The sequence below is a fragment of the Nonomuraea gerenzanensis genome (genome assembly GCF_020215645.1).
Taxonomy (GTDB): Bacteria; Actinomycetota; Actinomycetes; order Streptosporangiales; family Streptosporangiaceae; genus Nonomuraea; species Nonomuraea gerenzanensis.
Genome location: NZ_CP084058.1, coordinates 11207612 through 11438297 on the forward strand (window position 1 = coordinate 11207612; position 230686 = coordinate 11438297).

Genomic DNA, 230686 nt, shown 5'->3' on the forward strand with positions numbered 1-230686 from the left:
GGGCTCCGCGCCCGCCACCACCGCCTGTGCCAGCGTCATAGCAGTCCTCCCAGGTGCTCGGCGATGACCTCGACGTGCGGGGGATCGAGCAGGTCGAGGTGGTGCGCCCCGGGGATCTCGACGATCTCCAGGTTGGTGCAGTACGGCCCGAAGCCCCTGGCCGGGTCGCCCTCGTGGGCGTACCGGCTGTCGCGCACGGTCCAGGGGGTGGGCTCGGTGGACCGGTAGAGCACGACCCGGCCGTGGTACGGGGTGCCGGGGCGGTAACGCTCGATGGCCCTGGTGTCCTCGTGCGAGGTCAGCTGGTGGCGCAGCACCGCGGCGGGCAGCACCTCCGTGGCTCCCGACGCGGCCATCCTGTCCATGACCAGCGCCGTGCGCGCCGCCTCCTCCAGGTCGAGCAGGTCGGCGGGGTCCAAGTCGAGGTGCACGCCGTACGTGCTGCTCAGGTGGGCCGCGAAGTCCGCGTAACGGCGGGCCTCGATCTCGCGCCGCGCCGCCTCGGGCACCTCCTCCGGCAGGCCGGAGTCGATCATCGCCACCAGCTCGACGTGCGCCTCGCCCAGCCGGCGGGCGATCTCGAACGCCAGGATCCCGCCGAACGACCACCCGCCCAGGCGGTACTCGCCGGGGGACGTCTCCTTGATCGCCTCGGCGTAGCGGGCGGCGCGTTCGGGGATGCCGAGAGTGCCGTCCAGGCGTTCCAGGCCGTGGACGGGGATGGTTGCCGTCGTGGTCGGGCGGGCGGTCGTGGTCGGGCGGGTCGTCGTGGTCGGGCGGGTCGTCGTGGTCAGGCGGTCGGCGAGGAGTGCGTACACGCCGGTGGTACCGCCGGCGGGGTGGGCGAGGAAGAGCGGCCTGCCAGTGGTGACGGTGTTCAGCCGCCTCACCACCGACCGTCCCGCCTCCGCCTCCTCCAGCCTCCGCACCACCTCGGCCAGCTCCGCGACGGTCGTCGGGGTGTTGGTCGTGGCCGGCCCGCTGGCTGGTGGTGGGTCGACCGGCATGCCCAGCTCACGGCTCAGGAGGGTGATCGCCTCGGGGAGGACGGCCGGTGGGATGGGGGCCGTGACGGAGGGCTCGCGGCCGAGCAGGCCGGCCAGCACCCGCACCACCTGCCGCTCCGCCGCGTCCCTGGCCGCGATGGCAGGCGCCGCCGCCGACACCGGCTCCACATCGGCATGCGGCCCATGCCCGCCGGGCACACTCGGCCTCAGCTCGTCCCCCACCGCCCCCACGAGCGTGCCCACCGTCCATCCGGTGAGCATCGGCGCGGTGGGCACCGTGACGCCGAAGTCGTGCTCGATCATCCCCCGCAGCCGGGTCGCGGCCAGCGAGTCCAGCCCGAGGTCCGTGAGCACCACGTCCTCGTCCAGCCCTCCGGCGGCCACCCCGAGCACCACGGACACGCGCTCCCGCACCCCCGCCGACACGGCCTCCGGAGTGAGCGCGCCCGGATCCAGCGGGACAGCGCCCTCCGCCTCGCTCGCCACATCGGAGAAATACGGAATGCGACCAATGGCCGGAAAAATCCTGACCGCTTCCCGCACGTCCACCTTGACCACCCCGGCCGACATCCCACCCCGGATCAGCGCCTCCAGAGCCTCCAGCCCCTCCTCCGCCGTCAACGGCTCCACAGCGGGCAGCGCACCGGCGGAGGTCCCCGCCCACGCCCCCCAGGCGATGGCGATCCCCGGCAGCCCCTCCGCCCGGCGCAGCTCGCACAGCCCGTCCAGCCAGGCGTTCGCCGCAGCGTAGGCGGCCTGCCCGGGCGAGCCGAGCACGCCGGCCGCCGACGAGAACGCCACCCACCAGTCCAGCTCCACGGAGGCGGTGGCCTCGTGCAGCCGCAACCCGCCGTCCACCTTCGCGGCCCACACCCGTTCGAGACTCTGCGCATCCAGGTCGGTGACCAGCCGGTCGTCCAGCACGCCGGCCGCGTGGATCACACCGCGCAGCCGCATCCCGTCTGCGGTCGCCGCCGCCACCAGCCGCTCCGCCGTGCCGGGCAACGCCAGGTCGCCCGCCACCACCTGGACGACCCCGTCGGCGGCGGCGCCGGACCGGCTGTTCAGCACGACCCGGGTGGCACCGCGCTCGACCAGCCAGCGGGCGGCGAGCCGGCCGAGCTTGCCGGTGCCGCCGGTGATGATGTACGCGCCCGGCCCGGCGACAGGGGCCGCCCCGGTGGGTGAAGGCCGGGCGGCGGGAAGCGAGGCGCGGCGCAGGCGAGCCGCATGGCGCACCCCATCCCGCCAGGCCACCTCATCGTCCGCCGCACCGCCGCCCGCCGCACCCCCCGTCAGCTCCGTCACCAGGTCCGTAAGGTCGTCGAAGTCCACCAAGGCGGCCCGGGCCTCGGGTCGCTCCAGCGCGAGCACCCGTACCAGCCCCCGCAGCGCCGCAGGCCCCGGATCGGGACGCTCTCCCTCCAGCACGCCCTGAGCCCGCTCAGTCCCGATGACCACCCGGCACCCCCGCGCCACCAACGCGGAGACGGCCAGCATCACCCGCCGCACCCCCACCGGATCCAGCTCCCTGGCAGGCAGCACGAGCACGGACGCGGCCGTACCGACACCATCGGGAGGCACCGGGACGGCATCGAGGGGCAGGAGGGTGGAGCCGGACCCCAGGAGGGAAGGGAGGCGGGCCGCCCGCGCATCCCCCTCATCGGCCAGGACGAGCCATGCGCGGGACGCGCCCGCCCCCCGTGATGGCGCGGGAGCCCAGTGGCGTACGACCAGTGTGCCGTCCAGCCCGCGCGGCGCGGCCACCGGGGGCCCGGCCCAGTGGCGGACGTGGTGCCACGGCGAGTGCGGCACGTCCACGACGCGCCCCAAGGTGCGCGGGGTGACCACGGTGGCGGCCGTGGCGAGCTGGGCGGGGAGGTCGCCCGTCGTCAGGACGGCGCCCGGCGGCAGGGTGTCGCGCAGCGCGCCGGTGAGCACGGGATGCGGGCTCACCTCGGTGAAGAGCGAGAAGCCGTCCTCGGCGGCGGCGCGTACGGCCTGCATGAGCCGCACGGGACGCCGCACCCCCGCCGCCCAGTACGCCGCCTCGAACACCGGCACCTCCCGGGGATCCTCGAAGACCACCGAGTAGTACGGCACCAGCGGCTTGCCCCCCGCCACCCCCGCCAGCTCCGCCCTGAGCACCGGCAGCAGCGGCTTGACCTGCGGCGAGTGCCCGGCCCCCTCGGCGGTGAGCGTCCTGGCGAACAGCCCTCGCCCCGCCACCGACTCCGCGAACGCCGCCACCCGCTCCGGCTCCCCCGTCACCACGCACTGTCCCGGCGCCGCGTACACGGCCACGCGCAGGTCGTCCGGCACCTCGCGGGCGTCCAGCCCCACGACGGCCATCGCCCCGCCGCCGCCGAGCCCGCCGAGGAGCCTGGCCCGCGTGCAGATGACCTTGACGGCGTCCGGCAGCGGGAGGCCACCCGCCACCACGGCGGCGGCCACCTCGCCCATCGAGTGGCCGATCACGGCGGCCGGCTCGAAGCCGTAGGCCCGCCAGGTCTCGGCGAGGGCGAGCTGGGCCGCGAAGAGGATCGGCTGGATGGCGGCGACCCCCGTGGGGAGCGGGTCGTGGACGTCGATGCCGGCCTCGGCGGCGAGCAGCGGGGCCACGGCGTCGACGGTGCGCCTGTAGGCGGACTCGACGTCGTACAGGCTTAGGTCGGGAGGGTGCGGGCGGTAGCCGCCGAAGACCCACACGGGCCCGGCGCCGCCCGTCGCCCGTGCGGGCCGTACGTCGCGCAGGCGCCGGGCCAGCTCCTCGGCGTCGCCTGCCACCACGGCGGCGGCCACCTTGCCGCGGCCGGCGCGGCGGGCCAGGGTGTGGGCGACGTCCCGCAGGTCGCTTCCAGGGCGCCAGGCGGCCAGGGCGCGGGCGTGGTCGCGGACCCTGGCCTCGGTGGTGTCGGTGAGCAGGAAGACGTGCTTGGCCGTGGCCCCGCGCGGGCTGCCGCCGTTCGCGCGAGAAGCCGAGGAGCCGCCGTGCATGTCAGGGGCCGCGGATGCGGGCTCACCGCTGGCGGCGCCGTACGCGTCCAGCGCGACGTGCGCGTCCAGCGCGACGTGCGCGTCCAGCGCGACGTGCGCGTTCGTCCCCCCGAACCCGAACGCCGACACCCCGGCCCTGGCATCGCGCCGAGGCCAGGCGGTCGGCGAGGTGACGACTCGCAGGGAGTCCCACGGGATGTGCGGGTTCGGTCGGCGGAAGTGCAGGCTGGGCGGGATGACGCCGTGGTGCAGGGCGAGCACGGTCTTGATGAGCCCCGCGACCCCGGCGGCGGCCTCCAGGTGGCCGAGGTTGGTCTTGGCGGAGCCGAGCAGCACGGGCGTGCGGATGGCGGCGGCGATGGCGCGGGCCTCGATCGGGTCCCCCAGGAACGTGCCCGTCCCGTGCGCCTCGATGTAGTCGGGGCCGCGGTCCCCGTACACCTGCCGCAGCAGCTCCTCCTGCGCCTCCGGGTTGGGCGCGACCAGGCCGTGGGAGCGGCCGTCCTGGTTGACGGCGGTGGCGCCGACCAGCGCGAGCACGCGGTCCCCGTCGCGGATGGCGTCCGGCAGCCGCTTGAGCACCACCACCCCGCACCCCTCGGCCCGCACCATCCCGTCGGCCGAGGCGTCGAACGCCTTGCACCGCCCGTCGGGGGCCGTGCCGCCGCCCCGGTCGAAGGCGAGGGTGATGACGGGGGACAGCAGCAGGTTCACGCCGGCGGCCAGCGCCAGGTCGCACTCGCCCGCGCGCAGGCTGGAGACCGCCAGGTGGGTGGCGACCAGGGAGGAGGAGCAGGCCGTGTCCACGGCCATGGACGGGCCGCGCAGGTCGAGCAGGTAGGACAGGCGGTTGGCGCCCATGCCGAGCGCGGCGCCGGTGGCCGTCCAGGCGTCCACGGAGGCAAGGTTCAGGGTGGTCAGGTACGCGTACTCGTTGCCGGAGATGCCGGTCCACACCCCGGTGCGGGTGCCGGCCAGCGACCTGGGCGCGATGCCGCCGTGTTCGAGCGCCTCCCAGGCGGTCTCCAGGAGCAGCCGCTGCTGCGGGTCCATGGCCGCCGCCTCACCCGGCGCGATCCCGAAGAACTCCGCGTCGAACCCGGCCACGTCGTCCAGGAACCCGCCGTGCCGGGTGGCGTCCACCTTCGCCCCGAACGCCTCCCACCGCCCCGCGGGCACCTCGCCGACCGCGTCGCGCCCTTCGACGAGCAGCTCCCAGTACGCCCGCGGCCCGTGCGCGCCGGGGAAGCGGCAGCCGACGCCGACCACGGCGACGGGCTCACCGGCGGGGCGCACGGCGCGTACGGCAGGCTCGGGGGCGGACAGCGCGCGGGCCAGGCGGTTCACGGTGGGGTGCTCCCACAGCAGCGTCGGGCTCAGCTCCCGGCCCAGCAGCTCGCCGAGCCCGGCCGCCACGGCCACCGACTCCCGCGAGGAGAGCCCGTACTCGCCCAGGGGGCGGTCGGGGTCCACGTGCTCGCCGAGCCGCTCGACGAGGAAGCGGCGGATCTCACCTTCGCCGGGTACGTCCATCAGCGCTCCCATGCATCTGGGGTGATCGGCCAAGATACCCACGGGCCCGGGGCGAGGGTCAGGCCCGGACGGAACATTCCTCGGCCGCGTTTTGTCACGCCGGTGATGATTTATCCGGCGGGGCGGAACGAGCGGCGGATTTTCGTACGGACGCTCATAGCCCCGCCACCGCCGCACCGCCTACCCTCGCCTGCACTCCCGGCGAAGGAGCATGACCATGACCTCACGCACGCGGTCCGCACGCACGCGCCCGGCCATGCGCCGCCTGCTGGTCGTGGCGGCGGTGCCGCTGCTCGTCCTGTCCGCGCCCGGCGTCGCCGCCGCCCGCGCCGACCCGGACTGGTCACTGGTCCCGGAAGGCGGCGAGCCCACCGCGCAGCCGACCCGGCCAGCTCGTGACACCGGCTACCTGCCCTGGCAGAAGGCGCTGCCCGGCCAGGCCCGCGTGGTGCGCGAGCGCCGCCTCGACGCCCGCACCCTGGACGTGCTCATCTCCTCCCCGTCGGTCGGCCGCATGCTGCCCGTGCGCCTGCTCCTCCCTCAGGGCTGGTCGAAGAGCGCGAGGCGGACGTGGCCGGTGCTGTACCTGCTGCACGGCGGCGCGGACGACTACACCTCGTGGACCCGCATGACCGACCTGGCCACCTACACCGCCGACCTGGACGCCATCGTCGTCATGCCGGAGGCGGGCCGCGCGGGCAACTACACGGACTGGCACAACGGCGGCAGGGGCGGGCCGCCCGCGTGGGCCACCTTCCACACCTACGAGGTGCGCAGGCTGCTGGAGATCGGCTACCGCGCCGGCACCCGCCGCGCGATCGCCGGCCTGTCGATGGGCGCGTACGGCGCCGTCAAGTACGCCGCGCGCTACCGGGGCATGTTCCGCTTCGCCGGCGCCTACAGCGGCATCCTGGCCACCCGCCTGCCCGGCATCCCGGCGGTCATCATGAACGCCCAGGCCAGCGAGAAGCAGGACCCCCTGGCCCTGTGGGGCGACCCGCGGCGCGACAAGCGGGTGTGGGCCGCCAACGACCCTCTCGCGCTGGCCGCCGGCCTCAGGGGCGTCAGCCTCTACCTCTCCAGCGGCACCAACAGCTTCAACGGCCCGCTCGACCCGCCGGGCTCGCCGTGGCACCCGGCCCACCTGGGGGAGCCGATCTCGGCGTACACGGGCAAGGCGCTGAGCGAGCGGCTCAAGCGGCTGGGCATCCCGCACAAGCTCCACCTGTACGGCAACGGCACGCACACGTGGCCGTACTGGATCAGGGAGTTCAAGAGCTCGTACCCGATGATCCGCAAGGCGCTCGGCGCCTAGCGCGGCGGCACGACCGCCCGCACGTCCCACCCGGAGCCGCGCCGGTGCAGGCGTGGGGTCAGGCCGGACATGCCGGGCTGCCCGTGCTCGCGCCACTCGCGCGTCCACGCGCCGAGCCGGTCGAGGGCGGCGGGGGTGCCCGCCAGGAAGAGGTCGCCGGAGGGGCAGAGCAGGGCCACGCCGCCCGGCTCCGAGCAGCCGACGCCCCAGCCGTGGGCGCCGAGGGAGGCGGTGGTGAGGCCGTCGGGGCGGGCGGCCATGAGGTAGGCGTGCAGGTCCACGGCGCCCGGCCAGCCGGCGCCGCCGCGCCCGTCGGTGATCATCAGTTCGAGCAGGCGCATGCCGACGACGGGCTCGTGGGCGCGCAGCCACTCGGCGGCCACCCACCACATGCGGCCCGCCGCGTCGCGGGTCAGCGCGTCCACGCCGTAGGAGGGCACCGGCCACTGGTCCTGCGGCTCGGGCCTGGCCTCGGCGAAGCCGCCGGGCATCAGCAGGTCGGCGGTGAGCTGGTCGGGGGTGGCGCCCCGGCGCAGGCGGGCCACGCCCATGGCGCGGGCCAGCGGGGCCAGGTGCACCGGGCTGACGAGCACCGCCCCCGGCACCGCCTGCCGCACCCAGACGTCCGGGATCCGGACGGGCGCGACCCAGGCGATCACCCGGTCGTAGCGCGAGTCCGGAGCCCAGCGCGTGCCGTCGCCCGTCACCAGCCGCACGTTGCCGCAGCCGTCGTCGGCCAGCAGGCGGGCGGCCCGGCGGGACAGCCGGGCCTCGATGTCGATGGAGGTGACCTGCCCGCCGGGCCCCACCAGCCGCGACAGCACGGCGGCGGAGAACCCGGACCCGGTGCCGACCTCCAGCACCCGGTGCCCCGGCCCGACCTCCAGCCGCTCCAGCATGCCGGCGACGACGGCCGGGTCGGGCAGGTGCGGCATGCGCGCGCCACCGGGCAGGACGGTGTAGGCGGTGCCGTCCACGCTGGCCAGGGCGCGTCGCACGGCCTCGCCGGCGATCGCGTCCCCAGCCTGCGTCATACCGGACATCGCCTCCTATGGAACGTCGAAGGTCTTGCGGTTGCCGGCCCCGATGACCTCGATCCCCTTGGTGCCGAGGATGCCGTCGAGCGGCAGCGCCACCGTGTACGGCGCCGTCGCGGGCAGGCCGATGCCCGGCAGCGTCCCGACGACCTCGATGCCCCAGTACTCCGGCTGCTTGACGTAGACCAGCGGGGAGAGCGTGACGGTCATGTTCAGGTACGGCTTCGTACCGCTGACGATGAGGATGAACGAGCGGGGCACGATGCCCGGCACGACCCGCGCCTCCTCGAAGTCGATCACCCGCACGGACGACGGGGCGGGCAGTTCCGTGAAGTTCTCGGCCATGGTGAAGCCCCCTTCGCTACCGGTGATACCCCCACGCGGGCCACCACCGACACGATCGCGGCCGGTGACCCGTCCATGGCTCAAACTCTCACGGCCCGCCCGAGCGACGACAGGGCCAGTGGGCACCCCCACGAGACCCTAACGGCCAGGACATGCCGTGGCCGGGGCCACAGGCCGGGCGTGCGGTGGCCGGGCTACAGCTTCCGCAGCACCACCAGCTCGCTGCGGTGGTCGGCGCCGATCGGCTCCCACGCGGCGGGCCTGATGCCGGCGCCCATGAGGGTGCCGCCGTGCCAGCGGGAGCCGTCGGCCTCCAGCTCGTACAGCGCCTCGGGGTCGAGGCCGGTCAGCCGGAGCGTGCGCGGCCCGCGCTTGGCGTTGCCGAGCGGGTTGTAGACGAGCACCACGACCTGGTCGTCCAGCACGTACTGCACGGCGGAGCGCTCCTGTCCCGGCGTGCCCGCCAGGCGGTACTGCGCGCCGTGCTGCACGGTCCTGCGGACCCGCTTGTACTGGGCGATCAGCTCGGCCGCCGTCTCCAGCTCGCCGTCGGACCACTCCGACAGGTTCCCGCCGATGCCCAGCACGCCCGCCATCGCCACGTGGAAGCGGTAGCGCAGCGGCATCTCGCGGCGGGTGGTCGGGTTGGGCGAGTCGGTGACCCAGGCGGACATCGTGCCGGCCGGGTAGAGCTGGGAGAACCCGTGCTGGACGGTCTGCCGGTCGCGGGCGTCGGTGTTGTCGGAGGGCCAGACCTCGTCGGTGTGGCGCAGGATCCCGAGGTCGATCCGGCCGCCGCCGCCCGCGCACGACTCGATGCGCAGGCCGGGATGCCGCTCCCGCAGCGCCGCCATCACCTGGTAGACGCCGCGGGTGTGCTCGATCCAGACCCGGTCCTGGCCGTCGCTCCGCTCCGGCCAGCCCGCCTGGGTGAACGGGCGGTTCATGTCCCACTTGAGGTAGTCGAGGCGCAGCTCGGTGACCAGCCCGTCGAGCCAGCCGAGCGCCCACGCGCGTACGTCGTCGCGGGCGAAGTTGAGCACGAGCTGGCCGCGCTTCTCGTCGCGGCGGCGGTGCTCCATGTGCAGCGCCCAGTCGGGATGCGCGCGATACAGCTCGCTCTCCTTGCTCAGCCCCTCCGGCTCCACCCACAGCCCGACCCGCAGGCCGAGGTCGCGGATGCCGTCGAGCATGCCGCGCAGCCCGTCGGGGAAGCGCTCGCGGTGCGGGAACCAGTCGCCCAGCGAGGTGGTGTCGTCGTCGCGGCGGCCGAACCAGCCGTCGTCGATGACGAACAGCTCGACACCGATCGAGGCCGCGGTCTTGGCCAGCGCGAGCTGCTGCGCCTCGGTGACGGCGAACGCCGTGGCCTCCCATGAGTTGTACAGCACCGGCCGCTCCTCGGCGGGGGTCGGCAGCACGTGCCCGCGCGCGTACGCGTGCCAGGCCCTGCTGGCCCCGCCGAACCCGCCGGTGCTGTAGAGCCCCAGCGCGGACGGCGTGACCAGCTCCTCGCCCGGCGTGAGCGTCCAGCGCAGGCCGTCGTGGCCGAAGCCGCCGGAGACGCAGGCGCCGCCCTCCGGCCGCTGCGTGGTGGTCAGGCGCCAGCTCCCGCTCCAGGCCAGGGTGACGCCCCAGACCTCGCCGTGCTCCTCGGTCGCCGCGCCCGCGTCGATCATCACCCACGGGTTCGCCACGTGGCTGGTGATGCCCTGGCGGCTGGTGAAGACCAGCTCGCCGACCGGCAGCGGGCCGCGCTGGAGCTGCGACTCCTCGGCCCAGGCGCCGAAGACGCCGCTGTAGCGGTAGGCGGGGGCGTCGGGCACGAACCAGTTGCCGGAGTCCAGGCGGGTGACGGCGACCTCGGTGCCGGCCCTGACGGTCGTCCAGCGCTCGATGACGTCGGTGTCGTCGCGGACGCGCAGCGACAGCACGACCTCGAACGGGTGGTGGGCGTCGGCCAGCAGCACGTCGAGCCGTTCGGCGCCGCCGCCCTCCTCGTGCCGCTCCGCCCCGGCCAAGCGCAGCTCGACCGAGCGCGTGTCGCCGAACGCGACCTGCAGCGACGGCGAGCCCCACCGCTTGCCGCCGTCCACCGGCAGCAGCTCCTCGATCTCGGCGGGTGTGGAGAAGCTGGACACGTGCCGCCGGGGCAGGCCGGTGACCTGCCGCGCGGCCTCGGCGGTCAGCCGCGGGCCCCAGTACGTCTGGCGCGGCGCGGCCTCCCCGGTGTCCGGGTCGATGTCCACGCCCATGACGTACGTGGAGGCGGGCGTGGTCAGTGCCCAATGGTGGTCGTCGAGCGGGATTACGGGCATCGGCGTCCCCCGAGCTGCGTGGATCGTTCAGGCGGCTGGAGACTAACCCGCCTTAATGCACCAGGTCAATGAAAGCCAGCACGCCATGCGGAGAAGTTGTGACCCACACCACGGCTTTACTTGACAGAATGAATAAATAGCCTCAAGCATGTCCCCGTGTTCTCACACACCGCCACGGACCCTGTGCGGCTGACCGACGCCATGCGTTCCGTGTTCGTCGAGCTGCTCGTGCACGGCCCCCTGTCGAGGGCGGAGGTGGCGCGGCGGCTGGCCCTGTCGCCGTCCGCCCTGACCAAGCTGACCAGGCCGCTCATCGAGGCGGGCTACCTGCTGGAGGCGAGCGGCGAGGAGGGCCCGGTTACCGTCGGGCGGCCCTCGCAGCCGCTGCAGGTGGACGCCTCGCGCATGTCGTTCGTCGGGATCAAGCTCACCGAGGACGAGCTCTTCGCGGTACGCACCGACCTGGCGGCCACCGTCCAGGGCGAGACGTCCAGGCCGCTCGCGGACCACGACATCGACCACGTGCTCGGCCAGATCGCCGAGGTGGTCGGGGAGCTGACCGTGCCGGAGCGGCCCCTGTCGGCCGTCGGCATCAGCCTGGCCGGCACCGCCACGCCCAGCGACCCGGTCGTGCACACCTCGCCGTTCCTCGGCTGGAGCCAGCTACCGCTGGCCGAGCTGGTCGAGCGGGCCGTGCACGTGCCGACCGTGCTGGACAACGACGTGCGGGCGCTGACGGCCGTGCAGCAGTGGTTCGGCGAAGGTGTCGGGCACTCGTCGTTCGCGCTGGTGACGGTCGGCGCCGGGATCGGCTGCGGGCTCGTCGTCGGCGACCGGCTGGTCACCGGGCAGTCGGGCGCCACCGGGCTGGTGGGGCACCTGCAGATCGACGACCGCGGCCCCCTGTGTGAGCGCGGCCACCGCGGCTGCGCCCGCGCCTACGCCTCCTCCCCCTCCATCCGCCGCTCGATCGCCGTCACGATCGACCGGCCCGAGCTCACCTTCGACGACTGCCTCGCGCTGGCGGCCGGCGGCCACCCCGTCGCCCGCCGCGTCTTCGACGAGGCCGGCGCCGCCCTCGGCCAGATCGTCGCCACCGTCGCCAACCTCACCGGGCCCGAGCTCGTCGTCCTGTCCGGCGAGTCGGTCCACATGTACGACGTGTGCGCGGGGGCGTTCCACACCGCCCTCGCCGCCCACACCCACTGGACGACCGCCCCCGTACGGGTCGTCGTCAAGCCCTTCGCCTTCAACGAGTGGGCCAGGGGAGCGGCTGTCACCGCTCTCCAGCATCTGCTGTTGCACCGCTGATCAACCGCCGGCGGGCACTAGGAGGTCGTATGACCAGTGATACCGTCCGCGCCGCCCCCCGCACCCCGTCCGGACCGGTGCCGGGGACAGTGCACCCCACCCCCCGTCCCCCGCTCCTGCGCCGGCTCGGTGACCTGCCCGTCGCCGTCCTGTTCGTGCTGCCCGCCGCCGTCGGCTTCGCGCTCTTCTACCTCTGGCCCGCGATCCGCGGCGCGTACCTCAGCCTGACCAGGTACAACGTCCTCACGCCGGCGCGCTTCATCGGGCTGGAGAACTACGAGAAGCTGTTCGGCGACCGCCTGTTCTGGAACGCGCTGAAGGTCACCGCCGAGTACGTGGTGCTCAACATCGTCTCCCAGACGGTGATCTCCATGCTGCTGGCCGTCCTGCTGTACCGGCTGACGAAATCCATGCTGGTCCGCGGGATCGTGCTGCTGCCCTACCTCGTCGCCAACGTGATCGTGGCCCTGGTCTGGTTCTGGATGCTGGACTTCCAGCTCGGCGTGGTCAACAACATCATCGAGTGGCTGGGCTTCGACCGGGTCGCGTTCTTCGGCTCCGACCTGGCCATCCCGACCATCGCGGGGATCAACACCTGGCGGCACATGGGCTACACCGCGCTGCTCATCTTCGCCGGGCTGCAGATGATCCCGCCCAGCGTGTACGAGGCCGCCGCCATCGACGGGGCCTCGGAGTGGCGCACGTTCTGGCGGGTCACGCTGCCGCTGCTGCGGCCGGTGATGGCGCTGGTCATGGTGCTGAGCGTGATCGGCTCCTTCCAGGTCTTCGACACGATCGCGGTCACCACGGCCGGCGGGCCGATCAACGCCACCAGGGTCATCTACTTCTACATCTACGACCTGGCGTTCAACCGGTTCAACTTCGGTTACGCCGCGGCGCTGTCGTCCGTGCTGTTCGTGCTGCTCGCCGGGATCGCGTACCTGCAGCTGCGCCTGTCCCGCGCCGGCGAGTCCGATCTGAGGGGGGCGTGATGGCCGGGATCCGCTGGGGCCGGGTGGCCGGCTGGGCCGTGCTCGTGGTGGTCATGCTGGTGACGCTGTTCCCGTTCTACTGGATGTTGCGTACGTCCTTCTCCAACACCCGCGCGCTGGCCGCGGGGGCCGCCGACCTGCTGCCCGTGGACTTCACGCTCGGCGCCTACCGCCGGGTGCTCGGCCTGTCGAGCACCGCCGAGGCGGTGGCGGAGGGCGGGTCGAGCGGCACCGTGAACTTCTGGCTCTACCTGCGCAACTCGATCGTCGTCGCCACGGTCACCACGGCCGGGCAGGTCTTCTTCGGCGCGCTGGCCGCCTACGCCTTCGCACGGCTGCGCTGGCCCGGCAGGAACGCCGTCTTCACGCTCTTCGTCACCGCGCTCATGGTGCCGCCGATCTTCACCACGCTGCCCAACTTCGTGCTGATCAAGGAGCTGGGGCTGCTCAACACCTTCCTCGGGATCGTGCTGCCGCACCTGCTCATGACGCCGTTCGCGGTGTTCTTCCTGCGGCAGTTCTTCCTCGGCATCAACGCCGGTGTGGAGGAGGCCGCCCGCATCGACGGGGCCGGGCACGTGCGCACGTTCTTCCGCATCGTGCTGCCGATGAGCCGCGGGCCCATCGCCACGCTGGCCATCCTCACCTACATCACGAGCTGGAACGACTACTTCTGGCCGCTGCTGGTCGGCAAGGCGGAGAACGTCCGGGTGCTCACGGTGGCGCTGGGCATCTTCCGCTCCCAGACGCCCCAGGGCAGCCCCGACTGGGCCGGCCTGATGGCCGCCACCCTCTTCGCCGCGTTGCCGATCATGGTGCTGTTCGCCGTGCTAGGCCGCCGCGTCATCGACTCCATCGGCTACACCGGCGTCAAGTGACCGCCGCCCCCCACCACGGAAGGTTGTTGTGATGAAGCGTTGTCTTGCTGTCGCGGGCGCGGCGGTGCTGCTGCTGGCCGGATGCGGCGCGCAGGAGGAGCCGCAGGCCGCCGACGGGCCCGTCACCATCGACTACTGGCTCTGGGACACCGCCCAGCAACCCCAGTACCAGGCGTGCGCCGACGCCTTCCACAAGGCGAACCCGAACTACACCGTCAAGATCACCCAGTACGGCTGGGACGACTACTGGAACACGCTGACCACCGCCTTCGTCTCCGGCACCGCCCCCGACGTCTTCGTCGGCCACCTGTCGCGCTACCCCGAGCTGGCCGCCCAGAGCCAGATCATGCCCATCGACGACCAGGTCACCAAGGACAAGGTGGACCTGTCGATCTACCAGGACGGCCTGGCCGACCTGTGGGTGGCCAAGGACGGCAAGCGGTACGGGCTGCCGAAGGACTTCGACACCGTGGCGGTGATCTACAACACCGAGAAGCTGAAGGACGCCGGCATCAAGCCCGAGGAGATGGCCGAGCTGAAGTGGAACCCGCAGGACGGGGGCACGTACGAGAAGGTCATCGCCCGCCTCACCGTCGACAAGAACGGCAAGCGCGGCGACGAGCCCGGCTTCGACAAGAAGAACGTGGCCGTCTACGGCCTCGGCCTGGCCGGCAGCGGCGCCGGCTTCGGGCAGACCGAGTGGAGCCAGTACACGATGAGCAACGGCTGGCAGTACGGCGACAAGAACCCGTGGCCCACGAAGTTCAACTACGCCGACCCCACGTTCAAGGAGACCATCAAGTGGTTCATCTCGCTCATCGACAAGGGGTACATGCCCACCATGGACATCGCCAGCTCCGGGGTCGGGCAGATCGACGCGTACGGGGCGGGCAAGTACGCGATGGTCACCGAGGGAAGCTGGAACACCAAGACGTACTGGAACCTGAAGGACGTCAAGTCGGCCCTCGCCCCGACCCCGATCGGCCCCACCGGTAAGCGGGCCAGCCTCTTCAACGGCCTGGCCGACAACATCTCCGCCACCACCGACAACCCGGACGCGGCGTGGGCGTGGGTCAAGTTCCTCGGCTCGCCGGCCTGCCAGGAGGAGATCGTGGCCAAGGAGGCGATCGTGTTCCCGGCGATCAAGACGGCCACGGTGAAGGCGCAGCAGGCGTTCAAGGACGCCGGGATCGACGTCGAGCCGTTCACCATGCACGTCGAGCAGGGCACCACGCACCTGGCGCCGATCGCCGAGCACTGGGCCGACATCACCGCGACGATGACGGAGACGATGGACGCGATCTTCTCCTTCAAGGCCGACGTCAACAGCCTCGACCAGGCCAACGCCACCGTGAACGGCTACTTCGGCTGACAAGGAGAAGGGCCGGGTGCCGCCATGCTGGCGGCGCCCGGCCCTTCTCGTCGTCTCGGGGCTCAGGAGGTGTGCAGGTACACCTGGCCGAACACCTCCGAGAGCTTCTGCAGGTCCGTGGCCGGGTCCACCTCGGGGTTGGCCGGGTCGTAGATGGTGGCCAGGCGCGGCTTGATCGTGTCGAGCTTCTTGAGCTGCTCCCACGTGGCGTTGGCGGCCCACTTCTCGCCGTACATCCGGTTGATCTGGCCCTGCTCGTTCTGCCAGCGGGACCACAGCGTGACGGTCTCGGCGGCGTCGCTGCGCAGCGGCGCGGCGATGCGCTCGGCGATCGCCTTGGTGATCTGCTCCTCGGTGAGGGCGGAGCTGCCGGCGGCGGTGAAGGAGGCGTCCTCGGTGGCGATCTGCGCGTAGGCGTCCCAGGCGCGGCCCTGGACCTGGGCCCACTGATTGCGCTGGGCGGCGGTGGCGTCGATCTTCCAGGTGGCGTACGCGGTGGCCAGGTGGCCGCTGTCGAGGGCGAGCTGGTCGAGGTAACCCTTGCTCAGCCAGGCGCCGATGCGCTCGGGGTCGAGCAGCGGGTACTTCTTGGTCATCTCAGCGGTGCAGGTCTGGTCCGTGCCGCAGCCGAACACCGGCACCACCGTGTGCGCGGCGAGCTTCTTGCCGGGCAGCAGGGTGCGCAGCGCGGTCGCCGTCTCGGAGACGAACTTGTCCAGCTCGTCCGCCGTGGTGAAGGTCTGGTTGTAGCCGAGCTGCGAGGTGAACCTGACCCCCACGACGCCGGGCTGCGTGGCGACCAGCGCGGCGATCCTCTTGGCGGCCTCGGTCAGCTTGCCGGCCTTGTAGTCGTCGGCCAGCTCGGTCTCGATCCAGACCCGCATGGTGGTCTGGGTCTGCGCCATGGCCTGCGTGGCCTGGCCTGCCGGGGTCTCCTGGGCGGCGGTCTTCTCGGCCTCGGTGATCGTGTTCGGGTCGACGTAGCACTGCTCGCCGTTCTGGCACTCCGGCGTGCCGCCGTCCTCGGCGCCCGGCACGTCGGGCCCGTCGACGTCGTGCAGCTGACCGTCACCCTCGGAGTCGGTCGGGCAGGAGTTGCCCTCCTCGCTGCAGTCGATCATGATCGGAGGGATCGGCGCGGCGTCCTCCATGTTCTGGCCGTCGTTGCCGAGCCAGAACATCGCCGTCTCCAGGGCCTCTTCCGGCGTGTTCAGCCAGGTGCAGACCACGTACGACGGGGTGCCGGCGGGCAGGTCGCTGTTGCAGTTCCTGTCGCCGTCCTCGGAATAGGCCGGAACCCCGATGCCGAGCAGCGAAAGGGTGAGACCGATGATGAAGACCTGCCGTAGCCGCCGTCTCATGGCACCTAACTTCCAGGGGGTGATCGTGGGCATATGAACAATATCCGGACGATCAAGGACGATCAATGAGATCTACGGCGTTCTTCACGCCATGCTCAACATGTAGTAGCCGTCCCAGTCGTGCGGCGTTTTCCCGATATTCACGTGCGGCGATCAATCGCGCCGCCAATTCCCGCCTGGTCAGCCTGCTCACAGGCAACGGCCGGGGCCCTGCTCCCAACGCCACCACCCGGCGGGCCCAGAACGGCTGATCGGCGAAGAACGGGCACACCACATTCGGCACCCCCGCCGCCAGCGCCGCCCCGGTGGTCCCCGCCCCTCCGTGGTGCACCACGGCCGACATCCTCGGGAACAGCCGTTCGTGCGCCACCTCCCCCACCACCCGCACGTCGTCGTCCTCCGCCACCGGCAGCCCCTGCACGACCCCCCGCAGCCGCGCCAGCCGCAACGCGCCCACCACCGCGGCCGCCACCCGCTCCGGCTCGTCCGGCACCATGCTGCCGAACCCCACGAACACCGGCGCCGGTCCGGCCTCCAGGAAATCCTCGATCCCGCCTCCCGGCTCCCCGTTCGGCAGCCGCCAGTATCCGGTCAGGTGCACGTGCCCCGGCCAGTCCGCCGGCCGGGACACCACGTGCGGGCTGACCCCGCACAACACCGGCACCCGCGCCCGCCGATCCGCCGCGAACGGGCTCCCCCGCAACGGCCCCAGCCCCAGCACCTCGGCCCGCAGCCGGTTGACCATCCTCCCGAGCGCCAGCCAGCCGAGCCGCTCCACCAGGGCGTAGCTGGCTCTGTTGCCCAGGGAACCAAGGGTCGTCAGCGGGACCAGGGGGTTGGGGAACTCCCGGGTGGGCTCGCTGGGCTGGAAGTGCAGGATGCGGTACGGGGTGCCGTACCGGTCGTGCAGGTGCCTGCCGAAGGCGCCGAGGGCGGGGGCGAGCACCAGGTCGGCGCCCGCACAGGCGGCGTCCACCTCCTTGACCAGGGTGGTGGCCAGCGGCTCCACCACGGTTCTGAAGCCACGCACGAAACCCAGCGGGCCGCTCCGCAACCACCGGCGCCCCTCCTCGCTCTCCACGATCGCCACGGGGTCCACGCCGATCGGCGCGAACGCCACACCGGGCGCTGCCTGCGCGGCGTTCCGGTCTTCAGGCATCGCCCGCGCCGTGTTGCGGTGGCTGGGTGCTGCCTGCGCGGCGGTCCGATCACCGCGCCCGGCCAGCCAGGCGTACCGGCCGGCCGCGACGAGCGTGGCCATGTGACCGCGGGCCGCGAGCTCGTGGGCCAGCGCCGCACACGGCTGCACGTCCCCGCGCGACCCGAACCCCAGCACCACCACCCTCACGGCAGACTCACCAGACTGATCAACGCCCCGACCAGCACCAACCCAGCCGCCACCAACAGCCCCACCGCATACCCGGCAGCAAAGGCCCCGGCAGCATGCACGATCACCCCAACAGCAGCGATCCCAAAAAGTCCCGAAATTTCACGACTCACCGAGAAGATCCCACCCGCCACCCCAGCCCTCGCCTCCGGCACCGCCCCCAGCACCGCCGACCCGAGCGGCATGGTCAACGCCGACCCCACCCCGATGGCACACACGGCAGGCAGCAACCGCCCCCACCCGTCTCCAGCCTCCAGCGTCGCGGCCAACGCCATCCCACCGGCCACCAGCACGAGCCCGGCCGCCACCGTACGCCCGGCCCCCAGCCACCGCTCCACCACCGGCACAACCGGCGTGACGACCACCACCAGCAACGCCAACGGCACGAACGCCACCCCGGAGGCCGTCGGCGTGAACCCGAGCACCTCTTGCAGGAAGATCGCCGTATAGAAGAACACCCCGTTCACCCCGAGCCCCCAGAGCACCTGCGCCGCCACCCCGCCCGCGAAGCTCCGCACCCTGAACAACCCCGGCTCCACCATCGGCTCCCTGGCCCGCCGCTCCGCCACCACGAACGCCGCACCACCACCCGCGCACACCAGCACCGCCACCACGACGGCCGGAGACGTCCACCCGTGCGCGCCTCCATGGATCAACGCGAACGTGCCGGCCGCCAGGAACACCACCGACGCCACCACCCCGGGCACGTCCAGCTCCCGCCACCCCGGGCGCCGGGCCGCAGCAGCAGCCCGATGGGCCGGCCCGCTCGCAGGAGCAGCTCGGCGAGCGGAATCGCCCGCACCATAAGCCGGGCGAGCGGAATCGCCCGCACCATCAGGCACACCCACGGCGACCAGGCCCATGACCAGGGCGCCCAGCGGCACGTTGGCCAGGAACACCCAGCTCCAGTGCGCGTGCTGGCTGACATAACCGCCCGCCACCGGCCCGAGCGCCAGCGCCGCCGCGCCGGAGGCCATCCACACGGCCACCCCCGTGGACCGCTGCCGTTCCTCCCGCCCGGCCAGCGCAGCCAGCGTCGCGGGCAGGATCAGCGCCGCCCCAGCTCCCTGCGCCAGCCGGGCCGCGACCAGCACCTCGATCGAGCCGGCCAGGCCCGCGCCGAGCGACGCCGCCGTGAACGCGGCCAGGCCCGCCAGCAGGACCCGGCGGTGGCCGTGGACGTCGGCCAGGCGGCCGCCGGCGAGCATGAGGCCCGAGAAGGTGAGGATGTAGCCCGTCGCCACCCACTCCAGGGCGGCCAGGCTCGCGCCGAGGTCGCGCTGGATGGTGGGGATGGCGACGGTGACGATCGTGTTGTCCAGCGTGGTCATGAAACCGGCCAGGCCCGTGACGAGGAACAGCGGCCAGGCCCTGGCTGATCGCCGCTGCCGCCCTCTTCGGGTGACGGTCAGGCTCACTCGTCCACCTCCGCCCACGTCCATCCGCCGCCCGGGAGCGGTCGCACCACGCGCGTACGCCGCTCCGTCACCCGCACCCACGCCGGCCGCCGCTCAGGCTGGGCGCTCCGGGGCCGGGCGTCCTGGGGCCGGGCGTTCCCAGGCTCGCGGGCGGTGGATCGCGTGATCGGAGCGGGGAGCGGCACAGGGTCGGTGTCCGCCCCGAAGATGGCCGGCCGCCCGTTCACGGTCACCCCCGGTGATGCGGCCTCCGGCAAGGGCACAGTCGCAGACGCCGCCACTGACGCGGAGCCGGGCGCGGAGGCCAGGGCGCGTGCAGGTGCGGGAACCGGAGTCGGGACCGGGGCTTCGCGAAGCTCGATGCGCCGATGAAATGCCCGCCACGACCGCGGCAACCACCAATTCACCCCACCCATCAACCGCATGGAAGCAGGCACCAACAAAGCCCGCACCAACGTCGCATCCACCACGATCGCCACAAACATCCCCACCCCCAACAACTTCACGATCGTGATCCCAGCCGTGGAAAACGCCCCGATCACCACCAGCAGCAACAAGGCCGCACTACTGATCACCCCGCCTGTCTGCTGCAACCCCACAGCCACAGCAGCCGCGTTGTCCCCCGTCCGCAACCACTCCGCCCGCACCCGCGACAACAGGAACAACTCGTAATCCATCGACAACCCGAACACCACAGCCAGAATGAGCACGGTCACGGTCGCCTCGATGGCGCCGGTGGGGGTGAAGTTCAGGAGAGCGGCCAGGTGCCCGTCCTGGAAGGCCCACACGATCACCCCGAACGAGGCCCCGATGGACAACACATTCATCAACAACGCCTTGATCGGCAGCACCACAGACCCGAACGCGGCGAACAACAACACCGCCGTGGCCGAGCACACCACCAGCGCCATCCACGGCAACGTGGCGACCAGGCTGTCCTGGAGATCCAGTTGGGCCGCCGTGGGCCCGCCGACCACCACCCGCCGCACGTTCGGCTCGGGCGAAAGGCCCCGGATGGCCCGGACGAGCGCCCGGGCCTCGTCGGACATCGGGTCGGCCGCGTACCGCACGGCCAGCCGCACCGCCCCGCGGGCCTGCGAGAACCCCGCGACCTCGACCTCCGTGACGGCGGGCAGCCGTTCCAGGCGCCGCACCAGGGGCCGGACGTCCACGGGGCTGACACCGGTGACGGCGCTGATCGGGGTGTGTCCCCGGCCGAGCGGTCCCGGGAGCGGCGCCGGTTCGGTGAAGGAGCGTTCGACCAGGACGTGCACGTCGATGGCGGCCATGGCGTTGCGGGCGAAGTCGCGGTCGAGGGTCTCGGCGACGCGGCGGCCCTCGGAGGTGGCGGGCAGCACGCGGTGGTCCACGTTCCCGAACTTGACGTGCAGGAACGGCACCGCCAGCGCCACCAGCACGACGGTCACCGCCACCAGGTACAGCACGGGCCGCCGCATCACGCTGGAGGCGACGGCGTGCCACAGCCCACCCTGCCCGCGCGGCCCGAAGTCGGGGGTGATCCGCAGCGCGTTCACCCGCGGCCCGAGCACGCCGAGGACGGCGGGCAGCACGATCAGCGCGGCCGCCACGGCGACCAGCACCACGGCGGCGGCGCCGAGCCCGATCGAGCGCAGGAACATCTGCGGGAACAGCAGCAGCCCGAGCAACGCCGTGGCCACGGTCAGCCCGGAGAAGGCGACGGTGCGCCCGGCCGTGGCCATGGTGCGCACGACGGCCTGCTCGTTCGTGGCGCCGCGGGCGATCTCCTCCCTGAACGCCTTGAGCACGAAGAGCGAGTAGTCGATGGCCAGGCCGAGCCCGAGCATGGTGACGACGTTCAGCGAGAAGACGGACACCTCGGTGACGGAGGTGAGCAGCCGCAGCAGCACCAGCGCGCCGAGTACCGCGAGCAGCCCCACGACCAGCGGCAGCCCGGCGGCCACGAGGCTGCCGAAGACCACGACGAGCAGCACGAGCAGCACCGGCATGGAGATGACCTCGGCGCGGGTGAGGTCGGCGGCGGTCTGGTCGTTGAGCTCGTCGAGGAGGGGGACGGAGCCACCGATCGACACGTGCAGGTTCTCGACGCTCCTGAGCCGGTCGGCGATGGCGGCGTAGGCGCGCTGCTCGTCGCCCTTGAGGGTGACGATCGCGTACGTGGCGTGCCCGTCCTCGGAGACCATCTTCTTCGACCGGGTCGTCCAGTACGTGGCCATCGCCCGCACGTGCCGGCCCGGCAGCGCCCGCAGCGAGTCGTGCACGGCCGCCTTGTAACGGGCGTCGCGCACCTTGACGGTGGGGTGCCGGTAGAGCACGACCACGTCGGGGGCGTGGCCGCCGTACCATTCGTCGTTCCAGCGGGCGGCGGTGGTGGAGTCGGCGCGCGGGTCCTCGAAGCCGCCGTCGGCCATCCGGCCGAACAGCTCCAGGCCGAGCGGCGCGACGAGGACCGCCGCCGCCAGGGTCAGCGCCAGCAGCGTCCACCGGCCGCGGTAGACCAGCCGGCCCGCCCACTCAAACAAACAGTCCCTCCAGGTACGCCTGGAGGCACGCCCGCCGGGCGATCTTGCCGCTGGACGTCCTCGGCACGGTTCCGGCGCCGGTCAGCACGAAGTCGTGCACCGATAATTCGTGATATTTCCGGACGGCGGCCCGCACCGCCCGCCCGACCTCCGCCACGTCGGCGCCCTCCCCGCCCCGCGCCCGCTCTGCCACCACGACGAGCAGCTCCCCCGCCCCGCCGGTGGCCCCGGGGTCGCCCGGGACGCCGAAGGCCGCCACGCGGTCCCGCCGCACCGCCGGGTGCGCCTCCTGCACGGTGGCCTCGATGTCCTGCGGGTAGTGGTTGCGCCCGTCCACGATGACCAGGTCCTTGATCCGCCCGGTGACGTACAGCCGCCCGTCGTGCAGCACGCCCAGGTCCCCGGTGCGCAACCAGGTGCCCTCCTCCCCCTCCAGCACCGCCCCGAACACCTCCGCGCTGCGGGCGGCGTCCCGCCAGTAGGCGCGTGCCACGTTCGGCCCCCGCACCCAGATCTCGCCCACCTCGCCATCGGGCAGCGCCCGGCCGCCGGACACGACGCGCACCCGCTGACCGTACGGACGGCCGCAGGACACGAGGCGAGAGCCAAGAGCGGCCGGCACCGCGCGCCCGTCGCGCAGCGCGTCGCGGTCGAACGTGGTCACCACCGGCCGCTCGTCCCGCCCGGTGGCGGCGACGAAGACGGTGGCCTCGGCCAGCCCGTACGCGGGCGTGTGCGCCTCGGGCCGCAGCCCGCACCCGGCGAAGGCCGCGTCGAACGCCTCGATCGCCCCCGGCCGCACCGGCTCCGCGCCGTTCAGCATGACCCGCACCCCGGACAGGTCCAGCCCGGCTTTCTCCCCGGGGGTGACGCGGGCGGACGTGTACTCGTAGGCGAAGTTGGGCCCGGCCGTGAACACGTCGGTGAACTCCGACAGCAGCCGCAGCCACCGCACCGGCCGCATCACGAACGCCACCGGATCCATGAAGGCCGCCAGGTTCCCGCCCATCATCGGCATCGCCACGGTGGCGACCAGCCCCATGTCGTGGAAGAGCGGCAGCCACAGCGCCGCCACCGAGGTCCTGGGCCTGGCCCTGAACAGCTCCCAGAGCTGGGTGGCGTTGGCGGTGAGGTTGCCGTGGGTGATCTCGACCCCGGCGGGCGCGCGGGTGGAGCCGGAGGTGTACTGCAGGTAGGCGAGGTCGCCGGGGCCGGTCGGCTCGGGCTCCCACTCGTCGGCGAGCAGGTCGGAGACGGTGTCCACGGCGAGCACGTGCTTGGGGGCCTGGGCGGTGGCCAGGAACTCGGTGACGCCGGGCAGCGCGGCGGTCGTGGTCAGCACGATCATGGGGTCGGCGTCGGCGTACGCCCCGGCCAGCCGCTCGCCGTGCCCCGGCAGCCCCGGCGCGAACAGCGGCACCGCGACGAGCCGCGCGTACATGGCGCCGATCATGGCCACGACGTAGTCCAGCCCCTGCGGCACGAGCACCGCGACGCGGTCGCCAGGACCGGCCAGCTCGCGCAGCCGCACGGCCAGCGCCCTGGCCCTGAGGTCGGCGCGGGCCCAGGTGAGCGTGTGCCGCGCGCCGCCCGCGAGGTGGTCCACGAACGTGTACGCGGGCGCCTCCGGGAGCTCCCGGGCCCACCGGGCCACCTGTGCGATCAGCGTCTCGCGCATGCCTGGTCCCCTCACCGTGAGCAGGACCTAGCAAATTACGGGAGAAGCAGGCGCGATTCTTGCCCGGCACCGGCACAATCCGCGACGGATCTTGTTGCCGAAGTGACAAGGAATAAGCAGACGACACAGCACCTTCGCTGCGGCAGAATGGCAGGGTTTGGCTGTTTTTCAGGGGGTTTGCGGAAAATGCACGGCAATCTAGGCGATCTCGGCCTGCTCAAGGACCGTCGTTTCGCGCTCCTGCTGTCGGCCCGGACGATCTCCGTACTGGGCAGCGCGTTCGCCCCGGTCGCGCTGGCGTTCGGCATCCTGAACCTGCCTGGCGCCGACGCCTCCACGCTGTCGGTGGTGCTCACCGCCGAGTCGCTGCCCATGATCCTGTTCATGCTGGTCGGCGGCGTGATCGCGGACCGGCTGCCGCGCCACCGGGTGATGATGGCGGGCGAGTTCCTGATGGCCACCGGGTTCTTCGCGCTGGGCGCGATGCTGCTCACCGGCTGGACCCCGCTGCCCGCGCTGATCGCGGCCTCGGCGCTGGCCGGGGTGGCGACGGCGGTCACGTTCCCTGCGCTGACCGGGATCATCCCCGAGGTCGTCCCCCTGGACAGGCTGCAGACCGGCAACGCCCTGCTCGGCCTGGGCGCGAACGCCTCGCGGGTGGCGGGCGCGGTGCTCGGCGGCGGCATGGTCGTGCTCTTCGGCGGCGGCTGGGCGCTGGTGATGAGCGGCGCGCTGTTCGCCCTGGCGGGCGTGCTGGTCGCGCTGCTGCGGCTGGAGACGTCCGACCGGCGGGACGGCGAGACCCACTCGGTGCTGGCCGACCTGCGGGACGGATGGCGCGAGTTCAGCTCGCGGCAGTGGATCTGGGTGGTGGTCGCGCAGTTCTCACTGCTGGTGATGGCCATCCAGGCCGCGCACGGCGTGCTCGGCCCGCTGCTGGCCAAGGAGAGCCTCGGCGGCCCGCTGGCCTGGTCGGGCTTCCTGGCCGGGGAGGCGGTCGGCACGATCGCCGGGGTGCTGATCTCGCTGCGGCTGCGCCCGAGCCGCCCGATCCTGGTCGGGGTGCTGCTGTGCCTGCCGACCGCCCTGCCGTACCTGCTGCTCGGGCTGGACGCGCCGCTCTGGGTGATCGTGGCGGGGGCGTTCGTGTTCGGCGTGTGCTTCGACGTGTTCGGCGTGCTCTGGCAGACCACGATGCAGCGGGAGATCCCGGCCGACTCGTTGTCGCGGGTCAGCTCGTACGACATCCTCGGCTCGATGATGTTCGGCCCGATCGGGCTGCTGCTGGCCGGGCCCGCGGCAGGCTGGTTCGGCACCGAGGAGTCGCTGCTCGGCTGCGCGGTCATCGTGGTGATCTCCACGCTGGCCGCGCTGCTGTCGCCCGGCGTGCGCAACCTGCGCGCGCCCCAGCCGCAGGCCACCGCTCACGCGGACCTGAAGTAGGCGTTGGCCCTGGGCTGGAACATCAGCACCAGCGCCCCCAGCACGGCCAGCACGTGCAGCACCCGGCTGGCCGCGAACGCCCACGCCAGCGCGTCGGCCCCGGCCATGGCTTCGGCGATCGAGCCGCCCGCGAGCAGCCACTCGACCGGCTCCTTCACCAGCGACAACGTGCCGAACACGCCGAGCGTCCCGGCCAGTGTCCAGCGCGCCCAGTTGGCGCCGTCCTTCAGCTTCAGCGTCAGGAAGACCGCCCCGGCGAACACGGCCAGCCGGAACCCGGCCTGGGGCAGCAGGCCGAGCACCGGCGCGCCCTCGTACAACAGGCTGCCGATCATCAGCACGGCCTCGAACGCGCCGAACGCGACGGCCGCCAGCCAGAGCATGGCGGCGGTGTGCACGACGGGCGGGGGCGTCTCGGCCTTGACGACGACGGTGGTGGTGCTCATAGCGGAACCTCCGGAGAAGTGGTGATACCGCAGTCTCCGCCGCGCGCCCCCCGCGCGGCATGCCCGCCGTCCCCCGAGTTCCGGTGGGGCCCGCCCTACCCCACCTGGCCGCTTGTCCGCAGGCCACGGGTGGGGATCCGCTCGTGCGGGCCGAAGCGCGGCTCCGGCGCGTGCTCGCCGTCCAGCACGCCCGCCACGTACGCGCCCAGCACCGGCCCGTGCTTGAACCCGTGCCCCGAGTCCCCGCCCAGCAGCCACACGCCGGGCGCGGTCTCGGTGAGCAGCCACTCGGCGTCCGGGGTGATCGCGTACTGGCAGACCTGGCTGAACACCACCGGCGCCCCCGCCAGCGCGGGGAACCTGCGGCCCAGGTAAGCGGCGGCCCGCTCGACGCTGTCCGCGTCCACCACGCGGCTGCCGTGCTCCGGCTCGTACGGCAGCCCCTCCGCGTCGGAGGTGGACTTCATGCCGACCCCGTCCACGTCGCCGTGCCCGTAGGCGGAGGCGTCGTAGTCGACCCAGGCGGGCGTCTCGGGCACCGACCACGCGGCCGGCACCGCGAAGTGCAGCGTGTCCTGCTTGGTCACGGTGATCGGCAGCCCGTCGAAGAGCCGGGGCAGCCAGGCGCCGCACGCCCACACCACGCGGTCGGCGCGGTGGACCTCGCCGTCGACCTCGACGGCGGCCTGCCCCGGTACGGGCAGCGCCCGCGCCCTGACCAGCCGGGCCCCGGCGTCCACCGCCAGGCCGGCGGTCACCTGGGTGGCCCGCCTGGCCCTGATCACGCCCGCGTGCGGCTCCCACAGCAGGAAGCTGAGGTCGTCGCCGGCGAAGTCGGGGAAGAACCTGGTGCCCTCTCGCGGGTCCAGCACCTCACAGTCGATGTCCAGCCGCTTGAGCACCTGGGCGCTGGCGTGCTCCCACCCGTCGGGGGTCCTGGCGAACCAGACCATCCCCGCCTCCAGGTAGAGCTGCTCCCCTGCCCGCTCGCCCAGCCGCCGCCAGCCGTCCCTGGCCTCCCAGGCGCGGCGGGCGTACCAGTCGTCGGCGCCGTGCGCGCAGCGCAGCAGCCGCGTCTCGCCCGCGCTGGCCTGCCGGACGTGCCCCGGCCTGTGCTGCTCGATCAGCGTCACCCGCCAGCCGGTTTCGGCCAGCCGCAACGCCAGTGACGACCCCCAAATGCCCGCTCCGACCACAATGACCGATTTCATGGAACCACCGTGACCGGAAACCGGGCTCCGCCACAAGACTCAGACGATGATGAGCCGGACGACGACGCCCGCACAGTTGCCCGCCACGCAGACGCGCACCGGCACCTCGGAGATACCGGGTGCCGCCGGGACGCCGCCCACGTGCCCGTCGGGGCCGATGCTCACGCCCTCGGGGACCTTGTCGTGGTCGGTCACGGTGAAGGTGGGCACCACCCCGGCGGGGCCGCCGTTGATGCCGATCTCGCCGTTCAGCGCCGTGCCGGCCTTGCCGGGGAAGGTCAGCTCGCGCGGCTCCCACGGCACGTTGGCCAGCACCACCAGCGTGACGTCCTGCTCGCGGCAGGACCGGCCCTCGCAGACCTGCACCGTGGCGACGAACGTGCCGGAGCGCTGCGGCTTGCCGTACAGGCGGCCCTCCTGGTCGACCTGGACGCCGACCGCGAGGTAGGCGGGACGGAAGGTGACGCCCTTGGCGACGGGCAGCAGCCACTGGCTCACCTCGATGCCCACGGTGACGTAGAACGTGCTCTCCACCAGGCTCTGGTCGACGGGCGTCGCGCGGGACACCTCGACCATCGGGGTGGTGATCGACGGCATGACAGGTGAAAGGGCACACAGCGCCAGCCCGGCAAGCAGGAGCACCCACCTTTGCCGCATCATTACCCCCCGGCTCTTCCACGTCGATACGTACCCCTGTTCACCTCCTCTTCACCGTGCGGGCGGCACCCCATAATCGGTCGCATGGCCGCTGAATCAGCCCAGACCCTGGAGCGCGGGCTCCGCCTGCTCAGACTGCTCGCCGACGGCAAGGGCGGGCGCACGCCGACCGAGCTGAGCGCCGAGCTGTCGCTGAGCCGTCCCGTGGTGTACCGGCTGCTCACGACGTTGCTGAGTGAGGGTTTCGTGCGCAGGGACGCCGAGGGGCGGGTGCACCTGGGATTCGGGGTGCTGGCGCTGGCCCAGGCGGTGCAGCCGCTGCTGCGCGCGGCGGCGGTGCCGACGTTGCGGCGGCTGGCCGAGCAGGTGGGCGCGACCGCGCACCTGACCGTGGCCGAGGGTGACGACGGGCTGGCCGTCGCGGTGGTGGAGCCGTCCTGGACGAGGATGCACGTGGCCTACCGCGAGGGCTCGCGCCATCCGCTGGCCAGGGGCGCGGCGGGGCAGGCGATCCTGGCCCTGCGCGAGGGGCGGCACGACTACTTCGTGACGGAGGGGCAGTTGCAGGAGGGGGCGCGGGGTGTCGCCGCGCCCGTGACCGGCCTGCCGTGGCTGGAGGCGTCGGTGGGGGTGGTGACGTTCGGGCCGCTGGAGGAGTCGGCCGGGCCGCGCGTGGTGGCCGCCGCGGCCGAGCTGGCCGCCGCCCTGGGTTGACATCTCCGCGGCCATAGCGGACGGTAGTCACATATAGAGGACACTTTCGTCCGATAGTCGGACAGGCAGGGAGGGGCCCATGCCGTTCTACCGGGTCGTGGGAGAGGTGCCGAGAAAGCGGCACACGCAGTTCAGGCGGCCGGACGGCGGCCTGTACGCGGAGGAGCTGATGGGCGAGGAGGGCTTCTCGTCCGACTCCTCGCTGCTCTACCACCGCCACCTGCCCACCGCGATCATCAAGGCGGACGCGGTCACGCCGGCCGTGGAGACGCGGCTGAAGCCCAACCTGCCGCTCTCACCACGCCACTTCCGCACCCAGGACCTGAGCACCGCGGGCGACCTGGTCTCCGGCCGGATGACGCTGGCCGGCAACGGCGACGTCCGATTGTCGTACGCCACCAGCGACCGGCCCAGCGAGCTCTACCGCAACTCCATGGGCGACGAGTGCGTGTACGTGCAGCGCGGCCGGGTGCGCTTCGAGTCCACCTACGGCGTGATCGAGGCCGCCGAGGGCGACTACGTGGTGATCCCGACCGGCACCATCCACCGCTGGGTGCCCGACGGCCAGGTCAACGTGCTGGCCATCGAGGCGGCCGGGCACATCAGGCCGCCCAAGCGCTACCTGTCGCAGTACGGCCAGTTCCTGGAGCACGCCCCCTACTGCGAGCGCGACCTGCGCGGCCCGTCCGAGCCGCTCGTCGTCGAGGGCGAGGAGGTGCCGGTCCTGGTCCGCACGCGCGGCGGGCTGACCAGGCTCGTCTACCGCCACCACCCGTTCGACGTGGTCGGCTGGGACGGCTACCTCTACCCGTTCGCGTTCAACATCGACGACTTCGAGCCGATCGTGAAGAAGACGCACGCGCCGCCGCCGGTGCACCAGACCTTCGAGGGGCCCGGGTTCGTGATCTGCTCGTTCTGCCCCCGGCCGCTCGACTACCACCCGGAGGCCGTGCCGATCCCGTACAACCATCACAACGTGGACTCCGACGAGTTCATGTTCTACGTCGGCGGCGACTACTCGGCCCGCGCGGGCTCGGGCATCGACGTCGGCTCCATCTCCCTGCACCCGGCCGGCTTCACCCACGGGCCGCAGCCCGGCGCGGTGGAGGCGGTCATCGACGCCGTCGCGCGCGGCGTCACGACGACCAGCGAGGTGGCCGTCATGGTCGACACGTTCCGCCCGCTCGACCTCGGCCAGGGCGCGCTGTCCTGCGAGGACCCCGGATACGCCTGGACCTGGGCACGATGAGCGTCTCCACGGCGACGAGCCTGTACACCGCTCTGGTGGACGACGCGGGCCTGTTCCCGCCGACGTCCCTGCACATGGACGAGGCCCTGGCCCGCAACCGGCGCGACCGGGAGCGCGGCAGCGAGGTCCTCACCCACCGCTTCCTCTGCCCGGCCAGCCGCCTGGAACGGCTGCGCGGCATGGAGTACCGGCCGAGCAGGATCGGCCTGATCGCGGACACCAGCACGCTGCCCGACTGGGGCGACCTGCCGGTCGACTACGTCGAGACGCCGCTGCCGCCCGACACCTCCGTCGAGGAGCTGGTGGGGCGGCTCGGGCTGCGCGACGGCGTGCGGCTGTTCGCCGAGGTGCCGCCGCGCAAGCTGGCCATGGACCTGCCCGAGGGGGTGGGGCTGAAGGTGCGCTGCGGCGGCGCGACGGCCGAGGCGTTCCCGCCGGTGGAGCACCTGGCGCAGTTCATCAGGTCCTGCGCGGAGAGCGGCATCGCGTTCAAGGCCACCGCCGGGCTGCACCACGCCGTCCGCCACTTCGACCCCTCGCTCGGCGTGGACCGGCACGGATTCCTGAACCTGCTGCTGGGCGTCTGCGAGGCCGTGGAGGGCCGCGACCCCGCCCCCGTGCTGCGCACGACCGACGTCGGCCACCTCGTCCGGCTGGCGACCACCGTCAGCGAGGACACGGCGCGGCGGGCCCGGCAGCTGCTGGTGAGCTACGGCTCGTGCAGCACCAGCACGCCGATCGACGACCTGCGCACCCTGGGGCTGATCGCATGAGCTGGGGTGTGGGCAACCTGCCTTACGGCGTCTTCTCCTGCCCCGGGCGGGAGCCCAGGGTCGGCGTCCGGTACGGCGACAAGGTGCTCGACCTGGCAGCCGCCCTGCACGACGAGGTCTTCGCCGCCCCCTCGCTCAACCCGTTCATGGCCAGGGGCCGCGCGGCCTGGCACGACACCAGGGCCCTGATCCAGAACAAGCTCACCACCGACCGGTCCGTCACGGAGCGGCACCTGATCCCCCTGGAGCAGGTGGAGCTGCACCTGCCGTTCGAGGTTGCCGACTACGTCGACTTCTACTGCTCGATCGACCACGCGAGCAACATCGGCAAGATCTTCCGCCCCGGCTCCGAGCCGCTGCAGCCCAACTGGCGGCACCTGCCCGTCGGCTACCACGGCAGGGCGGGCACGGTCGTGGTCTCGGGGACCCCGGTCAGCAGGCCGCGGGGGCAGCTCGGGGCCGGCAGGTTCGGGCCGTGCGAGAAGCTCGACATCGAGGCGGAGCTGGGGTTCGTGGTGGGCGTGCCGACCTCCATGGGCTCGCCGGCCGGAGCGTTCGAGGACCACGTGTTCGGCGTGACGCTGGTCAACGACTGGAGCGCGCGCGACATCCAGGCGTGGGAGTACGTGCCGCTGGGGCCGTTCCTGGCCAAGTCGTTCGCCACGTCGGTCTCGCCCTGGGTGACGCCGCTGGAGGCGCTGCCCAGGATCCCCGGCCGCGCCCAGGACCCGGAGCCGGCCGCGTACCTGCGCAGGCAGGGCGACTGGGGCCTGGACATCGAGCTGGAGATCCTGCTCAACGGGGAGGTCGTGGCGCGGCCGCCGTACTCGGCCATGTACTGGACGCCCGACCAGATGCTCGCGCACCTGACGGTGAACGGGGCCTCGCTGCGCACCGGGGACCTGTTCGCCAGCGGCACGATCTCGGGCCCCGAGCGGGACCAGCGCGGCTCGCTCATCGAGCTGACCTGGAACGGCACCGATCCGATCAAGCTGGCGGGCGGCGACACGCGCGCCTTCCTCCAGGACGGCGACACGGTGACGATCAGGGCCACCGCCGCCGGGCTGACATTGGGGGAGGTTTCCGGAACGATCGGATAGCTGACTCGGTGTGCTTGCACGGTGACTCCCCGCTACCCTGGGATCTCCCTTCCCTCGGAAAGCAGGAGTTCCATGCGGCGTGCCGCGACCTTTTGTGTCGCCTTTCTCCTGGTCTGCGGGTGTCTGCTCCTGGTGGGCGGCTGCGGCTCAGAGGCGACCGGGCCTCCGGCGGCGCCGCCCGTGGTGCAGGTGTGGCCACCGTTCGACTCCAAGCGGGCCCGCACCGATCGTGGCCTGGTGGTCAAGGTGCAGGGCGGCACGCTCACCCAGGTGCTGGTCTACGAGGGCGGCGAGCCGGTGCTCGGCCGGCTCGACGACGCGCGGACGACCTGGCGCACCGACTGGACGCTCCGGCCGGGCAGCGAGTACACGGTGACCGCCACGGCCACCCGCGAGGGCGCGCCCGCCACGGTCGCGATGGGCCGCATCCGCACCCGCGCCGCCGCCAGGACGTTCCAGGTGGCCGGCACCGCGCCGCTGCCCGGCGAGACGGTCGGCGTCGGCATGCCGATCGTCATCGACTTCGACACGCCCATCGAGGACAGGGCCGCCGTCGAGCGCGCGCTGGAGGTGCGGGCCGAGGTGCCGGTCGAGGGCGCCTGGCGGTGGACCACCGACACGCAGGTGGTCTACCGCACGCGGCGGCCGTGGTCGGCCAGGCAGCGGGTCACGGTCACGGCGCACCTGGCGGGCGTGCGCGCGGGCGCCGGCCTGTACGGCGCCATCGACTCCACCTTCTCCTTCACCGTCGGCCGCAGGCAGACCAGCACGATCGACACCAGGACCCACCAGATGCTCGTGCTGCGCGACGGGAAGGTGGTGCAGCGCATGGCCATCAGCGCCGGCATGGCCACCACCCCCGAATACACCACGACCAGCGGCATTCACCTGACCATGGACAAAGGGAATCCGGTGCGGATGATCTCGCCCGGCAGGGAGAAGGGCGATCCCGGTTTCTACGACCTGATGATCGATCACGCCGTCCGCATCTCCAACAGCGGCGAATACGTGCACGCCAAGGACAACGTGTGGGCCCAGGGCCGGTCCAATGTCAGTCACGGCTGCGTCAACGCCCGGCCCGACCAGGCGGCCTGGTTCTACGCCACCTCGCTGCGCGGCGACCCGGTGACGATCACCGGCACCGACCGCCCGCTGGAATGGGACAACGGATGGGGTTTCTGGCAACTCCCGTGGGAGAAATGGCGGCAGGGCAGCGCGTTGCGGGAAACGGACGCCGCAGGTGGGAGGGTGCCACAGCGGTGACATCGGGATTACGGTAGAGGGGGAGGGAACCACTCGCGGACACAGGCCCGTTGTCCTACCAGGAGGGCCAGGACATGGATGAATGGATCATCTGGGTAATCCTCGCAGTCGTCCTCGGCGTGGCCGAACTGTTCACGCTCACGGCCTCACTGGGCCTGCTGGGCGCCGCGGCGCTGCTGACAGCGGCCACCGCCGCCCTCGGATTGCCGGTCCCCCTGCAGCTGATCTTCTTCGCGGTGTCCTCCGCGGCCGGTCTGCTCGTGATCAGGCCGATCGCGGTGCGTCATATCAACCAGCCGCCACTGCAGCGGTTCGGTGTGGAAGCGCTCGTCGGTAAACCCGCGTACGTCGTGGCCGAAGTGACGGGCCGCGACGGCCGCGTGCGCATCGGGGGCGAGGAATGGTCGGCGCGCGCCTACGACGAGACGCTGGTGATCCCGACAGGGGCGACCGTCGACATCATCGAGATCGAGGGGGCTACCGCCCTCGTATATCCCCGGGAGTGATCCATGGATCCGCTGTTGCTGGTCGGACTGTTCGTCATACTCTTCGCCGCGATGACCCTGCTCAAAGCGGTACGGATCGTCCCGCAGGCCCGGGCCCGCAACGTCGAGCGCCTCGGCCGCTACCACCGCACGCTCAAGCCGGGTCTCAACTTCGTCATCCCGTACATCGACCGCGTCTATCCCATGATCGATCTGCGCGAGCAGGTCGTCTCCTTCCGGCCCCAGCCCGTCATCACCGAGGACAACCTGGTCGTCGAGATCGACACCGTCCTGTACTTCCAGGTCACCGACCCGCGGGCGGCGGCGTACGAGATCGCCAACTACATCACCGGCGTCGAGCAGCTCACCGTCACCACCCTGCGCAACGTCGTCGGCTCCATGGACCTGGAGAAGACGCTCACCTCCCGCGACACCATCAACAGCCAGCTGCGCGGCGTCCTCGACGAGGCGACCGGCAAGTGGGGGCTGCGCGTCAACCGCGTCGAGATCAAGGCCATCGACCCGCCGAAGACCATCAAGGACGCGATGGAGAAGCAGATGCGGGCCGAGCGCGACAAGCGCGCCGCGATCCTGAACGCCGAGGGTCAGCGCCAGTCGCAGATCCTCACGGCGGAGGGTGACAAGCAGAGCCGCATCCTGCGCGCCGAGGGGCAGCGCACGGCCGCGATCCTGGAGGCCGAGGGCCAGTCGCGCGCCATCGACCAGGTCTTCCAGGCCGTCCACCGCAACGACCCCGACCCGAAGCTGCTGGCCTACCAGTACCTCCAGGTGCTGCCGCAGCTCGCGCAGGGCGACGGCAACACGTTCTGGGTGATCCCCAGCGAGGTCACCTCGGCCCTGCAGGGCGTCTCCAAGGCGTTCACCGAGGCCCTGCCGCGCTCGGCGGCCACGCGGGACGAGGTGCCCGACACCTCGGCCGCCGACGAGGAGGCGGCCAAGGCGTCGGAGGCCGCGGCCGAGGCGGTCGCCGACGCCCAGGACGCGGAGAGCCCGAACGGGCCCCGGCAGCTCACGCAGAAGGCCGAGGAGCCGTCCCCGTTCCCCGACCTCGACAGGAAGCCGTCTGAGGCCGAGCGCTGACCACGCGGTCAGTGCCGGTCGTACGATCGGCACCGGCCGAGCCGGGTCAGTGCGACAGCGGCGCCTCGGTGGTGTCCACCAGGGTGCACTCGGCGATCGGCCCCTCGCCCACCTTCGCCCAGATCCCCGCGACGATCCCGCCGTTGTTCTCCGACACACTGAACTCCAGGACCCCGGTCTGGCCCGGGCCGATCACCCGGGGGTCGATGACGATGCCCGGCAGGCTGTCCTCGGGCGTGGGGAACACGTGCAGCGGGGCCTCCTCGACGCTGAGGAAGTGGCTGCTGCGGGGCTGCGGGCTGCACTTCTTGCCCATGGGGATGTAGTCCACCACCACGTTCGCCCCCAGGGCCCGCAGGTCCGCCTCCAGCTTGTCCGGGTCCTTGGTCTCGTTGATGGTGATGCGGATGAGCCCGTCAGGCTGCTTGGACACCGCGTACGCCGGGGAACCGCCCAGCAGCAGCGGGACGGCCACGGCCGCGGCGGCGGCCAGTCCGAGCGCGGGGGCCAGGACGGCGGGGCGGGGCAGGCGGCGCCTGCGCGGGGTCCGGTCGATCTCGGTCATCACGAACTCCTTGAGCAGTCGGTGACGGCCCTCGGGAAGATCGCGTTCAGCCGGCCAGTTCATCGGATCTCCTCCTTGTCGGGGCCTCGGTCACCTACTACCTGTCGCCGCTCCGGCGGCGGTTCCCCGGCTGCGGCGAGCTTCTTGCGCGCGCGGGAGAGCCGCGAGCGCACCGTGCCCACCGGGATGCCGAGCGCCTCGGCCGCCTGGGCGTAGTCGAGGCCGGCCCAGACGCACAGCGCGAAGACGTCCTGCTCCTGACGGCGCAGCCGCCCGTACGCGGCGCGCACGGCGGCCAGGCGCCCGGCGTCGTCGATGCGGCCCACCACCTCGTCGGCGAAGTCCGGCACCGTCTCACCCCTGGGCATCCTGGCCAGCGCGTCGTCGTGCCTGCGGGCGGCCCGGCGCACGTTGCGATGCACGTTCGTGGCGATGCCCAGCAGCCAGGGCCGCAGCGAGCCGCCCTCCGGGTCGATCCTGGCCCGTAAGCGCCAGGCCTCCAGGAAGGTCAGCGCCGTCACGTCCTCGGCGGTGGACCAGTTGCCGGTCAGGCGGAAGGCATGGTTGTAGACGGCCTTCGCGCAGTCGTCGAAGAGCCGCCCGAACGCCTCTTGGTCGCCGGCACGGATGCGGGCGCGTGTCGACATATCCACATATGTCTACTGTCCTGGCGCGCTCCCCGGTTCCGTCTGGCCGCGGTCGAAGTAGGCCGCCAGGTCCGGGTCGAGGGCCGGCACGTCGTACGGCGTGCCGCCGTCGCGCAGCGACCTCGTCGCCATGTACCCGGCCGCCACGCTCATCCGCGCCGCCACCGGCGAGGTGTCCGTCACCCCGCCCTCCCTGACGAACCTGAGGAACTCGGTCACGATCTCCATGTCCGCGCCCCCGTGCGAGCCGGACGCCGCAGGCACCTGGTACGCGATGTCGCAGTCCTCCCGGTAGCCCGTGGGCCCGGTGTTCCACACCTTGACCGTGTCGCCAGGCCCGTCGCCGAAGTTCTCCAGGCGGCCCTCGGTGCCGATCACCGTGTAGTTGCGCACGTAGTCGGGCGAGAAGTGGCACTGCTGGTAGGCCGCGATGACCCCGTTGTCCAGTCGCATGTTCATCACCGACACGTCCTCGACGTCCACGACGTGGTGCAGGTCCCGGCGCGCGGTGGGCGGCCAGTCGTACTCCTGGAGCCAGCCGTCGGGGCGCGGGGTGCCGGGCGCGCGGCGCGGCAGGTCGCCGTAGAGCATGAGGTCGCCCAGGGCGTTCACCCTGGTCGTGTAGCCGCCGGCGAGCCAGTGGATCACGTCGAGGTCGTGCGCGGCCTTCTGCAGGAGCAGGCCGGTGGTGCGGGTGCGGTCGGCGTGCCAGTCCTTGAAGTAGTAGTCGCCGCCGTAGGAGACGAAGTGGCGCACCCAGACCGTCTTCGGCTCGCCGATGACGCCCTTGGCGATGATGTCGCGCATCAGCCGCACCACGCCCATGTGCCGCATGTTGTGCCCCACGTACAGCCTGGTGCCGCTCTCGCGGGCGGCGCGCAGGATGTTGTCGCAGCCCTCCACCGTGATGGCCATCGGCTTCTCCAGGTAGACCGCCTTGCCGGCGCGCAGGCAGTCGACGGCCAGCCGCTCGTGCGTGTCGTCGGGGGTGTTCACCACGAGGGCGTCGAGGTCGGGCCGGTCGAGCAGCTCGCGGTAGTCCTCGGTGAGCAGCTCGGCCTCGAACAGGCCCGACTGCTTCTTGAGCACCGCCGGGTCGGAGTCGCACAGCGCGGCCACCACCGCGCCCCTGCCGGGCCGGTGCGCGGCCAGGGCGAGGCTGGTCCGCAGGCCCAGGCCGATGACTCCGATGCGCAGGTCTTCCACAGGTGCCCCTTCCGGCAGCGCCGTTTTATCCAAGTTGTCAGCTTAAATCATGCGGATCTACGCGAACATGCCCATTTCTGCCACTTTTCCGACACATTTCTTCAGGACGGCTGCGTAAAGAGCCGCCGGTCGGCGTGGTCGAGCGCCAGCCTGACCGCGCCCAGCGCGACGCACTCGCCCCCGAGCCCCGAGGCCGCCACGTCGGGCGGGTAGAGGCATGCCTCGGAGAAGAGCTTTCTGATCGGCTCGACGAGCAGGTCACCGGCCTGTGACAGGCTGCCGCCGATGACCACCAGCTCCGGGTCCAGCGGGTTGACCACGGTGAGCAGGCCCTGGCCGAGCTGGCGGGCGAAGTCCCCGACCGCGCGGGCGGCCTGCTCGTCGCCCGCGCGGGCGCGCTCGATCGCGAACTGCGCCGCCTCGCGCTGCGAGCGCAGCTCGCCGGGCTCCACCGCGATCGCGTACTCCGTCATGTGCCGGTAGGCCCGCCAGTGGTCGCCGGCCTGCCGGCCGATCTCGCCGGAGGCCGCGTGGGCGCCGCGATGCGGCCTGCCGCCGATCAGCAGGCCCAGCCCCAGCCTGCTGCCGGTGAAGAGATAGACGACGTCCTGGCGGCCCCGCGCCTGGCCGCGCCAGTGCTCGGCCAGCACCGCCAGCCGCATGTCGTTGTCCACCAGCACCGGCGCCTGGATCCGGCGGGACAGCTCGCCCCGCAGGTCGAGCCCCGTCCACCCGGCCAGCGCCACGCTCTTGACGACCCGGCCGGAGCCGTCGACCGTGCCCGTGGTGCCGACGCCCACGGCGGTCACGTCCCGCACGGCCGGGCCGGCCTCGGCCAGCACCGCGCCGACCAGCTCCGCGATGGCGTCCAGCCGGTCGCCCGCGGGCATCGAGGGATGGTGCGACGCCCGGCGCGCGGCCACGACGGCGCCGTTGAGGTCGGTGACCATGGCCCGCAGCCTGGAGCCGCCCACGCCGACCCCCACCACGTGACCGGCCCCGGCGCGGAACCTGAAGCGCCTGGCCGGCCGCCCGCGCCGGCGGTCGTCCTGCCCCTCGGCGCACTCCTCCGCCCACCCCTCGGCGAGCAGGTCCTCGACGATGACCTCGGCGGTCGGCCTGGACACGCGGGCGGCCCGCGCCAGCTCCGACAGCGTGGCGACCTCGCTCTCGCGCAGGACGCGCAGGATCGCCGCCGAGTTGAGCCTGCGCAGGAGCGAGGCGTCACCGCTCTGCTGTCGCACCCGACCTCCAACCGGTTATTTCAAGAAGTTTGTCTAATCCTGCCAGGTGCGGCGGTCGCGTGAAGCTGAGCTGAGGGGGCACTTAAGAACTCCTCGATGGACACGTCCCGTGCTGGGCAGGCACAGTGCACTAGGTTCGTCAGGGGGGAAGTGGAGTCATGAAAGCGCTGGTCAAGCAGCGGCCCGAAGCCGGCCTGTGGCTGGTGGACGTGCCCGAGCCCGAGGTCGGCCCCGGCGAGGTGAAGATCCGGGTGCTGCGGACCGGCATCTGTGGCACGGACCTGCATATCCGGAAATATGACGACTGGGCGCGGCACACGCTGGAGCTCCCGCTCATCGTCGGACACGAGTTCTCCGGCCACGTGGTCGAGGTGGCCCCTGGCGTCGAGGACATCGCCGTCGGCGACCTCGTCAGCGGCGAGGGGCACATCGTCTGCGGCAAGTGCCGCAACTGCATGGCCGGCCGCAGGCACCTGTGCGCCAACACGATCGGGCTCGGCGTCAACAGGGACGGCGCCTTCGCCGAGTACGTCACGCTGCCCGCCTCGAACGTCTGGGTGCACCGCGTCCCCGTCCACCCCGACGTGGCGGCCATCTTCGACCCGTTCGGCAACGCCGTGCACACCGCGCTGTCCTTCCCCATGGTCGGCGAGGACGTGCTGATCACCGGTGCCGGCCCGATCGGCCTGATGGCGGCGGCCGTGGCCACGCACGTCGGCGCGCGCAACGTGATGATCACCGACGTCAGCGACGAGCGCCTCGAACTGGCCGGCAAGCTCGGCGTCTCCCTCGCCCTGAACGTCTCCCGCTCCTCCATCGCCGAGGGCATGCAGCGGCTCCACCTGCGCGAGGGCTTCGACGTCGGGCTGGAGATGTCCGGCAACCCGGTGGCCGTGCGCGACATGATCGCGAGCATGGCCCACGGCGGGCGGATCGCCATGCTGGGGCTGCCGGCCGAGGAGTTCGCCGTCGACTGGGCCACCATCGTCACCTCCATGATCACGATCAAGGGCGTGTACGGCCGGGAGATGTACGAGACCTGGTACAACATGTCCGTCCTGCTGGAGAAGGGGCTCGACCTCTCCCCCGTGATCACCGACCGGTTCTCGTACCGGGACTTCGACGCCGCCTTCGACACGGCGGCGAGCGGCCGTACCGGCAAGGTCATTCTGGATTGGAGCCTGTGATGTTCACGAACGTGCGCCAGCAACTGCGTACGACGCTCGACGAGATCACCGAGGCGGGCCTGCTCAAGCCCGAGCGCGTGATCTCCACCCCGCAGAGCTCCCAGGTGAGCGTGGCCGGCCGTGAGGTGCTCAACTTCTGCGCCAACAACTACCTCGGCCTGGCCGACGAGCCCACCGTGGTCGAGGCCGCCAAGCAGGCGCTGGACCGGTGGGGGTTCGGCATGGCCTCCGTGCGCTTCATCTGCGGCACCCAGGAGGTGCACAAGGAGCTGGAAGCGCGCCTGTCCGACTTCCTGGGCATGGAGGACACCGTCCTGTACAGCTCCTGCTTCGACGCGAACGGCGGCGTGTTCGAGACCCTGCTCGACGCCCAGGACGCCGTCATCTCCGACGCGCTCAACCACGCCAGCATCATCGACGGCATCCGCCTGTCCAAGGCCCAGCGCCTGCGTTACGCCAACCGGGACATGTCGGAGCTGGAGGCCAGGCTGAAGGAGGCGTCGCAGGCCAGGCGCCGGCTGATCGTCACCGACGGCGTCTTCTCCATGGACGGATACCTCGCCCCGCTGCGGGAGATCTGCGACCTGGCCGAGCAGTACGACGCCATGGTCATGGTCGACGACTCCCACGCCGTCGGCTTCGTCGGCCCGACCGGCCGGGGCACGCCCGAGCTGCACGGCGTCACCGACAGGATCGACATCATCACCGGCACCCTGGGCAAGGCGCTGGGCGGCGCCAGCGGCGGCTACGTCGCGGCCCGCAAGGAGATCTGCGAGCTGCTGCGGCAGCGCTCGCGCCCGTACCTGTTCTCCAACTCGCTCGCGCCCGTCATCGCCTCGGCGTCGCTGCGCATCCTCGACCTGCTGGAGACCTCGAACGAGGCCCGCGAGCGGCTGCGCACCAACACCGCGCACTTCCGCAGCGAGATGACCAGGAACGGCTTCGACATCCTGCCCGGCGACCACCCGATCGTGCCCGTCATGATCGGCGACGCCGCCGAGGCGGGCGCCATGGCCGAGCGCCTGCTCGACCTGGGCATCTACGTGATCGGCTTCTCCTACCCCGTCGTGCCGCACGGGCAGGCCAGGATCCGCGTGCAGCTCTCCGCGGCCCACTCGCGGGCGGACGTGGACCGCGCCGTCGAGGCGTTCGTCCAGGCCCGGGGCTGAGTATCCTCCCGTGCTATGGAGCACGGGTGATAGACACGCGGCGGTTGCGCACGCTGCGCGCGGTGGCCGACCACGGCACGGTCACCGCCGCGGCGGCCGCGCTGCACCTGACGCCCTCCGCCGTGTCCCAGCAGCTCGCCGCGCTGGAGCACGAGGTGGGGCACCGCCTGCTCACCCGTGACGGGCGCGGCGTGCACCTCACCGCCGTGGGCAAGATCATGCTGGGTCACGCCAACGAGGTCCTCGCCCAGCTCGAACGCGCCGAGGCCGAGGTGGCGGCGTACACGACGGGCGAGGCGGGCGAGGTCACCGTGGCCTGCTTCGCCACCGCGATCAGCGCCGTGCTCTCCCCCGCCATCGCCGCCCTGCGCGAGACGGCCCCCGGCGTGCGGGTCCGCGTGCAGGACGCCGAAGGCGACCACAGCCTCGCCCTGCTGCTCGACGGCCAGGCGGACCTGGCCATCACGGTGGAGTACCGCGGCGCGCCCGACGCCGCCGACCCGCGCCTCTCGCGCCGCCCCCTGTACGCCGAGCCGTTCGACCTGGTCCTGCCCCGCGATCACCCCCTGGCGGGCTGCGCCACGCTGGTGTCGCTGGCCACGGAGACCTGGATCGGCCCCTACCCCGGCAACCCGGTGCACGACGTCATCACGTTCGCCTGCCAGCAGGCGGGTTTCACGCCCGACCTCGTGCACTGCTCCGACGACTTCCGCGCCGTGGTCGCCCTGGTCGGGGCCGGGGCCGGGGTGGCGCTGGTGCCCCGGCTGGCGCTGCGCGACATGGCGCTGCCGGGGGTGGTGGTGCGGCAGACGCCGGGGCCAGAGCGGCGCGTGTTCGCCGCCGTACGGCGTGGCTCCGACGCCCACCCCCTCCTGCGCCCGCTCCTCACCGCCCTGCGCAAAGTGGCCGAATCCCTCGGAACGGGCTGAAACACCCCGCCCCTATCCGGACATCTCCTCGGGTGTGTTCGCCGATCGGAAGGACCACTCCATGGGGCCACCTGAGCCCGAGCAACGCTTCGAGGAGATCTACATGGCGCACTATCCAGCCATCGCCACCTATGTCAGGCGGCGCTCGACCTCACCCGACGACATCGCGGACGTGCTCGCCGAGACGTTCACCACGGCGTGGCGCCGCCTGAACGACGTCCCGCCGAAGCCGGAGCAGGCCAGGCTCTGGCTGTACGGCGTCGCCAGGCGGGTGCTCGCCAACCACTTCCGCGCCGAGGAACGCCGTACCGCCCTGGCCGTACGGCTGCGCGGGGAGGTCACCACGTGGGCCGCCGCTGTCGTCCGGGACGACTCCGCCCACCGGGCCTTCCAGCGGCTCTCCGACGACGACAGGGAGGTGCTCGCCCTGGTCGCCTGGGAAGGGCTCACGGGCCCGGAGATCGCCAAGGTGCTCGGCTGCTCGCGCGGCGCCGCCCGGCTCCGGCTGCACCGCGCCCGCAAGCGGCTGGCCAAGGAGCTGGCCGAGATCGACCCCGACCTGGCCGGCTACGGATCCAGGGCCGTCTCCCTGGCGGAGGGACGCTCATGAACCCCGAGCTCGACGTCGTCGCCCGCCTCGCGGCGCCCCCCGTCACCGACGTCAGCCCCGGCGCCCGGGAGCTGATGCACGAGATCACGGCGGCCGGGCCCGCCCCCGAGCCGGGCCGCCGGCGCAGGCGCCTCGGCCCGCGCGTGGCCGTCCCCGCCGGCGCCCTGCTGACGGCCGCCGTCATGGCGCTGACCTGGCTGCTCCCCACCACCTCCTACGCGGCCCTGGACATCAAGCAGGAGGACGGCTACTACGTCATCGCGATCAAGGACCTCGACGCCAACCCCGACATCTACGAGGACCAGCTCCGGTCCTACGGCCTGAACATCACCCTCCAGGTCAGGCCGGTCACCCCCGCGTTCGAGGGACAGGTCTTCCCCACCTCCCCCGACAACCGGTACCTGACCGAGATCAAGGGCATCTACCCGCCCGGCCCCTGCGACAAGCTGGACGGCTGCGCGATCGGCGTGAAGATCCCCACCGACTTCAAGGGCACCGCGAACGTCGACGTGGGCCGGGCCGCCAAGCCGGGCGAGACCTACTTCGCCACCACCCTGTTCGACACCAAGGGCGAGCCCATGCACTGCGTCCCGTACATCAACAAGACCGTCGCCGAGGTGCGCCCGATGCTGGCCGAGCGCGGGATCACCATCGACAAGTTCGTGGTCGCCGACCCTGATCGCACCGACAGCCTCGACTACGAGGAGAAGACCTCGGTGCCGGAGACGTGGCTGGTGCACAGCGGCTCGCTCAGCGCGCCCGGCGTGGCCACGGTCTTCGTGCACACCAAGCCCATGTCGAAGAAGTACGTCGAGGGCCGGGCCAAGGGTTGCCCGGCGTCGTGATCATGGCGTTCTAGCCTGGAGTGATGTCGTACCGCGAGATGCTCCGCCTGCCGGGGGTGCGGGCGCAGGCCGTGCTCGGGTTCCTGGCACAGCTCACGCAGCAGGTGGCACCTGTCGGGATCGTGCTCGTCGTGCAGGATGCGAGCGGGTCGCTGGCCCTGGCAGGGGTGACGGCGGCGGCGTTCTCCGTCGGGGCCGGCATGGGGCGGCCCGTGCAGGGCCGGCTCATGGACCGCCACGGAGCCAGGGCGGTGCTGACCGGCACCGCCCTCCTGCACGTGGCGGCACTCCTGGCACTGCTCGCCTGCGCACGGCCCGGCCTCCCGTGGTGGCCCATGGTGGCCCTGGCCTGGCTCGCGGGCCTCGGGCTGCCGCCGGTCTCCGTCAGCATGCGCATCGAGTGGGGCCGCGGAGCCGCCGGCCGCGACCGCACGGCCGCCTACAGCCTGGTCTACCTGGTGCAGGAGCTGGCCATGCTCACCGGGCCGCTGGTGTTCGGGCTGCTGATCGTGGTGGCCTCCGCGTCGCTCGCGCTGGGCGCGGTCGCGGCGGCGGCCGGCGCCGGGACCCTGGCCTTCGCGCGGGCGCTGCTGGCCGATGCCGACGGGCACACGCGCGAGCGGGGGCGAGCCTTCGCCGACCGCCGGATGCTGGTGCTGATGGGCGTCGTGCTGCTGCACGGCGGCACCTTCGGCGCCTTGCAGGTGGGCCTGCCCGCGCTGGCCACCGCCCGCGACGTCCCCGCCGCCACGGGGTTGCTCGTGGCGGCGCTGTCCGTGGGCGGCATCGCGGGGGCCGCCACCTACGGGGCCCGCTCGTGGCGCTCGCCGGCCCAGGTGCGGCTGGTGGGGCTGATGCTGCTGCTCGGGCTCGCGCTGGCGCCGCTCGCGCTGGTCGGGCCGCTGCCGGTGTTCTGCGTGGTGCTGTTCCTCGGCGGGCTGGTGCTCAACCCGGCGCTGACCACGTCGTCGCTGCTGGTGGACGAGTACGCGCCGACGGCGCAGGCGGAGGCGTTCGGGTGGGTCTCGACGGGGCTCGGGACGGGGGCCGCGGCGGGCTCGGCCGTGGCCGGTGTGGTCGGGGAGCGCTTCGGCCCCGGGGCTCCCTTTCTCGCGGGCGCCGCGTTCGCCCTGCTGGGTGCGTTATCGGCGGCCTCGCTGCTGCGCAGACGTGCCTGACGGTCGCGCGCTGCTGCGCCGCGCCTCACGTCACATGGCGTCAGGTGCGGGCGCGGGCCAGCTCCAGGGCCTCCGTGAAGCGTGCGTACGTGTCCAGCTCCGCCTCCACGGGCTGTAGCACCAGCTCCCCGCCGACCTGGCCGATCGACGCGCGCAGCGCCTTGGCCGTACGGCGGGCCCTGCGCCTGCCGCCCGCCCAGGCCGCCAGCCGCGACAGCAACGCGATCAGCACGCCCGCCAGCGCGCCCCCGACCAGCAGCACCGTCGGCCACGGGACCACGCCGGCGGTCGGCAGCGGTGGCTGGGGCAGCCGAAGATAGTCCATCCCGAACAGCACCCCCAGCCACAGCGCTCCGGCCAGCATGGTCGCGAACACCAGCCACTGCAGCGCGTTCACCGCCCGCCACCACCGGGGCCGCTTCGTGCCGACGGCGGACGTCGTGGCCACCGCCCGGTCCACCGCGTCCGCCAGCTCCCGGGCGTGTGACCTGGCCACCTGCCGCACCGACACCGCCCACGGCCCTGGCAGCCCGCTCGCCGCCACCTCGCCGACGTCCCTGACCGCCGTCTCCACCTGCGCCCGCTGCACGGCCGACGCCGCCGGCACGGACGTACGCCCGACGATCTCCCCACCCGTGTACCCGCCGCCCGTCGGCCTGCCGCTCGCGAGCACGCCTGCGGACCCGCCGCCCGATCGGCCTCTGGGCGCCATGCCGCCGAGGCGCAGCCTGCGCAAGGGGTCGGGGCGGAACCTCCTCATCCACCGGGTGACGGGCCATCCGGTGGCGACCACGGCCCGGTGCCGGTGCCCCTTCGCCACGGCCTCCACGACCATCGGCACCCCGGCCGCCGCGCACAACGCCCCGGTGAGCGCCCGCTCGGCCCCGGCCATGCGCTTGGCGGCCCCGTCCCTGCCCAGCACCCCGTTCCCGCCGACGAGCTCCTCGCCACCCGCCCCGGCCCGCCCCAGCGCCAGCGCCCCGTTCCCAGGCACCGACCCCGCCGCGCCCGCCTCCGAAGCCCGTCCTGGGCCGTCCGCCTCAAGAGCCCGAGCAGGACCGTCCGCCTCAAGAGCCCGAGCGGGACCGTCCGCTTCCAGAGCCTGTGCGGGACCGTCCACAGCCTGTGCGGGACCTGCGGTGGCCAGGTGGTCGGCGGCGGTGCCGATGTCGGCGGCCAGCCGGGCCGACCACGACCTTCGTCGCGTGACCCGATCCCCGAGCAGCGCGCGCAGCTCGTCCAGCCCCTTCCCCGTACGCGCCGACACGGCGAGCACCGCAATCCCCGGCAGCCCGTCGTCGTCGAGCAGGCGGCGCAGGTCGCGCAGGCACCGGTTCACCGCGTCGGCGGGCAGCCGGTCCACCTGGTTGAGCACCACCACCATCACGTCCTGGTGCGCGGCCAGCGGGCGCAGGTAGCGCTCGTGCAGGGCGGCGTCGGCGTACTTCTGCGGATCCACCACCCACACCAGCAGATCGACCTGCTCCACCAGCCGGTCCACCTCCAGGCGGTGGGACAGCCGGATGGAGTCGTGGTCGGGCAGGTCCAGCAGGACGAGCCCGGTCAGGCCCGGGTCGGTGGCCGAGTGGCGGCGCGGGACGTCCAGCCAGTCCAGCAGCGGGCCCGCGCCCGCGCCGTCCCACAGCGCGGCCTGGGCGGTCGAGGTCGTGGGCCGGGTGACGCCGACGTCCGCCAGGTCCTCGCCGGCGAGCGCGTTGTAGAGGGAGGACTTGCCGCTGCCGGTGGCTCCCGCCAGGGCGGCCACGGTGTGGTCGATGGACAGGTCGCGGCGTACCCCGGCCCGCTCGGCGACGGCCCGCGCGCCGGACACCGCCTGCTCGGACAGCCGGCCCTCGCCCAGGGTGGCCGCCTCCAGCAGGGCGGCCAGCCGGGTGTCGAGCGACGGGCCCTCCTTGCGGCGCAACAGCTTCACGACCTCTCCTCCGGCGAGTCTCCGACCGACCCCTCGGTCCCCTCCCCAGGCAGCTCACCCGGCCGCGAGCCCTCCACCCCCAGCACGGGCCGTTCCACGGTCGGCGAGCCGTCCAGCACGGGCAGCTCCACCGTCACCCCAGCAGGCAACTCGCCGCGATGGTCGCGAATGCGCCCCGCCGCCGCACGCAGGGCGTCCGCCGTGCCCCGGGCCGGCTCCACCGGCTCCAGCCGGTCGGTGAACCGCCCCGCCTCCTCATCCAGCAGCCCCCGCACCCGTTCCCGCAGATCCTCCCTGGCCCGCGCCGTCAACGACCGCACCGCCTGATCCCCGAACACGGCCTCCAGCAGCTTCTGCGACAACACGCTCGTCCCGCCCGCGATCCCCACCTCGATCCCCGTCAACCCACCCGTGGACGCGAACACGGCCAGCATGAGCAGCAGCCCCGCCCCGTTCACCCCGAACGAGGCCACCCTGGCCGTGGTGCGCCGCTCGGCACCCTCCTCGCGGACGAGGTCGAGGACGTACTCCTGCCACCCCCGCACCGCAGACTCGGCCCGCTTGCCGAGGTCGGCCGAGGCGCGGCCGAGGCGGGCGGAATCGACGGGGCCGAGCCGTTCGAGCAGGCCGGGGCCGCCGGGCGCGGCCGACCAGCCCTCCAGGGCCCGCTCGGCGGCCCCGTCGGCGGCGCCCCTGATCAACGCCTCGACGCCGCTCTCCAGGGCGTCCCTGAGCTGGACCTCCGGCACGCGTCCAGTGAAGAAGCCGACGATGCGGTCGCGCAGCCAGCCGACGCGGCTCTCCAGGGAGCGCATGAGGTCGCCGGTGCCGATGAAGTCCTGCCAGCGGGCCAGCACCTCGCCGCGCAGCAGCGAGCCGTCGCGCATGCCCTCGTCGAAGTCGGCCATCCCGCCCGCGTACGCCCCCGCCACGATGGAGCGCAGCCCGTCGAAGGCTGCCTGCTGGCGTTCGACGGCGGCGGCCAGCGCGGGCACCCGGGTGGCGAGGCTGTCGAGCGCCCCGGAGAGCGTCTGGCGCACGACCCGCGACCGTTCGGCGGCGTCGGCGGCCAGCCCGGTGAGCCAGGAGGAGATGTCGGCGACGGCGGCGGCGGGCAGTCTGGCCTTCTCGTCGGGCAGCGCCGCCTCGGGGACGGTGAACAGCCGGGTGCCGTCGAGCCCGTTCTCGGTGAGCAGGCGGGCCAGGTCGCGGGAGACGGGCTCGACGGCCTCCGAAGGCACCCGGTCGAGCACGACGGCCAGGGCGGTGCTGCGCTCGCGGGCGGAGCGCAGGAAGCTCCACGGCACCTCGTCGGCGTAGCGGGCGGAGGTGGTCACGAACAGCCACAGGTCGGCGGCGGCGAGGAGCTGCGCGGCCAGCTCCCGGTTGGCGGTCACCACGGAGTCGATGTCGGGCGCGTCGAGCAGCGCCAGCCCGGCGCCCAGCGCGGGCGAGGTCACCACACGCAAGGCCCCCGGGTCCGCGCCGGTGCCGGGCTCGCCGGTGGCGCGGGACAGGCCGGGCAGCACGTTCTGGCCCATGAACCAGGAGCGGTCGGCGGGGCTGACCACCAGCGTCGGCACCAGCGTGGTGGGGCGCAGCACGCCCGGCTCGGCCACGTCGGCGCCGACCAGCGAGTTGACCAGCGTGGACTTGCCCGCGCCGGTCGAGCCGCCGACGACGGCCAGCAGCGGGGCGTCCAGGGCGCGCAGGCGGGGCAGCAGGTAGTCGTCGAGCTGGCCGGTCAGCTCGCGCAGGGCGCGCCGGTCGGCGTCGGCCTCGCCCACCGCCAGCGGGAACAGCTCCCTGTCCAGCGGTCGCCGCAGCGACTCCAGCGCGCCCAGCAGGTCCATGGGAACCACGCTATCCCCGATCGCGGCAGGTAATCGGGACTGACCCGCGTTCCTGCCGGCGATCAGGTGGAGGCGGGCGGCTCGCGCAGGACGTAGCCGACGCTGCGCAGCGTGTGGATGAGCCGCGGCTCGACGTCGTCCACCTTGCGCCGCAGGTACGACACGTACGACTCGACCACCCCGGCGTCCCCGCCGAAGTCGTAGTTCCACACGTGGTCGAGGATCTGCGCCTTCGACAGCACCCGCCCGGCGTTGACCATGAAGTAGTGCAGCAGCTTGAACTCGGTGGGCGAGAGCCGCACCTGCCGCCCGCCGCGCGTGACCTCGCGCGCCTCCTCGTCCAGCTCCAGGTCGGCCACCTTCAGCTTGCTGGCGGGCGCGACCTCCCCCCGCGTACGCCGCAGCACCGCCCGGATCCTGGCCTGCACCTCCTCCAGGCTGAACGGCTTGGTCACGTAGTCGTCCCCCACCCGCAGCCCCGCGATCTTGTCCTCGGTGGCGTCGCGGGCGGTCAGGAACAACACGGGCGCCTCGATGCGCCTGGCCACCTCGAACCCGTCGAGATCGGGCAGCATCACATCGAGCACCACCAGGTCGGGCGAGGCACGGACGGCCACCTCCACGGCCTCCTCACCGTCGGCGGCCGTCAGCACCTCGAACCCGGAGAAGCGCAGGCTAGCGGCGAGCAGATCCCTGATGCTGGGCTCGTCGTCCACCACCATGATCAGCGCCTCGGGTTTCGTCACCTACTTAGAGTGACAAAGCAGCCTGAGGGTTAGCTGAAGGCTCACTCCAAGGCGAGTGGGAGTTCGACGCGGAAGGTGGAGCCCCTGTCGGGGGCGCTGTCGACGGTGACGGTGCCGCCGTGGGCCCGCACGAGCGCCTGCACGATGGCCAGGCCGAGCCCGCTGCCCCGGTCCTCGGCGGAGCGGCGGCGGGACCGGGCGGAGTCGGCCCGGTAGAAGCGCTCGAAGACGTGCTCGACCTGCTCGGGGGTCAGGCCGGGGCCGTTGTCGACGACCTCGATGAACAGCTTGCCGGTGGCCGCCCCGGCCCTGACGATGATCGGGGAGCCGGGCTCGGTGTGCACGATGGCGTTGGTGACGAGGTTGCTGATGACCTGGCGCAGGCGTACCTCGTCGCCGGAGACGATCAGGGCGGCGCCGCCGACGACGTCCAGCTTGATCACCCGTTCCGGGGCGAGGATGCGGGCGTCCTGCACGGCGTCGGCGGCCAGCGCCAGCATGTCCACCGGCTGCATCTTCAGCGGCCGCTGCTGGTCCACCCTGGCCAGCAGGAGCAGGTCGTCCACCAGCACGCTCATCCGCCCGGCCGCCTTCTCCACGCGCTGCATCAGCTCGGCGGGGTCGGCGCCGGGGTTCTGCCTGGCGTACTCGGCGAAGCCGCGGATGGAGGTGAGCGGGGTGCGCAGCTCGTGGGAGGCGTCGCCGACGAACTGCCGCATGCGGTCCTCGGAGCGGCGGGCCGCCGCCTCGGAGGCGGACCTGGCGGCGAAGGCGGCCTCGATCTGGGCCAGCATCCCATTCAGTGACCTGGCCAGGCCGCCCACCTCGGTACGCGGGTCGCCGTCCGGCACCCGGCGGCCCAGCTCGCCCCCGGCGATGGCCTCGGCGGTGCGCTCGATCTCGCGCAACGGCCGCATGTTGTGCCGGACGATCGTGACCCCGGCCACGGCCAGGATGAGCAGGATGCCGCCGCCGCCGAGCAGCTCGATGAGCACGAGCCTGGTGGTGATCGCATCCACCTCCTCCAGGCTGACCGCGACCACGAGCGTGGTGCGCCACTGGGTCCGGGTGCCCAGCACCCGCCACTCGCCGTCCCCGCTGATCGCCGGCGCCGTGTACGCCTCAGGGCTGGGCGAGCGCGGCAGCACGGGCTTCGGCTTCTGGTCCACGGGGCGGTCGGTCAGCATCGGGACGTACTCACCGCCCGGCTCCTTGACCAGGGCGATCGCGTCGGACTCGATGAGGATCGGGTGCTCGGCGGTCTCCCTGTCCTTGCGCCAGTCGCTCCTGACCTTCTTGTCCATGCGCGCGCTGAGCAGGTGCAGCTGGCTGTCCACGCGGTCGAGCAGGTAGCCGTGCAGCACCGAGACGCTGACCAGGCCGATGAAGAACATGCCGAACCCCAGCAGCGCCAGCATCGACGCCATCAGCTTGATCCTCAGCGGCAGGCCGCGCATCAGGAGCTCGGTGGCAGGCGCAGGACGTATCCGACCCCGCGCAGGGTGTGGATGAGCCGGGGGCTCCGGTTGTCGATCTTCCGGCGGAGCACGGACACGTACGACTCGACGATGCCCACCTCGCCCCGGAAGTCGTAGTCCCACACGTGGTCGAGGATCTGCGGCTTGGACAGCACCCGTCCGGCGTTCGTCATGAAGTAGCGCAGGAGCTTGAACTCGGTCGGCGACAGCGCCACGGCGTTGCCCCCGCGCCACACCTCGTGGCTCTCCTCGTCCAGCTCGATGTCGGCGAACGTCAGCCGCGGCGGCGCCGCCTGGGTCTCCCCCGCGGTACGGCGCAGCACGGCGTGGATCCTGGCGACCACCTCCTCCAGGCTGAAGGGCTTGGTCACGTAGTCGTCGCCGCCGAGCGTGAGCCCGCGGATCTTGTCCTCGGTCTCGTCGCGGGCGGTCAGGAACACCACCGGCGTGTGCACCCCGCCGCCGCGCAGCCGCCTGACGATCTCGAAGCCGTCCAGGTCGGGCAGCATGACGTCGAGCACGACGAGGTCAGGGCGGTGTCGTTGGACGGCGGCCACGGCGTCGAGGCCACTCTTGGCCGTGGTCACGTCGAAACCCGCGAACCTCAGGCTCGCGGCGAGGAGCTCGAGGATGTTCGGGTCGTCCTCGACTATCAGCAGGCGTGATTCCATCACATCCAAGGATGCCCTCATCGGACGAGTGCTGGGACAATTCCGGCAATATGCCGGGCAATAGCCAGACTTGAGGTGGCGGCCGGAGAAGGGGCATTCCTCACCAGAACCACCTTTCCCCGGACATCGACCACGAAGTCATCCACGAGGCTTCCGTCCCTGGCGACGGCCTGCGCGCGCACGCCGCCGGGAGCCCGCTCCAGGTCGGCGGCGGTGAGCCCGGGCACATAGCGCCTGGCGTCCTGGAGGAACGCGCGCTTGGCCACAGATCCATAGACTTCCTTAACTCCGGTACGCCAGTGGGCCCTGGCCATCCGCAGCGTCCCAGGCCAACCAAGAATTTGCCGAACATTACGGAAATTCGACCATCGATAGCCCTCGTACGCCGTGGCCAGCACCGCGTTCGGCCCCACCAGCACGCCACCGCCGATCCGCCTGGTCAGGTGCACCCCCAGGAACGGGTAACGCGGGTCGGGCACGGGATAGATCAGCCCCCGCACCAGGTCCTTCGCGGCACCCCTGAGCGCGTAGTACTCGCCCCTGAACGGCACGATCCGCACCTCGCCTCCGGCCCCGGCCATCCGCGCCACCGCGTCGGTGCCGAGCCCGGCGCACACCACCAGGCGGTCGAAGGCGAACCTGCGCCTGCCCGCCACCACCTCGACCTTGCCCGCCCGTTCCCTGAGCGCCTTGACGGGGTGCGACAGGCGTACGGAGCCGCCCAGCTCGGCCACGTCCAGCGCGAGCCTGCGGGCGACCGCGGGGAAGTCGCAGATCGCGGTGCGCGGCGAGTGGATGGCGGCCACGCCGACCGCGTGCGGCTCGATCTCGCGCAGCCCGAGCGCGTCCAGCTCGGCGAGGTCGGGGACACCGTTGGCGCGCGCCCGCTCGGCCAGCGCCGCCAGCCTCGGCCGCTCGGCCTGACCGGCGGCCACGACCAGCTTGCCGACCTCCTCGTACGGCAGCGCGTGCGCCGCGCAGTAGTCCTTGAGCAGCGCCACGCCCTCCCGGCAGAGCCTGGCCTTGAGCGAGCCCGGCGGATAGTAGATCCCCGCGTGCACGACGCCGCTGTTGTGCCCGGTCTGATGGGCGCCGACGCGCCCCTCCTTCTCCAGCACGGTCACCTCGGCCCCTCGGGTGGTGGCCAGCTCGCGCGCGACCGCCAGCCCGACGATGCCGGCGCCGACGACTCCGATCTTCTCCGTCACACCACGATTTTCCGTGTTACCCGCCATCCCCGCCATATCCGGACGAATCGAACATGAGTACGATGTCCGTATGTACGTCCCACCAGAATGGCCCGCGGAGGTCCGGCCCCCCAGCGTGCCCGACTGGGAGACCTCCGCCGTCGCCTGGCTGCTCGACGCGGTGCCGCCGGACTACCGGGCGTACGAGGTGCTCAGACGGCATCCCGTGGCGCTGGCCGCGATGGCCCGCCACCACGTCAGGTCGGCCGTCGAGGCGGCCCGCGCCGGTTACCGGGCCGCCGCGGTCGACCTCAAGGGACACCTGCCGCCGCACGCCATCGAGGCGGTGCTCGACACCTACCGGCAGGAGGGGCCGCGGCTGGTGCGGTTGTCACGCTCCATCGACGTGGTCGAGCGCGCCCTGAGGGGCGACATGTTCACCGCCACCATGCGCCGCGAGCCCTGACCGCCGAGTCAAGCGGCCCGGCCGCTGTCGCCGCGGCTCCAGCGGCCCCGGCCGCTGCCCCCTCGCCACCGCTCAGCGCGTGCGGCGGGCCAAAAACGTGATCACGCCGATCGCCCCCACCGCCGCCGCGAGCCAGATGAGCACGTCCCTCGCCGTCAACCCGGTGCCGTCACCGGCATCGTCGGCCCGCGCCGCCGGGGTCGGCCGCGGCTCCTCCTCGGCCCTGACCGGGCTCGGCGTGGGAGTCGCGGCGGCGGGCAGCGGCACCCGGTAGACGGGGCTGCGCGGCCCCTCGCTGCCGACCAGCAGCGCCCTGCCGTCGGCGGTGTACGCGATCGACTCGGCCTGCTCCAGCTCCGGCATCGGCACCCTGCCGATCGTCTCACCCGAGGGCCGGTAGAGGGTGGCGGAGAAGTAGGTGCGCACGACGTACGACGAGCCGTCGGGGGCGTAGGCGGCGTCGGTGGCCATCAGCGGCGCGCTCGCGACCTTGCGCAGGATGTTCACCCGGTCCGTACGCAGCGTCTTCGGCGCCGCGTACACCGAGCCGGCGAACTCCTTGGACACCACGTAGAGCCGCCCGGTCCGCGGGTGCACCATGATGCCCTCGGCGTTGCGCGCGCCGTCGGCGTACCGGAACCGGTAGCGGACGGCGGGCAGCGTGGCGTCGGCGACGGTCTGTGGCTCGCTCACCTTGTAGACCGACACGTTCGGCCAGGCGCCGTCGAGGTTGTCGCCGATGTCGGCGAACCAGAGCACCCCGCGCCCCGTCCGCGGGTCCTTCGTGGCCGCCATGGCCTCCCAGTCGCGCGCCTGCGCGCCGCGCACCTGGTACGTGGCCCGGGTGCGCCCCTGGCCGTCCACGGCGTAGAACGTGGGGGTGGCCGCGCTGTCGTTGTGCGTGTAGTAGAGGCCGTCGTGCGTCGGCGACAGGGCCAGGCCGCTCGACTCCGTGATCCGCTGGTCCCTGAAGGTGAACAGCTTCTCCGTCCCGTCGTCGGCGGCAGCCGGCGCGGCCGGCAGCAGGCACACGGCCGCCACGACGACGAGCATCCTGGTCACGAAGTCCCCCACGCCAGCCATCATGCCTCACCGGGCCCGCGCGTCCAGCACTCCTAGGAGGACCGCGCGGCCAGGCCCACCCTGGCGCTGTGGCGGTGGAAGCCGGTGCCCTGCAGCGCGACCAGGAGCCCGTTGGCGATCGCCATGGCCGTCCACAGGCCGTCGATCCCCCAGGTGCGCGCCACGGGGACGGCGGCCACGACCAGCAGGCCGTACCCGATGACGAAGAAGACGAGGCTGGAGGAGGAGCGCTTGAGCGCGGTCAGGCCGGTGCCCTGCACCGCCTGGGCGGAGTCGAGCAGCGCGGCCAGCAGCATCACCGGCAGCAGCCCGAGTGCCCGGTCCCGCACCGCCGCGTCGCCGCTGAAGAGCACCAGCACGTGCTCGCCCAGCCCGAGCAGCAGCCCCGCCACCAGGAGAGTCCCCGTGACGGCGAGCGCGGCGGCGCGCCACAGGGCCCGCCGCGCGCCGGCCGGGCCGGGCGCGCGGGCGACCTCGGGCACCGAGGCCAGCGCGACGGACAGGGAGGCCAGCATGATCAGGCCGGTGAGCGTGGTCAGCACCGCGTGGGCGGCGGTGTCGCGCGTGCCCGTGGTGCTCGCGGCGAACGTCACCACGCTCAGCACGCCGAACTTGATGAGCACGGTCCCGGCCAGCGGGACGCTGACCCTGGCCAGCTTCACGATCTCGCGCGGCCTGGGCCGTCCCTGCCCGATGGGCCGCCCCAGCGCCCGCCGCAGGCTGAGCGCGGCCACGCCCGCCGCCGCCAGCCCGGACAGCGCCCAGGCGATGCCCACCCCGGTCAGCCCGAGCCACGGCACCAGCACGGCGGTGAGCCCGCCCACCCCCACCCCGAAGATCAGGGACGGCCAGAGCACGTCACGGCTGCGCCCCAGCGCGACCAGGATCGTGCTCGCCCCGCCGGTGGAGGCGAAGACCAGCAGGTAGACCGCCAGGAACCAGGGCAGCACCCCCATCTCCCGCACCACCTCGGCCGGCACCCCGGTGACCCCGGCGACCAGCGGCACGCACAGCACCGCGACGGCGCCCAGCGCGCCCGTGGCCAGGCTGAGCCAGCGCGCGTCCCGCACGACGGGCACGGCCGCCGCGGGCTCGTCCCTGAACGGGGCCACGAACGGCCCGAGGCCGCGTAACGCGCCCTGCACGGCGGCGGCCGCGGCGTTGAGCACGGCGCTGATCACGGCGAACGCGGCCAGCGTGACCGTGTCGTGGTTGCCGAGCACGGACGTGACGATCAGCGACCCCGCCGTGCCCGCGACCATCGCCAGGAAGACCGGCACGGCGGCGCGCAGCAGCGCGATCATGAGGAGGGGAGACCCGGCAGGCCCGTTCTGTCCGAGATCATGAAGCGAGTCTATGGCCTGGAGTGCGCTCCAGGTCCTTAGTGTGGGGTGTCATGGACTACGTCAACCTCGGACGCAGCGGACTCCTGGTGAGCCCGCTCTGCCTCGGCACCATGAACTTCGGCCCGCGCACCACGGAGGACGACTCCTTCGCGATCATGGACCGGGCCCACGAGCTGGGGCTGAACTTCTTCGACACGGCGAACGTCTACGGCGGCCAGAAGGGCGAGGGCATCACCGAGCAGATCGTCGGCCGGTGGTTCGCCCAGGGCGGTGGCCGCAGGGAGAAGACGGTCCTGGCCACCAAGGTCTACGGCGACATGGGTGACTGGCCCAACGAGCGAGGGCTGTCGGCGCTGAACATCCGCCGCGCCTGCGACGCCTCGCTGAAGCGCCTGCAGACCGACTACATCGACATCTACCAGGCCCACCATGTGCACCGGCCGACCCCGTTCGAGGAGTTCTGGGAGGCCATGGAGGTCCTGCGGCAGCAGGGCAAGATCCTGTACGTCGGCTCGTCCAACTTCGCGGGCTGGCACCTGGCCAAGGCCCAGGAGACCGCGGCCCGGCGCAACTTCCTCGGCCTGGTCAGCGAGCAGACCCACTACAACCTGCTCACCCGGGCGCCGGAGCTGGAGGTGCTGCCCGCCGCCGAGGACTACGGCCTGGGCGTCATCCCGTGGAGCCCGCTGGCCGGTGGCCTGCTCGGCGGCGTGCTGCGCAAGCTCGACAAGGGCCGCTCGGGCGCCGAGCACATGCTCAAGCAGCTGGAGCGGCACCGCGACAAGATCGAGCAGTACGAGAAGTTCTGCGACGAGCTGGGCGAGGAGCCGGCCGACGTGGCCCTGGCCTGGCTGCTCAAGCAGCGCGCGGTCGCGGCGCCGATCATCGGCCCGCGCACGATGGCGCAGCTCGAAGGCAGCCTGCGCGCGCTGGAGATCGACCTGGACGAGGCCGCGCTGGCCCGCCTCGACGAGATCTTCCCTGGCCACCGCACCGCTCCGGAGGACTACGCCTGGTAGCACCTTCGCGCGCCGGCCGTCGCCGCGGCCTCACCCGCCCGGCGGCGGCCCGGCCGCGTGCGCGATCAGGCGTCTGGACGAGGCGTGTGAGCAGGCGTCTGCGCGAGGCGCGATCAGGCGTCTGCACGAGGCGTGCGGTCGGACGCCGGGCAGGCGTCCGCTCTCAGGACAGCAGGGCGCCGACGATCACGATCAGCAGGAGCAGGCCGAGCACGATGGGCAGCAGCCAGGGGCGAGGACGATCCACGACCTGGAGCCTAGCTCTGCTCTGCGGGTGCCAGCGCCCATTCGGCGAGTGACTCGTACCTCACCGGCGGCCCCAGGTGACTGCGGACGAGCCGGACGTGCTCCGCCCGCCACGGCGAGCCGCTGAACCCCGACAGCGACTCCACCATCGGCCGCAGGTCGGTCTCCGCCTTGGCCCTGGCGAGCGTGAGGTGCGGGTGGAAGCGCTTCTCGTCGGTCTGCGCCGCCCCGGCCCGGCGGGCGCCCGCCTTGACGGAGTCGGCGAGCCGGGTCATGGGGTCGCCGGTGACGCCCACCCAGAAGACCCGGGCCCGCCGTACGGAGGAGAAGGCGCCGAAGCGGTCGAAGGCCAGGTTCAGCACGCTGTGCCGGCGCACGGCGCGGGCCAGGCGCGTCTCCAGGTCGGGCAGCGCCCGCTCGGGCACCTCGCCGAAGAACCCGAGCGTGATGTGCCAGGTCTCCCGGTCCGGCCAGCGCAGCCCCGGCACCTGCCCGACGTGCGGCGCGATGGCGCGCGCGATCTCGTCCAGCACGCCGTCGGGCGGCACCAGCGCCGCGAAGAGCCTCATACCTCACGATTGTGCCCCGGCGGGTGCCCGCCCCCGCACCGCGCCCCCACGGCTCCCGCACCTACGACAGGCGATGACTCATGCCGCCATGGCGAGGTCGGGCTTGGCCACGCGCGAGCTGATCAGCCGCGTCATCAGCACGGCCAGCCCCGTGCCGACCAGGACCAGCACGCCGGACAGGATGACGCCCGTCCGCGGCCCGCCCAGCTCGGACAGCCACCCGATCAGCGGCGCCCCCAGCGGCGCCCCGCCGGTGAACACCAGCATGTAGATGCCCATGACCCGGCCCCGCATCTCGGGCGAGGTGGCGATCTGGACGCTGGCGTTGGCGACGGTGTTGATGGTGATCAGCGCGATCCCGGTGGGGATCAGCAGCAGCAGGTACGCGGGGTAGAACGGGGCCACCCCGGTGGCGATCTGGAACAGCCCGAACCCGATCGCCCCCGCGAAGAGCACCTTGCGCGACAGCCTGGCCCGGCGCGCGGCGAGCAGCGCCCCGCCGAGTGCCCCGACCGCGAACATGCTGGACGCCAGCCCGAACGAGGACGCGCCCGCCCCGAACACCTCCCGCGCCATGAGCGCGATCGACATCGAGAACGACTGCGAGAACATCGACACGAAGGCGATCAGCAGCACCGGCATGAGCAGTTCCTCACGCTGGAGCACGTACCGCAGCCCCTCGCGGAGCTGGCCCTTGGCCCTGGGGACGGGCTCGGCCACGTTCAGCTCGGCCTTGCGCATGAAGATCAGGCTGGAGATGACGCCGCCGAAGGTCAGCGCGTTGATCAGGAAGATCGGCCCCGTGCCGCCGAGCACGTAGATCAGCACGCCGGCGAGCGCCGGGCCGACCACGCGGGCCAGGTTGAAGATGGAGCTGTTCAGCGCGATCGCGTTGGGCAGGTCCTTGCGGCCGACCATCTCGACCACGAACGCCTGCCGCGTCGGCACCTCCACACAGGAGATCATGCCGAGCAGGAACGCCATCACGTAGACGTGCCACACCTGGGCGGTGCCCGTCATCGTGAGGATGCCGATGGTCAGCGCCAGCCCGGCCATGAGCGACTGGGCGGCGATGAGGATCGGCCGCTTGGGGTAGCGGTCGGCGAGCACGCCGCCGAACATCCCGAACAGCAACATCGGCAGGAACTGCAGCGCGGTCGCCGTGCCGAGCGCCGCCGCGCTGCCGTGGGCGTTGCCGGGGCCGGCGGTCAGGTCGAGCACCAGCCAGTCCTGCGCGGTGCGCTGCAGCCAGGTGCCGATGTTGGAGACGGTGCCGCCCGCCGCGAACATGCGGTAGTTACGAACCCTGAGTGACCGGAACATCCCGGTCCTGGGTTCTTCAGGCTCTATATCTTGCTGAGCTTCTCCAGGATCGGCGCCGCCTGCCTGAGGATCGACCTCTCCTCCGGCGACAACTCCTTCAACCGCTGTGTCAGCCACGCCTCCTTGCGGCGGCGCTCCTCCTTCAGCAGCTTCTCTGCGTCCTCGGTCACCGAGACGGTCACCTGACGCCGGTCGGTCGGATGCGGGGTACGGGCGACCAGGCCGCGTTCCTCGAGCGCGGCGATCACGCGCGTCATCGAGGGCGGTTGCACCTTCTCTAGCTCGGCCAATTCGCCGGGGGTTATCCCGGAATGCCGTTCCACCGCGGCGAGGGTCGCGAACTGTGTGGGCGTCAGCGAGTGCGCTGCCGCCTGTCGTCGTAGGCGTCGGTTCAGCCTTGCCAGCGACACGCGCAGGGCTGAAGCCAGACCTGCGTCGCTGCGCAGGTCCATCTTGGGCTGGGTTTTGGTTAGCATGAGTCATTACCTTTGCTAACTATACGGCAAGGCAAGATATTTCCGGACACAAGTGTCTTTCCACCCCTTGATACCCCGAAGCCGCCCCGCGTGGGCGGGACGGCTCCGAAGGTGTGACGGCCGGGTACGGGTCAGAGCCCGAGCGCGGCCCTGATCGGGCCGATGGCGAAGTACAGCGCGAACAGCGCGGCCACGCCCCACAGCAGCGGGTGCACCTCACGCGCCTTCCCGCGCACCACCTTGATCAGCACGTAGCTGATGAAGCCGGCGCCGATGCCGTTCGAGATCGAGTACGTGAACGGCATGATGACGATGGTGAGGAACGCCGGGATCGCCAGCTCGTAGTCGTCCCAGTCGACGTCCTTGATGGCGGTCATCATCAGGAAGCCCACGATGACCAGCGCGGGCGCGGCGGCCTCGTAGGGCACGATGGTGACGAGCGGCGTGAAGAAGATGGCCACGAGGAACAGCAGCCCCGTCACCACGCTGGCGAGGCCAGTGCGAGCGCCCTCGCCGACGCCGGCGGCCGACTCGATGTAGGTGGTGTTGGAGGAGACGGATCCGGCGCCGCCGGCGGCGGCCCCGAGGGAGTCGACGAGCAGGATCTCCCTGGTACGCGGCAGCGTCCCGTCCTCCTGCACCAGGTTCGCCTGACGGCCGACGCCGACGATGGTGCCCATCGTGTCGAAGAAGTCGGTGATGAGCAGGGTGAAGACGAGCAGGGCGGCCAGCAGCACGTCCACCCGGATGAACCCGCCGAACGGGTCGAACTCGGTGAACAGGACGAGCGGATTGTTGAAGCCGATGACCTGCTCCGGCACGACGGGCCTGTTGAGCTGCCAGGTGTAGGGGTTGTCGGGCGAGGACGGGCCCAGCTTGGCGATCGCCTCGACGATGATGGCCAGGATCGTGGTGCCGACGATGCCGATCAGGATGGCGCCCTTGACCTTGCGCGCCACCATCGCCGCCGTGGCCAGCAGCCCGATGATGAAGACGAAGATCGGCCAGGAGGTCAGGCTGCCGCCGATGCCCAGCTCCAGCGGCGTGCCCGCGGCCTTGCGCACGAAGCCGGCGTCGACGAAGCCGATCAGCGCGATGAACAGGCCGATACCCACGCTGATGGCGGTCTTCAACTGGGCCGGGATGGCGTGGAAGATCGCCGTCCTGAGCCCTGTCAGCACCAGCACGGCGATGATGACGCCTTCGAGGAAGACCAGGCCCATGGCCTCCTCCCAGGTCATCACGGTGGCGATCTGGAAGGTGACGAAAGCGTTCAGGCCGAGCCCGGCCGCCATCGCGAACGGCACCTTGCCGATGACGCCCATGAGGATCGTCAGCACGCCGGCCACGAACGCCGTGCCGGCGGCGACGAGCGCCACGGGGGCGGTCGCGCTGTCGGCGATGAACTCACCGCTCACGTCCTTGCCGTTGGCCAGGATCAACGGGTTGAGCACGACGATGTAGGCCATCGTGAAGAACGTGGCGATGCCGCCCCGTACTTCACGGGAGACGGTCGATCCTCGTGCGGAGATTGCGAAGAAACGGTCTATCGCATTACGTGTGTCACTCACGACGCGAAGAGTGACAGTCGTGGTGAGCTGCGAAAAGAGCCAGTGATGAGATCGAGACCCGATTGGAAGCTAGGCTGGACAACGTGAAGCAGCAGTGGCACCCCGACCCCGAGCCGATCAAGACCAACGACACGGCCGCCATCGCCGTCGGCACGGGCATCTGGGCGGTCGCCTTCCTCGCCCTGCTGATCTTCCGCCCCGCCCCGGAGAACACGTGGTGGATCTGGACCTGCCTGACGGGCGTGGGCTTCGGCTTCTTCGGCATGTGGTTCGTACGCAGGCCCAGGCGCGGCTGAGCGCCCCGAGGTGACATTCGTCATCTCCGGCTGTTCCCCGAAGTCACCTTCAAGTGGTGTTTCCGCCCACTACATCGGCATATGCCCGGCAACTCATGCTGGGGAGCATGAAGAAGCCCATCGCAACCTTCCTCCTGGGCGCCCTGGTGCTCACCGCGTGCAGCACCGGCGGCACCTCAGCACCGACCGCCGAGAACGGCACGGCGGGCACGGCGGGCACAGCGAGCACAGCGAGCACGGTGGCGTGGAGCACGTGCACCGACCTCGTCGGACCCGACGGCAAGCCGTTCACCCCCGGCCCCGGCGTCGAGTGCGGCAAGCTCCCCGTCCCCCTCGACCACGGCGAGCCGGGCGGCGAGAAGATCGACCTCGCGCTCATCCGCGTCAAGGCCACCGGCGACCGCCTCGGCTCGCTGGTGTTCAACTTCGGCGGCCCCGGCGCGTCAGGCGTGGACTCGCTGGCCATGTCCGCCACCGCGTTCGCCAAGCTCGGCACCCGCTACGACCTGGTCAGCTTCGACCCGCGCGGCGTCGACCGCAGCGCCGGCGTCACGTGCGGGAACGAGTTCGCCGAGATCATGGCCTCCGACGCGGACGCCGACCAGGACGCGCTGCTCAAGGAGTTCGTCCAGGCCTGCCGGCGGGAGTCGGGCAAGGTGCTGCCGCACGTGGGCACCGTCAACGCCGCCAAGGACCTCGACCTGCTCAGGGCCGCGCTCGGCGACGAGCGGCTCAACTACGTCGGCTTCTCCTACGGCACCCACCTCGGCGCCGTCTACGCCACGCACTTCCCCAAGAACGTCGGCCGTTTCGTGCTGGACAGCGCCTTCGACCCCTCGGTGACCTTCGAGGAGCGCGCCGTCATCCAGGCGACGGGCTTCGACCAGGCGCTGCGGGCGTTCGCCGAGGACTGCGTGGCCAAGAGCTGCGAGCTGGGCGACACCCCCGCCGCCGTCGTCAAGACGGTCGAGGACTTCGTCGAGGGACTCAAGACCGAGCCGGTCAAGGTGGGTGACCGCGAGCTGACGTTCTGGCTGGGGCAGCTCGCCGTCATCACCCCGCTGTACGCCAAGCAGAGCTGGCCCATGCTGGAGCAGGCGACCGCCGCCGCGCGCAAGGGCAACGCCACCATCCTGCTCGCCCTGGCCGACGCCTACACCGGGCGCCGCCCCGACGGCACGTACAACACGATGATGACCAGCCTGCAGGCGATCAACTGCGCCGACTACGCCGAACGCCCGACCGCCGCGCAGATGGAGCGGACCAACGAGCGGGTGAAGAAGATCTTCCCGGTGCTGTCCTTCGACGGGGTCACCAGCGGGGGGTGCGAGCACTGGCCGGTGCGCGGGGACGACGAGGCCAGGCGCATCGACGCCACCGGCTCGGCGCCCATCGTGGTCGTCGGCGGCAAGGGCGACCCGGCCACGCCGTTCCGGTGGGCCACCAGCCTGACGGCGAAGCTCAAGACGGCGGTCCTGGTCACCTACGAGGGCGAGGGTCACGGCGCCTACCTGACCGGCGACGCCTGCGTGATGAAGACCGTGAACGCGTACGTGATCGACGGCAAGGTGCCGGCCGCGGGCACCACCTGCGCCGCCTGATCAGCGGATCCGGACCGGGGAGGGCCTTCGGGGGCGCCTCCCCGGCGCGTCCGTGTCAGGACAGGTCGGCCTCGGCCAGCAGCAGCGGCACCGCCTCCGGGTCGCGCAGCAGCGCGGCCACCGCGAGCCGGTCGTTCCACTGCCCGGTCGCCCAGGCCAGCCCCCTGGCCAGCCCGTCGACGCCCGTGCAGTGCACGGCGCCCTCGAAGAAGCGCCAGGCGCACTCCACGCCGTCGACCAGCAGCTTCTCGTGCTCCACATACGTCTGCGGCGCGGTGGGCAGCAGCGACCGCACCTCGGCGGGCACCTGCCGCGTGACCCCCTCGGAGGTGACGGCGCCCGAGGTCAGCTCGCCGGCCAGCGGCAGGTCGAGCAGCTCGGACAGCGACTCGGCCAGGTCGTAGGAGGCCAGCACCAGCGGCCGGTCCGCGACGAGCTGCAGCAGGTCGGGCGCCTCCACCACCACGGCGTCCTCGGCCGAGGCCACCACGATCGCCCCGCCGAGCACCGCCCGCACCCTGGACGGCGGCGCGACCCGCGACGGGTCCACGGCGGCCAGTGCGATCCACAGGGCACGCAGCTGGGCCCGGTCGACCTCGATCGACTCGTCGGCCATCAGGTCGAGCAGCTCCTCCGGGCCGCCGTGCGAGGCGAGCAGCTCCGGCAGCGTCGTGCGCACGCCGAGCATCGACAGGGCGGCCTCGTCGAGCCCGGCGGGCGCGTCGGCGTACAGGCCCTGCAGCAGCGGGTCCGCGCCGGGCAGCCGCAGCTCCAGCGGCTTGCGCCCGCCCAGCACGGGGTGGTTGGCCAGCCACCACGCGGTGTAGGACGGCACCTCCACGCCCTCGACGCGCAACGGGTGCAGCGCGGCCCGCAGCGGCGGCGTGGTGAGCAGCTCCAGCGCGGCCGGCCAGTCGGCCACCAGCTCCAGGTCGCGCACCGCGAGGAACTCGGGCACCAGCGGCGGCACGTCCAGCTCGGGCAGCAGGTCGAGCACGTGGTCGAGCCAGTCGGCCTCGCCGTCGAGGTCGTGGTCGCACTCGTCGGGGTCGAGCAGCAGGTCGGGCTCGTGCACGACGGCGAACCCGTCGAGCACCCCGGCCGCGGCCAGCACGCGCGAGCCGTAGGTCTCCTCCAGCTCGGCCGCGGCCACCCCGAGATGCGTGTCGGACTCCAGCACGGCGGCCAGCGCCCCGTCGGACAGCATGAGCTCGCCGGCCGGGTACAGCTCGCCGTCGGTGCCGCGCAGCGCCAGCTCGGCCAGCCACGGCGCCTCGCCGGGGGCCAGCCCGGACGCCTCGACCAGCGACAACACGGCCCGCGCCACCGGCTCGGGGTCGGGGCTGTCGAGCGACTGCGCGACGGCGGCCTTGGTCAGCGGGTCGTCCAGCACCGTGCGGGGCGTGGCCTCGGCGGCGCCCAGCCGCAGCAGCGCCGGGTGCGCCGCCTCCGGGTGCACGATGCGCAGCCCGAGCGGCGTCAGGTCGAGCTCGGCGCCGCCGCGCCCAGCAGGATCGCCGGTCAGGATGAGGGTGCCGCGCGGCCCGCGCACCAGCCGGCCGTCGGCCAGCGGCACCGGCAGCGCGCCCAGCGACTCGGGGTCGTCGACCGGCAGCATGCCGTACAGCGAGCGCCACCACGACGGCTCCCGTGCCTGCGCGCCCTCGCCCGACAGCAGATCGACGATCTCCGACAGCTCCACCCTGCGCACCCCGAGCGCGGCCATCGCGGGATGGCGGGCGGGCCAGCCCGCGGGCAGCAGCCCCGGCACGAAGTCGGCGACGGTGGCGAGCAGCTCGGCCGAGGCGGCGGCCACGACGGCCGCCTCACGGCCCGTCACCACCCAGCCGCCGCCGTCGGGCTCGGGCGCCGGGTGCTCGACCTGCCACTGCGCGTCGGGCTCGTAGACCTTGGCGTCGGCGAACGACGGCGTCTGCACGGCCGGCGCGGGCGCCGACAGCGCGGGCAGCAGCGGCGTGCCGGGCAGCCGCTCCAGCACGGCACGGCGGACGCGGGCGTCGAGCTCGCCCTTGCCCATGAGCGAGGGCACGAGGTCGAGCAGCCTGGACGTGCGGGGCAGCTCGCGCAGCAGCCGCACGTAGGCGTCGGCGACGCGCTCGACCAGGAAGTCGGCCAGCGGCCCCTTGGCCACGTGCCGCCGGTCGGTGGCCATCGGGAACGAGGCGATCAGCAGCGCGGGCAGGTCGATGGGCTCGTCGCTGGGCGTCGGCGCGTGCACCACGGGCGGCACGGTGGCGGGCAGCGGGCCCGGCTCGCCGGTGCCGGTGACCGGCACCGCCCAGCGCAGCGACCAGTAGGGACGGGCCCGCTCCTCGGTGGGCCGGTCGGCGAAGAGCCTGCCCACCTCCTCGGGCGTGAACTCGCCGGACTCCGACACCACGTGCCAGCCGTCGGCGACGACCGTGCGCGTGTCGCCGTCGAGGTCGATCTCGATGCTCTCCAGCGCGGGCAGGCCGAGCAGCAGCGCGGGGCTGGTCTCGGCCAGCATGCGGCGCACGGCGTCGACGCTGGCCCGGTCGCGCAGCGGCAGCCGGACGACCGTGTCGAAGCCCTCGGGGATGTCGAGCAGCGGCGGCTCGTCGAAGGGCAGCCGCAGCAGCGGCACGTGCCCGCCGCGCTCGGCCAGCTCGCCCGCCAGCGCGGGGATCTCGGCGACCAGGGCCGCGGTCTCCGTGCGCGACCAGCGCACCGCCGGGGCGCCGCGCGAGCCGATGGCGGGCGCGTCGCAGACGGAGACCACCGCCGCGAACCCGACGCCGAACCGGCCCGCCGCGCCCGCCTCGTCGCGCTTGCCCGAGGCGCGCAGCGTGGACAGGCTCTCCACGCCGGTGGCGTCGAGCGGGGCGCCGGTGTTGGCGGCCGTCAGCAGGTCGCCCCGCAGTGTCAGCCGCAGCACCCCCGGCACGCCCGCCCGCAGCGCCGCGTCGGCGGCGTTCTGCGCCAGCTCGACGATCAGCCGATCGCGGTAGCCGCCGAGCGCGAAGTCCTCCTCCGCGTTGGCGTCTTCGCGGAACCGGGCGGGCGAGGCCGTCCAAGCCGACAGGACGGCTGCTCGCATCCGGTCAGTGCCGTAGGTGTCGCTCATTCGTCACGATCCTGGTTGGAGGGTAGGGGGCCACCGTAGGGTAGCGGCCTTCACCGACACTCACGATCAGGAATGGCCGAGCTCCTCGGAAGCCGATTCGTCCACCGAACCTGCTTCCTCCTCCATGAGGTCGTAACCCAGGTCGTCGAGGATCGGGATGGCCTGCTCCACGGGCGGCGGCAGCACGGCGGCCTCGGAATGGGCGCCGCAGCCGTGGTCGGCGGCCACGACCCTGCCGTCGTCAGGGGCGTACTCGTTGGTGCACACCCCGAACATCTGCCGCAAGCCACCCGCCAGCAGCCAGTAAAACCCGCAGGTGGAGCATTGCGCGGGAGCGGCGTGTGCGATCGGTGTGTGTGGCCCGTGCTCGCCCGAGTGCCAGCGCCTGGCAGCCCGGTCCTTGCCGATGGCCGAGAGCACACGGGCTCGGCCCAGGCCGTACTCGAAAACCGCCTGATGGTCGGCGTCGTCGTCGGTCTCGGTGAAACCCGGCGCGAGCCTGTCATCGTCGTCCGCGGTCGGCAGCAGGTCGCCCACGCCCAGGTCGCCGGGGCGCAGGCGCTCGCTCCACGGCAGCCACTCGGGCGCCAGCAGCGCCCCCGTGCCCGGCAGCAGGACGGCCTCGCTCACCGTGACCTTCTTCGCGCGCGAGGCACGCGTGACGGTGACGGCCCAGCGCCAGCCGCGATAGGCGCGGTCGAGGCAGGCGAAGTAGTGGGTGACGATCCGGTCGCCTTCGCTCTCATAACCGAGGTGCTCGCCGGGCTCGCCCGGCCGCGCTAGCTCCTCGGCCGCGGCACGCGCCAGATCGACCGCGGCGACACAGGCCTGGTCGGGAGCGGAGACGCGGGCCCTGGTGCGGCTCATCGGGCCGCCTCCGCCGAAAGGTGCTGTTCGCTCACACTTCATTCTCACCCATCACGGGACCTGCGGGGGCCCACACGGCTGAGATCGGGCCAGGATCGGGTAAGACTGGTAGTCGTGGAGGGAGGCTGGGACCGGGCACGCCAGATCTCCCGGCGGGTGGCGCGTGGCGCCGCGGACGCCGGACGCGCGACCGTGCGCGCCACCAAGGCCACCGCGAGCGGCACCGCGCGGGCCGGCAAGGCCACCGCCAAGGGGGCGCGCAGCGTCGGCAAGGCCACCCGCAAGCTGACCTACGCCAGCGGCGCCGGCCGCACCGGGCTGGGCCGGCTGATCGAGCTGTCGGCCGGCAACAGCGCCTGCGACGCGCTCGTCACGGTGGCGCTGGCCAGCACCGTGTTCTTCGGGGTGCCGGTCGGCGAGGCGCGCGGCTCCGTGGCCCTCTACCTCGTCATCACGATGGTGCCGTTCGCGCTGCTGGCGCCGTTCGTGGGGCCGATACTCGACCGGTTCAGGTCGGGCCGGCGCTACGTGATGGCCGGCACGCTGTTCGGGCGCGGCCTGCTGTGCTTCGCCATGGCGGCGGCCGTGGGGCCCGGTGACCTGCCGACGTTGTTCATCGGGGCGCTGGGCGTGCTGGTGCTGTCCAAGGCGTACAACGTGTCGCGGGCGGCCATCATGCCGAGCGTGCTGCCCGCCGACATCACGCTGGTCTCCGCCAACGCGCGGGTGGCCCTGTTCACGCTGGTCGCGGCCGGGGTCGCGGTGCCGGTCGGCGCGGGCCTGACCGCGTGGCTGGGCAGCGCGGCGATTTTGCGCGTGGCCATGCTGGGCTTCCTGCTGCTGGGCGTGGTCGCCGTACGCCTGCCGCGGCACGTCGACTCCCCCGACACCGAGGAGGAGGGCGCCGCCCCGCGCTGGCGCACCCTGCTCAAGGTGGGGCCCGCGGTCGCCGAGGCGGTCTGGGCGAACGTGGCCGTCCGCGTCTTCTCCGGGTTCCTGCTGTTCTTCCTGCTGTTCCTGGTGCAGGACAAGGCGGTGCCGTGGCTGGCGGCCGCCGAGCCGTGGGCGCGCGACCCGTTCTTCGACATCCCCAAGACGATCGCGGTGCTGGCGGGCGCGGCCGGGCTGGGCGGCCTGGCGGGCGCCGCGGTGGCCAACTGGACGCGCAACCACGCGCCGCAGCTCATCGTGCTGGCCACGCTGGCCACCACCGTGGTGACCGCCATCGTCACCGCGATCTTCTTCGGGGTGTGGACGGCGCTGGTGATCTCGCTCGTCGCGGCCTTCGCCCAGGAGCTGGGCAAGCTGGCGCTGGACGCGATCGTGCAGCGGGAGATCGGCGAGGAGGTGCGCTCCTCCACCTTCGGCGTGGTGGAGGCGGTGCTGCAGCTCGCCTGGGTGTTCGGCGGGCTGGTCGGGCTGGTGCTGTCGCTCACCCAGAGCAGCGTGGCGGGGCTGGTGACGCTGTCCGTCGTGCTGACCGGGGCTTTGGGGTGGCTGCTGATCTCGCGCAGGAAGCGGGTGCGCGCCGCCAAGGCCAAGCTGCGCCGGCACCGGGCGGAGGCGCCCGCTGGGGCCCCCGCCGGGGCCGCGACCGCCACCTACGCCGAGTCCGCGGCGCACGACGAGTCCTCCGCCTACGACGACGCCTCCGCCTACGACGAGTCGTCGGCGTACGACGAGCCGACCCCGTACGACACGACCGTCCCTCACGACCGGCCACGGGGCGGTGCGGAGCCGCCGCAGCCGCCGCAGCCGCCGCGCAAGGACAAGCTCGACTCCACCAAGCCCCTCACCAACCCGAACGGCTGACCGCCCCCGCGCGGGAGGGCGGGGGCGAGGCTCCGGGATCGCGGGAGGGGGTCAGGCGTCGAGGTCGTCGGCGACCGCCCGGAGCACCTGGGCGATCTTCTTGGCGTGGGCCGCGTCGGGGTGCTTGCCCCGCTGGTAGGAGGTCGAGACCCCGTCGAGCAGCTTGATCAGGTCCTCGACGATGACCACCATCTCGTCCGGCTTCTTCCGCTTGCCCTTGGGCTTGGTCTTGGCCAGCGTCGGCGGCTGGTCCAGGATCCGCACGGAGAGCGCCTGCTGGCCCCTGCGGCCCTCGGCCACGCCGAACTCGACCTTCTGGCCGGGCTTGAGCGGGCCTGCGCCGGCGGGCAGCGCGGATGAATGCACGAAGACCTCACCGCCGTCGTCGCGGGTGAGGAAGCCGAATCCCTTGTCGGCGTCGTACCACTTGACCTTGCCACTCGGCACAGGAGGACCTCGTTCAAACAGTCGAAAGCAGGATGGATGGATGTAGGTTATGCCCCGCGCAGCGCCGGGGCGACCGGGTAAATCCGGGACAATTACCGAAGCACATCATGCTCGTGCCAACCCGCGAACCAGGCGGCGAATTCGGTCAGGTCGCCCAGTGCCACATCTGCTCCGTGATCACGCAGCTCTCCCACCGTGTAAGGGCCGGTCGCCACTGTCACGCTCACGGCGCCGCCCGCGCGTGCCGCCTGGATGTCCGCGACATGGTCACCAACATAAGCCGCCGCGCCGAAGCGCGCGAGTGCCGATCCCTTGCCGGCGCCGAAAACCGAGCCGACCACTTCGTCCACATCCAGCCCCAGCACCTTGACCGTGCCCCTGGCGTCGCGGACGTTCTTGCCCGTCACCACGATGACCCCGCCACCGGCCCGCCGTACGGCCGCGATCGCCTCGTGCGCGCCGGCCATGGCGGTGTGTACCGGAACCCCCATTTCCGGATATATCTCTCGATAGAGGTCGGCGGCAGCCGGCACCTCCTCCGCGGGCAGCCAGTTGGCCAGCTCCACCTCAAGTGGCGGCCCCAAGCGGCTCACGATCGCCGCGCTGTCAAATGGCACGCCCAATCGCACGGCCAGCTCGTCGTAAACGGCCGCGATGCCCGTCCGCGTGTCTGCCAAAGTCATGTCAAGGTCGAAACCCACCGAAGTCACCACATGCTGCAGGATGCCAAACAAGCCTCTACCCCGCGTAACCGCCCTTGTTCCGTGGCATGAGAAATGGAAGAAAGGAGTTACTTATCGGAGAGGAGCGGCCGTGACCGCCAGGAGCCCACCGCCTGCGCGCCTGATCCGGCGCCCGGGCCCGGGCGCGCGAAGTACGGTCCCCGCAGCGTGCCGCTGAACCGCGACCCGCGGAAGCGATTACTCTCCTTACGGAGGTATCAGCGTAGACATGAGCAGATCGACCCGTGAGCGGATCATCGATGAGGCCCTCAGGCTGTTCGCCGAGCGGGGTTACTCCGCCACTTCCGTGGCCGAGATCGAGGCCGCCTCAGGGCTGTCTCCCGGCGCCGGAGGGCTCTACCGGCACTTCAAGTCCAAGTACGAGGTGCTGTCCGCCGCCATCAACGAGCACGCCAGCCGCACGAGGTACCAGGTGGCCGAGAGCCTGGCCCAGCTGAGCAGCATGGAAGCCTCGGTGGACCTGGAGGAGCGGCTGGCCCACGTGTGTCGCGCCGGCCTGGCCAAGGTGCGCGAGGAGTCGGAGCTGACCCGGGTCTTCTTCCGCGACCTGAGCCAGTTCCCCGAGCTGGTCGCGGTGGTGCGCGAAGGGCTGATGCAGCCGATGTTCGACGCCATCGTGACCTGGTTCCAGGCGCAGCCCGAGTATCAGGACGTCAAGCTCGACTGGGCGGGCATCTCGACCGTGCTGGGGGGCTCCGTGGTGCACTACCGGCTGTTCCAGGAGACGGTGGGCGAGCTGCCGGGGCACGCGGAGAAGGACCAGTTCGTGGCCGCCTGGGTACGCCTGGCCGTCGGCCTCCTGCCCAGCCCGGCGCCGGTCAGCTGACGTCGAGCAGCCGGTAGGCCAGCCACACGACGCCCACCCCCGTACCGATCATGAACATCGTGCCGCTGACGTCGAAGAACTGCTGGACGAACGCCTGCAGCCCGGCCTCGATCCCCACTCGCAGACCCCCGACGAGCACCCCGCCCACCGAGTAGCCCAGCAGCGGCGCGCCGATCCCGAGGACCTTGTCGCGCAGCTTCCAGCTCTCGCTGAACAGCACCAGCGCCGCACCTACCGCCCACACCACCAGGGGCACCTCGAAGATCGCCACCGGCGGCAGGTCGATCGGCACCAGCAGCGCGGCCACCACCAGGATCACCATGGCCGCCACGTCACGGGGGTGCTCCTTGACGATGGTCCTGGCGTCCCTGCCGCCGGTGGCCATCGGGTTGGCGCTGGACATCGCCGCCCTGCGCAGCCCCGCGAACGGCAGCCCCCGGCCCTCCTGCCGCCGGTCGAGCCGCTCCTGCGCGAGCCTCCGGTACGTGCGCACGCCGGGCGGCGCGTCGCGGTCGTCCACTATGGCGGGGAAAGTCCGCGTGTCGCCCTCGGTCGCCGCCGACCCGCCTGAGCCCTGCGCGGGCCCGCCGACGCTCGGCGCGAACCCGCCGGCGCCCTGTGCGTGCCCGCCGGCGCCCTGTGCGTGCCCGCCGGCGCCCTGTGCGTGCCCGCCGGCGCCCTGTGCGTGCCCGCCTGCACCCTCCGGGGGTCCGCCGGCGCCGCGCGCAGTTTCGGCCGTACCGGGCGGTGCCGCCTCTCCGGGGGCCGTCGCCACGCCCGGCGCGGGGACGTTGACGCGCGCCGTGGGGATCCCCGCGGCGGCCAGCCTCCTGACCTCCCGCTCCACCAGCGCGACCGGATCCCCGAACCGCGCCAGCACCTTCGCCACCTCACGCGCGTCCTGGCTGCCCCGCCGCTCCACCTCGATCCTGGCCCGCAGCCGCCGCGCGAAGTCCAGCCGCTGATCGACCTTGAGCACGCCGTGGGCGGCGTCGGCCGCCTTCGAGACGTAGTTCAGTACGAGCTGGTCCGCGCGTTCCACCACGTCTGGCAATGCTGCCCCAATCAGGGTGGACATACCATGGCAACGATGGAGTTCACGGAGTGGATCAGGGGGCGCACCGACGAACAGCTACGGGCGCTCGTCTCCGCGCGTCCCGAGCTGATCACTCCGGTGCCCGCGCATCTGGAGGGTCTCGCCTCGCGGGCCGCCAGTCCTTCGGCGATCGGCAGGGTGCTGGACCGGCTCGACCGGTTCACGCTGGCCGTCGTGGAGACGCTGGCGGTGCGGGAGCAGCCGACCTCGAAGGAGGCGCTGCACGACCTCATCGGCGGGGCTCTGGCGTCCGGCGACCCCGGGCAGCCGCAGGCGGCCGGAGGCGGCCCGCCGGGCGATCCGGAGCCCGCGCTGTCCACGGCGCTCGACAGGCTGCGCGACCTGGCGCTGGTGTACGGGCCCGACGACGCGCTGGAGCTGGGCCCCGGCGTGCGCAAGGTGCTCGACGACCCGGCGGGGCTGGGCCCGAGGGCGCTCGACGCGTTCCGGCACCACGCGCCCGAGCAGCTGGAGGAGATGGCCGACGACGTCGCCCCCGGCACCGCGGGCTCGGGCAAGGAGCGCCTGGCCGCCGCGCTGGCCAAGCCGGCGGGGCTCGTCGCGTCCGTCTCGCCCGAGGCGAGGGGCGCGCTCGACCAGCTCGTCTGGGGCCCGCCGACCGGCCGCGTGCCCAACGCCAGGCGCGAGGTGCGGGTCGCCTCCGCCCGCTCCCCCATCGAGGAGTTGCTCGCCCGCGGCCTGCTGGCCGCCACGGGCGAGGAGAGCGTGACGCTGCCGCGCGAGGTGGGCCTGTTCCTGCGTGGCGGCCGGGTGCACCGCGACCTGCTGGCCGTGCCGCCGCCGCTGCACGGCGCCACGCGCGATCCGAGCCTGGCCGACCGTACGGCGGCGGGGCAGGCGTTCTCGTTCGTCAGGGCCGTGGAGGAGCTGTGCGAGCGGTGGAGCGCCGAGCCGCCCGGCGTGCTGCGTACCGGCGGGCTGGGGGTGCGTGACCTGAAGCGCGCGGCGGGCGAGCTGGACCTGCCGGAGTGGGTGACGGCGCTGGTGGTCGAGGTCGCGCACGCGGCCGGGCTGATCGCGGCGGGCGGCGGCGTCGACGGCGAGTGGCTGCCGACCTCCGGCTACGACCTGTGGCGGGTCAGGCCCACCGCCGACCGGTGGACGATGCTGGCGGGCACGTGGCTGCACATGGACCGGGTGCCCGGCCTGGTCGGCGAGCGCGACGACCGCGACAGGCCGCTCAACGCCCTGCACACCGACCTGCGCCGCTCCTCCGCACCGGGGGTCAGGGCGGCCACGCTGGGCGTGCTGGCCGCGGCGCCGGGGCTGGCGCCCGACCGCGACTCCGTCCTCGAACGGCTGGCGTGGGAGCAGCCGCGCCGCCGCGGGCCGCTGCGCGAGCAGCTCGTCGACTTCACCCTGCGCGAGGCCGAGCAGGTCGGCGTGACGGGGCTGGGCGCGCTGTCCGGGCACGGGCGGGCGCTGATCGAGGGCGGTGAGGCGGCCGAGGCGCTGGCGCCGCTGCTGCCCGAGCCCGTCGATCACGTGCTGCTGCAGGCCGACCTGACCGCCGTCGCGCCGGGGCCGCTGACCAGCGAGCTCAACCGCTGGATGACGCTCACCGCCGACGTCGAGTCCAAGGGCGGGGCCACCGTCTACCGGTTCAGCGAGAGCTCGATCAGGCGTGCGCTCGACGCGGGGCACGGGGGCGAGGAGCTGGTCTCGATGCTGGCCCGCCACTCGGCCACGCCGGTGCCGCAGGCGCTGTCGTACCTGGTGACCGACGTGGCCAGGCGACACGGGCGGATCAGGGTGGGCACCGCGAGCGCGTACGTGCGCTGCGACGACCCCGCACTGCTCGACCAGATCACCGCCGACCGCCGCTCGGCCGCGCTGCGGCTGCGCCGGCTCGCGCCGACCGTCATCGCCTCCCGCTCGTCCAGGGCGGCGCTGGTCGACTCGTTGCGGGCGATGGGGTACTCCCCGGTCGCCGAGTCGCTCGACGGTGACGTGATCATCTCGCAGCTGGAGAGCCGGCGTACCGAAGGGGTCGCCCCTGCGCGCGCCGTGGCCTCGCCCAACGGCCTCGATCCCGAGGTGGCGGCGGCGGCCGTGCGGGCGCTGCGGGCCGGTGACGCCGCGCACCTGGCGCGGCGCGAGCCGGTGGACGCCCCGGGCGGGCAGGTGCCGCGCGGGCCCGCCACGGCCACCATCTCGGCGCTGCAGGAGGCGATCAAGCAGGGGGTGCGGGTGTGGATCGGCTACCTCGACTCCCAGGGCAACGCGACCTCACGCATCCTGGAGCCGGCGCGCATGGAGGGCGGCTACCTGACCGCCTACGACGAGACGAGGGCGGCCGTGCACCGCTTCGCCCTGCACCGCATCACGGGCGTGGCAGGGCTCTGAGCGGCTGACCCGTCACCGAACCGGCAGGGCTCCGAGCGACCGCGCGGCTCGGCGTGCTACCGGACCGGCAGCGCTCTGAGCGACTGGGCCGCCACCGCAGCCACGGGGCCGCCCAGTGCCTCCAGGCCGCGCAGCAGGCGGACGCAGTCGTCGGGGTAGCGGACGGCCAGCCCGCCGCCCAGGGCGACGGCCGCCGCCGTCGCCCTGAGGTCCTTCGGCTCGGCCGCCCAGCCCAGCGCGATCGCCAGCGCCTCGGGCGCGAGGGTGTCGTCGGCGCACATGTACGACAGCACGTTGGCCGCCGCCACCCGCTCAGCGGCACTCCCCCTGGCCCAGACCTCCAGGAACTCCTGCCTGGCCTCCTTCATGGAGTGCCGGGCCAGCAGCGCCACGCCCTGCGCCGCCCGTACCTGGACGGCCGGCCCCTGCCCCGGCAGCGACCTGACCCACTCACGCAGCGGCTGCCACACCCAGAACCCGTACCGGGCGACCAGCTCGGCCAGCACCCGCGCCCGCTGGTGGCCCGCGCGGAAGGCGACGAGCCCGTCCTCGACGCCGATCAGCGGGCCGGTGAGCGGCCGGCGGCCGTTCTCGCGGCAGAGCCGTTCGAGCCGGGTGAGCTGCTCGTCGAAGGCGGCCTGCGTGAGCCGGTGGGTGAACGCCAGCGCCGCCACGGCCAGCACCTCCCCCATGGGCGGCTTGGTGTCGAGCCAGGCCGCCACCTCCTCACCGGCCGGCTCGCCGTCCGGTGAGCCGGCCGGTGCCAGCCGCGCGGCCAGGCGGACGACCTCGGCGGGCGTCGGCAGCGCCAGCGCCTGCTCCCTGGCCCGGTGCAGCGCCTCGGGGGAGAGCCCCGCACGCAGCCCGTACGCGCTCAGGCAGAGGTCGAACAGCTCACCGGGCTCGGGCGCGGCCCACGCGTGCTCCACCTCGACCGCCTGCGACGGCCCGCCGCTCCTGGTGATCACCAGGTACGAGCCCAGCTCGGCCAGCTTGCGTGCCAGGTTGACCAGCTCGGTGCGGTCGGTGCTGGCCGTGATCCAGTCATGCAGCAGGTACGCCCTGCCGGGCTCGTACTCGGTGCCCGTCAGCAGGTCATGCGCCCCGGCGGCCGGCGACAGCACGGTGATCGTGCTCTCGGCCAGCGACATGCGCGACAGCAGCGCCAGCGCCCCCAGGCGCCGCCCCGTCTCCTGCTCCCCGACGAGCACGAGCAGGTGCCGGGTCGCCAGGCGGCGCACCGCCTCGGGGAAGCAGCCCGGCTCCAGGTACGAGCGGAGCAGCGTGTCGGCTTCCCGCCTGGCCAGCTCCCCGGTGGCCGGTCCTGTCACGGCTCGCAACTGATCGGTGACGGCTCTGAGGCTCCCGGTGAGCGTCATGTTGTCGAGGTCGATCTCGCCCGGTTCAGGCGTTTCGGTCACGGAGCCACCTCGGGAAGCTGACTGGAAAGTTTTCTACAGGAATTAACGCCAGACAACGAATCTCTTCGTTTTATGCAGGCGGTGACGTAGCGTCACCACTCCACTCCTGAACTGCGGAGACAGAGAGTCAGGACCACCTCGCGATCCCTGACTACCTCACCTTTTACACGATCTCGACCAACATGAAAACACGAATGCTGACAGAGCAAGCTATATACCTATTTACGGGCTACAAGAACATCATCCACAATGACTAGTCAAGAGACAGAGGCTTGACTGGAGCTGCTCACACGCATCAGGTTGTGCATGTGACCGAGCAAACGCTGGGCAGGCTGGCGGAGGAGTCGTGGAGCCGCTTCGACGACCACGACTCGGTGTACTACGAAGGCGTCTGGCACCGCAGTCACGCGCTCGCCGAGCGGGCGCGCCGGATGTGCGGCGGCTTCGCCGAGGCGGGCATCCGGCCGGGCGACCGGGTGGCCGTCATGATGGCCAACTCCCCCGAGGTGCCGATCGTCTACCAGGCGTTGTGGGCGGCGGGCGCGGTGGTGACGCCGGTGGTGTTCCTCGTGGGGCCGCAGGAGCTGCGCCACATCCTGCTCGACAGCGGCGCCCGCGCCGTCGTCACCTCCCCGGAGCTGGCGGACAACGTCCGTGCCGCGAACGTCGACATCCCGATCCATGTGGACACGGCGGAGCTGGAACGCGCGGCGGAGCGCGGCCCCGTCGCCCGCGACCCCGACGACCTGGCCGCGCTCCTCTACACCGGCGGCACGACCGGCAGGGCCAAGGGCGTCATGCTGAGCCACCACGGCCTGTGGCACGTGGCCAAGGACGCCTTCGAGCTGTCCCACCAGGAGGGCAGGAACCGCGCGCTGGTGCCGGTGCCGCTGTCGCACGCGTACGGGCTGATCATCACGATCGCCTCGCTGCACGCGACCGAGCCGCAGCAGGCGGTGCTGATGCGCTGGTTCGAGCCGCGCGCGTTCCTGGAGCTGGCCGCCGGGCAGCGCGTGCACTACGGCACCGTGGTGCCCTCGATGATCCAGCTGCTGCTCGCCGAGCCGCTGGAGGAGCACCCGCTGCCCGACCTGGCCTACCTCACCTGCGGCGCGGCGCCGCTCGGCAGGCAGACGCTGGAGGAGTTCGAGCGCAGGATGCCGGGCGTGCAGATCTTGGAGGGGTACGGGCTGACCGAGACCAGCGCGGTCACCACGTTCAACCCGCCGGGCAGGCGCCGGCCAGGCAGCGTCGGCCTGCCGCTGGCCGGATACACGATCACCATCCGCGACGGCGACGGCGAGGCGATGGAGATCGGCGACGTGGGCGAGGTCTGCGTCTCCGGCGACTCGCTGATGCTCGGCTACTGGGGCGAGCACGAGCCCGACCCGGAGGGCACCGCGCTGACCGGCAAGGAGCTGCGGACCGGCGACATCGGGTGCGTGGACGACGACGGCTACCTCTACATCGTCGACAGGAAGAAGGACCTGATCATCAGGGGCGGCTTCAACGTGTTCCCGCGTGACGTCGAGGACGCGCTCAACGGGCACCCCGACGTCGTGGCGTCGGGCGTCGTGGGCCGGCCCGACCCCCGTCTCGGCGAGGAGGTCGTGGCGTTCGTCCAGCTGAGGCCGGATGCTACGGTGACGGCCGAGGAGCTGATCGAGTGGGCCCGCGAGCGGGTAGGGCGGGTGAAGTACCCGCGCGAGGTCCGCTTCATCGACTCCGTGCCGCTGACGAGCGTGCTCAAGCTCGACCGCAAGGCACTGCGGAGCAGGCTCGGCTGAGCGGCCCCTGCCCCGGATCCAGGGGGATCTCGTACTCTCGGTCAGACGCGTGTCAATTCCGTGATAAGTGTTGACCTGTCTGGAGGTGAACATGAGTCAGGGTGACCCGTCGGGGTATCCGTACCAGCCTTATGGCGCGCCCTACGGCGAGCAGCCGCCCCCACCGTACGGCTACGGCTATCCGCCTCCCCCGCGCAGCAACGGGCCGAGCGCCAACGCGATCGTCTCCCTGGTGCTCAACCTCTTCGCACTGGTCTCCTGCTGCAACGTCCTGGGGCTGCCGGGCGCGATCCTGGCGGGGCTGGCCATCAGCAAGTCCAGCAGCGAGCCGGGCACGGCCCGCACCATGGTCATGTGGAGCTGGATCCTGTTCGGGGTGGGCTTCGTGCTCACCATCGGCACGTTCGTCGCCCTGGGGGTCAGCGGCGCCTTCGACGAGTGATCAGGCGATCCCGAGGACTAATCCTGGCCCGCCCGTTGTTGGAGACTCGGAGCGGGGGCGCCGGGATCGAGAGACGATGGTCCTGTTGCGCCAGGCCCCCGTCTGAACCCCACGGAGATAGCCAGTGAGCGATGGACCGCTGATCGTCCAGTCGGACAAGACGCTGCTGCTCGAGGTCGACCACGAGCGGGCCGACGCCTGTCGTAAGGCGATCGCGCCGTTCGCCGAGCTCGAGCGCGCTCCCGAACACGTGCACACCTACCGCGTCACCCCGCTGGCCCTGTGGAACGCCCGCGCCGCCGGCCACGACGCCGAGCAGGTCATCGACGCCCTCATCAGCTACAGCCGCTACCCGGTGCCGCACGCGCTGCTGGTGGACGTGGCCGAGACGATGGCCCGCTACGGGCGGCTGCGGCTGGAGAAGGACCCGGTCCACGGGCTCATCCTGACCTCCACCGACCGGGCCGTGCTCGAAGAGGTGCTGCGCTCGAAGAAGATCCAGCCGATGCTGGGCGAGCGGGTCGGTGCCGACACGGTCATCGTGCACCCGAGCGACCGGGGCAACGTCAAGCAGGCCCTGCTCAAGCTGGGCTGGCCCGCCGAGGACCTGGCAGGGTACGTCGACGGCGAGGCGCACCCGATCACGCTGCGGGAGGACGGCTGGTCGCTGCGGCCCTACCAGCGCGAGGCCGCCGAGGCGTTCTGGAACGGCGGCTCCGGCGTGGTCGTGCTGCCGTGCGGCGCCGGCAAGACGATCGTCGGCGCGGCCGCCATGGCGCACGCCAAGGCCACCACGCTCATCATGGTCACGAACACGGTCTCGGCCCACCAGTGGAAGACCGAGCTGCTCAAGCGCACCTCGCTGACCGAGGACGAGATCGGCGAGTACTCCGGCAACAAGAAGGAGATCCGCCCGGTCACCATCGCCACCTACCAGGTGATGACCACCCGGCGCAAAGGCGTCTACAGCCACCTGGAGCTGTTCGACGCCCGCGACTGGGGCCTGATCGTCTACGACGAGGTGCACCTGCTGCCCGCGCCGATCTTCCGGATGACCGCCGACCTTCAGGCCCGCAGGCGGGTCGGGCTGACCGCGACCCTGGTGCGCGAGGACGGGCGCGAGGGCGACGTGTTCTCGCTGATCGGCCCCAAGCGCTACGACGCGCCCTGGAAGGAGATGGAGAACCAGGGCTGGATCGCGCCGGCCGACTGTGTCGAGGTGCGCGTGACGCTGACGGACGAGGAGCGGCTGGCGTACGCGATGGCCGAGTCGGAGGAGCGCTACCGCTTCTGCGCCACCACGCCGTCCAAGACGCACGTCACCGAGGCGCTGGTCCGCCGCCATCTGGGCGAGCAGGTGCTGGTCATCGGCCAGTACATCGACCAGCTCGACGAGCTCGGCGAGCACCTCAACGCCCCGGTCATCAAGGGCGAGACCAGGGTGAAGGAGCGTGAGCGGCTCTACCAGGCCTTCCGCGACAAGGAGATCCAGGTGCTGGTGGTGTCGAAGGTGGCCAACTTCTCCATCGACCTGCCGGAGGCGACGGTCGCGATCCAGGTGTCGGGCACGTTCGGCTCGCGCCAGGAGGAGGCGCAGCGGCTCGGACGGGTGCTGCGGCCCAAGTCCGACGGCGGGGGCGCGCGGTTCTACACAGTGGTCAGCCGCGACACGGTGGATCAGGAGTTCGCCGCGCACCGGCAGCGGTTCCTGGCCGAGCAGGGGTACGCCTACCAGATCATCGACGCCGACGACGTGCTGGGCGGCGTCTGAGGGTAAAGATGCCCGGCCGCTCGCACGGAGCGGCCAGGCATTCAACGTGGTGTCACGTCCACGAGACTCCGCGGGCCGACGACATTCGAACCACCCCCCTCACCTGCGTACTATCACGCCGCCTGCGACATACCCTCATGATCCGGCAAACCCACCTGATTTGCCCGAATTTTTCGGTATTCCCAGGTTCGTTCCAGCTTGCGGGGGCACTAGCGCACCAGCAGGCCCCCGAGGAACAGCACACCCTCCGCCGCGATCCAGGCCAGCACCCCCGCGCCCATCAGGCGCGCGAACGCCCGAGGGTCGTGCCTGGAGCGAGGGAGCAGCCAGGCGGCCAGTGTGCAGCAGGCGGCCAGCGCGGCGAACAGCCCCGAGACGGTGGAGACCGTGCCCAGCCGCTGCGAGCACGCGGACGTGGCCTCGCCCCCCGCGCAGAACGCCGCCAGCCCCCACCCCGCGAACACCGACAGCCCCCACAGTGCCGCGAGCAGGAAGCTCGCGATCGTCGGGATGATCGGCGAGAAACGCAGCTGTATCCGCGCCACCTCCTATCCCTACCCCGCCCCTCACCGGTAAATGCTTTGGAAGCACGCGGAAGTCGCTACTAGACTGGCCGATTCGCTGCCTTTGACCACCTCCGTTGACGAACCAGGGAGGCGCTTTCGCATGCCCACACACAAGCTGGCCCCGGACATACCCACCGACGTGCTGGCCGCCGAGCAGGCCCACCTCGCCGAGTCCAGGGCCGCACTGAAGGCCATGCGCGCCCACGCGCAGTCGCTGTCCGCGGACGCGGCGGGCGACTGGGTGTCGCAGCAGATCCTCCAGTCGCTGCTCGACCAGCGCGTGGCCGCGCTCGCCGACCACCCCGACACCCCGCTGTTCTTCGGCCGGCTCGACCGCGCCGACGCCGGGCAGAGCGACCTGCCCGGCACCATCTACGTCGGCCGCCGCCACGTGCACGACGGCGGCAGCAAGCCGCTGGTCATCGACTGGCGGGCGCCGGTCTCCCGAGCGTTCTACCAGGCCAGCCCGGCGGACCCGATGGGGATCGTCCGCCGCCGCCGCTTCGGCTACCACGGCGGCGCGCTCACCGCGTTCGAGGACGAGCCGCTCGGCGAGGGGGTGGAGATCGGCCCCTCGAAGATCCTCACCGAGGAGATCGAGCGCCCGCGCACCGGCCCCATGCGCGACATCGTGGCCACCATCCAGCCCGACCAGGACGAGATCGTCCGCTCCACCCTGGCCCAGACCGTGTGCGTCCAGGGCGCGCCCGGCACCGGGAAGACCGCCGTCGGCCTGCACCGGGCGGCCTACCTGCTGTTCACCCACCGGGAGCGGCTGGCCAGGTCGGGCGTCATGATCGTCGGGCCCAACCGGGCCTTCCTGTCCTACATCTCCTCCGTGCTCCCCGCACTCGGCGAGGTCAAGGTCGATCAGACCACGGTCGCGGGCCTGCTCGGCGAGCACGCCGCGCCCGAGGACCCGCTCGTCGCGGCGGTGAAGGGCGACGCCAGGATGGCCCCGGTGCTCGAACGCGCCCTGTGGCTGCACATCGTGAAGCCGTCGGAGGGCGTGGTGTTCACGAAGGGCGCCTACCGCTACCGGGTGGCCGACTACGAGGTCCGCGAGATCGTGGCCTCCTTGCGCGGCACCACCCGCTACAACCCGGGCCGCGCCGCGCTGGCGCAGCGCCTGGCCCACATGGTGCTGGTCAGGATGGAGCAGCGCGGCGAGTCGCCCGACGACCGGGTGCAGGACGCGGTGGCCAGGTCCAAGCCGGTCAAGCAGCTCGTGGACGCGGTGTGGCCCAAGCTGACGCCCGAGCAGGTGCTGTACCGGCTGCTGTCCGACCCCGAGTTCCTCGCCAGGGCCGCCAAGGCCGACCTGTCGCCCGAGGAGCAGGAGACGTTGCTCTGGCGCAAGCCGTACCGGAGCTGGAAGTCCGCGAAGTGGACGGCGGCGGACGCCGCGCTCCTGGACGAGCTGCGCGACCTCATGGAGCGCACGCCCTCGCTCGGCCACCTCGTCGTGGACGAGGCCCAGGACCTGTCCGAGATGCAGCTCAGGGCGCTCGGCCGGCGCTGCCGCAACGGCTCCGCGACCGTGCTCGGCGACCTGGCCCAGGGCACCACGCCGTGGTCCACCCGCTCGTGGGAGTCGGTGCTGGAGCACCTCGGGCAGCGCGAGGGCGAGGTGACGGAGCTGACGCTCGGCTTCCGCGTGCCGCGCGAGGTGCTCGACTTCGCGGCCCGCCTGCTGCCCTCCATCGCCCCCGACCTGGCCGCCCCGCGCTCGCTGCGCCCCGGCGCCGGCTCCCTCACCGTCCGGCAGGGCCTGGAGGTGGCGCGCGCCGCCGAGGAGGCGCTCGCGAAGGAGGGCTCCATCGGCGTCATCGTGCCCGACACGCTGGTCGAGCAGGTCTCCGCGGCCCTGTCGGGCCTGCCGCACGCCGTGCTCGACCCCGACTCCGCCGAGGAGCACCGGCTCCTCGTCGTCCCCGCCACCCTGGCCAAGGGTCTGGAGTACGACCACGTCATCGTCGTCGAGCCGGCGGACATCGTCGCGGCCGAGCCGCGCGGCCTGGCCAGGCTGTACGTCGTGCTGACCCGGGCCGTCACGTCACTGACGGTCCTGCACGACAAGGCGCTCCCTGCGCAGCTCGTGGCATGACGAGCGGCGGGCGCGGCCGCTTCTAGGATGGCTGAGCAAGCAGCCACTCACTCTAGGAGGATGCCGTGCCCGCACCCCTTCCCCACGAGTTCCTGCCGCCGGTGCCCGCGCTCACGGTCGAGAGCGACGACATCCAGGACGGTCGGACGCTCGCCGACGCGCACGTCTTCAACGACTGGGGCATGACCGGCCAGAACCAGTCGCCCCACCTGCGCTGGTCCGGCGCCCCCGAGGGCACCCGCGGCTACGCCGTCACCTGCTACGACCCCGACGCCCCGACGGGCAGCGGGTTCTGGCACTGGGTCCTGTTCGACCTGCCCGCCTCGGTGACCGAGCTGGCCACCGGCGCGGGCACGGCGCCCGACTTCAAGGGCCTGCCGGAGGGCGCCGTCCACGCCCGCAACGACTACGGCCTCAAGGCGTACGGCGGCGCGGCCCCGCCCCCCGGTGACCCGCACCGTTACGTGTTCACGGTGCACGCGCTGGGTGTGGACAAGCTGGGCGTGGACAGCGACGCCAGCCCGGCGGTGGTGGGCTTCAACATCACCGCCAACACCCTGGCCAGGGGGCACGTCGTCGCCCACTTCGGCGTCTGACCCACCCGCCACCGGCACCGGGCGCCGGGCTCCGGCCCGGCACCCGGTGGGCGGTCACGGCTAGCCTCGGCAGCCGAACAGCCGACACGCAGTATGGGTCAGCAGCCGAGCCGGCCGAAGCGACCGAAGCGGCCGACGTGGCCCGGCGTGGCCGAAGCGGCCCGGCGTGGCCGGGGTCAGCGGCCCAGGGCGGCCGCCGGGCAGCCCACCAGCTCGGGCAGCACCTGGTCGAGGAGCGGGATGCCGAAGCCCCCCTCGGGCGCGCAGATGGGCATGTGCAGCTCGCGCGGCAGCACGATGTCCGGCGTCGACCGCCTGTCGATGTGCACCCGGGTCCCCGGCTCGCCGGCCGCATCCGACTTGGCCTCCATCTCCTCGGCGTGCGCCCGGTTCTCCGCCTCGTCGGCGCGCGCCCGGGCCGCGATCTCGTCGGCGTGCGCCTCGGCCTCCGCCTCCTCGCCGGCGTCCACCGGGACGAACAGGGCGGACCAGTGGTCATCGGCGTGCGCCGGAGCGGTCACGGCGAACGCGGCGGCCAGTGTCAGGGCCGCGATGCCGAAAATACGCGTGCTGCGGAAAAGCACTGTGTGCTCCTTCGGTCGAGGTTGGGCGCCACCACCTTCCCTCACTCCAAGTAATCGATCAATTGTGAAACGTAATAGCAGATAAACAAAACAAGAGCGGCCCGGAAAAGCCCGGGCCGCCCTTCGTCCGTACGACGCGATTAGACCTAGAAGTCCATGTCGCCACCGCCCGGCATGGCCGGGGCGGCGGGGGTCTTCTCGGGCTTCTCGGCGATGACGGCCTCGGTGGTCAGGAACAGCGCCGCGATGGAGGCGGCGTTCTGCAGCGCGGAGCGCGTCACCTTGGCCGGGTCGATGATGCCCGACTCGAACATGTTGACGTACTCGCCGGAGGCCGCGTTGAGGCCCTCACCCGGGGTGAGGTTGCGTACCTTCTCAACCACGACGCCGCCCTCGAGACCGGCGTTGACGGCGATCTGCTTGAGCGGCTCCTCCAGCGCCTTCTTGACGATGGCGGCACCGGTGGCCTCGTCGCCGTTGAGCTCCAGCTTGTCGAAGGCCTTGGCGCCGGCCTGCAGCAGCGCCACGCCACCGCCGGGCACGATGCCCTCCTCGACGGCCGCCTTGGCGTTGCGGACGGCGTCCTCGATGCGGTGCTTGCGCTCCTTCAGCTCGACCTCGGTCGCCGCACCGGCCTTGATGACGGCCACGCCGCCGGCCAGCTTGGCCAGCCGCTCCTGCAGCTTCTCGCGGTCGTAGTCGGAGTCGGTGCGCTCGATCTCGGCGCGGATCTCGTTGACCCGGCCGGAGATCTGCTCGGCGTCGCCGGCACCGTCGACGATGGTGGTCTCGTCCTTGGTCACCACGACCTTACGGGCGCGGCCCAGCAGGTCGAGGGTGGCGGTCTCGAGCTTGAGGCCGACCTCCTCGGCGATGACCTGGCCACCGGTCAGGATCGCGATGTCGTTCAGCATCGCCTTGCGGCGGTCGCCGAAGCCCGGCGCCTTGACGGCGACGGAGCGGAACAGGCCGCGGATCTTGTTGACCACCAGGGTCGCCAGGGCCTCGCCCTCGACGTCCTCGGCGATGATCAGCAGCGGCTTGCCGGACTGCACGACCTTGTCGAGCAGCGGCAGCAGGTCCTTGTTGGCCGAGACCTTGCTGTTGACGATCAGGATGTACGGGTCCTCGAGCACGGCCTCCATGCGGTCGGAGTCCGTGACGAAGTACATCGACGTCATGCCCTTGTCGAAGCGCATGCCCTCGGTGAGCTCGAGCTCGAGGCCGAAGGTGTTGCTCTCCTCGACGGTGATGACGCCTTCCTTGCCGACCTTGTCCATCGCCTCGGCGATGAGCGAGCCGATCTCGGCGTCGGCGGCGGAGATGGAGGCGGTCGAAGCGATCTGCTCCTTGGTCTCCACATCCTTGGCCAGCTTGGAGAGCTCCTCGCTGACGCGCTCGACGGCCGCCTCGATGCCCTTCTTCAGGGCCATCGGGTTGGCGCCGGCGGCGACGTTGCGCAGGCCCTCGCGCACCAGCGCCTGGGCGAGCACGGTGGCGGTGGTGGTGCCGTCACCAGCGACGTCGTCCGTCTTCTTGGCGACTTCCTTGACCAGCTCAGCGCCGATCTTCTCCCAAGGGTCCTCGAGCTCGATCTCCTTGGCGATGGACACACCGTCGTTGGTGATCGTGGGAGCGCCCCACTTCTTCTCCAGTACGACGTTGCGGCCCTTGGGGCCGAGGGTCACCTTGACGGCGTCGGCGAGCTGGTTCATACCGCGCTCGAGACCGCGCCGGGCGTCCTCGTCAAACGCGATCATCTTGGCTGCCATAAGGCTAGACCTCCCAGATGCAGGGTGGCTTGTCGTGGACCGAGCCGACGCCCGCGACGGCATGGGTCCACATCTCCGTGCGGCAGACCCCATCGTCTCGATCCGGTCGTTGGCACTCTGCTGCACAGAGTGCCAACGAACTGTTTAGCACTCTACCCTGCCGAGTGCAAGCGAACGCCACTCCGCCCGGCATTCCCGCCCAGGTCAGTCAGTCGGTGCGGCGAGCCGCGGGAGCGACCCGCCGCACACGAGTCGGCGAAAGAGAGGTGACGGCTCGCACGGACTGCGTTGCCGTGCGATCCCGTCCGGTGCACACCAGCTCGACGTTCAGACCGCGCGGACGGACTCCGCCTGCGGCCCCTTCTGGCCCTGCGTGATCTCGAACTCGACACGCTGCCCCTGTTCGAGAGAGCGGTACCCGTCCATCAGGATCGCTGAGTAATGGACGAATACATCTTTACCACCGTCTACCGCGATGAAGCCGTAGCCCTTGTCCGCGTTGAACCACTTGACGGTGCCCTGCGCCACTTCCGACTCCTCTTACTGGTCTCCCAGATCTCGCCCATTCCTCCGCGGGACCTGTAATCGTATGACTTAACGGAAAAGCAGCCAGACGATCGCCCTCGACCATACCTGTGGCACGGGGTTTGGCAACAGAGTCAATCCGCAAACCGCCTATTTCTTCGCAGTACGGGTGGTTCAACGTTGAATTGCCCCTGGAAAAGGAGAAGGCGCCCACTAGGGGCGCCTTCAAGGGTGGGTCTGCGGGCTCAGCCGCCCGCGACCGCCGGGATGATGGAGATCTGAGTGCCCTCAGGGGCTGGAGTGTCGAGCCCTTCGGCGAAACGGACGTCCTCTTCCCCAACGTAAACGTTGACGAAACGACGAATCTTGCCCGATTCATCCAGAATTCTCGCGCCGATCCCCGGGTAGTCGGAGTCGAGCTTGGCGAGCACGTCACGAAGAGTCGCGCCCTCGCCACTGACCTCCGCGTTCCCCCCGGTGTATGTGCGCAGAATGGTGGGAATCCGCACAGAAACGCTCATGGTACTAATCGCCTTTCCTGGTTGTCAGACAGTCGCGCGGAACGCGTCGAGAGAGGGCTTGATCACGGCCGTGGGCTGCACGGACTCGCCGCCGAGCACGTCGAGCGTCTTCAGCCCGTCGCCGGTGTTGAGCACCACGGTCTCCGCCTCGGGGTCGAGCACCCCGCTCTCGGTGAGCTTCTTCAGCACGCCGACGGTGACCCCGCCGGCGGTCTCGGCGAAGATGCCCTCGGTCGAGGCCAGCAGCTTCATCGCGGCCACGATCTCGGCGTCCGTGACGTCCTCGACGCCACCTCCGGTGCGCCGGGCGATGTCCAGCACGTACGGCCCGTCGGCGGGGTTGCCGATGGCCAGCGACTTGGCGATGGTGTCGGGCTTGACCGGCTGCACGACGTCGTGGCCGGCCTTGTAGGCGGTGGAGACCGGCGAGCACCCGGCGGCCTGGGCCCCGAACACCTTGTACGGGGTGTCCTCCACCAGGCCCAGCTTGATCAGCTCCTTGAAGCCCTTGTCGATCTTCGTGAGCTGCGAGCCGGAGGCGATGGGGATGATGATCTGCTCCGGCAGCCGCCAGCCGAGCTGCTCGGCGATCTCGTACGCGAGCGTCTTGGAGCCCTCGGCGTAGTACGGCCGCAGGTTCACGTTGACGAAGCCCCACTTGTCGCCCATGGGGTCGCCGATCAGCTCCGAGCAGAACCGGTTGACCTCGTCGTAGGTGCCGTCGATGCCGATCAGCCGCCCGCCGAACACGCGCGCCATGGTGATCTTGGCTTGCTCCAGGTTGGCCGGGATGAACACGCACGCGTCGAGCCCGGCCCGCGCGGCGGCGGCGGTGACGGCGCCGGCGAGGTTGCCCGTGGAGGAGCAGGAGAGCGTGTGAAAGCCGAAGTTGCGCGCCGCCTCGACGGCCATGGCCACGACCCGGTCCTTGAAGGAGTGGGTGGGGTTGCCGGAGTCGTCCTTCACGTAAAGGGACTTGATGCCGAGCGCGCGGCCCAGGTTTCCGGCCTTGACCAATTTCGTCCAACCGGGGTTCATATTCGGCTTACTGGCCACGTCCGAGGGAACGGGCAGCAGCGAGCGGTAACGCCAGATGTTGGCGGGACCCGATTCGATCTCCGCGCGGGTCACGTCACCGAAGTCGTAGGCCGCCTCCAGCGGCCCGAAACACTCCTGGCACGCGAAGCTGGGGCCCAGCGGGTAGCGGGCGCCGCACTCGCGGCAGGACAGAGCGACGGCAGGACCAAAGTCGAGCGACATGAAGCGAGGCCTTCCCTCATCTTCGCCCACGGCCACCTTGACCGCGAACCGGAATTGGCACCTTGTCCCGGTCGGCCTCGCCAGGTCGCGAGTCGAAAGCCGGGAGGGTTGCCGGGGCTTCGCAGGGCCGGTCCCTCCACCCCTCTGGATGAGCAATATGAAGTTGTTGAAATGGACTCTACCCGCTTAAGTGCCCGAAATTACCACCCGTCTCAACATGCGAGACAAGCAGTCTCAGCGATAGTCCTCGCCCAGCACACCCTGCACGTATTTACGGGCCTGATGGATCCGCGACTTCGCCGTGCCCAGCGGGATGTTCAGCTGCTCGGCCACCTCGTTGTAGTCGAGCTGGACGATGTCGCGCAACACGAGGGCTTGCGCCAGGTCCGGCTTGTCGGCCTCCAGCGCCTCCATCGCGTCGAGCAGGTCGAGCCGCGAGCCCGCGATCACGCTGACCCGCCGCACGTCCGGCTTCTGCATGGGCAGCTCGTCGGAGGTCTGCTCGGCCGCCCTGCGCTTCAGCGACCGGTACGTCGTACGCGCGCAGTTGGCCGTCACGATGTGCAACCACGTGCTGAACCTGGCCCGCCCCTCGAACCGGCCGATGTTACGCGCCACCGCCAGCAACGTGTCCTGCGAGGCCTCCTCCGCGTCCTGGTGATAGGGGAGGATCCGGGCACAGTGCCGCATCACGTCCGGCTCGATCCGCGCGAGCAGCTCGCCAAGTGCACGATGATCTCCCGCGGCAGCGGAGCGGGCGAGTTCCTCGGTTAGCTCATCAAGCGCCATAGCTGGGATCCTATGATCGAAGGGAGCCGAGTTGCCTACTTCCCTTCCCGAACGCGATGGAAGGGAGCCCGACGACAGCGGACCACCCGCCTCTGCCCTGCCCCGCAGGGGTCCCGTTCCCTCCCCGTCCGAAGGCGGGGGCATCTCCGGGGGTGCTCGATGAACAGCGTCCTGCTGGCCTCCAACAGAGGGCCTGTCTCCTTCACCGTCTCCGACGACGGTGAGCTGACGATGCGGCGCGGCGGCGGCGGCCTCGTCTCCGGGTTGTCGGGGGTGGCCAAGGACGACGGCGTGCTCTGGGTCTGCGCCGCGCTGTCCGACGGCGACCGCAGCGCCGTCCGCCTGGCCGCGGGCGGCCGCATCGACCACGCCGGCTACGACACGGGGCCGCTGCGGATGCTGGACATCCCGCCCGCCACCTTCCACCGCGCCTACAACGCCGTGGCCAACTCCACCCTGTGGTTCGTCAACCACCTGCTCTACGACATCCCCAATTCCCCCAACTTCGGCACCAGGTTCGAGCGCGAGTGGGAGTCCTACCGCGACTACAACGGCGCCTTCGCGCTGGCGCTGGCCGAGGAGTCCGGGCACGGCGCCCGCGTGATGGTGCAGGACTACCACCTGACGCTGACCCCCGCCATGCTCCGCGCCGAGCGGCCCGACCTGCGCATCGCGCACTTCAGCCACACCCCGTGGGCGCCGCCCGAATACTTCTCCCTGCTGCCCGACGACGTGGCGGGCGAGGTCCTGGAAGGCATCCTGGGGGCCGATCACGCCGGGTTCCTCACCGACAGGTGGGCGCAGGCGTTCATGGACTGCTGCGAGCGGCTCCTGGGCGCGGAGGCCGACCGGGTGGGGCGCAGCGTCACGTACGAGGGCAGGACGACCCGCATCGGCGTGCACAGCCTCGGCGTCGACGGCGAGGCCCTGTGGCGGCGGGCCTGCGAGCCCGACGTCGAGTCGCACATGACCGCCCTGCGGGACCAGGTCGGCGACCGCAAGCTGATCGTCCGCATCGACCGCACCGAGCTGTCCAAGAACATCGTGCGCGGCCTGATCGCCTACCGCGAGTTCCTCGCCGCCCACCCCGAGTGGCACGGCCGCGTCGTGCACCTGGCCTTCGCCTACCCCAGCCGCCACGACCTGCCCGAGTACCGCGAGTACACCGCCTCGGTGCAGCGCTGCGCCCAGCAGATCGAGGACGAGTACGCCACCGAGGACTGGGACCCGCTGATACTCAACGTCAACGACGACTACCCGCGCTCGCTGGCCGCGTACCGGATGGCCGACGTGCTGCTGGTCAACCCCATCCGCGACGGCATGAACCTGGTCGCCAAGGAGGGCCCGGTCCTGTCGCCGCGCTGCACGCTGGTGCTCTCGCGCGAGGCGGGCGCCGCCGCCGAGCTGGGCGCGCACGCGCTCGTGGTCAACCCCTACGACATCAGCGGCACGGCCGCCGCGCTGCACGACGCGCTGGTCATGCCGGAGGACGAGCGCCGCACCCGCCGCGACAAGCTGCACGCCGCCGCCACCGCCCTGCCGCCGCAGAAGTGGCTCGCGACCCAGCTCGAAGCGCTCACCTGACATGGGAGAGCGAGGTCCTGCCCGGGTGACCGCGGCCTCATCGCCCGTCCGTCTGATCAGAGACCGCCCCACCTGGCTCATCTACCTGCAGCTCAGCACCTTCGCCAGCTTCGTGTACGGCCTGAGCGCCGCCCTGCCCCTGCTGCGCGCCGACCAGGGCACCTCGGCCACCGTGGCGGGCCTGCACGGCACCGCCATGGCCGTGGCCACGATCGCGGCCGGCCTGCTGCTCCCCCTGCTCACCCGTCGGTGGGGGCGGCGCGCCACGAGCTGGATCGGCCTGGCGGGAATGAGTGCCGGGATGCTCACCGTCTTCGCCGCCGACGCCCTGCCGGTGACCCTGCTCGGGTACGGCGTGGCGGGCGGCTTCGGCTCGGTCATGCTCTACACCGCCATGGCGGCGCTCAGCGACCACCACGGGGCCGCCGGGGCCGCCGCCCTGAGCGAGGCGAACGCGGTCGCCGTGGTGGCGGGCATGGTGATGACGTTCGGGCTCAGCGTGGCGGGGCAGAGCGCGCTGGGCTGGCGGGCCGCGCTGCTGGTCACGCCTGTCATGAGTGTGCTGCTCGCGCTGACCATGGGCCGCGTCTGGCCGGGTCACCGGCCCGCCGACGCGCAGGCCGCCGGGCCCGGCCCCGAGGACGCCGGGCCAGGTCAGGACGCCGGGCCAGGTCAGGACGCCGGGCCCGGCCGGAAGGACGCCGGGCCACGCACGGGGACCGGCACGGCATCCGCCACGCGGGCCCGGGTGGGCTGGCGGTTCCACCTGGCGGGCCTGGTGTTGTTCTGCTGCGTGGCGCTGGAGTTCACGTTCAACCTGTGGGCCGCGGAGCTGCTCGCCGTCAGCACCGGGCTGGCCACGGCCGTGGCGGCCACCGGGCTGACGGCGTTCATCGCGGGCATGGCGGCGGGCAGGTTCGCCGGGGCTCAGCTGGCGCTGCGGCTGCGGCCGGTCCCGCTGTTCGTGGGGGCGCTGGGGCTGACGCTCGCCGGGTGGCTGGTGTTCTGGCTGAGCGGCCGGCCGGTGCTGTCGTACGCCGGGCTGGTGGTGTGCGGGCTCGGCGTCGCCCTGCACTTCCCGCTCGCACTGAGCGCGCTGATCGCCGGCTCGGGCGGCCGGGCCGACCTGGCGGCGGCGGCCTCGCCCATCTGGGCGGGCGCCGCCATGGCGATCGGGCCGCTGGTGCTCGGCGCGCTGGCCGACGGCTTCGGCACCCGGAACGCGTTCCTGATGGTGCCGGCGCTCATCGGCCTCGCGGTCGCCGGGGTGCTGGCACCCGGCCGGCGCACCTGAGCCCGGTCACCGCCGGCCGGCGCGCGTCACTACGACCGGCGCGCATCACCGCCGGCGCGCATCACCGCCGGCCGGCGCGCATCACCGCCGGCCGGCGCGCGTCACACCCAATCGGCGTGCTTGAGCGTGTCGGTCAGGCCCGGTGTGCTCCACTGGTCCACCACGAGGATCTTCGACTTCGGCAGGTACCACTCGCGCTGCGTGAACCGCTTGTGGACCTTGCCGCTGGAGTAGGAGACGCACGTGGCCTGCCAGCTGTTGTAGGCCGCCTTGTGCCCGGGACCGACCTGGCGCAGCCCTCGGCTGACCTTGGGCCCGATCACCTCGCCCCACTTGTCGTTGAACGGGCAGGGCTGGGCGTCGCTGGACGGGTAGAACGGCCGCTTGCCGGTGTACGGGCCGAAGCCCTCCGCGCCGATCTTGATGTACGACGGCCCGAGCAGGTAGAACGCGTCACACTCCGGAGTGCTCCACCCCTGAGGTTTACCGCACTTGCCGGTGACCACCTGGACGACGTCGCCGCCGAACCGGTGCACCACCCACTGGATGGGCACGTACAGCGTCATGCCCCTGAACGTGAGCGGCTGGGCGGGAGCGGTGGCGGCGGCGGGCAGCGAGGAGGACAGGAGGGTGGCCGCGGCCACTCCGGTGGCGGCCACGACGGCGAGGTAACGCTTGTGCATGCCGCCGACTCTAGGGATCACCACTTGCAGATCAGTCGCCGATGACTGAAAGCGGCTCTCACGGGCGGGTGAAGGCCGAGGTCAGCTCGGCGAGCAGGGCCACCACCCCGTCGGGCCCGTCCACCACGATGTCGGCCCGCTCGGCCAGCGCGGTGACCTCGGTGGAGCCGCTGCACACGGTCACCCCCGGCAGCCCCGAGGCGCGTACGGCGTCGAAAGCGGCCAGATCGCCCAGGTCATCACCCACGAACATGACGGACCTGGCTGCCCGCTCCGCCAGGAACAGGCTCAGCGCGTGCCCCTTGTCCATGCCCGGCGGCCGCAGCTCCAGCACCATGCGCCCGGGCTCGATCACCAGGCCGTGCTTCTCGGCCAGCCTGGCCAGCGGGTCACGCAGCGTGGCCAGCGCGCCGTTGGGGTCGGGGCTGCGCCTGGTGTGCACGGCCACGGCCCGGCCCTTGTCCTCGATGGCCACCTCGCTCAGGCCGAGCGAGTCGAGCAGCAGCGGCAGCTCGGCCTCGGCCTCCGGCACTCCCGGCGGGGGCGGGGGCGCGGAGATCCGCCCGCCCTCCCAGCGCTCGAAGCCGTAGTGGCCGAGCACGACGAGCCCCGGCACGTCGGCCAGGCCAGGCCCGAGCTCCAGTGCGGTGGCCGCGGGCCTCCCGGTCACGATGGCCACCGCGAGGACGTGCGCGCCCAGGTCGGCGAGTACTTCGGGCGCTTTCGGGTGGATCACGGCCTTGGCGGGGTCGGACACGATCGGCGACAGGGTGCCGTCGAAGTCGAGCCCGATCACGGCGCCTGCCGGATCGCTCAGGATCGCTTCCATTCCAGGGATGTTCTTCACGCGCCTGCCGTACCCAGCGGGTCAGGGACGCATGCCAAGCCTTCTGGCGGCGCGGTCACGCCGGCGCGTGGACCGTAACCTGCGCAGCCTCTTGACCAGCATGGGGTCTTGCTCGAGAGCCTCCGGGCGGTCGATCAGCTCGCCGAGCAACTGGTAGTAGCGGGTGGCGGAGATCCCGAAGGTCTCCTTGATGGCGTGCTCCTTCGCGCCCGCGTAGCGCCACCATTGGCGCTCGAAGGCGAGGAGCTCGAGTTCGCGGTCCGAGAGTGGTCGGCGGGACGGTTCGTGGGCAGCATTGTCACCGCTGAGCGGTGCTCCCATGGTGTCCTCCTCGAAAGGGGCGGATGACGATCGCGTCGCCCGCACGCGGCCCGTGGCCATCGTAATGTGCGGAGTGCGGCTGTTCACGGCGGATCGGGAGACGTACAGTCACGAAATGTGACCCCAGTCATCACGCTCCTCACCGACTACGGGCTTGAGGATGGTTATGTGGCGGCCTGTCATGGAGTGATCGCCGGGATCGCCCCCGAGGCGCGGGTGATCGACGTGTGCCACCTGATCCCCGCCGGTGACGTACGGCGTGGCGCGGCGGTTCTGGCGCAGACCATCCCCTATCTCCCCCAGGGCATCCACATCGGCGCGGTCGACCCGAGCGCGGGCGGCGCCAGGCGCGCGGTGGCCGTGGAGGCGGGCGGCCGGGTGTTCATCGGGCCCGACAACGGCCTGCTGTCGTGGGCCGTGCACGCCAGCGGCGGCGCGCGGGCGGCGTACGAGATCAGCAACGCCGATCACTTCCTGCACCCTGTCTCGCCGACCTTTCACGGGCGCGACGTGTTCTCGCCGGTCGCGGGGCGGCTGTGCGGGGGGCTGCGGCCGGCCGACCTGGGCCCCGAGGTGCCGCTGGCCAGACTGGTCTCCCTGCCCGAGCCTACCTCGCTGCTGCGCGACGGCTCGGTGGAGGGCGAGGTCGTCTCGGTGGACCGCTACGGCAACACGCAGCTGTCGATCGCGGCCGGCGACCTGCACGCGCTCGGCGTGCGGGTGGGCGACACGCTGGGGGTGTGGCTGGGGCGGCGGCAGCTCGCGCTGCCGTTCAGGGAGACGTACGCGGCGGTGCCGCCGGGCGAGCTGGTGGCGTTCGCGGACTCGGCGGGGCTGATCGCGATCGCGGTCAACTCCGGTGACGCGGCCCAGAGGCTGGGGCTCCCGCCGGGGGCACATGTGCGACTATCCCCCTCTCCATAGCCCTCAATATACGGAAAGCCGCAGAACCGTAACTACTCCACGTATCGGTCTGTTTACCGAAGCGTCGGATTGAGGGCGCCCTCCCATGTCAGAATGCATGGGCAGATCGGAGGTCCCTCCCCTTCCGTTCGAGGTCGCCGTGTACCACCTGTCCGTTGTGCTGCTCTCCCTCGTCTCCCTGATCTGGCCCACCCCGGCGGCGCCCGTCGCCGAGCGCTGGCACGCCTGGCCGGTCGCGCGGGTGTTCCCCGGCGCGGTGCCCGGCTCCAGCCCGTCGGGTGCCAGGGTCACGTACGTGCTCAACGGGGTCGCCCCCGAGGCGCCCTGCCGGACCGCCTTCCAGCCCGCCGCCGTGCGTCCGGGCTGCCGCGTCGCCTTACGCGCCACGTACGCCGACAGCACGCAGACCTTCGTCGTCACCGTGGGCATCGCCGTGCTCGACGCCCCGGCCCCCGGGCGTAACGGCGCCGGACGGCCCGCCACCGTGCGGCCCGCGGCCTTTCCCGGTGGGCCGGCCGAGCGGTTCGGTGACCGGCAGTACTTCACCGGGGTGGTCGTGGGGTCGGGGGAGCGGTATCTGGTGGCTACGGCGGCGGGGTATGCGGATGGGCGGGCGTACCAGCCGGGGGATCGCGTCGTGCCCCGCCTGCGCGACGCCGCGCGGCAGCTCGCTACGGCGCTGCACGAAGCGCTGATCCGGTGAGCCGAACGGCCGGCTCGCCGGGGCGAGACGCCGGCGTGACGGGGCAAGACGCCGGCGTGACGGGCGCTGACGTGAGTGGCGCCGGCCTGGCGGGCGCGCGTGGTGGCTCGGCGGGCGAGGCCGGTCTGGTGCGGGGGCGGGTCCTGCCGTTGCTGCTGGCCGGGCTGGTGGCGGGTGCGGCCGGGGTGACGGGCGTCGCCGGCTCCGTCTCCTGGGCGGACGGTGGGGACGAGGGCGCGCGGGTGGATGACGTGGCGGAGGCGGCGCGGGCCGGGCAGTGGCAGCTCGGGGCGTTGCGGCTGCCGGAGGCGTGGCGGTCGAGCAAGGGCGCGGGCGTGGTGGTGGCCGTGCTCGACACCGGCGTGAACACCCGCCACCCCGACCTGCGCGGCGCCGTCATCCAAGGCCCCGACCTGACCGGCGCCACCGGCACCGGCTCCAACGCAGGCGCAGCCCGCACTCGCCCCGACGCCACCACCCCCGGGCGCACCGGCTCGGGCGCGGCCGATGACGGTGCTGGCGCGTGGGGCCCGCACGGGACCGCCATGGCCAGCCTGATCGCCGGCCGCGGCCACGGCGACGCCCGCAGAGGCGGCGTCATCGGAGTGGCGCCCGCAGCCAAGGTGCTCTCGATCAGGGTGACACTGGAGAACGGCGACCCGCGCCGCGACAAGCAGCGCTCAGGCTGGCGGGACGCCCTGGCCGAGGGCATCAGGTACGCGGCCGACCACGGCGCCGACGTGATCAGCATGTCCCTGGGCGGCGGCAGCGGCGCGTGGGAGGGCTCGGCGGTGGAGGAGGAGGCCGTCCAGTACGCGATCGCCAAGGGCGCCGTGCTGGTGGCCTCGTCGGGCAACGACGGCGAGGCGGGCAACAGGAAGAACTTCCCCGCCGCCTACCCCGGCGTGATCGCCGTGGGCGCGGTGGACCGGCGGCTGCGGGTGGCCCCCTTCTCCAACAAGCAGGACTACGTGTCGGTGGTCGCCCCCGGCACGGAGATCGTCACCGCCGACGGCAGCGACTCGTACGTGGTCGGCGACGGCACCAGCTCGGCCGCCGCCATGGTCGCCGGCATCGCGGCGCTGATCAGGTCGGCGCACCCGGACCTGTCGCCGTACCACGTGCGGCTGGCCATCGAGCTGGGCACCAGGCGGCGGCCCGCCGACGGCTACAGCCCCGCCTACGGGCACGGCGTGGCCAACGCGCTGCTGGCCCTGAAGGAGGCCGCCAGGCTCGACGTGCCCGCGTCGGAGCCGCCCGCGCCGGGGCCGTACTTCGGCGCCGGGCCCGCGCCCGGCTCCAGGATGCCGGTGGTGGCGGGCATGTTGCTCCTGGTGGTGGCGATGTCGGCGCGGGTGGTCCTACGGCACACCGGACGGCGCGGCAGGGACGCCGCCTAGAGACCCCGGCGAGCACGGGGATTCAACCTAGCAAGCGCTTGTGTGATACTCCGGCTATGACGTACGCCATCGACGGCTGGTTCGCCATCTCGGAAGAGGACGGCGTCCACCTCCTCGGCACCAGTTGCGCCGCCTGCGGCACGATCTGCTTCCCGCCCCGCCGCGGCTCGTGCCCCAACCCACGCTGCGCGAGCACGGACATGCGGGTGCTCCCCCTCCCCCGCCGCGGCCGCGTCTGGTCCTACACCAACGCCTGCTACCCACCCCCCGCCCCCTTCGTGGCCCCCGACCCGTACGTACCGGTCACGCTGGCCGCGGTGGAGCTGGACGAGGTGGGCATCGTGGTGCTCGGCCAGGTCAAGGGCCTGACGGTGGACCAGCTCCAGGTGGGCATGGAGGTGGAGCTGACGGCGGGGCCGCTGGCCGACGGGCCGCTGGTGTGGATGTGGGAGCGGGCCTCATGAGCGCCGTGGCGGTGCTGGGGACGGGCATGCACCCGTGGGGCAAGTGGGGCCGCCCCTTCCTGGAGTACGGCGTCGCGGCGGCCCGCGAGGCGCTGCGCGACGCCGGCCTGGAGTGGACCGACGTGCAGTACGTGGTCGGCGCCGACACGATCAGGAACGGTTACCCGGGCTTCGTCTCCGGCGCCTCCTACGCCAGGGAGCTGGGCTGGTCGGGAGCCAGGGTCGCCTCCTGCTACGCGGCGTGCGCGTCAGGGGCTCAGGCGCTGGACATCGCGCGTACCCGGATCCTGGCGGGGCTGTGCGACGTCGCGCTCGTCATCGGCGCCGACGCCACCCCCAAGGGCTTCTTCAAACCGGTGGGCGGCGACCGCCCCGACGACCCCGACTGGCTGCGCTTCCGCCTCCTGGGCGCCACGAACCCCGCCTACTTCGCCCTCTACGCCCGCCGCCGGATGGCCCTGCACGGCTCGACGCCCGCCGACTTCGCCGCCGTCAAGGTCAAGAACGCGCTGGCCGGCTCGCTCAACCCGATGGCCCGCTACCGCAAGCCCGTCACGGCCGAGGAGGTGCTGGCCTCGCCGATGGTGGCCGACCCGCTGCGCCTCATGGACATCTGCGCCACCTCGGACGGGGGCGCGGCGGTGGTGCTCGCCTCGCAGGAGTACGCCCGCCGCCGCGGCACGGGGTTCGTCCGCCTGGCAGCCGTCTCGACGGTCACCCCCGTCTTCCCGAACACGATCCTGGAGCTGCCGGACTTCGCCACCGACTCCTGCGCGGCCGTGCCCGCGCCTGAGAGGCCGTTCAGAGCGGCGATCGCGCACGCGGCCTACGAGGAGGCCGGGCTGGGCCCGGAGGACCTCTCCTTGGCGGAGGTGTACGACCTGTCCACGGCGCTGGAGCTGGACTGGATGGAGGACCTCGGTCTGTGCCCGCCGGGAGAGGCGGACAAGCTCCTGCGGGACGGCCGGACGGCGCTGAACGGCAGCATCCCGGTCAACCCGTCGGGCGGCCTGGCGTCGTTCGGCGAGGCCATCCCCGCGCAGGCGCTCGCGCAGGTCTGCGAGCTGGCCAACCAGCTCAGAGGCCGCGCGGGCGCCCGCCAGACGGCGGGCGCCCGCGTCGGTCTGGCCGCCGACCAGGGCCTGTTCGGCCACGGATCGGCGATCATCGCCACGCTGTAGCGGAGTGGCCTGTCAGCTCACGTGGACGACGTCGTGCGTCTCGGCGAAGTGGCAGGCGCTCTCGTGGGACGTCCCCGGGCGGATCTGGAGGAGCGGCTCCTCCTCGGCGCAGATCTCCTGCGCCTTCCAGCACCGCGTACGGAAGCGGCACCCGCTCGGCGGGTTGGCCGGCGAGGGCGGGTCACCCTGAAGGATGATCCGCTCACGCTGCTCCCGCCCCTCGGGGTCCGGCACCGGCACCGCAGACAGCAGCGCCTGCGTGTACGGGTGCGCGGGGCGGTCGTAGATCTCCGTGTCCTTGCCCAGCTCCACGAACTTGCCGAGGTACATCACCCCGACGCGGTCGGAGATGTGGCGCACCACCGACAGGTCGTGGGCGATGAAGATGTAGGCCAGGTTGAACTCGTTCTGCAGCCGCTCCAGCAGGTTGATCACCTGCGCCTGGATCGACACGTCGAGCGCGGAGACCGGCTCGTCGCAGACGATGATCTCCGGCTGCAGCGCCAGCCCGCGGGCGATGCCGATGCGCTGCCGCTGGCCGCCGGAGAACTGGTGCGGGTAGCGGTTGATGTGGTCGGGGTTGAGCCCGACCACCTCCAGCAGCTCCTGCACCTTCTTGCGCCGGTCGCCCTTGGGGGCGACCTCGGTGTGGATCTCGTACGGCTCGCCGATGATGTCGCCGACGGTCATCCGGGGGTTCAGCGAGGTGTACGGGTCCTGCATCACCATCTGGATGTTGCGGCGCATGCGCTTGAGCTCGCCGCCCCTGGCCTTGGCGATGTCCCGGCCGTTGATCATCACCGAGCCGGAGGTGGGCCGTTCGAGCGCCATCAGCACCTTGGCGAGCGTGGACTTGCCACAGCCCGACTCGCCCACGATGCCCAGCGTCTCGCCCCTGTTGAGGTCGAACGAGACGCCGTCGACGGCCTTGATCGCGCCGATCTGCTTCTTGAAGAGGATCCCCTGGGTCAGCGGGAAGTGCTTGACCAGGTCGCGCACTTCCAGGATGCGCTCACTGCCGCTCGCCATCGAGGACCTCCCTCCAGTAGTGGCAGGCGCTGCCGCGCGTGCCGCTGATTTCGTAGAGCGGGGGGACGTCGGTCACGCAGTTGTCCTGCCTGTACGGGCAGCGCGGATGGAACGCGCACCCCGTCGGCAGGTCCAGCAGGTTCGGCGGCAGACCCTTGATCGCGTACAGGTCCTGGCCCTTCTGGTCGACCCTGGGGATCGAGTCCAGCAGGCCCTTGGTGTACGGATGCGCGGGCGCCTTGTAGATGTCGTACACGGGGGCCTGCTCGACGATGCGGCCCGCGTACATGACCGCGATCTTGTCGGCCACGTCCGCCACGACCCCGAGGTCGTGGGTGATGAGGATCAGGCCCATCTGGCTCTCGCGCTGCAGCTCGGCCAGCAGTTCCATGATCTGCGCCTGGACGGTCACGTCCAGCGCCGTGGTCGGCTCGTCCGCGATCAGCACCTCGGGGTCCAGCGCGATCGACATGGCGATCATGATGCGCTGGCGCATGCCCCCGGAGAACTGGTGCGGGTAGTCGTTCACGCGCTGTCTGGCGGCCGGGATGCGGACCCGGTCCATCAGCTCGACGGCCTTCTTCATGGCCGCGGACTTCGACATGCCCCGGTGGATCCGGAACATCTCGCTGATCTGCCAGCCCACGGTGAAGACCGGGTTGAGCGCGGACAGCGCGTCCTGGAAGATCATCGCGATCCGCTGGCCACGCACCTGGGTGCGGGCGTCCTCCGAAAGCTTGAGCAGGTCGGTGCCCCTGAAGCGGATCTGCCCCTTGGGGATGACCGCCGGAGGCATGTCCAGGATGCCCATGATGGCCTGCGCCGTCACGGACTTGCCCGAGCCCGACTCGCCCAGCACGGCGAGCGTCTCGCCAGGCCCGACCGTGTAGCTCACGCCGTTGACCGCGCGTACGACCCCGGCCCGCGTGCGGAACTCCACATGCAGGTCGTCGACCTCGAGCAGCGGCCCGTCGCCCAGCCCTCCCTCGGCGGGCAACAGGTCTGTGGACGTCTTCTTCACAAGGTCCCCCTCTACCTGAGCTTCGGGTCGAGCGCGTCGCGCACGGCGTCGCCCATCATGATGAACGCGAGCACGGTGATGCTCAGGAACACCGCGGGGAACACCAGCGGCAGCGGCGCCTCCAGGAACCTGTCACGCGCGTCGGCGATCATCAGGCCCCACGAGATGTCCGGCGACTGCACACCGACGCCCAGGAACGACAGCGCGGCCTCGGCCGCGATGAAGGTGCCCAGGTTGATCGTGGCCACGACGATGACCGGAGCCAGCGAGTTCGGCAGCAGGTGCCGGAACATGATCCGGCCCGCTCCCGCACCCAGCGCTCTGGCCGCGACCACGAAGTCCTGGCTCTTCGCCGTGATCACGGCGGCCCGCATGATGCGGAACACCATGGGCCAGCCGAGCACCGTCAGGGCCACGATGACCAGGAAGATGCTGTTGGCCTTGCCGCGGAAGGTGGCCGCGATCAGCAGCGCGCCGAGGATCGAGGGGATGGCGAAGAAGATCTCCGTGACCCGCGAGGCGAGCGTGTCGACCACGCCGCCGCGGAAGCCCGCGACGATGCCGAGCAGCCCGCCGATGATCGACGTCATCAGCGTGGTGAGCACGCCGATCACGATGGAGTTGCGAGCTCCGTAGATCGTCCTGGCGAAGACGTCACAGCCCAGGTTGTCACGCCCGAACGGGTGGCCGGGGCTGGGCCCCTGCCGCGCCGTCGACAGGTCACAGGTCCTGGCGTTGTACGGGTCGATCGAGGTGAACAGCGACGGCCAGATCGCCATCACCAGCAGGATCACGATGATGACCACGGAGATGATGAACATCGGGCGGCGCCTGAGGTCGTACCAGGCGTCGGTCCACAGGCTGGCGGGCTTGCCGGCCTTGGTCTTCTTGCCCTCGCGCTCGGGTGCCGGGGCGGCGGGCACCGTGTCCGGGACCAGCGTCTGCGTCTCCGGGAGTCCCGGCCCGACCGGCGGGGTTGGGTTACTCATAGCGGATCCTCGGGTCGAGCACGGCGTACAACAGGTCGACGACCAGGTTGGCCACGATGTAGATCAGCACCAGGATGGTGATGATGCCCACCACGACCGGCTGTTCGCGCAGGTGCACCGAGGTGAAGAGCTGGTTGCCGATCCCCTGAAGGTTGAAGATCGTCTCGGTGATCACCGCGCCGCCCATCAGGTTACCCAGGTCGGCGCCCAGGTAGGTGACGAGCGGGATCAGCGCGTTGCGCAGGCCGTGCCTGCCGATGACGCGCCGTCTCGACAGGCCCTTGGCCGTGGCCGTGCGGATGTAGTCGGCCCTGAGGGTCTCGACCAGGCTGGTCCTGGTGAGCCTGGTCAGGTACGCGACGGACACCCCGGCGAGCACGAAGCCGGGCAGCAGGTAGCTGCGCCAGCCCGCGAACGTACCCGCGACGGGGAAGATGTCCAGCCCTGTCCACAGCTTGAGCTGCACGCCCAGGACGAGCTGCAGGACGAAGCCGGTCACCAGCGTGGGGACCGAGATCAGCAGCAGCGTCGAGGCGAGGATGAAGGTGTCGGTGGCCTTGCCGCGGCGCAGCGCCGCCCACAGGCCCAGGCCGATGCCGAGGACGGCCTCGATCACCAGCGCGGTCAGCGCCAGGTTCAGCGTGACCTGGAACTTGCCGGCCAGCATCTCCGACACCGGCACCTGGGCGAAGTTCACGCCGAGGTCGCCGCGGAAGAGCACGCCGCTGATGTAGTACCAGTACTGCAGCAACAGCGGATCGTTGAGGTGGTACTGCTCGCGCAGGACCTCGGCCACGGCCGCGTCCGGGCGCTTGTCTCCGAACAGGGCCGCCACGGGGTCGCCGGGCAGCGCGAAGACGATGCAGAAGATGAGTAGCGTGGCGCCGATCAGGACGGGTATCGCCTGGATCAGTCGCCTGATGACATAACGGCCCATTTTCAAGCCCTCCGGTACACACTTGGAGGCAGCCCCTCGGAATCGGTGATTTACCCGGCTCGAGTGACTGCCTCCAAGCTCAGTCCTCCGACGGGCGGACGGCAAGAGCCGTCCGCCAGACGAATGACGTCAGGCCTTCTCGACGTCCGCCCAGTTGATCTGGTTGAGCAGGTTGAGCTTGACGTTCTTGACCTTGGTGGAGTGCCCGAAGTTGCTGCGGTAGAAGTACACCGGGATGTACGGCAGCTCCTTGATCAGGATGTCGTCGGCCTGCTGGTAGAGCTTCAGGCCCTCAGCCGCGTCCGTGGCCTGGTCACCCTTGGCCACCAGCTCGTCGAACTCCTTGTTCGAGTAGCCGCCGTAGTTCGAACCGGTGCCGATGGCGCCGGTGCCGAAGATCGGGGTCAGGTAGTTCTCAGCCGCGGGGTAGTCGATGGACCAGCCCATGCGGAACAGGCCCTTGTACTCCTTGGCGTCCAGGGCGTCCAGGATGCCCTGGAACTTCTCGAACGGCTTCGGCGTGACCTCGATGCCGAGGTTGGCACGGAGGTTGTTGGCGACGGCCTCGATCCACTCCTTGTGACCACCGTCGGCGTTGTAGCCGAGCTCGATGGTCTTGGGACCGTTGGCGCTCTCGTACAGCTTCTTGGCCTCGGCCGGGTTGTACGTGCACGCGGTGCAGGCGCCCTGGCGGTAGCCGGGGATGGCCGGGTTGATGAAGTCGTCGGCCGGGGAGCGGGTGCCGGAGAAGACCGTGTCGGAGATCGTCTTCCTGTCGATGGCCATCGAGATGGCCTTGCGGACGTCGACGTTCTCGAACTCCTTGTTGTACTTCAGCGGGACGCCGATGTAGCCGATGGAGGCGTCGGGCTCGTCGAAGTACCGGTCGCCGAGCACCTGCTTGGCGGTCGAGATGGCCGTGGCGGGCAGCGAGTCGTGGATGTCCAGGTTCTCGGCCTGGAGGTCGTTCCACGCGGTCTCGGAGCTCGTGTAGACCTTGAACTGCAGCTTGGTCCAGCCGGCCGGCTTCTTGCCGGGGAACTTGTCGTACACCGACAGCTCGATGGTCGGGTCGGTGCCCTTCTTGTACGGCTTGTCCAGCTTGAACAGGCCCTGGCCGATCGGCTTCTCACCGTAGGCCGGGCTGAGCTTGCCGTCGGAGCCGATCGCCGAGGCGGGCAGCGGGTAGAACGCGGTGTATCCCAGCATCGTCTTGAACTGGGAGAACGGCGCGGAGAGCGTTACCTCCAGGGTCGTGTCGTCGACGACCTTGAGCCCCTTCATCTCCTTGGCCGTCGGCGTCTTGCCCTCACCCGGGTGCACGTCGGTGTAGCCGTCGACGCGCCCGAAGAAGTAGGACGAGCTCATGGCGTTGTCCTGGAGAGCGGCGAAGTTCCACGCGCGAGCGTAGTCCTCGGCCTTCACCGGAGTGCCGTCATGCCAGGTGTACGACTTCAGCTTGATCGTCCAGACCTTGCTGTCCGTAGTCGTGATGGACTCGGCGGCCTCCTCGACCGGCTGCTTGTTCTCGTCGTAACGCACGAGCGGCGAGAACACCGCGGCGAGCACCTCGGCACCTTCGGTCTCCGTGGTGTCCTGCGGGTACAGCATCTTCTGGGGCTCACCGACCTCCATGCGGACCGGCGTTTCACCGCCCGCGGCAGTGCCACCGTTGTCCGAGGCACCGCCGCCACACGCGGCAACCGCGAGGGCGAGCAGCGCGGTACCGGCGACGATCCGTGCGCCCTTAGTAACACGCATGGTGAAAGAAATCCTCCCTCTACAGGTGGGCGCCTAGCGCTGAGCTGCGGTGATCTTGAGCAGCCTGACGGGGAGTTCCTGGTATCCCCCCGGATTTGGCTGACATGGTCAAACCAGCCGACGCCCTGCCAGTCGATCGCGACTATCCCTCACTACTTGCCACCAGCGAGTCTCTGGCGCGTTGCAGTTCGGTCACACGTGTGCCAATCCAGCGTCACAGACATTTGACCCCATGAAGACCAAACAGTACAAATCCACACCTACGGGCTGAGCCTGGACGTGAACAGTCGATGAAAACTACCCCCTACACGACACTGCTCGCGCCTCTGCCACCACGCCCCGGCTCCCTGGGCTACGGTTGAGCAGGTCTTGACGACGCCTTGGAACCCCGGCGTCCGAAGACTCCGTCCAACAGTCTGTCCAACAGTCTGTCGTCAACCCGTACGACAGGCACCCCACCGACCTGGATCCAATAGAGTCCTTGCCATGAGCCAGCCGGAATCCGCTGTCGCGGACGCCCAGGCGGGCGGCCGAAGCGGGCAGGAGCCGCTGGCCAAGCTCGCCAAGAGATACGGGCTTCGCCGTGCCATCGCGCGGCCGAGGTTCCCTGTCTACCTGCGTCTGCTGTGGCAGCGTCGTCACTTCATCCTGACGTACGCGACCTCGCGCAACACCACGAAATACTCCAGCTCCGCGCTCGGGCAGCTGTGGCAGGTGCTGACCCCGCTGCTCAACGCCGGCATCTACTTCGTGATGTTCGGCATCATCCTGGGCGGCGGCAAGGATGTTAAGAACTACCCGGCGTTCCTGCTGACCGGGATGTTCATCTTCACCTTCACCCAGCGCACGGTCACCGCGGGCGCGAAGTCGATCTCCGGCAACCTGTCGATGATCCGGGCCCTGCACTTCCCCAGGGCCTCGCTCCCGCTGGCGTACACGATCCAGGAGCTCCAGCAGCTCGCCATCTCCATGGGCGTGCTGCTGGTCCTCGTGGTGGTCACGGGCGAATGGCCCACCTGGTACTGGCTCATGATCCCGGTGGTGCTGCTGCTGCAGACGTTGTTCAACATCGGGGCCGGGCTGGTGATGGCCAGACTGGGCGCCCAGATGCGCGACCTCAACCAGTTGCTGCCGTTCATCACCCGCACCTGGCTCTACGCCTCCGGCGTCTTCTTCGTGATCCAGGCCAAGGTCGTGGGGTCCGCGGGGCTGCCCCAGTGGGTGGCCGACCTGATGTACCTGAACCCGGCGGCCTCCTACATCGAGTGGATGCGCGAGATCCTCATCCCGAGCTACAACACCACCTACGGGCACCACCCGCCGACGATGGTGTTGGTGTCTTGCGTATTCTGGGCGGTGTTCGCACTCGGCTTCGGCTTCTGGTACTTCTGGCGGTCCGAGGAGAGGTACGGGCGTGGCTGAACTGACCAAGGAGCTGTCACAGGTGAAGGGCGACAAGCCCGCCGACCCCGGCAAGGATGTGAGAGTGCATCCCAACCCGGAGCCCCCGGGCAAGCGGCCCCTCGACGTCCCCACAGGCACTCCCACCGTCATCGTCGACGATCTGCACATCGTCTACCGCGTCTACGGGGCGGCCTCCGACAGCGAGAAGGGCAACGCGGTCAACGCGCTCACGCGCATTCTCAAGCGCCAGGGCCGGCCGCAGATGAAGGAGGTCCACGCCGTCAAGGGCGTGACCTTCGTGGCCTACCACGGCGACGCCATCGGCATCGTGGGGCGCAACGGCTCGGGCAAGTCCACTCTGCTGCGCGCCATCGCGGGCCTGCTGCCCCCGCACAAGGGCGCCGTCTACACCGACGGCCAGCCCTCGCTGCTGGGCGTCAACGCGGCCCTGATGCGCGAGCTGACCGGCGAGCGCAACATCGTCCTCGGCTGCTACGCCATGGGCATGACGCCCGCCGAGGTCAAGGAGAAGTACCAGGAGATCGTCGACTTCTCCGGCATCGACGAGTTCGTCCAGCTGCCGATGTCCACCTACTCCTCCGGCATGGGCGCCCGCCTGCGCTTCGCCATCTCCTCCGCCAAGACCCACGACGTCCTGCTCATCGACGAGGCGCTGGCGACGGGCGACCGGGAGTTCCGCAAGAAGAGCGAGGAGCGCATCCGCCAGATCCGCGAGTCGGCCGGCACGGTCTTCCTGGTCGCGCACGACCTGCGGGTCATCGAGCAGACCTGCAACCGGGTGATCTGGCTGCACAAGGGCAAGATCAAGATGGACGGCGACCCCAAGGAAGTCATCGCCGCCTACAACAAGGGCTGACTCCGCTCCTCTCTGCCGCGACCCGGGCCCGGGCCCAGGTGTCGCGGCCTCTTCGCGTGTTTTTCGATCTCGTGTGCGAAACGTCGGCGACCCGAGGGGCGAATGACTGACACCGTGCCCCCTGTTCCGATAGGATTCGAACGTCAATTCGAGCCGAGGAACGGTGATGGAGTGGGGGCGCGCGATGGGAGAGCTGGCGACCGCGATTGACCACCTGGCCACCGAGGACGTGTCGGAGATCCCGCGGGTGCAGCTCGCCGAGCAGCTGCTCGAGTTGCACTGGCAGATGGCGCGGCTGCAGGCCCAGATAGCCCGTCGCACAGGCGTCCGTCTGCCCTGAAACCTGAGACCGGCTCAAGCCCCGCAGCGGCCGTGCGGCCTCCGGGCACGAAAATCGCCACCGGCCCCGGGGTGGGGCCGGTGGCGGGGTGGGGCGCGGCGCCGCTGCCCTGCAGTGGCGGCGCCTCGTGCGCCCCGGGCTTGGGGCGCGTCCGCCCAGGCCCGGCGTGAGTCCGCCCCGTTCACGGCGGCGGACTCGCAACCTACGCGCGGAAGTGCCTCGGGCACCCGGCACCTGAGGGCGCCCGTGTGGCCTGCCGCATCAGTGCGACGGCGTCCCGATCCGGACCTCGGATGAGACCTCGGGCCGTGGTCGGGGAAACCCTCGGAGCGCCGGGGCGATGAAGGCCCGTTGAAGAGCGGCGCCCGGTCGAGGGACATGCCGTCAGGGGACTACTGGGGGCGAGCGAGCGAGCCGCCCGGTCACCGCCAGGGCCGGTGCCCGGGTGTCGGCACCTGTGACACCCGCGAACCGTCCTGCCGGTTCCTCGGCCGGCCGCGCTCGGCAGCGCCACCATCACGGTCCAGTCGCGAACCTGGGGGTCGCGTCCAGGAGCCGCGTCCGGTCACGAGCCCGGATCCCGCGTCCAGGTCACCGCCCCGAACTCGCGCCTAGCCACGAATCAGGGGAGAGTGCCTGGCCACGGGGCCGGGAAGTGGCCGGCCGCGTTCTAGGAGTGCCTGGTCGCGAGCCCAGAGAGGCGGCTAGTCGCGGACCGCGGAGCCCCGCACCGAGCTCGTCAGCGCGTCGGTGGTCCAGCCGAGGGCGGTGATCAGGTCACTGTAGGCGCCGGCGGCCTGTACGCCGCGGCCCTCCACGAAGGCCGAGGTGTCCTGGACGAGCGGGGCGAGCTCGTCCATGGCGGCGGCCTGCGAGGTGGCGGGCAGCGCCTCGACCACCGGGGCCATCTCCGCGGGCGTCACCTGCCCGAGCGCCGGGGCGAGCCGGCGGCCCGCGCCGTGCGGCAGGGCGAGCCACGTCGCCTCGGTGACGCCGCCCAGCAGGGCGTCGGCCGAGAACGTGCCCAGACCGCTGGAGCCGCCCGCCATCGTCTTGGCGACGGCGCCGCTGCTGGAGGCCGGCAGCAGGCTGGCGCCGCTCAGCGTGTTCACGGTGCGCTCGACGGACGAGCCGACCGTGCCGGTCACGCCGCTGCCCAGGACGTCGCCCTGGCTCGCGGGTGCGTCCTTGCCCTGCTTGCCGGCCTTGACCGACGGGGTGGCCGGCTGCGCCATGCGCGCCGCGCCCAGGACGGGCAGGGACTCCGTCAGGCCGCCCCCGCCGAGCGGGACACCGCTGGTGAGGCCGGAGAGGATGGGCGACAGCTCGGGGATCGGGCCGCTGTGGGCGGTGACGTCCTCGTGCGCGTTGGCCGTGGTGCCGGTCTCCGCCTGGTTCTCACTGGCCATGTCGCGCTCGAGCTCGGACATCTGGCCGCCCTGCTGGGCACCGGACTTCGCGGTGCCGCCGAGCGCGCCGAGCAGGCCGCCCCCGCCACCGATGAGGCTGCTCAGCAGCCCGCCCAGCGGGTCGGCGCCGGCAATGGTGCCCCCGCCCAGGCCGTCGATCGGAGCGTACCTGGCGGTGTTGTATTGGACTTCCGCTTGCGCTGGCACGGCCATGGCCGCCGCTGCCAAGCCGAATGCTGTGACGGCCAGCGCCGTCTTGACTACTCGATTCATGATTGCCTTCCCGGCTCGTGATCGATCGCTCTCGAATGCGGTGGAAATGCGAATCGATAACCCCCGTATGCCGTGGCGGACGCGCTATGGGCACCACACGAAGCGTGTCGCTACGGCTGAGCTACGCAAGCAGTTCTATCACTCGGCTTGATCCACCGCAGGCTCATGAATGCCCATGTAGCAGGGGTTTGCAGCCCGGTTACCGAGTAAAGGGGGAGTGTTGAGCGGAGCGACAAAACGGAAATAGGAGGGTCTTGTTTCCAATATTGCGCGCGTCTTGCGGCAGAACGCGAGAGGGCCCCGACGGCCCGTGAACAAAGGGTCGCGAAAACAAATGTTCACGGGGCCGGGGCCCATTTTCCGGTCGCGGTGGACGCGCGCGGCCGGGGTCAGACGGTCAGCAGGGCGTCCGCCGGCTCGAACGGGAAACGGTCGGCGAAGGCCGGGCGCAGGTCCGTCAGCCAGACGGCGGACGGGTCGTAGCGCGCGAAGAACGGCCGCCCGACCAGCGACGGGTCGCGGGCCTGGATGAAGTGCAGCACGAACACGCGCTCCCCCGCGATCTCCGTGACGCCGTCCACGCACACCTTGCCCGGCGTGGCCGACATCGAGGGCCCGCGCACCGTGCGGCAGAGCCCGGAGACGGCCGAGTAGGCGTCCCTGAAGATCTCGTACGCCTGCGCCAGCGGGACCGCGAAGTAGTCCTGTGGCCCGGTGTCGCGCTCCACGAACATGTAATAGGGAATCAGCCCCATCCTGAGCTGTCGCCGCCACATGGCCGACCACACGGCCGGGTCGTCGTTGATGGACCTGATCAGCGGAGCCTGGGTCCTGATCGTGGCCCCGCTGCCGAGAATGCGTTCGACGGCCGAGGAGACCAGCGGCGACTCCAGCTCCCGCGGGTGCGAGAAGTGCGCCATGAACGCGAGGTTCTTGCCCGACTCCACGACCCGCTCGAACAGGCGGAGCGTGTCGTCGGCGTCGGGGTCGGTGGTGAAGCGCTGCGGCCAGTAGGCCAGCGCCTTGGTGCCGATCCTGATGGACTCGAGCTGTTCGAGCTCCAGCAGCGGCTCGATGTAGCGCCTGATCACCGGCTCACCCATGATCATGGCGTCGCCGCCGGTGATCAGCACGCTGGTGACCTCGGGATGCCGGCGGATGTAGGCGACCATCTGGTCGATGTCGTCAGAGGCGAACTTCAGGTCGGCGTCGCCGACGAACTGCGCCCACCGGAAGCAGTAGGTGCAGTAGGCATGACAGGTCTGCCCCTGTTTGGGGAAGATCAGCACGGTTTCGGCATATTTGTGCTGCATGCCGGGGACCGGCTCCTCGCCGATCTTCGGGACGTTCAGCTCCTTCTGACCTGCGGGATGCGGGTTGAGCTGTGCACGTACGCGGTTCGCCTCCGCCTGGATCTCGGCGTTCGGCGCCTCCGCCTTCAGCAGGTCGGCCAGCCTGGCCACCTCTGCCGCGGGCAGCATGTCCTCCTGTGGGAAGACGAGCCGGTATATGGGGTCGTCGGGCGCGGCCGACCAATCTATGAGTTCATCCACGACGTAGGCGTTCGTCCGGAAGGGCAGCACCGTGGCGACGGCCCGCACCTTGAGCCGCTCGTCGTCCCCCAGCCCCGCACGCTGCAGAAGCTGGTCGAGGTGCTTGGACGTGTACGCCCGGAAGCGTCGCGTGCCTGCTTGGTTCAAGATCACTAGGCCGTTCCCATCTTTTTTGTTCGATCGGGTGTAAACCTCACGACCCTGTCGCGCGTCTACGGTTCTTAATACCCGGACGCGGCCACCCGCGTTCGCGGTTCCGCTGGGCTCCAAGTTTTCCTTGAGGTTTGTGGACACTCGCGACATATCGCGTATAGGGGTAGGCTTCCGTCTTGTGACCGACGATCCTGCTATGCGCGCCTCAGACGCCGACCGCGACCGCGTGGCCGCCGTGCTGTCCGAGGCACTCGCCACGGGAAGACTCACCACCGTCGAGCACGCCGACCGCCTCGACGTCGCCTACACGGCCAAGACGGTCGGCGAGCTCGTGCCCCTCACCCACGACCTGCCCGAGGTGTCCGCGTCCGGCGTGCCCGCCACGGTCGAGCGGCAGGTCATCACCTCCAACTTCAGCAAGGTCGTGCGCAAGGGGCGCTGGGTCGCCTCGCGGCACACCACGCTGTCGGCCCGGTTCGGCGCGCTGATCATCGACCTGTCGGACGCCGTGCTGCCGGGGCGCGAGATCACGATCGAGACCAGCGCGCGGTTCAGCAAGATGATCGTGCGGGTGCCCGAGAACGCCCACGTCATCGACGAGGGCAGCGCCCTGTTCGGCAAGCGCCAGGTGTCGGCCGGGTCCGAGGGCGACGGTCCTCTGATCAGGCTCACGGGATCGTCGAAGTTCGCCAAAGTGATCGTCACCCGGGGCAAGGACGACTGGAACCTGCACTAGGCGCCCACCTGCGGCGGGGCGACCACGACTGGAACGCCCGCGGGAGGGAACCAACAGGTCCTACCCGCCGGTTACCCTGACACCTGCCTCGCCTGATGCGGACATACCGAGCCCGCGTACCGGCCAAGCCGTGGCGGCGGGCTCGATGCCGTACGAGGTGAGCATTGTCCGAGAGCAGGCCAGTCGCGCTCGACGCCATGGGCGGCGACCACGCGCCGCACGAGATCGTGGCCGGGGCGGTGCACGCGGTGCGCGAGCGCGGCCTGCCCGTCGTGCTCGTCGGCTCCCCGCGCGTGCTCTACGAGGCGCTGGCCGACCACGACGCCACCAAGGAGATCCCGATCGTCCGCGCCGAGGAGGCGCTGGAGATGGACGAGGGCGCGCTGGCCAGCCTGCGCCGCCCCCGCTCCAGCATCGCGATCGCCTGCCACCTCGTCCGGCGCGGCGACGCCTGCGCGGTCGTGTCAGCGGGCTCGACGGCCGGGATCGTGACCACCGGCAGGCTCCGGCTCAAGGGCCAGCAGGGCGTGCTCAGACCGGCCATCGCCGTGGACCTGCCCACGCTGCCCGCCCCCGCCGTGCTCCTGGACGCGGGCGCCAACGCCGAGGTCAAGCCGGAGATGCTGGTGCAGTTCGCGCAGCTCGGGGCCACCTACGCCGAGCTGGCCCACGACATCAAGGAGCCCAGGGTCGGCCTGCTCACGATCGGCAGCGAGGCCGAGAAGGGCGACAAGCTGGTCAGGCGGGCGCACGAGCTGCTGCAGGCCGCCCCCGGCCTGCACTTCACCGGCAACGTCGAGGGCCACGACCTGCTCACCGGCAAGGTGGACGTCATCACCACCGACGGCTTCACCGGCAACGTGGCGCTGAAGACCATGGAAGGCGCGGTCCGCTACGCCTTCGCCGAGCTCAGGGAGGCGATCAGCGAGAGCAGGCTGGCCCGGCTGGGCGCCGCCATGCAGCGCTCCCGCCTGCGCGAGCTGCGCCGGCGCCTCGACTCCGAGGCGCACGGCGGCGCCGTGCTGCTCGGCCTGAACGGCACGGTCGTCATCGCCCACGGCGCCTCCAAGGCCCAGGGGATCAGCGCGGCCTGCCGGCTCGCCGCCGACCTGTCGGCCGCCGGCGTGGTGAGCGCCATCGGCGAGCGGATGGCGGCGTCGAGCCGCTCCCACCGGCTGTGGAAGGCGAGCCGCGGCGCGGACGGCACGGAGTGAAGACCCAAGCCGCGGACGGCGCGGAGTGGAGACCCAAGTCGCGGACGGCACGGAGTGGAGACCCAAGTCGCTGTCACGCGGCGGGGCGAACCCTTAGGGTGTGAGACCGATCCACAGAAACGGGGGCTTATGTGGATGGGCTCATCTCGGTGACACCTGGGCTCACCTCGGAGCAGGTGGCGGGCGCGAAGGCGAACCACATCCCGCGCCGCTCCAGCCGCTCCTTGAGCGCGATCATCAGGGCGAACGTGTTCACCCTGTTCAACCTCGTCATCGGGGTGCTCTGGGCGCTGATCCTGATCTTCGGTGAGTGGCAGGACAGCCTGTTCGGGCTGGTCATCGTGGCCAACGCGCTGATCGGCATCGTCCAGGAGCTGCGTGCCAAGCGGACGCTCGACCGCCTCGCGGTGATCAACGAGGCTCCCGTACGCGTGCGCCGCGACGGCCGGGAACGCGAGATCAACCCCCGTGACGTCGTCCTCGGCGACCTGATCCTGCTCGGCCCCGGCGACCGCCTGCTGGTGGACGGCGAGGTCGTGCACTCCGACGGCCTGGAGATCGACGAGTCGCTGCTCACCGGCGAGGCCGACCCGGTGCACAAGCAGCCCGGCGACCAGGTGCTGTCGGGCAGCTTCGCGGTGGCGGGGTCGGGCGCGTTCGTGTCGACCCGGGTCGGCACCGACGCCTACGCCGTCAAGCTGGCCGAGGAGGCCAGCAAGTTTCACCTGGCGCACTCCGAGCTGCGCGCCGGCGTGGCGAACTTCATCAAGTACATCACCTGGCTGGTCATCCCGATCGGCGCCCTGCTGATCTACAGCCAGCTGCACAACTCCGCCGACCTGCGCACCGCCGTCACCGGCGCGGTCGCGGGCATCGTCACCATGATCCCCGAGGGGCTGGTGCTGATGACCTCCATCGCGTTCGCCGTCGGCGTCGTCCGCCTGGGCCGGCGCAAGTGCCTGGTGCAGGAGCTGCCCGCGATCGAGGGGCTGGCCCGGGTGGACGTGCTCTGCCTGGACAAGACGGGCACGCTCACGGCGGGCGGGATGGACCTCGACGAGGTCCTGCCCATGCCCGGCGAGCACCCCGCCGAGGAGGCCCTGGCCGCTCTCGCCCACCTCGACGAGCGTCCGAACGCCACCGCCGAGGCCATCAGGGCCCGCTACCCCGCCGCCCCCGCCGGCTGGGCTGCTCGCTCCACCGTGCCCTTCTCCTCGGCCCGCAAGTGGAGCGGGGCCGACTTCGGCGGGCACGGCGCCTGGGTGCTAGGGGCGCCCGACGTGCTGCTGCACGGCGGCGCCTGTTACGACCGGGCCACCGAGCTGGCCGCCACCGGCACGCGGGTGCTGGCGCTGTGCCGTACGGACTCGCTGGACGCCACCGAACGCGGCCAGGCGGCCGTGGAGCCCGTCGCGCTCGTCACCCTCAAGCAGCGCATCAGGCCGGACGCCCGCGAGACCCTCGGCTACTTCGCCGAGCAGGGCGTCACCCTCAAGATCATCTCAGGCGACAACCCGCTGGCGGTCTCGGCCATCGCCACCGGCCTCGGCATCCCGGGCGGCGAGCGGGCGCTCGACGCGCGCGACCTGCCGCACGACGACCCCGCCAAGCTAGGCGAGCTGCTCGACGCCCACACCGTCTTCGGCCGGGTCAGCCCGCAGCAGAAGCGCGAGTTCGTGGCCGCCCTCCAGGCCCGCGGCCACACCGTGGCCATGACCGGCGACGGCGTCAACGACGTCCTCGCGCTGAAGGACGCCGACCTGGGCATCGCCATGGGGGCGGGCAGCCCGGCCACCAAGGCCGTCGCGCAGGTGGTGCTGCTCGACGACAGCTTCGCCACGCTGCCGCACGTGGTGGGCGAGGGCCGGCGGGTGCTGGCCAACATCGAACGGGTCTCCAACCTGTTCCTCACCAAGACGTTCTACGCGATCGTGCTGTCGCTGGCGGTCGGGCTGGCCGGGATGCAGTTCCCGTTCGCGCCGCGCCACTCGACCCTGACCAACGCGCTGGTCATCGGCATCCCGGCGTTCTTCCTGGCGCTGGCGCCCACGCTCGAACGCGCCAGGCCCGGCTTCGTGCCGCGGGTGCTGCGCTTCGCCGTACCGGCGGGGGTGTTGTGCGCGGCGGCGGTGCTCGTGTCGTTCTGGGCCGCGCACAGGGGCGCCTCCACGCTCCTGGAGGATCAGACGGCCGCCGTGATCACGCTGTTCCTCACCACCTGGTGGGTGCTCGTGCTCATCGCCAGGCCGCTCAACTGGTGGCGGACGGGCCTGGTCGCGGCCATGGCGGTGCTCTTCGCCGTCGCCCTGTCGCTGCCCTTCGTCAGGGAGTTCTTCGCCCTCGAACCGGGTGATCTCGCCAACGACCTGACCGCCGTCGGCGTCTCGCTCGTGGCCGCGCTCATGATAAGCGCCGCGGTCAAGCTCGCCGGTACCCTTAGACCATGACCGACCCGCAGATTGTGCTCACCGAGCGCGTCCAGCAGGCGCTGGCCCGCGCGTTCGGCTCGGAGCACGCCGACGCAGATCCGCTGATCCGGCCCTCCCAGTTCGCCGACTTCCAGGCGAACGTCGCGATGAGCCTGGCCAAGCGCCTGCGACGGTCCCCGCGGGAGGTCGCGGAGTCGATCGCCGCGGAGCTGGCCGACTTCCCCGGCACGGTCGAGGTCAGCGGCCCCGGCTTCCTCAACATCACGCTCGACAACGCGTGGATCGAGTCCGAGGCCCGGCAGATGCTGGCCGACCCGCGCCTCGGCGTCGGCACGATCACGCCGGCCCAGACCGTCGTGATCGACTACTCCGCACCCAACGCGGCCAAGGAGATGCACGTCGGCCACCTGCGCACCACGATCGTGGGCGACTCGCTGGCCCGCCTGCACGAGCACCTGGGCAACACCGTCATCAGGCAGAACCACCTGGGCGACTGGGGCACCCCGTTCGGCATGCTCATCGAGCACCTGCTCGACGTCGGCGAGGACGCCGCGGTCGCGCAGCTCGAAGCCGGTCAGGGCACCGAGTTCTACCAGGCGGCGCGGGCCAAGTTCGACGCCGACGAGTCGTTCAAGACGCGCGCGCGGGCGCGGGTCAGCACGCTGCAGTCGGGCGACCCCGACACGCTGCGGCTCTGGCACGTCTTCATGGACGCCACCGTGCGCTTCTTCAACAAGGTGTACGCCATGCTCGGCGTCACGCTCACCGACGCCGACATCGCCGGCGAGAGCATGTACAACCCCATGCTCCAGAAGACCTGCGACGACCTGGAGTCGGCGGGCACGGCGGTGCTGAGCGAGGGCGCGCTGTGCGTGTTCCCGCCCGGCTTCACCGGCTCCGACGACAAGCCGCTGCCGCTCATCATCAGGAAGAGCGACGGCGGCTACGGCTACGCCACCACCGACATGGCGGCCATCCGCTACCGGGTGCACGACCTCAAGGCCGACCGCATCCTCTACGTCGTGGGCAACGAGCAGGCGCTGCACTTCCAGATGGTCTTCGCCGCCGCGCGGCTGGCGGGCTGGCTGCCCGACACGACCGCGGCCGAGCACGTACGCATCGGCATGATGCTCGGCAAGGACGGCCGCCGCTTCAAGACCCGCTCCGGCGAGTCCGTCAAGCTGATGGACCTGCTCCAGGAGGCCGTCGACCGGGCCGCCAAGCTCATCGAGGACCGCGGCTACGACGAGGCCACCCAGCGCGAGATCGCCCACGCCGTCGGCATGGCCGCCGTGAAGTACGCCGACCTGTCGGTCAGCCACGACAGCGAGTACGTCTTCGACCTCGACCGCATGGTGGCCACGACCGGCAACACCGGCCCCTACATGCAGTACGCGACGGCCCGCATCCGCTCCATCTTCCGCCGGGCCGGCCTCGCCCCGGCCGAGGCGACGGCACCCATCGTGCTCGGCGCCCCGGCCGAGCGCGCGCTGGGTCTGCACCTGCTGGGCTTCGGCGAGCTGGTCGCACAGGTCACCACCGCCTCCGAGCCGCACCGGCTGTGCGCGTTCCTCTTCCAGACGGCCAGCCTGCTGAGCACGTTCTACGAGGAGTGCCCGGTGATCAAGGAGGGGGTCGACCCGGAGACCAGAGACCACCGGCTGGCCCTGTGCGCGCTGACGTTGCGGGTGCTGGAGACGGGGCTCGACCTTCTGGGCGTCCCTGTCCCCGAGCGCATGTAAACAGGCAGTTGGCTCAAAGTCTCCCGTTCCGCCGTGGGCGCGCCTCCACCGGGTTGGCGCGCCCCAACGGCTAGGCTTTACGCGGTCATGAACTGAGGCCGAAATGGGGAGTTCTCTGCCTTGAGCACGGACCTGACTGCGAGCCCCCCAGCAGCGACCGAACTGCATCGCTACGCCGAGGCGCTGCTGGCGCACCTCGCCGCCAAGGGCACCGCGCCGCCGGCCGCACCGAGCTTTCGCGACGTCCCGGGCTACTGGCTGCCCCCCGCGCTCGAAGCGCTGGTCGCCATCCTCGCCGGTGACGACCCGCTGGAGCCGCTGAGCCGGGCCGCCGGGCGCGACCAGCAACAGACCGCGCTCTTCCTCTGCCTGGCGCTGGCGGTGTCGGGGCAGGGCAGCCGCATCCACGCCTCCTGGCTGGGCACCGCCTTCGGCGAGCTGTCGCTCGACCACCCGGTCTCCCACGGCCAGCGCTCGCTCTGGCTGGCCGCCGCCCGGGGCGCCTACGGGCCCGCCGGCAAGATCTTCGTGCTGCGCAAGCTCGACGCCCTGGCCGTCCAGGAGCACGCCGACCCGCAGCAGTGGGTGCAGGCGCTGGTGCCCGGCGAGCCGGCGGTCGTCGTGCCGCCGTCACTGGCCGACTTCCCGGAGATGGCCGAGATCCCCGAGCTGGCCAGGCCCGCCGTGGCCGCCGCCCGGCTCGTCAGGCTGCGCGGGCGGTGCGCGGAGATCACCTCGGCGCGGCAGTCCGAGCACGACTCCCCCGCCCCGCTCGACAACAGCCCCGCCATCCCGGCCGCCACCTGGGCCGAGGACGAGCCCCTCGCCGTCCTGCGCCAGCTCATCGGCCAGGGCGGCCCGGCCGGGCCGATGGCCTCGCTCACCTCGTACCTGCTCGACGACCTGCGCCCCGGCGCCGACCCGCACCTCGCCGCGATCGCCCTGCACGTCGCGGCGCCGATCCTGCGCGGCGTCGCGGAGGAGCTGGAGGCCGACAGCCGCCTCGAACCTCCCGACACACTCACCGTCCCGCTCCTCGGCCACCACATCCACCTGCGCCCGGAGGGGCCGGACCAGGTCTCCCTGGCCGCCGCCGAGGAGTCGATCGTCACGGAGGGCATGATCCCGCGCGGCCGCCCCTGGGCCGCCCTCGTGCTCATCGTCGTGGGCGTCGCCTGCCTCGCCGGCGCCGCCCTCGGCCCCCACCTCCTCGCCGCGGCGGCCGTCGCCATGATCGGCCTGGCCGGCTGGCAGCTCTGGCAGCGCCGCAAACTCGTCGAGGCCGACGCTCGATACGTCGCCGGGCAGGTGAACGAGCTGAAGGAGCTGGCCGAGGGGGCGGTGTGGGCGCTGCACGCGTACGCCCGCGAGGCCGAGGACCGCGCCAAGCAGGCGACCGACGACGCGGCCGAACTGACCCGCCTCATCCGCCGCGGCCCCAGAGCCGCCCACTGACCCACAAGAGCCGCTCACTGCCGCGCCCAGCGCCCCGCCCGCTTAGTGCGTGCCACCCGCGCCTCACAGCCGTGCCTGCACCACTCCGCCCACCACCGGCGCCCGCCAAGACGTCACCAGCCGCCACAGCACCGGGCGTCGGGCACCGGGCGTCGGGCACCGGGCGTCGGGCACCGGGCGTCGGGCACCGGGCAGCCCGGCCTGCAACAGGCCACCATGGCGCCCCTGGGCCGTACATGACGAGGAACCCGCCCGATCTCAGGCAGGTTCCCCATACTCAGCTCGTAGTTACGGACTCAGGTGGTCTCAATCTCCACGTGTGCCGGCGCAAGGAGGAAGACACGCTCGGCGATGCGCTCGATCCGCCCCTCGCATCCGAAGGCCAGCCCGGCGGCGAAGTCCACCATCCGCGTCGCCTCGGGCATCGACATGCCCGTCACGTCCATGATCACCGTCTGACCGTCTCGGAAGTGCTGGCCGATCAACGGTGCGTCGTTGTACTTGAGCGGCTGGACCATCACGATCCGCGACGAGTCCACGTTCGCGCGCCACCGCCTGGCGGCCCGCTCGGTGGCCGGGACGTACTCGTCCTCGTACTGCTCGTCGTCGTCATAGCCCTCGTCGTAGTGATCGACCCCGCTCAGGCCAAGGTAGCTCACCACCTTGCGCACTGCCCCCATCGGCTTGTCCTTTCCTCAGGAACTCACCGTAATCGGCACGTCCCTACACATTGGACGGTAACCGACGATTCCGCATTCGCCACGCGACACGCCCAGCCCTAATTCCATTTTGTACGGCTTGCAGCCTGCTTGCAGCTGGATATCCGACCCCCGTATACCATCAGCCACATGCGCCTCTTCGTGGTCGACGCCTTCACCGACTCAGCTTTCCAGGGTAATCCCGCGGCTGTCTGCCTGTTGGACACTCCGGTTACTGCGCAATGGATGCAGAGCGTAGCCACAGAGATGAACCTCTCCGAGACCGCCTTCCTGCTGGGGGATTCGCTCCGCTGGTTCACCCCGGCCGTGGAGGTCACGCTGTGTGGTCATGCCACGCTGGCGACCGCACACGTCCTCTATTCGACGGGGGTGGGGGACGGGCCGCTCGAATTCACCACGGCCAGCGGAACGCTCACGGTGAATCGGCGTACCGACGGCATGATCACAATGGATTTCCCCGCCATGGAGGTGACCCCCGCAGAGGCTCCCCCGGCCTGGAGAAAGCCCTCGGCGTCCCCCTGGTACGGGTCGGCAAAAGCCAGCTCGACCTGGTAGTAGAGGTGGAGTCAGAGGAAGCGGTAATCCGCCTTACCCCAGACATCACCGCTCTAAACACAGTTGACGCAAGAGGAATCATCGTCACAGCACCCGGCACCGAAACCGACTTCGTCTCCCGCTTCTTCGCCCCCAGGGTCGGCGTGCCGGAGGACCCGGTGACAGGCTCGGCCCACTGCGCCCTGGCACCGTACTGGTCGGCCAGGTTCGGCCGGCCTTCGCTGGTGGGCGCGCAGCTCTCGGCCCGGGGCGGCCTCGTCCACGTGACGCACGCCGGCGACCGGGTCCACCTCGCCGGCCGAGCCGTCACCGTCCTGTCCGGCACATTGCATGTCTAGACCCGGCTCTACGGTAGCCTGCGCTCCTTCTCGGCCATGGCTGTGAAGTGTTGCTGGAAGATCAGATGAGGGTAGCGGTAGGTACGCCCGTCCCTCAGCATGAGGCCGCAGGCCACCATGGTCTTCAGGAAGCGGCGACTCCGCCAAGGCAGCCGATCGAGCGCCGCCATCAGCCACTGCAGTCGCCCGATCAGACCCATGCCGGAAAGAGTCGCCGCCCAAGAGGTCGTGGAGATCACCAGGATCGCCACCACCAGCTCCCATGGGGTGAAGCCGATGGAGCTTCTCGTTGACGAGCCGACCAGCATCAGGACAACGATCGTGGTGGCGGCTGCCACTCTCCGATCGGCCCCATGACATACACGACAACGGGCGCGGCCACAGAGCCGAGCACGACAACGGACTGGTTCGCCAGGGCCTCGACAAGCCCCACCTGCCGTCCCCCTCCCCACGCCTTCTCCAGCCCCTGACGATGGCGCGCACGGCGTCCGTCCCATTGAACGCACCAAGGACGGCGAACAGTGCCCAGCCCTGCCCTTCCAGCGCTCCCGCCAACGCCAATTCCCAGACGAAGACGAACGGCGTGGAAACCAGGAGAAGGGCGAGCCCCAGGATCCACGATCGGAGGTGTTCCTCGCTGGTTGCCCTTCCAACGGCACTTGGCCTGAGCCCGGCCAGCTCCCTGGCCGCCATGACGGCGAACACCCCGGCGGCAGCCACCCCATAGGCCGACCCGCAAGATCGGCGACCAGCCAGCACACGGTGGCCGTGAGCACCATGGTGGCGGACTGGCCGACTCCCATGATGAGTGCGCGAGCAGTCCCGTGGGCAGCCCGCCCCACTCCTGCCACCACGGCATCGGCATCGAGACGAAGCCGTACCGCGTAGGTCCATAAGCGATCTCCGCGAGCCACCGCTTGGCGCGTGTTCGCGTGTATCGGCGCCCCTCGACACGCAGCCGATCGAGTGCGTGCTCGACGTACGCATCGAGCAACCGCGAGGTAGCAGCCCCACGGCCGGCCGCCGCTCTCCGGAACGCTCGCCTCCGGCGCCAGAGAGGCGACGTACAGCCACAGGGGCGTATTCAGCAGCTCCAGCAACTCGCCGTCGGCACGTACCGCTGCCCGCAACCCCGTCCGTCAGGTCGGCGTCCTCGAGATGGCCCAGAACCTGCTTTTTCGTAAGGGGATGGATCTTCACCGCGTTGACCAGCCGAAGTCTCCGGCGGAGGTGCACATACTCCTGGAACGGCTGCTCACGACCAACGCCAGCCGAGGACAGCGAAGCAGCAACTCGTTGAGCAGCCGCACGCATTCCGCTCGCATGCTCTCCGGAACCTCATCGAGGCCGTCGAACAGCAGCACCAGCCGACGTTCTGCCAGCCACACACCCACGATGCCCGCGCCGACGGCGTACGCGCGCTCCGCCGCCTGGACCGCCCACTCCCCGATATCCTGGAGGTTCATCGCCTCCCTGATCCGAAACGGGCCGTGCTGCCTGTTGCTGCGCACCCAGTCGGCAAGCTCGAGAAAGAGGGGAAGGGGCGCATCCGCATCCGCTTCTGCCCGATCCAGTAGTTCGTCCGCCAGTCGGAGCAGCAGAGTCGTCTTCCCGCTGCCGGGAAGGCCGAGCACCAGCATGGCCCGGTCCGCCTGGTCGAAGGCTTCCGCGATGCCCGTGCCCGGAACAGGCTCCCGTTCGACCGTGCCCCGAACCGGCCGCCACGTACGCGGCGGCTCCACCATCCCCGAGGCGATTGCCCAGCTCCGAGCCGACTTGCGTCACATTGGCCATTCGCTGGTCGAGCTTACGCCGCACCACCGTGCGAATATTCCGCAACGCCGCATCACGGTCACCGGGTAAGACCACGCCCTGGCCGAAGAGAGCGTGCTCGCCGACACGAAGTTGCTCCACCGCGAACAGCACCACCGGGGTGACGCCCAGCACGGCCACCGCCGGCCACACCCACCCTCGATACGGCTCCAAGTCCTCCGGCATCGAACCACCGGTCGCCCAGTTGATCGCCGTGGGAACGAGTATCACGGCACTCAGAGAGCCCCACCCAAGCAGGACGATACGAAGAGAAAACACGGAGGCCTCCTGAGAAAACACGAAGGCCCCGACGCACCGACGCCGAGGCCTGGAACCGAAGACACATCCGGCGCAGCCACACCGAGATTCTGAAACGAAGGCCCTTGCGCATCGACGCCGGGACCCCTGGAAAAGCGAAGAGGCCCCGACGCTCAGCATCGGGGCCTCTCCAAACGATTGTCCGGCGGTGACCTACTCTCCCACACCCTCCCGAGTGCAGTACCATCGGCGCAGGGAAGCTTAACTTCCGGGTTCGGAATGTAACCGGGTGTTTCCTTCCCGCCATAACCGCCGTAACCCTGCGAAACAGCACTGGTTGCTGTCTCAGAATTGCCTAGTGGACGCGAGCAAGAAGCTTTGTGGTCAAGTCCTCGGCCTATTAGTACCGGTCAGCTCCACACGTTACCGTGCTTCCACCTCCGGCCTATCAACCCGGTCGTCTACCGGGAGCCTTACCCACTCTCGTGGTGGGAGACCTCATCTCAAGGCGAGCTTCCCGCTTAGATGCTTTCAGCGGTTATCCCTTCCGAACGTAGCCAACCAGCCGTGCACCTGGCGGTACAACTGGCACACCAGAGGTTCGTCCGTCCCGGTCCTCTCGTACTAGGGACAGCCCCTTTCAAGTCTCCTGCGCGCGCAGCGGATAGGGACCGAACTGTCTCGCGACGTTCTAAACCCAGCTCGCGTACCGCTTTAATGGGCGAACAGCCCAACCCTTGGGACCTACTCCAGCCCCAGGATGCGACGAGCCGACATCGAGGTGCCAAACCATCCCGTCGATATGGACTCTTGGGGAAGATCAGCCTGTTATCCCCGGGGTACCTTTTAGCCGTTGAGCGACACCGCTTCCACACGCCGATGCCGGATCACTAGTCCCAGCTTTCGCTCCTGCTCGACCCGTCAGTCTCACAGTCAAGCTCCCTTGTGCACTTACACTCGACACCTGATTGCCAACCAGGCTGAGGGAACCTTTGGGCGCCTCCGTTACCCTTTAGGAGGCAACCGCCCCAGTTAAACTACCCACCAGACACTGTCCCCGATCCGGATCACGGACCAGAGTTAGACGTTCAAAACGACCAGAGTGGTATTTCACCAATGACTCCACCCGAACTAGCGTCCGAGCTTCCCAGTCTCCCACCTATCCTACACAAGACGCTCCAAACGCCAATGTCAAGCTGTAGTGAAGGTCCCGGGGTCTTTCCGTCCTGCTGCGCGTAACGAGCATCTTTACTCGTAGTGCAATTTCGCCGGGTCTGCGGTTGAGACAGCGGGGAAGTCGTTACGCCATTCGTGCAGGTCGGAACTTACCCGACAAGGAATTTCGCTACCTTAGGATGGTTATAGTTACCACCGCCGTTTACCGGCGCTTAAGTTCTCACCTTCGCCCAGCAAGCTGAGCTAAGCGGTCCCCTTAACGTTCCGGCACCGGGCAGGCGTCAGTCCGTATACATCGTCTTACGACTTCGCACGGACCTGTGTTTTTAGTAAACAGTCGCTTCCCCCTGGCCACTGCGACCCCCACCAGCTCCGAGTGCAAGACTCATCACCAGCAGAGGTCCCCCTTCTCCCGAAGTTACGGGGGCAATTTGCCGAGTTCCTTAACCACAGTTCACCCGATCGCCTTAGTATTCTCTACCTGACCACCTGAGTCGGTTTAGGGTACGGGCCGCCACAACACTCACTAGAGGCTTTTCTCGGCAGCATAGGATCATCCACTTCACCACAATCGGCTCGGCATCACATCTCAGGCATAAGGAACGCGGATTTGCCTACGTTCCGCCCTACATGCTTACCCCAGGACAACCATCGCCTGGGCTGGACTACCTTCCTGCGTCACCCCATCGCTTACCTACTACCCAATCAGGCCGAGCGTTCACTCTGACCCCAAGCCCGAAGGCTTTAGGCGAGTTAAGGACTCTTAGTATCAAGGGGTTCAGTATGGGCGCATTGAAGCGGGTACGGGAATATCAACCCGTTGTCCATCGACTACGCCTGTCGGCCTCGCCTTAGGTCCCGACTTACCCTGGGCGGATTAGCCTGGCCCAGGAACCCTTGGTCATCCGGCGCGAGGGTTTCTCACCCTCGATTCGCTACTCATGCCTGCATTCTCACTCGCACAGCCTCCACAACTAGATCACTCTGCTGCTTCACCGGCTGCACGACGCTCCCCTACCCATCAACTCCACATGGGAGTCAATGCCACGACTTCGGCGGTGTACTTGAGCCCCGCTACATTGTCGGCGCAGAATCACTTGACCAGTGAGCTATTACGCACTCTTTCAAGGGTGGCTGCTTCTAAGCCAACCTCCTGGTTGTCTCTGCGACTCCACATCCTTTCCCACTTAGCACACGCTTAGGGGCCTTAGTCGGTGATCTGGGCTGTTTCCCTCTCGACTACGAACCTTATCGCCCGCAGTCTCACTGCCACGCTCTCACTTACCGGCATTCGGAGTTTGGCTGACGTCAGTAACCTTGTCGGGCCCATCGGCCATCCAGTGCTCTACCTCCGGCAAGAAACACGCGACGCTGCACCTAAATGCATTTCGGGGAGAACCAGCTATCACGGAGTTTGATTGGCCTTTCACCCCTACACACAGATCATCCCCCAGGTTTTCAACCCTGGTGGGTTCGGTCCTCCACCCAGTCTTACCTGAGCTTCAACCTGCCCATGCGTAGATCACTCCGCTTCGGGTCTACAGCATGCGACTCAAACGCCCTCTTCAGACTCGCTTTCGCTACGGCTCCCCCACACGGGTTAACCTCGCCACACACCATAACTCGCAGGCTCATTCTTCAAAAGGCACGCAGTCACATCACAGCCGATCCGAAAATCAGCTAAGCTCCTACGGCTTGTAGGCACACGGTTTCAGGTACTATTTCACGACCCCTCACCGGGGCACTTTTCACCTTTCCCTCACGGTACTCGTGCACTATCGGTCATCAGGGAGTATTTAGGCTTACCAGGTGGTCCTGGCAGATTCACACAGGATTCCTCGAGCCCCGTGCTACTTGGGATCCCCTCCAGCAGTCCATCCGATTTCGCCTACCCGGCTCTCACGGTCTACGGCGCCCCTTCCCAGAGGCTTCAACTATCGGAAGGATTTATCACTGCTCGAAGCAGCGGCAGCCACTTCAAGAAGGTCCCACGACCCCGGACATGCAACGCCTGCCGGCTATCACACACGCCCGGTTTAGCCTCATCCGCTTTCGCTCACCACTACTCACGGAATCACTGTTGTTTTCTCTTCCTACGGGTACTGAGATGTTTCACTTCCCCGCGTTACCACCAACCGCCCTATACATTCAGGCGGAGGCAACACCACATGACTGGTGCTAGGTTTCCCCATTCGGACATCCCCGGATCAACGTCTGGTTGGCGACTCCCCGAGGCTTAACGCAGCCTCCCACGTCCTTCATCGGCTCCTGATGCCAAGGCATCCACCGTGTGCCCTAAAAAACTTGGCCACAAAGATGCTCGCGTCCACTATGCAAATCTCAAACAACAAACAGCAAACCACCGCCACAACCCGCAAGGATTGCTTGAGTGGTCCTGTCCCAGAAGAACCGGTCGCCCGTTTCCTCAGGACCCAACAGTGTGTCCAACCAGCCGGCACCCCCAGACGACCCCGTTCCCACTCCCCTTACGAGGCGGTACTAGCGGCCCGGCGATGCCTGCCGGTTGAGTAGCCAGTGCTCCACTAGTGAGCTGTCACCCCACCACACATTCGGCGGTGATAGGTGAGAGTGCTCCTTAGAAAGGAGGTGATCCAGCCGCACCTTCCGGTACGGCTACCTTGTTACGACTTCGTCCCAATCGCCAGCCCCACCTTCGACCGCTCCCCCCCTTACGGGTTGGGCCACGGGCTTCGGGTGTTGCCGACTTTCGTGACGTGACGGGCGGTGTGTACAAGGCCCGGGAACGTATTCACCGCAGCATTGCTGATCTGCGATTACTAGCGACTCCGACTTCATGGGGTCGAGTTGCAGACCCCAATCCGAACTGAGACCGGCTTTTAGGGATTCGCTCCACCTCACGGTATCGCAACCCTCTGTACCGGCCATTGTAGCATGTTTGCAGCCCAAGACATAAGGGGCATGATGACTTGACGTCATCCCCACCTTCCTCCGAGTTGACCCCGGCAGTCCCCCATGAGTCCCCAGCACGCCGAAGCGCCTGCTGGCAACATGGAGCAAGGGTTGCGCTCGTTGCGGGACTTAACCCAACATCTCACGACACGAGCTGACGACAGCCATGCACCACCTGTCACCCAGTCCGAAGAGGGCTCTGTCTCCAGAGCTTTCCGGGTGATGTCAAACCTTGGTAAGGTTCTTCGCGTTGCGTCGAATTAAGCAACATGCTCCGCCGCTTGTGCGGGCCCCCGTCAATTCCTTTGAGTTTTAGCCTTGCGGCCGTACTCCCCAGGCGGGGCGCTTAATGCGTTAGCTCCGGCACGGAGATCGTGGAAGATCCCCACACCTAGCGCCCAACGTTTACAGCGTGGACTACCAGGGTATCTAATCCTGTTCGCTCCCCACGCTTTCGCTCCTCAGCGTCAGGTAAGGCCCAGCAAGCCGCCTTCGCCACCGGTGTTCCTCCTGATATCTGCGCATTTCACCGCTACACCAGGAATTCCACTTGCCCCTACCTACCTCTAGCCGGCCCGTATCCACCGCAGACCCGCAGTTAAGCTGCGGGCTTTCACGGCAGACGCGACCAGCCACCTACGAGCTCTTTACGCCCAATAATTCCGGACAACGCTTGCGCCCTACGTATTACCGCGGCTGCTGGCACGTAGTTAGCCGGCGCTTCTTCTGCAGGTACACGTCAACTTCGTCCCTGCTGAAAGAGGTTTACAACCCGAAGGCCGTCATCCCCCACGCGGCGTCGCTGCGTCAGGCTTCCGCCCATTGCGCAATATTCCCCACTGCTGCCTCCCGTAGGAGTCTGGGCCGTGTCTCAGTCCCAGTGTGGCCGGTCGCCCTCTCAGGCCGGCTACCCGTCGTCGCCTTGGTAGGCCACTACCCCACCAACAAGCTGATAGGCCGCGAGCCCATCCCCGACCGAAAAACTTTCCACCACCACCCGATGCCGGAGGCGGTCGTATCCGGTATTAGACCCAGTTTCCCGGGCTTATCCCAGAGTCAGGGGCAGGTTGCTCACGTGTTACTCACCCGTTCGCCGCTCGAGTACCCCGAAGGGCCTTTCCGCTCGACTTGCATGTGTTAAGCACGCCGCCAGCGTTCGTCCTGAGCCAGGATCAAACTCTCCAAACAATGTCTGGATTATTCATCCGAGCAAAATCCATCAAGAATCATGTCTTGACGAGGTGTTGCATGAAAATCATGCACTGGCTTTTAACACACTGTTGAGTTCTCAAGAAACGGACGCGTACTTCCTCACCAGGCCCGCTCTCGCGGCCCCCGCTCGGAGGCGTTCATTTCGTCGTTGTGGTCTTAATTCTTTCAGCCGTTCAAGTTCCTGTCAAATTGACCGGACTTGCTCGACCTGCGGGAATTAACCCATGCCCCCTTTCGGAGACAACCCCTCTAACTTACCAGCCCTTCGACCGATCTGCGAATCGATCACCGAAACCGGCGCGCCACAAGGGATTGCCGACAAGCGTGACACAACACACCAAAGTCACCGGAGTGAAGGAGGAGGGTTGCGCCGCACCGCGTCGGCTCTTAAAGATTAGCAGCGCCTCTCGACAGCTCGGGACGGTTCGCTCGCTTCTCCGGCAACAGAACGATCACGACCGAACATAGACTCCCCACGTGAGCAGCAACACGCCGCCAGTGGCGAAGAAGATCCCCACGGAGCGCACCCATCACGGCGACACCGTCATCGACGAGTACGCCTGGCTGAGCAACAAGGAAGATCCCGACACGACCGCTTATCTGGAGGCGGAGAACGACTTTCTCAAGCAGCACACCACCCACCTGGCCGACCTGCAGGAGCAGGTGTTCCAGGAGATCAAGGGCCGCACGCAGGAGACCGACCTGTCCGTCCCGAGCCGCAAGGGCCGGTGGTGGTACTTCAGCCGCACGGAGGAGGGCAAGCAGTACGCCGTCTCCTGCCGCGTCCCCGCCGACAGCGACGCGCCCCCGAAGATCACCCCGGGCGAGGTGCTCGACCACGAGCAGGTGATCCTCGACGGCAACCAGCTCGCCGGCGACAGCGACTTCTTCTCGGTCGGCGCCAGCTCGGTCTCCCCCGACGGCACGATGCTGGCGTTCTCGACCGACTACAAGGGCGACGAGCGCTTCACGCTGAGGTTCAAGAACCTGGAGACCGGCGAGCTGCTCCCCGACGAGATCACCGACATCTTCTACGGGGGCGCCTGGTCGGCCGACGGCTCGACGTTCTTCTACACGCGCGTGGACGACGCCTGGCGCCCGTACCAGGTCTACCGGCACACCCTGGGCACCCAGGAGGACGTGCTGGTCTACGAGGAGAGCGACGAGCGCTACTGGGTGGGCATCGGGCTGACCCGCAGCGAGAAGTACCTCGTGCTGGGCGCGGGCAGCAAGATCACCAGCGAGGTGCGCATCCTCGACGCCAGTGACCCCGCCGGCGAGTTCCAGGTCGTCCGCCCCAGGAAGACCGGCGTCGAGTACGGCGTCGAGCACGCCGGCGACTTCTTCTACGTGCTCCACAACGAGAACGCCGAGAACTTCGAGCTGGCCACCGCCCCTCTCGACGACCCCGCCGCGTGGACGCCGCTGATCGCCCATCGCGAGGACACCAGGCTCCTGGAGATCGACGCGTTCTCCGACCACGCGGTGCTGCACTTCCGCCGCGACGGCCTGACCGGCCTGCGCGTGCTGCCGTACGGCGGCGCGGGCGCCACCTGGCGCGAGCGGGTGGAGGCGGCCGAGCGGAACGCCTACGAGATCGACTTCCCCGAGCCCCTGTACGACGTCGGCCCCGCCGGCAACCCCGAGTTCACCACCACGCGGCTGCGGCTGGCGTACACGAGCATGGTCACCCCGCCCAGCGTGTACGACTACGAGCTCGACTCCCACGAGCTGATCCTGCTCAAGCGGCGCCCGGTGCTCGGCGGCTACGACCCGGCCGACTACGAGCAGTTCCGCGAGTGGGCCACGGCCGAGGACGGCACGAAGATCCCCGTGTCGATCGTCAAGCGCAAGGACTCCCAGAAGCCGGCGCCGACGGTGCTGTACGGGTACGGCAGCTACGAGACCTCCATCGACCCCGGCTTCTCCGTGCCGCGGCTGTCGCTGCTCGACCGGGGCTTCGTCTTCGCGGTCGCGCACGTGCGGGGCGGCGGCGAGATGGGCCGCCGCTGGTACGAGGACGGCAAGCTGACCAGGAAGCGCAACACGTTCACCGACTTCGTGGCCGCCGCCAGGCACCTGAAGGCGTCGGGCTGGAGCGAGCGGATCATCGCCAGGGGCGGCTCCGCGGGCGGCCTGCTGATGGGCGCGGTGACGAACCTGGCGCCGGAGGAGTTCGCGGGCGTGGTGGCCGAGGTGCCGTTCGTGGACGCGCTGAACACCATCCTCGACCCGTCGCTGCCGCTGACCGTGATCGAGTGGGACGAGTGGGGCGACCCGCTGCACGATCCCGAGGTGTACGCGTACATGAAGGGGTACTCGCCCTACGAGAACGTGGACGGCAGGCCGTACCCGCCGATCCTGGCGATCACGAGCCTGAACGACACGCGCGTGCTGTACCACGAGCCGGCGAAGTGGATCGCGCGGCTGCGTGCCACGGCGCGGGGCGGGCCGTTCCTGCTCAAGACGGAGATGGGTGCCGGGCACGGTGGCCGCAGCGGGCGTTACGACGCGTGGCGGGAAGAGGCGTTCGCGCTGTCGTGGATCATCGAGAGGGGCACGTCATGACCTACCGGGCCGACGAGCGGCGCTACGAGCGCCAGCCGTACAACCGCAGCGGGCGCGGCGGGCTGAAGCTGCCGGCGGTCTCGCTGGGCCTGTGGCACAACTTCGGTGACAACCGGCCGATCGAGAACTCGCGGGCGATCCTGCGCCGCGCCTTCGACCTGGGCGTGACGCACTTCGACCTGGCCAACAACTACGGCGTGCCGTACGGCTCGGCGGAGCGGAACTTCGGCCGGATCCTGCGCGAGGACTTCGCCGCGTACCGGGACGAGCTGATCATCTCCACCAAGGCCGGGTACGACATGTGGCCCGGCCCGTACGGCGAGTGGGGCTCGCGCAAGTACGTCCTGTCCAGCCTCGACCAGTCGCTGCGGCGCATGGGCCTGGAGTACGTGGACATCTTCTACAGCCACCGTCCCGACCCGGAGACGCCGCTGGAGGAGACGATGGGCGCGCTGGACCGGGCGGTGCGCTCCGGCAAGGCGCTGTACGCGGGCGTCTCCAACTACTCGCCCGAGCAGACCGCGCAGGCCGCGCGGATCATGCGGGAGCTGGGCACGCCGCTACTCATCCACCAGCCGTCCTACTCGATGATCAACCGTTGGATCGAGGACGGGCTGCTGGACACGCTGGAGGAGGCGGGGATGGGCTGCATCGTGTTCTCGCCGCTGGCGCAGGGGCTGCTGACCGACCGGTACCTGGAGGGGGTGCCGGACGACTCGCGGGCGGCGACCAGCCGGTTCCTGAGCGCCGACCGGATCGACCGGGACCTGGCGCGCGACCTCAACGAGATCGCCAGGACGAGGGGGCAGAGCCTGGCTCAGCTGGCGCTGTCGTGGGCGATGCGGGATCCGCGGGTGACGAGCGTGCTGATCGGCGCGAGCAGCGTCAAGCAGCTTGAGGACAACGTGGCGTGCGTGGACGGCCCCGCCTTCACGGAGGACGAGCTCGCCGCCATCGACAAGATCACAGGTCTTCGTTCCGCTGGAGGTAGGTGAAGGCGGCCCAGCCCGGCAGTACCGGCAGCCAGAACGTGAGCAGCCGGTACAGCAGCACGGCCGAGGTGGCCACCTCGGGCAGCACGCCGGCGACCGTCAGGCCGCCCACGAGTGCGACTTCGACCGCGCCCAGACCACCGGGTGTGGGCGCGGCGGAGCCGATCGCGTTGGCCGTGAGGAAGACGACGGCGACGGCGGTGAAGCTGAGCGTGCCGCCGAACGCGGCCACGCAGGCGTCGAGGCAGACGATGAACATGAGCGTGATCGAGAGTGTCCCGGCGCACGCCTCGACCATCTTGCGGGGCGACTGGAGCACGTCGAGCAGGCGCGGCAGCACGTTCGAGAAGAGCTTGCGCAGCCGCGCGGTGACCAGCCTGCGCAGCGGCGGCACGCCGAGCACGGCGACGACCAGCACCGCGACCCCGAGCAGCACGAGGACCAGCGTGCGCGACGGGGTGAACGAGGTGGGCGTGGTCGAGCCGGTGATGTAGGCGAACAGCGCCAGCAGCAGGATGTGGAAGACCAGCATGATGAGCTGTGAGGCGCCGACGCTGGCGACCGCGCTGGCCGGATGGATCCCGCGTTTTTGCAGGTAGCGGGTGTTGATCGCGACGCCGCCCACGGCGGCGGGCGCGACGAGCTTGACGAACGACCCCGCGAACTGCGCCAGCACCGTGCGCCAGAGCGGCAGCCGCTCCGGTACGAAGCCGCGCAGCATCAGCGCGGCGGCCACGTAGCTGGCGAACGAGGCCACCAGCGCCAGCCCCGACCAGGCCCAGTTGGCCGTGGTGATCACGTGGTAGACGTCCACCTGGCTGAGCTGGTAGAGCACGATGTAGGCGGCCAGCGTGCTGGCGATGATCGTGATCAGGGTGCGGGGGCGGAAGCGTTCGAGGCGGACCTCCTCGACCTTGCTCTGCGGCTTGAGCGCCACGATGTGCTCGCGGATGCCCGGCAGCACGTTCTTGGCCTTGGCCAGGGCCGAGCGGGTCTCCCTGGTGAGCGCGATCTGCTGGAGCAGCGGCATGGCGGCGGCCAGCGCGTCGGGGCCCATGACGTCGGCGGCGGCGCGGACCGAGCGTTCGGGGCCGACACGCAGCGCCAGGTAGGTGAGGAGCTGGGCGACGTCGAGCCGCAGGAGCAGGTCTCCGGCGGCGACCTCGCCGCTGCGCGCGTCGGTGAGCACGACGCGGCCGGCGCCGTCGAGGTGGATGCTGTCGCCGGTGAGGCGCCGGTGCGCCAGGCGCTGGATCTGCAGCAGCTCGACCTGCTCCCAGATCTGGGCGAGCAGCTCGTCGTCGATCTCGGCGTCGGGCACCTCGTCCAGGGGGCGCGTCTCGATGTGCTCGTAGGCGAGCAGCGCGGCCTCGGTGCCGATCTCGCTGGTGCCGAGCAGGCGCGGGGTGCTGGCGCCGGCCGCCTGGGCCGCGTACGCCATGAGGGCCTCGCGTTCGAGCTCGGCCCGCAGCGATCTGATGGCGCGCCGCCTGGTCTCGGAGTTGAGCCTGATGCGCCGCCACAGCCGGTACGGCAGGCCGGCCACCTGCCGGTCGCGGTCGAGCACGGTGACGTCGAGGCTGGAGCCGTCCTTCAGGCCGATGGCGTAGCGGCGGCTGCCCTGGTGGTCGTCCTCGACGCGGCGGGCCGAGACGGGCGCGAACGAGAGCTTGCGCAGGGCCGCGACCACGGCGTTGCCCGGGGGCCGGGTGTTGGGGCTGCCGACGCCGTACAGGGTGGCGTAGCCGATGGCCATGCCCACCAGGACGGTGACGATGGCGCTGGGGATGGTGATCTGGCGGCCGGAGAAGAGGGCCAGGATGTAGAGCGCGATGGTCGTCCACATCAGCATCCGCCAGGTGGGGCGGCGGGAGATGCGGACGGCGGTGGAGTAGGCGATGACGGAGGTGAGCAGCGTGTTGAGCGGCTCGATGGTGCGGTCGCCGGTGAGCAGCACGCGCAGGTCGTCGACGTTGCCGGCCACGAGCCACTGCCCGAGCAGGAACGATCCGGCCATGCCGACGATGGCGGCGATCAGCCCCTCGGCGACGCGCAGGCCGTCGCGGTGGAAGACGCGCTCGACGGCGAAGGCGGTCGGCACGATGAGCACGGCGGCGCCGCCGAGGAAGGCGGCGATCCTGCTCAGCAGGGGCACGAGCTCCGCGCCCTCCTTGACGTCGGCCTCCAGGCCGATGAGCGTCTGCTTGGCGACCAGGGCGAGCAGGATGACCGCGCCCAGCACGATGAGCGTGGCGAAGAAGCGCAGCAGGTCGGAGGGACGGCGCAGGCGATGGGGCAGCAGCGGCTCTACGACGTAGACGTCGTTCGGCGTGCTTTCCGCGCTGTTGTCTGCGCGCGACTCGGCCACGGCCGGCTCCCCTTCCGCGAGGCCCTCCGTGTCATCTCGTTCCCTGATATCGGCCACCGACAGCGATTCCGCACCTTCCCGTGCCGGACCATACGATCTCTGACTTCCAGTGTGCTCAATCGTCCCCGCAGTGTCGCACGGGGCAGGCTACACGCTGCACTTCCCCCTGTTCACCTCCGAATTCGTGGTGGCGGGGGGACGTAGGCTGTGTCCCATGTCGGGTGAGTTGAGAGTTTTGGGGGCGTGTCCGCTGGACTGCCCGGATACCTGCTCCTGGGTGGTGACCGTCGAGAACGGCCGGGCCGTCAAGATGCGCGGCAACCCCGACCAGCCCTACACCCGGGGCGCGCTGTGCGTGAAGGTCAACCGTTACCTCGAACACACCCGGGCCGAGGACCGCATCCTCCACCCGCTGCGCCGTACCGGGCCGAAGGGCTCGGGGCAGTTCGAGCGGATCACCTGGGAAGAGGCGCTCGACGAGATCTCCGTACGGCTGCGCGGCATCGTCGAGGAGCACGGCGGCGAGGCCATCTGGCCCTACCTGGGCACCGGCACGCTCGGCTACCTCCAGGGCTGCGAGGGCGTGGCGGGCCGCCGGTTCTGGAACCTGCTGGGCGCCTCCAGGCACTGGCTCAACATCTGCTCGGCGGCGGGCAACGCCGGGCTGCGCCGCACGCTCGGCACCGCCGCCGGCATGGACCCGGAGAACTTCGCGCTGTCCAAGCTGATCCTGCTCTGGGGCACGAACACGCTGACCAGCGGCCACCACCTGTGGAAGTTCATCCAGGACGCGCGGGCGAACGGCGCCCACGTCGTGGCCATCGACCCCATCCGCACCAGGACGGCCGACCAGGCGGACGAGCACCTGGCGATCAGGCCGGGCACCGACGGGGCGCTGGCGCTGGGCCTGCTCAACGTCGTGCTGTCGGAGAACGCCCAGGACGAGGAGTTCCTGGCCGAGCACACCGAGGGCTGGGCCGGCTTCCGCGAGGAGATCCTGCGCTACCCGGTCGAGCGGGTGGCCGAGATCACCGGGATCCCCGCCGAGGCCGTCCACAGGCTGGGGATGAGGCTCGCGCACACCCGCCCCACCGCGCTGCGCGCCACGCACGGCCTGCAGCGGCACGCGGGCGGCGGCGCCGCGCTGCGGGTGATCTCCGCCATCCCCGGCGTCACCGGCGACTGGCGCCACCCCGGCGGCGGCATCGCCTTCTCCACCAGCGACCACGTGCACCTGAACGTGGACCGCCGCGACGACCTGCTCGCCGCGCCCGTGCGCACGCTGACCATGACGAAGGCGGCCTCGCAGCTGGAGTCGGTCAAGTGCTTCTGGGTGTACGCGGCCAACCCGGTCGGCTCCTCCCCCGATTCGGGCGCCATCAGGCGGCAGCTCGCGCGCGAGGACCTGTTCACGGTCGTCATGGAGCACTTTCCGACCGACACCGTGGACTACGCCGACATCGTGCTGCCCGCGACCATGCAGACCGAGCACCACGACCTGCACGCCGGGTACGGGCACATGTACCTGCTGTGGAACGAGCAGGCCGTGCAGCCGCCGGGCGAGTGCCTGTCCACGACGGAGACGTTCCGCAGGCTGGCCGCGCACATGGGGATGACCGAGCCGTCGCTGTACGACTCGGACCTGGAGCTGGCCGAGCAGCTGCTGACGAGCGGGCATCCGTCGCTGGAGGGCATCACGCTGGACAGGCTGCGCAAGGAGGGCTGGGTGCGGATGAACTATCCGCGGCCCTTCACGCCGTTCGCCGAGGGCTTCCCGACGCCTTCCGGGCGGCTGCGCTTCCCGCCGGCGGGGAAGGCGTACGTGCCGTCGTACACGGCCTCCGCCGCCGGCGCCTCGCCCTACCCGCTGACGCTGGTCACGCCCGCCTCGCACACGTTCCTCAACACCACCTTCGGCAACAACCCCGAGCTGCGGCGGCGCGCCAAGGAGCCGACGGTGCTGGTCAACCCGGCCGACGCGGCGGCGCGCGGGCTGGAGGACGGCCGGCGGGTGCGCGTGCACAACGACGGCGGCGAGTTCCTGGCGGACGTGGAGATCAGCGACCGGGTGGCGGCCGGGGTGGTGGCCACGCCCAAGGGCCGCTGGCCCAAGCTCAGCCCCGGCGGCAGCAACCCGAACGCCGTCGTGGCCGAGCGGGACGCCGACATGGGCAGGGGGCCCGGCTTCCACGACAACTTCGTGGAGATCAGTCCAGCGTGAGCTTGTAGCCGACGTGGGAGGCCGTGAAGCCGAGGCCGTCGTAGAAGCGGTGCGCGTCCGTACGTGACTTGTCGGAGGTGAGCTGCACCATCGCGCAGCCGCGCGCCCGCGCCCTGCCGATCGCCCACGAGATCATCCTGCGGCCCAGGCCCTGGCCCCTGGTCGAGGCGGCGACCCTGACGGCCTCGATCTGGCACCGCTCCGCGCCCAGCCGCGACAGCCCCGCCAGGTAGGTGAGCTGCATCGTGCCCACCACCTTGCCGTCCTGCTCGGCCACGATCAGCTCGTCGTACGGGTCGGCGTCGATCCGCTCGAACGCCGCCAGGTAACGCTCGTCGCCCGGATCCCCCTCGCGCCGGGCGCCGAGGGGGTCGTCGGCCAGCATCGCCACGATCGCCGGCACGTCCTCCCTGCGCGCCCGCCTGAAGATCAGCGACAGCACGTAGTGCGACTCCATCAGCGACGGGTTGGACGGCAGCGCCATCACCTTGCCGCTGCGCGTGAAGCCCTTGCGCGCGTAGAGCGCCCTGGCGGCGTGGTTGCGGTCCACCGCCCACAGCCCGATCTCCTCGGCCCCGGTGCCCCTGGCCCACTCCACGGCCACGTCCACCAGCCGCGAGCCGACGCCCTCCTGCCTGGCCTCGGGCGCCACCCACATGGACAGCAGGTGCGCCGCGTCCTCCTCCAGCCTGACGCACACCAGCCCCAGGTCGGCGCCGTCACGCGTGGCGACCCACCAGCGCGACTCCTGGTCCGCCAGCCGCTCGGCCCACTTCTGCGGCGGGAACTCGACCTCACGGCCGTAGGAGGAGCCGAACGCGTCCGGATCCGCTTGCAACGCCCGCAGCCGCACCTCCCGCAGCCGCTCACCGTCATCCGCACCAAGCTGCACGATCTCGATTTCCCGCATGCCCGAATCATGCCAGTTTCCCAGGGACAGCTCAGGGTCGGACCCCGATGCCTCCAGGGGAGGCCAAAAGGCAGCATGAAGGCATGAGCAACGAAATCAGCCGACGCGATGAAGTATCGCTGTCCGGCGCCGCCCTGCGCGGCGCCCCTTGGAAGGCCGCCGCCATCAGCGGTGGCGTCGCGACCGGTGTGAGCCTGGGCGTGGGGCTGCTCACCGGCATCGACCTGGCGTGGTCGGTGAGCCTGGGCATCAGCCTGTTCGCGCTGGTCGCCGCGATCGGGGCGGTGTCCAAGCCGGAGCAGGGCGACCGGGTGACCCGCCAGGCGCGGAACTGGTCGCTCAGGCACCCGTTCAAGTTCGCGCTGCTGCCGGCCGGCATCGTGGCCGTGCTCGACTACCCGGTGGAGCTGGTGCTCGGCGGGAACGGGGTGTTCGGCTCGGCCATCGGGGCGCTGTGGAGCGGGGCGCTCGTCTACCTGATCGCCGGCGTGCTGACGCTCACGATGAAGGGACGAGCGCGATCCGCCCGGTGACCTCTACTGACCCTCCCGCTCCGCCTGACTCCTGCACACGCAGAACTCGTTGCCCTCGGGGTCGCGCATGGTGACCCAGCCGGAGCCGTCGGGCTTGCGCAGATCGTCGTAGACGGTCGCGCCGAGCCCGACGAGCCGCTCGACCTCCTCGTCGCGGGTGCGGCCCTCGGTGCCGTTGACGTCGAGGTGCACCCGGTTCTTGCCGGTCTTGCCCTCGGGGACGCGGATGAACAGCAGGAACGGGTCCTGGTGGGTGCGGAGCATGACCTCGTCGTCGCCGGGTTTGTCCCCTTCGCCCAGGGGCAGTCCTGTGGCCTGGCTCCACCAGCTGGCGATGGCGTACGGGTCGTGGGCGTCGATGGTGACGGCGTGGATTTCGATCACACCTCACACAATAGACACCACCTAAGCCGTTAAGCCAGTGTCTTGAGGCCGATGACGCCGGCCAGGATCAGGGCGATGGAGATGAGCCGCGCCGGTGACACCTCGTCACCCATGGCGATCATGCCGAGCAGCGCGGTGCCCGCCGCGCCGACGCCGGTCCAGACGGCGTAGGCGGTGCCGACCTCCAGCGACTTGAGCGCGTACGAGAGCAGGCCGAAGCTGAGCACGGCCGTGACCAGGAACGACAGCGTCCACCACAGATGTGAGAAGCCGTTGCTGAGTTTGAGCGAGAGGGCCATGGTGACCTCGAAGAGGCCGGCCAGCACAAGGACGATCCACGCCATGTCGAGCACTCCCTGAAAGACGAGACTGACTGGAGTGCGTCGTCTTGGCGTTCCGGGTACGGCGCGTCTCGTCCGGGAGCTGTCCGCTCGTTCAGGTGAACGTGCGGGACAGGCCCGTCATTCCCACCAGATCGTGACCCAGCGATCGCGGGGCACCGGCCACATGCCCAGCTCCACCGCCGTCCGCGCCACCTCCTGCGCGCGCGAGGGGTCCAGGCACACTCTGCGGACCGCACTGGCGGCCAGCTCGTCCAGCGACGTGAAACGTTCCAGCGGGGCTTCCCTCTCCTCCACCTGCACGTTGAACCCCAGCGCCGCCGCGAGGGCCACGCAGTCCTCCGCGATGGGCCGCACCGGCCGGTCGACGCCGTGGAAGTGCTGCCACAGCGGCGTCATCCAGCTCATCGGGTGGCGGTGCGGCAGCTCCAGCACCACCCGCCCCTGCGTGCGGGAGTCGAGCGCGAGCAGGAAGTCGGCCAGGTCGGGCACGTTGTAGACGACGTGCGCCGCCACCGCCGCGTCGGCCACCGGCACCTGCTCGCTGACGTCGGGCCAGCGGCCCTCGACCGCCGTCACCGGCACGCCCAGCTTCTCCGCCCTGGCCGTCAGCCCTTCCAGCATGGAGGTGGAGGTGTCGACGGCGTAGAGGTGGCCGATGCGCTCGTGCAGCGGCAGGGAGGCGGCGCCGGGGCCCGAGCCGACGTCGAGCAGTGTGCCCTTGTCGGGCAGCGCCTCCGACAGGCGGGTCATGGTCGGGCCGTCGTCCGGCTCTGCCAGCGCCCTGTCGGTACGGGTGCCGAACCTCTCGGGCGAATGACTCCACGGATCCAAGGGGGCCTTGGCCAGGATCTCGTCCGGAATCGCCCAGGAATCCAGGCGTTCCCGCCACCGGGCGGCGAGTTCTGCGGCGTCCATGGAGATGAGCATGCCACGCATATGACGGGTTACCCGCGGGTAGCATTTCAGAGTAAGGTTACTCACCAGTAGAAATGCCTCGGTTCAAGGAGATCGACGCCCATGGGCCACTACAAGAGCAACGTGCGTGACCTGGAATTCAACCTCTTCGAGGTCTTCGGGAGAGGCGAGATCCTCGGCACCGGGCCCTTCGCGGAAGTGGACGAGGACGTCGCACGCAGCGTTCTGGACGAGATGAACCGTCTCTCGACCGGGGTGCTCGCCGACTCCTTCGAGGAGGGTGACAGGCACCCGCCGGTGTTCGACGCGGCCACGTCGACCGTGAAGGTGCCCGAGGGTTTCAAGAAGTCCTACAAGGCGCTGGTCGACGGCGGCTGGGCGCACCTGGACCTGCCCACCGACCTGGGCGGCCCCGGCATCCCGCGCAGCCTCGCCTGGGCCACCGCCGAGATGGTGCTGGGCGCCAACCCCGCCCTCTACATGTACGCGGCGGGCCCCAACTTCGCCTACACGCTGTGGAAGGTGGGCACCCCTGAGCAGAAGCGCTTCGCCGAGCTGGCGATCGAGCACAACTGGGGCGCCACCATGGTGCTCACCGAGCCCGACGCGGGCTCCGACGTGGGCGCCGGCCGGACGAAGGCGGTGCGCCAGCCCGACGGGACCTGGCACATCGAGGGCGTCAAGCGCTTCATCACCAGCGCCGAGCACGACATGTCGGACAACATCTTCCACCTCGTGCTGGCCCGCCCCGAGGGCCACGGCCCCGGCACCAAGGGCCTGTCGATGTTCCTGGTGCCGAAGTACCACGTGGACCTGGAGACCGGCGAGCTCGGCGAGCGCAACGGCGTCTACGTCACCAACGTCGAGAAGAAGATGGGCCTGAAGGTCTCCACGACCTGCGAGCTGACCTTCGGCGACAAGCACCCCGCGATCGGCTGGCTGGTCGGCGAGGTGCACGAGGGCATCAAGCAGATGTTCATGGTGATCGAGCACGCCCGGATGATGGTCGGCACCAAGGCCATCGCCACGCTCTCCACCGGCTACCTGAACGCCCTCGAGTACGCCAAGTCCCGCGTCCAGGGCGCCGACCTGGCCAGGATGACCGACAAGACGGCGCCGCGCGTCACCGTGACGCACCACCCCGACGTACGGCGCGAGCTGATGCTGCAGAAGGCCTACGCCGAGGGCATGCGCGCGCTGGTGCTCTACACGGCCACGTTCCAGGACACCCTGCTCATGGACCCGGACGACCGGCACGCCCACGCCATGAACGACCTGCTGCTGCCCATCGTCAAGGGCGTCGGGTCGGAGCGGTCGTACGAGCTGCTCTCCCGCTCCCTGCAGACCCTGGGCGGCTCCGGCTACCTCCAGGACTACCCGATCGAGCAGTACATCCGCGACGCGAAGATCGACTCCCTGTACGAGGGCACCACCGCGATCCAGGGCCAGGACCTGTTCTTCAGGAAGATCCTGCGCAACCAGGGCGCCGCGATCGGCGCGCTGCTGGCCGAGATCAACGAGTTCGCCGCGTCCGAGGCGGGCAACGGCCGGCTCAAGGAGGAGCGCAAGCTGCTCACCGAGGCCGCCGCCGACGTCAAGGCCATGGGCGACACCATGGCGGGCTGGGCGCTCGGCTCGCTGGAGACGCCGCAGGAGGTCTACAAGGTCGGCCTGAACACCACCCGCCTCCTGCTCGCGCTCGGCGACCTGATCATCGGCTGGCTGCTGCTGCGCCAGTCCGAGGTGGCGCTGGCCAAGCTGGGCGGCGGCGAGGACGCGTTCTACCAGGGCAAGGTCGCGGCCGCCTCGTTCTTCGCCAAGACCGTGCTGCCCCGGCTGGCCGCCGAGCGGCGCGTGCTGGCCGCCACCGACCTGGAGCTGATGGAGCTGCCGGAAGCGGCCTTCTGAGCCACCTCACTGCCACCCGCGGCAGTCACACCGGCAGGGCGCCCGACCGCGAGCGGGCGCCCTGCCGCCTTGTGTAGCGTCGCGGCATGAGCTCCTCCTCTCACGACCACCCCCTGCCGCCGCCGCGCGTCGAAGAGGTGTCCGACGGGGTGTACGCCTACGTACAGCCCGACGGGAGCTGGTGGATCAACAACACCGGGTTCCTCGCCGGCCGGCGCGGCGTCGTCGTCATCGACGCCTGCTCCACCGAGCGGCGCACGCGCGCCTTTCGCGAGGCCATCGGCAAGGTCAGCGGCCGGCCGATCACCACGCTGGTCAACACCCACCACCACGGCGACCACACGTTCGGCAACTGGCTCTTCCCCGAGGCCACGATCGTCGGCCACGAGGGCGTGCGCGAGCAGATCATCGCCGACGGCGTGCCCGCCTACCGCAGCGCGTGGTCGGCCGGGGTGGAGTGGGGCAAGATGGAGCCGACCCCGCCGTTCCTGACCTTCACCGACCGGATCACGCTGCACTCCGACGAGCTGCGCTGCGAGGTGCGGCATGTCGGGCACGCCGCGCACACCACCAACGACTCCTACGTGTGGATCCCGGAGCGGCGGCTGCTGTTCACCGGGGACCTGGTGTTCAACGGCGGCACGCCGTTCGTGCTGATGGGCTCGGTGGCCGGGGCGCTGCGGGCCCTTGAGCAGCTCAGGGAGCTGGGGGCGCAGACCTTGGTGCCGGGGCACGGCGAGGTGTGCGGGCCGGAGGCGTACGAGCCGGTGGAGGGCTACCTGCGCTTCGTGCGGGAGACCGCCAGGCGGGGCAAGCAGGCGGGCCTGACGCCGCTGGAGACCGCGCTGGAGACCGACCTCGGCGAGTGGGCCGGGCTGCTCGACCCCGAGCGCGTCGTGGGTAACCTGCACCGGGCCTACAGCGAGCTCGACGGGCAGCCCCTCGGCGCGCCGATCGACCTGGTCACCGCCATCACGGACATGATCACCTACAACGGCGGCCGGCCGCTGTCGTGCCTGGCGTGAGAAGCGACGGGTGTGATCGGCGATAGCCGGGTATGACCGAGGCTGTACTCGCCGTTTGCCTGGAGGTCGTCATGGGGGTCGGGGTCAGCATCTTCTTCCTCACGCTTGGCGCCATCCTGAGGTTCGCGATCGAGCCCGACGTGTTCGGGCAGGCCGTCCACATGGATGTCATCGGCCTCATCTTCATGATCGTCGGTGGCGTGGGAGTGGTGCTCAGCATCGTGCTGGCCCCCAGGCGGGGCCAGACCTCCGACAACAGGCTGATGCACCGCGAGAACAACCCGCCCGAGCTCTAGAGACTCAGCTGTACGGCGGCGCGGGTCGCGAGGATCGGCTTGATGTGCTCGGCGATCACCTTCTGGTGGTCGGGATGGTCGCGGTAGACCAGGTAGTCGTCCACGTTGTCGAAGTCCGCCACCACCGCGTAGTCGTGGTTGCCCTGGTTGAGGCCCGCGTCGGCGCCGACCGTGTAGGCGCGTAGCTGCGGGATCAGGTCGGGGAGCTTGCGCAGCTCAGCCGTGACGGCGGCCCTCTGCTCGGCGGTCGCGGCCGCGGTCCAGGTGAACAGCACGATGTGGCGAATCATAGGGATCACCATATCGATGTATTCGCGGGCGCCCCTGGGCACTCTGACGTCTGTGGGTGCGGGCGTCCCCGCCGTACGGCGATCGCCGGGAGAGGGGTCCTCCCGGCGATCGCCGTACTCCCTTCCTCGTCAGCTCCGGCTTCCGCGTAGCTCCGGCTTCCGCGTAGCTCCGGCTTCCTCGTCAGCTCCAGACGAGCATGCGCAGGGGGTCCTCCAGCATCGCGCCCACGTCCGCCAGGAAGAGCGAGCCCAGCTCGCCGTCCACCATGCGGTGGTCGAACGAGAGCGACAGAGTGGCCACCTTGCGGACCGCCAGCTCGCCGTCCACCACCCACGGCATGTCCCTGACCTGGCCGACCGCCAAGATGGCCGCCTCGCCCGGGTTGATGATCGGGGTGCCGCCGTCCACGCCGAACACGCCGACGTTGGTGATGGTGATCGTGCCGCCCGCCATCTCGGCGGGCTGGGTGCGGCCGGCCCTGGCCGTCTCCGCGAGTGCCGCGAGCCGCCCGGCCAGGGCGGGCAGCGAGAGGTCCTGGGCGTCCTTGATGTTGGGGACCAGGAGTCCTCTGGGGGTGGCGGCGGCGATGCCCAGGTTCACGTAGTGCTTGACGACGATCTCCTGGGCCTGCTCGTCCCAGGTGGCGTTGATCGCCGGGTGGCGCGCGATCGCCGTCAGGACCGCCTTGGCCACCAGGAGCAGCGGGGTCACCTTGACCTCGGCGAAGTCCGCCAGGGTGCGCATGCGGCGGACCGCCTCCATCGTGGCCGTCATGTCCACCTGGAGGAACTCGGTGACGTGCGGGGCCGTGAAGGCGCTGGTGACCATGGCCTGGGCGGTGGCCTTGCGGACGCCCTTGATGGGGATGCGCTCCTCACGCGCGCCCGGCTGCGGGACCGGCTGCTCGACCGGCTGCTGGGCAGGGGCCTGGGCCGCCGCGTGGACGTCGTCGCGGGTGATCGAGCCCTGCGGGCCGGTGCCGGTGATCGTGACCAGGTCCACGCCCAGGTCTCTGGCCAGCTTGCGCACGGGCGGCTTGGCCAGGACGGCCACGCGGCTCGGCGTCGTACGCACTGTGTCGGGAGCCGTGTCGGGAGCCGTGTCGGGAGCGGCTTGCGGCATCGTGGCGGGAGGTGACGCGGGCGGGCCGTCCACCTCGACGCGGGACGGGTTGGCCACCGGGTTGGCGGGGATGCCCGCGGCCGGTTGCCTGCGGGCCCGGCGCTTGGTGGCGCCGGTCTTGACGCCGTAGCCGACCAGGACCGCCTGGCGCTCCTCCTTCGGCGCCGGGCTGCCGTGGGCGCCCGGCTCCACGGCACCCTCCGCCGGCGGCTTCGGCACCATGTCGTCGGCCAGCGCCGCCAGGTCGCCCGGAGCGTGGGCGGGCGTGCCGGCCGCCGGCGCGGGAGCCGCGCCGCCCTCCTCGGCCGTGTCGACGGCGATGATGGCCACACCGACGTCGACCGTGTCGCCCTCCTCGGCCATCAGCCCCGCCACCACGCCGTCCCACGGGATGGGCAGCTCGACGATCGACTTGGCCGTCTCGATCTCCACGACGATCTGGTTGACCTTGACCGCATCACCCGCCTTGACGTGCCAGCGGACGATCTCGGCCTCCGTCAGCCCTTCACCGACGTCGGGAAGCTTGAACTCGCGTCGCATCGCGCAACCCCCTCAGTACCCGAAGGTCCGGTCGACGGCGTCGAGCACGCGGTCCAGGTCGGGCAGGTAGTGCTCCTCCAGCTTGGACGGGGGGTAGGGGGTGGAGAAGCCGCCGACCCGCAGCACGGGCGACTCCAGGTGGTAGAAGCACCGCTCGGTGATCCGCGCGGCCAGCTCGGCGCCGAAACCGCTGTTGACCGGGGCCTCGTGGACGACCACGACGCGGCCCGTGCGGCGTACGGACTCCATCACGACCGGCTCGTCCAGCGGGTTGAGCGAGCGCAGGTCGATGACCTCCAGCGAGCGCCCGTCGTCCTCGGCCGCCGTGGCGGCCTCCAGGCAGGTCTTGACCATGGGCCCATAGGCCAGGACCGTGACGTCGGCGCCGGGGCGGACGGTCCGGGCGGAGTGCAGCGGCGCCCACCAGTCGGTGGAGGAGGTGTCGATGTCGGCCTTCTCCCAGTAGCGGCGCTTGGGCTCGAAGAAGAGCACCGGGTCGTCGCTGCGGATGGCCTGCTGGATCATGCTGTAGGCGTCGGCCGGGTTGGAGCAGGCGACGACGCGCAGGCCGGCCGTGTGGGTGAAGTACGCCTCCGGCGACTCGCTGTGGTGCTCGACCGCGCCGATGCCGCCGCCGCAGGGGATGCGGACAACGACCGGCAGCTTGATCGCGCCCAGCGAGCGCATCGGCATCTTGGCGAGCTGCGTGATGATCTGGTCGGCGGCAGGGAAGACGAACCCGTCGAACTGGATCTCGCACACCGGCCGGTAGCCGCGCAGCGCGAGCCCGATCGCGGTGCCGATGATGCCCGATTCGGCCAGCGGCGTGTCGATCACGCGGTCCTCGCCGAAGTCCTTCTGCAGGCCGTCGGTGACGCGGAAGACGCCGCCCAGCTTGCCGACGTCCTCGCCCATGATGAGAACCTTGGGGTCGTCCTCCATCGCCTTGCGCATGCCCTCGTTCAGGGCCTTCGACAGACTCAGGACCGTCATTTCTCGAACCCCTCCAAGTACGCGGCGAACTGGGCGCGCTCCTGGTCGATCAGGGCGTGGGGCTCGCGGTAGACGTGGTCGAAGATGTCGAGCGGCTCGGGGTCGGGCATGGCCAGGCAGCGCCTGCGCAGGTCCGCGCCGAGCTGGTCGGCCTCGGCCTCCACAGCGTCGAAGAAGGCCTGGTCGCCCTGCTCGTTCTTGAACAGGTACGCCTTGACCCGCTCGATCGGGTCCTTGAGCTTCCACGCCTCCAGCTCGCTGGCCACGCGGTAGCGCGTGGGGTCGTCGGTGGTGGTGTGGGCGCCCATCCGGTACGTGTACGCCTCGATGAGCGTCGGCCCCTGCCCCGTACGGGCGGCTTCGAGCGCCTTGCGCGTCACCGCGAGGCAGGCGAACACGTCGTTGCCGTCGACCCTGATGCCGGGGAACCCGAACCCGGAGGCCCGCCGGTAGAGCGGGATGCGGGTCTGCTTCTCCAGCGGCTCGGAGATGGCCCACTGGTTGTTCTGGCAGAAGAACACGATCGGCGCGTTGAACACGCTGGCCCAGATGAACGACTCGTTGACGTCACCCTGGGAGGTGGCGCCGTCGCCGAAGTAGACGATGGTCGCCGCGCTCGCGTCGTCGCGCTGGATGCCCATCGCGTAGCCGACCGCGTGCAGGGTCTGGCTGCCGATCACGATCGTGTAGAGGTGGAAGTTGTGCTCCTTGGGGTCCCATCCCCCGTGGTTGACGCCCCTGAACAGGCCCAGCAGCTTGACCGGGTCGACGTCTCGGCACCACGCCACGCCGTGCTCGCGGTAGGTGGGGAAGGCCATGTCGGCGTCGGTGAGCGCGCGCCCGGAGCCGATCTGGGCGGCCTCCTGGCCGAGCAGCGAGGCCCAGATGCCCAGCTCGCCCTGCCGTTGCAGCGCCACGGCCTCCAGGTCGATGCGCCGGACGAGGACGAGGTCGCGGTAGAGCGACCGGATCTCCTCCGGGGTCAGGTCTATGTCGTAGTCGGGATGCTCGACCCGCTCTCCCTCGGGGGTGAGCAGCTGGACGAGCTCAGGAGATGCTCCCGAGGCGTCTATGGTCATGCGCCACTCCTGCTGGTCAGGGGCCGGACTTCGGATGGGGTTACCAACTTAGGCCAGCCTTACCTAACGACGAACCGGGAGGTGGTGGTTCGTACGCTTTCGGGGCCATCGTGGCAGACGTCACAGCCCTGTGCGCAAGCCCCATGTCCTCCCCGTTCCCGTTGTGGTGGCAGCCACACGCGCCGGTAGGCTGTGCTTCCCATCCACCCACCGCTCCCAGGAGGAACGCAGTGGCCCGCGTCATCGTGGACGTCATGTTGAAGCCCGAGATCCTCGATCCGCAGGGCCAGGCCATCGCCAGGGCGCTGCCCAGACTCGGCTTCGCCGGCGTCTCGGCCGTGCGTCAGGGCAAGCGCTTCGAGGTCGAGCTCGACGGTCCGGCCGACGACGCGGCACTGGAGGAAGTGCGCAAGATGGCCGAGACGCTGCTCGCCAACACCGTCATCGAGGACTACAGCGTCCGGGTCGAGGGCTAAGGCACATTTGCCGCCCCGATTTCCCCTGGGGCGGTTAAAGCCTGGTTGCGCCGTGACACAATGCCACGGGCGTGCCAACACTAAATAACAACAACGTGATTTTGCGGTTAGCCCCGTTTTCTCAGGGAAACCTACTCCAGGTGAGATTCCGGCGCCCGGAGGAGTCCGGTGGATATTGAGTTCTCGTTGGCACTGCCTCGGGATGCGATCGGCATACCGATGGTCAGGCGAGTGCTAGGCGACGCCATGCGTTCACTCAACGTGAGCGAGACGTGCATCGCCGACATGCTGCTCGCCGTCTCCGAGGCATGCTCCAACGCGGTCCGGCACGGAGGGCCGGCCAACCGCTACGAGGTGACGGCGGCCATCGGCGCCGGCCAGTGCGACGTGCGCGTGGCCGACAACGGTGCCGGTGTCCCCGCGATGCCCCAGCACTTCCCGCCTCCCGACACCGAGAACGGCCGCGGCCTGCTGATCATGCGCTCCGTCGTCGACGAGATCTCCTTCGGCGTCACGCCCGGCCGGGGCACCACGGTCCACCTGCGCAAGCACCTCGCCTGGGACGACGGCGCCAAGGCCCGTCCCCGCGAGCTGGCCGCTGTCTGAGCTGCGCGTACGCGTGCCGGGTGAGCCGATGCCGACCACCTGGGAGCACCCGATAACCTGATGACACCGCCGTCCGCCCCGAAGGGACGGTGGTGCGCGCGCGCATTCCTCCGGAGGGGACGACAGTCATGAGCGCTGCCCGTGTGGGCGTAGTCACGTTTCCAGGAACTCTCGACGACCAGGACGCCGCCAGAGCCGTGCGCCTCGTGGGCGCGCAGGCGGTCCCGTTGTGGCACGCCGACCACGACCTGAAGGGAGTCGACGCCGTCTTCCTGCCCGGCGGCTTCTCCTACGGCGACTACCTGCGTTGCGGAGCCATCTCGCGCTTCGCGCCGCTCATGGAGGAGCTCGTCCCCGCCGCCAGGGCCGGGCTGCCCGTGATCGGCACCTGCAACGGGTTCCAGATCCTGTGCGAGGCGCACCTGCTGCCCGGCGCGCTGACGCGTAACGCCTCGCTGCACTACGTCTGCCGCGACCAGCGGCTGAAGGTCGAGCAGACCGCGACGTCCTGGACGAACTCCTTCACCCAGGGCCAGGAGATCGTGCTGCCGATCAAGCACGGCGAGGGCCGCTACGTGGCCTCCGACGACACGCTGGCCGCGCTGGAGGCGGGCGGTCACGTGGTCTTCCGCTACGTCGGCAACCCCAACGGCTCGCTCAACGACATCGCCGGCATCCGCAACGAGGCGGGCAACGTGGTGGGCCTCATGCCGCACCCCGAGCACGCCGTCGAGGACCTGGTGGGCGCCCCGAGCACCGACGGGCTCGGCGTCTTCACCTCCATCCTGAAGAACCTGGTGAACGCATGACAGACAGTGTGAAGCGGGCGGCGGAGACTCCCGACGAGCCGATGCCCTTCGCCGAGCTGGGGATGAAGCAGGACGAGTACGACCGGGTCAAGGAGATCCTGGGCCGCCGTCCGACCGGCTCCGAGCTGGCCATCTACAGCGTCATGTGGTCCGAGCACTGCTCGTACAAGTCGTCCAAGGTGCACCTGCGGCAGTTCGCCACCAAGGCGCCCAAGTCAGAGGCGCTGCTCGTGGGCATGGGCGAGAACGCCGGCGTGGTCGACATCGGCGACGGCTGGGCGGCCACGTTCAAGATCGAGAGCCACAACCACCCGTCCTACGTCGAGCCGCACCAGGGCGCGGCCACCGGCGTCGGCGGGATCGTGCGCGACATCATGTCGATGGGCGCCCGCCCGATCGCCGTCATGGACGCGCTGCGCTTCGGCGCGGCCGACGCCGTGGACACCCGCCGGGTGCTGCCCGGCGTGGTCGAGGGCATCAGCAGCTACGGCAACTGCCTGGGCCTGCCCAACATCGGCGGCGAGGTCGTCTTCGACCCCTGCTACCTCGGCAACCCGCTGGTCAACGCCCTGTGCGTGGGCCTGCTGCGCAAGGACCAGATCAAGCTGGCCACCGCGCCCGGCCCCGGCAACAAGGTGGTGCTGTTCGGCGCCTCCACCGGCCCCGACGGCATCGGCGGCGCCTCCGTGCTGGCCAGCGCCACGTTCGAGGACGAGTCGCAGGCCAAGCGGCCCGCCGTGCAGGTGGGCGACCCGTTCATGGAGAAGCTGCTCATCGAGTGCTGCCTGGAGCTGTACGCGGCCGACGTGGTCGTCGGCATCCAGGACCTCGGCGCGGCCGGCGTCTCCTGCGCCACCACCGAGCTGGCCGCCAAGGGCACCGGCGGCATGACCGTCGACCTCAACCTGGTCCCGCTGCGCGACCCCTCGCTCAGGCCCGAGGAGATCCTCATGAGCGAGTCGCAGGAGCGCATGATGGCCGTCGTCCGGCCGGACGACATCCCCGCGTTCATGGCGATCTGCGAGAAGTGGGACGTGCCCGCCACCGTCATCGGCGAGGTCACCGACACCGGCCGCCTCGTCATGACCTGGGACGGCGAGATCATCGTGGACATCCCGCCGGGCACCGCCGCCGACGACGGCCCCGTCTACGAGCGGCCTTTCCACGAGCCGGCCGGGCAGGCCGCACTCAACGGCGACACGCCCGACCGGCTGGAGCGGCCCACCGACCTGCGCGCGACCCTGCTCAAGCTGCTCGGCTCGCCCAACCTGGCCTCCAAGTCGTGGGTGACCGACCAGTACGACCGCTACGTGCGCTCCAACACCGTGCTGGCCCAGCCGGCCGACGCGGGCATGCTGCGCATCTCGGAGGCGATCGAGGGCGCGGAGCCGACCACGCGGGGCATCGCGCTGTCCACCGACGGCAACGGCCGCTACGCCAAGCTCGACCCGTACGCGGGGGCGCAGCTCGCGCTGGCCGAGGCGTACCGGAACGTGGCCGTGACCGGCGCCAAGCCGCTGGCCGTCACCAACTGCCTCAACTTCGGCTCCCCCGAGGACCCCGAGGTCATGTGGCAGTTCGCCGAGGCCACCCGCGGGCTCGCCGACGCCTGCAGGGCGCTGGGCGTGCCGGTCACCGGGGGCAACGTCTCCTTCTACAACCAGACCGGCTCCACGGCCATCCACCCCACGCCCGTCGTGGGCGTGCTCGGCGTGATCGAGGACGTCGCCAAGCGGGTGCCGTCCGGGTTCACCGCCGAGGGGCTGCGGGTCGTGCTGCTCGGCGACACCGGCGAGGAGTTCGGCGGCTCCGAGTGGGCCCACGTCGAGCACCGCCACCTGGGCGGGCTGCCGCCGCAGGCCGACCTGGAGGCCGAGCAGGCGCTGGCCACCGTGCTGGTGGAGGCGGGCAGGCGCGGGCTGCTCGAAGGCTCGCACGACCTGTCGGACGGCGGGCTGGCCATCGCGCTGGCCGAGTCCTGCCTGGCGCGGGGCGTCGGGGCCGAGGTCGAGCTGACGGGTGACGCGTTCACCGACCTGTTCAGCGAGTCCGCGGCGCGGGCGCTGGTCGTGGTGCGGCCGGAGGCCTACGAGGAGTTCGCGTCGCTGTGCGGGCGGCATGACGTGCCCTGTTACAGGCTGGGGATGACCGGCGGGGAGTCGCTGGTCGTCAAGGGCGTGTTCGAGGTCTCCGTGACGGAGCTGCGGGAAACGCACACGGCCGCGCTTCCCGCGCTGTTCGGCTGAGGGTGTGGTTCAGGAGGGCCGGTACGGGTTGCGTGCCGGCCCTTCCGCCTGTCGTTACGCCTTCTTCAGGCAGACGACGTAGACGGTGCCGCTGACGCTGGTGCCGTTGTTGCCGCCACCGTGGGTGTAGGTCTCGGCCTGGGCAGAGGGCGAGGCCGACGGGGCGGCCTGCCGGTTGTAGTCGTTGCCGCCGCCGTTGTCGTCCTTGGCCACGGTGACGGTCCAGCTGTTGCCGGGGGAGGGCGCGCTGCCGGTGACGACCGCGTTCTTGAGCGTGCCGAACGAGAAGCCGCCGCCGGTCACCAGGCCGCCGCTGCCGCAGCTCGCCGTCTCGGAGCCGGTGCTCCTGATGCTTTCCTGCTTGACGTAGGTGGTGTAGTTGGCGCCGCTGCCGGGCTCGCCCTTGGGACCCTCGGGGCCGCGCGGGCCGGTGTCGCCCTTCGGCCCCTGCGGGCCGGTGGCGCCGGTCTTGCCGGGAAGGCCGTCCTTGCCGTCCTTGCCCGGCAGGCCGTTCTTGCCGTCGTCGCCCTTCGGGCCCTGCGGCCCCTGGGGGCCGGGCTCGCCCTGCTTGCCCTGCGGGCCGGTCTCGCCCTTGGGACCCTGCGGGCCCGCCACACCCTGCTTGCCCTGCGGCCCCGCCGGCCCACGCTCGCCCTGACGGCCCTGCTCGCCCGTCTGGACGGTGGTCGTGGAGGTGCCGGAGCCGCCGATCAGGATCCGCTCCTCCGTCTTCCTGCACTTCGTCGTCGGGTTGACGATGCGGGCGTACCGCGTCTTCTTGTGCACGCAGGCGTGCACCTCGGCGGCGGCGGACGAGGCGGTGGCGACGCCACCCACGGTGAGCAGGGAGGCGGCCAGCGCCCCGACGGCGGCGAGCGTGATCGTGCGTCCGCCTCGAACCTTGATAGCCACGGCTTTCCTTCCAGAGGAACGGTTGGTGCTCATGTTGTGCATGAGATTCACGCTTCGACCGTTCCAAAGGTGTACGCAAACTACATAACGTATCCATTACGAAACGGAGGGTTACTGACCGGTTTGACCGAAAGTCTCCGACTCAGGTGAGTAAAAGGACGCATTGGCGACGCGGACGGCGCGTGGATAATCGGTCTGTGCCAACGCCCGGTCCCACGCCTTACCTGCCCCCGGCCACCCAGCCCGTACGCGGCGTGGTGTGGGCCATCCACCTGATCCTGCCCCTGCTCGGCCTCTGGCTGCTGCTGGCCCAGCCGCACATCAACGTCTTCTGGCAGCACAACGCCAGCCACTTCTGGCTGATCGTCCTGGTGGCCGGCGTCAACGTCGCGCTCGGCCTGCTCATCAGCGAGGCCTCCCGGCGGCGGCAGGACGCGCGGCTGTTCCTGGTCTCCATGGTCTTCCTGAGCAGTGCCGGGTTCTTCTTCCTGCACGGCCTGGCCACGCCGAAGGTCATCCTGACCACCGGCTCCGTCGGGTTCGACCTCGGCCAGCAGGTGGGGCTCACGATCGCCTCGGCGTTCGCGTTCGCCTCCGCGCTGCCTCTGCAGGACAGGGCCGCCAAGGCGGTGCTGGGGTCGCAGCACTTCATCCGGGGGGCGCTGCTCGGGTTCATGGTGCTGTGGGGCCTGGTGTCGCTGGTGCCGGGGCTGACGCCGCTCAGCGAGCCGCCGATGGTCTCGCCGATCGACTGGCTGGTGTGGGGCTCCGTGCCGGGCGTGCTGCTGTACGGGGCGGCGAGCGTGATGATGTTCCTGCTGCACCGGCGGCGGCCGGCGGCCATGCTGATCAGCCTGATCACCGCGTACGCGCTGTTGGCCGAGTCGATGATCGCGGGCATGTCGCAGCTCAACTGGCACCTGTCCTGGTGGGAGTGGCACGTCCTGCTCACCCTGGCCTTCGTGTTCGTGGGTTACAGCGCGTACCTGCAGTTCAGGCGGGAGGGGTCGAGCGCGGGCCTGTTCGACTCGGTGGCGCTGTCGGCCACGGTGCGGCGCATCCAGCGCGACTATGACGAGGCGCTGGAGGAGCTGGTCGAGCACGTACGCCGGGGCGAGCCGCTGGCCGCGACCCGGCTGTCGGGCAAGTTCCGGCTCAACGAGGGGCAGGCGGCGGTGCTCGACCGGGCGGGCGAAGCGCTGGCCAACGAGCGGGAGCTGTCGGAGCGGCTGGCCGCGCTGGTGGCGGTGAGCGCGCAGACCAAGGTCGGGCTGCCGGAGAACGAGCTGCTGACGGTGTCGCTGGAGCGGGTGCGGCAGGCGTACGGGGACGTCAAGATCGCTCTGGTCTCGGAGGGCAGGACGCAGATCGGCTCGCGCGACTACGCCTTCACCGACGGCAACCCGATCAGGCGCGACCAGCTCCTGGCCTTCCCCCTGACAGTGAAGGGCAACCTGGCGGGCGTGCTGGAGGTGCCGGTCGGGCGCACCACCCAGGACGAGGCGCTGGCCGCCACGCTGGCCGGGCAGTTGTCGATCTCGCTGGAGAACGCCCGCCTCTACCAGGAGCTGCACACGCTCTTCCACCAGTACATGTCGCCGGACGTGGCCAACGCGCTGCTCGCCGACCCCGCGCAGGCGGCGCTGGGCGGCCAGCTCAAGGAGCTGACCGCGCTCTTCGCCGACCTCAAGGGCTTCACCACGTTCTCGGAGAAGGTCACGCCCGGCGAGATCGTCGAGATGCTGAACCGCTACCACACGGCCGCCGTCCCCTGCATCCTGAACAACGGCGGCACCATTGTGCAGTTCGTCGGCGACGCGCTGCTCGCCCTGTTCAACGCCCCCGCCACGCAGGACGGGCACGCGCGGCAGGCCTGCAAGGCGGCGCTGCAGATGCAGCGGGCCGCCGCCGAGATCGCCGAGGAGATGGCCTGGAAGGTCGACACGGTGGAGTGGCCGACGTTCCGGGTGGGCGTCAACACCGGGCCCGCGCTGGTCGGCAACATCGGCAGCCCCGAGCTGCGCGGCTTCAACGCCATGGGCGACGCCGTGAACGTGGCCGCCAGGCTCCAGACCCTGGCCGAGCCGGGCACGGTGGTGATCGGGGAGACGACGTACCGGCAACTGGGCGACGGCGCGCGGGTGAACTCCCTCGGGCCGCTCAACCTCAAGGGCAAGGAGGAGCTCGTCACGGCCTACGTTCTGACCGAAATGGAATAGTAGGGCGGTCCAGGTACCGACATAATCGGGCGCATGGATTCAGAGCCCGGAGAGTTCCTGACCATGCTCACCGCCGAGGAGGTCGAGGCGCTGCGCTCGGCCGGTCGGCTGCGGCGCTGGGACCGGGGCACGACCATCATGACCGAGGGCGACACCTCCGACTGGGTGCTCGTGCTGATGGAGGGCAGGGTCAAGTGCTCCTCCCACACGAGCAGCGGCACCGAGGTGGTGCTGGCCGTACGCGGGCCGGGCGCGCTGCTCGGCGAGCTGTCGGCCATCGACGGCTCACCCCGCTCGACCACCGTGACGGCGCTGGAGCCGATCGCCGGCCTCGTGGTGCGTGACTTCTCCGGCTTCCTGGAGACCCACGGGCGCATCGCCGTGCTGCTCATGCAGCTCATCAGCAACAAGCTGCGCGACTCCGACCGCAAGCGCATCGAGTACGGCGCCTTCGACACCACGGGGCGGGTGGCGACCCGGCTGCTGGAGCTGGCCGACCGGTACGGGGAGAAGACCAACAGCGGCGTGCGGGTGGCCCTGCCCCTGTCGCAGGACGAGCTGGCCGGCTGGACCGGCGCCTCCCGCGAGGCCGTCAGCAAGGCGCTGCGCACCCTGCGGGACCGAGGCCTGATCGAGACCGGCAGGCGGCGCGTGGTGATCCACGATCTCGAAGGGTTGCGCAAGCGAGCAAGGTGACCCCTGGGGAGAAACCGGACGTACGCCGTACGTCATAGTGGAGGGCATGGTCGCACTCACCCCCCAGGACGACACCCGGATGCGTTACGCCTGGCAGGTGTGCGCGGTCACCAGCCTGGGCCTCGTCCTCATCGGCATCGCCGGCAGCACGCTGAACGTGGCGCTGCCGACCGTGGTGCGGCACTTCCACGCGGACGCCCTGGAGTCGAACTGGATCCTCCTGTCGTTCCTGCTGGTCAACACGGCGAGCCTGGTGTTCTTCGGCCGCGTGGCCGACCTGCTCGGCAGGCGTGAGGTGTACCTGGCGGGGTTCGCGCTGTTCACCGTGGCCTCGCTGCTGGCCGGGCTGTCGCCGTCGGTGTGGTTCCTGATCGCGATGCGCGTGTTACAGGCGATCGGCGCCGCGATGATCCTGGCGAACGGCACCGTCATCATCACCGACGCCTTCCCGCCCGACCGGCTCAGCCAGGGCATGGGCGTCTACATCGGCACGCTGTCGGTGGCCCAGCTCGCCGGGCCGACGCTCGGCGGCCTGATCGCCGAGGCGGCCGGCTGGCAGTGGATCTTCTGGGTGAACGTGCCCGCCGGGCTGCTGGCGCTGGGCGTGGGCGCGGCCATCTTACGGAAGATGCCCAGGCAGCCGAAGGAGCCGGTGGACGGGCTGGGCAACGTGCTGGTGTTCGCGGCGCTGTCGGCGCTGCTGCTGGCCCTGTCCACGGCCGGGTCGAGCGGGCTGTCCAGCCCCGTCGTGCTGGTGGGGGCGGGCCTGTTCGTGCTGCTGGTGCCGCTGACCGTATGGGCCGAGCGGCGGGCCCCCAACCCGGTGCTGGACCTGCGGCTGTTCGGCGGGCGGCTGCTGACCTGCGCGAACCTGGCCTCCTTCTGCAACGCGCTGGCCCGTTCCGCGCTGATCCTGGTGGTGGCGCTGTACTTCCAGGCCGCCAGGGGCGTGGACGCGTTCGAGGCGGGGCTCAGCGTGCTGCCCGTGCCGGTCGGGATCGGGCTGGCCTCGCCGATCGTGGGCCTGCTGGGGCAGCGGGTCTCGCCGTACGCGCTGTCGATCGGCGGCGCGGTGCTGAGCGCGGCCGGGCTCGGCACGCTGATGCTGACGGCCGACCCCGCCACGCCGTACTGGGTGATCGGGATCGGCTTGTTCGTGGCGGGCTGCGGCAGCGGAACGTTCCTGACGGGCAACACCACGCAGGTCATGCGGGCACTGCCGGCCGGCAGCCTGGGCGTGGTCAACGGCTTCCGCGTCATGGTGATGAACGTCGGCATCGTGATCAGCGTCGGCCTGTCGCTCAGCGTGCTGACCGCCTCGGTGGGGCCGGCCGTGCGCGCCCAGGTGTACGCGGGCACCCTGTCCACGCTGTCACCGGTGGCGGTGGGCCAGCTCATGGACGGGTTCCAGCGGGCGTACGCGGTGCTGTTCTGCGTCGCGCTGCTCGGCGCGCTGCTGGCCGCCTTCGCCCGGCCTCAGAGCGCGGCGGCCAGGCGGGACTCCACGTCGCGGTAGCGGGCGACGGGCACGAGGTGCACGCCGGCGAAGGCGCCGGAGTCGCGCAGCGCGAGGACCTGCTCGCAGGCCGCCTCCACCCCCGCCATGCGGTCCGCCGCCACCGCCTCGATCAGCTTCTCGGGCAGCGCGATGTCCGGGATCGCGGCGGCCAGGGTGCGCGCGTGCCGCTCGCTGGCCAGCACCATGACGCCGGCGTAGACGGGCACGTCCACCGGGTGCTCCTCGCGCCAGCGCAGCTGCTCCTCGACGGAGAAGCTGACCTGCGAGAACAGGAAGTCGGCCGTACGCTTCCAGGCGGGCAGCGGGCGCAGCCCGGCGGCGGCCCCCACGCGGAAGCCGGGCGAGAAGGCGCGCGCCTCGTCGATCATCGAGCGCACGTTCAGGTCGCTCGTCCGGTTGCCGCTGGTGGGCTTGTCACCGTAGACGAACAGGAACTGGTCCACCCCGTACGCCGCCGCCGTCAGCAGGTCGCGGCGCAGGCCCAGCAGGTTGCGGTCGCGCGAGTTGAGACAGGCGATGCCGCGCCCGCCCATGGCCTCGACCTCGTGCGCCACGGCCACGCTGGAGACCGTCGCGCGGCCGATGTGGTTGTCGGGGATGAGGAACGCCGAAGCGATCTTGCTCATGGTGCCGATCTGGTGCCGTACGTGCTTCAGATCGGGCTTGGTCGGGGGTTCGATCTCGCAGATCAGCTCGAAGGGCATGGACCGGACTCTAACGTCTGGCCGCGAGCGCCTCGATGCCGCCCAGCACGAGGTCGACGCCGAACGTGTCGTACAGCACCGGGTCCGTGCCGTTCACCAGCGGCCCGGCCATCTCCACCAGGTACGGGTAGCGGTCCGCGGGCAGCGTCTGCAACCCGACCTGCTTGGCCCTGACCCGCTCCGCCCTATCGGGCTCGGCCTGCCCGTGGACGGGCGCGTCGGCGATGGCGATGGCGCTCTGCAGCAGGTACTTGGTGATCAGGCAGCTCTCGTCCACGCCGAACCCGGCGGCGCGGGCCAGCCCGAGCGCCTGGTCCCAGACGGCCAGGAAGCTCGGCACCGCGACCGGGTCGATCTGCTCCAGCACGTTCTTGGCGCAGGGGTGCGTGCGCAGCGTCCTGATCAGGCCCTCGGCCAGGTCGCGGAGCTGGGCCTGCCAGGGCCGGTCGTCGGCGGGCCCTGGCGCGAAGCCGCCGATCAGGTGGTCGGCCATGCCGATGAGCAGTTGCTCCTTGTTCTTGTAGTGCCAGTAGAGGGCCATCGGAGTGACGCCCAGGTCCGTGGCCAGGCGGCGGATGGTCACGGCGTCGAGGCCCTCGGTGTCGCCGATCTCCAGGGCCCGCTCGGCGATCGCCTGCGCGGTCAGTTTTCCCATCACGGTTGACAACTATACGACGTACAAGTTCCACTATACGACGTACAAGTACGCTGTATAGGAGGAACCGTCATGCGTTGGTGGGCACTGGTCGCGGTGACCCTGGGCACCTTCATGACCTATTTGGATAACAACGTGGGGAACGTCGCGTTGCCGACGATCCAGCGGGAGCTGGGGCTGACGATCTCCGGCCTGGAGTGGATCGTGAGCTCCTACATCCTGGTCTTCGCCGGGCTCATGCTGGCCGGCGGGCGGCTCGCGGACGTGCTGGGCGCCCGCAGGGTGTTCCTCGGCGGGCTGGCCGTCTTCACGCTGGCCTCGCTGGCCGCCGGGCTGGCCACCTCGGGCGGGATGCTGATCGCCGCGCGGGCCGTGCAGGGCGTCGGCGCCGCGCTACTGACGCCGACCACGCTGGCGCTGATCACCCAGCTCTTCCCCGATCCCGCCGAGCGCGGCCGGGCGGTGGGCATCTGGAGCGCGTCGGGGGCGCTGTCCATGGCGCTCGGGCCCACCCTGGGCGGCCTCATCAGCGAGAACCTGCACTGGGGCTGGATCTACCTGATCAACGTGCCGATCGGCGTGGTCACCGGCGGGCTCGCGCTGTGGGCCGTGCGGCCCGCCTTCACGCGGGTGCGCCGCGGCCTCGACCTGCCGGGCCTGGCCCTGTCGGCGCTGGCCCTGTTCGCGCTGACGTTCGCGCTCATCGAGGGCGAGAGCCTCGGCTGGGCCTCGGCGCCGATCCTGGCGGCGTTCGGCGCGTTCGCCGCGGCGGCCGCGCTGTTCGTGCTGGTCGAGACGCGGGCCGCCGAGCCGATGATCGCGGTCTCGCTGTTCAGGTCGCGCGTCTTCACCGGCGGCGTGCTGACCAGCGGCATCTGGTCGTTCGGGGTGTTCGGCATCTACTTCTTCAGCGCCCTGTGGCTGCAGAACGTGCTCGGCTTCTCGCCCACCCAGGCAGGCGCCTCGTTCGTGCCGATGGCGCTGGTCATGGGCGTCATGGCGATCCTGTCGCAGCAGGTCAGCGCGCGGCTGGGCATCGGCCGCACGGTCGCGCTGGGGATGGCGCTGATGGGAATCGCGATCTACCTCATCTCGCGCGTCGGCGCCGACGGCGACTTCACCGACGTCGCCCCCTGGTTCATCCTGTACGGCCTCGGCGGCGGCCTGCTCGTCCCCCTGACCTCGGCCATCCTGAACGGCATGCCCAAGGAGCGCTCAGGCGTCGCCTCGGGCGTGCTCAACGTCTCCCGCGAGGTCTTCGGCCTGCTCGGCATCACCGTGCTGGGGGCGCTGCTGACAGCCAGGCAGAACGCGAGCGGCCTGCCGCCGCTGCCCGCCTTCCTCGACGGCTACCGGTTCACGCTGGTCGTCGCCGCGGTCGTGGTGCTGGCGGCCATCCCGGTGGCGCTCTACTCGCTGCGCCCCCGGCCGGAGACCATGGAGCCTCAGGCCGCCACCACCCCGGAGACCGTCGGGTCCTCGAACTGAGTGCGGTACAGCTCCTCGTAGCGGCCCCCGGCTGCGAGCAGCTCGGCGTGCGTGCCGCGCTCGACCACCCGGCCGTCCTCGATCACCAGGATCAGGTCGGCGGCCCGGACGGTGGACAGCCGGTGCGCGATCACCACGGCGGTCCTGCCTTCGAGCGCCTCGCCCAGCGCCGCCTGCACGGCCGCCTCGGAGGTGGAGTCGAGCGCCGCGGTGGCCTCGTCCAGGATCACCACGCGCGGCCTGGCCAGCAGCAGGCGGGCGATCGTCAGCCGCTGGCGCTCGCCGCCCGACAGCCGGTAGCCGCGCTCGCCCACCATCGTGTCGAGCCCGTCGGGCAGCGACCTGATGAGCGTGGCCAGCCGGGCGCGGGTGAGGGCGTCCCAGATCTCCTCCTCGCTCGCCTCCGGCCTGGCCAGCAGGAGGTTGGCGCGGATCGTCTCGTGGAAGAGGTGGCCGTCCTGGGTGACCATGCCGAGGGTGTCGCGGATGGAGTCGGCGCTCAGGTCACGGACGTCCACGCCGCCCAGCCGGACGGCGCCCGAGTCCACGTCGTACAGGCGGGGCAGGAGCTGCGCGATCGTGGACTTGCCCGCGCCGGACGAGCCGACCAGCGCCACCATCTGCCCGGGCTCGGCCCGGAACGAGACGCCGTGCAGCACCTCGACGCCGCCGCGCGTGTCGAGCGTGGCCACCTCCTCCAGCGAGGCCAGCGAGACCTTGTCGGCCGAGGGGTAGGCGAAGCGCACGTCGTCGAACTCGACCGTGACGGGCCCGTCCGGCACCTCGCGGGCGTCCGGCTTGTCCTGGATGAGCGGCTTGAGGTCGAGCACCTCGAAGACCCGCTCGAAGCTGACGACCGCGCTCATCACGTCCACGCGGGCGCTGGCCAGGGCCGTCAGGGGCGCGTACAGGCGGGTGAGCAGCATGGCCATCGACACCAGCGCGCCGGGCGCGAGCTGGCCCGCCAGCGCGTAGAAGCCGCCGAGCCCGTACACCAGGGCCAGCGCCAGCGCCGAGACCAGCGTCAGCGCGGTGACGAAGGCCGACTGGGTCATGGCCGAGCGCACCCCGATGTCGCGCACGCGGCGGGCCCTGCTGGCGAACTCGGCCGACTCGTGCGCGGGCCGGCCGAACAGCTTGACCAGCGTCGCGCCCGGCGCGGAGAAGCGCTCGGTCATCTGGGTGCCCATGGCCGCGTTGTGGTCGGCCGCCTCGCGCCGCAGCCGCGCGATCCTGGTGCCCATCCGCCGGGCGGGCAGCACGAACACGGGCAGGAGCAGCAGCGCCAGCAGCGTGATCTGCCAGGAGATGCCGATCATCGCGACGAGCGTCAGCATCAGCGTCACGAGGTTGCCGACCACGCCGGACAGCGTGTCGGTGAAGGCCCGCTGGGCGCCGATCACGTCGTTGTTCAGCCGGCTGACCAGGGCGCCGGTGCGGGTGCGCATGAAGAACGCGACCGGCATCCGCTGGACGTGGTCGAAGACGGCCGTACGCAGGTCGAGGATCAGGTCCTCGCCCAGCCCCGCCGACAGCCACCGGTTCAGCAGGCCGAGCCCCGCCTCCGCGATCGCCAGACCGGCGATCGCCAGCGCCACCGTCACGACCACGCCGATCGGCTCGCCGGTGAAGATGGCGTCCACCACCCGGCCCGCGAGCAGCGGCGCCCCGACCGCCAGGCCCGCCGTCACCACGCTGAGCAGCAGGAAGAAGGAGATCTTGCGGCGGTGCGGGCGTGCGAAGGCGCCGATACGCCGGAGCGTCGCCCTGGACACAGAGCGACGCTCGGGCTTGTTGTTCATCGAGTACAGCTGGTGCCAGGCGGTCACTTCCATGCTCATGGCATGGACGCTACGGCCTCAAGTTAAGTTGAGGTCAAGCGCCGATCTTCTTGTTCCTGGCGTGCCAGACCACGGCCACCGACGGGCGCGGCTGGCTGCTGCCGCCGTCGGGCCAGTGGCTGCTCGGGGTCTCGGGGCTGGCGTCGTCCGTCTCACCGGGGTGCTGCACCGCCACGAAGACGCTGCGCTGGTCGTCGGAGACGAGCGGGCCGCAGGTCTCGGCGCCGATCGGCACGGTGAGGAACTGACGCACGTAGCCGCGCTCCTTGCCCCTGACCGGCATCACGAACAGGCCGTCGTTCTTCTCCAGGGCGTTGCCGTCCGTGGAGATCCACAGGTTGCCGTCCTTGTCGAACGTCACGTTGTCCGGGCAGGAGATCGGCGAGACCTTGGTCTTGTCGAAGCCGGCGAAGTAGGTGGCGGGGTCGTTCGGGTCGCCGCAGACCAGCGGGAGCGACCAGGCGAACGTCTGCTCGCCCGCGTCGTTGCGCCGCTCCACGATCTCCAGCACGTGGCCGTGCTTGTTGGAGGGACGCGGGTTGGCCTCGTCCACCTGGGCGGCGGTGCGGTTGGTGTTGTTGGTCAGGGCCACGTAGACGCCGCCGGTGACCGGGTTGCGCTCCACGTCCTCCGGGCGGTCCATCTTCGTCGCGCCGCCCTCCACCTTGTCGGCAGCCGAACGGGTGTAGACCAGGACCTCCTGGGCGGTCATCCCGTCCACGAACGACCTGTTGCCCGAGACCAGCGGCTTCCACTCGCCGTAGCCGTCGAACTGGCCGTCGGAGGGCAGCTTGCCGGAGCCGTCCAGCTCGGCGGCCGGGCTGTCGCCGGTGAACTTGGCCACGTACAGGGTGCCCTCGTCCAGCAGCGCCCGGTTGTGGCGGTCGAAGCCGGGGATGTAGCGGTCCTTGGAGACGAACTTGTAGATGTACTCGAAGCGCGAGTCGTCGCCCATGTAGACGACCAGGCGGCCGTCGCGGGCCAGCGTCGTCGTGGCGGCCTCGTGGGCGAAGCGGCCGAGCGCGGTGCGCTTGATGGGCGTCGAGTCGGGGTCGAACGGGTCGATCTCCACGATCCACCCGAACCTGTTGACCTCGTTCGGGTGCTTGGCCAGGTCGAAGCGCTCCTCCACGCGGTCGAACCGGCGGCTGGAGGAGGGGGTGCCGGTGGTGATCGAGTAACGCGTGATGTAGAGCTTCTGCGCCTCTGGCACCTTGTCGCCGTTGACGAAGTACTGGTTGAAGTTCTCCTCGGCGGTCAGCACCGTGCCCCACGGGGTGGTGCCGCCCGCGCAGTTGTTCAGCATGCCGATGGGCGTGGTGCCCTTCGGGTCGGCGGCCGTCTTGAGCAGGTCGCTGCCGGCGGCGGGGCCGCTGAAGCGCATCGGGGTCTGGGCGGTGATGCGCCGGTTGTAGCGGCGGCGGCCCTTGGTGACCAGCTTCCACTGACCGGTGTTGCCGGCGCGCTCGATCTCCACGACCGAGCCGCCGTGCGCGGCCAGCCCGATCCTGATCTGCTCCTCGGTCGCGGCCGTGCCCCCGGTGTAACCGCGGAACATCAGGCTCTCGTCGGAGTACTCGTGGTTGACCCACATCAGGGCGCGGTCGCGGCCCATCGGGAACACGGTCACGAAGTCACAGTTGTAGCCGAACTGCTTGCTCTGGGCGTCGGCGGTCTGGTTCTCGAAGTCGAACGCCGGCGCGTCGGGCAGCACCGGGTCGCCCCAGCGCACGACCACGGAGGACTGGTAGCCGTCCGGGATGGTCAGCGCGTCATCCGTGTTCGGCTGCACGGGGGTGAAGCGGATGTCACTGCCGCCACCGCCGTTCCAGCCCCTGGCGGCCGCCTCGGGCTCGTCGGCCAGGGCCGGCACGGCGCCCGCCACGCCCGCGCCCACCACGACGGCGCCGAGCGCGCCGGCGCGCAGCACGCCGCGCCGCGACAGCGCCTCCTTCACCACGTCGCCGAAGTAGGCGTTGTCAGTGGTGTTGGCCACGTCATGCGCGCACGCGTTTCCGCAGCGGAACTGACAGGTCAACGCGGAACGGCCACCTTTGTGCGGGGTGGAGAGCAGCGGCAGCAGCCGCGGCCCCGCGTTGGGGTTCGCCACAGGTCCTCCAGATATGTGCGCGGTTGTACCGCCGGGAGGCTACGTTCGCTGTCGAAACCGGAGGTGAACGAAGACCTCCGTCTCGATGAACGCTTCCCGGGAGAGAATGGCGGGGTGCCACCACGCAAGATGGACCAGGAGAAGCTGAGGGCGGCCCTCGACGGCCAGCTCGTCGCGCTCGACGAGCCCGCCTACGACGGGCCCGCGTCCGGGCTGGCCGGCGCGCTCGTGGCCGCCGTGCTGGCGGCCTACGACCGGGGGCTGCGGCCCGAGCGCGACGCGGCCAGGATGGCGGTGCGCCACCTGCTCGACAGGCTGGCGAGCACGGCGCCCGGGCGGACGGTCGAGGTGCGGGTGCCGCCGTACGCCGCCGTGCAGGCCATCGAGGGGCCCCGGCACACGCGCGGCACGCCGCCCAACGTGGTCGAGATGGATGGGCGGACCTGGATCGAGCTCGCGCTCGGGCGGCTGACCTGGGACGAGGCCATGGCCAACGGCGCGGTGTCGGCCAGCGGCGCCCGAGCCGACCTATCCGGATATTTGCCGCTTTAGCGGGTGCCGCTCATCCACGGGAACTTGCTCTCGAAGCATCGGTCCGCGAGCTGGCCCGGCAGGTGGGCGCACTCCTGCACCACGTTCCAGAACCAGATGGCCACGATCGCGAACAGGATCAGCGACAGGACGCTGATCGCGATGCCGGCCAGGGCGCGGCCCTTGCCCGCGTGCTTGGCCAGCGCCACCCAGCCGAAGACGATCGACAGGATCGCGGTGATCAGGCCGGTGAAGCAGACGAACACCAGGAAGGGGCTGGCTACGCCGAGCACGAGGGAGGCCGTGGCCAGGCCGCTGCCCGGCTTCTCCTGCTCGTACTGGCCGTATTGCCCGTACTGGCCTGGCTGACCGTACTGGCCTGGCTGTCCCGACTGTCCCGGCTGGCCTGGCTGGCCGTACTGGCCGTACGGGGTCTGCTGGCCGTACGGGGTCTGCCCCTGGCCGTACTGGCCCGCCGGGGAGCCGTAGGGGGCTCCTGGGGGCGGGGGCGGCGGGTAGCCGGGCGGGCCGCCGTACGGGCTGGAGGGTGTCGTGCCCGGGACCGTCGGGTCCTGCTCCGGCTGGTCGCCCTGCTCGTAGCGGGAGGGCTCCGGCCTGGCGGGCGGCTCCTCCTGCGGCGGCGGGCCGCCCCAGCCCGGGTAGGACGGGGTGGCGCCGGGGATCGGGTACACCTGGGTCGCCTCGGGGTCGCCCTCGGCGGGGCCCGGGGTCTCCGGTGAGGTGGGCAGGTCGGGATGGGGCGGGCCGCCGGCCGGCCTGGGCTCGTGCGTCGGCGGCGCGTCGGGGCGGGGCACCACGGGCGGCGCGGGCGCGATCGGCTCCTCCGCACCCGGCCCCCGTCCGGGAACGCCCTCCCGCTCCGGGCCTCGTCCGGGAACGCCCTCCGGCTCCGGGCCTCGATCGGGCGTGATGCCCGGAGTCGGGCTGCCGCCGGGGGCCGCGCCTCCGGTGGGGCCGGTGCCGGGAGGGCCGCCTGCGGACCACTCCTCGGGCTCCTGGTCGCCGCCGGTCGGGCCGCTCTCGTAGGAGCGTGGCGTCAGGTCGCCCTCGTGCGGGCCCGGCCACCGCTCACCGGCGCCCGGCTCGCTCTCGCCGGGGCGCCGTTCGGGCGGCCGCTCGTCCTCCGGAAGCGTGCCCTCGCTCCACCAGTCGGGCTCGTGCTGGGGCGGCTCGCTCTCCGGCCGGCCCTCCTGCGGCCGGTCGCCGTGCGGGCGCTGCCCCTCGCGGGGCTCGTTCGGGTCCTCAGGTGTGGTCACGTCTGCGTCTCCCGAGGGTCTGCATGCCGGATACTTCACCCTTTCGCGGAAGCCGTCGGCTAAACCACGCGACACGGTAAGAGGCCGCTCATCCTTGGGTCACCATGCGCCAAAGCACCAGGCGGGAGGCAAGATGAGTGCATGCTGGACGAGACCCTGACGTACGCGCTCATCAAGCTCATGAAGGCCCACCGCAACCAGCTCGCCGCCGCGCTGGTCCCGCTGGGCCTGCACGTGGGCCAGGAGCTGCTGCTCAACCAGCTGTGGCGCGAGGACGGCCTGACGCAGGGCGAGCTGATCGCCAGGCTGGGCGTCGAGCCGCCGACCGTCACCAAGACCCTCCAGCGCCTGGAGCGCGCGGGTTTCGTCCACCGGGCCCCCGACCCCGACCGCCCCCGGATCGGCCGCGTGTACCTCACCGACGAGGGCAAGGCCCTGCGCGAGCCGGTGGAGGGCATCTGGACCCAGCTCGACGAGGACCTCCAGCGCGGCTTCACGGCCGAGGAGCGCGCGCTGCTGTCCCGGTTCCTGCGCGCCGCGCCCGACTTTCACTGCTAGCGAAACGCCCTTGCAGTCCGAAGGAGCCTCCAGTTAGCTGGCTAATTAGTCGGCTAACGAAGGAGCATACCCCGTGCACGTACTCATCACCGGCGGCTCGTCCGGCATCGGCGCCGCCACCGCGCTCGCGTACGCCAGAGCGGGCGCGGACGTCACGATCACCTACAATCGCGGCGCGGACCGCGCCGCCGAGGTCGTCAAGCGCGTCGAGGAGACCGGCGTCCGGGGCGCGGCCGTCCACCTCGACCTGGAGGACCACGCCACCATCGCGCCCGCCGTGGCGCAGGCGGGCCCGGTGGACGCGCTCGTGGCCAACGCCGTCCGCTGGGGCGGGATCCAGCCGGGCAGCGTGGCGTTCGAGGACGTCCCTGCCGCCGAGTGGTCGGCCATGATGCACGCCAACGTGGTCGGCAACGCCCTGCTCGTCCAGGCGGTGCTGCCGCAGATGCGGCGCAGGCGGTGGGGGCGGATCGTGCTCGTCTCGTCCGGCATCGCCGAGGAGGGCGTGCCGGGGCCCGGCCCGTACGGCACCGCGAAGATGGCCCTGCACGGCCTGGCCAGGGGCCTGGCCTGGGAGGCGGGCAGGGACGGCATCCTGGTGAACGTGGCCGTCGCGGGTCTCACGGTCACCGGCGTCCGCCCGTTCCCGCAGGAGGTCCTCGACCGGCTCGCGGCCCGCACGCCCAGCCGCAGGCTCTCCACCGCCGAGGACATGGCCGCGCTGATCGTCTTCCTCGGCTCGGCGGCCAACCACAACCTCACAGGAGAGATCATCCGGGACGGCTCGAATGCGGGCAGGTCAGCCCACGCGCTCTGATCTCACACCCGGGTGTGCGAGCACGGAAGCGGCCGACCTAAACTGAGGCATGTGCTGAAGGGCGACGGCCGGCTCGGCCATGACCTGGACCCCCACGACCGCGCACCCAAAGACGCCTGCGGTGTCTTCGGCGTCTGGGCTCCGGGCGAGGAAGTTTCCAAACTCACCTACTACGGGCTGTACGCGTTGCAGCACCGCGGCCAGGAGTCCGCGGGCATCGCGGTCAGCGAAGGCAGCCGCATTCTCGTCTACAAGGACATGGGGCTGGTCGCCCAGGTCTTCGACGAGTCGGTGCTCAGCACCCTGCGCGGCCACCTGGCCATCGGGCACTGCCGCTACTCCACGACCGGATCCAGTGTGTGGGAGAACGCGCAGCCCACGCTGAGCTCGACCGAGGTGGGCGGCCTGGCGCTGGCCCACAACGGCAACCTGATCAACACCCCGGAGCTGGCCGAGCGCCTGGCGCCCGGCTCCATCCGCGCCACCACCGACACCGAGGTCCTGACCACACTGCTCGCGCAGGATCGCAGCCGCTCGGTCGAGGACGCGGCCGCCGAGCTGCTCCCGCAGGTCAAGGGCGCCTACACGCTGGTGTTCATGGACGAGAAGACGCTCTACGCGGCCCGTGACCCGCAGGGCATCCGCCCGCTGGTCCTGGGCCGCCTGGAGCGCGGCTGGGTGGTCGCCTCGGAGACGGCCGCCCTCGACATCGTGGGCGCCACGTTCGTGCGCGAGGTCGAGCCGGGCGAGCTGCTCACGATCGACGAGCAGGGCGTCAGGTCCCGCCGCTTCGCGCTGGCGGAGCCGAAGGGCTGCCTGTTCGAGTACGTCTACCTCGCCCGCCCCGACACCACCATCGCCGGGCGCGGCGTCCAGGTCACCCGGGTCGAGGTCGGCCGCGTGCTGGCCCGCGAGCACCCGGTGGAGGCCGACCTGGTCATCCCCACGCCTGAGTCGGGCACGCCCGCCGCCGTGGGCTACGCCCAGGAGAGCGGCATCCCCTACGGCCAGGGCCTGGTGAAGAACTCCTACGTGGGCCGCACGTTCATCCAGCCCTCGCAGACCATCCGCCAGCTCGGCATCCGGCTCAAGCTCAACCCGCTGCGCGAGGTCGTGGAGGGCAAGCGCCTGGTCGTCGTGGACGACTCGATCGTGCGCGGCAACACCCAGCGCGCCATCGTCAAGATGTTGCGCGAGGCGGGGGCGCGCGAGGTGCACGTCCGCATCTCCTCGCCGCCCGTGAAGTGGCCGTGCTTCTACGGCATCGACTTCGCCACCAGGGCGGAGCTGATCGCGGGGTCGCTGTCGGTCGAGGAGATCCGCGCCTCGCTGGGGGCCGACACGCTGGGGTACATCTCGCTGGAGGGCCTGACCGAGGCCACCACGATCCCGGCCGACCGGCTCTGCCGGGCCTGCTTCACGGGCGAGTACCCGATCCCGATCGACCAGGACAACGTGGGCAAGTTCGTGTTGGAGAGCAAAGCGTGAGAGAGCGCGGCGAACGAACCATCAGACGCAGCAGTGCAGTGCTCGCACTGCCGACGAAGGAGGCCCCGTGAGCACCTATGAGGCCGCCGGGGTCGACATCGAGGCGGGCGAGCGTGCCGTCGAGCTGATGAAGGACAAGGTGGCGCGCTCGCGGCGGCCCGAGGTGGTCGACGACGCCAGCGGCTTCGCCGGCCTCTTCGACGCCTCCGCCCTGCTGAAGTACCGGCGCCCGCTGCTGGCGACCTCCACCGACGGCGTGGGCACCAAGGTCATGATCGCCCAGCAGTACGGCAAGCACGACACGATCGGCATCGACCTGGTCGGCATGGTCCTCGACGACCTCGTGGTCTGCGGGGCCGAGCCGCTGTTCATGACCGACTACATCGCCTGCGGCAAGGTGGTGCCCGAGCGCATCGCCGAGATCGTCGGCGGCGTGGCCGAGGGCTGCCGCCTGGCCGGGGCCGCGCTGGTGGGCGGCGAGACGGCCGAGCACCCGGGCGCGATGGGCGCCGACGAGTACGACCTGGCCGGGGCGGGCACCGGCGTGGTGGAGGCCTCCGCCATGCTCGGGCCGGAGCGGGTGGCCGCCGGTGACGTGGTGCTGGCCATGGCCTCCTCGGGGGTGCACTCCAACGGCTACTCGCTGGTCCGCCACGTGCTGCGGGAGGCCGGCCTGTCACTCGACACCGTGCTGCCCGAGCTGGGGCGGCCGCTGGGCGAGGAGCTGCTGGAGCCGACGCGCATCTACTCGCTGCACTGCCTGGAGCTGGCCAGGGCGGTCGAGGTGCACGCCTACGCGCACATCACGGGGGGCGGGATCGAGAGCAACCTCTCGCGTTCGCTGCCCGCGCAGCTCGACGCGCTGCTGGACCGCTCGTCGTGGACGCCGCCGGCGGTCTTCGGCGTGCTGTCGTCGTACGGGCGGATCGCGCAGCGCGACATGGACCGCACGTTCAACCTCGGCGTCGGCATGGCGGCCGTGCTGCCCGCCGGCGCGGCCGACGAGGCCATCCGGCTGCTGGCCGGGCGCGGTCTGGACGCCTGGGTGATGGGCGAGATCGTGCCGGGCAGCGGGCAGGCCCGCTACCGCTGACGCACCTCGGGGTCAGGCGCCCACGCGGCGCCTGGCCCTCCACCTGCGGAGGCGGCGCGCGTCATGCGGCGCAGCGACGCACATCACGTGACTCGACGCAGGGGCGACCCGCGTCGAGCCCGAGGCGCGACGCGCACCCAGCCCGCACAGAGCGTGGAGCCGGACGCGCGGGGCCCGGCGCACGCAGAAGTGGACGCATCACGAAACGATCGTGATGCGCCCTGCTTCTTTCCGACACACGTGACGAAAGCCCCACGGTTGCCCGTGGGGCCCGACGAGCGTGAGCGAGGATCCCGGCATCTGCGCCACCGGGCCCTCGGCCACATCACTCAGGAGAACGGCTATCGACGGCCGGACGTACGGTCATCGTCGTCGTCTCCGGCGCCATAGTCATCGGCGTAATCGGCATAGCGATCCGCCAGCTCATCGTTGAGGTCGTCGGCGTCGTCATTGCGGCTGGAGTCTCCGACCCCGAGTTCGTCGCGAAGACGGTCAAGATCCGTGCCACCGCTGTTGTACTTCAGCTGGCGAGCAACCTTGACCTGCTTGGCCTTTGCTCGGCCGCGCCCCATTGGCTCGACCCCCTCGTGTGGGGTCGTCCCCGACCCCTCGTCGCTAACGCACCACACACTGACGCCGCCTGACTACGGGCGTCAGCCTATCGTTCGCCTATTACCGTACCTGTTTTGTGCCCAGCTCGGTACGTCGTATGGGCGCGGGGCGTCAGTGGCCTAGCCAAATGGCCCTAATACGCCCGACTTCCGACATTCTGCGCTCGGCCAGCCTATCTGCTGCGACCGCGGGTGGAACGCCCTCATCGGCCGCGATTTGGAAGATCTTCAGAGTCGTGTCGTAGATCCGGGTCGCCTTCGACCTGGCCCGCTCCATGTCGAACCCGCCGATCTCGTCGGCGACCTGGATCACGCCGCCGGAGTTGACGACGTAGTCGGGTGCGTACAGGATGCCACGTTCGGCGAGTTGCTTCTCCACGCCGGGATGGGCGAGCTGGTTGTTGGCCGCGCCGCAGACGATCTTCGCGCGCAGCGTGGTCACCGAGTCGTCGTCGAGCGCCCCGCCCAGCGCGCACGGGGCGAACACGTCGATGTCGGCGGCCATCAGGGCGCGCGCGTCGGCCACCACGTCGACCTCCGGGTGCCGCGCCCGGACCCGCTCGACCGCCTTGGGGTCCACGTCGCAGACCACCACCTCGGCGCCGTCCTCGCGCAGCAGCCCGACCAGGCGGTGCCCCACCTTGCCGACCCCCTCCACGCCGACCCGCCTGCCGTGCAGTGACGGCGTGCCGTAGACCCGCTCGGCCGAGGCCCGCATGCCCTGGAACACGCCGAACGCCGTCAGGATCGAGGAGTCGCCCGCCCCGCCGTGGGCGAGCGTGCGGCCGGTGACGTGGCGCGACTCACGGGCCACGATGTCCATGTCCTCGCTGTAGGTGCCCACGTCGCAGGCGGTGATGTAACGGCCGCCGAGCGACTCGACGAACCTGCCGTACGCGCGAAGCAGCGCCTCGCTCTTGTCACGGGCCGGGTCGCCGATGATCACGGCCTTGCCCCCGCCCAGGTCGAGGCCGGCCAGCGCGTTCTTGTACGCCATGCCCTTGGCCAGGTTGAGCACGTCGGCCAGGGCCGCGGACTCGCTCTCGTAGGGATAGAACCTCGTGCCACCCAGGGCCGGGCCCAGCGCCGTGTTGTGGATGGCGATGATGGCACGCAGGCCGCTCTGCTCGTCGGCGCAGAAGACGACCTGCTCGTGAACGTCTTTGTGAGACGCTCCGAAGACGTCGGTCACGGTAGTGACTCCCTGTCCGGTCCGCCGCACCGTCGCGGCGGAGATCACCTCACAGAGTAGTAAGCCTCGACGGTGCACGCAGGTTCGCTTCGTGACACGATGCCTCCGTGCTGCCCTATGCCGCCTACCTCCGTGTCTATGAGCCACTGACCGCGTTCGCCGAGCCCGAGCGCAAGGTGTGGGCCGACTATGCCGACTCACGTGACCGCCCGCGGCGCGCGAACGCGCTCAATGCGGAGCACGGCGAGTCCGTCATGCGCCTGCTCGGCGTGCCCCCTCAACCCGTTCCCGCCCAGGAGAGCCCCAACGCCTATCTCCGGCGCGTTGAGGACCGGCTCTATGTCTGCCCTTGGCAAACCCGTTTGCGCTCGTGGCTGGCGTTCTCACGGCTTCGTGGCACCACTCCGGTGAAACTGATGGACCATCTCGTGCCCAAGGCGATCGCCGAGCAGACGGCCGACGACTTCGACCGCTACAAGCGGCAGGCCGGCTCCGACGCGTTGCGCACGCACATCCGCACCACGGCGTGGCACGTGCCGCCTTCGTGGTTCGTGCCGTTTGATGGAAACGAGCGCTGGCTGGTGCTCGGCTCCGCCAACCCGGGACAGGACGTGACCACCACTACGGGGCGTAACCTGATCTACGTCACCTCCATGGCCCAGGCCAGGAGGCGCACGGCGCGGGCGCTCAGCGTGCTGCGCAGGCACCTCGGCGACGTCGCGGCCAACTTCGACGTGGAGGACGTCGCCAGGTGGCTGGAGGAGTTCCACCCCCACTCGCTGGTGGAGCTCGACTACGGCGGTCTCGTCCACCTCATGGACGACGACGCGCTGCAGGCGGACCAGTCCGTCGCGGAGCTCTCAGCGGCTCTGACGGGCCTGGACACGGGTCAAGAAGAACTTGCCTACGCCATGTACCAGAGGGTCATCCTGCGGTGGAAGTCAATGCAACTGCTGGAATCTGCCAACTGAGCCCCAATACGGCCGTCTGACCTGCATGAGTAGGTCACGTCTCGCGGCTGCTCTCTTCTGCGAACTGAGTAGTTTGCCGTTTTCACTGCGATACCACGAACCGTGTCGCTAGAATCACCGAGCGTGACATGGCCACGGGGGCGGGCAGTTGGGTCAAAGAAGGGCTCGCCAATCGCTCTGCGTGGCGGTATGGTCACATCGGGTGATGCCGCATATGGCTCAGAAAAGCCGCACGCTCTGCGCCATAGGGGGACATCCGTGACACGCGCAAAGGCAGTCACAGGATCGCTACGCCGGTCCACACGGAGGAGAGGCCGCACAAATGTCAGCTCGTACACCCGAGGCCGAGCCACTGCTCACGCCCGCTGAGGTCGCGACCATGTTCAGGGTCGACCCCAAGACCGTTACGCGGTGGGCCAAGGCGGGCAAGTTGACGTCGATTCGTACCCTCGGCGGTCATCGGCGTTACCGGGAGACCGAGGTTCGCGCGCTGCTAGCGGGGATTCCGCAGCAGCGTTCCGAGTAGCGGGAAGGTCGGTCACCGACCTCAGGGGGGTTTTGAAGGGGTGGACCAGGTCGCCACTTGGCCCGGTCCACCGCTGTGACGATGGGGAGGTTGGCGCCGCCCGCGCCGGCGCCACTCTTCCCTGCCTTCCTGCCCACTCACCCCTTACCCCGGCGCCCCCGTCGCGACGCTACGCCAGCCGCTCCAGCAGCCCGGCGACCTCGCCGTCGTGCGCGGCGGCGACACCGAGCAGCGCGACCATGTGCTCCACCAGGAGCTTCTCCAGCATGGGCCGTTCGAGGTCGCGGTGCTCCAGCCAGTCGAGGCCGGCGGTCTCCACGGAGGCGATCCACGACCGCAGCGTCGTGCGCAGCACCGGGCTCGGCTCCTCGACGCCCATCTGCTTCTGGATCAGGCGGAACAGCCGCCTGCGCACCCCGTCGACGATCTCGCCGACCTCGCCCGTCCTGTTGGCCGGGCCGCCGCGCAGCAGCGCCGCGAAGCCCGCCGCGTGCTCCTCGACGAAGTCGAAGTAGCGCCGCAGCCCGGAGGCCAGCTCGTCGAGCGGCCTGCCGCCCCCCTGGGGCCGCAGCCGGGACTCCAGCTGCTCCGCCGCGCTCCTCAGCGCGGCCACGTAGAGCTCCTGCTTGCCGCCGAAGTAGTGGTAGACCAGGGCCCGCGAAGCGCCCGCCGCCGAGGCCACGTCGTCGATCGAGACGTCCTCCGCGTCGCGCGTGCTGAACAGCTCCAGCGCCGCCGCCATGAGCTCTTCACGCCGCCGGTCCACGCTGAGCCTGCGCCGCGCCGGCCGTGCCGTCTCGGCTGACTTCCCGGGTGTCACATCTGTACGGTATCCGACGCCCCACCCAATAGCTGACGTGGAAGCTTCCAGTCAATGACGGCCTTTCGCCCCTCAGGTTGAGCCAATCCGTAACGAAGGCCGTACCCTGCGGCGAACTCGATCGTTTGGTCAGACAGGTGCCCATATCCGCATCGCGGGGGAGACACATGTCAGGACCGCCCGTCAACACTTCAACCATCGCTGAGCTAAGAGAGGTAGACGCGCTGCCTCGGCCCAGACCCACCATCCGTAACGTCGCCGAACGAGCCGGCGTGTCGAAATCGCTGGTCTCACTCGTGCTGCGCGGATCCCCGCACGTGAGCGAGCACCGGCGCCAGGCCGTGCTGCAGGCCGCCCGCGAGCTCGGCTACCGGCCGAACGCGGTCGCGCGGAGCCTGGTGGAAGGCCGTACCCACCTGGTCGGCGCGCTCGTCGCCGACCTGCACAACCCGTTCTACGCGGAGTTCCTCGACGGCCTGCAGGAGAGCCTGCACGGCGACGGGCTGCGCATGCTGATCGGGAACAGCCAGTGGGACCCGGCGTTCGAGGACGAGGCCGTGGAGGCCTTCCTCGAGCTGCGGGTCGACGGGCTGGTCCTGCTCGGCATCCCGCCGACCAGCGAGACGCTGATCGAGGCCACCGCGTACACGCCCACGGTCGTCGTGGGGGAACGTGACATCGAGCTCGACGGCGTCGACATCGTGGTCGACGACGACCAGCTCGGCGCCCGCCTGGCCATCGACCACCTGGTCGAGCTCGGCCACAAGAGGATCGCGCACATCGAGGGCCGGCGATCGTCGCGCTGCGAGGGTTATCTCGTGGCGATGCGCAGGCACTCGCTGGCGCCGTACATCATGGTCGAGGCCGCTGACTCGACCGAAGAGGGCGGCAGGCAGGCGGCGACGGCGCTGCTGACCCGCGACCCCAGGCCCACGGCGATCTTCGCCGCCAACGACGTGGTAGCGCTCGGCGTGCTCTCCGCCGCGAGCGAGCTGGGCCTGCGCGTGCCCGAGGACCTTTCCGTGGTCGGCTACGACAACACGCACCTGTCGGCCTCCACCCACATCTCGCTGACCTCGGTCGACCAGGCCCGCCGCAGCATGGGCAGGTCGGCGGCCGCGCTGCTGAGCGACCGGATCGGTGATCCCGCCCAGGTCGCGCGCCTGCGGGAGGTCCGCCCCGAGCTGATCGTGCGACGGAGCACGGGACCTGCCTAAGGATGTGCCAAGGCTGGGTCAAGCCGTGTGGAGGCGCGGCCACACGGCGGTTTACTCGTCAGGGTCATGCTAAGAGTGGCCGGATCCGTTCCGGCCACGGTCTGATCCGGGGGAACAGTCATGCGTGATCCGGAACTGGTGTCCTGTGCCCAGCGCGCGGCGGCCGAGCTCGAACGCGCCTGGGGACAGTGGCGGGCGGGCAGGGGGCGGGGCACCGACGGTGGCGCCGAATCGGTCGCCAGCTACGTCGCCCACTCGCTCGATCATCCGTGGGGCCGCCCCCGCGTCGTCCTCGGCCTCGACGCCGAGGACGCGCGGGAGCTGGCCGCCCTGCTGGAGCGGCAGGAGGCCGGCGAGCGCGTCTGGTGAACGCGTCCTGAAGGCTCGCCACGCTCGGCATAAGACGGGCTTGAGCTCCCACACTGCCGTAAGTTGGACGGCATGCGTGCTCTACCAGCCTCAGTCCTCGCCGTTTGCGGCCTGATCGCCTCCGCGTGTGGCGGCACCGGATCCGGTGGCGCCGCGGCAGGTCAGGCCGCCCCCGCGTCGACCCAGGCACAGGCCTCGCCGTCCTCGGCCACCGCCAAGCAGGCGCCGCCGGACGCCAAGCCGCTCGACGGCAAGGTCATCGTCATCGACCCGGGCCACAACGGCGCCAACTACCGCCATCCCGCCCAGATCAACCGCAAGGTCAACGTGCTGACCCAGTGGAAGGCCTGCGACACCACCGGCACCGCGACCGCCAGTGGCTACTCGGAGGCGGCCTTCACCTGGGACGTCTCCAAGCGGATGACCAAGATCCTCGAAGGCCGGGGCGCCACCGTGAAGCTGACCAGGACCAGCAACGACGGTGTGGGCCCGTGCATCACCGAGCGGGCCGCCATCGGCAACAGGGCCGAGGCCGACGCCGCGATCTCCGTGCACGCCGACGGCTCCGACAACGTCAACCACCGCGGCTTCCACGTCATCCTGCCCAAGAAGATCGACGGGCCGGTGGACAAGGTCGTGGGCGCCTCCACCAAGCTGGGGATCGCCGTGCGCGACGCGTACCGGAAGGGCACGGGCATCCCGTACTCCAACTACATCGGCAAGAACGCGCTCGACCCCCGCAGTGACATCGGCGGGCTCAACCTGTCCACGGTGCCGAAGGTGCTCTTCGAGAGCGGCAACATGCGCAACCCGGCCGAGGCGGCCAAGTTCCAGGACCCGAAGTTCCGGCAGAAGATCGCCCTGGCGCTCGCGAACGGATTGCAGCACTATCTCGAAGCATGATTCCTCGCCCTCAGCTGCTTCGTGATCTTTCCTCCTCCTACACGCTGACCTCGGGTGCGACCGTGTCCGGCGACCTGGTGGACGCCGTGCGCACGGCACTGGCCCGGCTCGGCCCGCTGCCCGGCGACTCCGGCGAGATCGACGTGCGGCGGGATCCGGAGCTGGGCGAGGAGGCCTACCGGCTGACGGTCGGCTCCCGGGGCGTGGAGATCGCGGCGGGTGGCCGGGCTGGCGCGTTCTACGCGGCGCAGTCGCTGCACCAGTTGCTGCCCGACGCCTCCTACCGGTTCTCCGCCGGCGGCTCGTGGCCCGTTCCCGGGGTGCGGATCGAGGACGCGCCCCGCTTCGCCTGGCGGGGCCTGCACCTCGACGTGGCGCGGCACTTCTTCCCCAAGCGGGAGGTCATGCGGCTGATCGACCTGATGGCCGCGCACAAGCTGAACCGGCTGCACCTGCACCTGGTGGACGACCAGGGCTGGCGGGTGGAGAGCCGGGCGTACCCGCTGCTGCACGAGGTCGCCTCGCACCGGCCGCGTACGGCGACCAACCACCACCGCGAGCCGGAGACCTACGACGAGGTGCCGCACGGCGGCTACTACACGCTCGACGACCTGGCCGAGCTGGGTGCCTACGCGCGCTCGCGGTACGTCACCGTCGTACCCGAGATCGACGTGCCGGGGCACGCCTCGGCGATCCTGGCGGCCTACCCCGAGTTCGGGGCCACCGGGGAGCGGTACGACGTGCTCGACCGGTGGGGCATCTCCCCCGCGATCCTGTCGCCGCTGCCGCCGACCGTGGAGTTCCTCACCACGATCTTCGACGAGCTGCTGGGGGCGCTGGGCGAGACCCCGTACGTGCACATCGGCGGCGACGAGGTCGTGCTCGACCACTGGGCGGCGTCGGCGGAGATCGCCGCGTACCGCGACTCGCTGGGCCTGGAGACCACCAACGACCTGCAGGCGTGGTTCCTGCGGCGGCTGGCCGACGCGCTGGCCGAGCGGGGCGCGCGGGCCGTGGTGTGGGACGAGGCGTTCGTCAGCGGCGGGCTGCGCCAGGACACGATCGTCATGCCCTGGCGCGGCATGAACGTGGGCCGCCGGGCGGCCGCGGCGGGGCACGACATCGTGGCGACCCCGGTGTTCCCGCTGTACTTCGACTACGCCGAGGCCTCCTCGCCCGACGAGCCGATGGCCATCGGCGACGCGATCACGGTGGCGGACGTGGCGGCGTTCTCGCCCGCGCCCGCCGACTGGTCGCAGGAGGAGCGGGACCGGGTCCTCGGGGTGCAGGCCCAGCTCTGGACCGAGCGCGTGCCCGACGCCCGCACGATGGACTACCGGCTGTGGCCGCGCGCCTGCGCGCTGGCCGAGGTGGCCTGGTCGGGCGGGCCCGCGGCGGACTTCGACGGGCGCCTGGCCGAGCACCTGGGCCGGCTGGACGCACTCGGCGTCGAGTATCGCCCGCTGAACGGGCCGCACCCGTGGCAGCGGCGCCGCCCGCACCGGCCCAGCTCTGTGCGCGTCACCGAGGTGATGGCCCGCATCGACTCCATGACCCACCACGCGGAGTCGACGCGGCCGAGCATCTGATCAGTAGGCCGGGCGGTCGTTGAGTATGCGCTGGTACTGCCGGTGGTCCTGCCACCGGCCGTCGATCTCCAGGTAGCGCGGGGCGGTGCCGAACAGCTCGAACCCGCACTTGCGCAGCACGCTCTGCGACGCCTCGTTGTGCAGCAGCGTGGCCGCCGCGACCCGGTGCAGGCCCAGCTCCTCGTCGGCGATCCTGCACACCTCCCGCACGGCCTTCGTCGCCAGGCCGCGGCCGAGGTAGCCGAAGTCGATCCAGTAGCCGAGGTGGGCGTTGAGGAAGGGGCCGCGGACGATGTCGTTCAGCGTCATGCGGCCCACGACGCGGTCGCCGTCGGCCAGCACCCACGCCACGGCCTGGCCCCTGGCCTGCTGCTCCAGCAGCGCCTTGAGCCGCGTGGCCTGGCCTTCCACGGTGAAGAACTCCGCCGGCCTGCGCGGCTCCCAGGGCGTCAGGTGGTCGCGGTTGCGGACGTAGGCGACCTGCAGGGCCTCCGGGTCCTGCTCGGTCGCGAGGCGGAGGACGACGTCGTCGGTGAGGGCAACTGGTTCGATCACCGTCCTACGATAGGGGGCGTCAGGCGGTGCGGCCGATGGCCTCGGTCACCGACTTCAGGCCGTGGCGGCGCACCCGGCGCAGAAGCTGCCGGTGGATGTGCGCGGCCCACAGCGGGCCGCCGTAGATCCAGCCCGTGTAGCCCTGCACCAGGGTGGCGCCGGCCAGGATGCGCTCCCAGACGTCGTCCACGTCCTCGACCCCGCCCGCCGACACCAGCGTGAGGCGGTCGCCGACCTTGGCGCGCAGGCGGCGCAGCACCTCCAGGGAGCGCGCCTTGAGCGGGCGCCCCGAAAGGCCGCCGGTCTCTCCGTCGTGCCTGATCGTGGTGTTGGTCGCGATGATGCCGTCGAGCCCCAGCTCCAGGGCCAGCTCGGCGACCGCGTCGATGTCCTCGTCGGCCAGGTCTGGGGCGATCTTGACCAGCAGCGGCGTACGGCGCGGCGTGGCGTCGGCGACCTGCTTGACCTCGGTGAGCAGGGGCCGCAGCAGCGAGACGGCCTGGAGGTTGCGCAGCCCCGGCGTGTTGGGCGAGCTGACGTTGACCACCAGGTAGTCGGCCAGCGGGGCCAGCTCCTTGGCGCTGGCCACGTAGTCGGCCGTGGCCTCGGACTCGGGCACCACCTTGGTCTTGCCGATGTTCACCCCGATGACGACCGGCACGCCCCGCGTACGGCGGAGCCTGCGGGCGGCGGCCACGGCGCCGGCGTTGTTGAAGCCCATCCGGTTGATCACCGCGTGCTGCCGCACCAGCCGGAACAGGCGGGGCCGCGGGTTGCCCGGCTGGCCGTGGGCGGTGATGGTGCCGACCTCGACGTGGCCGAAGCCGAGCGCGGCGACGGCCTCGGCGCACGCGGCGTCCTTGTCGAAGCCGGCGGCCAGCCCGAACGGCCCGGGGAAGTGCACGCCGAAGGCGGTCACCCGCAGGGCCGGGTCGTGCGGCGCGAACACCCGGTGCAGCAGCCGCTTGACCAGCGGCAGCCGGGCGAGGAGCGCCAGGGCGCTCACGGTGAAATGGTGCACGGCCTCGGCGTCGAGACGCTGCAAGACCTGCGAGAACACGAGGCGATACATCACGGGTCAGGCTACCAAGCCGGCCTCGTGGGCGATGATCGCGGCCTGTACGCGGTTGCGCACGTCGAGCCGGGTCAGGATGGCGCTCACGTACGCCTTCACCGTGCCCTCCACGATGTGCAGCTCGCGGGCGATCTCGGCGTTGGACAGACCGGCCCCGAGCAGGGCGAGCACCTCGCGCTCGCGGTCGGTCAGCGCCCCGATGCGGTCGCGGGCCACCGCTCCCCTGGCCATCCTGCCGCCGGCGAGCTGCGCGATGACGCGCTGGGCGACCTTGGGCGACAGGTACGCGGCCCCGCCGGCGACGGCGTGGACGCCGGCGATCAGCTCGCGCGGGTCGCCCGACTTGAGCAGGAACCCGGCGGCGCCGAGGTCGAGCGCCTTGGCGATGTAGTCGTCCTCGCCGAACGTCGTCAGCATCACCACGGCCGTGCCCGGCGCGGCCCTGCGCAGCTCGGCGGCGGCGGCCAGCCCGTCGAGCCGGGGCATGCGGATGTCGAGGAGCGCGACGTCGGGGTGGTGGCTGATGGCCAGGTCGACCGCCTGCCTGCCGTCGCCGGCCTCGGCCACGACCTCCAGCTCGGGATCGGACTCCAGGATCGCCCTGACCCCTGCTCTGATCATGGCCTCGTCGTCGGCCAGGAGTATGCGGATCACAGTTCTCTATCTTGGCCTCTATATTGGCCGACCATGGGACAAGTGAAGGTGTACGGGCGCAGGGACGTGTGGGCGGGGCGGCAGCGGGAGCTCTCGGACCTGCTGCAGTCGTGTCTGGTGGAGGCGTGGGGGATGCCGGAGGACAAGCGGTTCCACCGGTTCCTGTTGCTGGACGAGGACGACTTCATCTGCCCGCAGCGCAGTGAGCGGTATCTCATCATCGAGGTGCTCTGCTTCACGGGCCGCAGCGACGACGCCAAGCGGGCGCTGATCCGGGCGATCTATGAGAAGTCGGGACTCGACCCTGAGGACGTGGAGATCACCATCATCGATACGCCCAAGGTCAACTGGGGAATCCGTGGTGTTCCCGCAGATGAACTCACTCTGTCGTACAAGGTGGAGGTCTGAGGTCAGGGGCAGAGTCAGGCGGGCGGTATGGTCCGACTCATGAGCACTCACTATGACGTCGTCGTTCTCGGCGCGGGTCCTGGAGGATATACGGCCGCGGTCCGCGCCGCCCAGCTCGGACTGCGCACCGCGGTCGTCGAGGAGAAGTACTGGGGTGGCGTCTGCCTGAACGTGGGCTGCATCCCGTCCAAGGCGCTGCTGCGCAACGCGGAGCTCGCCCACATCTTCCACAACGAGGCCAAGACCTTCGGCATCAGCGGCGAGGTCACCTTCGACTACGGCGCGGCCTTCCAGCGCAGCCGCAAGGTGGCCGACGGGCGGGTCAAGGGCGTTCACTACCTGATGAAGAAGAACGCCATCACCGAGTACGACGGTCGCGGCACGTTCCTCGACGCCAACACGCTCCAGGTGAACGGCGAGACGATCACGTTCTCCCACTGCATCATCGCGGCCGGCGCGACCACCAGGCTGATCCCCGGCACGCAGCTGTCGGAGCGCGTGGTGACGTACGAGGAGCAGATCCTCACCGAGCAGCTGCCGGGCAGCATCATCATCGCGGGCGCCGGCGCGATCGGCGTGGAGTTCGCGTACGTGCTGCACAACTACGGCGTCAAGGTGACCATCGTCGAGTTCCTCGACCGGGTCGTGCCGCTGGAGGACGAAGAGGTGTCGGCCGAGCTGGCCAAGCGCTACAAGCGGCTCGGCATCGAGGTGCTCACCTCCACCCGCGTCGACTCCATCGAGGACACCGGCTCCTCCGTCAAGGTCACCGTCACCCGCGGCGACCAGACGCAGGTGCTGGAGGCCGACAAGGTGCTGCAGGCCATCGGGTTCCAGCCGCGCGTCGACGGCTACGGGCTGGAGAAGACCGGCGTGGCGCTGACCGAGCGCGGCGCGATCGCGGTCGACGGGCGCGGGCGCACGAACGTGCCGCACATCTACGCCATCGGCGACGTCACGGCCAAGCTCATGCTGGCGCACGCCGCCGAGTCCATGGGCATCATCGCCGCCGAGACGATCGCGGGCGCGGAGACCATGGAGCTCGACTTCGTGATGATCCCGCGGGCGACGTACTGCCAGCCGCAGGTGGCCAGCTTCGGCTACACCGAGGCGCAGGCCCGCGACCTGGGCTACGACGTGAAGGTGGCGAAGTTCCCGTTCACGGCCAACGGCAAGGCGCACGGCCTGGGCGACTCCGCCGGGTTCGTGAAGATCATCAGCGACAACACGCACGGCGAGCTGCTCGGCGCGCACCTGATCGGGCCCGAGGTGACCGAGCTGCTGCCCGAGCTGACGCTGGCGCAGCAGTGGGACCTGACCGTGCACGAGGTGGCCCGCAACGTGCACGCGCACCCGACGCTCGGGGAGGCCGTCAAGGAGGCCGTCCACGGGCTCGCGGGCCACATGATCAACATGTGATGGGATCCGGTGGTGATCGGTACGGCTCGGGCGGTCGTACCGATCACAAGGTCTCCCCGGCGGCGATGGCCTCGCGCAGGGTGCGGGTCAGGGCGTCGGCCTGGTCGCTCAGCGCGCGCACGCCCTCCTCCTCGCCCGTCTGCGCCAGCAGGTCCAGGTAGGTGTCGTTGCTCTGCTGCAGCTCGCTCGCGCGTAACGCGGAGTCGGCCGAGCGCACCCGGGAGGCGTAGGCCTCCAGCTCCCACACCCGCTCCGTGACCGCCGCCACCGAGCGTCGCAGCGCCTCCTGCTGGGGCCCCAGCACGGCGGTCAGCTCAGGGGTGACCACCTCGGTGAGCGCCAGGGCCTGCTCGGCCCGCAGGCCGGTGTGGACACGGACGAGGCGGGCGATCTCCCACAGCCGCTCGGGCAGCACGACGTCGTTGGCGACCGCGTCGAGCAGGCCGAGGCGGTGCACGCGGGAGCCGGTCACGTCCCTGATCGCTCTCCTGGCCCTGGCCAGCAGATCGAGGGCCGGGTCGTCCAGCTCCGAAGGGACGACGTAGCGGCCGGCGTACAGGCGGGCCAGGCGCTCCACCGGGTTCGGGCGCGAGACGCCGACGAACAGCACCCCGGTCAGGAAGATCATCATGGCGGCCAGGCCGGTGGTCTCGTGCCCGGTCTCGAAGGCCGCCAGGCCGAGCACGGACCCCGACACCGCGGCGCAGAGCCCGCCGAGGCCGAACAGCCGCCGCACCCAGCGCGGCGGCTCGGGCTCGGGCCGGCCGAGCAGCCGGGCCGGCACGCCCCCGCCGAGCCGCCCGTCCTGCGCCGACGGCCACGCGGCGGCGAGGCGGTGACGGTCGCGCTCGGGCACGGCGGGGTCGACGATCGGCTGGTCGATCCAGTTCTCCACCGGCGGCACCCCCTCGTGTGTCCCCTCCCCTTCGAGCACACCTCGGCGGGCCCGCCCACTCCACCAGGCCCGTGTGCGGATGTCGTGAAGATGTCGTGCAGTTATCCTGGCCGCCGTGCCGGAACTTCCTGAGTTGTACGTCGCGGTGGACGTGGAGGCCGACGGGCCCATCCCCGGCCCCTACAGCATGCTCTCGCTGGGCATGGCGGTGGCCGGGCGCCAGGACCTGTCGTTCTACACCGAGCTGCGCCCGATCTCCGATGACTTCGTGCCCGAGGCGCTGGCCGTCTCCGGGCTCGACCGCGACCGGCTGCTGCGCGAGGCGCCGCCGCCCGAGGTGGCGATGGCGGCCGCGGCCCGCTGGGTGAACGGGCTGCGCAGGATCGGGCGGCCCGTCTTCCTGGCCGCGCCCGCGGTGTGGGACGGCATGTACGTGCACTGGTACTTCGTCCGGTTCACCGGCAAGAACCCGTTCGGCACGACCGGCTCCGGCGTGGACCTGAGAAGTTACTGGATGGGCGCGACGGGCTCCGAGTGGTCGGGCTCGCACAAGAGCCAGATCAAGAAACGCTTCGGCCTGGAGAAACTCCCGCACACGCACCACGCGGGCGAGGACGCGGCCGAGCTGGCCCAGGTGTTCGACGCCGTGTTGCGGCGCGAGCGGACCTGACTTCTCACCAATTCTTCAGAATTCAACCAGATTCCTCTGAGGATGCCTGGAGACGTTGGAGGCGACTTCGAAAGAGACCTCGCATCGGACGGTGGTCCCCCACATGACCTCATCTCCCCCTCAGACGACCGCGCGGCACTCGCGCAAGCTGGCCGCCCCGGGCACCACGCTGCTCCGGCTCGGCCTGCTGGCGCTGGTCGCGATCGGCATCGTGGGCGCCGCGCTGGAGCTCGCCTTCGAACGCCACTGGGAAAGCCCCGTGCAGCTCATCCCCTGGGTGGCGCTAGCCGTGCAGGTGGTCGCGCTGGTGCTGCTCCTGCTGCGCGACTCGGGGCCGGTGCTCACCGTCGTGCGCGTGCTCGCGGCGATCGTCCTGCTCTGCTCGTTGTACGGCGTCTACACGCACGTGTCGGTCAACTTCGGCATGGGCGCGATGGACCCGCAGTGGGACTCCTACTCGCCGCTCACCCAGTGGTGGTACGCGCTGACGAAGTCGGTCGGGATGGCGCCGCCGCTCGCCCCCGGCATGCTCGCCCAGAGCGCGCTGCTCCTGCTGCTGGCCAGCGTGACGCCGAACAGGCGCGAGCCCTGACCCTGGTGCCCGCCGGTGCCGGCGTCCTCGACCGGGGGCACGTCGGCACCGGTCGTTTTCTGAACGGCGACTGAACGAATCTGAACCTTTGCCGCATTCCTCGCGTCTCACTCAGGCAAAGTCACTGTGACAGGTGAGGCTGGTGAGGTTGCAAGTGGCATTACGTCGCACAGTCATCGCGGCGGCCGTGATGATGGCCACCGCGTTCAGCACCGACGGGGCGGCGGCCACGGTCGCGCCGCCCCGTCCAGCGGTCCAGAAACCCCAGAGCCAGGCCACCGCCGCGCCGGTTCCCACAGCTGAACCGGCCGCCGCGTCCACGACCGCGTCCACGACCGCGTCCACGACCGGGGCCGCCGCCGAGCCGGTGTGCGTGCGGGTCAAGGGCGCCGAGGCGTGCGTGGGCCCCGACGGGAGCGACCGCCCCGGCATCACGATCGAGGACACGGCCGACGACCACCGCCATCCCGCGGTCGAGTACTACCTGAACGGCTACCTCGGCACCAAGTACGTCATCCACAACCTGGGCCGCGAGGGCGAGGTGCGCGGCAACCGGGAGATCGGCAAGGTCGTGACGTTCCGGGCCGCGCTGTACCAGGGTGGCCGCCGGGTCAAGTACGGCCGCTGGAAGACCGTCCGCAATGTCGCGAAATATCCCGTCAAGCGGGACACGCGCACCACCCCCGCCGAGGCCCGCGCCAAGTCCAGGACCTGCACCTCCACCAAGGGCGCCGCCACCGTCTGCTTCGCCGAGCGCAAGACGTTCGTCTACGCCTGCGACACCAGCGCCGACGAGTACCAGGCCCGCGCCGAGTACTTCGTGGCCGGCGACCCGACCACCCGCTACGAGATCCACCAGCTCGCCGGCATCGGCACCTGCGGCAAGGCCGAGCACGGCGAGCTGTCCATCAGCATGTACCGGGCCTCGGTGTTCGACCAGGGCCGGCGCAAGGGCACGAGGCTGTACAAGTACAACTGATCAGAAGGGGGCGACGATCTCCCGGACGGCCTCGGCGCACTCCCTGGCGTTGTCGTCGTGGGCGATGCTGCTCAGCAGCTCCCGCAGGTGGTACAGCGGCATGCGCTCCTGCCAGCCGTCCGGCAGGGGCGCGGTGGCCGCGTACACCTCGAAGAAGCGGCGCGCGGCCGGCGGGCGCGGCGAGCACCACAACATGCTGAGGTCGGCCTCGGCCCAGCTGTAGGAGACGGCGGGGTCGATCAGCGCGGGGCCGCCCGCCGGGGCGGCGAGGATGTTCTCCAGCCACAGGTCGCCGTGCGTGAGCACCGGTGGGGCGGGCGGCAGCAGGTCGGGCAGGGCCGCGCAGAGGCGTTCGAGCGCCTGCCGCTCCGCGCGGTCCAAGGCCGCCTCCACCAGCGGCTCCGGCAGCCAGCGCAGGATCCGGCGCCGGGCGAACCAGGCGTGGCCGTCGGCGTCCCAGGTGTTGTCCTGGCGCAGGCGGCCCAGCCAGCCGTCCCGGTGCCAGCCGAACCGCTCGCCCGCCGTGGCGGCGTGCAGGCCGGCGAGCGCGAGCGCCAGCTCCTCCCAGAACCGCTCGTCGTCGTCGCGGCGCGGCGGCAGCGGTTCGAGCACGAGCAGGTCCCGCGTCACGGCCAGCACTCGCGGGGTGGCGACTCCGCCCAGCTCGCGCAGCGCGCGCAGCCCCGCCGCCTCGACCTCGAACAGGTCCGAGGCGGGCGCGCGCAACGTCTTGGCGAACACCTGCGACCCGTCGCGCAGCGTCGCCAGGCCCGCCAGTGCCACCACGCCGCCGGGCACCGCGCGTACGGACTCCGCCTCGAACCCGGCAGCCCGCAACCGGGCCGGCAGCAGCTCCATCGTCACCTCCGCAGTACGTCAAGCGGGCCCGTCGCCGGCGTCCCTGAGCAGCATGGCCGCCTGCACCCGGTTCGCGCAGCCGAGCTTGGTCAGGATGCGGCTCACGTAGGTCTTCACCGTGGCCTCGCTCATGTGCACCCGGCGGGCCGCCTCCGCGTTGGACAGGCCCTCGGCCACCCGGTCGAGCACCTCGCGCTCGCGCGGGCTGAGCACCGACAGCCGCTGCCTGGCCCGGCTCGCGCGCTCGCCGTCCGCGAAGGAGACCAGGCCGAGCACGTGCCGGGTGACGGACGGGGAGAGGTAGGCGTGACCGGCGTGCGCGGCCCTGACGGCCCTGATCAGCTCCGCAGGCTCACAACTTTTCACGACAAATCCGGAGACGTTCCGCTGGAGCGCCAGGCGGACGTTCTCCGCGTCGCCGAACGCGGTCAGCATCACCACCGGGACCCCGGCCAGCTCGGCCGCCGCCGCCAGCCCGTCCATCACCGGCATGGCCAGGTCGAGGAGCGCCACGTCCACGCGGTGCCGGCGGGCGGCGTCCACGGCCGCGCGGCCGTCCGCGACGGTGGCCACCACCTCGATGTCCCCGGCGGAGGCGAGCACGGCGGCGATCCCGGCGGTGATGAGCGGCTCGTCGTCGGCCACCAGCACTCTGATCACGCATTCACCCCCACCAGCAGGGGCAGCATCGCGACCAGGCGGAACTCGTGCGGCCCCGCGTGCACGCGCAGCAGCCCGCCCTCCTCCCGCACCCGCTCCGCCAGCCCGGCCAGCCCGTTGCCGCCGCCCGCCGCGCGGTGACCGCCGGGCAGCGGGTTCGAGACGGTGACCAGCAGCGCGTCGGCCTCCCAGCCGAGTGTCACCTGGACGGGCGCGCCGGGGGCGTGCCTGGCCGCGTTCGTCAGCCCTTCCTGGACCACCCGGTAGGCCGCGCCCTGGCCCGCCACGTGCCCCGGCTCCCCCGACCGCACGAGCGTGACCCGGCCCCCGGCGGCCCGGAACCGCTCGACGAGCGCGGGGACGCCCTCCAGGCCGGGGCCCGGCGAGCGCCTGAGCGTGCTCACGACCGTGTGCAGCTCGGCCACCGCCGCCCGGGCGGAGCCGGCCAGCCCGCGTACGGCCTGCCGCTGGTCGGGCGGCAACGCGCTCACCTCCAGCGCCGCCGCCTGCACCGAGACCAGCCCGAGCAGGTGGCCGAGCGAGTCGTGCATGTCCCTGGCGATGCGCCTGCGCTCCTCGTCGGCGGACAGCTCGCGCTGCCTGGTCAGGTAGCGCCCGGCCAGCACGGGCAGCACCGTCAGCAGCGCCACGCGGGCCAGCACGGGCCCGGGTTCGAGCGCCGACCGCTGCGCCACCATCGCCAGCACCCCCGCGTACGCCAGCACCGCCCCGGCGGTCGCCGCCACGTGGGCGCGCGTGACGATGCGCTGGCCGGTGCGGTAGCCGGTGCAGATGAGCAACGCGTACGCGGCGCCGGACAGCACCGCCATGGTCAGGGCCGCCAGGAACGCCGGGAACGGCCACCGCCGCGAGGCCGCCATGGCCAGGCCCGTCAGCACCGCGTACGGGACCAGCCCGGCCGTCGGATCGTCCAGCCACAACAGCGCCACATCAGCCGCCACCACCGCCACAACCCAGGCCATGCGCCACACCCTACTTGTCCACTTTCGAGAACAGCGGTGATGACTTTCGGAGGCAGATCGGCCCGGCAGGCCGCCCGTAGCGTTCCCCGCATGATCAGAACCTTGCTGGCACTGTCGATGCTGACCGCGCCCGTCCCCGCCGCCGCCCCCGCGCTCTCGTGGGAGCCCTGCTCGGGCGAGCTGCGGTGCGCGGACGTGCCCGTCTCCGTGTCCCCCGGCGGCACCCGGAAGATCACCCTCAAGGTGGCCCGCCTGCCCGCCACGGGCGTCAAGCGCGGCACCGTGATGATCAATTTCGGCGGCCCCCAGGGCAACCAGATCGCCATCATGGCCTCCCGGGTGCGGATCTTCGACCGGATCCGCCGGTCGATGGACGTCGTGACCTGGGACCCGCGCGGCTACCCCGGCCTGAGCACCCCGGTGCTGCCGTGCGACTGGAGCTTCCTGCGCACCCCGGACCTGCCCGCCGACCAGGCCGCCCTGGACCGCCTCGCCGCCGGCAACCGGGCCAGGGCGGACCGGTGCCGGGCCGCCGACCCCGAGCTGTTCGACCACATGGACTCCGCGAGCGACGCCAGGGACGCCGACGCCATCCGCCGGGCGCTCGGCGAGGAGCGGATGAACTTCATCGGCACCTCGTACGGCGGCATGATCGCCCAGTCGTACGCCCGGCAGTTCCCCCGTCGGATCCGCACGATGTACGTGGACGGAACCGGCAACCACGCCACCCGGAGCTGGCAGCGCGAGCTGGACGCCATCGCCCGCGACTCGGGCGGCCTGATGGACCGCTTCTTCGCCTGGGCGCAGCCGGGCACGGAGCGGCGCTGGCGCGCGCTGATCGCCGCGGCCGACGAACGGCCGATCCCCGCGCCGGCGGCCGGTGCCGCCTACCACGGCATGCACCTGCGGTTCCTGATGTTCGCCAAGCTCCGGCCCGGCCCCGACCGGTGGCAGGAGGCCGCCGCGGCCATCGAGGCGGCCGAGGCCGGGGACGCCTCCGGCTTCGCGCCGCCGGGCAGGAACCCGTACCCGGGCCTGCCGGGCGGCGGGGTGAAGGAGTGCCTCGATCACCCCCGGCCCGCCGGCCAGCGGCAGCTCGCCGCGACGGTCGAGCGCCTGGACAGGATCGCGCCGAACCTGGGCGCGGCCTTCCCGCTCGCCTGGCACGCCCCGCTCAGCTGCGCGGGCTGGCCCGCCCCCGTGGCCAACCCGCCGGCGCCGCTGCCGCGCGGCCTGCCGCCGCTGCTGGGCGCGGGCACCTGGCAGGACTTCGCGTCCACGGCCCGCGTCGTCCGGCAGGTGCCGGGGAGCAGGACCATCGCGTTCGACGGCCCGGGGCACAACCTGTTCGCCGCCATGGCCAACGAGTGCGTGATCGGCCACGTCAGCACGTACGTCACCACCGGCCGCCTCCCGGCCCGCGACACCACCTGCACCTGACCCGGACGCGGGTGAAAGTTTCAGCCTCGATTGACGCCCGTGCGGGCACCGCCCATGATCATGATGCTTCCTGGTCAGGAGGAGGCGTCGAGCTGAATACCCGCAAATCCAGCACGAGGTGCGCCGATGCCGAGAATCTCCCTGCGAGTCGCGTCAGCGGTCCTGCTGACGCTGACCGCCTTGAACGCCCCAGCCGCGCACGCGGACGAGACCGACGCCGTCCAGGTGACGGTCAACGCCCGCGCCGCACTGGCCACCGTCCCGGAGACGGGCCTGGGCACCAACCACGCCATCTGGGACAGCAACCTGGGCACGAACGAGACCGCGGACCTGCTCAAGGACGCGGGCATGAAGGTGCTGCGCTACCCCGGCGGCTCCTACTCCGACATCTACCACTGGGCCGACCACACGGCCCCCGGCGGTTACGTGGCGCCGAACACCGACTTCGACACGTTCATGCGGGGCGTGCGCCGTACCGGGGCGCAGCCGATGGTCACCGCGAACTACGGCACCGGCACCGCCGAGGAGGCCGCCGCCTGGGTGCGCCACGCCAACCTCACCAAGGGCTACGGCGTCAAGTACTGGGAGATCGGCAACGAGAACTACGGCAACGGCCACTACGGCGCAGCCTGGGAGGCCGACGACCACGCCGACAAGAGCCCGAACGAGTACGCCCGCCACGTCGTCGCCTACGCCGACGCGATGAAGGCCGTCGATCCCACCATCAAGATCGGCGCCGTGCTGACCACGCCCGCGAACTGGCCGGACGCGATCGTGGCCGAGGGTGACAGCGGATCGTGGAACAAGGTCGTCCTGTCCACCGCCGGATCGAAGATCGACTTCGTCATCCTGCACTGGTATCCCGGGGCCCTCGACAAGACGGGGCACGTCCCGGACATGATCCAGCTCACCCGCGAGCAGATCGCCAAGTACGCCGGGCCCGGCTCGGAGCGCATCGGCATCGCGATGACCGAGTTCAACACCGGCTCCAACAGCAACGGCACCAACACGCAGCCGGGCGCGCTGGCCGCCGCGGACGCGTACGCGACGCTGCTGGCCAACGGGGTCTTCACGGTGGACTGGTGGAACGTGCACAACGGCATCGGCACCGTCACCGAGGTCGAGGGGCACACCGACTACGGCGACTTCGGCCTGCTGTCGAGCGGCACGTGCACCTCCGACGGCAGCGTCTGCGAGCCGGCGCTGAACACCCCCTTCGCGCCGTACTACGCGCTGCAGATGACGAGCAGGTTCGCCCGGCCGGGTGACCGCTTCCTCCGCGCCGCCACCGACCAGGCCGAGGTCACCGCGCACGCGGCCCGCCGCCCGAACGGCGACCTGGCCGTCATGCTGATCAACACCTCGTCCGGCACGTCGTACCCGGTCGAGCTGGACTACTCCGGCTTCACCCCGGCCGCCGGCGCGCCCACCGTCCTGACCCACACGAACGGCGCGACCAGCATCACCACCGCGGCCACCGGCACGGCCACCACCCAGACGCTGCCGCCGCTCTCCCTGACCACCGTCATCCTCAAGCCGTCCGCCGTGCAGCCGGGCCGCCCCGGCACCCCCGGCCAGCCGGCCGTCGCCGCCGTCACGGACCAAACCGCCACGATCACCTGGCCCGCCGCCAAGCCCGGCGCCCGCCCGATCGCCAAGTACGAGGTCCACCGCCAGCACGGCGCCGTCTCCGAGCAGCTCGGCGAGACCGGCGGCACCACGCTCACGGTCCGCAACCTCAAGCCCGGCACCCGCTACACCGTCAACGTGATCGCCAGGGACGCCGGGGGCGCCACCTCCGACCCCTCCCCGCCGCTCACCTTCACCACCGGCACCCCCGCCACCAGCTCCTGCTCCGTCAAGCTGACCGTCCAGACGGACTGGGCCAGCGGTTACGTCGGCGCCATCGACATCACCAACCACGGGGCGCCGCTCAACGGCTGGACGTTGTCGTTCACCTGGCCTCGGGCGTGGCAGAGCTTCGGGAGCGGGTGGAGCGCCGTCTGGACGCAGACGGGATCGAACGTCAAGGCCGTGAACGAGCCCGCCAACCCCTCGCTCGCCACGGGCGCCACCACCACGATCGGCTATGTCGGCAACTACAGCGGGCCGAACGTGCTGCCGTCCGTCTTCACCCTCAACGGCACGGTCTGCACCACCACGCAGTGACCCTGGCTCCCGGAGCACGCGGACGACCGCCGCCGCGTGCTCCGGGCCGTCAGTCGTTCTCCAGGGTGAGCAGCCCGCGGCGGAACGCCGTGGCGACGGCGGCGGCGCGGTCGTTGACCCCGAGCTTGGTGTAGATGTGCAGCACGTGGCTCTTGACCGTGGCCTCGCTGATGAACAGGCGCGCGGCGGCCTCCCGGTTCGTCGCGCCGTCGGCGATGAGCCGGAGGATCTCCAGCTCCCGCGCGCTCAGCGGGTCGGCGGCCGGGGTGCGGACCTGGCCGAGCAGGCGGGTGGCGACCGACGGGGAGAGCACGGCCTCGCCCCGCGCCGCGGTGCGGACCGCGCGGACCAGCTCGTCCCGCCCCGTGTCCTTCAGCAGGTAGCCGGTGGCGCCCGCCTCGATGGCGGGCATGACGTCGCGGTCGGTGTCGTAGGTGGTCAGGACGAGCACGCGGGCCGGGCTGCCCAGTCTGGCGAGCTCCTTGATGGCCGCGACGCCGTCCATGCCGGGCATGCGCAGGTCCATGAGGATCACGTGGGGGTGCAGCGCTTGGGCGAGCGCGACGGCCTGGGCGCCGTCTGCGGCCTCGCCGAGCACCTCGAAGCCCGGGTCGCCGGCGAACATGCCGCGCAGGCCGTCGCGGACGATGGGGTGGTCGTCGGCGATGAGCAGCCGAATCCGCTGCTCAGCCACGGGTCACCGCCGGGAGGCTGGCCGAGATCGCGGTGCCCGCGCCGGCCTCGGACTCGATCTCCAGCGTGCCCGCCAGCCGGTCCACCCGCTTGCGCATCGCCGTCAGGCCGAACGCGGTCAGCCTGGGGTCGAAGCCGATGCCGTCGTCGCGCACGTCGAGGGTGATCACGTCCTCCATGTACGACAGGGTCAGCCCGACCCTGGAGGCGTTCGCGTGCTTGGCGGCGTTGGCCAGCGCCTCCTGCGCGGTGCGCAGCAACGTCTCCTCCACCTCTGGATGCATGGGTCGGACCGTACCAGTGACGGTGAACTCGGCTCGCGTCGCGTGCAGCTCGCTCCACTGGGCGGTGATCTCGGCGAGCGCCTCGGGCAGGGGCGCCGCGTCGAGCTGGCCGGGGCCCACCGCGTTCACCGAGCGCCGGGCCTCGGCCAGGCTCTCGCGGGCCAGCCGTACCGCGACGTCCACGTGCCGCCAGTCCTGGCCCTGCTTGGCCGCCTGGAGCTGGGTGATGATGCCGGTCAGGCCCTGGGCCAGGGTGTCGTGGATCTCGGCCGCCATGCGCTGCCGCTCGTCGAGCACGCCCGCCTCGCGGGCCTGGACGAGGAGCTGGGCGTGCAGGCCCGCGTTCTCCCGCATGGTCTGCTCCAGCTGCGTCACCATGCGCCTGCGCTCGTCGCTGCGCTCGGCCGTGACCTCACCGACGAAGCTGAACAGGCCGACCCCGGCCACGATGGCGGCGGTGAAGAGCAGGTAGGTCAGGATCGCGGACGGGGTGGGCTCCGGCAGGCCGCCGCCGTAGGCCGCGACGCTGATCGCCGCCGTGGCGCTCACGCCGGCGAAGCGCCACTTCCCCTTCAGGTACTGCCACGAGTGGAGGTATCCGATGAAGCCGAAGAAGCTCGCGAACCACGCCCCCTGCGTACAGAGCGCGCCGATCAGCACCACCAGCCCCACCACGTAGACGGCACCGCGCGGCACCAGCCACATCCACGTGGCCGCCAGCGCGGCCAGGCCGACCGTGATCCCCGGCCGGCCTCCGGTGAGCAGGCCCAGGGCCGTGGAGATCGCCAGCAGCACGTACGGCAGGGCCGCGAGCTGGCGCTCCAGCAACCGTTCCCATCGGTCGAGGCGACCGGCCATCCTTCACTCCCAGCGGAAGAGCTTGGTCGCCGCGAGGCCGATGACCAGGGTGTACACCGCCATCACGGCCAACGCCACGAGGCTGGGAGCACTCCCCGCCCAGACATTCTGAAGGCTCTCCCTGAAAGCGCCCAGAGGGGTGAATCTCCCGACGGTCGCTACGATATCCGGCAGCTGGTCCACCGGCTGCATGAGCCCGGCGAGATAGGCCATCGGGAAGTACAGCAGCACGCCGACCCCGTTGGCGGCCCGGCCGTTCGGCGCCAGCGCGGCCACCAGCGAGCCGATCGCGAACATGCTCGCCGTACCCAGCAGGAAGGCCAGCGCGCCCGAGAACACCAGGACAGGCAGCCGCGCGCCCAGCACCGTGCCCGCGACGGTCATCAACAGCCCGCAGGCGACCACCACCAGGACGAGCTGGAGCAGCAACTGCACCACCAGCAGGCTCCCCGGACGCACCGGCGTGATGGACAACCTGCGCAGGATGCCCCGCTCCCGGTAACCGGCCAGGGTGGTGGGGAGCAGGTACAGCCCCACCAGCCCCACGGCGATGGCCAGCGCCATCGGCAGCAGCACGGTGTCCCCCGGCTGGATCGAGCTGCCGAACACCACCAGGATGAACAGCGGGATGAGCAGCGAGAACAGCGCCCCCGGCTCGCGGGTGAGCAGCTTGGTCTCGACCAGGGCGAGCTTCATCATGATCGCTTCTTCTCTCTTTCTCAGAAGGACGGGCCGGTCAGGGCGGTGAACGCGTCTTCCAGCGTCCGCTTGTCGATGCGCAGGTCACTGACCAGCACGTGGTGGCGGGCCAGGTGCGCCGTGACCGCCGTCGCGAAGTCCCCCCTGCCGGTGACGACCACCCGGTCCCCCGACCTGGACACCCCGATCACCCCAGGCACCTCCGTCAGGTCGAGGAGGTGCTCCCCCTTCAGCGTGAACCGCATCCGGTGCTCGCCACCGGCCAGCCCCGCCGGCGTGTCCACCGCCACGACCTTGCCCCGGCTGAGCACCGCGACCCGGTCGCACAGCTCCTCCACCTCGTCCATGAAGTGACTGACCAGCACCACCGTCACCCCGCTCGCCCTGATGCGCTTGATCAGCTCCCAGGTCGTCCGCCTGGCCTGCGGGTCCAGCCCGGTGGTCAGCTCGTCCAGGAACGCCACCCGCGGGTTGCCCACGAGCGCCAGCGCGATGAACAGCCGCTGCTTCTGACCCCCCGACAACTTCCCGAACCTGGTGTTCCGCTTGTCGGCCAGCCCCCACTCCTCCAGCAGCTCCCGCCAGTCACGCGGCTCGGCGTAGAACGAGGCGTACAGGTCCAGCGCCTCCCACACCTTCAGGTTCTCGGGCAGCTGGGTCTGCTGCAGCTGCACCCCGATCTGCTCGTGCAGCCTGCGCGCGTCCTTGACGGGGTCGAGACCGAGCACCCTGATCGTGCCGCTGTCGGCCTGCCGCAGCCCCTCCACGCACTCCACCATGGTGGTCTTGCCGGTGCCGTTGGGACCGAGGATGCCGAAGATCTCGCCCTCCTCCACGGAGAACGACACCCCGTCCAGGATCTGCTGGTTTCCGTACGCCTTGCGTAGGTCCGTGACCTCGATGACTGCCATGGCTCAAGCTTCCTGCGCCGGCCTTTTCGGCGAATCGACCTGGCGGCCATCATGCGGTGGGCAGGATGCTGATCCGGAAATCCACCGAATGGTGGATGGACGAGGGAGCCTGAGGTCGGCTTGCGCCGAGTTCACATGTGACCGATCGGCGCGGACGTGCCTGCGTTGTCGCGGAACATGCCGGATCCGCAGCAAGCGGACGACACCGTGTTGGAACTGTCGAACCGATGACGTCGCTCCCAGCGAACGCCAGAACGCCCCGAACGATGGCTGGTCGCTCAGGTTGTCACGCACTCTGTCACTCAGGAGCCGTAAGACGAGAGAGGGTGCTTCGCATGAAAGGCGCGTACGACGGTCGGTACCACATGGTCGATGAGGTGGGCCGCGTCAGTCTGCCAGTCGGGCGAGGGCCAGCGCGTGTGCCCGGTCGAGGGATTGCGCGGCAGGGCAAGGGACGTCCGGCTGCACACCGGTGCCCTCCCAGTTGGTGCCGGAGACGGGGTTGACGGCGCGGCCGGTGGGGACGGTGACCTCCAGATGAGGGTGCACGGTCCAGCCCTTGCACGGGTGCGCGCCGCCACGGGTCGGCTCGCCGACGACGACGGCGCGGCCGAGCTGCTGCAGGTCGTATGCCAGTTCCTCAGCGGCGGAGAAGGTGTCGCCACTGACCGACACGTACAACGGTTTGCTGCCGCCGAAACGCGCGCCGGGAACGTGCGGCAGGCTCCAGGACTGCTCGCTGCGCTCGCCACCGCGCCAGTGCATGGTGTTGAGGTGGGTGCGCTCGTCCAGAAGGTAGCTGCAGACGAAGGCGACGGCGTCCGGGTCGCCGCCCCGGTTGTTGCGAAGGTCCACGATCAGCGCCTGGGCGCGTGAGGCCAGGGTGAGCGCGGCGCTCAGCGGTTCGGCGGCCCAGTCCAGCGGAAACAGCATCGGCGCCAGCTCCAGCACGGTGACTCCGCCGTCGAGCAGCTCCACCCGGGGCGCACCGCCCAGCGAGGTGTCGAAGTCCCGGCGGATGGACTCCAGGGTTGCCGCGCCCTCCTCGGAGGACACCGGGTCGGCGTGGTGCTTCAGTCTCAGGTGTTTGTCGTTGTTGACGGACTGCAGGTCCGCGGTGACCAGCCGGGAGAGCTCCTCGGCACTGCCAACGTCATATGCGCCCTCGGCGAGGCGTTGGCGCAGCAGGTCCGCGAGCTGCTTGGCGATCTCAGGGAAGACATAATGCTCGGTCAGCAGCCGGGCCGTCTCGTCAATGACAGGGGTGGGCTGAAGGTCTGTCGGAGTCATGGCAGGGAGTAGAGCACTGCCCTGACGAAGACGTCAAAAGACGTTCACCGGCTTTGTGGCGAGGGCCGCCGGGGTGGGGCCGGGATTGCCCCCGGAGCTGTGTGACGGTCCTCAAGGCACTGCTGGCTGAGCAGGCAGGTGATGAGCGTTCAGAGCGCCCGAGCGAGCGCGACCGTGATGGACGAGATCTTCCCGCTCACTCCGGCACCGGAGTCACTCAGACAGATACGCAGAAACACGAACGCCCCGTCCACATGATCGTGGAGGGGCGTTTCCGCTGTTCAATGCTGGTGGTCAGGGGCAGGGTCGAACTGCCGACCTTCCGCTTTTCAGGCGGACGCTCGTACCAACTGAGCTACCTGACCCAGAGCGGTCCTGACGGGACTTGAACCCGCGACCTCCACCTTGACAGGGTGGCGAGCACTCCAAACTGCTCTACAGGACCTTGCGTCTTGCGTTTCGTTCTGTTTGCGCTCGCTTAGCTTACCAGCTCTTCGGTGGTCTTCGACCAGCCGTTTTTGCGGGTGCGCTAGGCGCTCGCGGTGCCCCCAACGGGATTCGAACCCGTGCCGCCGCCTTGAAAGGGCGGTGTCCTAGGCCGCTAGACGATGGGGGCTTAGGTTTCCCTGTCGCCTTCCGTCGGGGACCTCTGAAGCATAGGGGACGATTGCCCTTGATGCCAAAGTGGCGGACCGGCGGCCGGCGAAGCGGGGGTGCCAGTGACCGATCCCGTTGGCGACGGGGCGTTCGTTGGCTCCGGGGAAATCATACGTTGTGGGTCGGGCTCCACGTGACGCTGGATGTAGACCGACTGCTCTCCCAGGCCACCCAGGGTGATGTCGTCCCATGCCTGCAGGCGCCTGGTCTCCCTGTCGAAGTACAGGACCGAGGCCTGGACCGGGGTGGGTGCGGCGTGTTCGAGGGCGCGCAGGCCCGCGCCGCCCGTCGAGCCCTGGATGAGCATGCGGGTGCCCGTCGGGAAGACGGTGGTGCGGCGTTCGTGGGTGTGACCGGCCAGGATCATGGGGGCGGCGCCGGAGAAGCCGTTGCCGACCTCGCCGTCGTGCACCGCGATCAGGTCCGCCTTGCCGACCTTGGCCCGGTGGGCGCGGCCGTACTCGGCCAGGGCCGCCGGGTCGGAGTCGACGCTGACGGACTTGTCCGGGGTGAAGCGGGGATCGCCGAGGCCGTAGATGGTCAGGCCGGCGACCTGCTGCGCGGTGTCGTCCAGGACGATGGCGTTCTTCTGCTTCTCGACGGCCTTCTGGGTGGTCATCGAGTCGTGGTTGCCGCGGACGAAGACGTACGGGACCTGGAGCGTGCGGATCTCGTCGACGAACTTGTTCTCCGCCTTGGTGCCGTGGTCGGAGATGTCACCGGTGTCGATGACCAGGTCCACGGCGAACTGGTCCTTGAGCGAGCGGATGACGTTCCAGGCGATGGGGTTGAGGTGGATGTCGGAGATGTGCAGGACACGGATGGTCTTGGGGTCGGCGTCGTAGAGCGGCAGGGTCGAGACCGTGTCGTACAGCTTCGAGACGTTCGTCACGAGCTTGGTGAGCTGGGAGCGGTACGACTCGAAGCGCGTCACGATCGACTCCGCGCTGCCCACGAGCGACGGCGCGGCGGCGACCAGGCCCGAGTAGCGCGGCTCCACCAGCGAGCTGGGGCGGAACGTGACGGCCGCCAGGGCTCCGGTGGCGGCGAGGGCCACAGAAGCCGCCAGAAGGCCCATCAGCGCCGTTCTCGGGCGCCGGAAGACCATGAGGACGGCGATGAGCGCTCCCGCGCCCGCACAGAGCAGCGAGCGGATGACGAGGGCCCGCACGCCGTCCAGGAGATCCTGCTCGATCACGTCGGGCAGGCGGTCGGCGATGCGCGGGTCCTCCAGAAGCGACTTGGCGCGTTCCTGGTCGATGTTCTCCAGGGTGATGCGCAGCCTGAGCGGGGCGCTGTGGGTCTGGAAGGTCAGGGTGCCGAGGGGGCTGGCGTCCACGACCGTCTCGCCGTCCCAGGCCGGTCGGAGTGACATTCCCGTTTCCACGGGGCCGATCTGGGCGCGTACGGTGCCGCTGAGGAAGATGCCGAGCCAGGCGCCCACGGCGGCCACCAGGAGCACCGCCGCGATCCGCGCGCCGCGCGATCGGAGGACTGCCTTTGACCTGTGCACGAACTTCATACGGTTTCTTGCTTACCTGTCGGTCGGGGCAGAATGGCAGGTGTGATCGAGGTATCGCGGGAGAAGTTCGAGGAACTCGTGGCCGAGGCATTGGACACGATTCCGCCGGACCTCACGCGTGCCATGAGTAATGTCGTCGTCACGGTCGTCGATGATCCGCCGGAGCCCCACCTGCTCGGCCTGTACACCGGTGTCCCCCTCACCGAACGCGGCGACTGGTACTCAGCAGTTCTGCCCGACCGGATCGAGATCTACCGCAATCCCATATGTGAAATTTGCGATACCGAGGAAGACGTGATCGACGAGGTCCGCATCACGGTCGTCCATGAAGTCGGCCATCACTTCGGCATCGACGACGCCCGCCTTCACGAATTGGGCTGGTAACCCTTTGCTTTTGGTTGGCTGCTTTCGGTTGCGGTCACCCCTGGCCGTCGGGCACCTTAGGTCACATAGCGAGCACCCTTAGTCAGGCACAGCGGAGTCCAGTGGGGGCCATGCGGGCGCGACGGCCGCCGGGACGGCATCGCCGTGCCGGAGACGCACGACAAGTCACATATCGGGAAGTCATCGCCGTCAAGGAGTTCCGGGCACTCTGGTACGGCCAGGGCCTGTCCCTCCTCGGCGATCAGCTCGCCCAGGTGGCGCTCGCCGTCCTCGTCTACGACCGCACGGGCTCGCCGCTGGCCACGGCAGGGGTGTACGCGCTGACGTACCTGCCCTCCATCCTCGGCGGGCCGCTGCTGGCCGGGCTGGCCGACCGGTTCGCGCGCCGGGGCGTCATGCTGGCCTGCGACCTGCTGCGGGCGGCGCTGGTGGGCGTGATGGCGGTGCCTGGCGTGCCGTTCTGGGCGCTGTGCGTGCTGGTGTTCCTGGTCGTGCTGCTCAGCGCGCCGTTCTCGGCCGCGCGGGCGGCGCTGCTGCCCGAGGTGCTGGACGGCGACGCGTACGTCATCGGCTCGGCGTTGCAGAACATGACCAACCAGGCTGTCCAGATGCTCGGTTTCGCCACGGGCGGAGCCCTGATCGCCACCATGGGCCCGTACCGCGCGCTCGCCCTCGACGCGGCCACGTTCCTGGGCTCGGCGCTGATCCTGGTCTCGGGCGTACGCCGGCGGCCCGCGTCAGGCGGCGCGTCGAAGCCGTCCATGTGGTCGATGACCACCAGCGGCGCCCGGCTCGTGTTCGGCTCGCCGAAGCTGCGTACGCTGGTGCTGTTCGCGTGGTTGTGCGGGTTCTACATCCTGCCCGAGGGCATCGCGGCCCCGTACGCGGCCAGGCTCGCCGACGGCACGCTGCCCGTGCCCGTGATCACCGGGCTGCTGATGGCGGCCATGCCCGCCGGGACAGTCGTGGGGGCGTTCCTGTTCAGCAGGTTCGTCTCGCCGCAGCGGCGGCTGCGGCTCATGGGCTGGATGGCCATGCTGAGCTGCGCGCCGCTGATCGTCACCGCGGTGCGCCCACCGCTGGCCGTGGTGCTGGCGGCCTGGGTGTTGTCGGGGATCGGCGGGGCCTACCAGCTCGCGGCGAACGCCGCCTTCGTCCAGCACGTACCGGCCGAACGTCGCGCGCAGGCGTTCGGCCTCGTGCAGTCGGGGCTGATGGCCGTGCAGGGCATCGGCATCCTGGTGGGCGGGTTCGCGGCGGAGAGACTCGGCCCTGAGCCGGTGGTCGCGCTGGCGGGCATCGCCGGGGTGATCAGCGCGGCCGTGCTGGCCATGATCTGGACCGAGTCCCGCGACAAGACCGCCCGGGTGCCCGCCGAGGCCACCGCCTGATCACTGCTGCGGCTTCTGCTCGCCGCTCCAGTCGGTCGGGGTGGCCTTGTTCTGCTGCTTGTTGATGATGTCCTGGACGATCGAGGTCTCGTGCTCCTCGTCCGGCATGAGAAGCCAGCCGATCGCGTACAGCGCGACTCCGGCCCCGCCGAACAGCGTCGCGATCGCCAGCGCGATCCTGACCAGGTTGGCGTCGATCCCCACGAACTCGCCGACGCCCGAGCAGACACCCGCGATGATCCGGCCCTTGTGAGTCCGACGCAGCTTCTTGACGTTGTATTCGCTCATGCCTCAAGACTGCCCGGCGGCCCGGTGTTCGCACATCAGGATTGCCCCTGGTAGAACCCTGGTAGTCCCCCTTGCACGAGAGGACCCGCCATGGACGACCTGCTGCGCCTGGACGACAAGCTCAACCCTGACCAGCGGCTCATCCGCGACACGGTCAGGTCGTTCGTCGCCGACCGCGTGCTCCCCCACGTAGGGGACTGGTTCGAGGAGGCCGCCTTCCCCGCCCGCGAGCTCGCGCCCGCGCTCGGCTCGCTCGGCCTGCTGGGGATGCACCTCACAGGGTACGGCTGCGCGGGCACGGACGCGGTGTCGTACGGGGTGGCCTGCCGCGAGCTGGAGGCCGGCGACTCCGGCCTGCGCTCCTTCGTGTCCGTGCAGGGCTCGCTGGCCATGTTCCCCATCTGGAAGTACGGCTCTGACGAGCAGAAGGAGGAATGGCTGCCCCGGATGGCCGCCGGCGAGGCCATCGGCTGCTTCGGCCTGACCGAGCCCGACCACGGCTCCGACCCCGCGGGCATGCGGACGTACGCCAAGAAGGACGGCTCCGACTGGATACTGAACGGCTCCAAGATGTGGATCACGAACGGCTCCGTCGCGGACGTGGCCGTCGTGTGGGCGCAGACCGACGACGGCGTCCGCGGCTTCGTCGTCCCCACCTCCACCCCCGGCTTCTCCGCCCCTGAGATCCACAAGAAGCTGTCCCTGAGAGCCTCCGTGACGTCCTCCCTGTACTTCGACGACGTCCGCCTGCCCGCCTCCGCCGCCCTCCCCGGCGTCACCGGCCTGCGCGGCCCCCTGTCCTGCCTGTCCGAAGCCCGCTACGGCATCGTCTGGGGCGTCGTCGGCGCCGCCCGCGCCTGCCTGGAGGCGGCCGTCGAGTACGCCAAGACCCGCGTCCAGTTCTCCAAGCCGATCGGCTCCTTCCAGCTCACCCAGGAGAAGCTCGCCTGGATGTACGTCGGCACGGCCCAGGCCGGCCTCACGGCCCTGCACCTCGGCGAGCTGAAGGACGCGGGGCGGCTGGAGCCCCGGCAGATCAGCTTCGGCAAGCTCGCCAACGTCCGCGCCGCCCTCGACATCGCCCGGCAGGCCCGCAGCATCCTGGGCGGGAACGGGATCACGCTGGAGTACCCTGTGATCAGGCACATGAACAACCTGGAGAGTGTCCTGACGTATGAGGGCACGCAGGAAGTACATTTGCTCACCCTGGGCAAGGCCCTGACCGGCCTCGATGCCTTCCGCTGACCGGCGATAACCGCCTCCTCTTCACGGCTGGAAGCCCGTACCACTGGCAGTTTTGCAACTTGGTAGGTACGGTTCGGCAGCAAGATCACGGAGAGGACGCATGCCGCCAGCCACCAAACCCAAGATCGTCAGGGTCGTCGCCGCCATCCGCCAGTCGCGCACCCACGATCAGACCATCTCGCCCGACCTCCAGCGATCGATCATCGAGAACTGGATCTCTGCGAAGAACCAATCAAGCACCGACGGAACCAGATGGGTGATCGTCGGATGGGCCGTCGATCTCGACGTCTCCGCAGGCACCACCAACCCATGGGAGCGCCCCGAGCTGGGGCCGTGGCTTACCGACCAAGGCGCAGACCAGTGGGACATGCTCGTCTCCTGGAAGCTTGACCGGCTGTGCCGCTCGGCCCTGGATTTCGCGCTGCTCGTGAAGTGGCTCGGAGAGCGCGGCAAGACCCTTGCCTGCACGAATGACCCCATCGACTTGGACACGCCTATCGGCCGCGCCGTAGCGGCGATCATGGCCATCCTGGCCGAACTGGAGCTGGAGACCATCAGGGCGCGCTCCAAGGAGAACCAGCGCTCGCTCAGAGCAAATGGGAGGTGGGGTGGCGGCCGGATCCCCTTCGGCCGGATGCTCGACACCAGCGACGGCACCAAGAAGCTCGTCATTGATCCCGAGATGTACCCGGTCTTCCTGGAAATCGTTGCGGCGGTCCACGAAGGGCGGTCCATCACGTCGATTGCGATCGAGCTGAACGAACGCAACTTTCCCACCGCAGTTGACCGGCAAAGACAGCTCAAGGGCCTGCCGACCGAAGGCCAGCTTTGGAGTTCCGCCAACCTGTGGCGGATGCTCAAGAACAGGCATTTGATTGGGCAAAAGGAATACAAGGGCAGCGTCATCAGAGATGACAACGGCGAACCCATCATCTTCTTTGAACCGCTGCTTCGGATGTCCGAATGGACGAGGCTTCAAACCGAGCTGGACAGGCGTTCGATCAACACCACTGAAGAGTCACGCCGCAACACGATGCTTCTCCGGAAGGTTGGGTCTTGTGGTGTTTGCGGCGGAAATGTGCACCAGAACTTCACAGTAAAGAACGGCAAGAAGTACGAGCTACGGTACCGGTGCGCGTCACACACGCAGCAGTACAACGGCACGATCGCCCGGCGCTGCGCCAACGGCCGCATCAAAGCCGCCGAACTTGAAGGCGCTCTCATCGAGGCCATCATGACGAGGTTCGGCGACAAACCATGGCAGGAGAAGGTGTTCGTCGCCGGAGAAGACCACACCGAAGAACTGTCGCAGGTTGAAGACGCCATCAGCAGCGTTCGCAAGGAAAAGGACCTCGGCCTCTACGAGGGAGACGAAGACGCCTACATGGAGCGACTCGCAGCGCTCGTAGCGCGCAGGAAGACTCTGCTGGCTCAACCGACCAGGCCGAGCGGGTACACCTACCAGCCGACCGGCGTAACCGTGGCTGAGCACTGGGCCGCCTTGGACACGGAAGCCAGGAACCGCCTGCTAATCCAGTGGGGCGTGAGGATCTCCTACGACGTCACTGGAGGCCTGCCGGACATCAAGATCGACCTGGGAGACCTGGAACGGCTGGAACAGCTCACGCAAGGCCTGGGCGATCTGACGCTCGCATCGGCCTTGTAGACTTGAGGCGAACCGCTTCGGGGGGTGCCCTGGAGCGGTGGCCCCCCGGTGACTCTGCTCCGGGGGGCCATTTTCGTTCCGGCCAACCACACGAGATCATCGTTACAAAGCCGTGACATTCGAGGGCTGTTTCGGGCCACCACTTCCCCCTCTATATATAAGTGAGAAGAGCCTCCAAAGAGGCTCTACCAGTCACTACTTATCTCTTTAAGAGCCAGCCCCCAAAGGCTGGCTCTACTCATTAGTAGTCACTATTAGATACCCAGCTATCGAATTAGATCAACGAAGTATCTGGGCCGGTGTCGACCGGCCGTCACAACATCCAGAGATCTTCAGCCGTAGCTGCTATATCAAAACTCCACGGGAAGCCAGATCACACACGGCAAGGCCGTCTTCCGAGTGTCTTGGGATCTGGCCAGCGGTACGAAACGGTGGGGAACGTACCGCCCTCTCATTTGGGAGGTAACAAACTGCGCTTCGCGCGAAGCGTGTGCAGCCGCCCAGGCTGCCTCAAACCTGCAACGCGCCGAGGGCGTTGCGACGAAGACCAGCTCAAGGACACTAGGCCGTCCTGGGTTCGTACCTCGGCAAGGAACCGCTCCAGACCGGGCAACTGGCGAACGCTCCGCCGCGCCGTGCTGATCCGCGACGACAGCCGGTGCTACCGCTGCGGTCGCGAGGGAGCGACCGAGGTGGACCACGTCGTTTCCATCGCCAGGGGTGGCACACACGAGCTGTCGAATCTTCGGGCCGTCTGTTCGGTGTGCCACGCCCGGAAAAGCCGTCAGGAGTACTACCAGGACCGGTAGTACTCCCTAACCTCCGCGATCACGTCCGCAGCCTGCCGCCAGGCCGCAGCCTTCTCAAGGAAGAAAGTCCCCTGATGGGACTCCAGTTCCTTTACGCCATCCATCATCATGCCGATGACGGCTTCGTAGTGATCTTCGTTGTCCACAGGGACACGGTAGCCCCTTGGCCCGACAGCACCTTTTGTTCACCAACGGGCGAAACGCCCGTTTGGAGCGTTCGCAATGCGAACGCGCAGGTCACAGCCTTTTCCGCAGGCCACGGCGGTCCTATACAACCGCCTATCCAATGATCTTGTTACACAACTGATATCGGGGGTGATCCCGTGGCAGGCAGAGGCCCCAGGCCCAAGGACAACCCCCGGAGGACGAACAAGCATCCCTCCGTAGAACTCACCGGCTCCCCGGTCGACCAGGCGCCCGAGCTGTACCAGGAAGACCGCTACAGCGAAGCGACGCGACGCTGGTGGCGCACCTGGGCAAGCGCCCCGCAGTCCGAGGCATTTATGCCGACCGACTGGGAGAGGCTCCAGCAGCTAGCCCCCTTGGTTGAGCAGTACTGGCAAGAGCCCAAGCCCGCCATCTTGGCCGAGATCCGGCTCAACGAGGAAAGGCTTGGCGCGACGATCAGGGACCGTCAGTCCCTTCGCATGTCGGTCGGCCCGAAGAAGCCGCCCGACCCGAGCGAGCTTCCACCCGAGGTGGCCGACATCCAGAAGTACCGCGATGCCTACAAGCGAGGAGACGACGACTCAGTTGCTTAGTCCGCTGAAGCGGTGGACGGCCGTGTTCCTCGCCAGTCTGGTTCTTGTCGCCGTGCCCGCCCCTGCCGCGCTGACTCACTCACGAGTAGAGGCCGGCGCGCTCGCCTACTGCACTCTCACCGCGGCTGCTCCGACAAGGAAGGCTGGCAGGGTGCTCGCACAGGCCTCGCTGAAGTGCGACACACACGTAGATGTCAGAGTCCGCGCCCAACTCAGGCGTGGGTCGAAGCAGGCCGCCGTAGTCGACCAGTCGTGTCTGAACGCAGTCACGTGCTCAGCCCTTAAGACAGTGAAGGACCCTGCCGGCAATCAGCACTGGTGTACCCGTGCTGAGGCCTACCAGGGCAGGCGCTTCGTCGGCCAGCGCACGCGCTGTGAGTCCTCGACCTGGTAACCAAACACATAAGGAGACATATGACTGTTTTGCAGAGCGGCCACATCACCCCCATACAGACTGTCCCCCTCTGGGCCCTGAACGCCAGCATCTCCGCTGAGTCGCTCCCCAAGCTGTGGGCGGTACGACTGACGGTTCCGGCAGGCGCGCAGATCGACAGCGTCTCGCTCCACTGCAACAAGAACACGGGGGCCGCTGGCTCCCTACAGGCCGCGCTCTACGAGCATCAGGGCAACAACACGTTGCCATTCGCCTGGACCAACTCCCTGGACTTCTCATCCGTCAGCAATGACGTTGCCACCATGTGGTTCCACAACAGCGTCACCGCCCGAGACACCGACTGGCCGGTGTGGCTGGTTCTGAAGTTCACCGGCGTTACTTCCGTCACTGTCCCTTGCACGAAGGCCTTCGCCAGCCTGCGGACGGGCGACTCGTACACCCACAGCACCCTTGATGAGTTCCCGATCACGCTGTTCTCGACGCCAGGTCTGGCTCCCGACGGCCGGTATCCGCTGGTCTGGCTTCAGAGCTGAGAGAGCTAAACGGGGGAACCCAGTTCAGTCTGATCAACTGTTCCGGCTTCTTAAACGTCACCCTGGTGCGCCCCGTGAACACATAGCGGAGTAGAGGAGTTAGGTCGTCCTCGCGGGTTTCATAGGCCCTGAGATCGTGGGTTCAAATCCCACCTCCGCCACTCGTAGCCGCGCTTGAAGGTTCGCCCTTCCCCCGGCTCAAAGCCGACCTGGCCCAACAGGTAGAGGCCCCGCACTCAAAATGCGGCGTAGTCCCGGTTCAAATCCGGGGGTCGGTACGGTGACCGTAGCTCAACTGGCAGAGCACCGGCTTGTGGTGCCGGACGTTGGAGGTTCGAATCCTCTCGGTCACACTCAGTGGAATTAGTGAAGTGGCATCATGCCTGCTTTGGGAGCAGGTGGCAGGGGTTCGATTCCTCTATTCCGCACTGCGTTGACTTGGAGTGACATCCTGCGGGACCACGCTAACCCAAGCGACGCGATATGACCCTAGCTCAATTGGTAGAGCCCCTGACTCCAAATCAGGGAGGTCCAGGTTCGAGCCCTGGGGGTTGTGCTGGTTGCCGTCACCGGCCTGACTAGCTGGCTGGCGATGACCTAGGGGCGCGGTGTAGGCGCGCACTCTCGACCTTAGTAGGCGGTTAGTCCCCGTCCGAAACGGGAGGGCGGAGAAGGTTCAATTCCTTCCGTCCCGCATTGCCAACTGAATCAAGCATGTCCTGGAGGGCCGATTCACATGGCCCAAACGGGCAACATTCCTGCGCGTCTACCAGACCCAGACAGAGGCGAATACACCCTCGCTTGGAGCATCCTGGCATGGGCCGAGAAGTACATCAGGCAGCCTGATGGCCCAGACGCGGGCACTCCGTGGAAGTTCACGCCCGAGCAGGTTCACTTTCTCGTCTGGTATTACGCCGTTGACGAAAACGGCAAGTGGCTCTATCGATCCGCGTCACTCAGGCGCTCAAAAGGCTGGGGAAAGTCGCCAGTCCTGGCCGCCCTCTCTCTCATTGAGTTCATCGGGCCGTGCAGATTCTCCCACTGGGTAGATATGCCGGATGGCTCAAAGGAGCCTGTTGGCCGCGCAATCGCAGCCCCGTGGGTTCAGGTGGCGGCCACAGCCATCCATCAGACGGCTAACACCCTGGAAATGATCAGGGGCATGCTCGTCGCCTCTCCGGCGATCGAGGATTACTCCATCGATGTCGGCAAGACCATCATCCAGTTCTCCGATGGTCGGCCAGGCAAGATCGAACCGGTCACCTCGAACTCGGAGACGCTCGAGGGCGGCCGTCCTACCTTCGCAGTCCTGGACGAGACGCACCTGTGGCATGAGACCAACGGCGGCCACAAGGTGTTCCGGGTTATCGGCCGAAACCTTGGCAAGAACCCTGGCGGCCTGGCTCGTTTCGTCGAGTCGACGAACGCCTACAACCCCACACAGGACAGCGTGGCTCAGCGTACGCATGAGGCCGTTCTCGCGGGATCCAGAGGCATTCTGTACGACTGCTTGGAAGCATCCCCCAACGTTGATCTAGGTAACGTAGAGGCGCTCCGTGAAGCTCTCATTGAGGCATACGGCGATTCCGTCTGGGTGGACCTGGATCGTGTCATTGACGAAATCCAGGACCCTCGCACGCCTGCCTCAGATGCGTTCCGCTTCTATCTGAATCAGATCGCAGCTACGGCGGACACCTGGATTGAGAAGTGGGCGTGGGACGCCTGCCGGCGGGACGATGACCCGCTCAGTCCGAAAGACCAGATTGCCCTAGGGTTCGACGGCTCCAAGTCGTATGACGGAACCGCCCTCGTCGCTTCGCGCTTGCGGGACGGCCACCTTTTCCTTCTCGGGCTCTGGGAGCCAGACGGATCTCCGGACTGGGAGGTTGACGTCCTGGCTGTGGATGCCCGGGTAGCCGAGGTCTTCCGGACTTATCGCGTCGCGTGGATGTATGCCGATCCTTCCTTCTGGCGCTCCGAAGTCGGCCACTGGGCTGTTGAGTTCGGTGACGACATCGTCTTCGAATACTCCCCCAATCGGGAGACGAAGATGTCGGAAGCTGTTGAACGCTTCCACACAGACGTGATGCGTCAGGCCGTTTCCCACGACGGGAACCGTGACCTAGCCAGGCACATCGCGAACGCGCGAACGCGCGAGACGCGACAAGGCTACGTCATCCAGAAGGAATCCAAACGCAGCCGCAAGAAGATTGACGCCGCCGTGGCTTCGATCCTCGCGCACGAGGCGAGGGCGGACGCCATCGCTGACGGACGCCTGAAGCGGCGCAAGAAAATACGTGTTCTCTAGAAGGGGGTAGCAACTGTCTACTCCGGGCATCACTGCTGCCCCGCAAACCCCGCTCGACTGGATTGTCTTCCTCGAAGGCAAGTTGGCCTCACGTCAGGGCGACATCGATAAGTACTACCGCTATTACGACGCGGAGGAGGCCATCCTCGCCTTTGCGCAAAGGAAGTTCTCCGAGGACTTCGGGCCGATGTTCACGCAGTGGAGGGACAACTTCTGCGGCATCGCTGTTGATGCAGTCGTGGAGCGGATGAAGGTCGAAGGTTTTCGTTGGGGCGAGGCCCCCGAGGCTGACAAAGACGCACAGAAGCTTTGGCAGGCCAACGCCCTGGACACGGAAGCTCCACAGGTACATACCGACGCCATGGTGACCGGCGAGTCCTACGTCATCGTGTGGGGTGACGAAGACGACGAGCCCGTGATCAGTCCCGAGTCCTCACGTGAGGTCATCGTCCATCGAACCCCTGGCAAGCGACGCCAGCTCGACGCCGGCATGAAGAAGTACCGAGACGACTGGGGATCCGAGTTCATCACCCTGTGGACACCGGACACCGTCTATACGTCGACTCGGGGCATGTCCCGCGGCTCCAAGAAGTGGACAGAGCCAGATGGGAAGCCGAACCCTCTGGGCGCCGTCCCTATTGTGCCCATGACCAACCGGCCTCGCCTCGGCCGCGACCGCTGGCACCCCTGGTCTGACCTCAAGCCCATCATTCCGATCCAGGACGCCATCACAAAGATCACGGCAGACTCGATCGTAGCCAGCGAGTTCAGCGCCTACGCCCAGCGGATCATCACCGGCCTGGAGCTCGAGGACGAGGATGGCAACGACGTCAGCCCGATCAAGTCCGCGATCGACCGCCTGATCCTCCTCGAGGATCCGGACGTGAAGTGGGGCCAGTTCGAGGCCAGTGACCTCCGCAACTACGTCTACCTCGTTGACATGCTGGTGATGCACCTCGCATCGATCGCCCGGGTTCCACCGCATTACTTCCTTGCGCAATCCGGGTCGTCCAACTCCGGTGAGTCCTACCAGACGAAGGAGTCTGGTCTCGGCTTCAAGATCGCTGAACGCAAGCTCCACATGGGTGAGGGCTGGGAGTCGGTCATTCGGATGGCCTTCAAGGTGAAGAAGGATGCCCGCGCCGAGGAGATGAGCGCTGAGACCATCTGGGGCAACCATGAGTACGCCTCCGAGGGCCAGCGAATCGACGCTCTCGTGAAGCTCAACCAAGGCCTTGGAGTTCCTCAGAGGCAACTGTGGGAGGACGCCGGTTATTCGCCGCAGCAGATCGCCCGCTTCGAGGAGATGCAGGAGGCCGAGTTCCAGCGCAAGCTGGAGCAGCAGAAGGCCATGGTGGCGGCTATGCCGCAGCCAGTAGGACTTCCCGGCGGCAAGCCGGGTGACGCTGCCAAGCCACAACGTGGCAATAGCGGTAACGACAACAAGAAGATCGCCGCCTGACATAGGCGCGAATAGCCCGCCCCGTAAGGGGCTTTTTTTATGCCCTGGCATAGGGCGCACCAGCCGACATGGAGGGTTTGACACACATGGGTGAGCCGATTCCGCCGACCGCCAAGGTCGAGGAAACGCCCGAAAGCACTACCGACACGAACGATGTCGAGACGCTCAAGACCGAGGTTGAGAAGTGGCGCAGCCTAGCCAGGAAGCACGAGAACAACTGGCAGAAGGCGACCACCAAGCTTTCCGAGTTGGAGAGCGCGAATCTGTCAGAGGCCGAGAAGGCCGTTGAGTTGGCTCGCGAGGACGGCCGCAGGCAGGGCCGGGCGGAGGCCGGCGTCTCCGTTGCGCATGCCGAGTTGAAGGCCTACGCCGCCAGTAACGGGGTCACGCTTCCTGCGTCCGTGACTGATTTCCTCGACGCCACCCGTTTCGTGGCCGATGACGGCAGCGCCGACATGGCAGCCATTGCCGCATTCATCGATCCGTTCAAGACCGCACAGCCTAAGCAGCCGACTTACCCCCAGAACATCGGCGTCGGGCCTCAGGGCGGCAATCAGGGCGGTCCTGCGCAGCTCACTCGTGAAGAACTGGCGCGACTTACGCCAGCCGAAATCAATAAGGCCCGAGCCGAGGGCCGACTCAATGCGCTCATGCTTGGTGAGCCCTAAATTTGTCAGAGGTAGTTTTTGGCACTTACTCTTGCTAACGGTGTCTGGACGCAGAGCGGCAATCTTCATATGCCGAGTGCGCTCCAGACCTTCATCCCCGAGGTTTGGCTCTCCCAGTTGTGGGAGGACCTTGAGACGGGTCTGATTCTTTCTTCCCCCACCGTCACGAACAGGCGGTATGAGGGGAGCATCCAGAAGCACGGCGACACGGTCAGGATCCCGCACGTCCTCGACACGGTTCAGATCGGCAACAGCTTCGATGCCTATGGCGAGATCGGTGCGGCCGACCGGGCACAGCTTGACTCGCTCACGATGCGAATCGACCAGGTTAGGACCTGGCATTTCGAAGTCGACAGCTTGCACCAGATGAGGACGCAGGAGGGCATCGACCTGATGTCTGAGCTGATTCGTCAGTCTGGCCGCAACCTGGCTGAATCCGTCGACAAGCATCTTGCCGCGACCATCATCTCTGCCATCACCGGCAAGGACCTGAACGGCACCAACGCCGCGAACTCCCTGCACGGCAGCGTGAAGCAGATTGCCGCTCCAACCGCGACGAACCTGTACGAGACCATCGTTGAAGCGAACGTAGAGCTGGACATCAATAATGTCCCTCATGAGGGTCGATACATCATCTTGGGTCCGCGTGAATACGCGAACATCCTGAAGGATGAAAGGTTCATCGACAACAGCCGCTACGGGGGCGACTCCGTGGTCATCAATGGCCAGGTGGGCACCATTCTGGGCCTGCCCGTCATCGTCGCCAACACCATCGGCTCTCACCTCGATGCCACGTTGCCAACCAAGAAGGGTGTCCGTAACCCGCACAGCGCGGCTAAGGGCATTCATCTGATGGTTGGCCACAACATGGCCGTTTCCTACGCCGGTCAGTTCTCTGAGCTGAAGCCGTATGAGCCGGAGAAGAAGTTCACGCTTGCCGTGAAGGGCCGGATGTACTTCGGCGCGAAGGTCATGAGGCCGGAAGCGCTGGTGATCGCGGGCAGCGTCCCCACCACCTAGTCACGACCGAGTTTAGGCCGGCCAGTGCGCCGGCCTTTCTTACTTTCTAGGAGGCGGACTCTGCTCATACCCATCGAGCGCTTCACCGCGGCCACTGGCGGCCCACTGGACTCGGCCGAGCAGGCGAAGGCTCAGATCATCATCGAGGACGTCTCGGCCCTCGTGAAGGCCTTCTGTGGTCGGGACTTCGCCCTCCACACCAACGAGACAGTCACTCTCCACACGGAGGGTCTAAGCCGCCTCATTCCCTGGCCCCACTCCATCCGGCCGGTACACAGCGTTCAAGCAGTGACTGCGGACGGACTGCCCTATACGGCCTATGAGGTTCGCTCAAGCGGCCTGGCCCTCATGGGTGACTACGTGCCTGCAGTCCAAGCAACCCTCACGTATGGCTATGCGGAGGTTCCCGGCGAGGTCGCTGCGGTCACGCTGACCGAGGCCTTGTACCGATTCGGCAGCGAGCCCGGTGTCAGCCAGGAGCAGATCGGTGACTTGGTCACTGACTACGGCCTCTTCCAGCCGACCTTGTCTCGCGACTCACGCAGGCTCTTGAGGCGCTACAGGCGGAGTATCCGGACGGTGCGGCTGTGAGGCGCATCAAGTTCCGGAAGGGACTCGAGACGGTAGACGTAGCTTTCCCACGCTACGTGGAATCCGAGTTCGGCGGCATCCACGACTATCTCAATCCCATCGTCATGGCCACCTACCGCATCCCTGTCAAGCCCATCTCCACGAGGGATTGGCAAGGCCAGACGCAGACGCTCTCGAACGTCAGTATCTATTTCCCGAGTGACGCCAGGTTCGACTACGAGAAGCCGGACGAGAACAACCCTGGCCTTTTCCTCCGCATACGCGGCAAGGAATGGTTCATCGACGGCGACCCCGAAACTTGGAAGTTCGGAGGGCTGCCTCACATCAAGGTCAACGCGAAGCGCGAAAGCACCGGCCCGTGAGGAAAGACGTTGAAGTTGTGGTCGACTACTCGGCCCTGAACGTGCTCCTGACACGGCGGCCATACGTCAACGAGCTTCGCCGCATCACTCGATCGATCGAACGAACGGCCAAGACCCTCGCCAAGGAGTACGACACCCAAAACCCCTCGTACTCCCCCTCCTTTAGTTCCCTGGTGGCGAGTAAGCGCGGGGTACCGACCGGATACATCTATGCCGACCGGCACGAGATGGTCAATGAGTTTGGCTGGACTGATCTCGCCGGTAAGCACCACGGTGGCCGCTTTGTATTCCGTCGCGCTCTGCGCATGCACCGGATCAAAAGCTAGCGGAGGTTAAGCAATAAAAATCGATCCAGTCACCTTGACGGTGACCTACCTGACTGATCTGTATCGAGATCTCCCCGCACCCAAGCCGACAATCGCGGCCGACCGTAACGGACTGTCCAGCACAAAGGTGCCGTGGGTCACGGTTGAGCTTGAGGGAATGGAGCGCCGAGTTGAGCGGCGCCAGGAGATGGCGCATCTCGTCATCAACATTCTCCACACCAGTAGGCCTTTCGGGCTTACGAGCGCTCTGGCCATTCGCGAAGCGGTTCTTGAACGCATGCCGCAGACGGCACACGCGAATGGCGTATACGCCCTAGACGTCGTTGAGGACATCGGCCTCACTGACTTGACCGAGCTAGAGACCACGTACACGCGGCACATGTTCTCGGTCCAGCTTTTCCTTACTCAGAACTAAGAGGAGTTCTCCCCCTTTGGCAGCTAACAACGCTGGTTCTATTCGCTTTGCCCCCAAGGGCAAGATTCTCGTCGCTCCAATCGGCACCGAGGCCCCTGAGGACGTCACCACTCCCTGGGCTGCCGCCTGGAAGGAACTGGGCTACGTCAGCCCGGACGGCTGTGAGCTGACTCCCTCGGTGGACACTCAGGCCGTGGACGTGTGGCAGTCGGCCGTTCCCGTGAAGTTCGTGGTCAACGGCGCTGCGTGCACTTTGAAGTTCACCCTGCTCCAGTTCGACGCCGACGCGACGGCCCTGTACTTCGGCACCGAGTGGAAGGCCGCCACGAAGGACGACGGCACCACGATCGCGAACACCTTCATCCTCGACCTGGCCAGCACTCCGAACCTGGCGGAGAAGGCCCTTGCGGTGGAGTGGGGCGACGCCAACTCGACGTCTCGTCTGGTCATCCCCCGCGGCATGATCTCCGAGCGCGAGGGGCTCAAGCTTACTCGCACCAACTCCCAGAGCCTTGGCGTCACGTTCGAGGCCCTGGATTCCGCCGGCCGACTCGGCTACATCCTGACCAACGCTGCGGGTATCACCGCCGCCGCCTAATCCTGGTCGCTCTGCTTCTACTTACTTAGTTTCTTTGAAAGGGGTAACTCTATGTCCGCCACTGTGAAGGCTCTTGAGTCCGAAGCGACTGACAAGCCGCTTGAGGTCCCGTTCCGGGACGAGGTGTATGTCATTCCGGCTCCGTTGGACTGGCCTTACGACACTCTGGACCTGCTCGCCGACGGCAAGGTTTCCAAGGCCGTTGATGGCCTGCTGGGCGACCAGGTGGAGAAGTTCAGGAAGACCGGCCCGAAGGTCCGAGATGCCGTCGCACTCATGGAGGCCATCGCGGGCGCGTCCGGTGGTGAGCTGGGAAACTGATTCTCCTAGCTCGTGTGCTGAGGAACTACCCCAACGAGCTAGAAGCAGACCTACTGCGTTTCTATAACGTCGATCTACTCGACTTGTGGCGGCGGAAGCTGAGCTTCCGCCGCCTTTCTTTCCTTGTGCGACTCCTGCTGTCAATGCATGGTGAGTCGGCTCTGAGTAGAGCCCAGTTCGGCGACACAGCCTCATGGCCAGACCAGAACTACTTGCTCGCTGAGCTTCTCGACCGGACAGCGATGACCAATTGGCTACTTGTCGAGATCAACAAGGCGAAGGGTGCGGCGAACCCGCTACCCGATCCATTCCCGAGACCTGGCCATACTCAGCCCGGCGTCAGCAGCAGCAGCGACGGGCCACAGTTCGCGGCACCACACGAGGTGGCCGCTTTCTTCTCGAACCTCCAATAGGCAGGTGATTAGTTGGCCGACCCGAACGTGAAGGTCGGAGCAGGCTATATTGAGATCTCGCCGAAGCTGAGCGGATTCAATAAGACGCTCACTGCGAAGATCAAGGACGAACTTAGAGAGATCGGCGCGCTGGAGGCGGTCATCCAGCCGACGCTGGATGAGAACTTCGCGACAAAGCTGAAGACTCTCGTAGAGCGGGAGATCAAGAAGCTTGGCCCGTTCAAGGTCGATGTAGAGGCCAGGCTCCGAAACACCGCCTCGTTCCAGGACGCGAACGAGCAGCTCCGCGACACGGTAAGAGATACGGCTGACGAGACCTCCAGGTCTACGAAGCGGATCGAAACCGACTTCGATCGTTCCCTAGCCGGGGCTCGCGAAAGTATCTCGAAACTCGACATCGCCTTGCGGACTGGTCTTCGGGCCTTCAATGACCCTGAGACTGCCCGTGGCATCGAGACGCTTCGATCACGCCTGCGCGACTTGTCCACTGAGGTGGACACTCTCTCAGCTCGCCAGTCGTCATCTATCCGCGCCGGCCTGCGAGAGATCGAGTCTATGGCCTCCCGCGTCGAGCGGGCGGTCAAGAGCCCGATGCAGGAGCTCGAGCGCGAGACGACGAAGCTCTTCCGAGAGAGCGATAAGGCGGTCAAGGACGCGCAGCGTTCCATGGACCAGTACAGCCGTGCTGTCTCTGCTGCGACGAAGATCGTCGCTTCCGCAGAGAAGGAAGTGGATCGCGGCTTCAAGCGCATGGGCCAGGTCGTCGCTGACGGCCTGAAGTCGGCGACAAGCGCTGTAGCCAAGTCCGGCAAGGATCTGGGCGAGAGGTTCGCTGGAACCTTCGAGTCGGTCGTATTCGGCATGATCGCCCGAGGCGGCCTGATCGGTGCAGCACTTGCTGTCCTCGGGGCACCGCTACTGGCGGGACTTTCCAACCTGGTTGCGGGCTTCACGGCGCTGGCGTCCTCGGCGGCGTACGCGGCCGGATCACTCCTGGCCATCCCCGCCGTCCTGGCGGTGATCGCTCAAGGCGCTGGAGTCCTCACTGCTGCGTTCTGGGGTGTCGGTGACGCGCTTGACGCGCTGTCGAAGGCCGACGATCAAAGCGCGGCGAACGCTGAGGCGGCGGCCCAAGCGCGCGAAGCGGCGGCCGAGAGGGTCCGTTCCGCTCAGGAGCGCCTGGCAGACGCACAGCGATCGGCCATGGAAAGGGTTGAGCAGGCTCAAGCCCGGCTGGTCGATGTCCAGGAGCAGAGCGCTCGTCAGATCGAGTCAGCCCAGGATCGCCTTGCCGATGTTCAGGCCCGACTTGCGGAAGCTGCAGAAGCGGCGGCGAGCCGAGTCGTCGATGCGCAAGATCGCATTGCTGACGCGCAGGCTCGACTCGTCCAAGTGCAGGAACAGGGCGCACAACGGATAGCCGACGCCCAACGACGCCTTGCCGACGTGCAAGCGTCTAGCACGCTTCGCATCGTCAACGCCGAACAGCAGCTCCAGGACTCTCACCGGCGGACCGCTGACGCGCTGGCCGATCTCAACCAGGCCCGCGAGGAAGCTCGAGAGCGTCTCGAAGACCTCGCTCTTGCAGAGGCGAGCGCCGCCCTGGACGAAGAAGCAGCTCAACTCGCTGTGGAGCGCGCTTCGCAGCGCCTCACCGAGATCAACCTTGATCCCAAGGCCAGTGACCTTGACCGCAGGGAAGCGGAGCTGGCTTACCGCCAGAGTCTGCAACGGCTTGACGAGATCCGGGAGCGCAACGAGGACCTCCGCAGAGAGGTCGAGCAGGCCAACAAGGAGGGCATCGAGGGATCCCAGCGGGTCACCGATGCGAAGGAACGCCTCAAGGACGCGCAAGACGCCGAGATCGAGGCCGAGAAGGAACTCGCCCGTGTCCGCCAGGAAGCGGCTGACGAGGTCCTCCGCTCCGAACAGGATCTTGCACAGAGCCGTCGGGACGCAGCTCGGGAATACGAAGAGGCGCAGACAGGCCTTGCCCGCGCTGAGCGCGATCTAACCGAGGCCCGACTTGACGGCGCCCGACAGGTGGAGAGCGCTCAGAAAGCCATAGCCGACGCGGAACGCGATCTCGCTCGCGCTCGTCAGGACGGCACTCGAGACATCGCTGAGGCCGAGGCGGCCATCGCCCAGGCCCGTGTGGACGGGGCTCGCCAGATTGAACGAGCAGAGTCCGATGTCTCATCGGCCCTCAGGGCGCAGGCCGATGCTCTTGCCACCACATCGACTCAGGCGCGCAATGCCGAGATCGCTCTGTCGAAGCTGTCGCCGGCAGGGCGCGAATTCGTGCTCTTCCTGAACAACGAACTGATCCCGCGGGTCCTCGCATCGCAGCAATCGATCCAAGGGGCCTTTCTTCCTCCCATCCAGGAGGCGCTCACCAATTCGACCCCGCTACTTCAGGTCCTGCAGTCTGGCCTGACTGAGACCGGCTCAATTCTGGGCGGACTCATCGGCGGATTCATCGAATTCACCAACACTCCTTTCTTCACAGGCAGGGTTGAGAGCATCCTCGCCACCAACAACGACTTGTTCCGAGACATGGACGGCGTCGTTGAAGACCTGGCGAGCGGACTCCTCATCCTCGTCGATTCGGCAGACCCATTCCTAAGATGGATCGTCGATGTCGTCAAGGAGTTCGCTAATTGGTTCGCCGAGACCATGAAGCAGAAGGAAGCATCAGGAGAGCTCAACGAGTTCTGGGCCGACGTGCAGAGAACCCTCGATCTCCTCCTGCAAATCGTCGTCAACCTCGGCGGCGGCTTCGCGAATATCTTCCTTACCGGCAAGGAAGACGGCGACGACCTCCTCACCACCATTCGAGACCTGTCTAAGGATTTCAAGGACTGGACGTCCAGCACTGAAGGAAAGAACCAGCTCAAGGAGTGGTTCGAGAACGGCAAGAAGGCCGTCAACGAGGTCATCCTTCTCGTCCGGGACGTATCGAAGGAGTTCTTCGAACTCGGCAGAGACACAGACCTCTCCGGCCTCATCAAGGACATCCGCGAGGACTTCATTCCCGCCGTATCCACTCTCGCCAAGACACTATCCGGCGAAGAGGGGGGTGGACTTGGATTCGTACTCGGCCTGATCAACGCTGCACTCGATCTCATCAACGTCAACATTGGCGCGGTGCGCCTGGCCTTCGGGCTACTGACTTTCGACTCAGAGACCGTCAGCGGCGCGCTTGAAACCATTCTTGGATCTGCGGAACATCTAGCACGGACAGTCGCTCAGCTATTCGGCTTTGACTTACCTCTCAGCGCCGAAGACGGCAAGAAGGCCATCAATCAAATGGCCACCGATATCGGCAAGTGGTGGGGCGATATCGGAACCGACATCGGCGACTGGTTCGACGATCTCGGTACGGACATCTCCGACTTTTTCAGCGGGGCAAACGAGACCAGCTCTTCCGAAACCAAAATTATGGCCCAATCCGTCGGAGGCAACTTCGACGAGATGGACAAGGCCATCAAGGAAAAGCTCGAACCACTGAAGACCTGGATCCCTGAGAAGTGGGACGAGATCACCACGAGTGTCTCCACCACCGTCACCGGCTGGAAGAACGACCTGTCGAGATGGTTTACCGGAATTCGCGATGACGTGGACAAAAAGTGGACCGAACTCACAGGCGGAATCGCTAAGGGAGCCGAAAACGCCTGGCTCGGCATAGTCCGCTGGTGGAACGACCTGCCAACGTGGGCGCAGAACAAGTTCCAGGAAATCCGCTCCAGAATCGACGAAAAGATCAGCCGATTCTTCGAAATTGGCGAAAACATCGTCGAAGGATTTAAGACCGGCGTCCGCAACAAGTGGGACGAATTCGTCCAGCTCATTTCCGGCGGCATCGACAACATCGTCAAGTGGGTGGAGGAAAGACTCGGCATCAACTCCCCATCCAAGGTGTTCAGCGGCATCGGTTCAAGCATCGGTGAAGGCCTGATCGTAGGAATCGAAGCCCAGCAAAACAGTGTACGCAATGCCGTATCGAGCCTGGCTACCACTGTGACTGATACGTGGGGCAACCCCCAGCTCGGTGTCGGTATCAAGGCCGGCGCCATCCCTATTCAGTCGAGTCCGACGGTGAACACTGCCGCGCTTACCAACCGGCAAACGGCTGGCGGAGAGCTCGATCAGCCGGTGTCGCGCGTCTATCAAGTCACGCTGAATGCTGCCCCCACGGTTCCCACGGAACAGCAGTTGGTTTCCACCCTGTCGTACGTAGATGCCCTCTACTCATAAGGCGGTCACTGTTTGTCGCTGACAACTATTGAATGGGTTCCCCCGGCTGGGCATGACAGCTCATCCGGGGTGCGCCCCGTCTACAACCTCACCTCTGGTGAACATGGCGTTCTGGTAATGCCGGGAATGAAGGGCTTCGACGCACCCCCGTTCCTCCTCCACTACGACGAGATGCCCGCACTTGACGGCGCTAACCTCCGGCACGTCCGCGCTCAGGCACGTGAACTCTTTCTTCCTTTGTTTCTCTCAGCGACGGATCGGACGACACTCCTGAATCTCAAGAGGCGTCTCCTATCGTCTTTCAATCCCTCATACGGGGCTGGCCAGATCAGAGTCACTGAGCAGGACGGCTCCTCCCGGTGGATCGAGGTCTACTACGCCTCCGGCGCGGAGGGCGATGAAGGCAAGAGTCAGGCCGGCGTGTACTGGTGCAAGTACGGTCTCGTGCTGAGAGCTTTCGACCCCTTTTTCTACGCGGGATCTAGCCAGGTAGTCGAGTTCACGCCAGGCGCGTTGTCACTCAAGAAGTTCTTCAGTGAGCCGTTCCTCGGCCTGCACCTGAACAGCAGCGCGAACATCAACGGCACGTCCGAGGTGACCATTACCGGAGATGTGGACACCTGGCCGGTATGGCATGTGCAGGGACCTGGCAACAACCTGACGTTCAAGCGCTCGGTCTCGACTGGCCCAGACCTCACGTTCAGCCTAGGCATCAGTCTCGGACCCACCGACGCGGTGGTCATCGACACACGCCCTGGTCGCAAGTCAGTGCGCCACAAGACGACCGGTGAGAGCTTCTGGAGCCGTCTCGGCCCCAATCCACAGCTGTGGCCCATCGCTCCGGGCCGCAACCAGGTGACGATCACGATGTCCGATGTGGGCGCAGAGACCTCCGTCGTCATGCTCTACCAGCCGAGGTACATCAGTGCCTAAGTTCCTTGTAGAGACACGCGACAGAGATCTCAAGCGCACTGGCGTCATCGAGCGGTACACGCTCCTCGACGTCATCCCGCGCTGGTGTGACGTTGGCTCCTGGTCGATCACCGTTCCGTACGGTTCCTCGGAAGCAGACCTGCTTGAACCCGGCCGCGGAGTAGTCATCTGGGTCGACGGCCATGACGAGCCAGTGTTGTCCGGGCCTGTGACACGAATCAAGCACGAGTGGTCCGACACGGAGCCCGGCGGCGGTGTTGTCACCTTCTCAGGCTCCAGCGACGAGCTGGCCCTGTGGAAGCGAGTCACCTACCCGCAGCCCGCCCTGTCGATCGCGAGCCAGACCATCGACACCTACAGGGGCTCAGGCCTCGCCGGTCCTGCCATAGCAAGTCTCGTTGACTTGAACGCTGGCCCCGGTGCCCGCGCTAGTCGACGCATACCAGGCCTCGAGGTCGTCCCCTCACTCCTCGGAACCCCCATCCAGTTCACCAGCAGGTTCGACGTGCTCGGCGAGAAGGTCCGCGAGCTGGCGACCTCTCAAGGTCTCGGGTTCAGAGTGGTGCAGACGAGCGCGGCCACATTGGCCTTCGAGATCTATCGCCCCAGGGACCGCGCGGGAAGCGTGGTGTTCTCTCACGTTCTGGGCAACCTTCAGGACTTCTCCTATGTGTTGCAGGCACCCGAGGCGAACCGATTCTTCCTTGCCGCCCAGGGCGAGGGGCGTCTGCGCTACATCCTTCCGTACATCGAGAACAGTCTCGAAGTCCCTGGCGTGAGCGCTGACCCCTACGAGATCATCGACAACCCCACACCGCCGGCTACTCCGTGGCTCCGCTACTGGGCAGAACGGTTCGTCGACCGACGAGACATTCCACTGGCCTACAACGCCAGCCGACAGGTCATCAACGCCGAGGCTGGCACACCTGCTACGGACGACGAACTCAAGGCGATGCAGACGGCCGCGGACGAAGAGTCTGTGGACTTCGCCGAGGCAGGGTCACTGTCTATCACTCCGATCCACACCCCCGAGCTCTTGTTTGGGCGGGATTACTTCCTTGGCGACCGAATCTCTATTGAGATCAACGGCCAGTATCTGACTGACGTTCTGCGCGAAGTCCGATTGACCGACTCTCACACTGGCGGCCCAGTCATTAGGCCTGTCGTCGGTTCTGATGGCGCTACTGAGACGCCTTTGCTCTATAGGCAGGTCCGCAAGTTGTGGGCTTCGCTCCGCAAGCTTGAAGCTCGACGCTGAAAGGGTTTTCTTGACAGAGACTAGTTTCCCGCATGATGCGGGGCCGGGCAGCATCATCACTGAAGGCCAGTGGTCGCGGATGGCCGATGGTTGGCAAGACGATGGTGTAGATGCCGCTGATCACCGCAGCAGCGACCTCAAGGTCACCTCCAACAGTGAGCCCCTCACCCTGCGAGTCGCACCAGGCCGAGCACACGTTGCTGGCTTCTTCTACGAGCTCAACACCGACACGCCGGTGACGATCGAGCCGAACACTACGGCGAATCCTCGAATCGACCTCGTGGCGTTGCGAGTTAATCGTGATAGCAATGCCGTAAATCTCGTAGTTCGGCAGGGCACTCCTGCGGTTACTCCGGCAGCCCCGCCCCTGGATACATCCTGGGAGTCACGGGAGGTGCCTTTGGCGCATGTGACAATCAGGGCTAACTCGGCTTCCGTCATTCCTGCGGATGTTGAGGATGTGCGCAACTTCGCCGGTAAGCGAGTGGTGGTTTGCACGGCGAAGACTCGCCCGGAGGCACCCGGTTTTGGCCAGATCATCTATGAGAAGGACACCAAGCGGGCACTTATTTTTACGGAGCGATACAGCTCGACTAGCTGGCAGCCAATCCTCTACTCGCCCCCTGAGAATTACGCCCTTCCGATGATGGGCAAGCGCACGTCGTCGCTGTCAACGCAGACCATCACCACACCTGCCGCTGGGTCATGGTACACCGCCAACGTGGGCTTTACGTCGAACTGGTCTGACACCTATTTCGACAACGGCCTGTCGATCTTCTCCAACAGTCAGGGCACGACAGGACTCAACTTCATCAATAAGGGCGTGGCGCATATCTCGGCCTACTGCTGGTTTATTACCTCCAGTGCGGCACCTACCCAGGCAAGGTTGATCAACGCGCAAACATCGGAAGTGCTCGCTGAGGCCATGAACGCCAGCGGCACGACTCACAAGTTCAACCTCAGCGCCTTTGCCCGGGTAGACGGAGAAGTCACGGTGCGTATGGAAGTTGGCGTGGTATCGGGAACCGTCTCCACCATCACAGTCAACAGTGCGCGCATGGCTGCAGCCGCGATCGTCAGCGGGCGGTAATACATGAGCGATGAAGGCGGATTCGTCGTCACCATCCGCGATGTATACGAAGAGATGAGGGAACTCACGAGCGAAGTGAGAACCCTGACTAGCGAACTCAAGGAATCACGCAGGACAGACGACGATCACGAAAAGCGTCTGCGCGTACTCGAGCGATGGATGTGGGGACTTCCCGTGTCCATCCTCACAGCCATCGCGGCCGTTGTGACCGCGTTCGTTCGCTAGGAGGATCAGCGAAAGGGGAATCAGTATTGTTACGAGCTTCCGACGTTATTAAGGAAGCGAAGAGGTACGAGGGTACCCGAGAGAAGGCCACCAATAAGACGGACTTCGGCCGCGAATGGGGCTGGAACGGCGTCGCCTGGTGCATGATCTATCTAAACATCATGTTCAAGCGGGCGTACGACAGAGCCGGAAGCCCCGAACCAAAGGCCCACGCCGCCGAGCTGGTTCCGTGGACAGCGAGTTGCTACAACGCCGTCCAGTGGTTCAAGAAGCGCAACCAGTGGTCCCAGACCCCTAAGAAGGGGTCGCTCGTCTTCTTCGGACCAAACGGGTCCACCCACGTCGAGCTCGTCATAGAAGTGCATGACACCTATCTGAAGACGATCGGCGGCAACACCGGCGGCACCTACGGCGGGAAGTACCACGATGGGGACGGCGTCTACATCAAAACGCTTCCTCGCAACAGCACCAGGATTTACGGCTACGGCCACCCGAAGTACGCCTCTGAGGTGAATCCGGTGACCGGCCCTATCTACGATGCGCCCTCCTACCCCGGCAAGTTGCTGCGGCTCGGCTCCAAGTCCCGCTTCCTCACGAAGTGGCAGAGGCAGATGAAGGCCCGCGGCTGGTCGATCCAAGTGGACGGCATCTTCGGTCCCGAGACCTTGGGCGTGGTGAAGCGCCTCCAGGAGAAGGCCGGCCTCGCGGTGGACGGAGTCATCGGCCCTAAGACCTGGGCAGCGGCCTGGGCCTAGATACTTACTTTCCTAGTTAGAGGTTGCATGGCAGTAATAGGCACAAGAACGTACCGCTTCACGGTCGAGATCTACCGTGACGGGACTCGAGGCTCTGCGGCGGACACAGAGACACACGTGTGGGATGTAGAGACCGAAGACCCGCCCTCTGCGCACAAGAAGATCTACGGCCGTGCGGCGGAGACTGTGCGGCCACTACTCGACGACTACCGTGTGCTGTCCTTCGAGCTGGTCGTTCCGAAGGATCCGACGCACTTCCATGTGGACGTGCACACCGGTGAGACACCAGCGTCCGTTGTCGGTTGGGGCACGGCCTGGGCGAAGCTGCGCGATGCAGTAGAGGACGTTGCGGGATCGCTCGGAGCCCGGACGACCGGTAGCCGCGTCGCGATGGTCACCTGTGAGGACACAGCTTGCTGGACCTAGACCTTGACGAGCTGTACGCCCTCCTGGGCCCGCACATCGCGGCGGGCGACGTGTGGTTTCCAGCCTCGCAGTCGTACTCACTACAGATTCCCGAAGGGCCGGTGGGCGTCTGGCAGGCAGTAGCTGGCCTACCGGCTTTCCCTGTCTCAGCCGCGAACGGTGACTATGTCGAGCTGTCACTGTCGTTCGACTGGTCGACTGGCGGCAACACCTCGTTCAACATGGCCGTGGCCGTGGTCGACGCCAACAAACGAATCATCAGGTTCGTACACTCAGCGGCCGACTTGCAGGGCGGCATGAAGCCGCTCCCGTACATGGATCCGAGCCTGCAGAACATGGCCGCCTCAACGCCGCGCGTCTGGCCGTACCTGGTCCAGGAATCGGACGTGGCCGATGACGGCCTGCTGCGTCTCGCACTCGTGTCCGTGGACCGTGCGCCACGCGCTGTGGGCGCTACGCCTCCGACCATCTGGGGCTATGACGGCTCCTGGCCGATGCGGTGGCGACTGACAAATTATCGCCGCGCTGCTTCATTCACCAACCATGATCGTTTCGGACTCAGAATCGAGGACCACTCATGACCACTTACTTTGATCCCATCCCGGACGAGCCGACCGGCGTGACGCCGGAGGCCGAAGCCAAGAGGCAGGTCAAGTCCGACGCCAGGGCGCGGTCCCTGCGCACCTTGGGGCAGGGCGCCATCGTGGCTGTGCTCCTGGCGGTGGCCGGCGTGACCACTACGGCCCTGACTGACGGCTCGCTACCTGACTGGGCTGGCTATGGCGCGCTTGTCTTGCAGGCCGGTGGCGCTGCCCTGGCAAGTTATGTGCACCGCATGCTCAACGGGGACGATTCCATCTAGTCTTTCGTTACCTAGACGAGTCCTACAAGGCAAACGCTGCGAGGTCACACGATGGCGGAGTCTCCGCGCAGGCTCACAACGGTGATCGCTGAATGGACCCAGATCCTGGGTCTGCCGCTCATGATCCTTGGGTTGGTGCTTACAGCGATTGGCATCTCGATAGCCCAGGAAGGCCTGGAGATTGACAAAGCCACCGCATACCGCCCTGCAACAACGGCGTCGTCCGCCGCTACAGCCTCGCCAGCGATGACTGGCAGCCCGATACCCGCAGACACACCAAGTGCTGAAGTCACCCCAAAGGCGTATCCATCAGTAAGTACCGAGAAGCCGGGAACCCATTCGCCTGACCCATGGGATGCTTTTATTAGAGCAAACCCTCACGGAAATCCCGTGACGGATGATTGGGGGGAAAAAACCCCTGAAGAACAACGGGAGATTGCTAACGCGTCACTCCTTATCGGAGGCGGAACGTTGGCGGCAGTCGGGCTGATCGCATTTTTCACATCTGGCATGTCTTTTATAGTCAGGGCGCGAGGAAATCACCGCCGTCCATGACAAATTCTCGTATGATCTTGTCCGGCCCCCCTTTCCCGGACACATGAAACCCCCTCCCCTTCGGGAGGGGGTCTTTCTTTATTTCAGGGGTAGTTGTGCCTCAGAGTAGGCTCTACTCTCCTTCAGCTCGTATCTGTGCAACCCGTAGATCCTCGGGCGAGATGCCGTGAGCGTTCAGCTCTGTGGCAATGTCCTCAAGAGTCATCTCTCCAGCGGCGAACGCAGCCACCAGCTCGCTCAGGAGTTTCCCACCTCTCCGGTACCCAGCCCACGCAGAAGGTACGGCAACCTCAACGAGCTTGGGCAGCTCGGCGAGATCCTCATCCGTAAGTCGGCCGCCACGTTCGCGAGCCTGCTCGTAGAGCCACGCAAGGAATGCCTCGTAGAGCACGCAGACCCAGATCTGATGCTTGTTGAGGTCAGCACGGGCGGAGCCGCCAGGAAGGAAGAGAGCGCCCTCGCCTGTCGCCAAGTCCATAACCCAGAGGTGGCGACGGCTCCAACCCTGCGTCCGGAGAACCGGGTATGGGCTCGTCTCCCCGTTCTCGTCAGTGGTGGCGCTGCGCCACTCCCATTCGTCAGGCCCGAACAGGCCGACGGCGAACTTGCCCCAGTTGAAGCCGCCGGATGCCGAGTTGACGGCTTCGAAGTAGTGGAGCTTCATGAGTCGCTCTCGCCCAGCCCTTCGGGGATGCTGCTGCGCAGCTCTTGCGCAGCCTCGATGAGGGAGTCAAGGAACTCGCTGGCATCGGCGCGCTCCTGGATCTCGTCCACAGGCAGAGAGATCGTAAGGGGGTGAATCTTCAGCAGCAGCGGTGATCCATCACTCGGCGCTGCCCAGTCGACCACTTCAGCGCTCGGGCATGCCAGCGTTCCGGTGCGGGCGATCTCTTTGAGGGCTGTCTCCTGCTCGAGCTCCATCATCACACTCATGATGCCGGCCACGGCCTTGCCCATCGCAGTGTCGGTGGTGATGTCGCTGGTGGCGATCACCTTGCCGTGAGTCTCGCACCACCTCACAAGGTGGTCCAAGCGCCCGGCACTCCTTGTCAGGTAGCGCGAGTCCGCGGCGAGCAGTGCGTCAAAGTCATCCGCTCGAGGTATCAGCCACTCGGTGTTGATCTGCTGGTCGCTTATCACGTACTCAACGATCTCCCAACCCCTCTCCTGCGCCAGTCGATCAACGCAGGCCATCTGAGATGGCTCCATACCGCACCCTGGCTCCGTCTTGATGAAGGCCAGTGCCCGTTTAACCATGTTTCCTCCATGTCTGTGCCGAGTTTGTCAGAGGGTGCCGACAAGACTTCGAGGAACGAGAAAGGCCCCCTCGTGGGAGGGGGCCTTGTGTCCCGCGCAGCTTAGTGAGCTGCTTCGTACTGCTCCACCACCGAAGCCGCGATCCGGCCGCGCTCGCTCACCGGCAGACCGTTCGCCTTCGCCCACTGGCGAATGTCGGCGCTCTGCTCGCGGCTCATGGCTCGCGTCCGCGTCGCAGCCCCGCGCCGCAGACGAGCAGGCCGCTCAGCACGAACGGCTCGCGCCTTGGTCAGGTAAGGCGCGAGAGCCTTCTCAAGCTTCTCCCTGTTCTTTCCCGACAGGTCAATTTCGTAGCTCGTGCCGTCGAGGGCGAACGTGGTGGTTCCTTCGGCGTCAGTTCCGTCGATGTCGTCGATGAACGACTCAACGATCCGCTTTGCCATCAAGGCACTCCAATTCAAGTAATGATGTCGTACTTACTGTAGCGTGCTTGCGGTCTAGCGCCATGGCGCTAGACCCAAACGCAGCCTTTCCGTGTTCACTCGATCCACGCAAGCCGGGCAGACCGGCATGCGCCGCACACGTCCAAGAACATCTTCGGTAAGAGGCCTATCCATCTTGCCAGTCGCAGGGTTGAAGTCGGGGGGCAGCCCCGTCTTGGGGTCAATCGTTACGACCATAGCCTCTTCCGAGTTGAGCTCGAACACCTCCTTACACAGGAAACATCCAGCAATCGAGTCGGCCTCAGGAGAAGAGGTCGAGAAGCGGGTCATGCCCATTCACCTTCTTCGTGGTCGTAGGCTTCGCAGAGGTTCGGATGGGCCGAACGCTCACTCTCGGTTGTGCAGACGGCTCGGCAGGTACAGGGGCGGCCGACGACTTTCTTTCCACCCTGGCGGGCGTCGACGCGGCCGACACCGTGGCCGTCTGGCGCTTCTCAGCGGCTGCCTTCTCGGGAGTGTCCGAGTCTGGGGTCCATTCGTCGGGACCGGAGTAGAGCAGCATGAACGCGGGCCTCCCGCCTGTGCTCGGGAGCTTGAACCGCTGCACGAGGCCCTTCTCCATGGCCAGCGCTGTGGCGGCTTCCAACTGCGCCTTCTTGTATTTGCCCGTCTTGTCGGATTTCGGCAGGGCGGCGTACAGCTCTTGTGTAACCGCTCCTTCCTCGCCCGCGTCCTTGACTGCCTGGACGATGCGGGCCATCACTTCGGGGTCGCCATGCGCGGGGTTCGCGTTGATGCCCACCTCGACCATGCGCGTCACGTTCCCGTGCGTGCTGGTCTGCGTCTCGCTCATCATGACGAACTGAACCGAGGCGATGCAGTATCGGAACATCGCCTCGGCCGCCTTCAGGTCCTTCAGCCGGATGATCGTCCGCTTGTCCGAGAGTGCGTACAGGGCGGCCATGCGCTTGACGTAGCCGAGGGAGCGGGCGCAGAAGCCGCGCATGACCTCGGAGTCTTTCGACAGGTTCGGCAGCACCTCGTAGATGTTGCTGTCCCAATACTCCCAGCAGTCTTCGTTGAACTCGACACGCCCGGCCTTGGACGCGAACGCCACCGCGTCGCCCAGGCGCTTCGCCATCTCGGTGAAGTCGTCGTCCTCAAGTCCTCCGCCGCGCGACAGCGACCGTGCCCGCTCCACGTAGAGCAACATGAACCGGTTGAAGGTGCCGCCCGCGAGCTCGGCGGGGCTGAGACATGACTTGAACTCCTCGGGCGTGACGTGACCGATCACAGCCATGTGGGGCTTGTTGACGGAGATGACGCCGTCCTTCTTCGTGTTGTTCACGAGTCGGCTCGACTGCCAGCCGAGGCGGATGGCCTCGCCGAGGCCCTTGTCCCCGCGGCAGGTCATCATGACCTCCGCCCACTCTTCCTTGACGTAGAGGATTGGGTATCCGGGCAACAGCGCACCAGCGACCGCGTTGCCCTTGCCGTCGATCTCGATCGTGTCTTCGGTCCAGCCTGCCTCATACGCCATGTCCCGCATGGATGAGATCAGAGCCGGGCCCGACTGGGGGAACCCCGAGTAGTGGTGTTTGGTCATCCACTCGTCGTCGACTCGGCTGAACACCTCAGCCGCCATGCCGGTCGCTGTCCCCTTTCTTCCGTCCCCCGTTACTCCGCACAGGAGGCTCCAGAAGGTGAGTGGGTGCTTCGCCGGTCCCTCAAGCCGGATGTGCGGCTTCGCGCCGATGGCGGTGCTGAAGTAGCTCATCAGGGAAGCAAGTACGCCGACCGGATCCGCCTCTGTGTGGGGAGCCAGCTCTTTCGTCATCCGGCCAAGCAGGCCGGTGTAGACAGCCTCGTCAGGCGTTGGCCTGTTGGCCAGGTCCATGGTGCTCCAATCGATAGTCATTCAGGCAATAGAAAGGGCAGACCCGATCGGGTCTGCCCAAGGAAGGAGATAGCTCAGAGCGCGAACACGTGGGAGTCTTCGGCCCCGTTCTCGGCGATGTACGCCGCGATGGTGGAGGGCTTCAGCATGCCCATCTTCTTCTGGACGCCCTTCTTGACTCCCCAGTCGCGGACGACGTTCTTGCCGTACTCGGTAAGCGGCGGGGCAGTGACTCGCCGAGCGGGCTCGATGGAGGCTCGGCTGAACACGGCCTCCAGGTCCTTCCGCACTCCCGGCTCATCGAGGTTCTCGGGGAGGGCGCCGTCTTCTTCCTCTTCCTCGTCGTCGCCCTCCTCGTACTCCTCCTCCTGGTCCTCCTGGTCCTCCTCGCCGGCCTCCTCCTCGTCCTCCTCAGCGGCGGCCCGAGCCATCTCTTCGATCTGCTCCAACAGGGGCTCCATGCCGGTGTGCTCCAGGCCGGTGGCGAGACGCTGCCTGTGCACCATGTTGACGGCCTGAGGGAAGCAGTCGGGGCAGGACACAATCTTGGGCCCCTCGATCTCGTCAGGGTTGAGAGGCACTGAGAGACTGTCGTCGACCACGACGGTCACTGTGTCGTTCTTGAAGATCTTGCAGAATCCGCAGATGGTCACCTGCATGACTTAGTTCCTTTCAAAGGGATCAACTGGACCTAGCGAAAACTCGGTTCTTAAACGGCATAGGCCGTCTTGCAGCGAGTGAGGATTGTGAACTCCACTCCGCTGTACGTCTCGTATCGCACGATTCGGGCACGCTTGATCAGGACTCGCTGACCCTCTGCGAGCCGCGTCGTGGTCTCGAACCACTTGTAGGCGTTCCCGAGGTCATCGAGCAGCTTGTATGTGTGGAGCGTCTTGACGTTGGGTTCGCCGTCGCGGCCTGTGAACTCTCTCGTCTTGGCCCTGACGTGCGTGACTGTCACCACGAAGTCAGTGAGTACCTCGTTGGGTTTCCCAACGCGCTGGGAGGCAGACAGGCTTTTCCACGTCTGCTTCCGCTGAGCCTTTCTCACACCGTCGCGATAGGCGATAGCGCCTGATGCAATCTTGGCCATGCTGTAGACAATCGTCTTACCTGACAGACTCGGGCGTCCGTTGACCCAGACTCCGCCGTCTGTGAGACTCCACCAGATAGCGGCGGCCACCTCTCTCTCATAGGCAGTCACGTCCGCATGACCGGTTCGTCTCGTCATGTACCAGGAGACTGCGTCATTGGCCATTGTGATGTCGCGAGTCAGAATGTCCGGCATCGGTTCGATACCCTTGAACACCCACACGACTCTCTCGGCAGTGCCTACTTCATCACGCTTATCCGCATCCTCTTTCGACACCCACCCTTGTGTGCGGATGAGCGCGAACGCCACAGCCAGAACGGTAACCGGGTGGAACGCCTGGCCAGGATTCTCCTTCAGCCAGCATGGCGGGCACATGTACAACTTGAAGCCCTGAAACGTACGCGCGTAGTACCAGACTCCGTGCGCTTCTTTTTCGGCGTCGGCCCTGGTTTTGTGGGCAGCAGTGTGCGGGAAAACCTCGAAACACTTAGTTCCGCAGCACGTTATTGTGACGCCTTGTTTGGTCACGCGGTTTCACCTCCTATCCGACATGGCGAAGGCCCGAGCCATGGCGGCTCGGGCCTCACCAAATGGGCCTCAGAGGATGCTGTAAGCGCCCACGAGGAGTGGGCGGACGTCCCCTCGGAACACTGCGACAACGTATCCGTCGCTACCAAGCAGGTCGGTCACGCCGATGTTGGCGAAGTGGTCGGTCCCCTGTCTGTTTGCAGCCCGCCGGGCCTGCGTCTCCGAGTCGCCAGACACATAGATCACGACAGGGTTCATGTCGTCGTAAGGGTCGCTCCAGTCGACGATGAAGGTCCAGTTCCCCGGCTCCTCACTCAACGCCGCCCTCCCACTGGCTGATACCGGCCAGAGTGAAGCGGACCACGGTCAGCACCTTCTCCAGGTGCGCGGTCATAAGCCGCTCGATCGGCCCTTCCTGCGGATCGTGGCCGAACTGGCTCTTGTAGTTACTTACGGCGAGGAAGGCCTCGCGCGGTGATGCGTGCCCCTTCCTCACCCGATTGCCCGTCTGGGAGAAGAGGCGAGCAACCTCCTTGACCCTGTCGAAAGCTTCCCGCTCATCGGAGCTAGACGCCGCAGGCAACCGCTCGGCGTGCCATTCAGCCCCATGCAGGAGTGCGTCAGTGATAGACACTGCCGACATGAGGGTCTTAACTGTCTCTGCTCTCTGCACGGCTTCATAATCCATTTAGCGCTCCTTTTCTGTTTGCGCCTTGAGACAGGCACAATAAAGGCCACGAGTGGCGTGCACTCGTGGCCTAGATTCAACCGGCCTCTAGCTACTCAAGGGGGAACGGACCCTTTGGGTTCGTCGCGAGGAACTCGCGGTAAGTAGGCTTCAACTGTCGGCGTAGCTCCTCTTTCTCACGCTTGCTCAAGTAGCGGGCCATCGGTGACCGCGCCACTACGCCATCAAGCAGCAGGTGAAGCGATCGTCTCTGAACCGGTCGTGCGCACCGCCAGCACGAGGCCCAGGGACTGGAGAAGTCGTGAACGATCGGGCCGGTTTGCCTCAATAGAGGCTTACCAGGCAGGAAAGCCATGCCCGGATTGGGTACTAGACAGAAGTCACACACCGCCCCGGTCTCTGTCACCTTCCGGACCACTGGGTCTGGTTCGTGATCCGGTCGGCTATCGATTCCACCGTGCAGATACGCGATAATCTCGCTCGTGTCTGCGTCTCGCAGCACGTTCAGCATGAGGCCGCAAATCTTGCAAGCAAGAACATCAGAGATGCCCAGGTGTGGTTCCAAGCTCACTCCCGTAAGAAAAGGGCAGGACCGCGCGGTCCTGCCCTTGGCTTTCAAACCGATTCAGATCTTGTCGGCCCAGTAGTTTCCGGGGTATCCCGCCCACTCCTGGATGACCCGAGTAGCTTCGATGAGGTCGCGGAACACGTCAGGCGCGGTGCGGAATCGTAGGCTGGAGTAACGTACGCCCTCCTGATGCTCGTGGCCGCTCTCAGTCACGACGTGTGCGAGCAACTCGCCGCCATCGAGGGCCTCGACGTACCCCACAAAGGTCTCCTCCCGGAAGACCTGATACTCCTCCGCACCGTCGGCCGGCCGCCGCACATTCCACTTGGGCGCCTCACTGCCCTTCATCACGTGAGCCGTCTTCCAGTGCTCAGGCCGAGGAGGCAACGCCTCGGCGGCCTCCGGCCAGAACACGTGTCCGTGCCAGCCATGGGTCTGACAGTGCTCGACGAGCTGGTATCCGCCCGTAGTGTGATAGCCGCGGACGCTCCCGATCTCCTTCCCCTCGTCCAGCACCTTCGTGTAACCAATTCCGCATGATTGGAACTCGATGGGCACGGCACTTCCTTTCTTACAGCCACGCTGTGCCGGTAGATGAGATGTCTTCAACGACTCCGTGAATGCACACGTGGTCGATAGCGACATCCGCAAGGACTCCGAGTGTGTCCATGTGCTGCACATCGCATATGTGCTCGCCACATCGCGAGCAGTACAGCTCTAGGTCGTGCTTGGCGGGATCATCGGAGTCTCTGATCTCGAAGTGCCTGAGGACCTCAAAGGGGTGCTCTGCTTCTGTCATCGGTCAGCAGCTCGAGCACACGAGGTGGTTGACGACGGTCGCAGGTGCTCCCATCGGGTCCGGATAGCTCGTCGGACGCACCCAGAAGGGCCAGGCCCCACACCCCTCGCAGCAGGGAAGTTTCATGCCGTTCGGCAGGACGTAGAATCCCTCCTCCTCGTTAAAGGTTGAGCTGGTGCGGTACACGGCAAGTCGGTTCAACTCTTGCTGCGTTGGGTCGAGAATCTGTTCAGACACAACAACTCCATTTCTTGAAGGTTTAGACAGGTTCGACACGAAGCCCCTCTCCAGGTGGAGAGGGGCTTCAGAATCCAACCGGCCTACGCCTGTTCGAACTGCGGAGTCTTCACGAACAGATACACATAGATTCGGTTCAGCGGATCAAACCTCCAGTAGTCGTCAGTCCACACGTGGTCCTGCTTGCACTCAGGACACATGTCTTCAATCTGGTCGCTGATAACCACATACCAGTCGTTAGGGCGGTCGTGATCAGAATTGAGAGATCCGCACTTGACACACTTACGGCCTGGCACAAGGACCAGGCCGTTCAAGTCGAGGCTTGTTTTCCGTAGGGCAGGCGGTTCGGGCTCGTACCGAGAAAACCACTTATTCGTCACACAGGCTCCTAGTTCCAGAAGTTGGAGTTGGTCAGGTAGTGGTGCATCTCGGCGTCGTAGTCGAGGTTTCCGCCGTAGTTGTAGGTCATCTCATGCCTCCGGGTGGCAGAGGCCATAACGGTTGCCGCACGCGCACAGAGCGCGTGAGGCTCGCACAACCCGGCCATCGGCCGTCGTCTGCACCCAAGCCCACGACTCGTCGCTAGTCAGGTCGTAGATCGGTTCGAAGAAGAAACGCATGTTGAACCTCCTGGATCACTGGGATTTGGAAGGGTGAGTGCCCTACCGGGGTTTGAAACCCGGTAGGGCGTAGCTAGTTAGCCTGCTGCTACCTCAGGGTTCTGTGGTTCTTTCTTCTGGTCCCGGACTCGCTTCCACGCCATGCGCAGACCGAGCCCTACACCGACGCACACAAGAACGCCGATGGCTACCAGTGAACCGATATCCCCATTCGGGGATGGTTGGGGTAGAGCCACCGACGGCTCAGTAGTCGTCACGTAAACCGTGACGGTCTTGAACTCTGTGGTCCTTTCCACTACCGGCAGACCGGCACGCATACTCGGCTCCTCATCCCTTCGTGTTGAAGACGCTTGCGGAGGCGGAGTAAGAGCAGAACCCACTACCGGAGAAGGAGTTACGAACTCCGTCACCTTGATAGTCGAGACCTGAGCCTGAGGAGTGTGCGTTACATCCCTAGTCGCCCACTGAGTAGTCGTTTGATACTTCAACTCAGTGCGGTACTCGGTGGAGAACTGCGTCACAGTGCTCCAGAGAGTGGCCGTGGGCGTGTACGTCGGATCCACTGGGCTAGGAGTGCTGGTCCAGATAGTTTCCGTCGTGGTGACAGGCGGCCCAGACACTGTCTGGGTTACTGTCGGGCAGGTGACGTAGACCCAGTTTCCGTATTCGTCCTGGGCCATACACACCACTACTGGTGTAGGAGACTCTGCAGGTTCCAAAGGGAACCCTCCCAACTCGCCACTAGCCAACGGCTGTGTCTTCCGTTGTTTGCAACTAGTGGCTAGTGCCCTGGCCGAGATCGCTCCCGGCCAGGGCTGTCGGGAGATGCAAACTCTGCTATTGCATCTCGCCGAACATCTTGCGAGCGAGCCTCTCATCATGTGTCGTGATGAGTGTTTCCATGCTCGGAATGCCGCTTCCGGCGTACTCGGTCAATACCAGGATCTTGAATAGTTCCTGCTCCTGCACGAGCATTACGTCTCGCTTGCGGAGACGCTTGAATCCGAGCTTGTAGAGCCCGTTCACAATGGTGCGCCTAACCATCTCTCACCTCCTCAAAGAAGAGTCGCGATGGTTTATTGTTTCGCCCACAGCGCTAACCTCACTGTGAGCTTGTTCGCCCGTTTAAGGTTGCGAACGCCCGATCTTCACGTCCTGTCGGGTACCCGTATATGACATGGCCATCCGCATCTAGGTTTTCCAGCCGGTTAACTGGTCTTTCGGCGATCCCAAGCGCACAGTGTGAGTGTGCGTCATGGGCCTAAGGCCAGAACCGGATTGGTCACTAGTCACAAGCCGCCTCAGTTAGGGCACGGACACCGCCTTTAAGCGGGCCTCTCCAAGTTGTCTGACGACTAGGCCACTGCGAGTCGGATCAAAGTCCGCTCACTGTCCCACTATTGAGTTCTCAAGAATCGATCGGCTTGTCCGGCTTTCCGTAAGCCCTAACCGCTGACTTTGGTAGTTCCGGCCCGCTTCCGGTTCGGCCTGTCTTGCTGGCCGTTCCGGCGTCCCGTGGTGGCGACAGGCAGAACGTTAGGGCCTGTCTACCAAGTTGCACAACTCCGACTAAGCCATTCTCTACCAAGTTGCAGAACCCTAACTAGGATGTTTCCGCAGCTAGGCGGCACTGAAAGGCCACTCTAAAAGATCTTGAAAACTTTTCTTGGCAGGCTTCCCGCCCCAAGCACCCCTCATAGCGCCCTACAGGGCGTTTCCCCACGTCAAAGCCAGTAGCTAAGCCACTTGCCAGCAAGTCGCCCCAGAGAGCCCTACAGCCCACCCCAGGGCGGCCCTACAGCCCACCTGTGGCCACCTAGCCCACCGCACAGACAGCAACTCTCGGCACAGCCCGCATCACAGGCCCCCACACGCAGCAAGCCACCACTACCGGCCTACTGCGCTTACTTCCTTCCCACACACACGGAGTGAGCCGACACAGAGTCAGCCCCTCACTGCCATGCCGCCCCACAGAGCGGCTCTGTCCTCACCCACTCAGTCAGTGCTCACCAGTGAGCCGGACAGTCACCAGTCTCCGAGTCACGAGTCAGCCCACTTGCCAAGCGGCAAGCAGAGCAGCGCACTGAAACACCCTCAGTTGCACACCCCCTCTGACCAGGCACAACACCAGAGTGCCTGGGGTAATCACTAGGCCGGCCAGCTAGAACCCCGCCGGGGGAGTGGTTCTCGCGAGTCAATACGGGTCTGGGCCTTACTCGGAGTAACCCGAGAGTGCAGGAACTCACTCCAACCTTCACAACTGCTCTCCTGCGCTCCCACGTGGGAGCCTGCGGTAGAGTCTGACTTCGAGTACCACCAAGAAACGGCAAGACAAGTAGCACACCTGACACCAGAGGGCATGACCGAAAAGGATCGGATGGGCGACCTTGAGGCAATGGATGTCAAGACTCCATTGCGTCGCCCGGTTGAAGACTCTGGAGTCGTGCTAGACAACTGAACAACTCGACAGGACGTGACACCGACTCAAGCGGAGGTCACCACGTGCTGCACGAGGTGTTCTATGGGCTGGATCTTGGCCGTTGTGGTCACTGCTGGTATCACCAGCGTCTGTTGGTTGCTCGGTTATCGAATGTGGCTCAACTTCCTGCGTGAAGTGATACGGATTGATCCGAAACTGCTCAAGCAGCTCCCTCCTTCAGCTTCTCCCAGCCGTCTTCGGCTTCCCATCGTGCTCCAGCTCGGGCGCCGGGATGGACAGGCTGTTGACGCGGCCCCAGACAAAAAGACCGA

The 230686-nt window shown here is 69.3% G+C and carries 204 protein-coding genes, 8 tRNA genes, 3 rRNA genes, 2 pseudogenes and 2 riboswitches (2 of these 219 cut by a window edge); of the genes and pseudogenes, 111 read left to right on the top strand and 106 right to left on the bottom strand.

Features of this window, described 5'->3' with window-relative positions; translation table 11 throughout:
• Together ccrA and LCN96_RS52220 are read right to left on the bottom strand one after the other, a co-directional pair.
• A protein-coding gene (gene ccrA, locus LCN96_RS52210) for a crotonyl-CoA carboxylase/reductase (protein ID WP_225269825.1) crosses the window boundary here: on the bottom strand, positions 1–39 show its 5' portion. It extends 1260 nt beyond the left edge of the window; only the first 39 of its 1299 coding nucleotides appear in the window; the start codon lies at positions 37–39; its stop codon lies off the left edge, out of view.
• Entirely contained in the window at positions 36–5537 is a 5502-nt protein-coding gene (locus LCN96_RS52220) for a type I polyketide synthase (RefSeq protein ID WP_263657415.1), read from the bottom strand. The genes ccrA and LCN96_RS52220 overlap by 4 nt, the downstream gene beginning before the upstream one ends.
• Positions 5538–5754: 217 nt before the next feature.
• Between LCN96_RS52220 and LCN96_RS52225 the strand changes: the two genes are divergently transcribed.
• Entirely contained in the window at positions 5755–6852 is a 1098-nt protein-coding gene (locus LCN96_RS52225) for an alpha/beta hydrolase (RefSeq protein ID WP_225269826.1), read from the top strand.
• Here the strand turns inward: LCN96_RS52225 and LCN96_RS52230 are convergent.
• From LCN96_RS52230 to LCN96_RS52240, 3 genes are all read right to left on the bottom strand, one after another.
• Positions 6849–7886 (bottom strand): protein-L-isoaspartate O-methyltransferase family protein, encoded by a 1038-nt coding sequence (locus LCN96_RS52230; RefSeq protein WP_225269827.1) that lies wholly within the window; start codon positions 7884–7886, stop codon positions 6849–6851. The genes LCN96_RS52225 and LCN96_RS52230 overlap by 4 nt on opposite strands.
• Before the next feature lie 15 nt (positions 7887–7901).
• Positions 7902–8234 carry a hypothetical protein gene (locus LCN96_RS52235; RefSeq protein WP_225269828.1) on the bottom strand — a complete coding sequence of 111 codons (333 nt, stop codon included), beginning with the start codon at positions 8232–8234 and terminating at the stop codon, positions 7902–7904.
• Positions 8235–8428: 194 nt separating this feature from the next.
• Complete coding sequence (locus LCN96_RS52240; protein ID WP_225269829.1) at positions 8429–10552, bottom strand: alpha-galactosidase; 2124 nt, start codon at positions 10550–10552, stop codon at positions 8429–8431.
• Between the two features lie 156 nt (positions 10553–10708).
• On the opposite strand from LCN96_RS52240, the gene LCN96_RS52245 reads away from it, so the two are divergent.
• Genes LCN96_RS52245 through LCN96_RS52260 form a run of 4 tightly spaced genes read left to right on the top strand, consistent with a single transcriptional unit; the run spans position 10709 to position 15105 of the window.
• Positions 10709–11863: an ROK family transcriptional regulator gene (locus LCN96_RS52245; RefSeq protein WP_225269830.1), complete on the top strand. Its 1155-nt coding sequence runs from the start codon at positions 10709–10711 to the stop codon at positions 11861–11863.
• A 29-nt stretch (positions 11864–11892) separates the two neighbouring features.
• Positions 11893–12855 (top strand): carbohydrate ABC transporter permease, encoded by a 963-nt coding sequence (locus tag LCN96_RS52250; protein WP_225269831.1) that lies wholly within the window; start codon positions 11893–11895, stop codon positions 12853–12855.
• Positions 12855–13733 (top strand): carbohydrate ABC transporter permease, encoded by an 879-nt coding sequence (locus LCN96_RS52255; RefSeq protein WP_225269832.1) that lies wholly within the window; start codon positions 12855–12857, stop codon positions 13731–13733. Before LCN96_RS52250 ends, LCN96_RS52255 begins: the two co-directional genes overlap by 1 nt.
• Positions 13734–13764: 31 nt before the next feature.
• A complete protein-coding gene (locus LCN96_RS52260; protein WP_225269833.1) occupies positions 13765–15105 on the top strand; it encodes an ABC transporter substrate-binding protein in 1341 nt (446 codons plus the stop codon).
• A 62-nt stretch (positions 15106–15167) separates the two neighbouring features.
• Here LCN96_RS52260 and LCN96_RS52265 read toward each other — a convergent pair whose 3' ends face one another.
• From LCN96_RS52265 to LCN96_RS52285, 5 genes are read right to left on the bottom strand one after another with little or no spacing between them, the layout of a single operon-like run.
• Positions 15168–16466 (bottom strand): hypothetical protein, encoded by a 1299-nt coding sequence (locus LCN96_RS52265; protein WP_225269834.1) that lies wholly within the window; start codon positions 16464–16466, stop codon positions 15168–15170.
• 52 nt (positions 16467–16518) lie between these two features.
• Positions 16519–17814 carry a glycosyltransferase gene (locus tag LCN96_RS52270; protein WP_225269835.1) on the bottom strand — a complete coding sequence of 432 codons (1296 nt, stop codon included), beginning with the start codon at positions 17812–17814 and terminating at the stop codon, positions 16519–16521.
• Entirely contained in the window at positions 17811–19271 is a 1461-nt protein-coding gene (locus LCN96_RS52275) for an MFS transporter (RefSeq protein ID WP_225269836.1), read from the bottom strand. The genes LCN96_RS52270 and LCN96_RS52275 overlap by 4 nt, the downstream gene beginning before the upstream one ends.
• Positions 19268–21793 carry an MMPL family transporter gene (locus LCN96_RS52280; RefSeq protein ID WP_225269837.1) on the bottom strand — a complete coding sequence of 842 codons (2526 nt, stop codon included), beginning with the start codon at positions 21791–21793 and terminating at the stop codon, positions 19268–19270. The genes LCN96_RS52275 and LCN96_RS52280 overlap by 4 nt, the downstream gene beginning before the upstream one ends.
• Entirely contained in the window at positions 21786–23471 is a 1686-nt protein-coding gene (locus LCN96_RS52285) for a fatty acyl-AMP ligase (protein WP_225269838.1), read from the bottom strand. Before LCN96_RS52285 ends, LCN96_RS52280 begins: the two co-directional genes overlap by 8 nt.
• 186 nt (positions 23472–23657) lie before the next feature.
• On the opposite strand from LCN96_RS52285, the gene LCN96_RS52290 reads away from it, so the two are divergent.
• Entirely contained in the window at positions 23658–24914 is a 1257-nt protein-coding gene (locus LCN96_RS52290; protein WP_225269839.1) for an MFS transporter, read from the top strand.
• Here LCN96_RS52290 and LCN96_RS52295 read toward each other — a convergent pair.
• The 3 genes from LCN96_RS52295 to LCN96_RS52305 all read right to left on the bottom strand — a co-directional run bounded on the left by LCN96_RS52295 (position 24896) and on the right by LCN96_RS52305 (position 27168).
• Complete coding sequence (locus LCN96_RS52295; protein WP_225269840.1) at positions 24896–25360, bottom strand: hypothetical protein; 465 nt, start codon at positions 25358–25360, stop codon at positions 24896–24898. The two genes, LCN96_RS52290 and LCN96_RS52295, sit on opposite strands and share 19 nt — an antisense overlap.
• A gap of 95 nt (positions 25361–25455) precedes the next feature.
• Positions 25456–26571, bottom strand: a complete 1116-nt coding sequence (locus LCN96_RS52300; RefSeq protein ID WP_225269841.1) for an NAD(P)/FAD-dependent oxidoreductase — start codon at positions 26569–26571, stop codon at positions 25456–25458.
• 39 nt (positions 26572–26610) lie between these two features.
• The gene (locus tag LCN96_RS52305; protein ID WP_225269842.1) at positions 26611–27168 is read right to left on the bottom strand and encodes a hypothetical protein; all 558 of its coding nucleotides are present in this window, start codon (positions 27166–27168) and stop codon (positions 26611–26613) included.
• 144 nt (positions 27169–27312) lie between these two features.
• Here LCN96_RS52305 and LCN96_RS52310 point away from each other — a divergent pair, with 144 nt between their 5' ends.
• From LCN96_RS52310 to LCN96_RS52340, 7 genes are all read left to right on the top strand, one after another.
• Positions 27313–27942, top strand: coding sequence for an IclR family transcriptional regulator (locus LCN96_RS52310; protein ID WP_225269843.1), 630 nt, complete (start codon positions 27313–27315; stop codon positions 27940–27942).
• A 79-nt stretch (positions 27943–28021) separates the two neighbouring features.
• Positions 28022–29191, top strand: coding sequence for a homogentisate 1,2-dioxygenase (locus tag LCN96_RS52315; RefSeq protein ID WP_225269844.1), 1170 nt, complete (start codon positions 28022–28024; stop codon positions 29189–29191).
• Positions 29188–29964, top strand: a complete 777-nt coding sequence (locus tag LCN96_RS52320) for a hypothetical protein (RefSeq protein ID WP_225269845.1) — start codon at positions 29188–29190, stop codon at positions 29962–29964. The genes LCN96_RS52315 and LCN96_RS52320 overlap by 4 nt, the downstream gene beginning before the upstream one ends.
• On the top strand, positions 29961–31064 hold the full coding sequence (gene fahA / locus LCN96_RS52325) for a fumarylacetoacetase (protein ID WP_225269846.1): 1104 nt from the start codon (positions 29961–29963) through the stop codon (positions 31062–31064). The genes LCN96_RS52320 and fahA overlap by 4 nt, the downstream gene beginning before the upstream one ends.
• 180 nt (positions 31065–31244) lie before the next feature.
• On the top strand, positions 31245–32327 hold the full coding sequence (locus LCN96_RS52330) for a L,D-transpeptidase (RefSeq protein WP_225269847.1): 1083 nt from the start codon (positions 31245–31247) through the stop codon (positions 32325–32327).
• Between the two features lie 74 nt (positions 32328–32401).
• Positions 32402–32833: an NfeD family protein gene (locus tag LCN96_RS52335; RefSeq protein ID WP_225269848.1), complete on the top strand. Its 432-nt coding sequence runs from the start codon at positions 32402–32404 to the stop codon at positions 32831–32833.
• 3 nt (positions 32834–32836) lie between these two features.
• Positions 32837–33913 carry an SPFH domain-containing protein gene (locus LCN96_RS52340; RefSeq protein WP_225269849.1) on the top strand — a complete coding sequence of 359 codons (1077 nt, stop codon included), beginning with the start codon at positions 32837–32839 and terminating at the stop codon, positions 33911–33913.
• A gap of 46 nt (positions 33914–33959) precedes the next feature.
• Here the strand turns inward: LCN96_RS52340 and LCN96_RS52345 are convergent, their stop codons facing one another.
• The 4 genes from LCN96_RS52345 to LCN96_RS52360 form a co-directional block, all read right to left on the bottom strand.
• Positions 33960–34541 carry a hypothetical protein gene (locus LCN96_RS52345; RefSeq protein WP_225269850.1) on the bottom strand — a complete coding sequence of 194 codons (582 nt, stop codon included), beginning with the start codon at positions 34539–34541 and terminating at the stop codon, positions 33960–33962.
• A complete protein-coding gene (locus LCN96_RS52350) occupies positions 34538–35125 on the bottom strand; it encodes an RNA polymerase sigma factor (protein ID WP_225269851.1) in 588 nt (195 codons plus the stop codon). The genes LCN96_RS52345 and LCN96_RS52350 overlap by 4 nt, the downstream gene beginning before the upstream one ends.
• 12 nt (positions 35126–35137) lie before the next feature.
• Entirely contained in the window at positions 35138–36331 is a 1194-nt protein-coding gene (locus tag LCN96_RS52355; RefSeq protein WP_225269852.1) for a Gfo/Idh/MocA family protein, read from the bottom strand.
• Positions 36332–36432: 101 nt separating this feature from the next.
• Complete coding sequence (locus LCN96_RS52360) at positions 36433–37575, bottom strand: ROK family protein (protein ID WP_225269853.1); 1143 nt, start codon at positions 37573–37575, stop codon at positions 36433–36435.
• A gap of 158 nt (positions 37576–37733) precedes the next feature.
• Between LCN96_RS52360 and tdh the strand changes: the two genes are divergently transcribed.
• From tdh to LCN96_RS52390, 6 genes are all read left to right on the top strand, one after another.
• On the top strand, positions 37734–38762 hold the full coding sequence (tdh, locus tag LCN96_RS52365; RefSeq protein WP_225269854.1) for an L-threonine 3-dehydrogenase: 1029 nt from the start codon (positions 37734–37736) through the stop codon (positions 38760–38762).
• Positions 38762–39931, top strand: a complete 1170-nt coding sequence (locus tag LCN96_RS52370; RefSeq protein ID WP_225269855.1) for a glycine C-acetyltransferase — start codon at positions 38762–38764, stop codon at positions 39929–39931. Before tdh ends, LCN96_RS52370 begins: the two co-directional genes overlap by 1 nt.
• A 26-nt stretch (positions 39932–39957) precedes the next feature.
• On the top strand, positions 39958–40860 hold the full coding sequence (locus LCN96_RS52375; RefSeq protein ID WP_225269856.1) for a LysR family transcriptional regulator: 903 nt from the start codon (positions 39958–39960) through the stop codon (positions 40858–40860).
• Between the two features lie 61 nt (positions 40861–40921).
• Positions 40922–41470: an RNA polymerase sigma factor gene (locus LCN96_RS52380; RefSeq protein WP_225269857.1), complete on the top strand. Its 549-nt coding sequence runs from the start codon at positions 40922–40924 to the stop codon at positions 41468–41470.
• Complete coding sequence (locus tag LCN96_RS52385; RefSeq protein ID WP_225269858.1) at positions 41467–42315, top strand: hypothetical protein; 849 nt, start codon at positions 41467–41469, stop codon at positions 42313–42315. Before LCN96_RS52380 ends, LCN96_RS52385 begins: the two co-directional genes overlap by 4 nt.
• Positions 42316–42338: 23 nt before the next feature.
• A complete protein-coding gene (locus tag LCN96_RS52390; protein WP_225269859.1) occupies positions 42339–43493 on the top strand; it encodes an MFS transporter in 1155 nt (384 codons plus the stop codon).
• 40 nt (positions 43494–43533) lie between these two features.
• On the opposite strand, the gene LCN96_RS52395 is transcribed toward LCN96_RS52390, so the two are convergent.
• The 6 genes from LCN96_RS52395 to lhgO form a co-directional block, all read right to left on the bottom strand.
• Entirely contained in the window at positions 43534–45426 is a 1893-nt protein-coding gene (locus tag LCN96_RS52395; RefSeq protein ID WP_225269860.1) for a YfjP family GTPase, read from the bottom strand.
• Positions 45423–47279: a GTPase domain-containing protein gene (locus tag LCN96_RS52400; RefSeq protein WP_225269861.1), complete on the bottom strand. Its 1857-nt coding sequence runs from the start codon at positions 47277–47279 to the stop codon at positions 45423–45425. Before LCN96_RS52400 ends, LCN96_RS52395 begins: the two co-directional genes overlap by 4 nt.
• Positions 47280–47341: 62 nt before the next feature.
• Positions 47342–48001: a response regulator transcription factor gene (locus LCN96_RS52405; protein WP_225276254.1), complete on the bottom strand. Its 660-nt coding sequence runs from the start codon at positions 47999–48001 to the stop codon at positions 47342–47344.
• 65 nt (positions 48002–48066) lie between these two features.
• Entirely contained in the window at positions 48067–49482 is a 1416-nt protein-coding gene (locus LCN96_RS52410; protein WP_225269862.1) for a sensor histidine kinase, read from the bottom strand.
• A complete protein-coding gene (locus LCN96_RS52415; protein ID WP_225269863.1) occupies positions 49482–50174 on the bottom strand; it encodes a response regulator transcription factor in 693 nt (230 codons plus the stop codon). Before LCN96_RS52415 ends, LCN96_RS52410 begins: the two co-directional genes overlap by 1 nt.
• Positions 50175–50191: 17 nt before the next feature.
• Positions 50192–51382, bottom strand: coding sequence for an L-2-hydroxyglutarate oxidase (gene lhgO, locus LCN96_RS52420; RefSeq protein WP_225269864.1), 1191 nt, complete (start codon positions 51380–51382; stop codon positions 50192–50194).
• 70 nt (positions 51383–51452) lie between these two features.
• On the opposite strand from lhgO, the gene LCN96_RS52425 reads away from it, so the two are divergent.
• Entirely contained in the window at positions 51453–51827 is a 375-nt protein-coding gene (locus LCN96_RS52425; protein WP_225269865.1) for a hypothetical protein, read from the top strand.
• A 72-nt stretch (positions 51828–51899) separates the two neighbouring features.
• Here LCN96_RS52425 and LCN96_RS52430 read toward each other — a convergent pair whose 3' ends face one another.
• Both LCN96_RS52430 and LCN96_RS52435 read right to left on the bottom strand, forming a co-directional pair.
• Positions 51900–52901 carry a hypothetical protein gene (locus LCN96_RS52430; protein ID WP_225269866.1) on the bottom strand — a complete coding sequence of 334 codons (1002 nt, stop codon included), beginning with the start codon at positions 52899–52901 and terminating at the stop codon, positions 51900–51902.
• A gap of 41 nt (positions 52902–52942) precedes the next feature.
• Positions 52943–54214: an MATE family efflux transporter gene (locus LCN96_RS52435; RefSeq protein WP_225269867.1), complete on the bottom strand. Its 1272-nt coding sequence runs from the start codon at positions 54212–54214 to the stop codon at positions 52943–52945.
• 92 nt (positions 54215–54306) lie between these two features.
• Between LCN96_RS52435 and LCN96_RS52440 the strand changes: the two genes are divergently transcribed.
• Positions 54307–55275, top strand: coding sequence for an aldo/keto reductase (locus LCN96_RS52440; protein WP_225269868.1), 969 nt, complete (start codon positions 54307–54309; stop codon positions 55273–55275).
• Between the two features lie 257 nt (positions 55276–55532).
• Here LCN96_RS52440 and thpR read toward each other — a convergent pair whose 3' ends face one another.
• From thpR to LCN96_RS52460, 4 genes are all read right to left on the bottom strand, one after another.
• Positions 55533–56090 (bottom strand): RNA 2',3'-cyclic phosphodiesterase, encoded by a 558-nt coding sequence (gene thpR / locus LCN96_RS52445; protein ID WP_225269869.1) that lies wholly within the window; start codon positions 56088–56090, stop codon positions 55533–55535.
• Between the two features lie 78 nt (positions 56091–56168).
• Positions 56169–57413, bottom strand: a complete 1245-nt coding sequence (locus LCN96_RS52450) for an MFS transporter (RefSeq protein WP_225269870.1) — start codon at positions 57411–57413, stop codon at positions 56169–56171.
• 23 nt (positions 57414–57436) lie between these two features.
• On the bottom strand, positions 57437–57889 hold the full coding sequence (locus tag LCN96_RS52455; RefSeq protein ID WP_148439072.1) for a MarR family winged helix-turn-helix transcriptional regulator: 453 nt from the start codon (positions 57887–57889) through the stop codon (positions 57437–57439).
• Between the two features lie 131 nt (positions 57890–58020).
• Positions 58021–59460: an NCS2 family permease gene (locus tag LCN96_RS52460; RefSeq protein ID WP_225269871.1), complete on the bottom strand. Its 1440-nt coding sequence runs from the start codon at positions 59458–59460 to the stop codon at positions 58021–58023.
• A gap of 83 nt (positions 59461–59543) precedes the next feature.
• Here LCN96_RS52460 and LCN96_RS52465 point away from each other — a divergent pair, with 83 nt between their 5' ends.
• Both LCN96_RS52465 and LCN96_RS52470 read left to right on the top strand, forming a co-directional pair.
• A complete protein-coding gene (locus LCN96_RS52465) occupies positions 59544–59756 on the top strand; it encodes a DUF2530 domain-containing protein (RefSeq protein ID WP_225269872.1) in 213 nt (70 codons plus the stop codon).
• Between the two features lie 107 nt (positions 59757–59863).
• Entirely contained in the window at positions 59864–61357 is a 1494-nt protein-coding gene (locus LCN96_RS52470; RefSeq protein WP_225269873.1) for an alpha/beta hydrolase, read from the top strand.
• Positions 61358–61412: 55 nt separating this feature from the next.
• Here the strand turns inward: LCN96_RS52470 and LCN96_RS52475 are convergent, their stop codons facing one another.
• Positions 61413–64463, bottom strand: coding sequence for a sacsin N-terminal ATP-binding-like domain-containing protein (locus LCN96_RS52475; RefSeq protein WP_225269874.1), 3051 nt, complete (start codon positions 64461–64463; stop codon positions 61413–61415).
• Positions 64464–64529: 66 nt separating this feature from the next.
• Entirely contained in the window at positions 64530–65330 is an 801-nt protein-coding gene (locus LCN96_RS52480; RefSeq protein ID WP_225269875.1) for a DUF3027 domain-containing protein, read from the bottom strand.
• Positions 65331–65444: 114 nt separating this feature from the next.
• Here LCN96_RS52480 and LCN96_RS52485 point away from each other — a divergent pair, with 114 nt between their 5' ends.
• The gene (locus tag LCN96_RS52485; protein WP_225269876.1) at positions 65445–67142 is read left to right on the top strand and encodes an MFS transporter; all 1698 of its coding nucleotides are present in this window, start codon (positions 65445–65447) and stop codon (positions 67140–67142) included.
• Between the two features lie 51 nt (positions 67143–67193).
• Here the strand turns inward: LCN96_RS52485 and LCN96_RS52490 are convergent, their stop codons facing one another.
• Both LCN96_RS52490 and LCN96_RS52495 read right to left on the bottom strand, forming a co-directional pair.
• The gene (locus LCN96_RS52490) at positions 67194–67589 is read right to left on the bottom strand and encodes a cold-shock protein (RefSeq protein ID WP_225269877.1); all 396 of its coding nucleotides are present in this window, start codon (positions 67587–67589) and stop codon (positions 67194–67196) included.
• A 92-nt stretch (positions 67590–67681) separates the two neighbouring features.
• Positions 67682–68323: an HAD family hydrolase gene (locus LCN96_RS52495; RefSeq protein ID WP_225269878.1), complete on the bottom strand. Its 642-nt coding sequence runs from the start codon at positions 68321–68323 to the stop codon at positions 67682–67684.
• Positions 68324–68540: 217 nt separating this feature from the next.
• Between LCN96_RS52495 and LCN96_RS52500 the strand changes: the two genes are divergently transcribed.
• Positions 68541–69158 carry a TetR/AcrR family transcriptional regulator gene (locus tag LCN96_RS52500; RefSeq protein WP_225269879.1) on the top strand — a complete coding sequence of 206 codons (618 nt, stop codon included), beginning with the start codon at positions 68541–68543 and terminating at the stop codon, positions 69156–69158.
• Here LCN96_RS52500 and LCN96_RS52505 read toward each other — a convergent pair.
• Positions 69151–70203, bottom strand: coding sequence for a hypothetical protein (locus LCN96_RS52505; RefSeq protein ID WP_225269880.1), 1053 nt, complete (start codon positions 70201–70203; stop codon positions 69151–69153). The genes LCN96_RS52500 and LCN96_RS52505 overlap by 8 nt on opposite strands.
• A gap of 45 nt (positions 70204–70248) precedes the next feature.
• Here LCN96_RS52505 and LCN96_RS52510 point away from each other — a divergent pair, with 45 nt between their 5' ends.
• The gene (locus tag LCN96_RS52510) at positions 70249–72621 is read left to right on the top strand and encodes a helicase-associated domain-containing protein (protein WP_225269881.1); all 2373 of its coding nucleotides are present in this window, start codon (positions 70249–70251) and stop codon (positions 72619–72621) included.
• A gap of 56 nt (positions 72622–72677) precedes the next feature.
• Here the strand turns inward: LCN96_RS52510 and LCN96_RS52515 are convergent, their stop codons facing one another.
• Positions 72678–74042, bottom strand: a complete 1365-nt coding sequence (locus LCN96_RS52515) for a hypothetical protein (protein ID WP_225269882.1) — start codon at positions 74040–74042, stop codon at positions 72678–72680.
• A 308-nt stretch (positions 74043–74350) separates the two neighbouring features.
• Here LCN96_RS52515 and LCN96_RS52520 point away from each other — a divergent pair, with 308 nt between their 5' ends.
• The 3 genes from LCN96_RS52520 (at position 74351) to LCN96_RS52530 (ending at position 78042) form a co-directional block, all read left to right on the top strand.
• Positions 74351–75829: an AMP-binding protein gene (locus tag LCN96_RS52520; RefSeq protein ID WP_225269883.1), complete on the top strand. Its 1479-nt coding sequence runs from the start codon at positions 74351–74353 to the stop codon at positions 75827–75829.
• Positions 75830–75920: 91 nt separating this feature from the next.
• Positions 75921–76271, top strand: a complete 351-nt coding sequence (locus tag LCN96_RS52525; protein WP_225269884.1) for a hypothetical protein — start codon at positions 75921–75923, stop codon at positions 76269–76271.
• A gap of 124 nt (positions 76272–76395) precedes the next feature.
• Positions 76396–78042, top strand: a complete 1647-nt coding sequence (locus LCN96_RS52530) for a DNA repair helicase XPB (RefSeq protein ID WP_225269885.1) — start codon at positions 76396–76398, stop codon at positions 78040–78042.
• Positions 78043–78251: 209 nt separating this feature from the next.
• On the opposite strand, the gene LCN96_RS52535 is transcribed toward LCN96_RS52530, so the two are convergent.
• The gene (locus LCN96_RS52535; RefSeq protein ID WP_225269886.1) at positions 78252–78587 is read right to left on the bottom strand and encodes a hypothetical protein; all 336 of its coding nucleotides are present in this window, start codon (positions 78585–78587) and stop codon (positions 78252–78254) included.
• A gap of 121 nt (positions 78588–78708) precedes the next feature.
• Here LCN96_RS52535 and LCN96_RS52540 point away from each other — a divergent pair, with 121 nt between their 5' ends.
• Together LCN96_RS52540 and LCN96_RS52545 are read left to right on the top strand one after the other, a co-directional pair.
• A complete protein-coding gene (locus tag LCN96_RS52540) occupies positions 78709–80715 on the top strand; it encodes a HelD family protein (RefSeq protein ID WP_225269887.1) in 2007 nt (668 codons plus the stop codon).
• A 65-nt stretch (positions 80716–80780) separates the two neighbouring features.
• Positions 80781–81311 carry a YbhB/YbcL family Raf kinase inhibitor-like protein gene (locus LCN96_RS52545; RefSeq protein ID WP_225269888.1) on the top strand — a complete coding sequence of 177 codons (531 nt, stop codon included), beginning with the start codon at positions 80781–80783 and terminating at the stop codon, positions 81309–81311.
• A 176-nt stretch (positions 81312–81487) separates the two neighbouring features.
• On the opposite strand, the gene LCN96_RS52550 is transcribed toward LCN96_RS52545, so the two are convergent.
• From LCN96_RS52550 to LCN96_RS52575, 6 genes are all read right to left on the bottom strand, one after another.
• Positions 81488–81832 carry a hypothetical protein gene (locus tag LCN96_RS52550; RefSeq protein ID WP_225269889.1) on the bottom strand — a complete coding sequence of 115 codons (345 nt, stop codon included), beginning with the start codon at positions 81830–81832 and terminating at the stop codon, positions 81488–81490.
• 209 nt (positions 81833–82041) lie between these two features.
• Positions 82042–83667: a chaperonin GroEL gene (gene groL / locus LCN96_RS52555; protein ID WP_080044720.1), complete on the bottom strand. Its 1626-nt coding sequence runs from the start codon at positions 83665–83667 to the stop codon at positions 82042–82044.
• Positions 83668–83994: 327 nt separating this feature from the next.
• The gene (locus tag LCN96_RS52560) at positions 83995–84195 is read right to left on the bottom strand and encodes a cold-shock protein (RefSeq protein ID WP_020546479.1); all 201 of its coding nucleotides are present in this window, start codon (positions 84193–84195) and stop codon (positions 83995–83997) included.
• 242 nt (positions 84196–84437) lie between these two features.
• The gene (locus LCN96_RS52565; protein ID WP_043633550.1) at positions 84438–84713 is read right to left on the bottom strand and encodes a MoaD/ThiS family protein; all 276 of its coding nucleotides are present in this window, start codon (positions 84711–84713) and stop codon (positions 84438–84440) included.
• 24 nt (positions 84714–84737) lie between these two features.
• Positions 84738–85973 (bottom strand): threonine synthase, encoded by a 1236-nt coding sequence (gene thrC / locus LCN96_RS52570; RefSeq protein ID WP_225269890.1) that lies wholly within the window; start codon positions 85971–85973, stop codon positions 84738–84740.
• 13 nt (positions 85974–85986) lie between these two features.
• Positions 85987–86128, bottom strand: a riboswitch (SAM riboswitch).
• A 79-nt stretch (positions 86129–86207) separates the two neighbouring features.
• Positions 86208–86762, bottom strand: a complete 555-nt coding sequence (locus LCN96_RS52575; RefSeq protein ID WP_080044716.1) for an RNA polymerase sigma factor — start codon at positions 86760–86762, stop codon at positions 86208–86210.
• A 159-nt stretch (positions 86763–86921) separates the two neighbouring features.
• Here LCN96_RS52575 and LCN96_RS52580 point away from each other — a divergent pair, with 159 nt between their 5' ends.
• Both LCN96_RS52580 and LCN96_RS52585 read left to right on the top strand, forming a co-directional pair.
• On the top strand, positions 86922–88346 hold the full coding sequence (locus LCN96_RS52580; protein ID WP_225269891.1) for an alpha,alpha-trehalose-phosphate synthase (UDP-forming): 1425 nt from the start codon (positions 86922–86924) through the stop codon (positions 88344–88346).
• A 25-nt stretch (positions 88347–88371) separates the two neighbouring features.
• Positions 88372–89640, top strand: coding sequence for an MFS transporter (locus LCN96_RS52585; protein ID WP_225269892.1), 1269 nt, complete (start codon positions 88372–88374; stop codon positions 89638–89640).
• Between the two features lie 101 nt (positions 89641–89741).
• Here the strand turns inward: LCN96_RS52585 and LCN96_RS52590 are convergent, their stop codons facing one another.
• The 3 genes from LCN96_RS52590 to LCN96_RS52600 are packed head-to-tail and all read right to left on the bottom strand — an operon-like array spanning position 89742 to position 91491.
• On the bottom strand, positions 89742–90323 hold the full coding sequence (locus LCN96_RS52590; protein WP_225269893.1) for a hypothetical protein: 582 nt from the start codon (positions 90321–90323) through the stop codon (positions 89742–89744).
• Between the two features lie 58 nt (positions 90324–90381).
• Positions 90382–91152, bottom strand: coding sequence for a trehalose-phosphatase (gene otsB / locus LCN96_RS52595; RefSeq protein WP_225269894.1), 771 nt, complete (start codon positions 91150–91152; stop codon positions 90382–90384).
• 39 nt (positions 91153–91191) lie between these two features.
• Positions 91192–91491, bottom strand: coding sequence for a DUF3263 domain-containing protein (locus LCN96_RS52600; RefSeq protein ID WP_225269895.1), 300 nt, complete (start codon positions 91489–91491; stop codon positions 91192–91194).
• Positions 91492–91608: 117 nt separating this feature from the next.
• Here LCN96_RS52600 and LCN96_RS52605 point away from each other — a divergent pair, with 117 nt between their 5' ends.
• From LCN96_RS52605 to LCN96_RS52625, 5 genes are all read left to right on the top strand, one after another.
• Positions 91609–92415 (top strand): SAM hydrolase/SAM-dependent halogenase family protein, encoded by an 807-nt coding sequence (locus tag LCN96_RS52605; RefSeq protein WP_225269896.1) that lies wholly within the window; start codon positions 91609–91611, stop codon positions 92413–92415.
• A gap of 97 nt (positions 92416–92512) precedes the next feature.
• Positions 92513–93118: a hypothetical protein gene (locus tag LCN96_RS52610; RefSeq protein ID WP_225269897.1), complete on the top strand. Its 606-nt coding sequence runs from the start codon at positions 92513–92515 to the stop codon at positions 93116–93118.
• 56 nt (positions 93119–93174) lie between these two features.
• Positions 93175–94518, top strand: coding sequence for a S8 family serine peptidase (locus LCN96_RS52615; protein WP_225269898.1), 1344 nt, complete (start codon positions 93175–93177; stop codon positions 94516–94518).
• Positions 94519–94574: 56 nt separating this feature from the next.
• Positions 94575–94982, top strand: coding sequence for a Zn-ribbon domain-containing OB-fold protein (locus tag LCN96_RS52620; RefSeq protein WP_225269899.1), 408 nt, complete (start codon positions 94575–94577; stop codon positions 94980–94982).
• On the top strand, positions 94979–96163 hold the full coding sequence (locus LCN96_RS52625) for a lipid-transfer protein (RefSeq protein WP_225269900.1): 1185 nt from the start codon (positions 94979–94981) through the stop codon (positions 96161–96163). Before LCN96_RS52620 ends, LCN96_RS52625 begins: the two co-directional genes overlap by 4 nt.
• 12 nt (positions 96164–96175) lie before the next feature.
• Here LCN96_RS52625 and LCN96_RS52630 read toward each other — a convergent pair whose 3' ends face one another.
• The 5 genes from LCN96_RS52630 to LCN96_RS52650 all read right to left on the bottom strand — a co-directional run bounded on the left by LCN96_RS52630 (position 96176) and on the right by LCN96_RS52650 (position 101774).
• Positions 96176–97192: an ABC transporter ATP-binding protein gene (locus tag LCN96_RS52630; RefSeq protein ID WP_225269901.1), complete on the bottom strand. Its 1017-nt coding sequence runs from the start codon at positions 97190–97192 to the stop codon at positions 96176–96178.
• Positions 97176–98213 (bottom strand): ABC transporter ATP-binding protein, encoded by a 1038-nt coding sequence (locus LCN96_RS52635; protein ID WP_225269902.1) that lies wholly within the window; start codon positions 98211–98213, stop codon positions 97176–97178. The genes LCN96_RS52630 and LCN96_RS52635 overlap by 17 nt, the downstream gene beginning before the upstream one ends.
• Before the next feature lie 11 nt (positions 98214–98224).
• Positions 98225–99202, bottom strand: a complete 978-nt coding sequence (locus LCN96_RS52640) for an ABC transporter permease (protein WP_225269903.1) — start codon at positions 99200–99202, stop codon at positions 98225–98227.
• Entirely contained in the window at positions 99195–100139 is a 945-nt protein-coding gene (locus tag LCN96_RS52645; RefSeq protein ID WP_225269904.1) for an ABC transporter permease, read from the bottom strand. The genes LCN96_RS52640 and LCN96_RS52645 overlap by 8 nt, the downstream gene beginning before the upstream one ends.
• 129 nt (positions 100140–100268) lie before the next feature.
• On the bottom strand, positions 100269–101774 hold the full coding sequence (locus tag LCN96_RS52650) for a peptide ABC transporter substrate-binding protein (RefSeq protein WP_225269905.1): 1506 nt from the start codon (positions 101772–101774) through the stop codon (positions 100269–100271).
• A 612-nt stretch (positions 101775–102386) separates the two neighbouring features.
• On the opposite strand from LCN96_RS52650, the gene LCN96_RS52655 reads away from it, so the two are divergent.
• The 3 genes from LCN96_RS52655 to LCN96_RS52665 all read left to right on the top strand — a co-directional run bounded on the left by LCN96_RS52655 (position 102387) and on the right by LCN96_RS52665 (position 104521).
• The gene (locus LCN96_RS52655; RefSeq protein ID WP_225269906.1) at positions 102387–103322 is read left to right on the top strand and encodes an ABC transporter permease; all 936 of its coding nucleotides are present in this window, start codon (positions 102387–102389) and stop codon (positions 103320–103322) included.
• Positions 103315–104181: an ABC transporter ATP-binding protein gene (locus LCN96_RS52660; protein ID WP_225269907.1), complete on the top strand. Its 867-nt coding sequence runs from the start codon at positions 103315–103317 to the stop codon at positions 104179–104181. The genes LCN96_RS52655 and LCN96_RS52660 overlap by 8 nt, the downstream gene beginning before the upstream one ends.
• 184 nt (positions 104182–104365) lie before the next feature.
• Positions 104366–104521, top strand: coding sequence for a hypothetical protein (locus LCN96_RS52665; RefSeq protein WP_225269908.1), 156 nt, complete (start codon positions 104366–104368; stop codon positions 104519–104521).
• Between the two features lie 704 nt (positions 104522–105225).
• On the opposite strand, the gene LCN96_RS52670 is transcribed toward LCN96_RS52665, so the two are convergent.
• A complete protein-coding gene (locus LCN96_RS52670) occupies positions 105226–106203 on the bottom strand; it encodes a hypothetical protein (protein WP_225269909.1) in 978 nt (325 codons plus the stop codon).
• A gap of 389 nt (positions 106204–106592) precedes the next feature.
• Positions 106593–107909, bottom strand: coding sequence for a KamA family radical SAM protein (locus tag LCN96_RS52675; RefSeq protein ID WP_225269910.1), 1317 nt, complete (start codon positions 107907–107909; stop codon positions 106593–106595).
• Between the two features lie 196 nt (positions 107910–108105).
• Here LCN96_RS52675 and LCN96_RS52680 point away from each other — a divergent pair, with 196 nt between their 5' ends.
• Positions 108106–108645 (top strand): DUF1707 SHOCT-like domain-containing protein, encoded by a 540-nt coding sequence (locus LCN96_RS52680; RefSeq protein ID WP_225269911.1) that lies wholly within the window; start codon positions 108106–108108, stop codon positions 108643–108645.
• Between the two features lie 164 nt (positions 108646–108809).
• Positions 108810–109859 (top strand): phosphate acyltransferase PlsX, encoded by a 1050-nt coding sequence (gene plsX, locus LCN96_RS52685; protein ID WP_263657416.1) that lies wholly within the window; start codon positions 108810–108812, stop codon positions 109857–109859.
• A gap of 127 nt (positions 109860–109986) precedes the next feature.
• Here the strand turns inward: plsX and LCN96_RS57030 are convergent, their stop codons facing one another.
• A complete protein-coding gene (locus tag LCN96_RS57030) occupies positions 109987–110115 on the bottom strand; it encodes a hypothetical protein (RefSeq protein WP_263657417.1) in 129 nt (42 codons plus the stop codon).
• Between LCN96_RS57030 and LCN96_RS52690 the strand changes: the two genes are divergently transcribed.
• The 3 genes from LCN96_RS52690 to LCN96_RS52700 all read left to right on the top strand — a co-directional run bounded on the left by LCN96_RS52690 (position 110108) and on the right by LCN96_RS52700 (position 115485).
• Positions 110108–112306, top strand: a complete 2199-nt coding sequence (locus LCN96_RS52690; RefSeq protein ID WP_225269912.1) for an HAD-IC family P-type ATPase — start codon at positions 110108–110110, stop codon at positions 112304–112306. The genes LCN96_RS57030 and LCN96_RS52690 overlap by 8 nt on opposite strands.
• Entirely contained in the window at positions 112303–114030 is a 1728-nt protein-coding gene (gene argS / locus LCN96_RS52695) for an arginine--tRNA ligase (protein WP_225269913.1), read from the top strand. The genes LCN96_RS52690 and argS overlap by 4 nt, the downstream gene beginning before the upstream one ends.
• A 120-nt stretch (positions 114031–114150) precedes the next feature.
• Entirely contained in the window at positions 114151–115485 is a 1335-nt protein-coding gene (locus LCN96_RS52700; protein ID WP_225269914.1) for a hypothetical protein, read from the top strand.
• 296 nt (positions 115486–115781) lie between these two features.
• On the opposite strand, the gene LCN96_RS52705 is transcribed toward LCN96_RS52700, so the two are convergent.
• Complete coding sequence (locus tag LCN96_RS52705) at positions 115782–116165, bottom strand: cell division protein SepF (RefSeq protein WP_080044678.1); 384 nt, start codon at positions 116163–116165, stop codon at positions 115782–115784.
• A 168-nt stretch (positions 116166–116333) separates the two neighbouring features.
• Here LCN96_RS52705 and LCN96_RS57600 point away from each other — a divergent pair.
• Positions 116334–117097 (top strand): annotated as a pseudogene (locus LCN96_RS57600) (PhzF family phenazine biosynthesis protein).
• A gap of 8 nt (positions 117098–117105) precedes the next feature.
• Here LCN96_RS57600 and LCN96_RS52715 read toward each other — a convergent pair.
• From LCN96_RS52715 to LCN96_RS52735, 5 genes are all read right to left on the bottom strand, one after another.
• Positions 117106–117435, bottom strand: coding sequence for a hypothetical protein (locus tag LCN96_RS52715; RefSeq protein ID WP_225269915.1), 330 nt, complete (start codon positions 117433–117435; stop codon positions 117106–117108).
• A gap of 858 nt (positions 117436–118293) precedes the next feature.
• Positions 118294–118842 carry an NACHT domain-containing protein gene (locus tag LCN96_RS52720; protein ID WP_225269916.1) on the bottom strand — a complete coding sequence of 183 codons (549 nt, stop codon included), beginning with the start codon at positions 118840–118842 and terminating at the stop codon, positions 118294–118296.
• Between the two features lie 525 nt (positions 118843–119367).
• Positions 119368–119484 (bottom strand): 5S ribosomal RNA (gene rrf / locus LCN96_RS52725).
• Between the two features lie 63 nt (positions 119485–119547).
• A 23S ribosomal RNA gene (locus tag LCN96_RS52730) occupies positions 119548–122653 on the bottom strand.
• Positions 122654–122943: 290 nt separating this feature from the next.
• Positions 122944–124462 (bottom strand): 16S ribosomal RNA (locus LCN96_RS52735).
• Together the 16S, 23S and 5S rRNA genes form the textbook arrangement of a ribosomal RNA operon.
• A gap of 501 nt (positions 124463–124963) precedes the next feature.
• Between LCN96_RS52735 and LCN96_RS52740 the strand changes: the two genes are divergently transcribed.
• On the top strand, positions 124964–127054 hold the full coding sequence (locus tag LCN96_RS52740; RefSeq protein WP_225269917.1) for a S9 family peptidase: 2091 nt from the start codon (positions 124964–124966) through the stop codon (positions 127052–127054).
• The gene (gene mgrA / locus LCN96_RS52745; protein ID WP_225269918.1) at positions 127051–128049 is read left to right on the top strand and encodes an L-glyceraldehyde 3-phosphate reductase; all 999 of its coding nucleotides are present in this window, start codon (positions 127051–127053) and stop codon (positions 128047–128049) included. Before LCN96_RS52740 ends, mgrA begins: the two co-directional genes overlap by 4 nt.
• On the opposite strand, the gene LCN96_RS52750 is transcribed toward mgrA, so the two are convergent.
• Positions 128018–130414, bottom strand: a complete 2397-nt coding sequence (locus LCN96_RS52750; RefSeq protein ID WP_225269919.1) for a lysylphosphatidylglycerol synthase transmembrane domain-containing protein — start codon at positions 130412–130414, stop codon at positions 128018–128020. The genes mgrA and LCN96_RS52750 overlap by 32 nt on opposite strands.
• A 214-nt stretch (positions 130415–130628) precedes the next feature.
• On the opposite strand from LCN96_RS52750, the gene LCN96_RS52755 reads away from it, so the two are divergent.
• Entirely contained in the window at positions 130629–132635 is a 2007-nt protein-coding gene (locus LCN96_RS52755) for a molybdopterin-containing oxidoreductase family protein (protein ID WP_225269920.1), read from the top strand.
• Here the strand turns inward: LCN96_RS52755 and LCN96_RS52760 are convergent.
• Together LCN96_RS52760 and LCN96_RS52765 are read right to left on the bottom strand one after the other, a co-directional pair.
• Complete coding sequence (locus tag LCN96_RS52760; protein WP_225276256.1) at positions 132622–133092, bottom strand: GNAT family N-acetyltransferase; 471 nt, start codon at positions 133090–133092, stop codon at positions 132622–132624. The two genes, LCN96_RS52755 and LCN96_RS52760, sit on opposite strands and share 14 nt — an antisense overlap.
• Positions 133093–133134: 42 nt before the next feature.
• Positions 133135–133545, bottom strand: a pseudogene (locus LCN96_RS52765) (GNAT family N-acetyltransferase); the annotation flags it as partial.
• Between the two features lie 83 nt (positions 133546–133628).
• Between LCN96_RS52765 and LCN96_RS52770 the strand changes: the two are divergent.
• A complete protein-coding gene (locus LCN96_RS52770; protein ID WP_225269921.1) occupies positions 133629–134078 on the top strand; it encodes a hypothetical protein in 450 nt (149 codons plus the stop codon).
• A 3-nt stretch (positions 134079–134081) separates the two neighbouring features.
• Here LCN96_RS52770 and LCN96_RS52775 read toward each other — a convergent pair whose 3' ends face one another.
• The 3 genes from LCN96_RS52775 to LCN96_RS52785 form a co-directional block, all read right to left on the bottom strand.
• On the bottom strand, positions 134082–134462 hold the full coding sequence (locus LCN96_RS52775; protein ID WP_225269922.1) for a VOC family protein: 381 nt from the start codon (positions 134460–134462) through the stop codon (positions 134082–134084).
• A gap of 29 nt (positions 134463–134491) precedes the next feature.
• Positions 134492–134806 (bottom strand): DMT family transporter, encoded by a 315-nt coding sequence (locus LCN96_RS52780; RefSeq protein ID WP_225269923.1) that lies wholly within the window; start codon positions 134804–134806, stop codon positions 134492–134494.
• Positions 134807–134839: 33 nt separating this feature from the next.
• A riboswitch (guanidine-III (ykkC-III) riboswitch) is annotated at positions 134840–134898 on the bottom strand.
• Positions 134899–134923: 25 nt separating this feature from the next.
• On the bottom strand, positions 134924–135721 hold the full coding sequence (locus tag LCN96_RS52785; RefSeq protein WP_225269924.1) for a class I SAM-dependent methyltransferase: 798 nt from the start codon (positions 135719–135721) through the stop codon (positions 134924–134926).
• Positions 135722–135823: 102 nt separating this feature from the next.
• Here LCN96_RS52785 and LCN96_RS52790 point away from each other — a divergent pair, with 102 nt between their 5' ends.
• From LCN96_RS52790 to LCN96_RS52800, 3 genes are all read left to right on the top strand, one after another.
• Positions 135824–137629: an acyl-CoA dehydrogenase gene (locus LCN96_RS52790; RefSeq protein WP_225269925.1), complete on the top strand. Its 1806-nt coding sequence runs from the start codon at positions 135824–135826 to the stop codon at positions 137627–137629.
• A gap of 86 nt (positions 137630–137715) precedes the next feature.
• Complete coding sequence (locus LCN96_RS52795; RefSeq protein WP_225269926.1) at positions 137716–138654, top strand: MBL fold metallo-hydrolase; 939 nt, start codon at positions 137716–137718, stop codon at positions 138652–138654.
• A gap of 71 nt (positions 138655–138725) precedes the next feature.
• Positions 138726–138950: a hypothetical protein gene (locus LCN96_RS52800; RefSeq protein WP_225269927.1), complete on the top strand. Its 225-nt coding sequence runs from the start codon at positions 138726–138728 to the stop codon at positions 138948–138950.
• On the opposite strand, the gene LCN96_RS52805 is transcribed toward LCN96_RS52800, so the two are convergent.
• The 4 genes from LCN96_RS52805 to pdhA all read right to left on the bottom strand — a co-directional run bounded on the left by LCN96_RS52805 (position 138947) and on the right by pdhA (position 142975).
• Positions 138947–139240 carry a Dabb family protein gene (locus LCN96_RS52805; RefSeq protein WP_225269928.1) on the bottom strand — a complete coding sequence of 98 codons (294 nt, stop codon included), beginning with the start codon at positions 139238–139240 and terminating at the stop codon, positions 138947–138949. The two genes, LCN96_RS52800 and LCN96_RS52805, sit on opposite strands and share 4 nt — an antisense overlap.
• 181 nt (positions 139241–139421) lie before the next feature.
• A complete protein-coding gene (locus LCN96_RS52810; protein WP_225269929.1) occupies positions 139422–140903 on the bottom strand; it encodes a dihydrolipoamide acetyltransferase family protein in 1482 nt (493 codons plus the stop codon).
• 12 nt (positions 140904–140915) lie between these two features.
• Positions 140916–141896, bottom strand: a complete 981-nt coding sequence (locus tag LCN96_RS52815; protein WP_225269930.1) for an alpha-ketoacid dehydrogenase subunit beta — start codon at positions 141894–141896, stop codon at positions 140916–140918.
• Complete coding sequence (gene pdhA / locus LCN96_RS52820) at positions 141893–142975, bottom strand: pyruvate dehydrogenase (acetyl-transferring) E1 component subunit alpha (protein ID WP_225269931.1); 1083 nt, start codon at positions 142973–142975, stop codon at positions 141893–141895. The genes LCN96_RS52815 and pdhA overlap by 4 nt, the downstream gene beginning before the upstream one ends.
• Before the next feature lie 230 nt (positions 142976–143205).
• On the opposite strand from pdhA, the gene purS reads away from it, so the two are divergent.
• From purS to purL, 4 genes are all read left to right on the top strand, one after another.
• The gene (purS, locus tag LCN96_RS52825) at positions 143206–143451 is read left to right on the top strand and encodes a phosphoribosylformylglycinamidine synthase subunit PurS (protein WP_225269932.1); all 246 of its coding nucleotides are present in this window, start codon (positions 143206–143208) and stop codon (positions 143449–143451) included.
• Between the two features lie 219 nt (positions 143452–143670).
• Positions 143671–144057: an ATP-binding protein gene (locus LCN96_RS52830; RefSeq protein WP_225269933.1), complete on the top strand. Its 387-nt coding sequence runs from the start codon at positions 143671–143673 to the stop codon at positions 144055–144057.
• Between the two features lie 128 nt (positions 144058–144185).
• Positions 144186–144866 (top strand): phosphoribosylformylglycinamidine synthase subunit PurQ, encoded by a 681-nt coding sequence (gene purQ, locus LCN96_RS52835; protein WP_225269934.1) that lies wholly within the window; start codon positions 144186–144188, stop codon positions 144864–144866.
• Complete coding sequence (gene purL, locus LCN96_RS52840) at positions 144863–147112, top strand: phosphoribosylformylglycinamidine synthase subunit PurL (protein WP_225269935.1); 2250 nt, start codon at positions 144863–144865, stop codon at positions 147110–147112. Before purQ ends, purL begins: the two co-directional genes overlap by 4 nt.
• Before the next feature lie 54 nt (positions 147113–147166).
• Here purL and LCN96_RS57285 read toward each other — a convergent pair whose 3' ends face one another.
• Complete coding sequence (locus LCN96_RS57285) at positions 147167–148024, bottom strand: collagen-like domain-containing protein (RefSeq protein ID WP_311132148.1); 858 nt, start codon at positions 148022–148024, stop codon at positions 147167–147169.
• A gap of 197 nt (positions 148025–148221) precedes the next feature.
• Here LCN96_RS57285 and LCN96_RS52850 point away from each other — a divergent pair, with 197 nt between their 5' ends.
• Genes LCN96_RS52850 through LCN96_RS52860 form a run of 3 tightly spaced genes read left to right on the top strand, consistent with a single transcriptional unit; the run spans position 148222 to position 152455 of the window.
• On the top strand, positions 148222–150243 hold the full coding sequence (locus LCN96_RS52850; protein ID WP_225269936.1) for an adenylate/guanylate cyclase domain-containing protein: 2022 nt from the start codon (positions 148222–148224) through the stop codon (positions 150241–150243).
• Between the two features lie 33 nt (positions 150244–150276).
• Entirely contained in the window at positions 150277–150939 is a 663-nt protein-coding gene (locus LCN96_RS52855; protein ID WP_225269937.1) for a Crp/Fnr family transcriptional regulator, read from the top strand.
• A gap of 46 nt (positions 150940–150985) precedes the next feature.
• Complete coding sequence (locus tag LCN96_RS52860; RefSeq protein WP_225269938.1) at positions 150986–152455, top strand: MFS transporter; 1470 nt, start codon at positions 150986–150988, stop codon at positions 152453–152455.
• Here the strand turns inward: LCN96_RS52860 and LCN96_RS52865 are convergent.
• Positions 152416–153162 (bottom strand): methylenetetrahydrofolate reductase, encoded by a 747-nt coding sequence (locus LCN96_RS52865; RefSeq protein ID WP_225269939.1) that lies wholly within the window; start codon positions 153160–153162, stop codon positions 152416–152418. The genes LCN96_RS52860 and LCN96_RS52865 overlap by 40 nt on opposite strands.
• A gap of 10 nt (positions 153163–153172) precedes the next feature.
• Complete coding sequence (locus LCN96_RS52870) at positions 153173–153817, bottom strand: TetR/AcrR family transcriptional regulator (RefSeq protein WP_225276257.1); 645 nt, start codon at positions 153815–153817, stop codon at positions 153173–153175.
• Positions 153818–153889: 72 nt separating this feature from the next.
• On the opposite strand from LCN96_RS52870, the gene LCN96_RS52875 reads away from it, so the two are divergent.
• Positions 153890–155305 carry an MFS transporter gene (locus tag LCN96_RS52875; RefSeq protein WP_225269940.1) on the top strand — a complete coding sequence of 472 codons (1416 nt, stop codon included), beginning with the start codon at positions 153890–153892 and terminating at the stop codon, positions 155303–155305.
• Here the strand turns inward: LCN96_RS52875 and LCN96_RS52880 are convergent.
• Both LCN96_RS52880 and LCN96_RS52885 read right to left on the bottom strand, forming a co-directional pair.
• On the bottom strand, positions 155263–157146 hold the full coding sequence (locus LCN96_RS52880; RefSeq protein WP_225269941.1) for an ABC transporter ATP-binding protein: 1884 nt from the start codon (positions 157144–157146) through the stop codon (positions 155263–155265). The two genes, LCN96_RS52875 and LCN96_RS52880, sit on opposite strands and share 43 nt — an antisense overlap.
• Before the next feature lie 34 nt (positions 157147–157180).
• Positions 157181–159256 carry a PhoX family protein gene (locus LCN96_RS52885; RefSeq protein WP_225269942.1) on the bottom strand — a complete coding sequence of 692 codons (2076 nt, stop codon included), beginning with the start codon at positions 159254–159256 and terminating at the stop codon, positions 157181–157183.
• A gap of 114 nt (positions 159257–159370) precedes the next feature.
• Between LCN96_RS52885 and LCN96_RS52890 the strand changes: the two genes are divergently transcribed.
• Entirely contained in the window at positions 159371–159808 is a 438-nt protein-coding gene (locus LCN96_RS52890) for a sterol carrier family protein (RefSeq protein ID WP_397351836.1), read from the top strand.
• Here the strand turns inward: LCN96_RS52890 and LCN96_RS52895 are convergent.
• Entirely contained in the window at positions 159805–161064 is a 1260-nt protein-coding gene (locus LCN96_RS52895) for a DUF4190 domain-containing protein (RefSeq protein ID WP_225269943.1), read from the bottom strand. The genes LCN96_RS52890 and LCN96_RS52895 overlap by 4 nt on opposite strands.
• Positions 161065–161205: 141 nt before the next feature.
• Between LCN96_RS52895 and LCN96_RS52900 the strand changes: the two genes are divergently transcribed.
• The 4 genes from LCN96_RS52900 (at position 161206) to purM (ending at position 165020) form a co-directional block, all read left to right on the top strand.
• Positions 161206–161622: a MarR family winged helix-turn-helix transcriptional regulator gene (locus LCN96_RS52900; RefSeq protein WP_225269944.1), complete on the top strand. Its 417-nt coding sequence runs from the start codon at positions 161206–161208 to the stop codon at positions 161620–161622.
• A 73-nt stretch (positions 161623–161695) separates the two neighbouring features.
• Complete coding sequence (locus LCN96_RS52905) at positions 161696–162439, top strand: SDR family NAD(P)-dependent oxidoreductase (RefSeq protein ID WP_225269945.1); 744 nt, start codon at positions 161696–161698, stop codon at positions 162437–162439.
• A 51-nt stretch (positions 162440–162490) separates the two neighbouring features.
• Complete coding sequence (gene purF, locus LCN96_RS52910; protein ID WP_225269946.1) at positions 162491–163927, top strand: amidophosphoribosyltransferase; 1437 nt, start codon at positions 162491–162493, stop codon at positions 163925–163927.
• 67 nt (positions 163928–163994) lie between these two features.
• Entirely contained in the window at positions 163995–165020 is a 1026-nt protein-coding gene (gene purM, locus LCN96_RS52915; RefSeq protein ID WP_225269947.1) for a phosphoribosylformylglycinamidine cyclo-ligase, read from the top strand.
• A gap of 341 nt (positions 165021–165361) precedes the next feature.
• On the opposite strand, the gene LCN96_RS52920 is transcribed toward purM, so the two are convergent.
• Both LCN96_RS52920 and LCN96_RS52925 read right to left on the bottom strand, forming a co-directional pair.
• Complete coding sequence (locus tag LCN96_RS52920) at positions 165362–165592, bottom strand: DUF3073 domain-containing protein (protein WP_225269948.1); 231 nt, start codon at positions 165590–165592, stop codon at positions 165362–165364.
• A gap of 151 nt (positions 165593–165743) precedes the next feature.
• Positions 165744–166823, bottom strand: coding sequence for a Glu/Leu/Phe/Val family dehydrogenase (locus LCN96_RS52925; RefSeq protein WP_225269949.1), 1080 nt, complete (start codon positions 166821–166823; stop codon positions 165744–165746).
• Between the two features lie 107 nt (positions 166824–166930).
• Between LCN96_RS52925 and LCN96_RS52930 the strand changes: the two genes are divergently transcribed.
• Positions 166931–167794, top strand: coding sequence for a hypothetical protein (locus LCN96_RS52930; RefSeq protein WP_225269950.1), 864 nt, complete (start codon positions 166931–166933; stop codon positions 167792–167794).
• A gap of 322 nt (positions 167795–168116) precedes the next feature.
• On the top strand, positions 168117–168320 hold the full coding sequence (bldC, locus tag LCN96_RS52935) for a developmental transcriptional regulator BldC (RefSeq protein WP_013133571.1): 204 nt from the start codon (positions 168117–168119) through the stop codon (positions 168318–168320).
• 169 nt (positions 168321–168489) lie between these two features.
• Here the strand turns inward: bldC and LCN96_RS52940 are convergent, their stop codons facing one another.
• The gene (locus tag LCN96_RS52940) at positions 168490–169140 is read right to left on the bottom strand and encodes a TetR/AcrR family transcriptional regulator (protein WP_225269951.1); all 651 of its coding nucleotides are present in this window, start codon (positions 169138–169140) and stop codon (positions 168490–168492) included.
• A gap of 167 nt (positions 169141–169307) precedes the next feature.
• On the opposite strand from LCN96_RS52940, the gene LCN96_RS52945 reads away from it, so the two are divergent.
• The 4 genes from LCN96_RS52945 (at position 169308) to LCN96_RS52960 (ending at position 173218) form a co-directional block, all read left to right on the top strand.
• On the top strand, positions 169308–170357 hold the full coding sequence (locus LCN96_RS52945; RefSeq protein WP_397351837.1) for a LacI family DNA-binding transcriptional regulator: 1050 nt from the start codon (positions 169308–169310) through the stop codon (positions 170355–170357).
• A gap of 120 nt (positions 170358–170477) precedes the next feature.
• The gene (locus tag LCN96_RS52950; protein WP_225269952.1) at positions 170478–170726 is read left to right on the top strand and encodes a hypothetical protein; all 249 of its coding nucleotides are present in this window, start codon (positions 170478–170480) and stop codon (positions 170724–170726) included.
• 72 nt (positions 170727–170798) lie between these two features.
• Complete coding sequence (locus LCN96_RS52955) at positions 170799–171629, top strand: N-acetylmuramoyl-L-alanine amidase (protein WP_225269953.1); 831 nt, start codon at positions 170799–170801, stop codon at positions 171627–171629.
• Positions 171626–173218 (top strand): beta-N-acetylhexosaminidase, encoded by a 1593-nt coding sequence (locus LCN96_RS52960; protein ID WP_225269954.1) that lies wholly within the window; start codon positions 171626–171628, stop codon positions 173216–173218. Before LCN96_RS52955 ends, LCN96_RS52960 begins: the two co-directional genes overlap by 4 nt.
• Here the strand turns inward: LCN96_RS52960 and LCN96_RS52965 are convergent, their stop codons facing one another.
• Genes LCN96_RS52965 through LCN96_RS52975 form a run of 3 tightly spaced genes read right to left on the bottom strand, consistent with a single transcriptional unit; the run spans position 173219 to position 175502 of the window.
• Positions 173219–173773: a GNAT family N-acetyltransferase gene (locus LCN96_RS52965; protein ID WP_225269955.1), complete on the bottom strand. Its 555-nt coding sequence runs from the start codon at positions 173771–173773 to the stop codon at positions 173219–173221.
• Positions 173774–173792: 19 nt separating this feature from the next.
• A complete protein-coding gene (locus LCN96_RS52970) occupies positions 173793–174845 on the bottom strand; it encodes a quinone-dependent dihydroorotate dehydrogenase (protein WP_225269956.1) in 1053 nt (350 codons plus the stop codon).
• 6 nt (positions 174846–174851) lie between these two features.
• On the bottom strand, positions 174852–175502 hold the full coding sequence (locus LCN96_RS52975) for a response regulator (protein ID WP_225269957.1): 651 nt from the start codon (positions 175500–175502) through the stop codon (positions 174852–174854).
• A 33-nt stretch (positions 175503–175535) separates the two neighbouring features.
• Here LCN96_RS52975 and LCN96_RS52980 point away from each other — a divergent pair, with 33 nt between their 5' ends.
• On the top strand, positions 175536–175910 hold the full coding sequence (locus tag LCN96_RS52980) for a tautomerase family protein (protein ID WP_225269958.1): 375 nt from the start codon (positions 175536–175538) through the stop codon (positions 175908–175910).
• A 39-nt stretch (positions 175911–175949) separates the two neighbouring features.
• A complete protein-coding gene (gene lpdA, locus LCN96_RS52985) occupies positions 175950–177329 on the top strand; it encodes a dihydrolipoyl dehydrogenase (protein WP_225269959.1) in 1380 nt (459 codons plus the stop codon).
• 43 nt (positions 177330–177372) lie between these two features.
• On the opposite strand, the gene LCN96_RS52990 is transcribed toward lpdA, so the two are convergent.
• Positions 177373–178224: a hypothetical protein gene (locus LCN96_RS52990; RefSeq protein ID WP_225269960.1), complete on the bottom strand. Its 852-nt coding sequence runs from the start codon at positions 178222–178224 to the stop codon at positions 177373–177375.
• 115 nt (positions 178225–178339) lie between these two features.
• Here LCN96_RS52990 and LCN96_RS52995 point away from each other — a divergent pair, with 115 nt between their 5' ends.
• The 3 genes from LCN96_RS52995 to LCN96_RS53005 all read left to right on the top strand — a co-directional run bounded on the left by LCN96_RS52995 (position 178340) and on the right by LCN96_RS53005 (position 180465).
• Positions 178340–178894, top strand: a complete 555-nt coding sequence (locus LCN96_RS52995) for an exonuclease (protein WP_225269961.1) — start codon at positions 178340–178342, stop codon at positions 178892–178894.
• 103 nt (positions 178895–178997) lie between these two features.
• On the top strand, positions 178998–179486 hold the full coding sequence (locus LCN96_RS53000) for a hypothetical protein (RefSeq protein ID WP_225269962.1): 489 nt from the start codon (positions 178998–179000) through the stop codon (positions 179484–179486).
• 154 nt (positions 179487–179640) lie between these two features.
• Positions 179641–180465 carry a hypothetical protein gene (locus LCN96_RS53005; protein WP_225269963.1) on the top strand — a complete coding sequence of 275 codons (825 nt, stop codon included), beginning with the start codon at positions 179641–179643 and terminating at the stop codon, positions 180463–180465.
• Here LCN96_RS53005 and LCN96_RS53010 read toward each other — a convergent pair whose 3' ends face one another.
• From LCN96_RS53010 to LCN96_RS53020, 3 genes are read right to left on the bottom strand one after another with little or no spacing between them, the layout of a single operon-like run.
• Entirely contained in the window at positions 180466–181323 is an 858-nt protein-coding gene (locus LCN96_RS53010; protein WP_225269964.1) for a fructosamine kinase family protein, read from the bottom strand.
• An 18-nt stretch (positions 181324–181341) separates the two neighbouring features.
• Complete coding sequence (locus LCN96_RS53015) at positions 181342–181983, bottom strand: response regulator transcription factor (RefSeq protein ID WP_225269965.1); 642 nt, start codon at positions 181981–181983, stop codon at positions 181342–181344.
• The gene (locus LCN96_RS53020) at positions 181980–182966 is read right to left on the bottom strand and encodes a sensor histidine kinase (RefSeq protein WP_225269966.1); all 987 of its coding nucleotides are present in this window, start codon (positions 182964–182966) and stop codon (positions 181980–181982) included. The genes LCN96_RS53015 and LCN96_RS53020 overlap by 4 nt, the downstream gene beginning before the upstream one ends.
• Before the next feature lie 90 nt (positions 182967–183056).
• On the opposite strand from LCN96_RS53020, the gene LCN96_RS53025 reads away from it, so the two are divergent.
• The gene (locus tag LCN96_RS53025) at positions 183057–184406 is read left to right on the top strand and encodes an alpha/beta fold hydrolase (RefSeq protein ID WP_225269967.1); all 1350 of its coding nucleotides are present in this window, start codon (positions 183057–183059) and stop codon (positions 184404–184406) included.
• Positions 184407–184532: 126 nt separating this feature from the next.
• The gene (locus LCN96_RS53030) at positions 184533–186575 is read left to right on the top strand and encodes a cellulose binding domain-containing protein (protein WP_225269968.1); all 2043 of its coding nucleotides are present in this window, start codon (positions 184533–184535) and stop codon (positions 186573–186575) included.
• A gap of 49 nt (positions 186576–186624) precedes the next feature.
• On the opposite strand, the gene LCN96_RS53035 is transcribed toward LCN96_RS53030, so the two are convergent.
• The 9 genes from LCN96_RS53035 to LCN96_RS53075 all read right to left on the bottom strand — a co-directional run bounded on the left by LCN96_RS53035 (position 186625) and on the right by LCN96_RS53075 (position 193489).
• Positions 186625–187269 (bottom strand): response regulator, encoded by a 645-nt coding sequence (locus LCN96_RS53035; RefSeq protein WP_225269969.1) that lies wholly within the window; start codon positions 187267–187269, stop codon positions 186625–186627.
• Positions 187262–188410: a sensor histidine kinase gene (locus LCN96_RS53040; protein ID WP_225269970.1), complete on the bottom strand. Its 1149-nt coding sequence runs from the start codon at positions 188408–188410 to the stop codon at positions 187262–187264. Before LCN96_RS53040 ends, LCN96_RS53035 begins: the two co-directional genes overlap by 8 nt.
• 3 nt (positions 188411–188413) lie before the next feature.
• Entirely contained in the window at positions 188414–189109 is a 696-nt protein-coding gene (locus LCN96_RS53045) for an ABC transporter permease (RefSeq protein ID WP_225269971.1), read from the bottom strand.
• Between the two features lie 20 nt (positions 189110–189129).
• Positions 189130–190020, bottom strand: a complete 891-nt coding sequence (locus LCN96_RS53050) for an ABC transporter ATP-binding protein (protein WP_225269972.1) — start codon at positions 190018–190020, stop codon at positions 189130–189132.
• 387 nt (positions 190021–190407) lie between these two features.
• The gene (locus tag LCN96_RS53055) at positions 190408–191310 is read right to left on the bottom strand and encodes a S41 family peptidase (RefSeq protein WP_225269973.1); all 903 of its coding nucleotides are present in this window, start codon (positions 191308–191310) and stop codon (positions 190408–190410) included.
• Positions 191311–191598: 288 nt separating this feature from the next.
• A tRNA-Phe gene (locus LCN96_RS53060) sits at positions 191599–191675 on the bottom strand.
• Positions 191676–191680: 5 nt separating this feature from the next.
• Positions 191681–191755 (bottom strand) — tRNA-Asp (locus tag LCN96_RS53065).
• Positions 191756–191853: 98 nt separating this feature from the next.
• Positions 191854–191926 (bottom strand) — tRNA-Glu (locus LCN96_RS53070).
• On the bottom strand, positions 191927–193489 hold the full coding sequence (locus LCN96_RS53075) for a metallophosphoesterase family protein (RefSeq protein WP_225269974.1): 1563 nt from the start codon (positions 193487–193489) through the stop codon (positions 191927–191929).
• 33 nt (positions 193490–193522) lie between these two features.
• Between LCN96_RS53075 and LCN96_RS53080 the strand changes: the two genes are divergently transcribed.
• Positions 193523–193873 (top strand): metallopeptidase family protein, encoded by a 351-nt coding sequence (locus LCN96_RS53080; RefSeq protein ID WP_185100311.1) that lies wholly within the window; start codon positions 193523–193525, stop codon positions 193871–193873.
• A gap of 110 nt (positions 193874–193983) precedes the next feature.
• Entirely contained in the window at positions 193984–195264 is a 1281-nt protein-coding gene (locus tag LCN96_RS53085) for an MFS transporter (RefSeq protein WP_225269975.1), read from the top strand.
• On the opposite strand, the gene LCN96_RS53090 is transcribed toward LCN96_RS53085, so the two are convergent.
• Positions 195265–195552 (bottom strand): PspC domain-containing protein, encoded by a 288-nt coding sequence (locus LCN96_RS53090; RefSeq protein ID WP_225269976.1) that lies wholly within the window; start codon positions 195550–195552, stop codon positions 195265–195267. It abuts the gene before it with no gap.
• 90 nt (positions 195553–195642) lie between these two features.
• Between LCN96_RS53090 and LCN96_RS53095 the strand changes: the two genes are divergently transcribed.
• The 3 genes from LCN96_RS53095 to LCN96_RS57605 all read left to right on the top strand — a co-directional run bounded on the left by LCN96_RS53095 (position 195643) and on the right by LCN96_RS57605 (position 199272).
• The gene (locus LCN96_RS53095) at positions 195643–196797 is read left to right on the top strand and encodes an acyl-CoA dehydrogenase family protein (protein WP_225269977.1); all 1155 of its coding nucleotides are present in this window, start codon (positions 195643–195645) and stop codon (positions 196795–196797) included.
• A 100-nt stretch (positions 196798–196897) separates the two neighbouring features.
• The gene (locus LCN96_RS53100) at positions 196898–198463 is read left to right on the top strand and encodes a recombinase family protein (RefSeq protein WP_225269978.1); all 1566 of its coding nucleotides are present in this window, start codon (positions 196898–196900) and stop codon (positions 198461–198463) included.
• Between the two features lie 635 nt (positions 198464–199098).
• Positions 199099–199272 carry an HNH endonuclease gene (locus LCN96_RS57605; protein ID WP_225269979.1) on the top strand — a complete coding sequence of 58 codons (174 nt, stop codon included), beginning with the start codon at positions 199099–199101 and terminating at the stop codon, positions 199270–199272.
• Here LCN96_RS57605 and LCN96_RS53110 read toward each other — a convergent pair.
• A complete protein-coding gene (locus tag LCN96_RS53110) occupies positions 199257–199418 on the bottom strand; it encodes a hypothetical protein (protein ID WP_225269980.1) in 162 nt (53 codons plus the stop codon). The two genes, LCN96_RS57605 and LCN96_RS53110, sit on opposite strands and share 16 nt — an antisense overlap.
• A 177-nt stretch (positions 199419–199595) precedes the next feature.
• On the opposite strand from LCN96_RS53110, the gene LCN96_RS53115 reads away from it, so the two are divergent.
• From LCN96_RS53115 to LCN96_RS53235, 25 genes are all read left to right on the top strand, one after another.
• Positions 199596–200033 carry a phage terminase small subunit gene (locus LCN96_RS53115; protein ID WP_225269981.1) on the top strand — a complete coding sequence of 146 codons (438 nt, stop codon included), beginning with the start codon at positions 199596–199598 and terminating at the stop codon, positions 200031–200033.
• A 414-nt stretch (positions 200034–200447) separates the two neighbouring features.
• Positions 200448–200960 (top strand): hypothetical protein, encoded by a 513-nt coding sequence (locus tag LCN96_RS53120; protein ID WP_225269982.1) that lies wholly within the window; start codon positions 200448–200450, stop codon positions 200958–200960.
• Between the two features lie 84 nt (positions 200961–201044).
• Positions 201045–201121 (top strand) — tRNA-Met (locus LCN96_RS53125).
• 42 nt (positions 201122–201163) lie between these two features.
• Positions 201164–201238: transfer RNA gene (locus LCN96_RS53130), tRNA-Leu, on the top strand.
• A 2-nt stretch (positions 201239–201240) separates the two neighbouring features.
• A tRNA-His gene (locus LCN96_RS53135) sits at positions 201241–201313 on the top strand.
• Positions 201314–201317: 4 nt separating this feature from the next.
• Positions 201318–201388 (top strand) — tRNA-Pro (locus LCN96_RS53140).
• Positions 201389–201443: 55 nt separating this feature from the next.
• Positions 201444–201516 (top strand) — tRNA-Trp (locus LCN96_RS53145).
• 180 nt (positions 201517–201696) lie between these two features.
• Complete coding sequence (locus tag LCN96_RS53150; RefSeq protein WP_225269983.1) at positions 201697–203268, top strand: terminase TerL endonuclease subunit; 1572 nt, start codon at positions 201697–201699, stop codon at positions 203266–203268.
• A gap of 82 nt (positions 203269–203350) precedes the next feature.
• Positions 203351–204730 carry a phage portal protein gene (locus LCN96_RS53155; protein ID WP_225269984.1) on the top strand — a complete coding sequence of 460 codons (1380 nt, stop codon included), beginning with the start codon at positions 203351–203353 and terminating at the stop codon, positions 204728–204730.
• An 86-nt stretch (positions 204731–204816) separates the two neighbouring features.
• Positions 204817–205398: a hypothetical protein gene (locus tag LCN96_RS53160; protein WP_225269985.1), complete on the top strand. Its 582-nt coding sequence runs from the start codon at positions 204817–204819 to the stop codon at positions 205396–205398.
• 69 nt (positions 205399–205467) lie between these two features.
• On the top strand, positions 205468–206418 hold the full coding sequence (locus LCN96_RS53165) for a phage major capsid protein (protein WP_225269986.1): 951 nt from the start codon (positions 205468–205470) through the stop codon (positions 206416–206418).
• Positions 206419–206442: 24 nt separating this feature from the next.
• On the top strand, positions 206443–207009 hold the full coding sequence (locus tag LCN96_RS53170; protein ID WP_225269987.1) for a hypothetical protein: 567 nt from the start codon (positions 206443–206445) through the stop codon (positions 207007–207009).
• Between the two features lie 56 nt (positions 207010–207065).
• Positions 207066–207371, top strand: a complete 306-nt coding sequence (locus tag LCN96_RS53175) for a hypothetical protein (RefSeq protein WP_225269988.1) — start codon at positions 207066–207068, stop codon at positions 207369–207371.
• 17 nt (positions 207372–207388) lie between these two features.
• Positions 207389–207697 carry a hypothetical protein gene (locus tag LCN96_RS53180; RefSeq protein WP_225269989.1) on the top strand — a complete coding sequence of 103 codons (309 nt, stop codon included), beginning with the start codon at positions 207389–207391 and terminating at the stop codon, positions 207695–207697.
• A gap of 34 nt (positions 207698–207731) precedes the next feature.
• On the top strand, positions 207732–208112 hold the full coding sequence (locus LCN96_RS53185) for a hypothetical protein (protein WP_225269990.1): 381 nt from the start codon (positions 207732–207734) through the stop codon (positions 208110–208112).
• A gap of 16 nt (positions 208113–208128) precedes the next feature.
• Positions 208129–208710 carry a phage tail tube protein gene (locus LCN96_RS53190; protein ID WP_225269991.1) on the top strand — a complete coding sequence of 194 codons (582 nt, stop codon included), beginning with the start codon at positions 208129–208131 and terminating at the stop codon, positions 208708–208710.
• Between the two features lie 51 nt (positions 208711–208761).
• Positions 208762–209031 carry a hypothetical protein gene (locus LCN96_RS53195; protein WP_225269992.1) on the top strand — a complete coding sequence of 90 codons (270 nt, stop codon included), beginning with the start codon at positions 208762–208764 and terminating at the stop codon, positions 209029–209031.
• Positions 209032–209456: 425 nt separating this feature from the next.
• Positions 209457–213701, top strand: a complete 4245-nt coding sequence (locus LCN96_RS53200) for a hypothetical protein (protein ID WP_225269993.1) — start codon at positions 209457–209459, stop codon at positions 213699–213701.
• Between the two features lie 126 nt (positions 213702–213827).
• Positions 213828–214634 carry a phage tail family protein gene (locus LCN96_RS53205; RefSeq protein ID WP_225269994.1) on the top strand — a complete coding sequence of 269 codons (807 nt, stop codon included), beginning with the start codon at positions 213828–213830 and terminating at the stop codon, positions 214632–214634.
• Positions 214627–215892 (top strand): siphovirus ReqiPepy6 Gp37-like family protein, encoded by a 1266-nt coding sequence (locus LCN96_RS53210; protein WP_225269995.1) that lies wholly within the window; start codon positions 214627–214629, stop codon positions 215890–215892. Before LCN96_RS53205 ends, LCN96_RS53210 begins: the two co-directional genes overlap by 8 nt.
• Positions 215876–216982 (top strand): hypothetical protein, encoded by a 1107-nt coding sequence (locus tag LCN96_RS53215; RefSeq protein WP_225269996.1) that lies wholly within the window; start codon positions 215876–215878, stop codon positions 216980–216982. The genes LCN96_RS53210 and LCN96_RS53215 overlap by 17 nt, the downstream gene beginning before the upstream one ends.
• Positions 216983–217233: 251 nt before the next feature.
• Complete coding sequence (locus LCN96_RS53220) at positions 217234–217962, top strand: peptidoglycan-binding domain-containing protein (RefSeq protein WP_225269997.1); 729 nt, start codon at positions 217234–217236, stop codon at positions 217960–217962.
• Between the two features lie 413 nt (positions 217963–218375).
• The gene (locus LCN96_RS53225; protein WP_225269998.1) at positions 218376–218969 is read left to right on the top strand and encodes a hypothetical protein; all 594 of its coding nucleotides are present in this window, start codon (positions 218376–218378) and stop codon (positions 218967–218969) included.
• Complete coding sequence (locus tag LCN96_RS53230; RefSeq protein WP_225269999.1) at positions 218966–219250, top strand: hypothetical protein; 285 nt, start codon at positions 218966–218968, stop codon at positions 219248–219250. The genes LCN96_RS53225 and LCN96_RS53230 overlap by 4 nt, the downstream gene beginning before the upstream one ends.
• 81 nt (positions 219251–219331) lie before the next feature.
• Positions 219332–219805, top strand: coding sequence for a hypothetical protein (locus LCN96_RS53235; RefSeq protein WP_225270000.1), 474 nt, complete (start codon positions 219332–219334; stop codon positions 219803–219805).
• A gap of 112 nt (positions 219806–219917) precedes the next feature.
• On the opposite strand, the gene LCN96_RS53240 is transcribed toward LCN96_RS53235, so the two are convergent.
• The 10 genes from LCN96_RS53240 to LCN96_RS53285 form a co-directional block, all read right to left on the bottom strand.
• Positions 219918–220469 carry a hypothetical protein gene (locus LCN96_RS53240; RefSeq protein ID WP_225270001.1) on the bottom strand — a complete coding sequence of 184 codons (552 nt, stop codon included), beginning with the start codon at positions 220467–220469 and terminating at the stop codon, positions 219918–219920.
• Positions 220466–221062: a recombinase family protein gene (locus tag LCN96_RS53245; protein WP_225270002.1), complete on the bottom strand. Its 597-nt coding sequence runs from the start codon at positions 221060–221062 to the stop codon at positions 220466–220468. Before LCN96_RS53245 ends, LCN96_RS53240 begins: the two co-directional genes overlap by 4 nt.
• A 101-nt stretch (positions 221063–221163) precedes the next feature.
• Positions 221164–221505, bottom strand: a complete 342-nt coding sequence (locus LCN96_RS53250) for a histone-like nucleoid-structuring protein Lsr2 (RefSeq protein ID WP_225270003.1) — start codon at positions 221503–221505, stop codon at positions 221164–221166.
• 301 nt (positions 221506–221806) lie between these two features.
• Positions 221807–223402 carry a DUF3987 domain-containing protein gene (locus LCN96_RS53255; protein WP_225270004.1) on the bottom strand — a complete coding sequence of 532 codons (1596 nt, stop codon included), beginning with the start codon at positions 223400–223402 and terminating at the stop codon, positions 221807–221809.
• 74 nt (positions 223403–223476) lie between these two features.
• On the bottom strand, positions 223477–224061 hold the full coding sequence (locus LCN96_RS53260; protein ID WP_225270005.1) for a hypothetical protein: 585 nt from the start codon (positions 224059–224061) through the stop codon (positions 223477–223479).
• Between the two features lie 50 nt (positions 224062–224111).
• A complete protein-coding gene (locus LCN96_RS53265) occupies positions 224112–225023 on the bottom strand; it encodes a hypothetical protein (protein ID WP_225270006.1) in 912 nt (303 codons plus the stop codon).
• Between the two features lie 69 nt (positions 225024–225092).
• The gene (locus tag LCN96_RS53270; RefSeq protein ID WP_225270007.1) at positions 225093–225341 is read right to left on the bottom strand and encodes a hypothetical protein; all 249 of its coding nucleotides are present in this window, start codon (positions 225339–225341) and stop codon (positions 225093–225095) included.
• Complete coding sequence (locus LCN96_RS53275; protein WP_225270008.1) at positions 225334–225711, bottom strand: hypothetical protein; 378 nt, start codon at positions 225709–225711, stop codon at positions 225334–225336. The genes LCN96_RS53270 and LCN96_RS53275 overlap by 8 nt, the downstream gene beginning before the upstream one ends.
• A 625-nt stretch (positions 225712–226336) precedes the next feature.
• Positions 226337–226837, bottom strand: a complete 501-nt coding sequence (locus LCN96_RS53280) for a hypothetical protein (RefSeq protein WP_225270009.1) — start codon at positions 226835–226837, stop codon at positions 226337–226339.
• 1935 nt (positions 226838–228772) lie between these two features.
• Entirely contained in the window at positions 228773–228979 is a 207-nt protein-coding gene (locus LCN96_RS53285; RefSeq protein WP_225270010.1) for a hypothetical protein, read from the bottom strand.
• Between the two features lie 1477 nt (positions 228980–230456).
• On the opposite strand from LCN96_RS53285, the gene LCN96_RS53290 reads away from it, so the two are divergent.
• A protein-coding gene (locus LCN96_RS53290; RefSeq protein ID WP_225270011.1) for a hypothetical protein crosses the window boundary here: on the top strand, positions 230457–230686 show its 5' portion. Its footprint extends 10 nt past the window's final position; 230 of the gene's 240 nt are visible here — the first part of the coding sequence; its start codon is at positions 230457–230459; its stop codon lies off the right edge, out of view.

Coding starts and splice junctions, on each gene's coding strand:
- LCN96_RS52220 (WP_263657415.1), bottom strand. CDS start 5,537: ATGGACGTACCCGGCGAAGGTGAGATCCGCCGCTTCCTCGTCGAGCGG.
- LCN96_RS52225 (WP_225269826.1), top strand. CDS start 5,755: ATGACCTCACGCACGCGGTCCGCACGCACGCGCCCGGCCATGCGCCGC.
- LCN96_RS52230 (WP_225269827.1), bottom strand. CDS start 7,886: ATGACGCAGGCTGGGGACGCGATCGCCGGCGAGGCCGTGCGACGCGCC.
- LCN96_RS52235 (WP_225269828.1), bottom strand. CDS start 8,234: ATGGCCGAGAACTTCACGGAACTGCCCGCCCCGTCGTCCGTGCGGGTG.
- LCN96_RS52240 (WP_225269829.1), bottom strand. CDS start 10,552: ATGCCCGTAATCCCGCTCGACGACCACCATTGGGCACTGACCACGCCC.
- LCN96_RS52250 (WP_225269831.1), top strand. CDS start 11,893: ATGACCAGTGATACCGTCCGCGCCGCCCCCCGCACCCCGTCCGGACCG.
- LCN96_RS52255 (WP_225269832.1), top strand. CDS start 12,855: ATGGCCGGGATCCGCTGGGGCCGGGTGGCCGGCTGGGCCGTGCTCGTG.
- LCN96_RS52260 (WP_225269833.1), top strand. CDS start 13,765: ATGAAGCGTTGTCTTGCTGTCGCGGGCGCGGCGGTGCTGCTGCTGGCC.
- LCN96_RS52265 (WP_225269834.1), bottom strand. CDS start 16,466: ATGAGACGGCGGCTACGGCAGGTCTTCATCATCGGTCTCACCCTTTCG.
- LCN96_RS52285 (WP_225269838.1), bottom strand. CDS start 23,471: ATGCGCGAGACGCTGATCGCACAGGTGGCCCGGTGGGCCCGGGAGCTC.
- LCN96_RS52290 (WP_225269839.1), top strand. CDS start 23,658: ATGCACGGCAATCTAGGCGATCTCGGCCTGCTCAAGGACCGTCGTTTC.
- LCN96_RS52295 (WP_225269840.1), bottom strand. CDS start 25,360: ATGAGCACCACCACCGTCGTCGTCAAGGCCGAGACGCCCCCGCCCGTC.
- LCN96_RS52300 (WP_225269841.1), bottom strand. CDS start 26,571: ATGAAATCGGTCATTGTGGTCGGAGCGGGCATTTGGGGGTCGTCACTG.
- LCN96_RS52305 (WP_225269842.1), bottom strand. CDS start 27,168: ATGCCGTCGATCACCACCCCGATGGTCGAGGTGTCCCGCGCGACGCCC.
- LCN96_RS52310 (WP_225269843.1), top strand. CDS start 27,313: ATGGCCGCTGAATCAGCCCAGACCCTGGAGCGCGGGCTCCGCCTGCTC.
- LCN96_RS52315 (WP_225269844.1), top strand. CDS start 28,022: ATGCCGTTCTACCGGGTCGTGGGAGAGGTGCCGAGAAAGCGGCACACG.
- LCN96_RS52320 (WP_225269845.1), top strand. CDS start 29,188: ATGAGCGTCTCCACGGCGACGAGCCTGTACACCGCTCTGGTGGACGAC.
- fahA (WP_225269846.1), top strand. CDS start 29,961: ATGAGCTGGGGTGTGGGCAACCTGCCTTACGGCGTCTTCTCCTGCCCC.
- LCN96_RS52335 (WP_225269848.1), top strand. CDS start 32,402: ATGGATGAATGGATCATCTGGGTAATCCTCGCAGTCGTCCTCGGCGTG.
- LCN96_RS52340 (WP_225269849.1), top strand. CDS start 32,837: ATGGATCCGCTGTTGCTGGTCGGACTGTTCGTCATACTCTTCGCCGCG.
- LCN96_RS52345 (WP_225269850.1), bottom strand. CDS start 34,541: ATGAACTGGCCGGCTGAACGCGATCTTCCCGAGGGCCGTCACCGACTG.
- LCN96_RS52350 (WP_225269851.1), bottom strand. CDS start 35,125: ATGTCGACACGCGCCCGCATCCGTGCCGGCGACCAAGAGGCGTTCGGG.
- tdh (WP_225269854.1), top strand. CDS start 37,734: ATGAAAGCGCTGGTCAAGCAGCGGCCCGAAGCCGGCCTGTGGCTGGTG.
- LCN96_RS52370 (WP_225269855.1), top strand. CDS start 38,762: ATGTTCACGAACGTGCGCCAGCAACTGCGTACGACGCTCGACGAGATC.
- LCN96_RS52380 (WP_225269857.1), top strand. CDS start 40,922: ATGGGGCCACCTGAGCCCGAGCAACGCTTCGAGGAGATCTACATGGCG.
- LCN96_RS52385 (WP_225269858.1), top strand. CDS start 41,467: ATGAACCCCGAGCTCGACGTCGTCGCCCGCCTCGCGGCGCCCCCCGTC.
- LCN96_RS52390 (WP_225269859.1), top strand. CDS start 42,339: ATGTCGTACCGCGAGATGCTCCGCCTGCCGGGGGTGCGGGCGCAGGCC.
- LCN96_RS52400 (WP_225269861.1), bottom strand. CDS start 47,279: ATGGACCTGCTGGGCGCGCTGGAGTCGCTGCGGCGACCGCTGGACAGG.
- LCN96_RS52405 (WP_225276254.1), bottom strand. CDS start 48,001: ATGGTGGTGGACGACGAGCCCAGCATCAGGGATCTGCTCGCCGCTAGC.
- LCN96_RS52410 (WP_225269862.1), bottom strand. CDS start 49,482: ATGCGCGGCCTGCCGCTGAGGATCAAGCTGATGGCGTCGATGCTGGCG.
- LCN96_RS52415 (WP_225269863.1), bottom strand. CDS start 50,174: ATGGAATCACGCCTGCTGATAGTCGAGGACGACCCGAACATCCTCGAG.
- LCN96_RS52425 (WP_225269865.1), top strand. CDS start 51,453: ATGTACGTCCCACCAGAATGGCCCGCGGAGGTCCGGCCCCCCAGCGTG.
- LCN96_RS52435 (WP_225269867.1), bottom strand. CDS start 54,214: ATGATCGCGCTGCTGCGCGCCGCCGTGCCGGTCTTCCTGGCGATGGTC.
- LCN96_RS52440 (WP_225269868.1), top strand. CDS start 54,307: ATGGACTACGTCAACCTCGGACGCAGCGGACTCCTGGTGAGCCCGCTC.
- thpR (WP_225269869.1), bottom strand. CDS start 56,090: ATGAGGCTCTTCGCGGCGCTGGTGCCGCCCGACGGCGTGCTGGACGAG.
- LCN96_RS52450 (WP_225269870.1), bottom strand. CDS start 57,413: ATGTTCCGGTCACTCAGGGTTCGTAACTACCGCATGTTCGCGGCGGGC.
- LCN96_RS52455 (WP_148439072.1), bottom strand. CDS start 57,889: ATGCTAACCAAAACCCAGCCCAAGATGGACCTGCGCAGCGACGCAGGT.
- LCN96_RS52470 (WP_225269873.1), top strand. CDS start 59,864: ATGAAGAAGCCCATCGCAACCTTCCTCCTGGGCGCCCTGGTGCTCACC.
- LCN96_RS52475 (WP_225269874.1), bottom strand. CDS start 64,463: ATGAGCGACACCTACGGCACTGACCGGATGCGAGCAGCCGTCCTGTCG.
- LCN96_RS52480 (WP_225269875.1), bottom strand. CDS start 65,330: ATGAGCCGCACCAGGGCCCGCGTCTCCGCTCCCGACCAGGCCTGTGTC.
- LCN96_RS52500 (WP_225269879.1), top strand. CDS start 68,541: ATGAGCAGATCGACCCGTGAGCGGATCATCGATGAGGCCCTCAGGCTG.
- LCN96_RS52510 (WP_225269881.1), top strand. CDS start 70,249: ATGGAGTTCACGGAGTGGATCAGGGGGCGCACCGACGAACAGCTACGG.
- LCN96_RS52525 (WP_225269884.1), top strand. CDS start 75,921: ATGAGTCAGGGTGACCCGTCGGGGTATCCGTACCAGCCTTATGGCGCG.
- LCN96_RS52540 (WP_225269887.1), top strand. CDS start 78,709: ATGCCCACACACAAGCTGGCCCCGGACATACCCACCGACGTGCTGGCC.
- groL (WP_080044720.1), bottom strand. CDS start 83,667: ATGGCAGCCAAGATGATCGCGTTTGACGAGGACGCCCGGCGCGGTCTC.
- LCN96_RS52565 (WP_043633550.1), bottom strand. CDS start 84,713: ATGAGCGTTTCTGTGCGGATTCCCACCATTCTGCGCACATACACCGGG.
- thrC (WP_225269890.1), bottom strand. CDS start 85,973: ATGTCGCTCGACTTTGGTCCTGCCGTCGCTCTGTCCTGCCGCGAGTGC.
- LCN96_RS52575 (WP_080044716.1), bottom strand. CDS start 86,762: ATGGCGCTTGATGAGCTAACCGAGGAACTCGCCCGCTCCGCTGCCGCG.
- LCN96_RS52580 (WP_225269891.1), top strand. CDS start 86,922: ATGAACAGCGTCCTGCTGGCCTCCAACAGAGGGCCTGTCTCCTTCACC.
- LCN96_RS52590 (WP_225269893.1), bottom strand. CDS start 90,323: ATGCACAAGCGTTACCTCGCCGTCGTGGCCGCCACCGGAGTGGCCGCG.
- otsB (WP_225269894.1), bottom strand. CDS start 91,152: ATGGAAGCGATCCTGAGCGATCCGGCAGGCGCCGTGATCGGGCTCGAC.
- LCN96_RS52600 (WP_225269895.1), bottom strand. CDS start 91,491: ATGGGAGCACCGCTCAGCGGTGACAATGCTGCCCACGAACCGTCCCGC.
- LCN96_RS52610 (WP_225269897.1), top strand. CDS start 92,513: ATGGGCAGATCGGAGGTCCCTCCCCTTCCGTTCGAGGTCGCCGTGTAC.
- LCN96_RS52620 (WP_225269899.1), top strand. CDS start 94,575: ATGACGTACGCCATCGACGGCTGGTTCGCCATCTCGGAAGAGGACGGC.
- LCN96_RS52625 (WP_225269900.1), top strand. CDS start 94,979: ATGAGCGCCGTGGCGGTGCTGGGGACGGGCATGCACCCGTGGGGCAAG.
- LCN96_RS52630 (WP_225269901.1), bottom strand. CDS start 97,192: ATGGCGAGCGGCAGTGAGCGCATCCTGGAAGTGCGCGACCTGGTCAAG.
- LCN96_RS52640 (WP_225269903.1), bottom strand. CDS start 99,202: ATGAGTAACCCAACCCCGCCGGTCGGGCCGGGACTCCCGGAGACGCAG.
- LCN96_RS52645 (WP_225269904.1), bottom strand. CDS start 100,139: ATGGGCCGTTATGTCATCAGGCGACTGATCCAGGCGATACCCGTCCTG.
- LCN96_RS52650 (WP_225269905.1), bottom strand. CDS start 101,774: ATGGAGGTCGGTGAGCCCCAGAAGATGCTGTACCCGCAGGACACCACG.
- LCN96_RS52655 (WP_225269906.1), top strand. CDS start 102,387: ATGAGCCAGCCGGAATCCGCTGTCGCGGACGCCCAGGCGGGCGGCCGA.
- LCN96_RS52665 (WP_225269908.1), top strand. CDS start 104,366: ATGGGAGAGCTGGCGACCGCGATTGACCACCTGGCCACCGAGGACGTG.
- LCN96_RS52670 (WP_225269909.1), bottom strand. CDS start 106,203: ATGAATCGAGTAGTCAAGACGGCGCTGGCCGTCACAGCATTCGGCTTG.
- LCN96_RS52680 (WP_225269911.1), top strand. CDS start 108,106: ATGCGCGCCTCAGACGCCGACCGCGACCGCGTGGCCGCCGTGCTGTCC.
- argS (WP_225269913.1), top strand. CDS start 112,303: ATGACCGACCCGCAGATTGTGCTCACCGAGCGCGTCCAGCAGGCGCTG.
- LCN96_RS52705 (WP_080044678.1), bottom strand. CDS start 116,165: ATGGGGGCAGTGCGCAAGGTGGTGAGCTACCTTGGCCTGAGCGGGGTC.
- LCN96_RS52720 (WP_225269916.1), bottom strand. CDS start 118,842: ATGGTGGAGCCGCCGCGTACGTGGCGGCCGGTTCGGGGCACGGTCGAA.
- mgrA (WP_225269918.1), top strand. CDS start 127,051: ATGACCTACCGGGCCGACGAGCGGCGCTACGAGCGCCAGCCGTACAAC.
- LCN96_RS52755 (WP_225269920.1), top strand. CDS start 130,629: ATGTCGGGTGAGTTGAGAGTTTTGGGGGCGTGTCCGCTGGACTGCCCG.
- LCN96_RS52760 (WP_225276256.1), bottom strand. CDS start 133,092: ATGGAGTCGCACTACGTGCTGTCGCTGATCTTCAGGCGGGCGCGCAGG.
- LCN96_RS52770 (WP_225269921.1), top strand. CDS start 133,629: ATGAGCAACGAAATCAGCCGACGCGATGAAGTATCGCTGTCCGGCGCC.
- LCN96_RS52780 (WP_225269923.1), bottom strand. CDS start 134,806: ATGGCGTGGATCGTCCTTGTGCTGGCCGGCCTCTTCGAGGTCACCATG.
- LCN96_RS52785 (WP_225269924.1), bottom strand. CDS start 135,721: ATGGACGCCGCAGAACTCGCCGCCCGGTGGCGGGAACGCCTGGATTCC.
- LCN96_RS52790 (WP_225269925.1), top strand. CDS start 135,824: ATGGGCCACTACAAGAGCAACGTGCGTGACCTGGAATTCAACCTCTTC.
- LCN96_RS52795 (WP_225269926.1), top strand. CDS start 137,716: ATGAGCTCCTCCTCTCACGACCACCCCCTGCCGCCGCCGCGCGTCGAA.
- LCN96_RS52800 (WP_225269927.1), top strand. CDS start 138,726: ATGGGGGTCGGGGTCAGCATCTTCTTCCTCACGCTTGGCGCCATCCTG.
- LCN96_RS52805 (WP_225269928.1), bottom strand. CDS start 139,240: ATGATTCGCCACATCGTGCTGTTCACCTGGACCGCGGCCGCGACCGCC.
- LCN96_RS52810 (WP_225269929.1), bottom strand. CDS start 140,903: ATGCGACGCGAGTTCAAGCTTCCCGACGTCGGTGAAGGGCTGACGGAG.
- LCN96_RS52815 (WP_225269930.1), bottom strand. CDS start 141,896: ATGACGGTCCTGAGTCTGTCGAAGGCCCTGAACGAGGGCATGCGCAAG.
- pdhA (WP_225269931.1), bottom strand. CDS start 142,975: ATGACCATAGACGCCTCGGGAGCATCTCCTGAGCTCGTCCAGCTGCTC.
- LCN96_RS52830 (WP_225269933.1), top strand. CDS start 143,671: ATGGTCAGGCGAGTGCTAGGCGACGCCATGCGTTCACTCAACGTGAGC.
- purQ (WP_225269934.1), top strand. CDS start 144,186: ATGAGCGCTGCCCGTGTGGGCGTAGTCACGTTTCCAGGAACTCTCGAC.
- purL (WP_225269935.1), top strand. CDS start 144,863: ATGACAGACAGTGTGAAGCGGGCGGCGGAGACTCCCGACGAGCCGATG.
- LCN96_RS52855 (WP_225269937.1), top strand. CDS start 150,277: ATGGATTCAGAGCCCGGAGAGTTCCTGACCATGCTCACCGCCGAGGAG.
- LCN96_RS52860 (WP_225269938.1), top strand. CDS start 150,986: ATGGTCGCACTCACCCCCCAGGACGACACCCGGATGCGTTACGCCTGG.
- LCN96_RS52865 (WP_225269939.1), bottom strand. CDS start 153,162: ATGCCCTTCGAGCTGATCTGCGAGATCGAACCCCCGACCAAGCCCGAT.
- LCN96_RS52870 (WP_225276257.1), bottom strand. CDS start 153,817: ATGGGAAAACTGACCGCGCAGGCGATCGCCGAGCGGGCCCTGGAGATC.
- LCN96_RS52875 (WP_225269940.1), top strand. CDS start 153,890: ATGCGTTGGTGGGCACTGGTCGCGGTGACCCTGGGCACCTTCATGACC.
- LCN96_RS52880 (WP_225269941.1), bottom strand. CDS start 157,146: ATGAGCATGGAAGTGACCGCCTGGCACCAGCTGTACTCGATGAACAAC.
- LCN96_RS52900 (WP_225269944.1), top strand. CDS start 161,206: ATGCTGGACGAGACCCTGACGTACGCGCTCATCAAGCTCATGAAGGCC.
- LCN96_RS52920 (WP_225269948.1), bottom strand. CDS start 165,592: ATGGGGCGCGGCCGAGCAAAGGCCAAGCAGGTCAAGGTTGCTCGCCAG.
- bldC (WP_013133571.1), top strand. CDS start 168,117: ATGTCAGCTCGTACACCCGAGGCCGAGCCACTGCTCACGCCCGCTGAG.
- LCN96_RS52945 (WP_397351837.1), top strand. CDS start 169,308: ATGTCAGGACCGCCCGTCAACACTTCAACCATCGCTGAGCTAAGAGAG.
- LCN96_RS52950 (WP_225269952.1), top strand. CDS start 170,478: ATGCGTGATCCGGAACTGGTGTCCTGTGCCCAGCGCGCGGCGGCCGAG.
- LCN96_RS52955 (WP_225269953.1), top strand. CDS start 170,799: ATGCGTGCTCTACCAGCCTCAGTCCTCGCCGTTTGCGGCCTGATCGCC.
- LCN96_RS52960 (WP_225269954.1), top strand. CDS start 171,626: ATGATTCCTCGCCCTCAGCTGCTTCGTGATCTTTCCTCCTCCTACACG.
- LCN96_RS52970 (WP_225269956.1), bottom strand. CDS start 174,845: ATGTATCGCCTCGTGTTCTCGCAGGTCTTGCAGCGTCTCGACGCCGAG.
- LCN96_RS52980 (WP_225269958.1), top strand. CDS start 175,536: ATGGGACAAGTGAAGGTGTACGGGCGCAGGGACGTGTGGGCGGGGCGG.
- lpdA (WP_225269959.1), top strand. CDS start 175,950: ATGAGCACTCACTATGACGTCGTCGTTCTCGGCGCGGGTCCTGGAGGA.
- LCN96_RS53000 (WP_225269962.1), top strand. CDS start 178,998: ATGACCTCATCTCCCCCTCAGACGACCGCGCGGCACTCGCGCAAGCTG.
- LCN96_RS53010 (WP_225269964.1), bottom strand. CDS start 181,323: ATGGAGCTGCTGCCGGCCCGGTTGCGGGCTGCCGGGTTCGAGGCGGAG.
- LCN96_RS53020 (WP_225269966.1), bottom strand. CDS start 182,966: ATGGCCTGGGTTGTGGCGGTGGTGGCGGCTGATGTGGCGCTGTTGTGG.
- LCN96_RS53025 (WP_225269967.1), top strand. CDS start 183,057: ATGATCAGAACCTTGCTGGCACTGTCGATGCTGACCGCGCCCGTCCCC.
- LCN96_RS53030 (WP_225269968.1), top strand. CDS start 184,533: ATGCCGAGAATCTCCCTGCGAGTCGCGTCAGCGGTCCTGCTGACGCTG.
- LCN96_RS53040 (WP_225269970.1), bottom strand. CDS start 188,410: ATGGCCGGTCGCCTCGACCGATGGGAACGGTTGCTGGAGCGCCAGCTC.
- LCN96_RS53045 (WP_225269971.1), bottom strand. CDS start 189,109: ATGATGAAGCTCGCCCTGGTCGAGACCAAGCTGCTCACCCGCGAGCCG.
- LCN96_RS53050 (WP_225269972.1), bottom strand. CDS start 190,020: ATGGCAGTCATCGAGGTCACGGACCTACGCAAGGCGTACGGAAACCAG.
- LCN96_RS53055 (WP_225269973.1), bottom strand. CDS start 191,310: ATGACTCCGACAGACCTTCAGCCCACCCCTGTCATTGACGAGACGGCC.
- LCN96_RS53075 (WP_225269974.1), bottom strand. CDS start 193,489: ATGAAGTTCGTGCACAGGTCAAAGGCAGTCCTCCGATCGCGCGGCGCG.
- LCN96_RS53080 (WP_185100311.1), top strand. CDS start 193,523: ATGGCAGGTGTGATCGAGGTATCGCGGGAGAAGTTCGAGGAACTCGTG.
- LCN96_RS53085 (WP_225269975.1), top strand. CDS start 193,984: ATGCGGGCGCGACGGCCGCCGGGACGGCATCGCCGTGCCGGAGACGCA.
- LCN96_RS53090 (WP_225269976.1), bottom strand. CDS start 195,552: ATGAGCGAATACAACGTCAAGAAGCTGCGTCGGACTCACAAGGGCCGG.
- LCN96_RS53095 (WP_225269977.1), top strand. CDS start 195,643: ATGGACGACCTGCTGCGCCTGGACGACAAGCTCAACCCTGACCAGCGG.
- LCN96_RS53100 (WP_225269978.1), top strand. CDS start 196,898: ATGCCGCCAGCCACCAAACCCAAGATCGTCAGGGTCGTCGCCGCCATC.
- LCN96_RS53120 (WP_225269982.1), top strand. CDS start 200,448: ATGACTGTTTTGCAGAGCGGCCACATCACCCCCATACAGACTGTCCCC.
- LCN96_RS53150 (WP_225269983.1), top strand. CDS start 201,697: ATGGCCCAAACGGGCAACATTCCTGCGCGTCTACCAGACCCAGACAGA.
- LCN96_RS53160 (WP_225269985.1), top strand. CDS start 204,817: ATGGGTGAGCCGATTCCGCCGACCGCCAAGGTCGAGGAAACGCCCGAA.
- LCN96_RS53165 (WP_225269986.1), top strand. CDS start 205,468: ATGCCGAGTGCGCTCCAGACCTTCATCCCCGAGGTTTGGCTCTCCCAG.
- LCN96_RS53195 (WP_225269992.1), top strand. CDS start 208,762: ATGTCCGCCACTGTGAAGGCTCTTGAGTCCGAAGCGACTGACAAGCCG.
- LCN96_RS53205 (WP_225269994.1), top strand. CDS start 213,828: ATGAAGGGCTTCGACGCACCCCCGTTCCTCCTCCACTACGACGAGATG.
- LCN96_RS53230 (WP_225269999.1), top strand. CDS start 218,966: ATGACCACTTACTTTGATCCCATCCCGGACGAGCCGACCGGCGTGACG.
- LCN96_RS53240 (WP_225270001.1), bottom strand. CDS start 220,469: ATGAAGCTCCACTACTTCGAAGCCGTCAACTCGGCATCCGGCGGCTTC.
- LCN96_RS53245 (WP_225270002.1), bottom strand. CDS start 221,062: ATGGTTAAACGGGCACTGGCCTTCATCAAGACGGAGCCAGGGTGCGGT.
- LCN96_RS53250 (WP_225270003.1), bottom strand. CDS start 221,505: ATGGCAAAGCGGATCGTTGAGTCGTTCATCGACGACATCGACGGAACT.
- LCN96_RS53255 (WP_225270004.1), bottom strand. CDS start 223,402: ATGGACCTGGCCAACAGGCCAACGCCTGACGAGGCTGTCTACACCGGC.
- LCN96_RS53260 (WP_225270005.1), bottom strand. CDS start 224,061: ATGCAGGTGACCATCTGCGGATTCTGCAAGATCTTCAAGAACGACACA.
- LCN96_RS53275 (WP_225270008.1), bottom strand. CDS start 225,711: ATGGATTATGAAGCCGTGCAGAGAGCAGAGACAGTTAAGACCCTCATG.
- LCN96_RS53285 (WP_225270010.1), bottom strand. CDS start 228,979: ATGGTTAGGCGCACCATTGTGAACGGGCTCTACAAGCTCGGATTCAAG.